Origin of the sequence: Pseudonocardia thermophila, assembly GCF_900142365.1 — a bacterium.
GTDB lineage: Bacteria > Actinomycetota > Actinomycetes > Mycobacteriales > Pseudonocardiaceae > Pseudonocardia > Pseudonocardia thermophila.
Genome location: NZ_FRAP01000016.1, coordinates 1 through 163958, shown reverse-complemented (window position 1 = coordinate 163958; position 163958 = coordinate 1). Strand labels below are relative to the sequence as shown.

Here is a 163958-nt window from a genome sequence, read left to right as displayed (position 1 = left end):
CCCCTCTTCGGCCTGGATGTCGTCGAAGATCTTCTCCTCGTAGTCGACGATGGCGTCGCCCTCGTTGACCCGTTCGCCCACGATCTGAGCCACGGTGGTTCTCCTTCTCCTCGGTGGTGGGTTGTCCGGCGGTCAGACCGCGGGCCCTCGGGGGCGCGGCGCAGGCGCCCACGTGCGGCGGTGGCTGCCCGGCATCGCGCGCATGATGCGGCTGCGCAGCGACCAGGGCAGCGCGCCGTAGACAGGGGCGAAGATCCGCAGCCAGAAGATCTCCTTGAGCCCGCGCGGTGGCCGCGGGGGCGTGGTGCCCTGCTGGTGGGCGATCTTTTCGTGGGCCGCCACCAGGAGGTAGTGCTCGGCGTTGCGGCGCAGCCACGACGAGAAGCCCATCGCCGTCACGCCTTCTTCGCGGCTTCCGCGAGACCGTTGGTGGCCGCGACCACGATCGGTTCGTTCAGCGCCCCGATCGCGGGGGAGTAGACGTTCTCCATCGTCGCCAGGTCGTGGAAGGTCAGCCCGAACCGCACAGCCTGGGCGAGGAAGTCGGCCCGTTCCTTGATGCCCTCACCGCCGCCGACCATCTGCGCCCCGATCAGCCGCAGCGACTCCGGCTCGGCCAGCAGCTTCACCTTGATCTTCTGGACACCGGGGTAGTAGCGGGCGCGGGAGATGCCCTCGGCGACCCCGAGGACGTACGGGATGCCGAGCGCGGTCGCGGTGGTCTCGCCGAAGGACGCGCCACCGATGACCCACTTGCCGGCCGGAGTGCCCCACGGCACGAACACCGCGCGGTAGACGCGCTGGCCGCCGCCCGCGTTCGTGCCCGCGGTCTTGCCCTGTGCATAGGCGTGCGAGCCGGTGAGGCCCTGCAGCGGTGTGCGAGTCATGCCGTGCGGGATCTCCACGGCGTCGCCCGCGGCCCACACGTCGGGGGCCGATGTCTTCATGCGCTCGTCGACGATGATCCCGCCCGTCGTACCGATCTTGATGCCGGCGGCCTCGGCGAGCTCGTTGCGCGGGGTCTTGTGGGTGGAGATCACCACGAGGTCGGCGGGGATCTCGCCCTCGGACGTCTGCACCGCGCGCACCGTGCCCGCGCTGTCGCCGCGGAAGGCCTCCAGCGTGGTGTTGAAGTGCAGGTGGACGCCCATCTCGCGCCACGACTCGGTGACCGGCGCCATGATGTCCGGGTCGGCCATCATCGCCAGCGGGTACGGGTTGGGGTCGATCAGGTGCGTCTCGACGTCGCGGTGGGCCAGCGCCGTCACCATCTCGACGCCGAGCGGCCCGGCCTCCACGACGACGGCGGACTCAGCCTCGTCGATGACCTTGTCCCACTCCATGGCCCGGCGGATGTTCTTGACGTAGTAGAGGCCCTGGAGATCGCCGCCGGGCACGCCGGGGTCGGCGTAGTTCCAGCCGGTGCCGATGACCAGGCTGTCGTAGCGGACGGTCCCTTCGCCCTCGACGGTGACGGTGTGCGCCGCGGTGTCGATCGCGGTCACCTTCGTCTCGTAGTGGATGTCGATGCCGGCGTCGACGTAGGCCTGTTTGCCGGCCAGGAACAGCCGCTCGAAGTCCGGGATCTCGCGGCCGTGCACGTACGGGATGCCGCACGGGCTGTAGGCGACGTCCTCGTACTCGGTGTAGACCACGACCTCCGCGTCGGGATCGGCGGCCTTCACGCCGCCCGCGGCGCCCAGCCCGGCCGCGCCACCACCGATGATCACCGTCCTTCGTGGTGCAGCTGACACCGTGCGGACCCTTTCGTCCGGGAGCCCTACCCTGGCGAGGGCAAGGAAGCGATTCACTATCGCGAATAGATTTCTACGATACTAGAACCGGGACGTGTGTCAACGACGGGAGGCCCCGATGGGTGAGCCGGCGCACGAGGCGCATTCCGCCGACGAGCCCGCCGGGTGGGAGGCCGTGGTCAGCTCGATCGGGCCGAAGGTGCGCGCGCTGCGCCTGTCCGCCGGCCTCACCCTCCAGCAGCTCGCCCGCGCCGCCGACGTGTCCACGGCCTCGGTGCACAAGGTCGAGCGCGGCGACATGGTCCCCACCATCACGACGCTGCTGAAGATCGCCCGCGCGCTCGGCACCCCGATCCGGTACTTCGTCGAGGAGGGCGACACCGAGCCGCTCGCCGTCCACACCCGGTTCGGCGAGGCGATCGCCGACGGCCCCGTCGTGCTGACGGGATCGGCCGAGCGCTTCCGCGCCCTCGGCACCGCGGCCCGGCTGGCCCCCGGCGAGCGCAGGCCCGGCCTGCGCCGCCCCGGGGAGCTGCTGGTCGTCGTGCTGGCGGGGGAGATCGAGGTGACCCTCGGGGCCCGCTCGTACACCCTCGGCGCCGACCAGTCCCTGCACTTCGCCACCGACGTCGAGCACGAGCTGCGCAACACCGGTGACGAGCCGGCCGACGTCGTCGCGGTCGACGTGCCGGCGAACTGAACGGGACCTCCGGCGAGTTCGCCGCTCGGGCCTGGCGAGTTGCCCGGTGGGGACCGGCGAGTTCGCCGCTCGGGCACGGCGAGTTGCCCGGTGGGGACCGGCGAGTTCGCCGCTCCGGCACGGCGAGTTGCCCGGTGGAGACCAGCGAGTTCGCCGCAGAGGTAGGGCGAGTTGCCCGGTGAAGACCAGCGAGTTCGCCGCTCGGGCACGGCGAGTTGCCCGGTGGGGACCAGCGAGTTCGCCGCAGAGGTAGGGCGAGTTGCCCGGTGGAGACCAGCGAGTTCGCCGCAGAGGTAGGGCGAGTTGCTCGGTGGAGACCGGCGAGTTCGCCGCAGAGGTAGGGCGAGTTGCTCGGTGGAGACCGGCGAGTTCGCCGCAGAGGTAGGGCGAGTTGCCCGGTGGGGACCGGCGAGTTCGCCAGACCGGATGGTGCGTTCGCCCGTTGCGGACCTGCGATCCTTGCGTGCGTCCTGGTTTCCCAGTTCAGCGTCCGGACCTCCCCGATTGCCGTCCTGAAATCCGCAGTTCGCCGACGCGGAATGCGCGACTCGCCGTGCCGCTGGGACAACTCGGCGGTCTTCTCGGGGCAACTCGCCCGTCCCGGAGCGGCGAACTCGCGGTGCCCGTCGGGGGAACTCGCGCTCCTCGTCGGGGGAACTCGCGCTCCTCGTCCGGGGAACTCGCGCTCAGCCGGCGGCTGCGGCCCGCGCTGTGACCAGCAGGGCCTCCTCCGCGGCGCGGTGCCGCTCGGCGCGTTCCCGGGCGCGTGCGTCGAGCTCGGTGAGCCGCTCCCGCAGCTGCGCCACCATCGCCGCGATCGCCGACGGCGCGGCCCCGCCCTCCGCGGTGCGCGTCGCGACGATGGCGCGCGGATCGAGCAGCGGCGCGAGATCGTGGTCGGCCAGGCCCCAGGTGCGGCCGGTGTGCGCCTCAGCGGCCGCGTCGATCATCGCGCCGGTGATCGCCGACCCCGGGATCCCGGCGCGGGCGGCCTCCCGCACCACGTTGCCGACGACGACGTACGCCGTCCGGTAGTCGACGCCGACCAGCTCGACGAGGTGCTCGGCGAGATCGGTCGCCTGGGTGTAGCCGCGGTCGAGCTCCTCGCGCATGCGCCGCGGATTGACCCGCAGCGTCCGCAGCACCCCACCCATCAGCCGGGAGATCCGCAGCGCGAGATCGAGGGCGCGCGGCACCTCGCCGTAGGCGAAGATCAGGTTGTCGCTGCGCGCCGACGGGCTCTTCGTCACCGCGAGGAACCCGGTCAGCCGCCCCGCCACCACCCCCGACGCCCCGCGCACGATCGCCAGCGCGTACGGGTTGCGCTTCTGCGGCATGAGGATCGACGAGCGGCTGTAGGCGTCGGCCAGGTCGACGAAGTCGAACTCGCTGGAGGAGAAGATCTCCAGGTCCTCGGCCAGCTTGGAGAAGTTCGACAGCAGGCTCGCGGTGCCGGCGAGCACGTGGATCAGCCCGTCGACCTGCCACATCGCATCGCGCGTGTGCGGGATGACCCCGGTGAACCCGAGCACGTCGGCGATCGGCCCGCGGTCGTCGAGCAGCCGGGTCCCGTTGACGCACCCCGCACCGCCCGGGCTGGCGTCGATGCCGTCGAGCTCGTGCAGCAGCCGGGCGGCGTCGCGCAGCGTCGGGTAGGCGAAGGAGAGCAGGTAGTGCCCGAACGTCGACGGCTGCGCTTGCTGCAGGTAGGTCTGGTCGGGCAGCAGCGTCTCGGCGTGCTCCTCGGCCCGGTCGACGAGGTCCAGCGCCGCCGCGACCGCCTCGCGCACCAGCTCGACGATCTGCCCGCGCAGGTGCAGCCGCAGCGCCACCCGCGCGGCCTCCCGCCGCGGCCGCCCGGCGTGCAGCCAGCCCGCGGTGTCGCCGATGCGGGAGACGAAGTACCGCTCCCGCGAGTTGTACGGCTCGCCGTACGCGGCGTCGTAGGGGAACTCCTCGGCCGGGATCTCCACCACCTGGAGCAGCAGCCGCAGCAGCTCGGCCGCCACCTCCGCGGAGACGATGCCGCGCCGGTGCAGGTCGAGCACGTGCGCGAGATCGGCGAGGTTGAGCCCGTGGTGCAGGAACCCGGCGTCGGCGATCTCCAGCGCGAACCCGCTGTCGATCAGCTCCTGCGCGGGCCCGGTCTGCGGGAACCCCTCGGCCCGGCGCTCGCGGACGGTCTCGCTCACGGCACTGCCTCCTTCGTCAGGTGCGCCACCGCCGGCACCACCCCGCCCGTGTGCCACCACAGCACCGGCCCGGCGGGGCCGTGCTGAAGCAGCTCGACGGCGACGGCGAACGTCTTCGCGCCGTAGGTGGCGTCGAGCAGCAGCCCCTCGGTGTGCAGGGCGAGCCGCGCCAGCTCGTCCTCCCGGGCCGAGGTGATCCCGAAGCCCGCGCCCACTGCATCGACCAGCTCCAGCTGGTCCGGGCGCGGCGGGGGACCACCGCGCAGGACGGCGCACTCGGCGGCGATCTCCAGCACGGCGGCGCGGGCGGCGCCCGGCGGCCTGCTCACCGACACCCCCACGACCGGCACGTCGAGGTCGGTGCCGGCGAGCCCGGCCAGGAGCCCCGCGCAGCTGCCGCCCGAGCCGACGGGCAGCACGATCGCGGCCGGCCGCACGCCTGCGAGCTGCGCGGCCAGCTCGGTCGCGGCCGCGGCGAACCCCAGCGCGCCCACTGGCGTCGATCCGCCCCGCGGCACGGCCACCGCGCGCGTGCCCGCGGCCGTCAGCTCCGCAGCCCGCCGGGTCGCACGGATCTCCGGCTCGGCGCGATCGGTCGACCCCGTGCACACGATCCGCGCCCCCGCAGCCCGGGCCAGCGCGACGTTCGGGGCTCCCGCCGGGTCGCCCCACAGCACGATCTCGCAGTCCAGCCCGGCCACCTTCGCGGCCATCGCCACGGCCGCGACGAAGTTCGACCCCGGCCCGCCGCACGCCACCAGCGCCTCGGCCCCGACCCGCCGGGCCTGTCCGATCAGGTGCTCGAGTGCGCGGGCCTTGTTGCCGGCCGCCCCGAACCCCGTCAGGTCGTCGCGCTTGACGAGCAGCGGTCCCGTAGCCAGCGCGGCGGTCAGGCGGTCGGCGCGCACGAGGGGAGTGGGGAGCACGGCCAGCGGGAAACGCATCGGAGCACCGCCGTCCCCACACTGGCCCGCACCGTTCACGGCCACGACTCCCGCTCCAGCGCCCGCGCCGCCGCGGCCCGCTCCAGCACCCCGTCGACCATCGCCATCGCGCTGCTGACCGCGGGCGCCGCGCACCAGCCGGCCACCTCCCCGGCCGTCGCGTACCCGTGCTCGACGACCCCGGCCGCCGGATCGCCCCCACCGACCCGGGCGATCTCGTGCAGCACCTGCTGCGCCCGGTGCTTGCCCAGCTTCGCGGACAGTCCCGCGAGCACCTGCTCCGACGCGAGCCCGCCGAACCGCGCCACGTTCGCCGCCATCGCGTCGGCGTGCACCTCCAGCCCGTCGAGCAGCGTGCGGGTCATCCGCAGTGCGGTCGCGGCCAGCTGGCACGCTTCGGGCAGCGCGATCCACTCGGCCTTCCACGATCGACCGTCTCGCTCGTGCCCGCCGACCATGCCCTCCACCAGCACCGCGGCGGCCGCCCGCGTCAGCCGGGCGAGGGTGTCCAGGTGCTCACCGGCCTCGGGGTTGCGCTTGTGCGGCATCGTGATGCTGGAGACACTGCCGGGCGGGGCGGGCTCGGCCAGCTCGCCGATCTCCGGCCGGGCCAGCTCGTAGACCTCCACGCCGATCCGCGCCAGCGTGCCGGTGATCATCGAGAGGACCGACCCGAACTCCGCGATCCGGTCGCGCGCAGTCAGCCACGACATCCCGGGGTCGGCCAGCACCACCTCGGCGCAGAACCGGGCCCGCAGCGCTGCGCCCAGGTCTTTGAAGAACGCCAGGTTGCCGACGGCGCCGGCGAGCTGCCCGACCGGCCACCGCGTGCGCGCCCCGTCGAGGCGCTCGAGGTGCCGGCGGACCTCGTCGGCCCACGACGCCACCTTGAACCCGAACGTGATCGGCGCCCCCGGCTGGCCGTGCGTACGCCCCGCCATCACCGTGCCGCGGTGCTCGCGGGCCAGCTCCAGCAGTCGTGCCTCGATCGCCCGCAGGTCGCGCCACACCAGCGCGCCCACGTCCCGCATCACCGTGCCGAACCAGGTGTCGCTGAGGTCCTGCACCGTCGCCCCGACGTAGACGTGCTCGCGCACTTCCTCGGGCAGCACCGCCTGCAGCCCGCGGATCAGCCCGAGCGTGGAGTGGGCGGTGCGCCGGGTCTCCGCAGCGATCACGTCGAGGTCGAGCGCCTCCACGCGGGCGTGCGCCGCGATCGTCGCGGCCGACCCGGCGGGCACGATCCCCAGCTCCTCCTGGGCCCTGGCGAGCGCCACGAGGATGTCGAGCCAGCGCTGCAGCATCGCGGGCTCGTCGAACAGCGCGTCGGTCTCCGGTGTGCCCCACAGGTGCCGGTAGACGCGGGAGCTGCTCAGGCGGGTCGCCACGCCGGGGTCTCCTGCTCGACGAGGGCGCGCAGCGCCTCCTCGACGTGCCGCAGCGACGAGCCCCACGGCACAGCCGCCCAGCCGGGCCCGGTCTCGACGTGGGCCTCCTGCAGGCAGCACTTCGTCAGCACCGGGCCGGGCCCGCGGAGCGCCTTGGGGCAGAAGTCGACGGTCGGCGGCTCGTCGCCGTAGAAGTGTCGGTGGATCTGCCGGGAGCGGGCGCAGCCGAGCAGCGTCCAATCGGCGCGCTCGGGGTGTTCGTCGAGGTAGGACACCTGCGCGCCCGGGACCTCGCCGCCGGAGCCGCGGCAGGGCAGCAGGTAGTGCTCCGCAGGGCGCCGGCCGGCCAGCTCGGCGAGGTGCACCGGCTGGGGCACCAGCTCGACGGGTGCGAGATCGTCCAGCACCTCGACGACTCGGCGGGCCTGGTCGGCCAGCTTCGCCGGTTCCGGCGGCACCACGTCCCGCACGACGATCCGCACCGGCCGCGGATCGACGATGAAGCTCACGTGCGCGTACCGCCCCTCGACGACGACGGCGCGGGCACCGGGCGCGTGCTCGCGCGCGACGGCGGCGAGCGCGGACGGGATCGCGGTGTCGGCCTCGGGAGCGACGACGTAGGCGCACTCGTCCGCGCCCGCGATCAGCTCGACGTCGATGACCGGGGAGAACAGCGGCGCCGGATCGGCCCTGTGCACCTGCAGCAGCGCCACCGGGCCCTTCCCGGGCGCCGCGCGCGCGACGACGAACCGCGTGCGCCGGTAGGCGTCGCGGCCGAGCAGGTGCTCCCGCAGCGCGGCGGGATCGCGGAGCACATCCCGCGGGACCGTCGTCACCGACACCCCGCGATACCGCTCGGGAACCCCGTTGGGTCCGCCGATCAACACGCCGGTTCCGTGCCCACCTGCGCGGGCAGGGCGAGATCGGCCGTGTCGGACCGCAGGCCCAGCCGTAGCGTCTCCAGACCGAGGACCTCGCCGGGCGCGATGTTGCCCAGGTTCACCCCGGGGCCGAACTGGCGCACGAACCACGCCTGCTGCGCCGCCCGCGGCGCTTCGAAGATCACCCGCGTGTGCCCGACGGCGGCGACGACGGCCTCCACGACGTCGGCCCGCACCCGGCCGTGCTCGTCGTAGGTGCCGACGGTGCCGCTCTGCCGCCCCTCGGTGACGACGAGGTCGGCGCCCGCATCGAGGTCGGCGCGGCACTCGGCCGGCCAGTGCCGGGCCGGGTGCGGTTCGCCGGGCGTCTTCGAGCCGACCTCGGCGAGCACGGCGAAGCTGCGGGCCGCCCGCGTGATGAGCCTGCCCTTCTCGGCGAGCGACATGGCGACGGTGCCGCGGGAGACCTCGACGTGGGTGAACCCGGTGTCGGCCGCCCACACGAGGCACTCCTCGGCGCGGCCGCGGGCCCACGCGATCTCCAGCAGCGTGCCGCCGAGGCACAGGTCGACCCCGGCCTCGGCGAGCGCGGCCGCTTTGGCCAGCAGGGTCCGGTCGACGTACGCGGTGCCCCAGCCGATCTTCCAGATGTCGATCAGGTCGGCGGCTGCGGCCAGCACGTCGGCCAGCACCGCGGGTCCGATCCCGGGGTCGAGCACGTGCGTGATGCCGGCCGGGCGGGGCTTGCCCGGCCGGGGCGGGATGTCGAGGAAGTCGGGCGGCACCCGGTCCATGCTAGTTCGCATAGCGAAAGTCAATCTACTATCGGAAACGTGCCTCATGCGTCGAGCAGCGTCCGCCGGTGCCGGACGGGGCGGCGTCGACCCCGCTCGACGATGTCGGCAGCCAGCGCGAAGGCGCGCACGGCGCGGTCCTCGTCCACCCAGCGGTGGCGGGCCGCGAAGGTCGGCCATTCGGCGGGTGGCACGACTGCGCCGGCGGACCAGTCCAGCTCGTGCCAGGTGACGGCGATGTCGAACAGCTCGAGGAGCACCTCGGGATCGGTGTCGACGCGCAGCAGCCGATCGTGGTGGTCGCGGGCCGGGCCGAACGCGCACGCGTCCCGACAGGTGATCAGGTGGAGGGACGGTTGGGACATCATCGCGGTCATCGAATCGCCTCCGAGCCTCGCCCCATGGCGTGGTGATGCAGAGCACTCCGAAGGGAGCACTGTGGACGAGTCCGGTTGCACCGGTGTTGCACGGAGCGGAGGGGCCAGGTGACCGTCAGCCGACGGAGCGTCTCGGCGCGCTGGACGGGCGGCCTGCGGGCCGAGGTGGACGCCGGCGGGTTCACCGTCGTGGCCGACGAACCGGCTTCGGTCGGGGGTAGCGACACCGGTCCGCAACCCACGGAGCTGCTGCTCGCGTCGATCGCGTCCTGCTTCACGATCGCGCTCGCCTACACCGCGCGCAAGCGCGGTGTCCCGCTCGACGGGTTGGAGGTCGACGTCACCGGGCACTACGACGGGCCCAGCTTCGACGCGTTCCGCATCGAGGTGCGCGCGACCACGCCGGACCCGGAGGAGCTGGCCCGGCTCGCCGAGGTCGCCGAGCGGGTCTGCTACGTCACCCGCACCCTGACGCGGTCACCGGAGCTGGAGTTCGTGATCGGGTGACCTACAGGTCGCCCACCTTCTGCAGGTAGCAGGTGCCGCACATGGACTCGTAGCCCACGTCCCCGTCGATCGCCACCTGGTCACCGCTGCGGGTGAACTCGCCGTCGACGGTGCGTGCGTTGAGCGTGGCCTTGCGGCCGCAGCGGCAGATCGTCTTCAGCTCCTCGATCGAGTGCGCGAGCTCCATGAGCCGGATCGAGCCGGGGAAGCCGCGGGTGCGGAAGTCGCTGCGCAGCCCGTACGCGATCACCGGCACGTGGTGCTGCACGGCGAGTCGGAACAGGTCCTCGACCTGCGCCGGGGTGAGGAACTGCGCCTCGTCGACGAGCACGCAGTCGATCCGCGGACCGGGAGTGGCCAGCACGGCGTCGCGCAGCGCGGTGTGCTCATCGACGACGAGGTCGACCTCGCGCTCGACGTTGATCCGGGAGAGCACCGTCGGGCTCTTGGTGTCGACGGCCGGCTTCACCACGAAGACGCGCTGGCCCCGCTCCTCGTAGTTGTGCGCCACCTGGATCAGCGCCGTCGACTTCCCGGAGTTCATCGCGCCGTAGCGGAAGTACAGCTTGGCCACGGTGAGAGTCTCTCAGCCACGCGTTCCTAGCCTGGCCCGCGTGCGACCCGTCGCGATCGTGTCCGGTGTGCTGGCGCTGGTCCTGGTGGCCGTGCTGGTCCTGGTCGCGGTGCTGTCCGCGCAGCGTCCGGCACCGCGCAGCGACCGGCTCGTGCCCGCGGACGTCGCCCACGGCACGCCCCTGCCGCAGCCCGAGCCGCTGCCCGCGGGCCTGGACCTGGACGCCTGGGCGGCGGCGCAGGCGCCGGGCACCGGAATCCCGGCCCGCGTGCTGCGCGCCTACGCCGCCGCCGAGATCACCCAGCGGGCGGCCACCCCGCGCTGCCGTCTGTCGTGGGTCACGCTCGCCGGGATCGGCCGCGTCGAGTCGAACCACGGCCGCTTCGGCGGCTCCGAGATCGACGCCGACGGCGTGGCCCGCCCGGGGATCGTCGGGATCCCGCTGGACGGCACCAATGGCACCCGCCGCGTCCCGGACACCGACGGGGGCCGCCTCGACGGCGATCCCACGCTCGATCGCGCCGTGGGCCCGATGCAGTTCCTGCCGGCCACCTGGGCCCGCTACGGAGAGGGCGATCCGCAGCAGATCGACGCCGCCGCCCGGGCCGCCGCCCGGTACCTGTGCGCGCAGCGGCGGGACGTCTCGACCGGCCCGGGTTGGTGGGACGGGGTGTTGAGCTACAACGCGTCCGGCGAGTACGCGCGCCTGGTGTGGGCCGCGGCCCACCGCTACGCGAACAGGCCCTCGCCCCAGTAGCCGTCCTCGCCGACTCCCGGCGGCACCGCGAACACGGCCGAGCCGGTGTGCTCGATGTAGTCCATCAGCGCGTCGTTGTTGGCCAGTGCGCTCTGCATCGGCACGAACTGGGCGAACGGGTCGCGCATGAACGCGATGAAGAACAGCCCGGCGTTCAGGTGGCCGTGCCCGTCCGTGCCGTCGACGAAGTTGTAGCCGCGGCGCAGGATCTTCACCCCGCCGAGCGACTCCGCGGACGCGAGCCGGATGTGCGAGTCCAGCGGGATGAGCGGCTTGCCGTCCTCGCCGACCGCGGAGTAGTCGGCGGGATCGAACTCCGTGCCGCCCGACAGCGGCGCGCCCTCGCCCTTGTCGCGCCCGATCACGGCCTCCTGCTCTCGCAGTGAGGTGCGGTCCCACACCTCGATGTGCATGCGGATCCGCCGGGCGACGAGGTAGGTGCCGCCCTCCATCCACGGCTGGTCGCCCCCGGACACCCACACGTGCCGGGCGAGCTCGTCCGGTTCCTCGGCCTTGATGTTGTTGGTGCCGTCCTTGAACCCGAACAGGTTGCGCGGCGTGCTCTGCGCCGTCGATGTCGACGACGTGCGCCCGAAGCCCAGCTGCGACCAGCGCACCGCGGTGACGCCCATGCCCATCCGCACGAGGTGGCGGATCGCGTGCACCGCCACCTGCGGGTCGTTGGCGCACGCCTGGATGCAGACATCGCCGCCGGACAGCGCCGGGTCGAGGTCGTCACCGGTGAACGAGGGCAGGTCGCGCAGCGCCGCCGGGCGCTTCGCGGCGAGCCCGAACCGGTCGACACCGTCCTTCTCGAACAGCCCCGGACCCACCCCGAACGTGAGCGTGAGCTGGGAGGCGGGCAGCCCGAGCGCCTCGCCGTTGTCGTCGGGCGGGGCGTCGGGGTTGCGGTTGAGCGCGCCTCCCGGGGTGACCTCCGCGCCGACGGTCATGCGTTCCGCGGCCGTGGTCCACTTCTGGAACAGCCGCTGCAGCGCGGCCCGGTCCCCGTCGACGACGTCGAGCGCGACGAAGTGCAGCCGGTCCTGCGCCGGCGTGACGATCCCGGCCTGGTGGGTGCCGCGGAACGGGACGACGTCCGCCGGCGACGAGGCCGGCGCGGTCGCCGTAGTCGCCGAGTACGCCGCGGCGGCGACGCCGGCCCCGGCGAGGGTGACGCCCATGCCCGCCGCGCCCAGCAGTCGCCGCCGCGACAGTCCGCTCATGCCGTCACGACCCCCGCCACCTGCGAGATCGGCTCCGCCAGGGCGTCGATCGCCTCGGCCATCTTCTTCGTGTCGTCCTCCGTGAGCTCGGTGTAGAGCTTGAACCCGTCACCGACGCGGTAGCCCTCCAACAGGGTCATCACCGCGGCGAACCGCTGGTCGAGCACCGGGCCGAGGCTCGGGTCCTTCTCGTCGAGCACCGGGCGCAGCGCGGCGACCGCGGCCTGCGAGCCCTCCACGTTCGCCTTGAAGTCGTACAGATCGGTGTGCGAGTAGCGGTCCTCCTCGCCGGTGATCTTGCCGGTGGCGACCTCGTCGAGCAGTTCCTTCGCGCCGTTGGCCAGCTGCACCGGGGTCAGCTCGATCGTGGCGACGCGGGCCTGCAGCTCCTTGATGTCGGCGAGCAGGTTGTCGGCCATCTCGTTGCTGTCGGGCTGCAAGCCGTCCACCCACAGGTCCTTCTCGAGGCGGTGGTAGCCGGTGAACGGCACGCCGGGTTCACCGTCGTCGCGGCCGTCGACCTTCGGGTCGAGGTCGCCGAACGACTCCGCCACCGGCTCGACGCGCTCCCAGTAGGTGCGCGAGATCGGGTAGAGCGCCTTGGCCTGCTCGACGTCGCCGGCCTTGACCGCGTCGACGAACTCCTGCGTCTTCACCACGAGCGTCTCGACCTGCGAGGTCACGTAGCGCTGGTAGCCCGCGACGGCCTCGGCGAGCTTCGCGTCCGCGTCGGTGGAGCGCTGCGCGGTGCCGGTGACCGTGAACGCTCCGCGGATGCCGTTGCCGACCATGCCGGGCTTGCACGCGGTGGTGTAGTCGCCGCCGTCGGGCACCTCGACGATGAGCTGGCGGGTGATGCCCGGGCCGATGTTCTCGACCTCGCCCATGATCCGGTCGCCGGTCGCGTACAGGTAGAACTCGGTGACCTTGCTGCCGGTGTTGGTGACCGAGAACGTGATCGTGCCGGCGGGCGCCTCGGTGCGGCTGACCTCGCAGGCGGTGTCGGACGCGGTCACCGTGATCGCGCCGTCCTCGCCCGTGCCGGCCTGCGGTGCGGCGGTGCTCGTGCACCCGGCGAGCGCGACCGCGGCGATCCCGGCGCAGACGGTGACGGCGGAGGTCCTGCGGGACATGCGACTACTCCTCGGGGGATGTCAGGGCGGGGGATGTCAGGGCGGGGGATGTCAGGGCGGGGGATGTCAGGAGGTCGAGGTGACGGGGGACGCGCTGCGGGTCGAGCGCAGGAACAGGGGGAGCACGATCGCGACGTAGGCGACCCACACGATCGCTTCGAGGACCGTGGTCTGCGGGGAGAAGTTGAGGATCCCCTTGAGCAGGGTGCCGTACCAGGAGTCGGGCGGGATCACCGCACTCACGTCGAAGGCCAGCGTGTTCAGGCCGGGCAGGATGCCGGCCTCCTGCAGGTCGTGGACGCCGTAGCCGAGGATCCCGGCCGCGACGAAGATCAGCAGCACGCCGGTGACGGTGAAGAACCTGCCCAGGTTGATCCGCAGTGCGCCGCGGTAGATCAGGTAGGCCAGCGCGACGGCGATCGCGATCCCCAGAAGGAACCCGATCAGCGGCTGCGTCGTCTGCCCGGCGGCCTGCGCGGCGGTGTAGAAGAACAGCGCGGTCTCCATGCCTTCGCGGCCGACCGCGAGCGCGGCCATCACCACGACGGCGGTGGAGCCCATCGCGACGGCGGTCTCGAGCCGGTTCTCCAGCTCAGCGGAGATCGTCCGGCCGACGCGGCGCATCCAGAAGATCATCCACGTGACGAAGCCCACGGCGATGATCGACAAGCTGCCGCCGAGGGCCTCCTGCGCGGTGAACGTCAGCTGTTGCTGCGCGAGACCCAGCACAACGGTGACACCCACGCTGACTGCCACGGCGATCCCCACGCCGAGCCACACCTTCGGCAGGGCGTCGCGCCGGTCGGTGCGCACCAGGAACGCCACCAGGATGCTCACCACCAGGGCGGCTTCGAGTCCCTCGCGGAGCCCGATCAGCAGATTGGCCAGCACAGCGCTCCCCGCAGGTCATAGCCATCGTTAGGACAGCCTCAGCAAAAGCGGGGTAAGGCTAACTCTGCTTCGGCCCGCACGAAAGGGGGGCCACCGCGTTGACCAGCGGTTTTGTCCAGTTGGTCCGGGTTAGTCCGGTTCCTCTGCGCGCAGCGCGAGGCGCGCGCGGACCTCGCCCAGCGCCTCCTGGTACTCCGGGCGCGGCGCCATCGCCGCCGCCAGCTTCAACTGCGCGTGCGCCTCCGGGAGGCGGCCCTGGCGGTGCAGCGCCTTGCCGAGACCGAAGCGGGCGTAGTGGTCGGAGGGGTCGAGCTCGAGCACGCGCTCGAACGCCTGCTGGGCCCGGCTCAGCTGGGCCGAGTTCAGGTAGGCCCGCCCGGCGAGCAGTTGCACCGACGCGTCGTCGGGGCGGCTCTCCAGCACCGGGCCGAGCGCGGCCAGCGCATCGAGCGGTCGGCTGTTCGCCACCAGCGCCTCGGCGCGGCGGAACGATTCGAAGAGGCCCTCTGGCTGGCTCGTCATGGTCCTTTTCACGTTAGGTGGCGCGGCGATGAACTGCGAGAGTTGACTTCCGCCGCGAGGGTTGCTCCCCGGCGTGCCGGAACCCGGTCGTTAGGCTGGGCCCCGTCACGGTCGGAATCACTCGACAGGAGCACTGGTGGCGGTCATCGAAGAGGTCGGCGCACGCGAGATCCTCGATTCGCGGGGTAACCCGACGGTCGAGGTCGAGGTCGCGCTCGACGACGGCACCCTGGCCCGCGCGGCCGTGCCGTCGGGGGCGTCCACGGGTGAGCACGAGGCCGTCGAGCTGCGCGACGGGGACCCGGCCCGCTACGGCGGCAAGGGGGTCGAGAAGGCCGTCGCGGCGGTCCTCGACGAGATCGGCCCCGAGCTGGTCGGCCTGGAGGCGTTCGAGCAGCGGATCGTCGACCAGCGCCTCGTCGATCTCGACGGCACCCCGAACAAGGGCCGCCTCGGCGCCAACGCCCTGCTCGGTGTGTCGCTCGCCGTGGCGAAGGCCGCGGCCGACTCGAGCGGGCTGGAGCTGTTCCGCTACCTCGGTGGGCCCAACGCGCACGTCCTCCCCGTCCCGATGATGAACATCATCAACGGCGGCGCGCACGCCGACACCTCCGTCGACGTGCAGGAGTTCATGATCGCGCCGATCGGGGCCGACTCGTTCAAGGAGGCTCTGCGCTGCGGCGCAGAGGTCTACCACGCGCTCAAGTCCGTGGTGAAGGGCAAGGGCCTGTCCACCGGCTTGGGCGACGAGGGCGGCTTCGCGCCCGACCTGCCCGGCACGCGCGCTGCGCTCGACCTGATCGTCGAGGCGATCGGCAAGGCCGGCTACGCCGTGGGCCGCGACGTCGCGCTCGCCCTCGACGTGGCGGCGACCGAGCTGTACTCCGGCGGCACCTACTCCTACGAGGGCAAGAAGCTCACCGCGGAGGAGCTGTCCGAGGTCTACGCGGGCCTGGTGAACGACTACCCGCTCGTGTCGATCGAGGACCCGCTGGCCGAGGACGACTGGGACGGCTGGGTCGGGCTCACCCAGCGGCTCGGTGACAAGGTCCAGCTCGTCGGCGACGACCTGTTCGTCACCAACCCGGAGCGGCTCGACGAGGGCATCTCCCGCGGCGCCGCCAACGCGCTGCTGGTGAAGGTCAACCAGATCGGCACGCTCTCCGAGACGCTGGACGCGGTCAACCTGGCCCACCTGTCCGGCTACCGCTGCATGATGAGCCACCGCAGCGGCGAGACCGAGGACACGACGATCGCCGATCTCGCCGTCGCCACCGGCTGCGGGCAGATCAAGACGGGCGCGCCGGCCCGGTCCGACCGCGTCGCCAAGTACAACCAGCTGTTGCGCATCGAGGAGGCCCTCGGCGACGCGGCGCGCTACGCGGGCGATCTGGCCTTCCCCCGGTTCAGCGCCGAGAGCTGAGCGATGGCCGAGGAGCGGGCGCGGGCGCCTCGGACCCCCCGGCGGCAACCGCCGCCGGCGGGCTCGGTCGGCACGGCCACCCGCCGGCGGCCCGGCCGGGAGCCGCAGCTCACCCGCACCCGCCCCGGTGGCGTCGTCGCCGCGACCACCGGGTTCCTCGGCATCTCGTCCGCGCGGCGCGCCGCGATCCTCGCGATCGTCGTGTGCGCGCTCGCGCTGTCCGTGGCAGTGCCGCTGCGCAACTACGTCACGCTGCGGCAGGAGCTGGCCGCAGTGAGCCAGCGCCAGCAGGACCTCGCCGCCGAGGTCGCGCGGCTCACCGAGGAGCGGGACCGGCTCGCCGATCCCGCCGAGATCGAGGCGCTAGCCCGTACCCGGCTCGGGTACGTGCGGCCCGGGGAGGTGCCCTACGTCGTGCAGCTGCCGACACCGCCGGAGGAACCCGCGGGCAACGGCGAGGACCGCAGCGCCTGGTTCGCGGTGCTGTGGCGGGAGATCACGGCAGGTGCTCCGTGACCGTCGACGAAGCCGACGTCGCGGCCGTTGAGGCCCAGCTGGGCCGCAGACCGCGGGCGATGATCGACGTCGCCCACCGCTGCCCGTGCGGGCAGCCGACGGTCGTGCGCACCTCTCCTCGGCTCGAGGACGGCACGCCGTTCCCGACGCTCTACTACCTCACCTGCCCGCGGCTGGCGTCCCGGCTCGGCACGCTGGAGGCGCAGGGCCGCATGCGGGAGATGACCGAGCGGCTGCGTTCGGATCCCGAGCTGGCCGCGGCGTACCAGCGCGCGCACGAGGCGTACCTGGCCGAGCGCGACGCCATCGAGCCGCTCGGTACCACCGTCACCGCGGGCGGCATGCCCGGACGGGTCAAGTGCCTGCACGCCCTCGCCGCGCACTCGCTGGCCGTCGGGCCGGGTGTGAACCCGTTCGGGGACGAGGCGCTGGCCGAGGTCGGCGAGTGGTGGCACACCCACCCGTGCAGCGAGCTCACCAGCGGGCGCTAGGAAGGACACGCATGTCACGGGTTGCCGCGATCGACTGCGGGACGAACTCGATCCGGGTGCTGGTCGCCGACGTGGCTGAGGGCTCCGACGGGCGCCCCGAGCTGCGCGACGTGCACCGCGAGCAGCGCGTCGTGCGGCTGGGCCAGGGCGTCGACGCGACCGGTAAGTTCGCGCCGGAGGCCATCGAGCGCACCCGCGCCGCCCTCGCCGACTACACCGCGGTCCTGCGCCGCACCGGCGTCGACAAGGTGCGGATGGTGGCGACCAGCGCCGCCCGGGACGTCTCGAACCGGGAGGCGTTCTTCGGCATGGTCCGCGCCACGCTCGGTGCCGACGCCGAGGTGATCTCGGGTGACGAGGAGGCGGAGCTGTCCTTCGTCGGCGCAGTCGGCGATCTCGATCCCGCCGCCGGCCCGTTCGTCGTCGTCGACACCGGCGGCGGTTCGACCGAGCTGGTCGTCGGGACGGTGAGCGACGGCAAGGCGACGGTGACGGCCGCGCGGTCGGTCGACATCGGCAGCGTGCGGATCACCGAGCGCTGCCTGCACGGGGACCCGCCCACGGCCGCGGAGGTCGCACAGGCCCGGGAGGTGGCCGCCGGGATCCTCGCCGAGGCGTTCGCCGCGGTGCCGGTCGACGGCGTGCGTACGTGGGTGGGGGTGGCCGGGACGATCACCACGCTGTCCGCGGTCGCGCAGCGCCTGGCGCAGTACGACCCGGAGGCGGTGCACCTGTCCCGGATCCCCGTCGAGCGGTTGCACGAGGTCGCCGAGGACCTGCTGGGCCGCACCCGCGAGCAGCGCCGCGAGTACACCGCGATCGACCCGGGCCGCATCGACGTCATCGGCGGCGGGGCGCTGATCGTCGATCTGCTGGGGGCGGAGCTGCACGCGCGCGCCGGCATCACCGAGCTGGTGGTGAGCGAGCACGACATCCTCGACGGGATCGCGCGCTCGCTCGTCGAGTAGCTCCATGGCGGAGTTCGCGGACATCGCCGAGCTCGATGCGCAGCTCGTCGAGTGCCGCGCGTGCCCGCGGCTGGTGGCGTGGCGGGAGCAGGTGGCGCGGGAGAAGCGCGCCGCCTTCCGCGACCAGACGTACTGGGGCCGGCCGGTGCCCGGGTTCGGTCCGCCGGACGCGCCGCTGGTGATCGTCGGACTGGCGCCGGCCGCGCACGGCGCGAACCGCACCGGGCGGATGTTCACCGGCGATCGCTCCGGCGACGTGCTGTACGCGGCGCTGCACGCCGTCGGGCTGGCCAACCAACCGACGTCCGTGCACGCCGGCGACGAGCTGCAGCTGCGCGGGGTGCGGATCACCGCGCCGGTGCACTGCGCGCCGCCCGCGAACAAACCGACCACTGTGGAGCGGGACACGTGCAGCCGGTGGCTGCGGGCCGAGCTGCGACTGATGTCACCCCGCGCGATCGTCGTGCTGGGGGCGTTCGGGTGGCAGGCGCTGCTGCCGGTGCTCGCCGACGCCGGGTGGGCGCTGCCCCGGCCGCGGCCGGTGTTCGGCCACGGCGTGCACGTCGAACTGCCTGGTCAGCGTGGTGCGCTGCACCTGTTCGGCTGCTACCACGTCAGCCAGCAGAACACGTTCACCGGGAAGCTGACGCCGGCGATGCTGGAGGAGGTGCTCACCCGGGCGGCGGACGTAGCCGGTCTCACGCCTTTTCAGCAGGTGTAGCGCTCAAGGCCGGTGGGAACATGGCGCGTATGGCTCGCAATGCGCGGATCGTCGTGGTAGGCGGCGGCTACGTCGGTATGTACACGGCGCTGCGCCTCCAGAACAAGCTCCGTCGCGGCGAAGCCGAGATCACCGTCATCGATCCGCAGCCGCACATGACCTACCAGCCGTTCCTCCCCGAGGCGGCGGCCGGTTCGATCGAACCGCGGCACGTGGTCGTGCCGCTGCGGCGGGTCCTGCGCAAGTGCCATCACCTCACCGGGCGCGTCACGGCGATCAGCCACGCCAACCGCGAGGTCACGGTGGAGCTGTCGTCCGGGAACGTCACCACCGTCGGTTACGACGTGCTGGTCGTCGCCCCGGGCTCGGTCGCCCGCACCCTGCCCGTGCCGGGGCTCGCGGAGCACGGCATCGCGTTCAAGACCGTCGGTGAGGCGATCTTCCTGCGCAACCACGTGCTGTCCCGGCTCGACGCCGCGGCCACCACGATCGACCCGGATCTGCGCCGGCGGCTGCTGACGTTCCTCGTCGTCGGCGGCGGGTACGCGGGCGTCGAGGCGCTCGCCGAGCTGCAGGACATGGCGGTCTACGCGACCCGCTACTACGAGAACATCTCGCCCGAGGACATGCGCTGGGTGCTCGTCGAGGCCGCCGGGCGGATCATGCCCGAGGTGAGCCACGACCTCGGCCGCTACACGGTCGAGCGGCTGATCGAGGCGGGCATCGAGGTCTACCTCGACACGCGGGTGACGTCGATGGTCGGCGGCCACGTCGTCCTCGACGACGGCACCGAGTTCGACGCCGACACGATCGTGTGGACCGCGGGCGTCAAGCCCAACCCGATGCTGGCCAACACCGACCTGCCCCTCGATGAGCGCGGCCGCGTCGTCTGCGGGGCCGACCTGCAGGTCGCGGGCATGCCCGACGTGTTCTCCGCCGGCGACTGCGCGTCGGTGCCCGACCTGTCCAAGGACGACCCGGACGCGCGCACCGCGCCGTCGGCGCAGCACGCCGTCCGGCAGGCGAAGGTGCTCGCCGACAACATCGTGCGGCACCTGCGCGGCAAGGAGCTCAAGCCGTACAAGCACGCCAACGCCGGCTCCGTCGCCAGCCTGGGCCTCTACAAGGGCGTGGCGATGATCTACGGCATCAAGATGCGCGGCATCATCGCCTGGTTCCTGCACCGCACCTACCACGTGAGCCGCATGCCCACCTGGAACCGCCGCATCCGGATCGTCTTCGACTGGACCGGCGCTCTGGTGCTGGGTCGCGAGGTCGTGTCGCTGGGCCAGATCAACGAGCCGAAGGCCGAGTTCTCCCGGGTCGTGTCCGCCACCCCGCCACCGGCGGGGGAGAAGGAGTCGGAGCCCGTCGCCGCGCGGCCCCGGTAGCTGCGGGGAAACGGACGTACCGGGCCTGCTGCGCGACGCCGGTCGGGCCGTAGGGTGATGCACCAGTCGCCCCTGTAGCCCAACCGGCAGAGGCAGGCCCCTTAAAAGGGTCGCAGTGTGGGTTCGAGTCCCACCGGGGGCACCGTGCCAGAAGCAGCAGGATCGTGTGTTGACCTGCGAGGATGTGCCAGCGGAGTGATCTTGCGCTGTCCGGTGGTGTCCGGCTGTCAGCCGTGATCACCGGCTGTCTGTGCCAAATACGTGCCAAAGTTCAGTCCCCCCGGAGCGCAATGTCGATCCTCCGGCGGGCCGCGTCCTCCTGGCCGACGATGCACTTCGCGTAGATCTGGAGCAGCACGGCCACGCTGTGCCCGGCCCACGCGGCAACCTGGGTCGGGGGGACGCCGGCGTTGAGCCACGTCGACACCGCGGCGTGGCGGAGGTCGTACGGCCGACGCGCCAGAGGCGAGGCGAGATCAGCCGGGCCGAGCGCCGCGTCACGCGCCTTCCGCCACACCCGGCAGTAGGTGCTCTCCGCCAGCCCGCCGCCGCGCACGCCGACGAACAGCAGCCCGTCCGGTCCTGTCCCAAACTTCTCGATGTGCGCGTGCAGGAGCGCGGTCAGCTCGGGCGGGGAAGGCACGACGCGCGTCTCCCCGCGCGCCCGGTGCTTCAGCTGGCGCTCCTCCCGCCGGCGCCCGCTATCCGTCCACGACGCGCCCGCCGCCGGGGTGGACGCCTCCAGCACGAGCTCGCCCCAACCCTCAGCGGGAACCGCCAGGTTGGACTTGCGGAGGGTGGCCGCCTCGGCCGGCCGGAGTGCCGCGTAGTACATCGCGCCGAAGAACGCCACCAGACGCTCACCGCTCGGCATCTCGGCGGCAACGGCCGCCAGGAGCGCGCGCGCCTGCGCAGGGTTGACGACGACGCGACGGTCCACCGTCTGCACCGTGCGTGGCGCCTTCCACGCCAGATGGGTGATCGGGTTTCGGGACAGCAGTCGACGCTCCACCGCGTACTCGGCGGCGTTGACCAGGACCCCGCGCTGACGCTGCACCGTGCCCGGTGCCGCTGTGGCGCCGTCGCCCGTCAGCGCGAAGGCGTCGAGGACGTCCCGCGCGACGGCCGGCTTGTCGAGATCCGACACCGGGCGCGTGTTCCGTTCCAACCACGACAGCGCGTGGCCCAGCTCGGGCGGTGGCGCGCCACTCCGGCTCGCTCCAGCGTTGAACGCCCATCTCGCGAGTGCTCCCCGTAGCACCTTCTCCGGCGGACGGGCCCGGTCACCGGTCACCAGTGCAAGCGTCGCGTTCGTGAGCGCACGAGCAGTGTTGCGGCGCGAGTTCGGGGCGAGGTGCGGCCACTTCATCGCGACGTACTCCCGTGCGAACACCAACCAGTTGACCTCTCGCTCCGCCCGCGCCATCGACATCGGCCGTCCGGTCTCGATCTCGAACGCCTCACCGCGCCGAGCGGCCTGCACAAGATCGGAGCGGAACGCGTCAGCCAGCGCCATCGTCCGGAACGACTCGCGCCACCGCCGGCCGGCAACCGACCACCGCACCCGGTAGGACGTCGTGCGCGCGCCCTGGTAGACGTCGATCTTCCACACCTTGACGTCGTAGCTCGTGTCCATCACGCCGCTTCCTCGTGCGCGTCGAGCCAGCGATCCAGCTCCGACCGCCGGATGCGGAGGTCGCCGTTCGGGAGCTTGATGCACCGGGGCGCCCGGCCCTTGGCGCGCCACTCGTAGAACGTCGACCGGGAGACGCCCAGCTCCGCGCACACTTCCGCGACCGTCAACCGCTCGGCCCTGCTCACGCCGCCTCCCCTGGCTCATGATCGCGAGTTGCCGAACAGTTGTCGTCGAGGCCGGCGGTGGCGAGCTGGGCGGCGGTGTAGTCGGCCTTCCACCGTTGGCGCTCGCTGATCGCGTGCAGCAGCAGCACGGGCCGGGTGGGCACGTCCGTGTCGCCGGGGCGGGTGCGTTCCCACTCGAACGGCCCGTCGTCGACGGCGTAGCCGGGCCGGACCCCGGCGCGTTCGAGGAGTTGCCGAACGAACGCGGCGCGTTCGGCGCGGTGGTCGTCGAGGCTCTTGTTCGACCACTTGCGCGAGACGAGGACGCGGCGGCCGGCGATGCCGAGGTGTTCGGGCTTGTGCGCCTTGGCCTTGCACTGCCCCGGCGTGGTCGAGGGGCGGGCGCCCTTGGGCTCGATGCCGTAGAGCAGCCACACCCCGCAGCGCGGCGAGCACGGGGTGACGCGCAGCTCGGCGACGAGCCGGCGGGCGTGCTCGCGCTGCCGCTCGGTCGCCTGGTCGCCGAGGCCGGCGGCGGTGGAGACGGACTTGCTGAGGTACTTCGTGAGGTAGCCGATGTGCCGGCCGGCTTCCTCGGTGCCGCCGAGGATGCCCTTGACGTGCACCTGGGCGCCGAACCGCACGGTGTGCGCCGGCACCGTGAGGTCGGCGCGGGCCTCGTCGAACGTGGAAAGTGGTTCGCGGGTGTCGGGGTCGACGAACGCCTTGGCCCGGTCGCACCACCGCGGCACCCGATCCCCGGAGTAGACGATCTCGTCGTGGGCGGGCCACCAGACCTGGTGGTAGGTGGCGGCGGCGATCATGCGCAGCTCGGCGCGGGAGATGCTGCCGCGGATCGCGGCGTGCAGGTGCGGGGCGCCGCGGCGCTGCGGTTCGAGGGTGGCGAAGTACTGCACGTCCCAGCCCACGCAGCGCCGGGTGTTCTGCCAGAACCGGTCGACGATCTTCGGGAAGTGGATCGCGTCCCGCGCCGCCCGCCGGTAGTCGTAGGTCTCCGGGTCGAGGGCGGCGCCGTCGCCGTCCACCCGCCCGTAAGACGGCAGGGTGAGGGTGAGGAACGTCGACGGCCGATACTTGCCGCCGAACACGCGCCCGAGGGTGCGGTTCTCCACCGGCCGCCGCGGCAGGTTCGGCGCGTCCTGCCGCCGCCGGGTCGAGCGCCGCACCACGGAGGGTTCGGGGTCGAGCGGGGCGAGCCGGCCCCGGACGCCGAGCCCGCGCAGCTCGGCGTCGATCTCGGCGACGGTCTCCCGGATCGCCTCGCACTCGTCGTCGTCGCCGTCGCGGCGGGCAGCCGCGTAGGCCACGTGGAGATCGGCGCGGGCGGCCATGAGCTGCTTGTGCCGCTCGGACGGAGCGGCGGGGGTGCCGATCGGTTCGTCCTCGAGGTGCCAGCCCTCCCGGCACTGGACCATGCGCAGCCGGCGGGCCTTGTCCGAGCAGGGGCGGCACTGGTCCTCCCAGGTCGACCCGCACGGCACCGCCACCACGTCCACGCGTCCGCTCGACTGGTCGATCCGGCGCATGGCGAGCGGGCGCACGCACACGCCGTGCTGTTCGGCCAGCTCCTGGGCGACCTCGCCGGACAGCGCGAGGAGCGCCTTCTGCGCGCGGGTGAGCTGGTCCTGATCGATCCACTCGGCGTCCGGCGCCAGGCCGGTCGAGCCGGCCGGGTCGGTCGCGACGTCGTGAGTCGTGGTCATCGGGCACTCCCAGCGGTCGAGACGGGACGAGCAGTAGCGGTGTGGGTGGCGCGCCAACGGGCGCCGGCGGCGAGGTCGGCGCGGTCCTCGCGGCGCTCCCGCACCCAGCGGGCGAGCAGCCGGCCGAGGGCCACGATCACGGTCAGAGCGAGGGTGCCGGCCCCGACGAGCGAGGCGGCGCGATCCAGGGCGGGCCAAAGCGCTCCGGCCAGCCCGAGCACGCACACGACGAGCAGGGCGGCGAGCAGGGGCGGGTAGTCGGGGCTGTCGGTCGGGCCGCCCCAGGAGATGCGGTCGCTGCTCATGCGACACCTCCGGCAGGCGACGCCGCGGGCGCGGGCAACGCGAGGAGCTGACCGGCCACGGCGGGCTGATCGGCGGTGCCGGTGACGAAGGCTTCCAGCGCCTTGATCGTCTCGTCCGGGACCCAGCCGGCGCGCACCCGCAGGGCTTCGCGGATGCCCTCGCCGAACAGGTAGCCCACGCCCGGGGTGGATTCGCCGATCCGGTCGGCCCAGGCGCCGCGGTCGTAGGCGTGGTCGCCGAGCGCCATCGCGACGTGGTTCTTGTGTGGCACCCGCAGACACATCCGGCGCGGGAACAGCTCCCGGACCGGGACGGTGTCCTTGGTCGGTTCCTGCACGTAGCCGCGCACGGTGAACCCGAGCGCCCGGCCCTGGGTGGTCAGCAGCGCGACGCGTTCGACGATCTGTTCGCGGGTCTTGCGGTCGCCGACGTAGCGGAACAGCGCGCCGATCTCGTCGAACTCCAGCAGCTCCCGCGGATGCTCGCGCGACACGGGCACGGTGCGGACCCGGCCGGCGAACTCGACCTTGCGGGCCTCCATCGACTCCACGAGGTCGTCGAGCAGCGCGAGCGCGTCGCGGGAGGTGACGGCGTAGCGGTGGAACACTCGGCGGCCGTAGGCCAGCTCCATGCCCTTCGGGTCGATCCCGGAGACCCGGACCAGGCCGTCGCGGATCGCCGGGGCGATCGACACGAGCGGTGACCAGGTGATCGTGTTCTTCCCGGCGCCCGTGGAGCCGGCGGTCAGGGTGTGCCCGCCGTCCAGGGAGACGTGCCAGTCGGTGCCGTACTCGGTGCGCCCGGCCCACACCTTCCGCAGGTTGATCTGTTCGCCGGGCACTGCGGCGAGCGCGGTGAGGTCGGCGCAGGGCACCACGTCGGTGAGCAGGTCGCGGCGCATGAAGTCGACCGACACCCGGTTCGGGGTGAGCTCGCGGATCTGGCAGCGGGCCACCCCGCGCGAGACCGCGAGCCGGCGGGCCGAGGCGTCGAAGTCCTCCGGGGTCAGGCCGGGGATGAGCTTGACGTGCACCTCGTCCCACGATCCGCCGGAGCGGACCGCGACGACCCGGGGCAGGTCGTTCGGCCGCGGGCGCGCCTTCGGGCGGATCGCGCTGCGGCGGAACGGGTTGACCTGCACCGTGATCCCCGGATCACGGTCCGGGACGGTGAGCGCGCACGAGCGCAGCCACCCGGGCATCCGCGGCGCGTACACCGTCCAGCGCTGCCACCACGCCCGCAGGTGCCGGCCGGCCCGCGCCTCGAACCGCTCGCGGTCAAGCTGCCGCCACCCGACGAGGCCGACAACGACCACGGCGGCGGTCTGGTCAGTCGTCGGTGCGGTCTGCCCGGAGCAGCGCCAGCACCCACTCGTCGGGTGGCATCCCGCTGATCCCGCTCGGGCCGCGGTAGAGCCGGCAGCTCAGGCCGTAGTCCCGCCGGGCGTCCGCGCCGGGGTCCACGTCGCGGCCGTCGACACGGACCGTCGGCGAGCCGAGGAACTGCTCGCGCTGTGCCTCCTCTCCGTCGGCGACTGTGCGCACCCGGACCGGGTCGGAAACGCCGGCCTCGGCGGCGAGCCGTCGCAGCCGCGGCAGGTACTCCTCGGCGTGCGGGCAACCCTCGGTGTGCAGCATTTCCACGATCACGTGAGGACCTCCGTCCCCGACGACGCGGCGTCCAGCCCGGGCGCGCCGGCCAGCAGTGGTCCGAACGAGCAGTAGGCGATCTCGACGGCCTGTGCCTGGTCGAGCACGAGCCCGGTCAGCTCCGGGCAGGACCGCAAGTACTCCTCGGCGCGCTCCTGCTTCGGGTGGAAGGTGATTGTCGGGCACAGGCAGTCGGCGGCCGGGCCGCACCCGCGGGTCTGCGCCAGCAGGACCACCGTCGTCTCCGGCGACCAGCTCCAGGTCGCGCCGCGGCGTTCGACTCGGATCGGGCGCCCGTCATTCGGATCCGCCGACTCAATGGCGCCGTCCCGGCCGGTCATCAGCGGGATGCCCAGCGCGTCGATCGCGCACATCGCGTGCACCGGCGCCGCGCCGGCGAGGCGCACCACGTGTCCGGTCGGAACCCCGGAGAACGGGTAGGCCACGGCGACACGGCCGTCGTCGAGGTGCACCAGGTCCACCTCGTCGAGCCGGCGAAACGCCTCCGCCGGGTCGATGCCCTCGGGTAGCCCGAGGTCGTCGCGGTGCGGTGCCTGCCCGGTCGCCAGGAACGCCCGCAGCACTGCGCGGTGCACCTGCCGGATCGTCGTGGGCAAGCCCGCCTGCCGGGCGGCGACCCCGCCCTGCCCGGCATCGCACAGCGACTCGATCCGCAGTGGTCCCTCGGCGGTGCTCACGGGCGTTCCTCCTCTGCGCTGCCGATCTCGACGAAGATCGGGCACTCCCGCCGGTCCCGCGGCTGCTCGCAGGTCTGCACCAGCCGGGCCAACCCGGACCGCATCGCCAGCAGGTCCGCGATCCGGGCATCCAGGTCCGCGATCTTCGCGGTCGCCAGCTCGCGCGCGGCGTCGCAGCTCTCCGGGCCGCCATCGGCCAGATGCAGCAGCGACTTCACGTCGTCGAGGGTGAACCCGAGGTCCTGCGCCCGCTTGATGAACCGCACGAGCCGCACCGCCTGCGGGCCGTATGCCCGGTAGCCCGACGCCGACCGCTCCGGCTCCGGCAGCAACCCCCGGCGCTCGTAGTACCGCAGCGTCTGCGGGTTCACCCGCGCCTGCGCGGCCACCTCGCTCGTCCGCATGCACCGAGGATGAACCCTGTACCGCGGTACCAGGTCAAGCCCCCGCCTCAGCGTGCGACAGACCGACGACCGGGGAGGGGCCAGACCGAGACCTGTCGAGGTGCGGCGGAGCGGTACCGGGACAACGCCCGCACGAGCAGCGGCACGGCCACGATCGACGGCAGCGCCCAGTGCAGAACGTGCGGCAGCTCGCGCCACACCGGCAGCAGCGGGCCATTGTCGATCAGGAACCCCGTCCAGAGCCCGACGTAGGAGACCGTCATCGCGATCCCGTGCGTGTACACCCAGCCCGGCCCGTGCCGCCGCCGCGCCAGCACGCCGACGCCCGCCGCCGTGATCGACAGGAGGCCGATCAGGAGCAGGTGCACGGTGTGCGGCCACCGAAGAACCGCCAGCACGGTCAGCGACAGGGCCAGCACCACCAGTCCCAAGGCGTAGGCCCGGCCGAGGGCAGGGTGCCGACCCCGCCGCTTGCGCGCGAGTGCAGCGCCGGCGCCGGTCAGGACGCACCAGAGCCCGGCGACGATGTGGACGCCGAGGAACACCAGGAACACCGGGCGGCTGTCCGGGATCGGGAGGCCGCCGATGTCGATCGGTCCTGCAGCCATCGCGCACCCCCGTCCGCCGCGAGGTATTCATCGTCCGCCGAAATCCCGTCGCGGGCAACGGCCCGTGCCAAATGCGTGCCGACGTTCGCCGCCGGCCAGCAGACGGGTGCAGGTCGCTGCAGGTCGGACGGCGCGTCGACCGAGGAGCGCGCATCCCCTTAAAAGGGTCACAGTGTGGGTTCGAATCCCACCGGGGGCACACTGGTGCAGCCAGCACCATCACACGTGGACCAGGGATTTCCCGATCAGTGGGTGATCTGGAGCGGCTGAGTGGGCAATGCCCCCGCGCCGGCACCGGCTGCCCGCGGCGCATGCGCGTCAACGTCCGACGTCCCCGAGCGCAGCTGACCGCGGCGACCGAGCCGGCACGCTCCTGCGGCGGCGCCAGGTCGTCACCAGGGCGAAGGCCAGCAGCAGTTCCGCCAGATCACCGCCGTAGTACATCAGCTCGGCACCGCCGCGTCGCTGGTCGTCCGGTACCGGGACATCGACGACGAGCCCCGCGTACATGAGCTGGGACAGGACGGCGTGGAACGCGATCGCTACGCCGAGCACGACCAACCGGGCCGGAACGGACGGCCGCCGCGGTGCGGGATCCGGACCGGCGATCGCCCAGGTGAAGAGACAGCCGGCGGCGAGGAAGTGCAGGTGGACGACGTGGTGCACAGCCGGGCTCGCGGTCACCGCGACGTACAGCGGTGTGAGGTACAGAACGGCCATCCCGCCGATGGTGAGCACCAGAGCCGTGACCGGGTGGACGAGCACGTGGAGCGGGCGGCTGCGCAGCAAGCGGCCCACGCGCCTTCCCGCCTCTGCGGGAATCGAGCGCAGCACCAGCGTCATCGGAGCTGCGAGTACCAGGCCGAGCGGTGCGATCATTCCGATCAGCAGGTGCTGCAGCATGTGCTCACGGAAGTCCCCGCTCGGGTACGGCAGCACCTGCGGCGTCAGACCGAGCGCGAGCGCTGCGCAACCGACGACGAATCCGACTGTGCGCCACGTCCTCCATCCACGACCGTCCCTGCGCCGCATCGACGCCAGTGCCAGATAACCCGCCGCGGCGACGGCCACCAGCAGCAATGGCAGCACGGCCGGGCTTCCACCATGCGTGTGCGCCGTGTGCGCGACGTTCATCGCGCGCGGGAGGGCGAATCGGCCGCGGTGCGCCTGCTGCTGCGTTGCAGCAGCCATCCGACGACGACCAGTGCGGCGCCGAGCGCCAGGAAACCGAGGTCCCACCACAGCTGGTCCGGCCCGCTTCGGACGTGGTGGATGCCGAGGATGTGGTGATCGATCACGCCCTCGACGAGGTTGAACAGGCCCCAGCCCACCAACATCCAGCCCCACAGCACTCGCGAGCTCCACACCCGGCCGGGCGAGGCACTCATGCGGGAGTAGAGCAGGCCGAGCCCGATCAGCACCGAGAGCCAGGTGAAGGTGTGGAACAGCCCGTCCCAGACCGTGTTCATCCGTAGCCCCGCGACGGTGTCGGCCGGGTAGTACTCGACTCCGATGTTGTCGGTGTCGGTGCTGGTCAGCATGTGGTGCCACTGCAGCACCTGGTGCAGCACGATCCCGTCGACGAACCCGCCCAGCCCCACTCCGAGGATCGTCGCGGGCAGGCCGATGCCCTGGGCGGCCGAAGCGGCCGAATCCGCCCTGCGACTCGTGGATGTCATCGTTCCCTCCGGGTGGGCGCTCTGCTTCGAGTGCCCCGCTCGCGGTCAGGCAAACGCCGGCCGCCCGAGCCACCGCTGCACACGGCGACCACGTCGCCGTGTTCCGGCCATGGCGCACGGCCAACCTCTGACCAGGAACATCAGGAAAGCCACTTCCCGATTCCTGGTGGGGAAGTGGCTTCCTGCTTTTCCCGGGCGGATACCGGGCCTGTCGCCGGTGTCAGCGGCGGGAGGCTGCGGCGGCGCCGGTGATGAGGCTGGCGATGGCCATGCCGATGACGAGGTGGATGACGGCGGTGGCGGCGGCCAGTGGTAGGGCGGTGGTGGTGAGGAAGGGGGTGACGGTGGTGGCGGCGGTGACCAGGCCGATGATCCAGCCGAGGTAGGCGAGTGGGCGTGGGGTGGTGGAGATCATCAGCAGGTGTGCCAGGCCGGTGGCGGCGAGTGCGGCGATCGCGGCGAGGGTGCACAGCAGGGCGGTGGTGTGTTCGCCGAAGGCGCCGGTGGTGGGGAGGCCGATCGTGAGGCCGGCTTGGACGATGAGGGTGCCGACGAGGCCGATGAGGGCGGCGACGACGGCGGTGGCGATGCCGCCGGTCCAGAGCTTGACGGGGTCGAGGGTGGGGCGCTGCGGGATGTCGTGGGTGGTGTTGTTGATCTCGGGGCGGTTCGGGTAGGGGCGGATGATCTCGGTGGGGGCGTCGGCGATCGGGTCGGCGATCGGGTCGGTGGTGGGGCGGGTGGTGTAGGTGGTGGGGCTCATGGCGTCCTCCTGGTGCCGGGTCCGGGGTGGTGGTCCCGGGCGGTGTCGCTGTCTGGGGTAAGAGTGCTCCGCGGCAGGTCGGCGCACCGTCGGTCGGAAGGCCGGTGCGGTGGGGGATGCTCGGGTCCGTCGATCGACGGACACGAGCGGCCGGACAGCTACCCGGCGAACCTGCCGATCTTGCCGAGCGCCCCGAACAGCTCGGTCGGCCGCGACGTGACCCCCTCGCCGCTGGCCTCGACGACCTCGCCCTCGCGGTGCCGGGCGTGGTCCGACGCGTAGACGATGACGGGCACGTCGATGTTCGCCGCCCGCATCGCCGAGATGAGGTCGATGCCGGCGTCCGGGTTGAAGCTGGTGTCCTCGTGCCGACTCATGTCGGTGATCACGGCGTCGTACGCGCTGTTCGGCTGATCCAGGGCGGCCATCGCCTCGCGGGTCGACCGCACGGTGGTGACGGACGCACCGAGTGCCTCCAGCTGCGCGGTCTCGTAGGCGTTGTGCTGCGGATCGTCGTCGACCCAGAGGATCCGGCGGAGCGTGCGGTGCTCCGGCATGGGCGTGGCGCTCGGCTGCGGCTCATCGGGTGCCGGAGCCGCCGCGGACGCCTTGGCCTGCAGTTCGGCGGTGGACTTGACGAGCTTGTCCGCCAGTTCCTGGACGCTCAGCTCCACGCCACCGACCTTCACGGAGAAGTCGCGCGACTCGATCACCTTCCGAAGCGCGGGGAGCAACCGCCACAGCAGCACGGCGGTGATCAGAGGCCACAGCAGTCCGGTGATCGCCTGGATCAGCTGCGCAACGTCCTGCACATCAACTCCTGGTCTCGACGAGCTGCCAGCGTGATGATCGGCTGACGGACAGTACCCGGTGCGGCGGCTCAGGAGCTCGTCGATCGCTCGCGCAGGTCCACTCCCCGGCGGTGCGGCACGGTGCCCCGCTCCGCGTCGACGATCACTCGCGTACCGGCCAGATGGTCGTGGATCGTTCGGCCGTGGGTGCTCGTGCGGGCCGCAGCCAGGGCGAGGTTCGCGAGGATCCCCGCCGTGCCGAGCCAGGAGAGCAGATCGTGCCCCGTCGTGTCAGGGGAAACCCGGATGAGGACGAGCGGCAGGTAGAGGACCACGGACCGGAGGAGCGCGACGGGGAGCGAGATGCCCGGTGCGGCCGGGTTGACGGGAACGACCCGGAGCCCGAGGAGGCCCATGCCGATGGTCCGTCCCCGCCTCTTCGCCAGCAACACCGCTTCCAGGCCGACGAAGACGAGGAGTACGCCGACTTCGATGCCGATGTCGATCCATTCGCCGTCGCTGCTGATGAACAGGTTGTGCGGGAGGAGCACGATCCTCACGAGGAGCGCCAGAACGACCACCGCCATCAGCGAGAAGGTCAGGTCGAACAGGCGAGCAAGCAGGCGGGGCCAGAACGGGGCGGCTTCGTCGTGCATCCCATCCCTCCGGTCGGCATCGCTTGCCGGTGGCGGTGCGAACACCGTGAGGAACCGGCCCGTCAACCATCTGGTCTCGACCTCGTGATCAGCACGTTACGGGCCGCTTCGCGATCCCCGAGGTCTGCGACGGCGGATCCGTCCCTCGTCTGGTCAGCACCTGGGTGCGGCGGCGCCGACGAGGCTCATCCCGCCCGGCACGCCTCCTGCGCCGCCGGGGTCAGCTGATCGACCTTCACGCCGGACGGAGAGTCGTTGCGGCAGAGGGTGTTCATGAGCCCGCGGATGGCGACTCGTCCCCATGAGGTGACCGGGGTGAACTCACCCTCGATCCGGGTGAGGAAGTCGCTGTACGCGCTGACGAACTCCGGCCCGTCGCAGGCGACGCGCATCTGCTGGACGGGGACCACGTCGGGCTCGGTGAACTGGAGGAGGTCGACGTTCGACAGCCACGATTTCACAGCGACGACGGCGTCGTTGGTCGCCCGCACGCACTCGATGTGGGCCTGGGCGGCGGCCGGGTCGGGGGTCGCCCGTCCGGGAATCTCGGTGGCGCACCCCGTGACGATCACGGCCGCGCAGAGCGAGGGAACCAGGCCGGCGAGGCGGATCACATTCCGACACGTCGCGCCCCGTACCGGAGTCGTTACACGGCGGCAGCATTCCGCGGGGCCGGGTTGACCCCCACCCCGCCTCCACCGGCATGCTGGCCCGATGGCGGATGAGGTCATCGAGCGGATCACCGCGGTCGTGCAGCGAGGACTGGACGGCGAGCGGGCGGCCGCGTGTGAGGAGCTCGAGACCCTGTGGGTCGAGCACACCGATCCGCTGCACCGCTGCGTGATCGCGCACTTCCTCGCCGACCTGCAGGACGACGTCCACGCCGAGCTGCTCTGGGACGAGCGTGCGCTGGCCGCGGCCGGGGAGATCGGCGACGACCAGGTCCGCGAGATCGCTCCGGGGCTGCAGGTCCGCGGGTTCCTGCCCTCCCTGTACGGCAGCGTCGCCGACGACCACCGCCGCCTCGGTGACGCCGACCGGGCCCGCGGCTACCTCGCCGAAGCCCAGGCCGCGACCGACGCCCTCGGCGACGATCCGTACGGCGCGCACGTCACTCAGCTGCTGGACGACATCGGCCGCGCGCTGGCCGCCGGGTCGACCGAGCCGCTGGCCTGACGCCGGCCGCCGGCATCACCCGATGGCCACGATCCGGGACGCGACGCCCGCGGACGCGGGCGCGATCGCGGCGGTGCAGGTCGCGTCCTGGCGCGCTGCCTACCGGGGACTGCTGCCGGACGAGGTGCTGGCCGGGCTGTCGGTGCCCGGCCTCACGCAGATGTGGACGGGCCGGTTCGCGGCGTCGCCGCCGCGCTCGAGCGTCGTCGTCGCGTGCGCGGGAGAAGCGATCGTCGGGTTCGCCTCCGGCGGCCCGCCCGAGAGCCCCGACGACCGCGCGGACCCGAACCTCGCCGACGTCTACACGCTCTACCTCGACCCGGCGCACTGGGACCGCGGGATCGGCGCGCAGCTGCACGACGCCGTGCTCGCCCGCCTCGCCGGGCACGGGTTCACCCACGCCGGGCTGTGGGTGCTCGCCGGGAACGAGCGGGCGCTGCGGTTCTACCTCCGCAACGGCTGGACCGACACCGGCCGCACCCAGGTCGACCGGGGCCCGCAGGGGGTGGAGCTGCACGAGCGGAGGCTGCAGCGGAACCTGGATGCCGGCTGAGGCCCTGGGCGGGCGCTGGAATCTCCACGAACGGCACTCTCGTGAGCACCGTTCCTGACGAAAGCGCCGTTCGTGGAGGTTCGGGCCGGGGTTCCGGGGCCGCCCTGCCTCATCCCCGCACCAGTGCCGCCACCTGCTCCTCCAGCGGCGGCGCCCCGGCCCCGTTGTCGATCACCACGTGCGGCACCGGTGGCGGCACGTCCGGCCGCATCCGGGCGATGAACGCGTCGAACGCGGCCAGCTTCCCGGCATCGGCGGCCCGGCCGCGGGCGATGAGCCGGTGCTTCAGCGTGGGCGGGTCACAGCACACCCACACCAGCCGCACCGGCTCACCACCCAGCTCCTCGACCCACGCCGACCACCGCTGCGGTTCCCGGATCTGCTGGGTGAACGGCGCGCACAGCAGCACGGGGCAGCCCGGCGCGCGGATGAGCCGAGCCGCGGCGGTGAGCCCGCCGTACTCGTGCACCTTGACGTGCTCGTCGTACCAGGGGCCTTCCCGCTCACCCGGTGGCCGGCCCGCGGCGGCGAGCGTCGCGGCCACGAAGCCGCCGTAGAGCACGTCCTTGTCCAGCAGCGCCGGGACCGGGCGGAGGTGGGCGAGCAGCAGGTCGGCCACGGTGCTCTTCCCGGCACCCGGCGCCCCGGCCACGACCCAGACGTCGGCGGGCGGCACGTCGGGAAGCGTAGGCCAGCCCGCAACGGGTCGACTCGGCAACCGCGGAGGGATTCGACGCGCGTGCGGCCGCGACTGGGCCGACACCCACGACGCCGTGCAGGTCGACCCGCCCACCGCGGTCGAGGGGCTGGCCGGGCTCGTGGATCCGGGCAGCGCGCTGCTGGAGTACGGCGCGGGCACCGGCCGGCGCGCGGGCCCGCTGGCCGACCGCGGGTTCGACGTCGTCGCGGTCGACATCCGTGGGCCGGTGCTGCAGACGCTGCGGGAGAAGCCTGGCGCCGAGCGGGGCACGGCGGTGCTCGGCGACATGACGATGGTCGAGCTGGGCCGCACGTTCGACATGGCGTTCAGCGCGCTGAACTCGATCTTCTGGCTGCCGTCGCAGGAGGAGCGGGTTCAGCCCACCGAGCCGCAGAACCGCATCGCGCAGATCGGCGACCGCGTTGTGATCACGACCATGACGCGCGGGACGCCGCCACCAGCGCCTACCAGGGCGTGCGGGTGCGCGTGGGGCGACGGGACCACGGCCCACTCGGTGGGCGGGCGGCACGTGTGGCACGGTGAACTCGACCTGATGGCCCGGCTCGCCGGGCTCGAGCTGGAGCACCGGTGGAGCGACTGGGCAGGTTCGCCGTTCACGGCCGCATCGCGCGGGCACACCTGCGCGCACCGGCGGCCGTGATCGGCCCGCCTAGCGCGACCAGCCGACGAGCACCGCGGGCCCCGGCCCCGGGTTGTGCAGGGCCCGGACTCCGGTGCCGTCGAAGCAGAACACCGCACCCTGCCGGAGCGTCAGCACGGTGCCCTGCGCGCAGTGCAGCTCCACGCTGCCGTGCTCCAGCAGCACCAGCACGCCTCGCCACTGCGCCTCCGCCAGGCCGCGCCGCTCGCCCGGGGCGAGCCGCAGCTCGTGGCGGCGGAACCCGGGTGCGGTCCCCGGCAGCCGCAGCGCCTCGTCGTCGGTCCCCGAGCCGGCACCGGCCATCCCCCACCTCCGCGCGCCGGTCCGCCGCGTGCGGGCCGGTGGGAAAAGGACCGGCGCCGGAGCCGGGACTCATCGGTACCGGGCTACTTGGTGAGCGCCCGGCTGATCACCAGCCGCTGGATCTGGTTGGTGCCCTCGAAGATCTGGGTGATCTTGGCTTCGCGCATGTACCGCTCGACGGGGAAATCGCGGGTGTAGCCGTACCCACCGAGCACCTGGACGGCATCGGTGGTGACCTTCATGGCCGCGTCGGTGGCGACGAGCTTGGCCACGCTGGCCTGTCGGCTGTACTGCAGGCCGGCGTCGCGGCGGCGGGCGGCGTCGAGGTAGGTCGCCCGGGCCGATTCGACGGCGGCGGCCATGTCGGCCAGCAGGAAGCCGAGTCCCTGGTGGTCAGCGATCCGCTTGCCGAACGCTGTGCGCTCCTTCGCGTACGCCACCGCTGTGTCGAGGGCGGCCTGGGCCAGCCCCGTCGCGACGGCGGCGATGCCGAGCCGGCCGCCGTCGAGCGCGCTGAACGCGATCGGCAGGCCCTGGCCCTCCCGGCCGATGAGCCGGTCGGCCTCGATGATCGCGCCGTCCCAGTGCGCGGTGGTGGTGGGGATGGCGTGCAGGCCCATCTTCTGCTCGGGCTTGCCGAACATCAGGCCATCGACGTGCCCGGGGGCGAGGAAGCAGGAGACACCGCGGCTGCCCTCGCCGGTGCGGGCGAACAGCGCGTAGTAGTCGGCCTTGCCGCCGTGGGTGATCCACGCCTTCGTGCCGGTGATGCGGTAGCCGTTCTCGACCCGCTCCGCCTTGCACGCGAGCGCGGCGGCGTCCGATCCGGCCTGCGGCTCGGAGAGGCTGTAGCCGCCGATCATCTCCCCGGAGAGCATGCGCGGCAGCCAGCGCTCCTTCTGCTCCTCCGTGCCGAATGCGGCGAGCGGGTGGCAGGACAGGCCGTGGACGCTGACCGCCACCGCGACGGCCGCCCAGCGGATCGCCAGCTCCTCCAGGACCTGCAGGTAGACCTCGTACGGCTGGCCGCCCCCGCCGTACTCCTCGGGGTAGGGCAGACCGAGCAGGCCGGCCGCGGCGAGGGTGGCGAACAGGCCCTCGGGGTAGGTCTCGTTCCGCTCGTGCTCCTCGACGCGGGTGGCGAGCTCCTTGTCGGCGATCTCGCGGGTGAGCTCGATGAGGTCGCGGGCCTCGGGCGTGGGCAGCAGGCGTTCGACGGTCATGGCGCTCCCCGTTGTGCGAAACCGGATGATACGAAAGGCGGTACGATCGTACAGTGAGTCGTACAGTGCGGCAGGCTCAGCTGTTCGACCAGCTCGTCGAGCTGTTCCTCACCGACGGCTTCGCATCACTGACCATCGACGCCCTGGCTGCGCGGCTGCGCTGCTCCAAGAGCACGTTGTACGCGCTCGCCGGCACCCGGGACGAGCTGGTGCGCGCGGTGGTCGTCCACTTCTTCCGGCGCGCCACCGAGCGGGTGGAGGCCCGCCTCGCCGAGGCCGAGGGCCCGCGTGCTCGTCTGGTGGCCTACCTGGAGGCGGTGGCCGAGCAGCTCAAGCCCGCCTCGGCCGCGTTCTTCGACGACGTGGCCGCCTCACCCGCCGCCCGCGAGATCTACGAGCGCAACACCGCCGCCGCGGCCCGGCGCGTCGAGCAGCTGGTCGCCGAGGGGGTGGAGAGCGGCGCGTTCCGCCCGGTGCACGTCGGGTTCGTCGGTGACCTGCTCAGCGCGGAGATGGTGCGCATCCAGCGCCGCCAGGTGGCCAGGGCGACCGGTCTGGACGACTCCGCTGCCTACGCTGAGCTGGCCGCCCTCGTCGTCGACGGCCTCGCCCCGCGGTCCTGACGGTGGTGCTGACGGCGGCACTGCGGCGTGCTGACGACAACCCCACATGTGCTTTCCGCCTCTCGCCGCGCGCCGGTCCGCGGCGTACCGTGTCCGGGCATGTCAGGTGGGCCTTCACTCGTCGTGGGGCTGCTGACGTACGCCGTGATCGCGGTGTGCCCGGCCCTGCTGGTGTGGCTCGCACTGCGGATCGGTCCGGTGCTCCTCGACGCGGCCGAGGCGTGGCAGCGCAGGCGTCATCGGCGGCAGGAGCCCGAGGGGCCGCCGCTGGAGAAGGTGGTCGCGGCGGTGCGCCGGCTGCGCCGCGAGATCCGCTCTGGTTCACCCACCACGCACGTGCGGGCCCGAGCGCTCGCCGCCGCCTACGACGACGTGCTGGTCGACCTGTGCCGCATCGTCGGAGTGGACACACCGCTCGCCTGTGCGGAGGAGGCCGATCGCCCGTTCGCCCGACTGCAGACCGAGGCCGCGCTCGAACAGGCCGGAATCGCGCTGGATCCACCGGGGAGCGTTACAGCAGGGTGATCCACACACCCGGAACCGCAGGGTAAATTCACCTTTACCGTGTGCGGGAACGCTTCGGCCGTTCCGCACGTTGTACGCGATGGGAAGCGTCCACACCCGCTCCGAGGAGGCCCAGGTGCGCACCAGCAGCAACCCGGCGTTCCGCAACCTGCCCGGTACCGGGCAGGGCGGCTACGCCACGTTCGGCAGCGCCGGCGCGTACGCCGAGATGTCCGGTCCGACCGTCGACCCGGGCCGCGCCGGAGTCGCCGAGCGGCCGATGACGATCGACGACGTCGTCACGAAGACCGCCGTCGCGGTCGGCACGGCGATCGTCGCGGGCATCCTGACGATCTGGTCCGGCATGTACGGGCTCGCGCTCCCGGCCGCGATCGTCGGCCTGGTGCTTGGCCTCGTGCTCACCTTCAAGCCGGACTGGGCGAAGGCGCCGCTCGTCCTGCTCTACTCCGCCGTAGAGGGCGTGTTCCTGGGCGGGATCACCGGGCTGCTCGAGTCGGTGCCGAACTTCGAGGGCATCGGCTTCCAGGCCGTCGTCGGCACGGTGGGTGTGTTCATCGGCATGCTGGTCATCTACAAGACCGGTGCCGTGCGGGTGACCCCGCGGTTCACCAAGTGGCTGATGGGCGCCATGATCGGCGTCTTCGTGCTGATGCTGGTGAACCTGGTGGTCAGCTTCTTCACGACCGGTGGCATCGGCCTGCGCGACGGTTCGCCGCTGGCGTACCTGTTCAGCCTGGTGTGCATCGGGGTGGCCGCGTTCAGCCTGCTGCTCGACTTCGACCAGGCCGAGCGCGCGATCCGCGCCGGTGCTCCGGCCCGGTTCGCCTGGTACATCGCGTTCGGGCTCATGGTCACGCTGGTCTGGCTGTACCTGGAGATCCTGCGCCTGCTGTCGTACCTGCGCGGCGAATGACCTCCTGAGCCACGGAACGGCCCGTCCCTCACTCCGAGGGGCGGGCCGTTCCGCGTGTCCGGCGTCAAGACAGGCGCTCGAGGACCATCGCCATGCCCTGTCCGCCGCCGACGCACATCGTCTCCAGGCCGATCGACTCGTCCCTGGACCGCAGGCCGTTGAGCAGCGTCGTGGTGATGCGGGCCCCGGTCATGCCGAACGGGTGGCCGAGCGCGATCGCGCCGCCGTGCACGTTGAGCTTGTCACCGAACGGGTCGATGCCCAGATCGCGCGCGGACGGGATGACCTGCGCGGCGAACGCCTCGTTGATCTCGACGAGATCGACGTCGTCGATCGTCATGCCGGCGAGCTCCAGCGCCCGCTTCGACGCTTCCACCGGGCCGAGGCCCATGATCTCCGGGGACAGCCCGGACACCCCGGTCGACACGATCCGCGCCAGCGGCGTGATGCCCAGCTCGGCGGCCTTCGTGTCGGACATGATCACCAGCGCGGCCGCGCCGTCGTTGAGCGGGCAGCAGTTGCCCGCGGTGACCAGCCCGTCGGGCCGGAACACCGGCTTGAGCTGCGACACCGCCTCGTACGTGACACCGGCCCGCGGGCCGTCGTCCTTGCTCACCACGCTGCCGTCGGGCAGCGTCACCGGGGTGATCTCGCGTTCGTAGAAGCCCTCGGCGATGGCCTGCTCGGCGAGGTTGTGCGAGCGCACCCCGAACCGGTCCATCTCCTCGCGGGTCACCCCCTTGGCGCGGGCGAGGTTCTCCGCCGTCTGCCCCATCGGGATGTAGACGTCGGGCAGCAGGGCCTGCTCCCGCGGATCCGCCCAGCCGTCGACACCGCCCGCGGTCAGCTGCGCGGTGCGGGCCTCGGCGTCGGCGAACCGGGGGTTCTTGATGTCGGGCGCCGGCGTGCGGTACCGCGACACGGTCTCCACCCCGGCCGAGATGAACACCCCACCCTCGCCGGCCTTGATCGCGTGCATCGCCATGCGCGTGGTCTGCAGCGACGACGCGCAGTAACGGGTGATCGTCGTGCCGGGCACCTGGTCGTAGCCGAGCAGGACGGCCACGACCCGGCCCATGTTGAAGCCCTGCTCGTTGTCCGGGACCCCGCAACCGAGGATCAGGTCATCGATCGTGGTCGGGTCCAGCTGCGGCACCTGGTCCAGCGCGGCCCGCACGATCTGCGCGGTCAGTTCGTCGGCCCGCATCGCGGTGAGCGAGCCCTTGTTGGCGCGGCCGATCGGTGACCGGGCAGCGGCGACGATCACGGCTTCGGGCATCGGTTCCTTCTCCTTCACGGACGTTCTGCCGGGCGGCCGAGGCTACGTCCGTGACCGTTACCCCGGCCGCCACCGAGGAGCGCCGGGTGGCCGGAGACGAAGCCGCCCTGCCGGGCGAGGACACCGTCAGCAGGGGCGGTGGCTCACCTGGGTTGATCGGCCATCTGCTCGGCCAGCAGGGCCCGCAGCTTCGCCAGCGCCCGGTGCTGAGTGACCCGCACCGCGCCCGGGGTGGAGCCGACGGCGCGTGCGGTCTCCTCCGCGCTGAACTGCATGGCGACCCGCAGCACCAGCACCTCGCGGTGCGCGGGCGGGAGCTGGTCGAGCAGCTTGCGCAGCTGCCGGGCGTCCGCGGAGATCATCGCGTTCTCCTCGGGCTCCGGCGCGGTCGAGATGCTGTCCGGCAGGACGTCGGTGGGATCCGAGCGGTCGCGGCCCGAGGCGCGCAGCGAGTCGGCGACCTTGTTGCGCGCGATGCCGTAGATGAACGCCATCGCCGGGACCTCGCTCGGCCGGTAGCGCGGCAGCGCTTCGACTACGGCCATCAGCACGTCCTGGGCCACGTCCTCACCGGTCTGCACGCGCACGGACGGGCCGACCCGGGCGCGGCAGTACCGGAGGATCGGCTGGCGGATCATCTCGAGGAACGCGTCGCGCGCCCGCGGGTCGCCCGCTGCGGCTGCGGCCGCCGCGTGGTTCAGCTCAGCCGTGCGGGCGGCGCGCGATGGTTCGTCGCCTTCCCTCTCCGCCTCGCTGCCCGTCAACGGATCTCCCGGTCCTGGTGGTCCAGGTGGACCAATGCGGTGATGTGTAAGGATGAACCCTAACCCGTTCGCCGGGTTTCGTGCCCTCCCTCGAAGCGATGGAGATCCGGCTCCGGTCGACTCCGCGCGCTCAGCGGGTGCGACGATGACGGACATGCGCTACGTCGAGCACGTCGCCGATCTGGTCGGCAACACGCCGCTCGTCCGCCTCGGACGGGTTGCGGAGGGCATCTCCGCACCTGTACTGGCGAAGGTCGAGTACTTCAACCCGGGCGGCAGCGTGAAGGACCGCATCGCCCTGCGGATGATCGAGGCCGCGGAGGCCTCGGGCGAGTTGCGGCCCGGCGGCACGATCGTCGAGCCGACCTCCGGCAACACCGGCGTCGGCTTGGCGATGATCGCGCAGCGCAAGGGCTACAAGTGCGTGTTCGTCTGCCCGGACAAGGTCAGCGAGGACAAGCGCAACGTGCTCCGCGCGTACGGCGCCGAGGTGGTGGTGTGCCCGACCGCGGTCGAGCCGGACCACCCCGACTCCTACTACTCGGTCTCCGACCGGCTGGTCAGCGAGATCCCGGGCGCCTGGAAGCCCAACCAGTACGCCAACCCGAAGAACCCGGAATCGCACTACCTGACCACCGGGCCGGAGATCTGGGAGCAGACCGAGGGGCGCATCACGCACTTCGTGGCCGGCATCGGCACCGGCGGCACGATCACCGGCACCGGCCGCTACCTCAAGGAGGTCTCGAACGGGAAGGTGCAGGTCGTCGGCGCCGACCCGGAGGGATCGGTGTACTCGGGCGGCACCGGCCGGCCCTACCTCGTCGAGGGCGTGGGCGAGGACTTCTGGCCCACCACCTACGACCGGGACATCTGCGACCGCATCATCGCGGTCTCCGACGCCGACTCGTTCCACATGACTCGCCGGCTGGCCCGGGAGGAGGCGTTGCTCGTCGGCGGCTCGTGCGGCATGGCGGCGTGGGCGGCGCTGGAGGTGGCGCGCGAGCTGCCCGCCGACGCGGTGGTCGTCGTGCTGCTGCCCGACGGCGGCCGCGGCTACCTCGGCAAGGTCTTCAACGACGCCTGGATGGCCAGCTACGGTTTCCTGCCGCCCACCGAGGGCGCCACCGTCGGCGACGTGCTGCGCCGCAAGGACGGCTCGATCCCCGCGCTCGTGCACGCGCACCCGAACGAGACCGTCGCCGACGCCGTGCAGTACCTGCGCGAGTTCGGCGTTTCGCAGATGCCGGTGGTACGGGCCGAACCGCCGGTCATGGCCGCCGAGGTCGCCGGGGCGGTCGTCGAGCGCGATCTGCTCGACGCGCTGTTCACCGGTCGCGCGCAGCTGTCCGACCGGTTGGAGCTGCACATGTCCGAGCCGCTGCCGACGATCGGCGCGGGTGAGCCGCTGGAGACGGCGATGGCCGCGTTCGCCAAGGCCGACGCCGCGCTCGTGCTGGTCGACGGCAAGCCGGCCGGGGTCGTGACCCGCTCGGACGTGCTGGCGTTCCTCGGCTCGGGCAGCTGACCGGGTACCCACCCGGTCGGGTCCGGAGCGGCGGCGTAGCCTCGCGGCATGCCCGGCTTCTCCACGAACGCCATCCACGCGGGTCAGGAGCCCGATCCGGTCACCGGCGCGGTCACCATGCCGATCCACCCGTCGTCCACGTTCAAGCAGGACGGCGTCGGAGGCCTGCGCGGCGGCTACGAGTACTCCCGCAGCGCCAACCCCACCCGCACCGCGCTGCAGGAGTGCCTCGCGGCGCTGGAGGGGGGCCGGCACGCGGTCGCGTTCGGGTCCGGCATGGGCGCCTCCGACGTCCTGCTGCGCGCGATCCTCGCGCCGGGCGACCACGTCGTCATCCCGCACGACGCGTACGGCGGCACGTTCCGGCTCATCGACAAGGTGTTCGCCGGATGGGGGGTCACCTACACGCCGGTCGACCTCGGTGACGTCGCCGCGCTGCGGGCAGCGCTCAGCCCGCGGACGAAGCTCGTGTGGTCGGAGACGCCGACCAACCCGCTGCTCGGCATCGCCGACATCGCGGTGATCGCCCAGGTCGCGCACACCGCGGGGGCGCTGCTCGTCGTCGACAACACGTTCGCCTCGCCCTACCTGCAGCAGCCGCTCGCGCTCGGCGCCGACGTGGTGCTGCACTCGACCACGAAGTACGTCGGCGGCCACTCGGACGTCGTCGGCGGCGCGATCGTCACCAGCGACGACGCGCTCGCCGAGAAGATCGCTTTTCTGCAGAACGCCACGGGGCAGGTGCCCGGTCCGTTCGACGCGTGGCTGACCCTGCGCGGGGTGAAGACGCTGGCCGTGCGCATGGAGCGGCACTGCGACAACGCCGAGCGCATCGCCGAGATGCTCACCGCGCACCCGGCCGTCGAGCGGGTCCTCTACCCGGGGCTGCCCGACCACCCCGGCCACGAGATCGCCGCCAAGCAGATGCGCCGCTTCGGCGGGATGGTGTCGTTCACGCTCAAGGGCGGGCAGGAGGCGGCGCGTCGGGTGTGCGCGGCCACCGAGCTGTTTACCCTGGCCGAGTCCCTCGGCGGCGTGGAGTCGCTGATCGAGCTGCCCGCTGCCATGACCCACATGTCCGTCGCGGGATCGGAGCTGGAGGTGCCCGACTCGCTCGTGCGCCTGTCCGTGGGCATCGAGGACGTCGAGGACCTGGTCGAGGACCTGCGCGCGGCGCTCGCCCAGGCCTGACGGCGGATCAGCCGCGGGCCTCGCCCGCCGGAGCGGTCGGCGGAACCGCCGGCTCCGCAGTCGGCGCGGTGGCGGGCACGACGACGTCGCCGGGCGCGATGCAGCCGCCGACCAGCTCGTAGCCCTCCGGGGTGCGTTCGAGGTGACCCGGGTCGTCACAGCCTGCGCCGGCTGCCGCCGCGAACGCCCCCGCCATCAGCGCCACCGCCCCCGCGAGCGGTGCGACGCTGCGCAACCGAACCACGCGAACCTCCCCCCGACCCGTACGGGTCCGAGGCTACCGGGCGGCCCACCGCGCCGCCGCCGGACCCGCGGGGCCGGATCAGTGCGAGGATCGGCGCGTGAACAGCCCCGGCGCCACCGTTCCGCCCGTCGGGATCGACGGGGTCCGCGCCGCCCGCGAGCTGCTGCGCGGGGTGGTCACCGAGACCCCGGTGGCGAGCTCCCGCGCCCTGTCCGATCTCGCCGGCGGCCCGGTCTGGCTCAAGTGCGAGAACCTGCAGCGCACCGGATCGTTCAAGATCCGCGGCGCCTACACCCGGCTCGCCCGGCTGTCGCCCGAGCAGCGGGCCCGCGGCGTCGTGGCGGCGAGCGCCGGCAACCACGCGCAGGGCGTGGCGCTGGCGGCGGCGATGCTCGGCATCCACGCCACCGTCTACATGCCGGAGGGCGCTGCGCTGCCGAAGGTGGGCGCCACCCGCGGCTACGGCGCCACCGTCGAGCTGCACGGTTCCACGATCGACGACAGCATCGCCGCCGCGATCGCGTTCGCCGAGCGCACCGGTGCCGAGTTCGTCCACCCCTTCGACCATCCCGACATCGTGGCCGGGCAGGGCACCGTCGGGCTGGAGATCCTCGAGCAGGTGCCCGACGTCGCCACGGTGCTGGTCGGCACCGGTGGGGGCGGGCTGCTCGGCGGCATCGCCGCGGCGGTGCGCGGCGAACGCCCCGACGTGCGCGTCGTCGGGGTGCAGGCCTCCGGTGCCGCGGCCTGGCCGCCGTCGATCGCCGCCGCGTCGCCGGTCGCGCTGGAGACGATGCGCACGATCGCGGACGGCATCGCCGTCGGCCGACCGGGCGAGCTCACGTTCGCCCAGGTCGCAGCCTTGGTCGACGAGATCGTCACGGTCGACGACAACGCGCTCTCGCGCGCGCTGCTGGTGCTGCTCGAGCGCGCGAAACTGCTCGTCGAGCCGGCCGGGGCGGCCGCCGTCGCCGCGCTGATGGAGGAACCGGACCGCTTCGCCACCCCGGTCGTGGCCGTGTTGTCGGGTGGCAACATCGACCCGCTCGTGCTCTGGCACGTCCTCCAGCACGGCATGGCGGCCGCCGGCCGCTACCTCACCCTCCGGGTGCGCCTGAGCGACCGACCCGGCGCGCTGGCCGAGCTGCTCGCCCTGGTGGGACGGGCGGGCGCCAACGTGGTGGACGTGGCGCACAGCCGCTTCTCCGGGGCGCTTCCGCTGGGCGACGTCGACATCGACCTCGTCCTGGAGACCCGCGGACCCGGCCACTCCGGCGAGGTGGTCACGGCACTGCGCAGCGCCGGCCACCTCGTCGAGGGATGGCCGGACTGACCGGGATGCGGCTCAGGCGGCGACGTACGGCTTCGCCGAGACCAGGGTCACCTTCATCGTGCCGCCGTTCGGCAGCGAGTACTCGCGCGTGTCGCCCACCCGGGCGCCCAGCAGCGCGGCACCGAGCGGCGAGTTGGGGGAGACGACCTCCAGGTCGTCCTTGCTGCCCTCTTCGCGGGAACCGAGCAGCACTTGCTCGGTCTCGTCGTCGTCCTCGTAGCGCAGCTCGAGCACCATGCCTGGCGAGGCTGTGTCCGAGCTGGCCGGAGGGGTTCCGACCTGTGCGGTGCGCAGCAGCTCCTGCAGCTGCCGGATGCGCGCCTCCTGCTGACCCTGCTCCTCGCGGGCGGCGTGGTATCCGCCGTTCTCCCTGAGGTCACCCTCCTCGCGGCGGGCGTTGATCTCCGCAGCGATCACGGGACGGTTCGCGATGAGTCGGTCGAGCTCACCCTTCAGCCTGTCGTAGGCCTCCTGGGTCAGCCAGCTCACCTGCGTGTCCGTCACGGTCATCACTCCTCAGCAATGGTCCCGAGCCACGACCCGCCGACCCCGCACGCAAGCGGGGGCCACCGACAGGTGGTCCCGGTACGGGGCGTAGGGCCCCCGGTAAAGGAAAACACGACCCGCTCGCGGATCGTGTGTTCTCAACCGTAACACGGAGGGGCCCGCTCGTCGCGGCTTTTGCGATGAACGGTCAACTGCCCTGTGGAGTTCCCCTACCGTTATAAGTCCTGGTCACGCGGCTGTAACACCGGCCCGGCGCAGCGGTGGGGGAGCCGGATCGCGCACCGTAGCGCACGGCGTGCCGCGGTGTCGACGGACCGGCCGAGCGCGTCCGCGACCGGATGCGGACGTCGTACGTCCTGTGACGCCGGGTGACCGCGGCAGGATGGGAAGGCGGTGACGCAGCGCGGCGTTGCACCGTTGGAGCGTTTGAACGATGCAGTACGGATCGCAGTGTTCGACGGAGGCCGACCGACCCTGGCGGCCACAGGCAGAGAGGACCTCGACCGCGCCCATGTCCCACCCCGAAACCTCTTCCGCGCTGCGCCTCATGGCGGTGCACGCGCACCCCGACGACGAGTCGAGCAAGGGCGCCGCGACCACCGCGAAGTACGTCGACGCCGGCCACGAGGTCATGGTCGTCACGTGCACCGGCGGCGAGGCGGGGAGCATCCTCAACCCGGCCATGGACCGCCCCGAGGTCCTGGCGAACATGGCCGCCATCCGGCGCGAGGAGATGGCGAAGGCCGCTGAGATCCTCGGCGTGCAGCACCGCTGGCTCGGCTTCGTCGACTCCGGGCTGCCCGAGGGCGACCCCAAGCCCCCGCTCCCGGAGGGCTGCTTCGCCCTCGTGGACGACGAGGTGGCGACCGAACGGCTGGTCCGCGTCATCCGCGAGTTCCGCCCGCACGTGCTCGTCACCTACGACGAGAACGGCGGCTACCCGCACCCCGACCACATCAAGACGCACGTCATCTCGGTGAAGGCGTTCGACGCGGCGGGCGACCCGGACCGCTTCCCCGCCGCCGGCGAACCCTGGCAGCCGCTGAAGCTCTACTACACGATCGGCTTCACCAAGGCCCGCATCCAGGCGTTCGACGAGGCCATCCGGGCCCGCGGCGAGGAGTCGCCGTACACCGAGTGGCTGGCCAACTGGCCGGACGACCGGCCCGACATGCAGGAGCGCGTCACCACCCGCATCGAGTGCGCCCAGTGGTTCGACCGCCGCGACGCCGCCCTGCTCGCCCATGCCACCCAGATCGACCCGAACAGCCGCTGGTTCGCCGTGCCCCGGGAGGTGCAGGCGGAGATCTGGCCGTGGGAGGACTACCAGCTCGTCCGTTCGCTGGTGGACAGCCCGGTGCCGGAGGACGACCTGTTCGCGGGGATCTCCCAGCGCGTTGCGGTGGGCTGAGCGTTCTACCCCGCCAAGGAATCTCGTCGGTATGGCGATAAATCCGTGATCACTTAACGTTGCCTGGTGCAGGGATCGAGCCGGGCCTTGGCGCTGCTGGTCGCGGGCGCGTTCTTCATGGAGACCCTGGACTTCACGATCCTCGGTCCCGCCGCCCCGCACATCGCCGCCGACCTGGGCGTCGACCCGGTCTCGGTCACCACCGCCGTCACCGCCTACGTCCTGGCCCTGGCCGTGCTGCTGCCGGTCAGCGGGTGGATGGCCGACCGGTTCGGGGGCAGGCGGGTGTTCGCGACGGCGGTGGCGATCTTCACGCTCGCCTCCGCGGCGTGCGCGCTCGCGCCGAGCCTGCCGGTGCTGGTGGCGGCGCGGGTGCTGCAGGGCGCGGGCGGGGCGCTGATGGTGCCGGTAGGGCGACTGGTGGTGCTGCGCGCGACCGCGAAGGCCGATCTCGTGCGGGCCATCGCCTACCTGACCTGGCCCGGCCTGCTCGCCCCTGTCTTCGCGCCCACGCTGGGCGGGTTCCTCGCCGACCACGCGTCGTGGCGCTGGATCTTCCTGATCAACCTGCCGCTCGGGGTGATCGCGCTGGGCCTCGCCCCGCGGATCGTGCCGGACACCGCGGCGCAGGAGCGGCTGCCGCTGGACCGCACCGGGCTGGTGCTGACCGTCCTCGGCGTCGCCGGGGTGGTGGTCGGGATGGAGGCGCTCGGTGCGGCCGCCCCGAACTGGACGCTCGCCGCCGCCGGGCTGGGGATCGGCGCGGTCGCGCTGGCCGTCGCGGTCCGGCACCTGCTGCGCACCCGGCACCCGCTGATCGATCTCCGCGTGCTGCGCACCGCCACACTCCGCCTGCAGGCCGCGGGCGGCTCGGTCTACCGCGGCACGATCCTCGCGGTGCCGTTCCTCGTGCCGCTGCTGCTGCAGCTCGGGTTCGGCTGGACGGCGACGACGGCCGGGCTGGCGATGATGGCGATCTTCGTCGGCAACGTCGGCATCAAGCCGGTCACCACACCGCTGATGCGCCGGTTCGGCATCCGCGCTGTCCTGCTGGGCTCCCTGGCCGCGGGCATCGCGTGCCTGGTGGGGCTGGCGTTCGTGCGGGCCGACACGCCGCTGCCCGTGCTGCTCGGGCTGCTGCTGGTCAGCGGGATCTTCCGGTCCATCGGGTTCACGGCGTTCATCACCGGCGCCTTCGCCGACGTCCCCGACGCCGAGATGGCGCACGCCAACACGCTCGTCTCCACCACGCAGGAGCTCGCCTCCGGGCTCGGGGTAGCCGTCGCGGCGCTGTTCGTCCGGCTCGGCGAGCTCGTCGCGCCGACCGCCGACGGGCCGTACCGGGTCGCGTTCCTGCTGCTCGCCGCGCTGCTGCTGATCCCGGCGGTGCAGTCGTGGCGGCTGCCGCGCACGGCCGGCGACCACGTCACCGGCCGTGCGCCGGCCCGGTAGTCAGGCCGTCGCCAGCGCGATCGCCCGTCCCGCCTGACGCCCGCCGAACAGGCACCCACCCAGGAACGTGCCCTCCAGCGAGCGGTAGCCGTGCACGCCACCGCCGCCGAAGCCCGCCACCTCGCCGGCCGCGTAGAGGCCCGGGAACGGCGTGGCGTCGCCGCGCAGCACCCGCCCCTCGAGGTCCGTCTGCAGACCGCCGAGCGTCTTGCGGGTGAGGATGTGCAGCTTCACCGCGATCAGCGGGCCGTTGGCCGGGTCGAGGAAGCGGTGCGGGGCGACCGTGCGGACCAACCGGTCGCCGCGGTACTGCCGCGCCCCGCGGATGGCGATGATCTGCAGGTCCTTGCAGAACGGGTTGGCCACCTCGCGGTCGCGGGCGGCGATCTGCCGCTCGATCTCGGCGGCGTCGAGCAGCGGCTCGTCGGTCAGCTTGTTCATGCCGTCGACGAGCTCGCCGACCGTCGGCGCGATGACGAAGTCGGCACCCTTGTCGAGGAACGCCTGCACCGGCCCCGGCGCGCCGCCGCGCACCCGGCCCAGCACCTGCGTCACGCTCTTGCCCGTCAGGTCCGGGTTCTGCTCGGAGCCCGACAGCGCGAGCTCCTTCTCGACGATCTTCTGCGTGAGCACGAACCACGAGTGGTCGTAGCCGCTCGCCATGATCGAGCCGAGCGTGTGCAGCGTGTCGAAGCCCGGCAGATCGGGCGCGGGGAAGCGCCGCCCGCGCGCGTCGAACCACATCGACGACGGCCCGGGGAGGATGCGGATGCCGTGGGCCGGCCAGATCGGGTTCCAGTTGCGGATGCCCTCTGTGTAGTGCCACATCCGGTCGCGGTTGACCACGCGCCCGCCCGCCTGCTCGACGATGCCCAGCATCCGCCCGTCGACGTGCGCGGGAACGCCGCTGATCAGGTTCTTCGGCGGCTTCCCGAGCCGCTCGGGCCAGTTGGCGCGGACCAGGTCGAAGTTGCCGCCGATGCCACCGGAGGTCACGAGCACCGCCTGCGCCGACAGTTCGAAGTCGCCCACGGCCGTCCGCGAGGAGGGCGTGCCCCGCGCCGCGGTGGAGGGTTCGAGGACCGCGCCGCGGACCCCGGTGACCGCGCCGTCGGTGACCACCAGCTCGTCGACGCGGTGCCGGAACCTCAGCTGCACCAGGCCCTTCCCGACGGCGGTGCGCACCCGCTCCGCGAACGGCGCCACCAGCCCCGGCCCGGTACCCCAGGTGATGTGGAAGCGCGGCACCGAGTTGCCGTGCCCGTGGGCGAGGCCGCCGCCGCGCTCGGCCCACCCGACGACCGGGAACCAGCGGACGCCCATCCCGTGCAGCCAGGCGCGCTTCTCGCCGTTGGCGAAGTCGAGGTAGGCGGTGGCCCACTGGCGCGCCCAGTAGTCCTCGCCGATCGGGTCGTCGACGCCGCGGTCGAACCCGGCGCTGCCCAGCCAGTCCTGCATCGCCAGGTCGAAGGAGTCGCGGATGCCCATGCGCCGCTGCTCCGGCGTGTCGATCATGAACAGGCCGCCGAACGACCAGTGCGCCTGGCCGCCGAGGTTCGTCTCCGGCTCCTGGTCGAGCAGCAGCACCTTCCGTCCCGCGTCGGCCAGTTCGGCCGCCGCCACCAGTCCGGCCAGCCCGGCCCCCACCACGATGACATCGGCGTCCATGCGCGGAACCCTAGCGGCGCGCCGGCCGGAACGGACCGGTCAGCGCAGATCGGGGCAGCGCAGATCGGGGCAGCGCAGATCGGGGCAGTGCAGATCGGGGCAGTGCAGATCGGGGCCCGACGTCACGCGGCCGCGGTCAGCGCCCGGTCCAGCGCCGCCTGCAGGGTGGCGTACCCGCACTCGGTCGCCTCCTTGACGCGCTGGACGTCGGTGGTCAGCCCGCGCACCCCGAGCCCGTGCGGCGGGGTGATCGCCAGCACGTGCGCGCCCGCCCGCTGCGCGTGCCGCGCGTCGGTCAGCAGCGCGACCACCTCCCCGTGGCGGCGGGCCTCCTGCGCCATCGCCCCCAGCCCCGGCACCACCCGGTCGATCGCCGACGCCCACCGGGCCGGTGCCGTGTCCGGGACGGCCCGGACCAGCTCCACCGCCGAACGGTTCAGCAGTGCGAGCACGTGCGTGGCGCCCTCCCGCAGCGCCCGCGGCACCGGCAGCGGTTCGGCCACCGAGCCGTCGATCCACAGCCGCCCGTGCAGCGGCACCGGTGGGCCCGCGACCCAGGGGATCGTGGCCGTCGCCCGCATCGCCCGACGCCACTCGTCGATCGTGCGCGGCCCCAGCACGTGCCCGGACAGGTCGTCGACCGCGGTCGCGACCACCCGCAGCGGCACCGGGGAGTCGCGCAGCCGCGCCCACGGCATCGGCTTCGAGGACACCATGACCTCGTCGAGCAGGTAGTCCAAGGACAGCAGCGGCTTGCCCGCACCGATCCGCCGCGGGTCCACGAACGCGCGGCAGGCCATGTCCTCGTGGAAGATCGCCGACGCAGCCGCTCCCTCACCGATGACGAGCGCGGCGCCGACGAACGCGCCCGCCGAGCTGCCGTAGACGACGTCGAACCACGGGGCGAGGCCCGCGTCCTCGAGCGCGTGGGCCATGCCGCCGGAGTACGCGCCGCGCATCCCGCCGCCGCCGATGACCAGCGCGATGCGGTGGCCGTCGTCGCGGCGGCCCCGGTCGCGGCGGCGCACCAACGCCCGCAACACCTCGTCGTCGCCGGCGAGGACGGGCTCGGAGGGGACGTCGAGCGGCGCGGTCATCCCTCGATTCTGACGCGGAAACTCGATCGTGGGACCAGCGGGAACGCGTCGGTCGTCGCGCCGCTGCTCGGGAAGAGGCGCGAACGGCTGCCACAATCGGGCATGGCCTCGCTCAAGATCGACGCCGACCCGGACGAGGTCGGCCTCGACGCCGCACGGTTGCAGCGCGTCGACTCCTACTTCCAGCGCTACGTCGACGAGGGCCGGCTGGCCGGCTGGTCGGTCGCGATCACCCGCCGCGGCCGCGTCGTCCACTACAGCCACGCGGGCGTCACCGACCTCGACACCTCGACCCCGGTCACCGACGACGTCATCTGGCGCATCTACTCCATGACCAAGCCGATCACATCGGTGGCGGCGATGATGCTGGTCGAGCGCGGCCTGATCGACCTCAACGACCCGATAGCGCAGTTCCTGCCCGAGTTCGCCGAGCCGCGCGTCTACGTGGCCGGGCCGGCCGCCAACCCGGCCACGGTGCCGGCCACCGAGCCCATCCGCCTGTGGCACCTGCTGACCCACACCGCGGGCCTGACCTACGGCTTCCACCACGCGCACGCCGTCGACGAGATCTACCGCACCCGCGGCTACGAGTTCGGCACCCCGCGCGGGGTCGATCTCGCCACCGCGTGCCAGACGTGGGCGAGTTGCCCGCTGCTGTTCCAGCCAGGCTCCGAGTGGAACTACTCGGTGGCGACCGACGTGCTCGGCCGGGTCGTGGAGGTCGTCTCCGGCAAGCGCCTCGACGAGTTCTTCGCCGAGGAGATCACCGGCCCGCTCGGGATGACCGACACCGGCTTCGTCGTACCGGAGGACCAGCGCCACCGGCTGCCGAAGGTCTACACGATGACCGCGGAGGGGCTGCGGGCCAACGCCTCGTTCAGCGCCACCGGCACGGTCGCGCCCACGATGCTCTCCGGCGGTGGCGGACTCGTCTCCACCGCCGGGGACTACCACCGGTTCACGCAGATGCTGCTGCGCGGCGGCGAGCTCGACGGGGTGCGGCTGCTCTCTCCGCGCACCGTCGCGCTGATGACCCGCAACCATCTGCCCGGCAACGCCGACCTGGAGACGTTCGGCCGCAAGCTGTTCGCCGAGTCGTCCAACGTCGGGGTCGGCTTCGGCCTCGGCTTCTCGGTGGTGCTCGATCCGGTGGCCGGCAAGTCCCTGACGAGCGCCGGCGAGTTCGCCTGGGGTGGACTGGCCAGCACCGCCTTCTACGTCGATCCCGCCGAGGAGATCACCGCGATGTTCTTCACCCAGTTCGTGCCGTCGAGCACGTACCCCATCCGCCCGCGGCTGCGCACGCTCGTCATGCAGGCGGTGGTGGACTGATGCGCGTCGTCCCGTTCATCGTCCACGTCCTGGTCGTCGCGGTCGCCCTATGGGTGTGCACGATCCTGCCGATCGGGGTCGAGTCCGGCGGCAGCACGACCGGGGCGCGCATCGGCACCCTCGTCGTCGTCGCGCTGATCTTCGGTCTGGTCAACGCGGTGATCAAACCGATCGTGAAGGTGGTCGGCTGCGCTTTCTACGTGCTCACGCTCGGCCTGATCGCGTTGGTCGTGAACGCGCTGTTGTTCATGCTCGTCGGGTGGATCGCCGGCAAGATCGGTCTCGACTTCACCATCGACGGTTTCTGGAGCGCGTTCTGGGGTGCGATCGTCATCGCCGTCGTGAGCTGGCTGCTGCACGTACTCATCCCGGACCGGATCGACGAGCGGTAGCCCGGAATTCGCCCCGCGGGGCGCGCGGGTCCGCGATCCGGCGACGAAGGCGCCGGGCGCATTCAGATCGGCCAGGTCTCCTGCCGCCACGCCGCGTCCCAGAACATCCACTCGTACCGGGACGTCACCGTGAAGTGGGTGCGCATGCGCTCCAGCTCGGTCGCGCCGGCGGCGGCGCCGATCCGGTCGGTCTCGTCGAGCACCGCGTCGACGACCGCCTGGTAGGCGTCGCCGCCGTACATCTCGATCCAGCGCTGGTAGAGCGGATCCGGGGACCCCGCCTCCAGCAGCGCCGCACCGACCTTCGCGTAGATCCAGTAGCAGGGCAGCACGGCGGCGACGGCCTCGGCGTACGAGCCGTCGTGCACGGTGGCCAGCAGGTAGCTCACGTAGGCCTGGGTGGCCGGCGTGACGGGTTCGGCTGCGGCCTCCTCGACGGACGAGCCGAGATCGGCCATGAGGGAGGCGTGCAGGTCGCGCTCGGCGGCGATGGCCCCGGCGGCGTGCTCGGCGAACATCGACGTCGCCGCGGCGTCGGGGGCCTTCGCCGCGCACGCGGCCAGCGCCTTGGCGTATCCGCGCAGGTAATGGGCGTCCTGGACGACGTAGTACCGGAACGCCGGGCGGGGCAGCGTTGCGTCGGTCAGCCCGGTGACGAACGGGTGGGCGAGGATCGCCGCGTGGATGTGCTCGACGTCGGACCACAGAAGATCATGGGTGCGCACGGAACCTCACCGTAGGGGTTTGAACACATCTTGCTGGTGAGATGCCCACCACTACGAATCGCCGTCGAAACATCGGTGGGTCACCATGAAAACCACAAGAGTGGGCGCTCAGCGTGGAGATGCTCCGCACCGCACGTGGAACGCGGAGGTGAGTCGGATGGATCCAGTGCCAATGGATCACCACGAGAAGATGCGGCTGCGCGCTGCGGCGTTCCGGGCGACCCGGTTGTACCCGGGCCCGGTCGGCGAGCTCGTGTCCCGCGAGCTGCTGACCTGGGAGGAGTTCGGTTACCGGTTGGGTGGCAACGCTCTGGTGATGCGGCTGGTCGACCAGGTGCTCAAGAGCCCCCTGGAGCGCACGCAGGAAGCCGCCGCCTGATCAGGCCGATCGGACCTGCCGTCGGCACCGTCACCGGGAAAGCTCGAAAGTGACGACGCGGGCCGGTGGGTCCACGGGCTCGGCCGTGAGGGTCGCCGCCGTCCCTGCGACGACGAAGATCGCCGCGATCGTCACGCCGCTACCGACCTTCGCCACGGTGTCCAGCACCGCGGTGCGGACGGGGTGGCGACGGTGCCGCGGCCGGGCGGGCGCGGGCAGCATGAGGACACGATCGGGCATGACGATCACCGTTCTCGGAAGGGGACGGGTGGTGCTCGAGTCGTCCGGTTCCCGGTGGCGCCGCCGGTGTTCCGTACGCCCGGCCTATCGCGAGCGCCCGTTCGGTCGTTAGCGCTGTGTCACCCGATGGTGTCGCAGCGTGCCCGTCGTTCCTGCTTGCGGCGTCCGCTCACCTCCTGCCGGGCGTGAACGCGACCGGGAGGTGCTTGATCCCGTTGATGAACATCGACCGCAGCCGCTGCGGTGGCGCCGTCGCGTGGATGTCCGGGACGCGGGTCAGCAGCTCCCGGAACATCACCGCCATCTCCCGGCGGGCCAGGTGCGCCCCGAGGCAGAAATGGGGGCCGGGTCCGCCGAACCCGACGTGGTTGTTCGGGGAGCGCCGCACGTCGAACCGGTCCGGGTCGGGGAACACCGCCGGATCCCGGTTGGCCGCCCAGTAGAACAGCCCCACCTTCGCCCCCGCGGGCAGCCGCTGCCCGCCCAGCTCGGCGTCCCGGGAGAGAGTGCGCCGCATGAAGACCACCGGCGAGGCGAGCCGGACGATCTCCTCCACCGCCGTCGGCGTGACGCCGTCCAGGTCCGCCAGCCAGATCGAGCGCTGGTCGGGGTGCTCGGTGAGCAGGTGCAGCCCCCAGCTGATCGCGTTGCGGGTGGTCTCGTTGCCCGCGACCACGAGCAGGATGAAGAAGCTCCCCAGTTCGTCCGGGGTGAGGCGCTCGCCGTCGACCTCCGCGTTCACCAGCGCCGACACGACGTCGTCCGTCGGGTGCTCCATGCGGTGCCGACCCAGGTCCTGCATGAGTGCCGCCAGGTCGCTGCCCGCCTGGAGCAGCGCCACCCCGATGTTCTCCGCGTCCGGCACGTACTCCGGGTCGCTCGCGCCGAGGATGACGTTCGTCCGGTCGAAGACGAACCCGTGCTGGCTCGCCGGCACGCCCATCAGGTCGCACACGATCTTCAGCGGCAGCCGGGCGGCGATCTCGGTGACCGCGTCGCACCCGCCCTTCTCGACGACGTCGTCGACGATCCGGCGGGCGACGACCGCGACCTCGTCCACCAGCGCGCCGAGTCGGCGCGGGGTGAACCCGCGCGAGACGATCCGGCGCAGCCGGGCGTGCCGCGGATCGTCCATCTCGATCATCGAGCCGAAGAACTCGCGGAACTCCGGTGGCATGTCGGTGACTGAGGTGCTGCCTTGACCGGAGGTGAACACCGCCGGGTTGCGGCTTGCCTCGACGACGTCGGCGTGCCGGGTCAACGCGTAGAAGCCCGCGCCGCGGGGGAAGTAGGCGAACTCCGGTTCCTCGTAGAACGGGATCGGCTCGTGCTCCCGCAGCGCGGCGAACCCTGCCGCCCGCTCGCTGATCGGCGCCGTCCAGAACCCGTCGATGTCGCTCAGGTCGGGTCGCCCCGCCCACACCCCGGTCGCCGTCACCGCAGCCTCCCCAGTGAGATCCGTCACTCCACCGTAGGGGTGGGGCGGATTCGCTGCCGGGGTCCACGCGGTCCAGGGCTGGCCCGACCGGGCCAGCGGCTGGCCGGTCCGACCCCCAGGCCGCCGCTCAGTCGGTGGACGGGGTGAGCAGTCCCCGGGCGTACGCCACGCTGACCGCCTCGGTGCGGCTCGAGGCGCCGAGCTTCGCCATCACCCGCGACAGGTGCACGCTCACCGTCTTCTCGCTGATGTAGAGCTCCTCGCCGACCTGGCGGTTGGTGCGGCCCGCAGCCACCAGGCCGAGCACCGCCCGCTCGCGCGGGGTGAGCGGGTCGCCGGCCGGAGCCCGATCGGCGGCCGGCGAGGCCAGCCGCACGCCGGCCCTTCGCGCCGCGGCCCGCGCCGCGCCGGCGAGCGGCTCCGCGCCGAGCCGGGTGGCGGTGGCGCAGGCGGCGGTCAGGTCGTCGGCGACGGCGCCCACGGCGGGTTCCCCGCGGGCCAGCCGCGCCTCCGCTCGCCGCAGCAGCCCGCAGCCCTGCCGGTAGCCGGGCGCGCCGGGGCGGCCGCCCTCGTACTCGAACGCGGTGATCGCGGCCGTCCACGCCGCGGGATCGGGCCCGGTCAGGCGGGTCAGCTCGGCCCGCGCCCACGCCAGCCACGCGCGACCCTCCGGGCCGAGCCGGCTCGACCGCGGCATCCCGTGCGCCGCGGCGTCCTCCGCGAGCGCGGCCAGCCGCTCCGCCTCCGCCCGGGCCGCCGCGGCGGGCACCGCGCCCGACCCCACCAGCGCGGCCTGCGCACCGATCCCCACCGCGGCCAGCGCGATCGTGCCCAGGTGCCGCTCCAGCACCCCCTGCAGCCCGCGGATGGCCGCGGCCACCCGCCGCGCCGCCTCGCCGGGATCACCCGCCCATAGCGCCGCCTCGGCTCCGGCGATGCCGGCGAGCACCATCACCTGGTCGTCTGCGGACGAGTGGTTCGCCAGCTCGGCCAGCTGCCGCTCGACCTCCGCGAGCCGGCCGCGCGCGGCGGCGACGAGCATCCCCGCGGCGGCGAGCCGGGAGCCGACCGTGGCCGACACGGCCCGGCCGGCGATGCGGGCCGCCGCCTCGGCCCGGTCCCACTCGCCGAGCTGGTACATCGTGAGGACGTGCACCACACGCAGGTCGATCGCGTAGCCGCTCCACCCGAGCCCGACCTCCTCGGCGCGCTGCTCGCCTTCGCGGAACACCTCGGCCGCCTCCGCCAACCGGCCTGAGTCGAACAGCTGCAGCCCGAGGTTGTAGTACGAGCGCAGCTCCACGGTCTGGTGCCCCGCCCGGTGCGCGAGCCGGCGGGCGTCCCGGACGAGCCGGAGGGAGAGCTCGTCCTCCCCGATGTGCTGAGCGCAGATCGACATCGTGATCAGGCCGTCGGCCTTGGCCCCGATCGCCTCAGCCCCGATCGCCTCACCGGCGCGGTGCTGCAGCGACCCGGTCAGGTCCATCCCGTCGACGACGGCGACCGCGGCCCGGGCGTGCTCGTCGGCGTCGGCCGGGCGGTCGACGCGCCAGAACGCGCGGGCGAGCGTGCAGTGCGCCCACGCGAGGTCGGCCGACGGCGGCTGCTCGGTCAAGAGCGCCAGCGCCCGGCGGGCCGTGGCCAGCGCCTCGGGCTCATGCCCCGGCAGGTCGAGCAGCAGCTGCGCGAGGCCGCGGGCGCAGCGCGCGGTCATCAGGTCGTCCTTGTCCGCCTCGGCCAGCTCGACGGCGCGGCGGCCGAGCTGCACCGCGCGGTCCGGATCGCCGGCGTGGCTGGCGTACCAGCTCGCCGCCCGGGTGACCGCGGCCTCGCAGGTGCCCGTGACGGTCTCCGGGTCGGGCACCGTGTGCCAGAGCTCGAGCGCCCGCTCCAGCTGGAACAGCGCCTCGGCCGGCGCGGAGCGGGCGTCGGCCTCGTCGGCGGCGACGACCGACGCGGCGAGCGCGCGCACGAGATCGTGGCCGGCGTAGGCGTGGTGGGCCAGCTCGGCGGCGCTGCCCGGTTCCGCCTTCGCGGCGAGGTGCTCGGCGTGGCGGGCGTGCAGCCGGGTGCGCTCGCCGGGCAGCAGCTCCTGGTAGATCGCTTCGCGCAGCAGGGCGTGCCGGAAGACGTAGCCGTCGGCGGTCGGGTCGCCGGGTCGGTCGAGCACCAGCACGTGCTGGGCGACCGCCTCGCGCAGCGCCTGGTCGAGGTCCTCGTCGTCGAGCCCGGAGACGGCAGCCAGCCGCTCGTGGCGGACCCTGCGGCCGGACACCGCGGCGATGCGCAGCACCCGCTGGGTCTGCGCCGGCAGCGCCTCGATGCGCGCCATGAGCACCTCGGCGAGTCCCTCGGGTACCCCCGAGGAGCCCGCCGTGACCAGCTCCTCGGCGAAGAACGCGTTGCCCTCGCTGCGCCGGGCGATGCGCCGCAGCTGATCCTCGGTGAGCGCGCCGTCGGTCCAGCGCTGCGCGAGCCTGCGCACCAGTTCCAGCGCCTCCGCCTCGCCGAGCGGTTCCAGCTCCAGCCGCTCGACGGTGGGCAGGCGCACCAGCTCGGACAGCACCGGCCGCAGCGGGTGGCGGCGGTGCAGGTCGTCGCGGCGGTAGGTGGCGAGCACCACGAGGCGCTGTGCGGTGAGCCGGGAGAGCAGGAAGACCAGCAGGTCACGGCTCGACCGGTCGGCCCAGTGCAGGTCCTCGACCACCAGCAGGGTGGGGGAGCGGGCGCTCAGCGCGTCGAGCGCGGACAGCACCGCGTCGAAGACCCGCAGCTGGCCCAGCCCGGAGTCGTCGCCGGGGGTGGTGTCGCGCACCACTTCGCCCGGCAGCAGCCGGCGCAGCGCCGGCCGCTCGGCGACGATCTCGGGGCGGGCCGCCGCCAGCGTGCCGGCGATCTCGGTGAACGGCAGGTAGGGCAGCGCCGCGTCGGCGGTGTCGAGGCAGCGGCCGACCAGCACGGTGAACCCGGCCGCGGTCGCGCGCTCGACGGTCTCGGTGACCATCCGGGACTTGCCCACCCCGGCGTCGCCGGCGAGCAGCACGCCCGCCGGGCGCCCGGCGGCGGCCCCGCGCAGCGCGGCCTCGAGCGCGGCGAGCTCGGGACCGCGCCCGACCAGGTCGATGCCGACGCCCAGGCGTGCCACGGAGGTCATCGTGGCACGGCGCACCGACGGTCATCGGCGATTTCTCGAGCGGGGACCTCCTCCCGGGGCGCGTCGCGGGGAGCGGCTTCCCCGGGCGGTGCGGGTGGTGGGCCAGTGACGTTCGTCGCAGATCGCCGGCCGCGCCGGGCGAGGCGGGCCAGCCGGTGGCGCGCCGCCTCCGCGTGCAGCACGCTGCGGTGGTGGTCGGCGTCGGCGACGGCGGGCAACGGCAGGACGAGATCGGTCATGCCGACCACGGTCGGGCTGAGGCCGCACCCGGCGCATCGGGCGATCACGTCGTGCTCGGGTGGGGGCCCTCAGGCGTGGTGCGGCCGCCCCTTACCCTCCCACCGCAGGTCGGCCCGGGCCTGCCAGGTATCCTCGGATCCGACGAGTTACGTGAGGAAGGTGGGCGTTCCATGCCCGGCAAGCCGCTGCGCCCGATGAAGAAGAAGGCGAACCCCCTGCACGCGAAGGGGATCACCGAGATCGACTGGAAGGACACGGCGCTCCTGCGCCAGTTCATCTCCGACCGCGGGAAGATCCGTGCCCGCCGCGTCACCGGTCTCACCCCGCAGCAGCAGCGGCGGGTGGCGGTGGCGATCCGCAACGCCCGCGAGATGGCGCTGCTGCCCTACCCGCGCGCGGGTAGGGGCTGAGGTAGGACCGCACGCCGGCCGGCCGGGGTACCCCCCGCGTACGGGTCCCCGCCGGCGGTGTGTAAGCTTGAAAAGCCTCCTCGGGGGAGCGATCCCGCGAGCGGCTGCCGCCCCTTTAGCTCAGTCGGCAGAGCGTCTCCATGGTAAGGAGAAGGTCTACGGTTCGATTCCGTAAAGGGGCTCCGTGAGACGGCGCGTCCTGTCTCGCACGGCGGCGTAGCTCAGTTGGTAGAGCAAACGGCTCATAATCGTTGTGTCGCCGGTTCGAGTCCGGCCGCCGCTACCACTCAGATTCGTCCCGATCTCTTTCGTGCAAGCAGGAGGCACCCGCGATGGCCAAGGCCACCGATGTTCGGCCGAAGATCACGCTGGCGTGCGAGCAGTGCAAGCACCGGAACTACATCACGCGCAAGAACCGGCGCAACGACCCCGACCGGCTCGTGCTGAAGAAGTTCTGCCCGAACTGCGGCACCCACCGCGAGCACCGCGAGACCCGCTGAACCTGCGCTGATCCGCTACGGGAGATCGGGAGTCTGAGACGTGCCCGACGCGTCGTTCGTCGGCCGGGCGTTCCCGGGCGCCGAGCCCTACCGCGTGGGGCGCGAGAAGGTCCGCGAGTTCGCGCGGGCCGTCGGTGAGACCTCACCGCTGTGCCACGACGTGGCCGCCGCGCAGGCCGCAGGCCATCCCGACGTCGTCGCGCCGCCGACGTTCGCCGCGTCGTTCACCATGCCGCTGATCGAGCAGGTCCTGCGCGATCCCGACTTCGGCTGGGACTACGCGCACATGGTCCACGGCGATCAGACGATCACCCTGCACCGGCCCATCCACGCCGGCGACGAGCTCGCCGTCACCGTGCACGTCGAGGACCTCACCACGCGCGCCGGCAGCCACCGCCTGACCCTGCGCTGCGAGATCGCCGATCCCGCCGGTGAGCCGGTCGCCACCACGAAGCTGCTGCTCGTCACCGCCGAGGCGGCCTGACATGACTCCCGTCGTCGAGGTGGGCACCGAGCTGCCCCCGACCTCCGTCCGGGTCACCCGCGCCGACCTGGTCCGCTACGCGGGTGCCTCCGGCGACTTCAACCCGATCCACTGGTCCGACCGCGTCGCTTCCGAGGTCGGCCTGCCCGGCGTCATCGCGCACGGGATGCTCACGATGGCGCTCGCCGGCCGGTTCGTGAGCGGCTGGGCGGGCGATCCGTCCGCGGTCCGCGGGCTCTCCGTCCGCTTCACCCGCCCCGTGGTCGTCCCGGACGACGACGAGGGCGCGCTCGTGGAGTTCTCCGGCAACGTCACCGCGCTCGCCGACGCCCCCGGCGGCGGCCGAGTCGCGACCATCGCGATCAAGGCCCTCTTCGAGGGCCGCACCGTGCTCGGCAAGGCCGTCGCCGAGGTCCTCCTCCCCTGATCTCGGCCCGGTCGGGCCGAACCGCCCATGCGGTGGAAGGCCGGCTCGAGGTGTGCCGTACACTCGATACTCGCCGGGTTCGCCGCTGCTGCGGTGTGTCTCGTCCAGAGACGGGGCCGGGCCTAGGGGTGTAGCTCAATTGGTAGAGCAGCGGTCTCCAAAACCGCAGGTTGCAGGTTCGAGTCCTGTCGCCCCTGCCATCGAGGTTCGACATCGGCAGGCACCGATGCGGCGCCCGGCAGAGGACGCTGCACACACTGGAGGACGCGGGCGTGGCTGAGGAGCACGGGTCGGAGAGCACTGAGCGGGGGCGCCCGCGCAGTGCGGCCGACCGCCGGGGCCGTCGGTCCGAGCCCGCACCCTCGGGTGCGGAGCCGCGGGGCACCGCGGTGCGCGACAAGAAGCACCCGGAGAAGGGCTCCCTGCCCTCGCGGGTGATGCGGTACCTGCGTGAGGTGGTTGCCGAGCTGCGGAAGGTCATCTGGCCGAGCCGGGAGCAGCTGGTGACCTACACGATCGTCGTGCTGGTGTTCGTGTCGTTCATGGTGGCGCTGGTCGCCGGGCTGGACTTCCTGTTCGGCCTCGGGATCGATGCCGTGTTCGGCAACCAGTGATCCCGCACCGCATGACGGCCATGGACGAGGAAGCGAGTGAGAACGTGACATCCCAGGACGGCGGCCAGTGGCCGACCGACGTCGACGAGGTCGACGTCGAGGAGGCCGCTGACGACCAGGCTGTGGACGCCGACGACACCGCTGACGAGACCGCCGACGACACCGTTGACGACACGGCGGGCGACACGGTGGACGACGCGGGCGCCCAGGACGACGAGGACGAGCAGGACGACGCCGTCGCTGCTGCGGCAGACGCTGAGGAGGCCGTCGACCCGGTCGAGGAGATGCGCGAAGCCCTGCGCCGCGCCCCCGGCGAGTGGTACGTCGTGCACTCCTACGCCGGCTACGAGAACAAGGTCAAGGCCAACCTCGAGACGCGCATCCAGACCCTGGACGCCGAGGACTACATCTTCCAGGTCGAGGTGCCCACCGAAGAGGTCACCGAGATCAAGAACGGGCAGCGCAAGCAGGTCCAGCGGAAGGTGCTGCCCGGCTACATCCTCGTGCGGATGGAGCTCAACGACCAGTCCTGGGCGGTCGTGCGCAACACGCCAGGGGTCACCGGGTTCGTGGGGGCGACGAACAAGCCGTCGCCGCTGTCCCACGACGACGTGATCAAGTTCCTGCTGCCGAAGGTGCAGGCCAAGCAGGCTCCTGCCGGCGCCAAGGCCGAGGCGGAGACGGGTGCGCCCGGCAAGCCGACCGTCGAGGTCGACTTCGAGGTCGGCGAGTCGGTCACCGTCATGGACGGGCCGTTCGCCACGCTCCCGGCCACGATCAGCGAGGTCAACGTGGACGCCCAGAAGCTCAAGGTGCTCGTGTCGATCTTCGGGCGCGAGACGCCGGTCGAGCTGGCGTTCAGTCAGGTCTCGAAGATCTGAGATCGTCGCCGCGGCACGGCAGGTCCGCGGCGGGACGTGTAGAGACAGAGGACAACAGCGATGCCTCCCAAGAAGCGGAAGCTCTCCGCGATCATCAAGCTCCAGATCAAGGCGGGTGCTGCCACGCCTGCGCCTCCCGTGGGCCCGGCGCTCGGTCAGCACGGCGTCAACATCATGGAGTTCTGCAAGGCCTACAACGCGGCCACCGAGTCGCAGCGGGGCGACGTCGTTCCGGTCGAGATCTCGGTGTACGAGGACCGCTCGTTCACCTTCGAGCTCAAGACCCCGCCCGCGGCGAAGCTGCTGCTGAAGGCCGCCGGTGTCGAGAAGGGCAGCGGCGAGCCGCACAGCAAGAAGGTCGCGACCGTCACGCGGGACCAGGTCCGGCAGATCGCCGAGACCAAGATGCGTGACCTCAACGCCAACGACGTCGAGGCCGCCACGAAGATCATCGAGGGCACGGCCCGGTCGATGGGCATCACGGTCACGGCCTGACCGACCAACCAACACGAGTGGGAGAGTCGGGCGCGGCTCGTACCACGACTGTCCGGATCGAAGGAACAGCAATGCCGAAGCGCAGCAAGGTCTACCGCGAGGCGGCCGCGAAGGTCGACCGCAGCCGGCTCTACAGCCCGCTGGAGGCGGCCGCCCTGGCGAAGGAGACTTCCAGCAAGAACATGGACGCCACGGTCGAGGTCGCGATGCGGCTCGGCGTGGATCCCCGCAAGTCCGACCAGATGGTCCGGGGCACCGTGAACCTGCCGCACGGCACGGGCAAGACCGCTCGCGTCGTCGTGTTCGCCACCGGTGAGAAGGCCGCCGAGGCCGAGGCCGCCGGCGCCGACGCCGTGGGCTCCGACGACCTGGTCGAGCGCATCCAGGGTGGGTGGCTGGACTTCGACGCCGCCATCGCCACCCCGGACCAGATGGCCAAGGTCGGGCGCATCGCCCGCATCCTCGGTCCCCGTGGTCTGATGCCGAACCCGAAGACCGGCACCGTGACCATGGACGTGGCCAAGGCCGTCAACGACATCAAGGGCGGGAAGATCAACTTCCGCGTCGACAAGCAGGCCAACCTGCACCTGGTGATCGGCAAGGCGTCGTTCGACACCGAGAAGCTGGTGGAGAACTACGGCGCCGCCCTGGAGGAGGTGCTGCGGGCCAAGCCGGCCGCGGCCAAGGGGCGCTACATCAAGAAGATCACCATCTCCACCACGACGGGTCCGGGCATCCCGGTCGACCCGAACCGCACGCGCAACCTGCTGGTGGACGAGCCCGCCTGAGCATCGCGTACGTCCTCGCGACGGCCCCGCACCGGATGGTGCGGGGCCGTCGCGCGTCTCAGGACCAGTCGGCGAGTACCGACTCGACCGGCTCCGGATCGGCCGGGCCGCCCGGGACGGACGTGGTGGTGCGGGAGAACCGCGGGGCGGGCGCGGCCTGCGGGATCCCGCCGCGCTCGACGATCGTGCCCCGCGCGGCCATGTGCGGGTGCGCGGCGACCTCGCCGAACGCGAGCACCGGGGTCACGCAGGCGTCGGTGCCCTCGAAGACCTTCGCCCACTCGTCACGCGTGCGAGAGGCGAACACCTCGGCGAACCGCTTCTTGATCTCCGGCCACGCCTTCTGGTCCATCTGGTCGGGCAGCCCGGCGTCGGCGAGGCCCAGGCCCTCCAGGAGCGCGGCGTAGAACTGCGGCTCGATCGCGCCCACGGCGACGTGCTTGCCGTCGGCGCACGTGTAGGTGTCGTAGAACGGCGCGTGCCCGTCGAGCAGGTTGGTCTCCCGCTCGTCGCGCCACAGGCCCTGGCCGAGGAAGCCCCACACCATCTGCACCAGCACGCTCGCCCCGTCGACCATGGCCGCGTCGACGACCTGCCCCTGCCCGGAGCGCTGCGCCTCCCACGCGGCGGCGAGGATGCCGACGACCAGCAGCATCGAGCCGCCGCCGAAGTCGCCGACGAGGTTCAGCGGCACCGTCGGCCGCTCGCCTGCCCGCCCGATCGCGTGCAGCGCACCGGTGAGGGCGATGTAGTTGATGTCGTGCCCCGCCCGCTGCGCCAGCGGGCCGTCCTGACCCCATCCGGTCATGCGGGCGTAGACGAGGCGGGGATTGCGGGCGTGGCAGTCGGCGGGACCGACGCCCAGCCGCTCGGTCACGCCGGGGCGGTAGCCCTCCATGAACACATCGGCCTTCTCGACGAGCCGCAGCACGGTCTCGCGGCCCTCGGGTTCCTTGAGGTTGGCCTCGACGCGGCGGCGCCCGCGCAGCAGCGGATCGGCCGACGGGTCGCTGAGCTGGAGAGCGCCGGGGCGGTCGATCCGCACCACGTCGGCGCCGAGGTCGGCGAGGACCATCGCTGCGTGCGGGGCCGGGCCCAAGCCGGCCAGTTCGACGACCTTGAGACCCGCGAGCGGGCCAGTGCGTGCCACGTGTTCCGACCTCCTGTCGCGCGTTCGGTTCGCGGTCAGTATTGACCGTTTCCCGCGATCACGCCACGGAGCACTCGCCGGGTTCGGTGGCTGGTTCGACGCGGTCCAGCTCCGCCCACGCAGCCGCCATGCGCTGCAGGGCCTCGTCCATCCGATCCGGCCGCAGCACGAACGGCACCCGCAGGTAGCGCTCGAACGCGCCGTCGACCCCGAACCGCGGCCCGGCGGCCAGCAGGACGTCGCGCCGGCGGGCAGCGATGACCAGCCGGCTCGAGTCCGGCGAGCCGAGATCGACCCAGTGGCACATGCCACCGCGCGGGCGGCCCACTCGCCACGTTGGGAACAGCTGCGCGATCCGTTCGGTCGCCCGGGCGCAGGCAGCCCGGAGCTCGACGCGGCGCGCCGCCGCCGTCTCCTCGACGCGGGTCATGAGCCGCGCCGTGAGCAACTGCTCGAAGACCGGGCTGCCGAGATCGGTCGTCGCCCGGAAGGCGGACAGCCGGCGCACCATCGGGGCCGAGGTGCGGATCCAGCCGACCCGCAGCCCACCCCAGAAGGGTTTGCTGACCGAGCCGATCGTCAGCACGAGCGGTGAGTCGACCGCACCGTGCGCCGCCACCGGCGGGGGTGGTGGCTCTTCGAACCACAGCTCGGTGAGCGTTTCGTCCACGATCACCGGCGTGCTGGTGCGCCGGGCCAGGTCGACGACCCGCTCGCGCCCCGCGGAGTCGAGCACGGCGCCCGTGGGGTTCTGGCAGTCCGGGATCAGGTACATCAGGCGCGGTGCGGCGTCGCGCACCGCGGCCGTGCCGAGCTCGAGGTCCCACGTGGCCGACCCGTCCTCGCTGGGCACCAGCGGCACCGGCACCGGCCGCGCGCCCCGATTGGTGATCGCCCCGAGCGCGTTCGGGTAGGTGGGGTGCTCGACGAGCACGCGGTCGCCGGGGGAGGTGAGCGCCGCGACGATCAGCGCCAGCGCCCCCTGCGCGCCCGGGGTGACGAGGATCTGGTCCGGGGTGGTGGGCAGACCGCGCTCGGTGTAGCGGTCCGCGATCGCCGCCCGCAGCTCCGGCACGCCGTCCAGCTCGTAGCCGAGGCCGGCCAGGTGGGCGTCGAGATCGCGGGTGGCCTCGGCGATCATCGGTCGCAGCTCGTCGGTCGGGTACGGCAGCGCGCACATGGCCAGGTCGTACATCGACTGGTCCGAGCTGGGCGCGAACGGCTGCGGGCGCAGGCCGGGGCTGTTCCTGGGCAGCTGGGTCCAGCTCCCGGAGCCGCGCCTGCTCTGCAGCACGCCGTCGGCGCGCAGCGATTCGTACGCCGCGGCGACCGTCGTGCGGCTGACGTCGAGCACATCGGCGAGTTCGCGCTCGGCTGGCACCCGGGTGTGCAGGGGGAGGCGGCCGTCCAGCACCAGTAGGCGGATCCGGTCGGCGAGCGCGGCAGCCAGGCCGCGACCCTCCGGTGGCCGCCAAGCACCGAGCAGACGGGCGAAGCTGCGCGCGCCGATGCGCTGCTCGATCTCGTGGTCGATGGCCACCTGAATCCACCTTTGTCCAATTGGCTACCTTGTAAGAGGCCAATCTACCGGACAATCGAGGCTATGGAGATGCCACTCGTCCTTCTGGCCGTTCTCGTCCTCATCGCCATCGCCGCTCCGCGGTACGGCGTCGACAGCCGCTGGTCCCGCCCGGGAGAGGCACCTGCCCAGCGGGGACCGACCCTGCGCGGTGACCTCACCAGGCTGGCCGCGGCCGTGCGCCGGCTGTGGGAGACCCGGGTCGTGGGCCAGGCAGGGTCGCTCGGCACCCGTCGCCGGACCCGGCTCAGCCAGTGATCACGCGTTGATCAGGTCTGCCCGCCCGGCGTCCGCCAGCAACTGCCTGTAGGGCTCGGACAGGCCCTTCGCCAGCGGCAGCAGCTTGAGGACCTTGGCGACCGGACCCTTCGCCCGCACCTCACCCCTCGCCAGCGCCACCGGCAACACCACCTTGCCCAGCCAGAAGCGGTTGCCGGTGTCGGCCGACATGAACAGCTCCACGTCGGGGGCGGGCCCCGTGCCCGCCCCTTCGTGCAGCTCGGCGTTGCCGAAGTCGACGGTCAGCACCGCGTCCGGGTCGGTGTAGGTGATCCGCAGGACGATGCCGGTCGGCTTGAGCTTCGCCACCAGCTCGGGATCAGCCATCCCGATGCGGAACACCCCGCCCAGGAACCGGTAGACCTCTTGCTCGTCGCTGAACACCGCCACGTCGCGCGCTCCTTCGGATCGGTCCTGATCAGGGGAGTCTGGCGCACCGGGGCGGTCGTGGCGACGACTCGATCGGGCCACTCTCGGCCCGCGCGGACCGCTCAGTCGTCGAGCAGCCCGTACCGGCCGGCCATCGCCGCCGCCTCGATGCGGTTCGCCGCGCCGATCTTGTGCAGCAGCGACGCGATCATGCGCTTCGCCGTGCGCTCGCTGACGAGCATCGGCCGGGCGATCTCGGTCGTGTCCAATCCGCGCGCGAGTAGCCGCCACAGCTGCAGATCGCGCTCGTCGAGGCGGGCGAGGCGGCCGTCGCCGGTGCGGTCGCTCGCGGCGAGCAGCGCGTCCATCAGGTCGGCGCACACCACCCGCACGCCCGAGGCGATCGCGAGCAGCGGGGCGACGAGCACGTCCGGGTCGGCGGACTTGCCGAGGAACCCCGCCGCGCCCGCGCGCAGCGCCGCAGCCGCGAGGTCCAGGTCGTCGGTGCCGGAGAGGGCGAGCACCTTCGTCGCCGGGTAGGTGGAGACGATCCGCTGGATCGTCTCCACCCCGCCCAACGGCGGCAGCGCCAGGTCGACGATCGCGATGTCGGCGGCCTCCCGGCCGACCAGCGCCACCGCCTCCTCGCCCGCGGTCGTCGAGCCGGCGACGGTGAACGTGTCGCCCGCGCGCGACTCGAGCAGCAGCGCGAGACCCTGCGCGAAGAGCGCGTGGTCGTCCACGATGACCACCGCGTACCGGCCGTCCCGCACGGGCGTAACGCTAGCGGTCACCGCTAGCTTCCCCGCATGACCACGGACGAGCGCGCCGCGCTCGAGTCGCTGGAGGAGCGCACGGCCGAGGTGATCCGGCTGCTCGTGGTGGTGTCCGTGGGGCTCGCGCTGCTGATCGACCCCGAGTTGGCCCACGGCCGGATCGTCGTCGTGGCCACGCTCGTCGCGGTCACGTTCGGCTACGCGCTGGCCCTCGCGGTCGCGGACCGGCAGGGCCGGCGGCTGCTCCCGCCCGCGGTCGCGACCGGCATCGATTCGGTGCTGGTGCTCGTCGGCTGCGGGCTGACCGGCGGCGCGGACAGCATCATGGTCGCGGCGCTGCCGCTCGTCGTGATCGCCGCGGCCGTCCGGGGTGGGGCGGTGATCGGGCGGCTCGCCGCACTCGTCGTCGGGATCGGGTTCACCGCCGCGGCGGTGCTCGGTGCGGATCCCGGCACCCATCCGCGCGACGCCTGGTTCGCCGGCGCGTGGTGGACCGGCTTCCTGGTCGCCGCCGCCGTGCTCGTCGGGGTGCTGGTGAAGCTGCTGGAGCGGCAGGCCGCCGCGGCCGCCACCGCCCGCGCCCGGGCCGCCGCCGAGCACGAGGCGCTGATGGCGGAGCGGGACCTGCGCGAGCGGCTCTTCCAGGCACAGCAGGCCCGGATGGACGGGGTGCGGGTGGTGCTGCACGAGTTCCGCACCCCGGTCGCATCGCTGACCGCGCTGTCGGCCGATCTCGCCGCTGGCCGGCTGTCGGAACCGGCGCGGTGCACCGCCGTCACGCTGCTCGCCCAGCACGCCGTGCACCTGCGCGACATGCTCGACGGGCTCGCCGACGTCGCCGTCACCAGTGGCAGCCCGATCGGGCGGGTGCGGGAGCGGCCGGTGCGGCTGGCCGAGCTCGCCGAGGCCGTCGTGGACGCGGCCGGGGTGGCACCGCAGCGCCGGACGATGTGCGTCGAGCCCGCCGACGCGACCGTGCGCACCGATCCGCAGCGGCTGCGGCGACTGCTCACCAACCTCGTGGAGAACGCGGCGCGCCACTCCGGCGACGCACCCGTCGAGCTGGACCTGCGGTACTCCGACGAGCTGCTCGTCGTCGAGGTGCGCGACCGCGGGCCCGGGCTCCCACCCGGCCAGGAGGGCTTGGTCACCGAGAAGGGCGTGGCGCTGGGGGAGCGGCGCGGCACCGCTGGGCTCGGGCTGTGGATCGTCGAGCGGCTGGTGGAGGCGATGCAGGGCCGGCTCACACTGCACCCGCGGGACGGCGGCGGACTCATCGCTCACCTGGAGCTGCCGGTGCCGGCCGCCTGATCACGCGGTCAGCGCGGGGCCGCGGCCGCGGGTGCGCAACCACACCACCGCGGTCGTCGCGGCCAGCACCGCGCACGGCACGAGCATGCCGATCGAACCTGCGCCCGCCGAGCGGTCGAACGCGTCGGTGAGATCGGCGTGCAAGACCAGGGCCAGCAGGAACAGCAGCGTGTTGTTCACCGCGTGGATCACGACCGCCGTCTCCACCCCGCCCGTGCGCCACGTGATCAGCGCGAGGGAGACGCCGAACGTGAGGTAGTAGAGGTTCAGCCACGGGTCGGTGGAGAAGTGGACGAGCGCGAACAGCAGGCTCGACACACCCACCCCGAGGGCGAGCGCGGTGCGCGGCCCGCGGCCCCAGCTCGCGGCGACCCGGAAGGCGAGCCCGCGGAAGCCGTACTCCTCCGCGGCGGCCTGGAGCGGGGTCAGCAGCAGCACCACGACGAACATCGCGAGCAGATCGGCCACCGCCCATGCGGCCTGACCGGACGGGGACAGCAGCACCAGCGCGGTGATGTAGACCACCCAGATCGGCCCCACGACGAACAGCGCGCGACCGAACACGTCGAACCGGAACCGGTAGGCGACCGAGTGCAGCGAGGCGCCGCGCACCCCGTAGAGCCAGCGCTGGATCAGCATGCTCCACGGCAGGAGCAGCGCCACCGGGAGCAGCGTCGAGGCCTGCAGCACCGGCGTGAACTCGGTGCCGCCCGTGACGATGCTCGTCCGGCCGAGCGCCGCGTCGATCGCGGCCCCCAGCGCGCCCAGAGCGCCTGCGAACCCCAGCAGACCGCCGAGCAGCAGCGCCAGCGCGGCGATGCCGCGGCCGATGCGGCGCTCCCCGTCGGCGAGGACGCGGTGGTAGGGCACCCCGACCGGGCGCTCGGTGGGCAGGACGTCGCTGGTCATGCTTCGAGACTGGCCCAGCTCCGGGCGGAACCGGCAGTGCCGGTGGTCATCGGTTCGGACTGCTGGTGCATCGACAGCGATGACGCCTGTCACCCGGGCGGTCGGCGTGGCACCGGTGGGCCATCGGCGGAACGACCGGGCCGCTGTGTCGGAGCGCGCACCACGCCATGCTGTGCGCATGAAGACCACGGCGGCGGTGCTCTGGGAGCTGGGCGGGAAGTGGGAGGTCGAGGAGGTCGAGCTCGACCCACCCGCGGCCGGTGAGGTGCTGGTGGAGCTGGCCGCGAGCGGGCTCTGCCACTCCGACGAGCACCTCGTGACCGGCGATCTGCCCGTCGCCTACCCGATGGTCGGCGGGCACGAGGGCGCCGGCCGGATCGTCGAGGTCGGCCCGGGCGTCACCGAGGTCGAGGTGGGCGATCCGGTGGTGATGACGTTCCTGCCGGCCTGCGGGCGGTGCAGCTACTGCGTGCGCGGCTACACGAACCTGTGCAACGACGGCGCGGGCGCCACGCTCGGCCCGCAGCTCGACGGCACCTACCGCTTCCACGCCCGCGGCGAGGACATCGGCCAGATGTGCCTGCTCGGCACGTTCGCGCGGCACACGGTGGTGCCGGTGAAGTCGGTCGTGAAGATCGATGAGGGGTTCCCGCTGCACGTGGCTGTGCTCGTCGGCTGCGGTGTGACCACCGGGTTCGGCTCCGCGGTGCGCAGCGCCGAGCTGCGCGCGGGCGACACCGCCGTGATCATCGGTGTCGGCGGGATCGGTGCCAACGCGATCCAGGGTGCGCGGATCGCCGGCTGCCGCTACGTCGTCGCCGTCGACCCGGTGCGGTTCAAGCGAGAGAAGGCGCTGGAGCTGGGCGCCACGCACGTCGCGGCGGACATGGACGAGGCGTGGGGCGTCGTCTCCGAGCTCACCCGCGGCCAGCTCGCCGACGCCGCGATCCTGACCACCGGCATCGCCGAGGGCGCGCACCTGCAGCCGGCGCTGCAGCTGGTCGGCAAGAAGGGCCGGGTCATCGTCACCGCGCTCGGCAAGGCTGACCGCGAGCCTGTCGTTGCTCGACCTCACCCTCTACGAGAAGCAGGTGCGCGGTTCGCTCTTCGGCAGCTCGAACGGCCAGCACGACGTGCCGCGCCTGCTGGAGCTGGCGAACCTCGGCCAGCTCAAGCTCGCCGAGCTGATCACCCGCGAGTACACCCTGGAGCAGGTCAACCAGGGCTACGAGGACATGCGCACCGGTCGCAACATCCGCGGCCTGATCCGCTTCTGACCCGACTCGCAGGAGGACGACGATGTCCCGACCGACGATCGCGCACGGCAGGCGCACCGGGTTCGCCTCGCTCAGCAGGGGCGGGCTGGACGTCGACTCGTTCCCGATGCGGCTGTTCGCCGAGGGCAACGCCAAGCACTGGAACCCCGCCGACATCGACTTCACCCAGGACGCCCGCGACGTCGCCGAGATGACCGATCTCGAGCGCTGGTGGACCTGCTCGCTGGCCGCGCAGTTCATGGCCGGTGAGGAGTCGGTGACTCAGGACCTGCAGCCGTTCGTCGCCGCGATGGCCGCGGAGGGCCGCTTCGCCGACGAGGTGTACCTGACCCAGTTCGTCTTCGAGGAGGCCAAGCACACCGAGGCGTTCCGCCGCTGGTTCGACGCCGTCGGCCTCACCGACGATCTCCACGCGCACGTGGAGGAGAACCCGGCCTACCTGGAGATCTTCACCAAGCACCTCCCGGAGAGCCTCTACGCGCTGGCCGAGGACCCGTCGCCGCGCAACCAGATCCGCGCGTCGGTGACCTACAACCACATCGTCGAGGGCACGCTCGCCCTGACCGGCTACTTCGCCTGGTCCACGGTGTGCGCCAGCCGCGGCATCCTGCCCGGCATGCAGCAGGTGATCAAGCACATCGGTGGCGACGAGCGCCGCCACATGGCATGGGGCACCTTCACCTGCCGCCGCCACGTCGCCGCCGACGACTCCCTGTGGGACGTCGTCGATGAGCGCATGCAGGAGCTGCTGGTCCCGGCGATGGGAGTCGTCATCGGCGGCCGCGAGGGCGAGGAGCGCCCCTTCGGCATCGACATCAACGAGATGGCCGAGTACGCGATGGACAAGGTCGGCCGCCGCCTGGGCGCGATCGAGTCGGCGCGCGGTGCCGATGTGCGGGTCATCGACCGCGACGCCGCTCCGGAGGAGCTCGAAGAGACCTTCCACGCGGAGGACCAGGCGGTGTTGGCGGCGGTTGTCTGATGGTCGTCAGTTCGGATGGGTTTCGCGCAGCTGATCCGACGCTCGGCTCGGCGGGGTGGCCCTGTTCCGTCCGCGCGTTGGCACCGTGGTTGTTCTCCGCAGCGGGTGCCCGTTGGGCGGGTGGATTTCTCGGATAGTGCGGTTGCGTTGGCGGTCACTCGGCTGGGAACTCGTTCTGCGTGCCTTCCCGCTGGTCGTGGACGTGGTCGACTGCTTGTGGTGCCGTTGCCGCGATGGTTCATCGCGCAGTGTTCGGTACCTCGCTCGGTCAACCCGGCTCGGTGTCGGAGCGCGCAGGTCGTGTGGACCGGCCCCGGTTCGGGCTGTTGCGGTGTCCCGGTGGCGTGGTCGCGGTGCTCGGCTCGGTGGGTGGCTGGTGGTGCGGTCGCGGATCTCCTTCAGTCAGTTGTGGAACGCGGACAGCCCTGTGCCGTTGGTGAACTCTGTTCGGCCGCCGTTGCGCCGCGCTGTGACGTGGTCGATGTGTGTGCCGGGGCGTCGCAGTACGGGGCGGCGCACCGGCCGCCCCCGCGGGTGGTTGTCAGGTCGGTGAGCACGGTGGAGAAGGTGCGTTGGGTGGAGTCGCCGCCGATGATGCTGCCGTCGCGGATGAGGATGCGCCGGTAGGTCCTGCGCCCGTCGTTGTCCCCTCGCAGGGCGAGCGGCCCGGGGCTGTGTCCGGGGATCCCCGCGGGTAGCCGGCTGCCCTTGGTGAGCAGGGCCTCGATGAGGACGAGGAGTGTGACCGCGCATCCCGACGCGCGTGCGAAACGCGACCAGCGACGCGAGGTCAGGCCCGACGTCCGAAGGCACCAGCGTGCGCGACCGCCCAATCGGCCAACGCCGACAACGGCTCCAGCAGACTCCGGCCCAACGGCGTCAGCGAGTACGACACGGAGGGCGGCACCGTCGCCGCCACCGTCCGATCCACCAGCCCGTCGGCCTCCAACCCCCGCAGCGTCCGGGTCAGCATCCGCTGGCTGATCCCCTCGATCGCGCGGTGCAGCTCGTTGTACCGGTGCGGCCGCTGGCCCAAAACGATCACGACGAGCATCGACCACTTGTCCCCGACCCGCCGGAACACCTCGGTGACGGGGCACGCCGCGAACTCCGCCGCCGGTACCGGCCGCGGCAGCTCGTGCGCGAGTACGGAGGGTACATCGGTGTGCGCAGCGGACATCGAAGTGCCTTCTACCGGGCCGGGCAAGCGTCCTCCCACGATGGTCTCGCCCCGAGCGTAGGAGGACCCAGGTGCCGAAGACCGTCGTGATCACCGGAGGGACGAACGGGATGGGCCGCGCTACGGCGCTGGCCCGGGTCGCCCGTGGCGACCGGGTGATCGTGATCGGGTCCGATCCGGCGAAGGCCGCCGCCGTGCCCGGCGCGCGGTTCCTGGCGGCGGATCTGTCGTCGGTGGCGGAGGTCCGCCGGGTCGCTGCGGAGATCACCGGGCCGGTCGACGCGCTCGCCCTGTTCGCGAACCGGCCCCAGCCCACCCGCCGGGAGACGCCGGAGGGCCTGGAGTACACGTTCGCGCTCTACTACCTGAGCCGCTACCTCCTCGGCGAGCTGCTGGCCGAGCAGCTGGAGGCCGCTCCGCAACCGGTGATCGTCAACGTCGCCGGTGTCGGCAACCGGGCCGGCGCGATCCACTGGGACGATCCGCAGCTGACCCGCGGCTACGGGTTGGTCAAGGCTCAGCTGCAGGCCGGCCGCGCGAACGATCTGCTCGGGGTCGCGCACGCCGCCCGCCGTCGGAGGACCCGTTACGTCCTCTACCACCCCGGCTTCACCCGCAGCGGACTCGACGCCCACCCGAACCCGCTGGTGCGCGGGTTGCTCAAGGCCGCGGCGCGGGTCGCCGCGCGGCCGGTCGAGGAGTCGGTCCGCCCGATCGTCGAGTGGATCGACGCCCCGCCGTCCGCGCCGCTCACGGCGGTTGACCGCCTAGAGGAGCTGCCGCTCGACTTCCCGACGCTCGATCCGGGGGCTGCGGCCCGGCTCGACGCCTACACGGCCGAGCTCGTGGCCCGGTTGTCCGCGCCCTCCGGGCCGTGATCAGCTGACCAGCTCGGCCGCCAGCCGCAGGGTCTGCGGTGAGCCGCCCACGACCATGGTCGTGACCAGCGAGTCCCGCCACACCGGCAGCTCCTCGGCGATCTTCTCCTTCGACCCACCAGCGCGACCTGCTCCACCAGCTCCAGCGGCACCGCCGCCGTCGCCTCATCCTTGCGCCCGCCCAGGTACAGCTCCTGGATCCGGGCGCAGTCGTCCTCGTAACCCATGCGCGCGAACACGTCGTAGTGGAAGTTCGCGCCCTTCGCGCCCATCCCGCCGATGTAGAGCGCGAGCATCGGGCGCACCTGCTGGTCGGCGGCCCCCTCCACGTCGTCGTCGACGACCATCTGCACCATGCAGACCACCTCGAAGCCGGCGGGCCGGCCGCCGCGGCGCGCGAAGCCCTCCGCCAGCGCCGCCCGGTAGTGCGCGTCGTGGCGCGGCGCGTAGAACAGCGGCTGCCAGCCGTCGGCGATCTCGGCGGCCAGCGCGACGTTCTTCGGGCCTTCCGCGGCGAGCAGGATCGGCAGGTGGGTGCGCAGCGGGTGGATCGTGGTGCGCAGCGGCTCGCCCAGCCCGGTCCCGCCCGGGTAGGGGATCGGGTAGTGCGGCCCCGGCGACGTCACGCGCTCCCGGGCGATCGTCGCCCGCAGGATCTCCATGTACTCGCGGGTGCGGGCCAGCGGCTTCGGGTACGGCTGCCCGTACCAGCCCTCGACGACCTGCGGCCCGGACGCGCCGATACCCAGCACCACCCGGCCACCGGAGAGGTGGTCGAGCGTCATCGCCGCCATCGCGGTGGCGGTCGGGGTGCGGGCCGACATCTGCGCGACCGAGGTGCCGAGCTTGATCCGCTTGGTGCGGGCGCCGTACCAGGCCAGCGGGGTGAAGGCGTCCGAGCCGTACGCCTCGGCCGTCCAGAGCGAGTCGAACCCGAGGTCCTCCGCGGTCGCGACGAGCTCGTCGGTCCTCGGGTCCGGTCCCGCGCCCAGTTGCCCAGGGCAAGCCCCAGCTTCATCGACGGTTCCTCTCCACGGGCCGATGCCGCGGAGGAACCTACGTCACGGCTTTGAGCCCCATCAGCTCGTCGGCGTTGCCTGACGCGACGGCGAGCCGGTCGGCGGGCGACAGCGGCAGCGGCGTGAGGAAGCGCACGGCCCGCTCGGGGCTGCATCCGTCCAGGACCACCCGGCCCAGCCGTTCGTCGGATCTGCGAGGTGGCCGCGAACGGCCCGGCGGGGTGAGGATGACCACGTTCGTACGGAGCAGGAGACGACGGGAGCGAAGCTGTTCTGATGGGCCGGCGATCGGGGGTCCAGGTGGGACCCGAGCAGTACTACGCGGTCGCGATGCAGTTGCTCGCCGAGCACGGGCCCGCCGAGCTGAAGATCGCCACGCTGTGTGCGCGGCTGGGCGTCACCAGCGGCTCCTTCTACCACCACTTCGACGGCTGGTCGAGGTTCGTGCGGGGGCTGCTCGCCCACTGGGAGGTCGAGCAGACGGCCAAGGTCGTCGAGGTGACCGAGTCGGTCACCGACGATCCCGTCGAACGCCTGGACGTGCTCCGCCGGTTCGCCGTGTCGCTGCCGCACGCCGCGGAAGCCGCGATCCGCAACTGGGCGGCGCTCGACCCGGAGGTGGGCCTCGCCCAGCGGCGGGTCGACGAGCGCCGCCGCGCCGCGCTGGAGGACGTGCTCGCCGGGGCCGTGCGCGACCGGGCCGACGCGGCGCGGCTCGCGTCGCTCGGGATGTCGATCCTCGTGGGCTTCCAGCAGATCCATCACCCGCCGGACCCGTCGCTGCTGCGGATGCACCTCGAGGACTACCACGTGCTCGTCCTGCGCCACGTCCCCCGTCCTGACGGTGGTCACACGATCGTGTCCCGAGCGTGATCTCCAGCTACGTTCGGGCCATGGGCCGCTAGGCCTTTCCGGTCTGTCCAGGCCTGGCTACAACCTCCTTTCGGAGCAATATGAGGCTGGAGTCTCACTGTTGAGTAACTCAGCTCACCAGACGTCGTTGAGCCGTTGTGGGCCGACGGCCGTCCGCTGATCAGTGCATGCGCTGCCGCCGGTCCGCGATCCGACGAGGAGGGGGACCGCCGGTGGGGGTGGAGGTCAGGGTCGAAGGGCTGACCAAGTCCTTCGGCCGGGCGAACATCTGGTCGGATGTGACGCTGACCCTGCCCCCCGGTGAGATCAGCGTGCTGCTCGGACCGTCCGGCACCGGCAAGTCGGTCTTCCTCAAGACGCTCATCGGGCTGCTGAAGCCGGACCGCGGCTCGATCTTCATCCACGAGACCGATCTGGTGCGCTGCAGCGAGTCCCGGCTGTACGAGCTGCGCAAGCTGTTCGGGGTGTTGTTCCAGGACGGCGCGCTGTTCGGCTCGATGACCGTCTACGACAACATCGCCTTCCCGCTGCGCGAGCACACGAAGCTGTCCGAGGCGGCGATCCGCGACATCGTCATGGAGAAGATGCACCTCGTCGGGCTCGAGGGCAGCGAGCACAAGCTGCCCGGCGAGATCTCCGGCGGGATGCGCAAGCGCGCCGGGCTCGCCAGGGCCATGGTGCTGGAGCCGGAGATCATCCTGTTCGACGAGCCCGACTCCGGCCTCGACCCGGTCCGCACGGCCTATCTGAACCAGCTGATCATCGACCTGAACGCGCAGACCGACGCGACGTTCCTGATCGTCACCCACGACATCAACTCCGCGCAGACGGTGCCGGACAACATCGGGATGCTCTACCGGCGCCACCTGGCGATGTTCGGGCCGCGGGAGGTGCTGCTGACCTCCGACGACCCAGTGGTCAGCCAGTTCCTCAACGGCCGCCGGCAGGGTCCGATCGGGATGTCGGAGGAGAAGGACTCCGCGCAGGCCGAGCGGGAGATGGCCGAGATCCCCGGCGAGCTGGAGGGCGTGCCCCCGCTGAAACCGCAGCTCGTGCCCAGCCCCGGGCTCCCGGAACGCAAGGCGGTCGCCCGGCGCCAGGCCCGCGTCGACGCGATCATGCACACGCTGCCGAAGGCTGCCCAGGACGCGATCCGCGCCAGTCGTGAGGCGACCGCGCAGGCCGAGCGCCGGGCGGGGCGAACACCCGTCGCCGCGTATCCCTCCGGTTACGCCGACGGTCCCACCGAGCGGTTGAACCCGGTCGACGGCGGCGAGCCGCCGCAGCCCGGCCGGCACCGGATCTGAGGCGGCCGGCCGATGAGCGCTCCCACCATCGTCACCCGGGCACTGACCCCGGTCGGCAAGTTCTTCCTGCTCGCCCTCGAGATCGCCCGGATGACCGTCAAGGGTCCGTTCCAGTGGCGCGAGTACATCGAGCAGACCTGGTTCGTCACGAAGGTCTCCGCGCTGCCCACCGCGCTGTTCACGATCCCGTTCGGCGCCACGATCGCGCTGCTGCTGGCCGAGCTGACCCGCCAGTTCGGGGCGCAGAGCCAGACCGGCGCCGGGTCGGTGCTCGCGATCGTGCAGCAGGCCGCCCCGATCGTCACGGCGCTGCTGATCTCCGGTGCGGGCGGCAGCGCGGTCTGCGCCGATCTCGGCGCGCGCACCATCCGCGAGGAGATCGCCGCCATGGAGGTGCTGGGCATCTCGCCGATCCAGCGGCTGGTGGTGCCGCGGGTGCTGGCGATGGCCACCACCGCGGTCGTCCTCAACGGCCTGGCGACCGTCGTCGGCGTCGCGGGCGGGTACTACTTCAACGTCGTCGTCCAGGGCGGCACCCCGGGCGCGTACATCGCGAGCTTCTCCGCGATCGCGCAGGTCAGCGACATCCTCGTGAGCGAGCTCAAGGCCGTGCTGTTCGGGCTGGCCGCCGGTGTCGTGGCCGCCTACCGCGGGCTCAACCCGCCGCCGGGCGCGAAGGGCGTCGGCGACGCGGTGAACCAGGCGGTCGTCATCTCGTTCGTGCTCGTCTTCCTGATCAACCTCGTGATCACGGCCCTGTACCTGCAGATCGTCCCGCCGAAGGGGAGCTGAAGCGATGGCGCTGCTGTCCACGGGCCGCGCCCGCCGGATCGCCCAGGCACCGATCGCCCAGCTCGAGGAGCTGGGCGACCAGGTCTCGCTCTACGTCCGCGCGATCGCCTGGATCCCGCGCGCCCTCACCCGTTACTCGAAGGAGATCCTGCGGCTGCTCGCCGAGGTGAGCTTCGGCTCCGGCGCGCTCATCGTCATCCTCGGCACCGCGGGCGTGATGGCGGCGCTGTCGCTGTTCGTCGGCTCGCTGGTCGGGCTGCAGGGCTTCCGGGCCCTCGACTCGCTCGGCGTCGAGGCACTCACCGGCTTCATCACCGCGTACTTCAACACCCGCGACATCGCACCGCTGGTCGCCGCGGCGGCGCTGACCGCCACCCTCGGCGCGGGCTTCACCGCCCAGCTGGGCGCGATGCGGATCTCCGAGGAGATCGACGCGCTGGAGGTCATGGCGGTGCCGTCGGTGCCGTACCTGGTCACGACCCGGGTGATCGCCGGGATCGTCGCGGTCATCCCGATCTACACGATCGGCCTGCTCGCGAGCTTCGCGGCGGCCCGGCTCAACGTCACGCTGATCAACGGGCTGCCCGGCGGCACGTACGACCACTACTTCGACCTGTTCCTGCCGCCGATCGACGTCCTCTACTCCTACGTCAAGGTCGTCGTCTTCGCCTCGGTGATCATCCTGATCCACTGCCACTACGGCTACCGGGCCAAGGGCGGCCCGGCCGGCGTGGGCGCCGCGGTCGGCCGCGCGGTCCGCCTGTCGATCGTGTCGACGGCGATCCTGGACTTCTTCCTGACGCTGGTCCTGTACGGCACCTCGACGACGGTGAGCGTGGCCGGATGAGGACCCCGGAGCGCGCCCTGCAGGGCCTCGCGTTCATCGGGGTGGTGGCGCTGCTGCTCGGGCTCGCCGTCGCCCACTACGCCGGCGCGTTCCGCAGCGGTGTGCCCGTGCTGCTCAAGGCCGGCCACGCCGGCAGCCAGCTCGGCGAACACGCCGACGTCAAGGTCCGCGGCATGGTCGTGGGCCGCGTCGAGTCGATCACCTCCACCGGTGACGGCGCCGACATCCTGCTCAGCATCGACGCCGACAAGATCGACCAGATCCCGCAGAACGTCACCGCGCGGCTGTTGCCGAAGACGCTGTTCGGCGAGAAGTACGTCGCACTGGAGCCGCCCGCCGACCCCAGCCCGCGGCCGCTCGTCGCCGGGGACGTCATCGGGCAGGACCGCAGCAGCACCGCCCGCGAGGTCGACACCGCCCTCGACGACCTGGAGCCGGTGCTCACCGCCGTCCAGCCGGACGAGCTCAAGAGCACCCTCGGTGCGATCGCGATGGGCCTGGAGGGCCGCGGCGCGCAGCTGGGGGAGACCCTCGTCGCGCTGAACGCGCTGGTCGAGGGGATCACCCCGGCCGTCCCGGCGCTGCAGGACGACCTGCGCGAGCTGGCCACGCTCTCCGAGACCGCCGCCGACACCGCCCCCGATCTGCTCGCTGCGCTCGACGACCTCACCGTGCCGGCGGGCACGATCGTCGACCAGGCCGAGAACCTGCGCGAGGTCTACCGCTCGGTGATCAGCGCGTCGGACGATCTGCACGCGTTCCTCGACGCCAACGGCGAGAACGTCATCCGCCTGGTCGTCACCTCCCGGTCCACGCTGGAGACGCTGGCCCGCTACGCGCCCGAGTTCCCCTGCTTCTTCGAGAACCTCGTGTCGGTGATCCCGCGCGGCGACGAGGTCTTCGGCCGGTCGAACTCGGTGAACGCGGGCAAGCCGGGCATCCACGTCACGATCGAGATCACCACCGGTGACCGCGGCAAGTACGTCAACCCCGACGACCTGCCCGAGTTCACCGACGACCGCGGCCCGCGCTGCTACCCGGAGGCACTGCCGCCACCGTACGACGAGGAGAACTTCCCGCAGTACGCGCCGGACGGCCCGTTCCGCGACGGGGCCGTGCCCCCGCCGCCGGAGAGCCCGCAGCCGAAGGGCGACCCGGAGGCCTTCGGCGTCGACACCTACGGCACCTACGACGGCTCGAGCAGCTGGTACCTGGTCAAGGCCAACGCGCTGGCCGGGGGGCCGAACGCGCGGACCATCGACATGGGGGTGGCGAACTCGCCCGGTGAGCGCGCGGTCGTCAACTCCCTGATCGCAGCGCAGCAGGGCCGCCCGAGCAGCTCCGTGCCCGGCTGGAGCACCTACCTCGTCGGGCCGCTCTACCGCGGGACGGAGGTGACGATGGCATGAGCCGCGTCCCCGTCGCCCCGCTGGTCAAGTTCCTCGTCTTCGCGGTGGTCACCACGGCGGCCACCACCGTCCTGGGGCTCACGATCGCGAACGCCCAAGGCGGGGACCGCGCGGCGTACTCGGCCCGGTTCGCGGACGTCACCGGTCTGCTGCCCGGCGACGACGTGCGCATCGCCGGGGTCGTCGTGGGCAGCGTGACCGACATCGAGATCGTCGACAAGCGCGTGGCGGAGGTCGACTTCGAGATCGACTCCTCGTTGCAGCTGCCGGCCACCACGCGGGCCGCCGTGCTCTACAAGAACCTGATCGGGCAGCGGTTCCTGGCGCTCTCGCAGGAACCGGGGCCGTGCGATCCCGCCGCTCCGGCGACCCTGGCGGCGGGCGCAGTGATCTCCGAGGCGTGCACCCGGGGGCCGCTCAACCTCACCGAGCTGTTCAACGGGTTCCGCCCGCTGTTCCAGGCGCTGGATCCCGAGCAGGTCAACACGCTCGCCGACGAGGTCATCCAGGTGCTGCAGGGCCAGGGCGGCACGATCGAGAGCCTGTTGGCCTCCACCGCGTCGCTGACGAAGACACTGGCCGACAAGGACGCGGTCATCGGAGAGCTGATCGACAACCTGAGCGGGGTGCTGGAGAGCGTCACCGAGCGCAACGACCAGCTGAACGACCTCATCGTCGGGCTGCGCGAGCTCGTCGCCGGCCTCGCCGAGGACCGCGAGCCGATCGGGGAGGCGATCAGCTCGATCGGCGATCTCGCCGTCACCACTGCCGGGTTGCTGGAGGAGGGGCGGCCGGCGCTGCAGGCCGACATCGCCGCGCTCGGCGCCCTCGCCGGCGAGCTGCACGAGGGCGAGCCGGTGATCGAGCACTACCTGCAGTTCGCCCCGTACAAGCTGAACAAGATCGCGCGGGCCGGTTCCTACGGCAGCTGGTTCAACTTCTACCTGTGCGGTGCCTCGCTGACGGTCGGGGTGAGCCCGATCGTCCCGCCGCAGAAGATCGAGCTGCCCGACTTCACCACTGCCGAGCGGTGCGGGTCCGATCCCGACGGCCTCGGCGACGACCTGGAGATCGGCCCGCCGTGGCCCGTGCCCGGCGCCGAGTACGGCGACGACGATCACGGCGGTGATCACCACGCCGAGGACCACCACGACCGCCCGGTCGCCGACGAGCTGACGCAGCCCCGGTCCGATCTCCCGCTGCCCGCGGTGGGAGGTGCGAGTTGACCGACCCGATCACCCACCGGCTCCCTCCGGTCCCGACGGCCGTCGGTGGCGTGCTGGCGATCCTGCTCGTCGTCCTGCTGGCCTTCAACGGCAAGGCGCTGTTCTCCGGCGGCACCACCTACACCGCCTACTTCACCGACGCCGCCGGGCTGCAGGCCGGCGACCAGGTCACGATCGCGGGCGTCGAGGTGGGCCGGGTCACCGACGTGTCCCTGGTGGACGGTCAGGTGGTGGTCGACTTCCGGGTGCACGACGCGTGGATCGGCGACCGCACGATCGCCTCCATCGAGATCCGCACCCTGCTCGGGGCCAAGTACCTCGCACTCGACCCGCAGGGTGAGCGCGAGCAGGACCCCGACCATCCGTGGGGCGTCGACCGCACGGTCACCCCGTTCGACGTCGTCGAGGCCTTCGACGGGCTCTCCGAGACGATCGACGCGATCGACACCGAGCAGCTCGCGCAGAGCCTGCAGACGCTGTCGGACACCTTCCGCGGCACCGCCCCGGAGATCCGCGGCGCGCTCGACGGGCTCTCCCGGCTGTCCACCACGATCGCCAGCCGCGACGAGCAGCTGCGCACCCTGCTGTCGGGCACCCGCACCGTCGCCACGACGCTGGCCGAGCGCCGCGACGACATCGAGGCGCTGCTCTCCGACGGCAACCTCCTGCTCGCCGAGCTGCAGGCCCGCCGCGACGCGATCGCGAAGCTGATCACCGGCATCCGTGATCTCTCCCGGCAGCTGTCCGGCCTCGTCGCGGACAACATCGACCAGCTGCGGCCCACGTTGGAGACGCTCGACGAGGTCGTCGCGGTGCTCGAGCGCAACCAGGACAACCTGGTCCAGCTGCTCAAGAAGGAGGCCGTGTTCATCCGGGTGTTCAACAACGCCATCGGGACCGGCCGCTGGTTCGACAACTACATCTGCGGCCTGCTGCCCGTCCCGGCCCTCGGCCCCCTCAACCCGGGGGGATGTGATCTGTCGTGACCGGCTCATGGGTGTCGGACAAGCGGCAGCTCACCACCGCCGCACTGGTCGCGGTCGTCGCGATCCTGGCGGCCGTCGGGGTGTGGCAGGCGGCCAGGCTGGGCAGCGGCCGGCACGTGACCGCGTACTTCACGAACGCCTCGGCGCTGTTCGAGGACAACGCCGTGCAGATGAAGGGCGTCCCGATCGGCACGATCGACAAGATCACGCCGGAGGGCGACCGGGTCCGCGTCGACATGACGATCACCGACCCGGACGTGAAGCTGCCCGCCGACGTCAAGGCGGCCATCGTGTCGCCGAGCCTGGTCACCGGCCGCAACGTGACGCTGTTCCCGGCCTGGACCGGCGGACCCGAGCTCACCGACGGCGCGGTCATCCCGCTCGAGCGCACCGCGGTGCCGCTCGGCGTCGACGACCTCACCCGCACCGCGACCGAGCTGGCGAAGGCGCTCGGCCCCGGCGGACTGAACGAGCAGGGGGTGCTCACCGACTCGCTCGAGGTGCTGGCCGAGAACCTCGACGGCAACGGCCAGGCGATCAACGGCACCATCGTCGACCTCGGCGCGCTCGGCAGCACGCTCTCCGGTTCGAGCGAGGACCTGTTCGCCACGATCACCGAGCTGCAGAGGTTCGTCGCGATGCTGAAGGAGAACGACCGCACCCTGCGGGAGTTCAACGAGCGGATCGCCGACGTCAGCGGGGTGCTCGCCGATCAGCGCGAAGAGCTGGGGGAGGCACTGCGCGACCTGGCCACCGCGCTCGACGACGTCACCGTGTTCATCCGGGACAACCGCGCGGCGCTCAGGTCGAACGTCGACCGGCTCACCGAGGTCACCCGGGTGCTCGTGGAGCAGCGGGCGGCGCTCACCGAGATCCTCGATCTCGCCCCGGCCGCGCTGTCCAACCTGGCGAACGTCTACGACGCCTCGTCGGGCACCCTCAACACCCGCGCCAACCTGCAGGAGCTGGCCAACCCACCGATCTACATGGTCTGCAAGCTGGTCGACGACGCCCTGAACGCGCCGGTGGAGCTGGCGAACCTGTGCAAGCAGCTGCCGCTCGTCGACCAGCTGCCGAGCCTGCAGCAGATCATCACCGGCCTGCAGTCCGGGCAGCTGCCGCCGTTCCCCGGGCTGATGCCGCTGCCCACCGACCCGGCTCCGGGCGGGACCGCACCGGCCCCGGTCCCCGCACCCGACACCGCACCCGACACCGCGGACGTCGGCGAGGCCGGCGCCGACGACGGGGGTGACCCATGATCCGGCGATGCGCCGCGGCCCTGGCCGCCGCCGGTCTGGCCCTCGCGCTGACCTCCGGCTGCGGGGTCCTGACCAGCGGGTTGCGCGGGGTGGACCTCCCCGGCGGGGCCGATCTCGGCGACCGCCCGTACTCGGTGACGGTCGAGTTCGCCGATGTGGTCGATCTCGTGCCGCAGTCGCTGGTGAAGGTGGCCGACGTGGCGGTCGGCTCGGTCCGCGAGGTCCGGCTCGATCCGGCGACGTGGCGGGCGCTGGTCACCGTCGACGTCAACGGCGACGTGCGGCTGCCCGCCAACGCCGTGGCCCGGGTGCGCACCACCAGCTTGCTGGGGGAGAAGTTCGTGCAGCTCGGTCCGCCCCCGTCGGGCGCGACCGGCACGCTGAGCGACGGGGCGCGGATCCCGATCGAGCGGTCCGGGCGGGCCGTCGAGGTCGAGGAGGTCTTCGGCGCGCTCGCGATGCTGCTCGACGGCGGCGGCGTCGGGAACATCCGCACGATCGCGGTCGAGCTGAACCAGGCGCTGGAGGGCAACGAGCCGGAGATCCGGTCGCTGCTGGAGAACCTCGACACCCTGGTGCGCGCCCTCGACGGCCGCAAGGGCGACATCACCCGCGCCATCGACGGGCTCAACCGGCTCGCCGCCACGCTCGACGAGGGCCGGCCGAAGATCGAGAACGCGCTGCAGGACCTCGGCCCGGGCATCGAGGAGCTGGCGGCGCAGCGCGAGCAGCTGGTCGACATGCTGCAGTCGCTCGACCGGCTGTCCACCGTCGCGCTCGACGTGGTCGACCGCAGCCGCGAGGATCTGCTGGCCGATCTGCGGATGCTGCGGCCCACGCTGGAGCAGCTCGCTGCAGCCGAGCAGAACCTGCCGCGCTCGCTGGAGGTGCTGGCCAGCCCGCCGTTCACCGATGCGGCCGCCGACGGGTTCGCCGGCGACTTCTCCAACCTCTACGCCGACATCTACCTCGACCTCGGCCTCGATGGGCTGCTGAAGAACATCCTCAACGGTGGCCTGCCGGCGCTGCCCGGGCTGCCCGCCAACGCGCAACTGCTCGCCCCGCTCCTGGGTGCCCCGACCGCGCCCGAGCTGCCGCTGCTCGGCGCGCTGCCCGGTCTCGGCGGCGGCCCGGCGACCTCCGCCGACCGCCAGGAGCCGGAGGAGGAGAAGGAAGAGGACGCGCAGCCGGAGCGGCGCGGTGGCCTGTTCGGTGGGCTGTTCGGAGGTGGCGGATGATCACCCGGCGCACGCGGCTGCAGCTGATCGCGCTGCTCGTGGTGGCCGTCGTCGGTGTGGTCTACACCGGCGTGCGGTTCGCGGACCTCGGCGCGGTCGTCGGCGCCACCAGCTACCCGGTCACGCTGCAGATGTCGCGCTCCGGCGGGATCTTCACCGGGGCCGACGTGACCTATCGCGGGGTCAGCGTCGGGCGGGTCGGACCGCTCGCCCTCACCCCGGACGGGGTGGAGGTGCGGCTGGACATCGACCGGTCCGCCCCGCCGATCCCGGCGTCGGTGACCGCGCAGGTGCGCAACCTGTCGGCCATCGGCGAGCAGTACGTCGACCTGCTGCCCGACACCGCGGACGGGCCGACGCTGCAGGCCGGGTCGGTCATCCGGGAGAGCGAGGGCCGCGTCGAGGTCCCGGTGCCCGTCGAGGAGCTGGTGGCGAGCCTCGACGACCTGGCGAGGTCGGTCCCGCTGGACCGGCTGCAGCTCGTCGTCGACGAGCTGGGCACCGCGTTCGCCGACACGGGCGTGCCGCTGCAGCGGCTGCTCGACACCACCGGGGAGTTCACCGCGGCGGCCGTCGAGGCGCTGCCGCAGACGACGGCGCTGATCGAGGACGCCCGCCCGGTGCTGCGCACGCTCAACGCCACCTCGGGGCAGTTCCGGGGGTTCAGCGAGAACCTGGCGCTGCTCGCCGCGCAGCTGAAGGAGTCCGACGGCGATCTGCGCCGGGTGATCCAGTACGCGCCGCCCGCGACGGAGGAGCTGTCCGCGCTGCTCGACGAGAGCGGCAGCGAGCTCGGCGAGGTGATCGCCAACCTGCTGACCGTCACCCGCATCGCCGAGCCGCGCCAGCCCGGCCTGCGGCAGGTCCTCGTCACCTACCCGGCGCTGGTCGCGGGCGTGCTCACCGCCGTCCCGGGCGACGGAACCGGCGCGCACCTCGGGCTGGTGCTCAACGTGTTCGACCCGCTCGCGTGCGTGCGCGGCTACGAGAGCACGGCGAAACGGCCCGGCACCGACGTCACCGAGGTCCCGGTCAACGCCGACGCGCACTGCGCCGAGCCCGCGTCGACCGGGATCAACGTGCGGGGATCGCAGAACGTCCCGCGGTCGCCGACCCCCGACGCGGCGCACCCAGAGAACCCGGACGAGAAGAACACGGACGAGGAGGACGAGCAGCAGAAGGCGACCACGCTCCTGCTGGTCGACATGACCGAGGTCCCGCTGGGTTCCCCGGCGCAGATCCTCGCGAGCGGCTGACCCGTCCCACGAGGGCTGCCCCGGCAGCCGTCTGGAGGAAGACATGACCGTGCTCGACGAGAACCCCTCGACCCCCGCCGGGGAACCCGCATCGGCCCGGCCGGTGATGGGCCGCATCCTCCAGGTCGTCACCGCCGTCGCCGCGGTCGCGGCCGTGGTGTTCGGCGCGCTCTGGGCGGTGTCGCTCGGCAGCGGCGACGGTCACCTGGCCGAGCAGCGCGACGAGGCGTTGAACGCGGCCCGGACCGCCGCGGAGACCCTCAACACGCTCGACCACCGCAACGCCCCGGCGGGGCTGGACGCGTGGATGGCGGCGTCCACCGGGCAGGTGCTGGAGGAGTTCCGCCGCAACCGCGACGACTACATCAAGGTCGTCACCGAGTCGAAGCGGGTCACCACGGCCGTCGCGAAGGACCCGGCGGTCACCGAGCTCGATGACCGCGCCGGGATCGCCCGCGTCATCGTCGGCGTCGACGTCACCGTCACCCCGGACGGGCAGAAGCCGGTCCTCACCCGCCAGCGGCTCCAGCTGGAGATGCACCGCACACCCGACGGCTGGAAGGTCGCGAAGCTGGCGCCGGTGCGCAACCCGGGCGCGAGCTGAGCCGCGCCCCCCGCTCCCCGAGGTCGACCGACTCCAGGAGGTCACCGACATGCCCCCCACCCACCGCAGCACCCCCGGCATCCGCCGCCCCCGCGTCGCCGGCCGCCGCACCACCCGCTCTGCTCCTGCCGAGGCGCTCACGTCCGCTGGGCGGCGCGGGGGCGGGCGCACTGCCACCGTCGAGGAGGCCACGCCGGAGCCGGCCCAGGTCGTCTCGGAGCCCGCAGCGGACGGCCGCGGGGAAGCGGAGCAGGCCGCGACCGTCGACGAGCCACTGGCCACGGAGCGGGCGGAGGCGAGGACGGCGGGCGCGGAGGACGTCGACGAGGAAGCGGCGGACGCCTCCCCAGCACGGCCCCGGCGCTCGCTGCGCGCGCTCCGCACCACCCCCGTCACGACGCGGGCACTGATCGCCTGGGGTGCCGCCGCGACGGTGCTCGTGTTCCTGGCGTCGTTCTTCGGAGCGCTCTGGTACCACCGCGAGCACTCCGGCCCCGCCGCCAACCGGGCGCTGATCGACATCGGCGCGACCAGCCAGGTCGCCCAGCAGGTCGCGGACGCGGTGACGACGATCTACTCGTACGACTTCGCCCGCCTCGACGAGAACGAGCGCACCGCCCGCGCCGTCATCACACCGGAGTTCGAGCAGCAGTTCGGCCAGCTGTTCACCGAGGTCCGCGCCCGCGCCCCGCAGCAGAAGGCCGTGGTCACCGCCACCGTCTCCAACACCGGGGTCAGCCGGCTCGAGGACGACACCGCCGTCGTGGTGCTGTTCATGAACCAGATCGCCACCCGCGCTGCGGAGGACGGCCCGCAGCAGCTCGCCTCCGCCGGCCGCCTGACGGTCACGGCGAAGAAGATCGACGGAGTCTGGAAGATCGCGGATGTGCAAGCCGTGTAGGTGAACGAACGGCACTCTGGTCCACTCGGGGTGGACCAGAGTGCCGTTCGCTGCCCCCGGTGGGGCCCCGCGCACCCGCCACCTGGGCAACCGCGTATCCTGGTCGGCGGTTCCACCGAAGACCGCAGGTTCGGGCTCGCTCGCGGGCCCGCGAAGGTCCCGTCTCGTACGGGCGACCCGCGCAGGGGGACGAGGTAGTAGAGCGTTGCGCGCCTTGCGGCGCGCCATCCTTCCACGCCCCGTGCCCTGCGCGCGGGGCGTTCGTCGTTTCGGAATCCCAACCTCCCGGGTCGTCGCGGTGGAGACCACGTACCGACACCCGAGAGGAGGCACGGATGGCCAGAGCTGACAAGGTCGCAGCGGTCGAGGAGATCGCCGACCGGTTCCGCGGCTCGTCCGCCTCGGTGGTCACGGAGTACCGGGGCCTGACCATGGCCCAGCTCACCCAGCTTCGTCGCTCGCTCGGCGCGGGCACGACGTACCGCATCGCCAAGAACACCTTGGTGAAGCGGGCGGCGGAGAAGGCGGGCGTCGAGGGCATCGAGCAGCTGCTCGTCGGCCCGACGGCGATCGCGTTCATCGAGGGTGAGCCGGTCGATGCAGCCAAGGCGCTGCGCGAGTTCGCCAAGTCCAACCAGGGCCTGGTGATCAAGGGTGGCTTCATGGACGGTCGGCCGCTGACCGTCGCCGAGGTCAACCAGCTCGCCGACCTGGAGTCCCGCGAGGTGCTGCTGGCGAAGCTCGCCGGTGCGATGAAGGGGTCGCTGGCCAAGGCCGCCGGCCTGTTCGCCGCCCCGGCCGCGCAGGTCGCCCGGCTCGCCCAGGCCCTCGCCGACAAGCGTGCTGCGGAGGGCGAGGCCTCGGCCGCGCCCGCCGACGCTGCTCCCAACACCGACAACACCGAGAGCTGACCCACCCCAGCCCTTGCGTTTCACCAGAGAGGAACCGCCACCATGGCGAAGCTGAGCATCGACGAGCTGCTCGAGGCCTTCAAGGACCTCACCCTGATCGAGCTCGCCGAGTTCGTGAAGAAGTTCGAGGAGACGTTCGACGTCACCGCCGCCGCCCCGGTCGCCGTGGCCGCTGCTCCGGGCGCCGCTGCGGGCGCCGGCGGCGCCGCTGCTCCGGCCGAGGAGGAGAAGGACGAGTTCAACGTCGTCCTCGAGGCCGCCGGCGACAAGAAGATCCAGGTCATCAAGGTCGTCCGCGAGCTGGTCTCGGGCCTGGGCCTGAAGGAGGCGAAGGACCTCGTCGAGAGCGCCCCGAAGCCGATCCTGGAGGGCGTCAACAAGGAGGCCGCCGACGCCGCCAAGGCCAAGCTCGAGGAGGCCGGCGCGAAGGTCAACCTGGTCTGACCTGCTGCCACCGCACGTCCAGAGGGGCGGTACCCGCGTTCGGGGTGCCGCCCCTCGGCGCGTCCCCGCGCCTCAAGCGAGAACGTGACAGAAGTCACAATATTTTCGGATCGGCGATTCGAGTCTGCCTCGCGCAGCGTCCTCATCAGGCGAAACCCGTCGCCGTGAACGTGCGATCACGCTCCGCGTTCACCCGAAAGTGGTACGCGACACGCCGGACGAAATGCTGGCGCACCGACCGCCCGCCGACGGGAACGGTGCGAACGCGTGACGGTCCGTCGTCGCCTGATCACCGACGGGCGGTCGGTGCGGCGGGACGAACTCCCTCTCCCGAGGGGACCTTCGGTCCGTCGGGGCAGGTCACCACCCGGTTGTCCCGCAAAACGGACCACTTACCGCCGCGTAGCGTCTTGACTCCGGGGCGTCGGCGCGTCACGCTTAGGTCTCGACGGTCACCTTGGTGACGTGTCTCGACAGCGGCTGCATTCGCAGCTAGACTGCCTCTTTGCGCTGCCTCCGTCCAACTTCCGCGCGCAGAGAGGCTCCCCACCGGAGTTCCCCGCGAGCGGTGTCTTGGGTCGGTGGTTGCGCGCTGACAACTGACGGCGGGCTCCGGCGGCCCGGCGCACCGAGCACATCAGCTCGGCCTCGGGGGGATCACACCGCCCGGGTCGATGATCGAACGGTAGCGCGCGAGTCCCGGATCCTGCCAGACGAGAGCGCAGTTCCGGAAGGACGCATCTTGGCATCGCCTCGCGCCACTCAGACTCCCGCGACCTCCGTCTCGGCCAATCCGAACTTCCCCGGTGCACCGACTCGGGTGTCCTTCGCGAAGATCCGCGAACCCCTCGAGGTGCCCAACCTCCTCGACCTGCAGATCCAGTCCTTCGAGTGGCTGATCGGCTCGGAGGAGTGGTTCCAGCGGCGCGTCGACGCCGGGGACGAGAACCCGGTCAGCGGGCTGGAGGAGGTCCTCGCCGAGATCTCGCCGATCGAGGACTTCTCCGGCTCCATGTCGCTGTCCTTCTCGGACCCGCGGTTCGACGAGGTGAAGGCCTCGGTCGAGGAGTGCCGCGACAAGGACATGACCTACGCCGCGCCGCTCTTCGTCACCGCGGAGTTCACCAACAACACCACGGGTGAGATCAAGAGCCAGACGGTCTTCATGGGCGATTTCCCCATGATGACCGACAAGGGCACCTTCATCATCAACGGCACCGAGCGCGTCGTCGTGTCGCAGCTGGTGCGCTCGCCCGGCGTCTACTTCAGCCACGAGATCGACAAGACGACCGAGAAGGACGTCTACTCGGTCCGGATCATCCCGAGCCGGGGCGCGTGGCTCGAGTTCGACGTCGACAAGCGCGACACCGTCGGCGTCCGCATCGACCGCAAGCGGCGCCAGCCGGTCACGGTGCTGCTGAAGGCGCTCGGCTGGACCGAGGAGCAGATCAAGGCGCGGTTCGGCTTCTCGGAGACGGTCATGGCGACCCTCGAGAAGGACCACACCGCCGGGCAGGACGAGGCGCTGCTCGACATCTACCGCAAGCTGCGTCCGGGCGAGCCGCCCACGCGGGAGAGCGCCCAGGCGCTGCTGGAGAACCTGTTCTTCAAGGAGAAGCGGTACGACCTGGCCAAGGTGGGTCGTTACAAGACCAACCGCAAGCTGGGCCTGAAGACCCCGCTCGAGGTCGGCACGCTGACCGAGGAGGACATCGCCGTCACGATCGAGTACCTCGTCCGGCTGCACGCCGGCGAGACCGAGATGACGGTCGGTGAGGGCGAGGACGCGGTCACGATCCCGGTCGAGACCGACGACATCGACCACTTCGGCAACCGCCGCCTGCGCACCGTCGGCGAGCTGATCCAGAACCAGATCCGGGTCGGCCTGTCCCGCATGGAGCGCGTGGTCCGTGAGCGCATGACCACGCAGGACGTCGAGGCGATCACGCCGCAGACCCTGATCAACATCCGCCCGGTCGTGGCGGCGATCAAGGAGTTCTTCGGAACCTCGCAGCTGTCGCAGTTCATGGACCAGCACAACCCGCTGGCCGGCCTGACCCACAAGCGCCGCCTGTCGGCGCTGGGCCCGGGCGGTCTGTCGCGGGAGCGCGCCGGCTTCGAGGTCCGCGACGTCCACCACAGCCACTACGGCCGCATGTGCCCGATCGAGACCCCTGAGGGTCCGAACATCGGCCTGATCGGCTACCTGTCCACGTTCGCACAGGTCAACCCGTTCGGCTTCATCCAGACGCCGTACCGGAAGGTCGTCGACGGCCGGGTCACCGACGAGATCGACTACCTGACCGCCGACGAGGAGGAGCGTTTCGTCATCGCGCAGGCCAACGCGCCGCTCGACGACGAGGGCAACTTCATCGAGGACCGGGTGCTGGTCCGCCGCAAGGGCGGCGAGCCGGACCTGATCGCGCCGTCCGGGGTCGACTACATCGACGTCTCGCCGCGGCAGATGGTGTCGGTCGGCTCGGCGCTGATCCCCTTCCTCGAGCACGACGACGCGAACCGCGCGCTGATGGGCGCGAACATGCAGCGCCAGGCGGTGCCGCTGCTGCGCAGCGAGGCGCCGCTGGTCGGCACCGGCATGGAGCTGCGCGCCGCGGTCGACGCCGGTGACGTCGTGGTGGCCGAGAAGGCGGGCGTGGTCGAGGAGGTCTGCGCCGACTACATCACGGTCATGGCGGACGACGGCACGCGCAAGACGTACCGCCTCTACAAGTTCCGCCGGTCCAACCAGACCACCTGCATCAACCAGAAGCCGATCGTCGACGAGGGGCAGCGGGTCGAGGCGGGCCAGGTGCTCGCCGACGGTCCGTGCACCGAGAACGGCGAGCTCGCCCTCGGCAAGAACCTGCTCGTGGCGATCATGCCGTGGGAGGGCCACAACTACGAGGACGCGATCATCCTCTCCCAGCGCCTGGTGCGCGACGACGTGCTGACCTCGATCCACATCGAGGAGCACGAGATCGACGCCCGCGACACCAAGCTGGGTGCCGAGGAGATCACCCGGGACATCCCGAACGTCTCCGAGGAGGTCCTCGCAGACCTCGACGAGCGCGGCATCATCCGCATCGGCGCCGAGGTCCAGCCGGGCGACATCCTGGTCGGGAAGGTCACGCCGAAGGGTGAGACCGAGCTGACCCCGGAGGAGCGGCTGCTGCGCGCGATCTTCGGCGAGAAGGCGCGCGAGGTCCGCGACACGTCGCTGAAGGTGCCCCACGGCGAGACCGGCAAGGTCATCGGCATCCGGGTCTTCTCGCGCGACGACGACGACGAGCTCCCGCCCGGCGTCAACGAGCTGGTGCGGGTCTACGTGGCCCAGAAGCGCAAGATCCAGGACGGCGACAAGCTCGCCGGTCGGCACGGCAACAAGGGCGTCATCGGCAAGATCCTCCCCGAGGAGGACATGCCGTTCCTGCCCGACGGCACGCCGGTCGACATCATCCTGAACACCCACGGTGTGCCGCGCCGTATGAACATCGGCCAGATCCTGGAGACCCACCTCGGGTGGATCGCCAAGTCCGGCTGGCACATCGAGGGCGACCCGGAGTGGGCGAAGAAGATCCCGGAGGAGCTGCGGTCCGCCCCGCAGAACACGCTCACGGCCACGCCGGTGTTCGACGGTGCCAAGGAGCACGAGATCACCGGGCTGCTCGGGTGCACGCTGCCCAACCGCGACGGCGAGCGCATGGTCGGCCCCGACGGGAAGGCCATCCTGTTCGACGGCCGGTCGGGCGAGCCGTTCCCGTTCCCGGTGGCGGTCGGCTACATGTACATCCTGAAGCTGGCCCACCTGGTCGACGACAAGATCCACGCGCGGTCGACCGGCCCGTACTCGATGATCACGCAGCAGCCGCTGGGCGGTAAGGCCCAGTTCGGTGGCCAGCGGTTCGGCGAGATGGAGTGCTGGGCGATGCAGGCCTACGGTGCGGCCTACACGCTCCAGGAGCTGCTCACGATCAAGTCCGACGACGTGGTGGGCCGCGTCAAGGTCTACGAGGCGATCGTGAAGGGGGAGAACATCCCCGAGCCGGGCATCCCGGAGTCGTTCAAGGTTCTGCTCAAGGAGCTGCAGAGCCTGTGCCTGAACGTCGAGGTGCTCTCCAGCGATGGTGCGGCGATCGAGATGCGCGACTCGGACGACGAGGACCTCGAGCGGGCCGCGGCGAACCTGGGCATCAACCTGTCCAGCCGCCCCGGATCCGACTCGACCATGACCGTCGACGACGTCGTCAACTGATCTCGTCCGTAGCCGAGCTAACGAAGGAACTGAGGACACTTAAGTGCTCGACGTCAACTTCTTCGACGAACTGCGCATCGGCCTGGCCACGGCGGACGACATCCGCCAGTGGTCGCACGGCGAGGTCAAGAAGCCCGAGACCATCAACTACCGCACCCTGAAGCCGGAGAAGGACGGGCTCTTCTGCGAGAAGATCTTCGGTCCGACCCGGGACTGGGAGTGCTACTGCGGCAAGTACAAGCGCGTCCGGTTCAAGGGCATCATCTGCGAGCGCTGCGGCGTGGAGGTCACCCGCGCCAAGGTGCGCCGTGAGCGGATGGGCCACATCGAGCTGGCCGCCCCGGTCACGCACATCTGGTACTTCAAGGGTGTGCCCAGCCGCCTGGGCTACCTGCTCGACCTGGCGCCGAAGGATCTCGAGAAGATCATCTACTTCGCCGCCTACGTCATCACCTCGGTCAACAAGGAACAGCGGCACGAGGACCTGCCCACGCTCGAGAACGAGATGAACGTCGAGCGCCGGCGGGTCGAGCAGCGCCGGGACGCCGACATCGAGGCGCGGGCCCAGAAGCTCGAGGCCGACCTGGCCGAGCTCGAGGCCGAGGGCGCCAAGAGCGATGTCCGCCGCAAGGTGAAGGAATCCGGCGAGCGGGAGATGCGCCAGATCCGCGACCGGGCCCAGCGCGAGCTGGACCGACTCGAGGAGATCTGGAACACCTTCACCAAGCTCGAGGTCAAGCAGCTGATCGCCGACGAGGCGCTCTACCGCGAGCTGTACGACCGCTACGGCGACTACTTCACCGGTGCCATGGGCGCCGAGGCGATCCAGACGCTCCTGCAGAACTTCGACATCGACGCCGAGGTCGAGGCGCTGCGCGAGACGATCCGCAACGGCAAGGGGCAGAAGAAGCTCCGCGCGCTCAAGCGGCTGAAGGTCGTCGCGGCGTTCCAGTCCACCGGCAACTCGCCGATGGGCATGGTGCTCGACTGCATCCCGGTGATCCCGCCGGACCTGCGCCCGATGGTGCAGCTGGACGGTGGCCGCTTCGCGACCTCCGACCTGAACGACCTGTACCGGCGGGTCATCAACCGCAACAACCGCCTCAAGCGACTGATCGACCTCGGCGCGCCCGAGATCATCGTCAACAACGAGAAGCGGATGCTGCAGGAGGCCGTCGACGCGCTGTTCGACAACGGCCGCCGCGGCCGTCCGGTCACCGGGCCGGGCAACCGCCCGCTCAAGTCGCTGTCCGACCTGCTCAAGGGCAAGCAGGGCCGGTTCCGCCAGAACCTGCTGGGCAAGCGCGTCGACTACTCCGGCCGTTCGGTCATCGTGGTCGGCCCGCAGCTGAAGCTGCACCAGTGCGGTCTGCCGAAGCAGATGGCGCTGGAGCTGTTCAAGCCGTTCGTGATGAAGCGGCTGGTCGACCTCAACCACGCGCAGAACATCAAGTCCGCCAAGCGCATGGTCGAGCGCGGCCGCTCGCAGGTGTGGGACGTGCTCGAGGAGGTCATCTCCGAGCACCCGGTGCTGCTCAACCGGGCGCCCACGCTGCACCGCCTCGGCATCCAGGCCTTCGAGCCGCAGCTGGTCGAGGGCAAGGCGATCCAGCTGCACCCGCTGGTCTGCGAGGCGTTCAACGCCGACTTCGACGGTGACCAGATGGCCGTGCACCTGCCGCTGTCGGCGGAGGCGCAGGCCGAGGCCCGCGTGCTGATGCTGTCGTCGAACAACATCCTGTCGCCGGCGTCCGGGCGCCCGCTCGCGATGCCGCGGCTGGACATGGTGACGGGTCTGTTCCACCTGACCCGCCAGCGCGACGACGCCCCGGGCGCCGGGCAGGCGTTCTCCTCGCCGGCCGAGGCGATCATGGCCTACGACCGGAAGGTGCTGCACCTGCAGGCGCCGTGCAAGATCCGCCTGCACGGCGTGGTGCCGCCCGCTGATCTCTACCCGAAGCTCAAGGAGCAGGGGTGGGAGCCGGGTCAGCCGTGGGTGACCGAGACGACGCTGGGCCGCGTCCTGTTCAACGAGCTGCTGCCGTCGGACTACCCGTTCGTCAACGAGGAGCTGCCCAAGAAGCGCCAGGCCGCGATCATCAACGACCTGGCTGAGCGCTACTCGATGACCGAGGTCGCGCAGGTGCTCGACCGGCTCAAGGACGCCGGCTTCTACTGGGCCACCCGGTCCGGGGTCACGATCGCCATCTCCGACGTCGTGGTGCCGCCGAACAAGCAGGAGATCCTGGACGCCTACGAGGCGAAGGCCGACCAGGTCAACAAGCGGTACCTGCGCGGTGCGCTCTCCCACCAGGAGCGCAACGACGAGATGGTCAAGATCTGGACCCAGGCGTCCGAAGAGGTCGCCAAGGCCATGGAGGAGAACTTCCCCGACGACAACCCGATCCCCACGATCGTGAAGTCGGGGGCGGCGGGCAACATGACGCAGGTCCGGCAGCTGGCCGGTATGCGTGGTCTGGTCGCCAACCCGAAGGGCGAGTACATCCCCCGGCCGATCAAGACCAACTTCCGCGAGGGCCTCAACGTGCTCGAGTACTTCATCTCGACGCACGGCACGCGGAAGGGTCTGGCCGACACCGCGCTGCGGACGGCGGACTCGGGTTACCTGACCCGGCGCCTGGTCGACGTGTCGCAGGACGTCATCGTGCGCGAGACCGACTGCGGCACCGAGCGCAGCATCACGATGCCGGTCACCGAGCAGACGGCCGACGGCCGCCTCGTGCCGCACCGCCACATCCGCACCAGCGTGTACGCGCGCACGGCGGCGGAGGACGTCATCGGCCCGGACGGCGAGCCCATCGTCCGCAAGGGCGACGACATCGGCGACCCGGTGCTGGAGGCGCTGGTCGAGGCGGGCGTGCGCGAGATCAAGGTGCGCAGCGCCCTGACCTGCGCGTCGACCACCGGCATCTGCGCGATGTGCTACGGCCGCTCGATGGCCACCGGCAAGCTGGTGGACGTCGGTGAGGCGGTCGGCATCGTGGCCGCGCAGTCGATCGGTGAGCCCGGTACGCAGCTGACGATGCGTACGTTCCACCAGGGTGGCGTCGCCGGCGACGACATCACGACCGGTCTGCCCCGCGTCACGGAGCTGTTCGAGGCTCGCGTGCCGAAGGGCGTCGCGCCGATCGCCGACGTCGACGGCACGATCCGCATCGAGGACGGCGACCGCTTCTGGAAGATCACCCTGATCCCGGACGACGGGTCGGAAGAGATCGTCTACGACAAGCTGTCCAAGCGGCAGTGGCTGGCGATGACCACGGTCGACGGCGTCGAGCGCCCGCTCGCCGACGGCGACCACGTCAAGGTCGGCCAGCTGCTCCTGGAGGGCGCGGCGAACCCGCACGAGGTGCTGCGCGTCATGGGTCCGCGCGAGGTGCAGCTGCACCTGGTGCGCGAGGTGCAGAAGGTGTACCGCACGCAGAGCGTGGACATCCACGACAAGCACATCGAGGTGATCGTCCGGCAGATGCTGCGCCGGGTCACGATCATCGACTCCGGTGACACGGAGTTCCTGCCGGGTGCGCTGGCGGAGCGGGCCGAGTTCGAGGCCCAGAACCGCAAGGTCGTCGCCGAGGGCGGCGAGCCGGCCTCCGGTCGTCCGGTGCTGATGGGGATCACGAAGGCCTCGCTGGCCACCGAGTCGTGGCTGTCGGCCGCCTCGTTCCAGGAGACCACCCGGATCCTCACCGATGCCGCGATCAACGGGAAGCGCGACAAGCTCGTCGGGCTCAAGGAGAACGTGATCATCGGCAAGCTGATCCCGGCCGGTACGGGCATCAGCCGGTACCGCAACATCCAGGTCCAGCCGACGGAGGAGGCCCGAGCGGCCGCCTACGCGCTGCCGACGTACGACGACGGCTACTACAGCCCCGACGTGTTCGGCTCGGGCACCGGTGCTGCGGTGCCGCTGGACGATTACGACTTCGGTCGCGACTACCGCTGAGCGGTAGCCCGATCGGGGCCTGACCGGGGCCGGTCACCTCTCTCCCGTGGAGGTGGCCGGCCCCGTCGTTTCATCAGGCGCGGCGTTCGCCCAGGCAGTCGGCGCGCACGGCAGCGCCCAGCCGGGCCACCGCGGCGTCGGCCTCGGCCATGGCCCCGGTGTAGAGGACGAAGTCGTGCCAGAGCCCGGGCACCCGGTCGTAGGTGTGCGGCGCTCCGGCGGCGGCCAGCCGCGCGGCCAGGGCGTCGGCGTCGCCGAGCAGGATCTCGCCGGTCGCGGCGAGCAGGTGGATCGGCGGCAGCCCGGTGAGGTCGGCTTGGAGCGGACGCAGGTCGGCCGGGTCGGCGCCCGCGCGGTAGCCGGCCGCGGCCTGCTCCAGCCAGTGCCGGCTGAGCAGGACGTCGGTGCGCCGGTTGGCCTCGAGCGTGGGGGAGGAGAGGTCCAGATCCAGCCACGGCGAGATCAGCGCGACCGATCCGGGCAGGTCGGCGCCCTCCGCGCGCAGCCGCAGGAGCAGCGAGAGGGCGAGTCCGCCGCCCGCGGAATCTCCGGCGACCGCGATGCGTTGAGGCTCGTGTCCGACTGCGCGCAGCGCGCGGTAGGCGGCGTGCGCGTCGTCGACGGCGGCGGGGTGCGGGTGCTCGGGGGCCAGGCGGTACTCGGGTACGTGCACCGGGGCGCCGGTGGCGCGGGCGAGGTGGGCGGCGAACGCGCGGTAGGTGCGGGCGGAGCCCAGCGAGTAGCCGCCGCCGTGCAGGAAGAGCACCTGGTGGGGGCCGTCTCCACCGGCTACGGTCACCCGATCGGCGGGCACGCCACCGAGGGATGTGCGCCGGCGCCGGGTGCCGCGCGGGGACGGGAGCGCGAACCCGGTGGCGTCGAGGAGACGGCGCCGGACCGCGACGGGGAGACGGGGGTCCAGCACGGGGGCGACGACGAACCGGGTGACCGCCCGGGCGACCTGCATCGGCACGCGCACGCGAGGAAACTAGCGCCACGAGACGACGATCACGCATCGCGCGGCGACCGGTCGTTCTGCAGCGGTGAACGGGCGAGTCCTCTTGCGGAGGGGTCGTCGGTGAGGCACGCTGCGAGTACCGACGAGCGTGCAGGGGACCCGTTTTGACCCCCTTTCGAAGGGGCGGGTACCCTTGTGTCTTGCGCCTGACTGCGGTCGGGCCGCTCTGTGTGCGCCACGGGGCATCCACGGGTGTTCCGAGCGCAGACAGACCCCCGAAGGTTCTCTCGTGAGGTCCCCGATCTCTGGAGGGTGGACCCCACCGGGGTCACGACACGCCCGACCTCGGGGGACGACTCCGGAGCCGGACCACCCATAGACACGAACCAGCAGCACGCCGACGGGAAGAAGTAGACGGTTCATGCCCACCATCTCTCAGCTTGTCCGCAAGGGCCGGCAGGACAAGCCCACCAAGGTCAAGACCAAGGCGCTTGCCGGGAGCCCGCAGCGACGGGGCGTCTGCACGCGCGTGTACACCACCACACCGCGTAAGCCCAACTCCGCGCTGCGCAAGGTCGCCCGCGTCAAGCTGAGCAACGGCATCGAGGTCACCGCCTACATCCCGGGCGAGGGCCACAACCTGCAGGAGCACTCGATCGTCCTGGTGAAGGGTGGCGGGCCGCGCGACCTGCCGGGTGTCCGGTACCGCATCCTGCGCGGTGCCCTCGACACCCAGGCCGTGAAGAACCGCAAGCAGGCCCGCAGCAAGTACGGGGCGAAGAAGGAGAAGAGCTGATGCCTCGCAAGGGTCCTGCTCCCAAGCGCCCGCTGGTGTCCGACCCGGTCTACGGCTCGCCGCTGGTCACCCAGCTGGTCAACAAGGTCCTGAAGGACGGCAAGCGCTCGCTCGCCGAGCGCATCGTCTACGCCGCGCTCGAGGGCACCCGCGAGAAGACCGGCGTCGACCCGGTCGTCACGCTGAAGCGCGCCATGGACAACGTGAAGCCGACGCTCGAGGTGAAGAGTCGGCGCGTCGGTGGCGCCACGTACCAGGTGCCGGTGGAGGTGCGCCCGCCGCGCCAGACCACCCTCGCGCTGCGCTGGATCGTCCAGTACGCCAAGCAGCGCCGCGAGAAGACGATGACCGAGCGGCTCATGAACGAGCTGCTCGACGCGAGCAACGGCCTCGGCGCCAGCGTCAAGCGGCGCGAGGACACGCACAAGATGGCGGAGTCCAACAAGGCCTTCGCCCACTACCGCTGGTGACCGGCCGACCGTCGATCGCCACTCCGAGGGAGAGCTGAAGCAGTGGCAGCACAGGAGGTGCTGACGGACCTGAGCAAGGTCCGCAACATCGGCATCATGGCGCACATCGACGCCGGCAAGACCACCACCACCGAGCGGATCCTGTACTACACCGGGATCAGCTACAAGATCGGTGAGGTGCACGACGGCGCCGCCACCATGGACTGGATGGAGGAGGAGCAGAAGCGCGGCATCACGATCACGTCGGCCGCGACCACCTGCTTCTGGAAGGGCCACCAGATCAACCTCATCGACACCCCGGGGCACGTCGACTTCACCGTCGAGGTGGAGCGCAACCTGCGGGTGCTCGACGGCGCCGTCGCGGTCTTCGACGGCAAGGAAGGTGTCGAGCCGCAGTCCGAGCAGGTCTGGCGGCAGGCCACGAAGTACGACGTCCCGCGCATCTGCTTCGTCAACAAGATGGACAAGCTGGGCGCGGACTTCTTCTTCACCGTGCAGACGATCCGGGACCGGCTCGGTGCCGAGCCGCTGCCCATCCAGCTGCCGATCGGCTCGGAGAACGACTTCATCGGCGTGATCGACCTCGTCCGAATGAAGGCCCTCACCTGGCGCGGTGAGGTCCAGAAGGGCGAGGACTACACCGTCGAGGAGATCCCGGAGGACCTCAAGGAGCAGGCCGAGGAGTACCGCCTCGCCCTGGTCGAGAAGGTCGCCGAGTCCGACGACGAGCTCATGGAGCTCTACCTCTCCGGTGAGGAGCTCACCGAGGAGCAGATCAAGAAGGGCATCCGGGAGATCGTCCGCACGGGCGCGGCCTACCCCGTGCTGTGCGGGTCGGCGTTCAAGAACAAGGGCGTCCAGCCCATGCTCGACGCGGTGATCGACTACCTGCCCTCGCCGCTGGACCTGCCGCCCGTCGAGGGCACGCTGCAGGACGGGGAGACCCCGGCCGTGCGCAAGCCCGAGAAGGACGAGCCGTTCTCGGCGCTGGCGTTCAAGATCGCCGCGCACCCGTTCTTCGGCAAGCTGACCTACATCCGGGTGTACTCGGGCCGGGTCACCGCCGGGTCCACGGTCCTCAACGCCACGAAGGACCGCAAGGAGCGCATCGGGAAGATCTTCCAGATGCACGCCAACAAGGAGAACCCGGTCGACGAGGCCCTGGTCGGTCACATCTACGCGGTGATCGGCCTGAAGGACACGACCACGGGCGAGACGCTGTGCGACCCGAACGCGCCGATCGTCCTCGAGTCGATGACCTTCCCCGCGCCGGTGATCCAGGTGGCGGTCGAGCCGAAGACCAAGGCCGACCAGGAGAAGCTCTCGGTCGCGATCCAGCGCCTCGCTGAGGAGGACCCGACGTTCCAGGTCTCCAACGACGAGGAGACCGGGCAGACGATCCTCGCCGGCATGGGCGAGCTCCACCTCGAGGTGCTCGTCAACCGGATGAAGAGCGACTTCAAGGTCGAGGCCAACATCGGTAAGCCGCAGGTGGCCTACCGGGAGACCATCCGCCGTACGGTCGAGCGCCACGAGCTCACGTACAAGAAGCAGACGGGTGGGTCGGGTCAGTTCGCCCGGGTCATCATCAAGCTGGAACCGCTGACCAGCGAGGACGGCGCCGAGTACGAGTTCGAGAACCAGGTCACCGGTGGCCGGGTGCCGCGGGAGTACATCCCGTCGGTCGACGCCGGCTGCCAGGACGCCATGCAGTACGGCGTGCTGGCCGGGTACCCGCTGACCAAGATCAAGGTCACGCTGCTCGACGGTGCCTACCACGAGGTCGACTCGTCCGAGATGGCGTTCAAGATCGCCGGTTCGATGGCGCTCAAGGAGGCGGCCAAGAAGGCCGACCCGGTCCTCCTGGAGCCGATGATGGCCGTCGAGGTCACGACGCCCGAGGAGTACATGGGCGACGTGATCGGCGATCTGAACTCGCGTCGCGGGCAGATCCAGGCGATGGACGAGCGGGCCGGGTCCCGCGTCGTCCGGGCGCTGGTTCCGCTTTCGGAGATGTTCGGCTACGTCGGTGACCTGCGGTCGAAGACCCAGGGCCGGGCCAACTACACGATGGTCTTCGACTCCTACGCCGAGGTTCCCAGCGGCGTGGCCAAGGAGATCATCGCCAAGGCGACGGGCGAGTGATTGCCTCGAGTCGGGGGCGGGTACCGTCCCCGACTCATCTGCACGACCCACAGACCTGCCGTCAGCACGGCGGATGACGAAATCTGAATCCAGGAGGATCCCCCAGTGGCGAAGGCGAAGTTCGAGCGGACCAAGCCGCACGTCAACATCGGCACGATCGGTCACATCGACCATGGCAAGACCACGCTGACGGCGGCCATCACCAAGGTTCTCCACGACAAGTACCCGGACCTCAACCAGCCGTCCGCGTTCGACCACATCGACAAGGCGCCCGAGGAGCGTCAGCGCGGTATCACCATCTCGATCGCGCACGTCGAGTACCAGACGGAGAAGCGGCACTACGCCCACGTCGACTGCCCCGGGCACGCCGACTACATCAAGAACATGATCACCGGTGCCGCCCAGATGGACGGCGCGATCCTCGTGGTCGCCGCGACCGACGGCCCGATGCCGCAGACGCGCGAGCACGTCCTGCTCGCCCGCCAGGTGGGTGTGCCCTACATCGTCGTCGCCCTGAACAAGGCGGACATGGTCGACGACCCGGAGATCATGGAGCTCGTCGAGCTCGAGGTCCGTGAGCTGCTGTCGTCGCAGAACTACCCGGGCGACGAGGTGCCCGTCGTCAAGGTCTCGGCGCTCAAGGCGCTCGAGGGCGACAAGGAGTGGGGCGAGAAGCTCCTCGAGCTCATGGACGCCGTCGACGAGGCGATCCCGGAGCCGCAGCGCGACACCGACAAGCCGTTCCTCATGCCGATCGAGGACGTCTTCACGATCACCGGCCGTGGCACCGTGGTCACCGGCAAGATCGACCGCGGCGTCATCAAGGTGAACGAGGAGGTCGAGATCGTCGGCATCCGCGAGAAGTCGATCAAGACCACCGTCACCGGTATCGAGATGTTCCGCAAGCTCCTCGACGAGGGGCGTGCGGGTGAGAACGTCGGTCTGCTCCTGCGCGGCGTGAAGCGCGAGGAGGTCGAGCGCGGCCAGGTCGTCGTGAAGCCGAACTCGATCACCCCGCACACCGAGTTCGAGGCGCAGGTCTACATCCTGTCCAAGGACGAGGGCGGTCGGCACACGCCGTTCTTCAACAACTACCGCCCGCAGTTCTACTTCCGCACCACGGACGTCACGGGTGTCGTCACCCTGCCTCCGGGTACGGAGATGGTGATGCCGGGCGACAACACCACCATGCGCGTGCAGCTGATCCAGCCCATCGCCATGGAGGAGGGCCTGCAGCTGGCCATCCGCGAGGGTGGTCGGACCGTGGGCGCCGGCCAGGTCACCAAGATCATCAAGTAAGACCTCGATTGCGGCCCGTGGACCACTGCCAGCGCGCAGAGGTCCACGGGCCGCACCCCGGTTGAGGGCGCCTGACCTCGGTGTGGCATCCTTGACGAGTTGCGCGTAGGGCACCTGTGTGCCCGGCGCCGACCCCCGAGCACAGCGATACCCCCCGTGGGGTGGCGAGTGATCCGGGGACGAGTCCGCGGAGCGAGGGCGACACGCCCGACCTCGTGGACCGGAGCAACCCAGTGAGACCGACGACCGGGCTCCTGGTGTGTGCCCCGGACCCGGAGCACGTACACAGCGGTAGGAAGAAGAGGACGACCGACGACCATGGCGGGACAGAAGATCCGCATCAGGCTCAAGGCCTATGACCACGAGGCCATCGACGCCTCCGCGCGCAAGATCGTCGAGACGGTCACGCGCACGGGCGCTCGGGTCGTCGGGCCGGTGCCGCTGCCGACGGAGAAGAACGTGTACTGCGTCATCCGCTCGCCGCACAAGTACAAGGACTCGCGCGAGCACTTCGAGATGCGCACCCACAAGCGGCTGATCGACATCCTCGACCCGACGCCCAAGACGGTCGACGCGCTGATGCGCATCGACCTGCCTGCGTCGGTCGACGTGAACATCCAGTAGGGCTTGGACTGATGGCTGACAGGCAGATCACCGGGATCCTGGGCACCAAGCTCGGGATGACCCAGGTCTTCGACGAGAACAACCGGGTGGTCCCGGTCACCGTGGTCCAGGCCGGACCGAACGTGGTGACCCAGATCCGCACGCCCGAGAAGGACGGCTACTCGGCCGTCCAGCTCGCGTACGGCGCGATCGACCCGCGCAAGGTGAACAAGCCCAAGGCGGGGCACTTCGCGAAGGCCGGCGTGACCCCGCGCCGGCACCTCGCCGAGCTGCGCACCACGGACGCCGACAAGTACGAGGTCGGTCAGGAGATCACCGCCGACGTCTTCGAGGCCGGCAGCGCGGTCGACGTCGTGGGCAAGAGCAAGGGCAAGGGCACCGCGGGTGTCATGAAGCGCCACGGGTTCGCCGGCCTCGGCAACTCCCACGGTGTGCAGCGCAAGCACCGCTCGCCCGGTTCGATCGGCGGCTGCGCGACCCCGGGTCGCGTCTTCAAGGGCCTCCGGATGGCCGGCCGCATGGGCAACCGGACGGTCACGACCCAGAACCTCACGATCCACCGCGTCGACGCCGAGCGCGGCCTGCTGCTGATCAAGGGCGCCGTGCCCGGCCCCCGCGGCGGGCTGGTGTTCGTGAAGTCCGCGGCGAAGGGCGGTAAGAAGTGACCACGCTGCAGGTCGAGCTCCCCGAGCACGTCTTCAACGCCCAGGCCAACATCGCGCTGATGCACCAGGTCGTGGTGGCCCAGCTCGCGGCCGCCCGCCAGGGCACGCACGACACCAAGACCCGCGGCGAGGTGTCCGGCGGTGGCCGCAAGCCGTACCGCCAGAAGGGCACCGGCCGGGCCCGCCAGGGTTCGACGCGCGCGCCGCAGTTCACCGGCGGTGGGATCGTCCACGGCCCGACGCCGCGTGACTACAGCCAGCGCACTCCGAAGAAGATGAAGGCGGCCGCGCTGCGCGGCGCGCTGTCCGACCGGGCCCGCGCCGGCCGCGTCCACGTCGTCGACGCGCTGGTGTCCGGCGACAAGCCCTCGACGAAGGCCGGGCGCACCGCGCTCGCCGAGGTCGTCGAGCCCGGCACCAAGGTGCTGGTCGTCGTCACCCGCGAGGACGCGCTGACCCAGCTGTCGCTGCGCAACCTGCCCGAGGTGCACCTGATCGCGCCGGACCAGCTGAACACCTACGACGTGCTGGTCAACGACGCCGTGGTGTTCCTGAAGGACGCCTACGACCAGTTCCTCGCCGGCCCGATCGCGACGAAGGCCGCGGCCCGCAAGAACAGCGAGAAGCCGAGCCTGCAGAAGGCCGCTGCGCCCGCCGGCGCCGACGAGCAGCACCCGTACGGTCCGCAGAGCCACGCGCCGCTGCCGGACGGCTCGCAGCCGGAGGGCTACCCGGTCAAGGGCAACGCCGACTCGATGCTCTACCACGTGCCGGGCAGCTCGTTCTACGCCCGCACGGTGGCCGAGGTCTGGTTCACCAGCGCCGAGGCGGCGGAGGCGGCCGGTTTCAGGCTGCCGCCGTCGCAGCGTAAGGAGGAGGAGAAGTGATCCCCGACCCGCGCGACATCGTGCTCGCGCCGGTGGTCTCGGAGAAGAGCTACGGGCTGCTCGAGCAGCGCCAGTACACCTTCCTCGTCCGGCCGGACGCGAACAAGACCCAGATCAAGCAGGCCATCGAGCAGATCTTCGACGTCAAGGTGACGTCGGTGAACACGCTGAACCGCACCGGCAAGCGCAAGCGCACCCGCACCGGCTACGGCAAGCGCAAGGACACGAAGCGCGCGATCGTCACGATCTCCCCGGAGAGCCGTGAGATCGACGTCTTCGGCGGCCGGGTGAGCTGAGGGACGTAGACGATGGGAATCCGCAAGTACAAGCCGACCACGCCGGGCCGCCGCGGCGCCAGCGTGTCGGACTTCGCCGAGATCACCCGGTCCAAGCCGGAGAAGTCGCTGGTCCGTCCGCTGCACAGCAAGGGCGGCCGCAACGTGCACGGGCGGGTCACCGCGCGGCACCAGGGCGGCGGGCACAAGCGCGCCTACCGCGTCATCGACTTCCGGCGCCACGACAAGGACGGCGTGCCGGCGAAGGTCGCGCACATCGAGTACGACCCGAACCGCACCGCCCGGATCGCGCTGCTGCACTACGTCGACGGCGAGAAGCGCTACATCATCGCCCCCGACAAGCTCAAGCAGGGTGACCGCGTCGAGGCCGGGCCGAAGGCCGACATCAAGGTCGGCAACAACCTGCCGCTGCGCAACATCCCGACCGGCACCGTGGTCCACGCGATCGAGCTGCGCCCCGGCGGCGGTGCGAAGATCGCGCGCTCGGCCGGTGCGCGGGTGCAGCTCGTCGCGAAGGACGGGCCGTACGCGCAGCTGCGCATGCCGTCCGGCGAGATCCGCAACGTCGACGTGCGCTGCCGCGCCACGATCGGCGAGGTCGGCAACGCCGAGCAGTCCAACATCAACTGGGGCAAGGCGGGCCGCATGCGGTGGAAGGGCAAGCGCCCGACCGTCCGTGGTGTCGCCATGAACCCGGTCGACCACCCGCACGGCGGTGGTGAGGGCAAGACCTCCGGTGGTCGCCACCCGGTGAACCCGGCCGGTAAGCCCGAAGGCCGCACCCGCCGCGCGAACAAGCCCTCCGACAAGTTGATCGTCCGCCGGCGCCGCTCCGGCAAGAAGCGCTGAGCAGGGGAGGTTAGAGAATGCCGCGCAGCCTGAAGAAGGGCCCGTTCGTGGACGACCACCTGCTCAAGAAGGTGGACGCGCTCAACGAGTCGGGCAAGAAGACCGTCATCCGGACCTGGTCCCGGCGGTCCACGATCATCCCGGACATGATCGGCCACACGATCGCGGTGCACGACGGCCGCAAGCACGTGCCGGTCTTCATCACGGACGCGATGGTCGGGCACAAGCTGGGTGAGTTCGCTCCCACGCGAACCTTCCGCGGTCACGTGAAGGACGACCGCAAGGCACGGAGGCGGTGAGCGATTCCATGACTACTGCAGAGACCGAGGCCCGGCCGACCGCGCGCGCGGTCGCGCGGCGCATCCCGATGAGCGAGACCAAGGTGCGCCGGGTCGTCGACCTGGTGCGGGGCAAGCACGTCGACGAGGCGCTGTCGATCCTCCAGCTCGACGTGCACGCCGCGAGCGAGCCCGTCTACAAGGTGATCGCCTCCGCGGTCGCGAACGCGATCAACAACCAGCAGCTCGACCCGCGCACGTTGTGGGTCAAGACGATCTACGTCGACCAGGGCGTGACGATGAAGCGGATCCGGCCGCGCGCGCAGGGCCGCGCGTACCGCATCCGCAAGCGGTCGTGCCACATCACGGTCGAGGTCGAGTCCCGGCCGCTGAGCAACAACCGCGCCGGACGGGCACAGGGGAGGGCCCGCTGATGGGGCAGAAGATCAACCCGCACGGGTTCCGACTCGGCATCACCACCGACTGGAAGTCGCGCTGGTACGCCGACAAGCAGTACGCCGAGTACGTCAAGGAGGACGTCGCGATCCGCCGCATGCTCTCCAAGGGCATGGAGCGGGCCGGCATCTCCAAGGTCGAGATCGAGCGCACCCGTGACCGCGTCCGGGTGGACATCCACACCGCCCGTCCCGGCATCGTGATCGGCCGGCGCGGCGCCGAGGCCGACCGGATCCGGGCCAACCTCGAGAAGCTGACCAAGAAGCAGGTCCAGCTGAACATCCTCGAGGTCAAGAACCCGGAGTCGGACGCGCAGCTCGTCGCGCAGGGCGTGGCCGAGCAGCTGTCCAACCGCGTCGCCTTCCGGCGCGCGATGCGCAAGGCCATCCAGTCGGCCATGCGCTCGCCGCAGGTCAAGGGCATCCGGGTGCAGTGCTCGGGCCGCCTCGGCGGTGCCGAGATGTCGCGCTCGGAGTTCTACCGTGAGGGGCGGGTGCCGCTGCACACGCTGCGTGCGGACATCGACTACGGCCTGTACGAGGCCCGCACCACCTTCGGCCGCATCGGCGTGAAGGTCTGGATCTACAAGGGCGACGTCGTCGGCGGCCGCCGCGAGGGCGCCACCGCCGCACCGGCCGCGAACGAGCGGCCGCGCCGTGAGCGCCCGCCGCGCCGCCGCTCGGGCTCGTCCGGCACCACCGGTGCCGGCACCGAGGCCGGCCGCGCCGCCGCTGCCGAGCAGGCCACCCCCGAGGCCGCCGCCACCACCACTACCGGTGGGGAGAGCTGAGATGTTCATCCCGCGCAAGGTCAAGTACCGCAAGCAGCACCGTCCGCACCGCACGGGTCTCGCCACCGGCGGCACCCAGGTCACCTTCGGCGACTACGGCATCCAGGCGCTGGAGCCGGCCTACGTGACCAACCGGCAGATCGAGTCGGCGCGTATCGCGATCAACCGGCACATCCGCCGCGGCGGCAAGGTGTGGATCAACATCTTCCCGGACCGCCCGCTCACCAAGAAGCCCGCCGAGACCCGCATGGGTTCCGGTAAGGGTTCGCCGGAGAAGTGGGTGGCCCCCGTCAAGCCCGGCCGGGTGCTGTTCGAGATGAGCTACCCGAACGAGCAGACGGCTCGCGAGGCCCTGCGCCGTGCGATCCACAAGCTGCCGATGAAGTGCCGGATCGTGACCCGCGAGGGTGGTGACTTCTGATGGCGTCGAAGGCAGCCGAGCTGCGCCAGCTGACCGACGAGGAGTTGGTGCTGCGCGTGCGCGAGGCCAAGGAGGAGCTGTTCAACCTCCGGTTCCAGATGGCCACCGGGCAGCTGGACAACAACCGGCGGCTGCGAACCGTCCGGCACGAGATCGCTCGCATCTACACGATCATGCGCGAGCGTGAGCTGGGTCTGTCGGCCGCACCGAGTGACGACGAGGGCGCAGCATGAGCGAGAGCAACACCGAGACGGTGAGCAAGAAGAAGCGCGGTGAGCGCAAGGTCCGCGAGGGCCTGGTCGTGTCCGACAAGATGGACAAGACGATCGTGGTCAACCTCGAGGACCGCGTGAAGCACCCGCTGTACGGCAAGGTCATCCGCCGCACGCACAAGGTCAAGGCGCACGACGAGGGCAACATCGCCGGCGTCGGTGACCGCGTCCGGCTGATGGAGACCCGCCCGCTGTCGGCCACCAAGCGCTGGCGTCTGGTGGAGATCCTGGAGAAGGCGAAGTGATCCAGCAGGAGTCGCGGCTGCGCGTCGCCGACAACAGCGGTGCGAAGGAGATCCTCTGCATCCGCGTGCTCGGCGGTTCCGGCCGGCGCTACGCGAGCATCGGCGACACGATCGTCGCCACGGTGAAGGACGCCATTCCCGGCGCCGGGGTCAAGCGCGGCGACGTGGTCAAGGCGGTGGTCGTCCGGACTGCGAAGGAGCGTCGTCGTCCCGACGGCTCCTACATCAAGTTCGACGAGAACGCCGCCGTGATCATCAAGAACGACGGCGAGCCGCGAGGGACCCGCATCTTCGGTCCGGTCGGCCGCGAGCTGCGTGACAAGAGGTTCATGCGGATCGTGTCCCTCGCCCCGGAGGTGCTGTAGGACATGAAGGTGAAGAAGGGCGACACCGTCCTGGTGATCGCCGGTAAGGACAAGGGCGCGAAGGGCAAGGTCATCCAGGCCTACCCGCGCCGCGAACGCGTGCTCGTCGAGGGTGTGAACCGGATCAAGAAGCACACCCGGATCACCCAGAACCAGCGGGGCGCGCAGTCGGGCGGGATCATCACGACGGAGGCGCCGATCCACGTCTCCAACGTGATGGTCATCGACTCCGACGGCAAGCCGACCCGGGTGGGCAAGAAGGTGACCGAGGACGGCAAGCGGGTCCGGATCTCCCGGCGTACCGGTAAGGAGATCTGAGATGACCACGACCACGGCCGAGAAGGTGGTGCCGCGCCTCAAGCAGCGCTACCGCGACGAGATCCGCGCCGAACTGCAGGAGCAGTTCCAGTACAAGAACGTCATGCAGGTGCCCGGCGTGGTGAAGGTCGTCGTCAACATGGGTGTCGGCGACGCCGCCCGGGACGCCAAGCTGATCGAGGGCGCGGTCCGCGACCTGGCCACCATCACCGGTCAGAAGCCGCTGATCCGCCGGGCCCGCCGATCGATCGCGCAGTTCAAGCTGCGTGAGGGCATGCCCATCGGCGCCAAGGTCACGCTGCGCGGCGACCGCATGTGGGAGTTCCTCGACCGTCTGCTGACGATCGCACTCCCGCGTATCCGCGACTTCCGCGGTCTGTCGGACAAGCAGTTCGACGGCCGGGGCAACTACACGTTCGGCCTCACGGAGCAGTCGATGTTCCACGAGATCGACCCCGACACGATCGACCGGCCGCGCGGGATGGACATCACGGTCGTCACCACGGCTACGACGGATGAGGAAGGCCGCGTGCTGCTGCGCAAGCTGGGCTTCCCCTTCAAGGAGGCGTGAGATGGCCAAGAAGGCGCTGATCGTCAAGGCGAACCGCACCCCGAAGTTCAAGGTGCGCGCCTACACCCGCTGCAACCGCTGCGGGCGGCCGCGCTCCGTCCTGCGCAAGTTCGGCCTGTGCCGGGTGTGCGTCCGGGTGATGGCGCACGCCGGCGAGCTGCCGGGTGTCAGCAAGGCCAGCTGGTAGATCCGAATCATTCGAAGCACTGATCGCCGAAGGCCCGAGAGGGAACCACGGCGGGAAACGAGTGTGACGTCGCCATGACGATGACCGATCCGATCGCGGACATGCTCACCAGGTTGCGGAACGCCAACGCGGCGTACCACGACTCGGTGACCATGCCGCACTCCAAGCTCAAGGCCGCTATCGCGGACGTCCTGCTGAAGGAGGGCTACATCGCCTCCTGGCGCACCGAGGACGCCGAGGTCGGCAAGAACTTGGTGATCGAGCTGAAGTACGGCCGCAACCGCGAGCGGAGCATCGCGGGCCTGCGCCGGGTCTCCAAGCCCGGCCTGCGGGTGTACGCGAAGGCCTCCAACCTGCCGCGCGTCCTCGGCGGCCTCGGCGTCGCGATCATCTCGACGTCGTCCGGCCTCCTGACGGACAAGCAGGCCAAGAAGAACGGCGTGGGCGGGGAAGTCCTCGCCTACGTGTGGTGAGGGGGATAGGAGCCAATGTCCCGAATCGGGAAACTGCCCATCCCCGTTCCGTCCGGGGTGGACGTGAAGATCGACGGTCGTACGGTCACCGTCAAGGGTCCGAAGGGCACGCTGAGCCACACCGTGGCCGAGCCGATCACGGTCGAGCGCGCCGACGACGGTTCGATCCTGGTGAAGCGGCCTGACGACGAGCGGCGCAGCAAGGCCATGCACGGCCTGTCGCGCACGCTGATCAACAACCTGATCGTCGGCGTGACCAACGGCTACGAGAAGAAGCTCGAGATCGTCGGCGTCGGTTACCGCGTGGCGATGCAGGGCAAGGCGCTCCAGTTCGCGCTCGGCTTCAGCCACCCCGTGGTCGTCGAGCCGCCGGAGGGCATCACCTTCGCGGTCGAGTCCCCCACGAAGTTCTCGGTGTCGGGGATCGACAAGCAGCTGGTCGGCGAGACCGCCGCGAACATCCGCAAGATCCGCAAGCCCGAGCCGTACAAGGGCAAGGGCGTGCGGTACGCGGGCGAGAACGTCCGCCGCAAGGTCGGGAAGACGGGTAAGTGATGGCTGCCAACAACACTGCGATCTCCGCGAACCAGCGGAAGAAGGCCGCCTCGCGGGTGGCGGCCGAGCGTCGTGCCGCCATCGCGCGTCGCCACCGTCGGCTGCGCAAGAAGGTCTTCGGCTCGCCCGAGCGGCCGCGCCTGGTCGTGACGCGCAGCTCGCGCCACATCGTGGCCCAGCTGGTGGACGACGTCGCCGGCCACACGCTCGCCGCCGCCTCCTCGCTGGAGGCCGAGGTCCGGGCGATCGACGGCGACAAGAAGGCCCGCGCCACCAAGGTCGGCCAGCTGATCGCCGAGCGGGCCAAGGCCGCCGGCATCGAGGCCGTCGTCTTCGACCGCGGTGGGCGCGACTACCACGGCCGGATCGCGGCGCTCGCCGACGCCGCCCGCGAAGGCGGGCTGAAGTTCTGATGACTGTGACGAAGATCGAAGGGAACGTCTGATGCCGGGACGTACACGGCGTGACGGCGGGGGCCCCGGCGGCGGCGAGAACCGCGAGCGTCGGGACCGCCGGGACGGAGGCCGTGGCGGGGCGGCCCAGGACAAGACCCCGTACATCGAGCGGTTGGTGACCATCAACCGCGTGGCCAAGGTCGTCAAGGGTGGTCGGCGCTTCAGCTTCACCGCTCTGATGATCGTGGGCGATGGCGACGGTCTCGTCGGCGTCGGCTACGGCAAGGCCAAGGAGGTCCCGGCGGCGATCGCCAAGGGCGTCGAGGAGGCGAAGAAGAACTTCTTCCGCGTTCCGCGCATCGGCGGCACGATCGTGCACCGGGTCCAGGGCGAGGCGGCGGCGGGTGTCGTGCTGCTGATCCCGGCGAGCCCCGGTACCGGGGTCATCGCGGGTGGCCCGGTGCGTGCGGTGCTCGAGTGCGCGGGCATCCACGACGTGCTCTCGAAGAGCCTGGGCAGCGACAACCCGATCAACGTCGTGCACGCGACCATCGACGCGCTGAAGCAGCTCCAGCGCCCGGAGGAGGTCGCGGCACGCCGCGGCATGCCGCTGGAGGACGTCGTCCCGCCGGAGATGCTGCGGGCGCGCGCCGCTGAGGCGCAGGCTGCGAGGGTGTGATCGACATGGCCAAGCTCAAGATCACGCAGATCAAGAGCACCATCGGGTGCAAGGACTACCAGAAGGCCACGATCAAGTCGCTGGGCCTGCGCAAGATCCGCCAGTCGGCTGAGTGGGAGGACACTCCCCAGGTCCGCGGCATGATCCAGAAGGTGCGCCACTTGGTCACGGTCGAGGAGGTGCGTTCGTGATGAGCGAGCAGAGCATCATCAAGATCCACCACCTCCGTCCCGCCCCGGGTGCGAAGACCGCCAAGACCCGCGTCGGCCGCGGTGACGGCAGCGGCAAGGGCAAGACCGCCGGTCGCGGTACGAAGGGCACCGGAGCGCGGAAGAACGTCTCGCCGCGCTTCGAGGGTGGCCAGATGCCGCTGCACATGCGGCTGCCGAAGCTGAAGGGCTTCAAGAACCGCTTCCGCGTGGAGTACCAGGTCGTCAACGTCGGCGACCTCGCGCGGCTGTTCCCCCAGGGCGGCACGGTCGGCCCGGACGAGCTCGTGGCGGTGGGTGCCGTGCGCCGCAACCGGCCGGTGAAGGTGCTCGGCACCGGCGAGTTGGAGGGCGTGAAGCTCGAGGTGAGCGCGCACGCCTTCTCCGGAAGCGCCCGTGACAAGATCACGGCAGCTGGCGGGACCGTCACCGAGCTGTAAGGCGGTGTCCGTTCGGTCGGGCCGGCGCCATCCGCGCCGGTCCGTGCCGTGCGGGCAGCGCTGCCGGTCGGCGTCGGCGGGCGCGCTGTTAGAGTCGATTCCCGCCGGCCGAGTGCCGGTCGCGCGGTCTATCAGGAGGATCTCCCAGTGCTCAGCGCATTCCGGTCGGCCTTCACGACGCCGGACCTGCGGAAGAAGATCCTCTTCACGCTCGGGATCGTGGCGGTCTACCGGGCCGGGGCGCTGCTCCCGTCGCCCGGGGTCTCCTACCCGAACATCCAGCAGTGCCTGCGCGAGGCCGAGGCCGGGGAGAACGCCGGCGTCTACTCGCTGCTGAACCTGTTCTCCGGCGGCGCGCTGCTGCAGCTGTCCGTCTTCGCGCTCGGCATCATGCCGTACATCACGGCGAGCATCATCATCCAGCTGCTCACCGTGGTCATCCCGCGCTTCGAGCAGCTGAAGAAGGAAGGCCAGGCCGGGCAGAACAAGCTGACCCAGTACACCCGGTACCTGACGATCGCGCTGGCGATCCTGCAGGCGACCGGGATCGTCGCGCTCGCGGAGCGCGGTCAGCTCTTCGCCGGCTGCAGCCAGCCCATCATCCCGGACGCCGGCATCTTCGACCTGATCATCATCGTCATCGTGATGACCGCGGGCACCGCGATCGTCATGTGGCTGGGTGAGCTGGTCACCGAGCGCGGCATCGGCAACGGCATGTCGCTCTTGATCTTCACCTCGATCGCGGCGCGGATCCCCGCCGAGGGGGCGAACATCCTGCGCAACGGCGGCCTGATCTTCACCGTCGTCTGCATCTTCGGGCTGGCCATCATCGCCAGCGTCGTGTTCGTCGAGCAGGGCCAGCGGCGCATCCCGGTGCAGTACGCCAAGCGCATGGTCGGGCGCCGCATGTACGGCGGCACGTCGACCTACCTGCCGTTGAAGGTGAACCAGGCCGGCGTCATCCCGGTCATCTTCGGCTCGTCACTGCTGTACCTGCCCGACCTCGTCACCCGGCTGGCCGGGGGGACGGGCCCCGTCACCCAGTTCGTCCAGACCTACCTGGTCGACCAGTCCAGCTGGGTGCACATCATCCTTTACCTTGCTCTGATCATCTTCTTCACGTACTTCTACGTGGGGATCACGTTCAACCCTGATGAGCGGGCCGAGGAGATGAAGAAGTTCGGTGGCTTCATCCCCGGCATCAGGCCAGGCCGGCCGACGGCCGAGTACCTCGGGTTCGTGTTGTCACGCATCACGCTCCCCGGTTCGCTCTACCTGGGCATCATCGCGGTGTTGCCGAACTTCTTCCTCGGCCTCACCGGTACCGGCAACAACCAGAACTTCCCGTTCGGCGGTACGGCGGTGCTGATCATGGTGGGCGTGGGCCTGGACACCGTGAAGCAGATCGAGAGCCAGCTCAAGCAGCGGAAGTACGAAGGCTTCCTGCGCTGAAAACTCTCGACCGAGTGGGAGGACCGTTTCGCATGCGTCTCGTTCTCGTGGGACCGCCCGGTGCGGGCAAGGGCACCCAGGCCGTGCGCCTGGCCGAGCGGCTGGGGGTGCCGCACATCTCCACCGGGGACCTGTTCCGCGCGAACCTCAGCCAGCAGACGCCGTTGGGGCTCGAGGCCAAGAGCTACATGGACAAGGGCGACCTCGTGCCCGACGACGTCACCGTGCGGATGGTTCGCGAGCGGCTCGCCGAGGACGACGTCGCGAAGGGCTTCATCCTCGACGGCTTCCCGCGCACGGTGAGCCAGGCCAACTCGCTCGACGAGCTCCTGGCCGAGCGCGGTGAGCAGCTCGACGCGGTGGTGGAGTTCAAGGTGGACGAGGAGGAGCTGGTCAAGCGCCTGCTCGCCCGCGGCCGCTCCGACGACACCGAGGAGGTCATCCGCAACCGCCAGCAGGTGTACCGCGACGAGACGTACCCGCTGCTCGACCACTACCGCGACATCGTCGTGAGCATCGACGCCGTCGGCGCCGTCGAGGAGATCACCGACCGCGTGACCGACGCCCTGCAGAACCGGTGAGGCCGTGATGGCCGGCCGGGGCGGGGTGCGCGGCGTGATGGCGCGCCTGAGGGGGCGCGACATCGAGGTGAAGACGCCTGCCGAGATCGAGGCGATGCGCGCCGCCGGCGCCGTGGTCGCCCGTGCCCTGGCCGCCGTCACGGACCTGGCCGCACCCGGGGTGAGCACGGCGGAGCTGGACGCGCTGGCCGAGCAGACGATCCGCGACGCCGGCGCCGTGCCGTCGTTCCTGGGCTACCGCGGCTACCCGGCGTCGATCTGCGCGTCGGTGAATGAGCAGATCGTGCACGGCATCCCGTCGCCGAAGCAGGTGCTGGCCGACGGCGACATCATCTCCGTCGACTGCGGCGCGATCCTCGACGGCTGGCACGGCGACGCCGCTGTCACCATCCCGATCGGCTCGGTGTCCGCGGCCGATCTCGCGCTGTCCAAGGCGTGCGAGGACGCGCTGCACGCCGGCATCGCCGCGGTGCGGCCCGGCGCCCGGCTCACCGACATCTCCCACGCGATCCAGACGGCGTGCGAGACCGCCGCGGCCCGCGACGGCGTCGCGTACGGGATCGTCGAGGACTACGGCGGGCACGGCATCGGCACGTCGATGCACATGGACCCGTTCTTGCCCAACCACGGCAAGCCGGGCCACGGTCCCAAGCTGCGCGTGGGGATGGCGCTGGCGATCGAGCCGATGCTCACCGGGGGCAGCCCGGAGACGGTCGAGCTGGACGACGAGTGGACCGTCGTCACCGCCGACGGCAGCCGCGCTGTGCACTGGGAGCACACGGTCGCGGTCACGGAGGACGGGCCGCGGATCCTCACCCTGCCCGCGTGAGCAGGGTCTCCCCGTCCGGTCGGCCCGTTCGGGCTCGAGGTGATCCACGCCTCATTGAGGCGACGACGCGGTCGTCTAGATTCTCGGCATGAACTCGGAGACCGCAGCGGAGCAGCCACCGGGGAAGTCGATCGGGGTGGTGCGGGAGTCCGCGCCCAACGAGACGCGCGTCGCCGCGACGCCGACGACGGTGGGACAGCTGCGGAAACTCGGGTACTGCGTCGTCGTCGAGGCCGGGGCAGGCGCGCGGGCGGACTTCCCCGACGCCGCTTACGTCGAGGCGGGTGCGCAGATCGGCGACCCGTGGCAGGCCGACATCGTCTTCGCCATCAACACCCCCACCGACGACGAGCTCGACCGGCTGAAGCCGGGCGCGACGCTGATCGCGATGCTGCAGCCGCGGCTGAATCCGGAGATCGTGGACAAGCTCGCGCAGCGGCCGATCACGGCGCTGTCGATGGACGCGGTGCCGCGGATCTCGCGTGCCCAGTCGCTCGACGTGCTCAGCTCGATGGCCAACATCGCCGGCTACCGCGCTGTCGTGGAGGCCGCGCACGAGTTCGGCCGGTTCTTCACCGGCCAGGTGACCGCCGCCGGCAAGGTGCCGCCTGCGAAGGTGCTGGTGGTGGGGGCCGGAGTGGCTGGCCTCGCAGCGATCGGCGCCGCCGGTTCGCTCGGCGCGATCGTGCGCGCCACCGACCCGCGCCCCGAGGTCGCCGACCAGGTGCGCTCGCTCGGCGGGGAGTACCTGGCCATCTCCTCGCCGGAGGTGGAGGTCTCCGCCACCGGCTACGCCAAGGAGATGGGCGAGGACTACAAGGCCCGCGAGCGGGAGCTGTACTCCGCGCAGACCCGTGAGGTCGACATCGTCATCACCACGGCGCTGATCCCCGGCCGGCCCGCGCCGCGGCTGATCACCGCCGACATGGTCGCGCAGATGAAGCCCGGCTCGGTCATCGTCGACATGGCGGCCGCGAACGGCGGCAACGTCGAGGGCACCGTGGCCGGGGAGAAGATCGTCACCCCGAACGGCGTCACGATCATCGGCTACACCGATCTCGCGGGTCGGCTCCCCGCGACCGCGAGCCAGCTCTACGGCACGAACCTCGTCAACCTCATGAAGCTGCTCACCCCGAACAAGGACGGGCAGCTCGTGCTGGACTTCGACGACCAGGTGCAGCGGGCCATGACCGTCGTGCGCGACGGCGAGTCGACCTGGCCGCCGCCCGAGGTGGCGGTGTCGGCGACACCGCAGGTCGCCGCCGCGGCCGCGGCTCCCGCCGTCCAGCAGGAGAAGGAGCCGATGTCGCCGGCGCGCCGCTACGGGCTCGTCGCGCTCGCGGGCATCGTGCTGTTCTTGCTCATCGCGATCTCGCCGCAGGCCCTCATCGGCCACCTCGTGGTGTTCGCGCTGGCGATCGTGGCCGGCTTCTACGTCATCGGCAACGTGCACCACGCGCTGCACACCCCGCTCATGTCGGTGACGAACGCGATCTCGGGCATCATCGTCGTCGGGGCGTTGCTGCAGCTCGGGGCGCACAGCACCGCCATCACGGTCATCGCTGCCGTCGCGGTGCTGCTGGCGACCATCAACGTCTTCGGCGGGTTCGCCGTCACCCGACGCATGCTCGGCATGTTCCGGCGCAGCTGATCGAAGCGGAGCTGACACACCCATGACTGCACAGACCGTGGCCAGCGCTGCCTACGTCGTCGCTGCGCTGCTGTTCATCCTCGCGCTCGCCGGGCTGTCCCAGCACGAGACCGCCCGCGCCGGGAACACGTTCGGCATCGCCGGCATGACGATCGCGCTGATCTCGACCGTCGTGCTCGCTCTGACCGGCGGGATCGACGGGCTCGGGATCGCGCTGCTGATCATCGCGGTGCTCGTCGGCGCCGCGATCGGCCTGTACCGGGCTGCGCGCGTGCCGATGACCGGGATGCCCGAGCTGATCGCGCTCTTCCACAGCTTCGTCGGTCTCGCCGCCGTGCTCGTGGGCTGGAACGGCTACCTCGAGGTGGAGGCGGCGGGCGGCGGCACGATCGACCCTGAGCTGATCGGTATCCACCGCGGAGAGGTCGCGATCGGTGTCTTCATCGGTGCGGTGACGTTCACCGGCTCGATCGTGGCCTGGGGCAAGCTCAACGGCCGGTTCAACTCCAAGCCGCTGATGCTGCCCGGCAAGAACGCGCTCAACCTCGGCTCGCTGGTCGTCTTCGCCGCGCTCACGGTGTGGTTCGTCATCGAGCCGACGCTGCCGGCGCTGATCCTGCTCACGGTGATCGCGCTCCTGCTCGGCGTGCACCTCGTCGCGTCGATCGGCGGTGGCGACATGCCGGTGGTCGTGTCGATGCTGAACAGCTACTCCGGGTGGGCGGCTGCGGCGTCCGGCTTCCTGCTCGGCAACGACCTGCTGATCATCACCGGCGCGCTCGTCGGCTCCTCCGGTGCGTACCTGTCCTACATCATGTGCAAGGCGATGAACCGCTCGTTCATCTCCGTGATCGCGGGCGGGTTCGGCATCGAGGCACCGACGGGGGAGCAGAAGGACTACGGCGAGCACAAGGAGATCACCGCCGAGGGTGCGGCGGCGCTGCTGTCGAGCGCGTCCAGCGTGGTGATCACCCCCGGCTACGGGATGGCGGTGGCCCAGGCCCAGTACCCGGTCGCTGAGCTCACCCGCACCCTGCGGGAGAGGGGCGTGAACGTCCGCTTCGGCATCCACCCGGTCGCCGGGCGGCTCCCCGGCCACATGAACGTGCTGCTCGCCGAGGCGAAGGTGCCCTACGACATCGTCCTGGAGATGGACGAGATCAACGACGACTTCGCCGACACCGACGTCGTGCTGGTCATCGGCGCCAACGACACGGTGAACCCGGCGGCCACCGAGGAACCCGGCTCCCCGATCGCCGGCATGCCGGTCCTGCGGGTGTGGGAGGCCGGCAACGTCATCGTGTTCAAGCGCTCGATGGCCGCCGGGTACGCCGGGGTGTCGAACCCGCTCTTCTACCGGGAGAACAGCCACATGCTGTTCGGCGACGCGCGGGACAAGGTCGAGGAGATCATCAAGGCGCTGTGACCTCCTCGCCCGGCCCGGGGTCCAGCGGGTGGGCGATCTCGTCGGCGGGCAGCCGCCAGCCCACGAGCGCGACGACGGCGAGCGCCACCGGGACCACGCCCGCGATGACGAAGGTCAGCGGCAGGCCCAGCGCCTCACCGACCGGGCCGGCGGCGGCCATCGACACCGGCATCAGCGCCAGCGACACGAAGAAGTCCAGGCTGGAGACCCGGCCGAGCAGGTGCGGCGGCACCCGCCGCTGCAGCAGCGTGCCCCAGATGACCATGGCCACCGCGCCGGCGACGCCGACGGCGAACATCGCCACGACCATCACCCACAGCTGGTCGGTGAACCCGATGACCGCCATCGGCAGGCTCCCGACACCCCAGGCCAGGATCATGACCGTGAGGTAGCGCCGCGGCATCCGCAGCGAGGACATGAGCATCGAGCCGACCATCGAGCCGATCCCGTACGCGCCGACGACGACCGCGTAGCCGCTCGCGTCGCTGCCGGTCTGGTCGCGCACGGCGAACGGCAGCAACACCTCGATCGGGCCGAGGATCAGCAGCACCAGGAACGTGGCGAACGCCAGCGTGGCGAAGAACCAGCCGGTGCTGAACATGTAACGGAAGCCCTCGCGCAGGTCGCTCAGGACCGAGCTCTTCGTGCCCGCTTCCGCACCGTTCCCCGCAGCTGCGACCGGCTGCGGGAGCGGGCGCATGAACAGCAGCGTGACCAGCGCCAGCCCGTAGAGCAGGCCGGCACCGATCAGCGCGACGCCGGGTGCGTACGCACCGATCAGCACGCCGGCGATCGCCGGGCCGATCGCGGACTGCGCGGCCGGGCGCACGGTGCCCTCCACACCGTTGGCGGCCAGCAGCTCGTCAGCCGGCAGGATCGTGGGCAGCAGGGCGGTGTAGGCGGGGAAGAAGAACGCCTCGGCCGCGCCGATCACCAGCGCGAGCACGGCCAGGTGCCACACCTGCAGCGCGCCGAGGGCGGCGAGCAGCCCGGCGAGGGCAGCCGTGCCCAGCCGCACCGACTCCACGACGATCAGCAGCGCGCGGCGGGGGAGCCGGTCGGCCGCCACACCGCCGAACAGCACGGCCACCAGCAGCCCGGCCGACAGCGCGGCCATGACGATCGAGACGTCGCTGGGCCCGCCGCCGAGCGCGATCACCTGCCACACCAGGCCGACCGCCCACATGCCGCTCGCCACCAGCGACAGCGCCATCGAGGCGGTGAGCAGCCGGTACTCGCGATGCCGGAACGGCCGCAGCGCGCGGGGCAGCCGGGTCGGCGGGACGTCGGACGGGCCGATCGGCGCCGGTCGGGGGATCGGTTCGGTGTCGGGTGCGCCGGTCATGGCTCCATCGCAGACGTTCAACTCGGGTCGAGGTCAAGTGGGTCTCGGACCGGACGGTAACCCTCGGCCCCGACGGGGATCGCGCGATTTTCGCTGCTGACCGACCCCGGACACGGCGCACCGCGCAGACCGCGTACACTGGGGTTTCGGCGCGTCACGTGCGCCGGTTCCGTCGTGTCCACGCGCTCAACGGTTCCGGGCGTGAACGTGTTCGAGGATAGACGGAACCACACCCGACGTCACGGATCGCGGAGGACATGGCCAAGAAGGACGGGGCGATCGAGGTCGAGGGCCGGGTCATCGAGCCCCTGCCGAACGCGATGTTCCGCGTGGAGCTGGAGAACGGGCACAAGGTCCTCGCGCACATCAGCGGGAAGATGCGGCAGCACTACATCCGCATCCTCCCCGAGGACCGGGTGGTCGTGGAGCTCTCGCCCTACGACCTGTCCCGCGGCCGCATCGTCTACCGCTACAAGTGACGACGATCCCCAGCGCCGGAGGCGGTGCCCGACGGGGCGGCGCCTGCGGCGGCACGACACCAGCGAAAGAGCGACGGACGTGAAGGTCCAGCCGAGCGTCAAGAAGATCTGCGACAAGTGCAAGGTGATCCGCCGTCACGGGCGGGTCATGGTGATCTGCGAGAACCTGCGGCACAAGCAGCGGCAGGGCTGATCCTCGCGATCGCGCGCTTGCGCAGCGACAACGAAGAGGAACCTGACACACCTAGCGCACCGGGGTGGTGCGTGAACACCTCCGGAACCAGGCCGGAGCCCTCCAGCGCGGGGGACGGGTGTCGGGAGGACCTGGCGGAGTACACAGAGGAGATAGCTGCCGCATGGCACGCGTCGTCGGCGTCGACCTTCCCCGCGACAAGCGGATGGAGATCGCGCTCACCTACATCTACGGGATCGGCAGGACTCGCTCCACGGAGATCCTGGCCGCCACCGGCGTCAGCCCGGACCTGCGCGTCCGGGACCTGAGCGACGAGGACCTCGGCAAGATCCGCGAGTACATCGAGGCCAACTTCGACGTCGAGGGTGACCTGCGCCGGGAGGTTCAGGCGAACATCCGGCGCAAGATCGAGATCGGCTGCTACCAGGGGATCCGGCACCGCCGCGGCCTCCCGGTGCACGGTCAGCGCACCCGCACCAACGCCCGCAGCCGCAAGGGGCCGAAGAAGACGGTCGCCGGTAAGAAGAAGGCAGGTAAGAAGTAATGCCGCCCCGTTCGCGCCAGGCCGGTGGAGCCAAGAAGGTCCGCCGCAAGGAGAAGAAGAACGTCGTCGCGGGCCACGCGCACATCAAGTCGACGTTCAACAACACCATCGTCTCGATCACCGACCCGACCGGCGCCGTGATCGCGTGGGCGTCCGCGGGCCACGTCGGCTTCAAGGGCTCGCGCAAGTCCACGCCGTTCGCCGCCCAGATGGCCGCCGAGAACGCGGCCCGCAAGGCGGCCGAGCACGGCATGAAGAAGGTCGACGTCTTCGTGAAGGGCCCCGGTTCCGGCCGCGAGACCGCGATTCGGTCGCTGCAGGCCGCCGGCCTCGAGGTCGGCACCATCTCCGACGTCACGCCGCAGCCGCACAACGGCTGCCGTCCGCCCAAGCGGCGCCGGGTCTGAGGGGGAGCACGAACTGATGGCTCGTTACACCGGACCCATGACCCGCAAGTCCCGCCGGCTGAAGGTCGACCTCGTCGGCGGCGACCAGGCGTTCGAGCGTCGTCCTTACCCGCCCGGCCAGCACGGCCGGATCCGGATCAAGGAGACCGAGTACCTCCTGCAGCTGCAGGAGAAGCAGAAGGCCCGGTACGCCTACGGCGTGCTGGAGAAGCAGTTCCGCCGGTACTACGAGGAGGCCAACCGCCGCCCCGGCAAGACCGGCGACAACCTGATGCAGATCCTGGAGTGCCGGCTCGACAACGTCGTCTACCGGGCGGGCCTCGCCCGCACCCGGCGGATGGCCCGGCAGCTCGTGAGCCACAACCACTTCCTGGTCAACGGGAAGAAGGTCAACATCCCGAGCTTCCAGGTCTCGCAGTACGACATCATCGACGTCCGACCGAAGTCGCTGTCGCTGGATCCGTTCGTCATCGCCAAGGAGACCCTCGGCGATCGGCCGATCCCGGCGTGGCTTCAGGTTGTTCCCAGCAACCTCCGGATCCTGGTGCACCAGCTTCCGGAGCGGGCGCAGATCGACACGCAGGTCTCCGAGCAGCTCATCGTCGAGTACTACTCGAAGTAGCCGCTCGTCCCGGAGCGCGGGAGCGCTCCGTCCCCCCGTCCTGCAGTGGGGCGGGGGGCTCACTGCGGCATCAGATAGTGGTTGCCGCGGCAACGAAGGAGAACACTCCACATGCTGATCTCTCAGCGCCCCACCCTCACCGAGGAGACGGTCACCGAGACCCGATCCCGGTTCATCATCGAGCCGCTGGAGCCCGGCTTCGGCTACACGCTCGGCAACTCGCTCCGCCGTACCCTGCTCTCCTCCATCCCTGGTGCCGCCGTCACCAGCATCCGCATCGACGGCGTGCTGCACGAGTTCACCACCGTCCCGGGGGTGAAGGAGGACGTCACCGACATCATCCTGAACCTCAAGGAGCTCGTCGTGAGCTCCGAGGAGGACGAGCCGGTCACGATGTACCTGCGCAAGCAGGGCCCGGGCGAGGTCACCGCGGGTGACATCGTCCCGCCGGCGGGCGTGACCGTGCACAACCCGGACCTGCACATCGCCACCCTCAACGACAAGGGCCGCCTCGAGGTCGAGCTCGTCGTCGAGCGGGGCCGCGGCTACGTCCCGGCGATGCAGAACAAGGCCACCGGCGCGGAGATCGGGCGGATCCCGATCGACTCGATCTACTCGCCGGTCCTCAAGGTCACCTACAAGGTCGAGGCGACCCGCGTCGAGCAGCGGACCGACTTCGACAAGCTGATCATCGACGTCGAGACGAAGCCGTCGATCACCCCGCGCGACGCGCTGGCCTCGGCCGGCAAGACCCTCGTCGAGCTGTTCGGCCTCGCCCGCGAGCTGAACGTCGACGCGGAGGGCATCGAGATCGGCCCCTCGCCGCAGGAGGCGGACACCATCGCTGCCTACGCGATGCCGATCGAGGAGCTGGACCTCACCGTCCGCTCCTACAACTGCCTCAAGCGCGAGGGCATCCACACCGTGGGCGAGCTGGTCAGCCGCAGCGAGGCCGACCTGCTCGACATCCGCAACTTCGGCGCCAAGTCGATCGACGAGGTCAAGATGAAGCTCGTCGGCCTCGGCCTGTCGCTCAAGGACAGCCCGCCCGGATTCGACCCGTCGGCTGCGGCCACCGGGTACGGCGCCGAGCCGGCGACGCACTTCGACCCGGACTCGCCTTTCGGTGACGACGGCCAGGACTACGCAGAAACGGAGCAGCTGTAGCGATGCCCCAGCCGACCAAGGGCGCCCGTCTGGGCGGCTCTCCCGCACACCAGCGGCTGATCCTGGCCAACCTGGCGACCTCGCTGTTCCAGCACGGCCGGATCACCACCACCGAGGCCAAGGCCCGGCGGCTGCGTCCGTACGCGGAGCGGCTGATCTCGAAGGCCAAGAAGGGCGATCTGCACAACATCCGGCAGATCGCCAGGGTCATCCGCGACAAGGACGTGGTCCACCGCCTGGTGTCCGAGATCGGCCCGTTCTACGCCGACCGCAACGGCGGCTACACGCGCATCACGCGCATCATGCCGCGCAAGGGCGACAACGCGCCGATGGCCGTCATCGAGCTGATCCAGCAGAAGACGGTCACCGACGAGGCCAACCGGGCCCGGCGCGCGGCGGCGTCGCAGGCGGCGGCCAAGGCCGGCCTGACGCCGGAGACCGAGGCCGACGAGGAGGCGAAGGCCGAGGAGACCGCGGCGGAGGAGGCCACCGCGGCCGCCGCGGCCGCCGAGACCGAGGTCGAGGAGTCCGCCAGCACCGAGGAGGCGCCGTACGGGCCGGGCAGCCACGCCCCGCTCGACGACCCGAACGAGGCGCCGGAGGGCTTCCCGATCAAGGGCAACGCCGACTCGATGCTGTACCACACCCCGGGCTCGCCGCACTACGCGCAGACGGTGGCCGAGGTCTGGTTCGCGACCGAGGAGGCCGCCGAGGCCGCCGGCTTCTCGAAGCCGGCCTCGCAGCAGGAGAAGGCCGCGGACGACGAGGCCGAGTCCTGACGGCCCAGCACGACCCGAACGGGCCCGCCGTCGACCCCGACGGCGGGCCCGTTCCGCATCCCACCCGTTCCGAAGCCGTGCAGCGTTACCGCCTGGACATCGCCTACGACGGCACCGACTTCTCCGGCTGGGCCGCGCAGCCCGGCCGGCGCACCGTCTGCGGTGTGCTGGTCGACGCGCTCTCGACGGTGCTGCGCGCCCCGGTCACGCTCACCGTGGCCGGGCGCACCGACGCCGGGGTGCACGCCACCGGTCAGGTCGCGCACACCGACCTGACCGCCGACCTGGACACCGCGTGGCTGGTGCGTCGGCTGGCCCGGATCCTGCCGCCCGACGTGCGGGTGCGGGCGGTGACGCCGGTGCCGCCGGAGTTCGACGCCCGCTTCTCGGCGCTGCGCCGCCACTACCGCTACCGGATCGCGACCGCGCCGTACGGCGCCGAGCCGCTGCGGGCCCGAGACACGCTCTCCTGGCCGCACCCGCTCGATCTCGACGCGATGCGGGCCGCCTCGGCGCCGCTGCTGGGCGAGCACGACTTCGCCGCGTTCTGCAAGCGGCGGGAGGGCGCCACGACGATCCGGGCGCTGCAGCAGCTGGACTGGAGCGACCCCGATGCCGACGGCGTGGTGACTGCGGCCGTGGCCGCCGACGCGTTCTGCCACTCGATGGTGCGCAGCCTCGTCGGCGCGCTGCTCGACGTGGGTCGCGGGCGCCGTCCGGTGGAGTGGCCCGGCGCGCTGCTGCAGCGCACGGAGCGGCCGAGCGAGGTGGCGGTCGCGGCCGCGCACGGGCTCACGCTCGTCGGCGTGGACTACCCGCCGGACGACCAGCTGGCCGCCAGGGACGCGCAGACCCGGCGGATGCGCACCCTCTCGCACTGAGGGGTCGGCGCGGCGTCAACCGCTGCCCAAGTTTTGTATGGATCAGTCCAAAACTGTGCTACCGTCGTGGCCGTGCCGAGGCCGAGGACCTTCGACGAGGCGAGCGTGCTGGACGCGGCGATGCGCGCGTTCTGGGAGACGGGGTTCGCCGGCACCTCGACCGAGGCGCTGTGCGCCGCCACCGGGCTGCGCCGCAGCAGCATCTACAACACGTTCACCGACAAGCACCGGCTGTTCCTCGCGGCGCTGGAGCGGTACTGCGAGGAGGCGTTCCGCCGGGCCAGCGAGGTCCTGGAGCGAGACGCACCCGTCCGCGATCGCGTGCGGGAGCTGCTCGGTCAGGGCGTGCAACCGCCGCCGGACGAGCCGGCCGGGTGCCTGGTGGTGAACACCGTCGTGGAGCTGGGCGAGTCCGATCCCGAGGTGGCACGACTACTGCGGCGGGACGGGGAGCGGCGGCTGGCGCTCCTGCGGGACGCCTTCGCCGCCGCGCAGTCCGCAGGTGAGATCGATCCCGGCCGGGATCCCGAGGCGCTGGCCCGGTTCGTCATCGCGACGGTCAGCGGCATGCGCGTGGCCGCGCGCGCCGGGGCCGGGCCGGACGAGCTCGCCGCGATCGCCGACACCGCCGTCACCGCGCTCTGACGCGCGCTGCACCGCTTCTTTCCGTGGGGGGAACCATGCCGTTCGCCGTCGTCGTGCTCGGCGTCGCGATCTTCGCGCAGGGCACGTCCGAGCTGATGCTCACCGGGCTGCTGCCGATGATCGTCGCCGACCTGGGCGTGTCCGTACCGCAGGCCGGGCTGCTGATCTCCGGGTTCGCCGTCGGGATGCTCGTCGGGGCGCCGGTGCTCGCCGTCGCCACGCTGCACCTGCCGCGGCGCACGTCGCTGCTGGGGTTCGTCAGCGCGTTCGCCGCCGCGCACGCGGTGGGCGCGCTCGCCCCCGGCTACGGGGTGCTGATGGTGACCCGGGTCGTCGCCGCGGTCGTCTACGCCGGGTTCTGGGCGGTCGCCACCGTCACCGCCGCAGCACTGGTGCCGGCTGAACGCCGGGCGCGGGCCATGGCCCTGGTCGCGGGCGGGCTCACCGTCGCTGCCGTCGCGGGAATGCCGCTCGGGACGCTGATCGGCGAGCAGTGGGGTTGGCGGGCCGCGTTCTGGACGATCGCGGCGATGTCCGCGGCCGTCGGCGTCGGGATCCGGCTCTCGGTGCCGGCGGACGCGGCCGACCCGGGACCGCGGCCCGCCGTGGCCGCCGAACTGCGGGCGATGCGCAACCCCCGGCTCTGGCTCGCCTACAGCACGAACGCCCTGACCACCACGGCCGTGCTGATCGTGTTCAGTTACCTCGCGCCGATGCTCGTCGAGGTCACCGGCCTGTCGTCGGTGGCGGTGCCCGCCGTGCTCGGCCTGTACGGGATCGGTTCCGTCATGGGCATCGCGCTGGCCAGCCGCACCGCCGACAGGTGGCCGATGCCGACCCTGCTCGGGGCGCTCGCCGCGCTCGCCGCGCTCGCCGTCGTGCTCGGTGCCGGGCTCGGCTCGCCGGTGGTCGCGGTCACGACGATCGGGTTGTTCGGCGTCGCCGCGTTCGCCACGAACCCCGTGCTCACCGCCCGGGTGTTCGACCTGGCCGGGCAGGCCCGCACACTGGCCGCGGCCACGAACGTCTCGGCGTTCAACGTCGGCATCACGGTCGGGCCCGCGATCGGTGCGGCGATCATCGGCGCCGGCCTCGGCTACGTCGCCCTCACGTGGGCGTCTGCGGCGGCCGCGCTGCTCGCTGCGGGCACCGTCGCCGCGCTGCGCACCCCGCACCCGGCGGCCGAGCCCGTGTGCACAGCCGACCCGGCGTGACCGGCGTGCAAGACGGCTGCGAACACTGTGTTACAGCTGGTCAGGCGGCTTGCCTCAGCGCGGGCGCTGGGCTGAGGGTGATCGGCGTGAGCGTCGAACCGGGCACCTCGTCGCGGCACTACGGGAGCAAGGTCGTCGCCGTCGAACCGGGTGGCAACGAGCCGATCCCGGACGAGGAGCGGCACGGCAGGCCGATCCGGCTGTTCTGGATGTGGACCTCGCCGAACCTCGAGTTCGCGACGATCTTCGTCGGCGTCCTGTCGGTGCTGGTCTTCAAGCTGACGTTCGGCCAGGCCGTGGCGGCGATCCTGCTCGGCAACGGCCTCGCCGCGATCGCGCACGGCGTGCTCTCGGCGCACGGGCCCCGCGTGGGCGTCCCGCAGATGGTGCTCGGACGGCTCGCCTTCGGCTACCGCGGCAACGCGCTGCCGGCCGGATTGATGACGATCACGTCGGGGTGCGGGTGGTTCGCCGTTAACAGCGTGAGCGCGTCGTTCGCGCTGACCGAGCTGACCGGGCTGCCGGTCGTCGCGGCGCTGGTGCTGGTCGTGCTCGTGCAGGTCGGGGTGGCGTTCTTCGGGCACAACCTGGTGCACGCGTTCGAGCGGGTGGCCTTCCCCGTCCTCGCGGTGATCTTCCTGATCGGCGCGGTGATCGTGCTGACCGGGTTCGATCCGGCCGCGCTGCCCGCCGAGGGCGGCACCGGCGGGCTCGCGGGGTTCCTCCTCACCGTCGGCGCCGTGTTCGGCTACACAGCCGGGTGGAGCCCTTACGCGGCCGACTACGCGCGCTACCTGCCCGCGGACAGCCCGCGGCTGCGCACCGGGCTCGCGGCCGGGATCGGGTTGTTCACGTCCACCTCGCTGCTCATGATCGTCGGGGCGGCGTCGGTGTGCGCCGCGACCGGAGCCGGGCTGACCTCGGACAACCCCACCGCGAACTTCACCGGGCTGCTGCCCGGCTGGCTCGCCGCGCTCACCCTGCTCGCGATCGTGCTGGGCGCCGTCGCCGCGAACGTGCTGAACGTGTACTCGGGGGCGATGGCGTTCCTGTGCCTCGGCATCGACGTGCCGCTGGCGCGGGCCCGTGCGGCGGTGGCCGTCGGGTTCGGGATCGTCGGGTTCGTGATCGCGCTGCTCGCGCTGCCCGACGCCGCGCACGGCTACGAGAGCTTCCTGCTCGTCATCGTCTACTGGATCGGGCCGTGGCTGGGCATCACGCTCGCCGACATGGCGCTGCGCCGGCGCACCCCGGCGTCCGAGCTCCTCTACGACCGCAGCTACACCAACCACGCCGGGCTCGTCGCGCTCGTCGTCGGCATCGTCGTGTCGGTGCTGCTGTTCGCCAACCAGGAGCTGTACACGGGCCTGGTCGCGGAGGCCGTGCCCGAGATCGGCGACCTCGGGTTCGCCACCGGGTTCCTGGTCGCCGCCGCCCTGTACGCGCTGCTGTTCCGCAGGCTCGGTGGGCACACTGATGCCCGTGACTGATCACGAGTTGCTCGCCGTCGCCGTCGCGGAGGCCAAGGCCGGGCTCGCCGAGGGTGGGATCCCGATCGGGGCCGCGCTGGTCGCCGCTGACGGCACCGTCCTCGGCCGCGGCCACAACCGGCGCGTCCAGGACGGCGATCCGTCGATGCACGCCGAGACCGCCGCGTTCCGGGCGGCGGGCCGGCAACGCGACTACCGCACCACCACCATGGTCACCACGTTGTCGCCGTGCTGGTACTGCTCGGGGCTGGTGCGCCAGTTCGGCATCGGTCGGGTGCTGATCGGCGAGTCGCGGACGTTCCACGGCGGCCACGACTGGCTCGCCGAGCACGGCGTGGAGATCACGATCCTCGACGATCCCGAGTGCGTCGCCCTCATGACCGACTTCATCGCCGCCAACCCGCAGCTGTGGAACGAGGACATCGGGGAGCCCTCATGATCCCGACCATCGATCTCGCCGCCTGGCGCACCGGGAACCCGGCCATCGAGCGCATCGTCGACACCGCCCTGCAGCGGGCCGGGTTCCTGCTGGTCACCGGGCACGGTGTGGCGGACGAGCTGCGCCGGGACCTGCGCGTGGCCGCTCGCCGCTTCTTCCGGCTGCCCACCGAGGTGAAGCAGCGCTACGCGGCCCGCATCGGCGGACGCGGCTGGCTGCCGCCGGGTGTCGAGGCGAACGCGCTCGCCGAGGGCACACCGACCCCGCCGGACCTCAAGGAGTCGTTCGCGATCGGGCCGGACAGCTCGACCGGGGATCCCGCCGTCGACGCGGTGTGGTTCCCGCCGAACGTGTGGCCCGACGAGATCCCCGAGCTGCAGGCGGTGGCCGCTCGCTACGTCGCGGCGATGACGCGGGTGGCGCACGACCTGCTGGAGCTGTGCGCGACCGCGCTCGGCCAGGAGCGCGACGCGCTCACCCGGCTCGCCCGCAACCCCACGTGGACGTTCAACATCAACCGGTACCCGCCGCTGTCGGAGGTGGGGCGGCCCGAACCGGGGCAGTACCGCATCGGCCCGCACACCGACTTCGGCACCGTCACCGTGCTCGACAGGGAACCCGGCGCGGGTGGCCTGCAGGTCGACGTCGAGCCGCGCGGCTGGATGGACGCGCCGTACGACCCGGCCGCGCTCACGATCAACATCGGTGATCTGCTGGAGCACTGGACCGGTAAGCGCTGGCGCTCCGGCCGGCACCGCGTGCTGCCGCCGCAGCCGTCCGCGCCGCACGAAGAGCTGATGTCGCTGGTGTTCTTCTTCGAGCTCGACCACGACGCCGTCGTCACGCCGCTCGAGCCGCCGGTGGGCAAGGTCGCCGGGTTGGATCCCGTGGTGTCGGCGCCGTTCATCAAGGAGCGGCTGGACGCGATCTCGGTCTGACGAGTTCTCCGGAACACCCCCGCGGCGGCGGCGCGGCTCGCTAGCGTCTCCCCTGTGTCCCGTGCGAGTCTCCCCGCCACTCGGGACCAGGTCGACGGCTACCGCTACGGCATGCGCCGCCTCGAGGCCGCCCTCGTCCGCGGCGATCCCGTTCCGCTGCACGAGCAGGTCCGCAGCCAGCGCCGCGCCGCGGGCGGCAGCGTCGCCCTCGGTGCGCTCGCCGTCGCCGCCTGCTTGCTCGTCGCCCTGATCAGCCCGAAGCCGCTGTGGCAGCGCTCGGCCGTCGTGGTCGGTCAGCAGTCCGGCGCGATGTACGTGGTCGCCCGCGATCCCGATCGCCTCGTCCCGGTCACCGATCTGCTCGCGGCCCGGCTCGTCATCGCCGCCCTCGCTCGCAGCGGTGCCGCCCCGACCGATCCGGCCACCGCGGAACCGGTCGTCGTGCCGGACGACGGCATCGCCGACGCGCCGCGCACCGCCGCCGCGAACGTCCCGGGCGCCCTCGCCACCCGCCCCGACGTCTCGATCGAGCCGCGCTGGGCCCTCTGCGACGCCGTCGACCTGGACGGCCGCCTCGTCGCGACCACCGTCCTCGCCGGCCCGCTCCCGCAGCCACCCGCCCCCGGTCCCGTCGACGACGCCGGCCTGCTCCGCGATCCCGGCGGCCGCCTGTGGTTGGTCGCCGACGGCCGCCGCCACCAGATCGACTCCACCGACGCCCGCGTCCTCGCCACCCTCGACCGCTCGCGAGCGCGCCAGGCCTCCGCTGCCCTCGTCGACGCGATCCCGGAGGGCGCCCCTTACCGCGTGCCACCCGTCCCCGGCCGCGGCCGACCAGGGCCGTCCGGCTTGGACGCCGCCGTCGGCGACGTCCTCGTCACGCACACCGCCGACGGCCAGGACCGCTACCTCGTCACCTTCACCGACGGCGTGCAGGAGATCCCCCTCGGCATCGCCACCCTCCTCCTCGACGGCGCCCCAGCGCGGGAGACGACGCTCGCCGCCATCGGCGCAGCAGGCTCCGTCCACCGCCTGCCCGTCGACCAGTGGCCGAGCCGCCCGTTCCGCTTCCCCAGCCCGACCGATCTCCCCGTCACCTGCTGGACCTGGCACCCCGACCGCCCCGTCGGCACCGCCCGCACGACAACCACCCTGCCCATGCCGACCGGCACCGCCGTCGCCGTCACCCTCGCCCAGTCCGACGGCCCCGGCCCCGCGATCGACGCCGCCGTCGTCGGCGCAGGCGGCGCCGTCCGCGGCACCGCTCCTGACCGCCTCGGCACCGACGGCCCGATCTGGCTCGTCTCCGCCAGCGGCGTCACCCACGGCGTCGCCGACCAACCCACCGCCGCAGCCCTGGGCGTGCAAGACACCCACCCCGCGCCGGAGCGGCTCCTCCGCCTCCTACCCGGCGGTCCGACCCTCAGCCGGCCCGACGCCGTCACCCTCGTGGACGTGCCGCAGCCCGGATGAACAGGTTCATGGGGCGCGACTTCGCCGCCTCAGCTTGCGAGGTGGTCGCCGGCTGACCCCGATCTCCTTGGCCTAGTCGTGCAGCGCGCAGTATCCGTTGCCGAGGTCGGTCGGTCCGTCGTCGCTGTGGCGGACGCGGTGATCGATGTGGTGGATCGGGGTGTCGCGGTAGGGGGCGGTGCAGTGGCCGTCGTCGGGGGCTGTGATGGTGGTGGCGAGGGGGCCGTGGAATCCGTGGCTGCGGGTTTCGCCGTCGATGGTGGCGCCGTCTGTGGTGATGAGGCGCCGGATGGTTTTCTGGCTTTCGCCGTTGGCGAGCAGTGCGACGGGGGGCAACTCGCGCACCTCAACGGGGCAACTCGCGCTCCCCAGAAGGGCAACTCGCCGCTCTGAGAGGGACAACTCGCCGCCATGGTAAACCGCCATGGAAAACCCCAACTCGCCGTCGTGAGATCCGCACTCGCGCGCCGCGGCCCCGTCACCGCCGCGCCCCCACCACCCCGGCCACCCCCACGACAACGACGAGCACCCCGATCCCGAGCAGATCGACCGGCACCGCGCCCGCCGGCGCCGTAACCTCGTCGCCGGTCCCCGCCAGGGTCGCCACGGATTCCTCCCCGGAGAACGGCTCCGCCGTGACCGCTGCCAGCGGGTCGACGACCCCGAACCCCACGGCCTGGTCCCGCCCGTGCGGCGCTCGTCGCGCCGTGACCACGATCCGCTCCGTCACCTGCCGAGCGGAGAGCTGCGGATACCGCTCCCGCAACACCGCAGCCAGCCCCGCGACCCACGGCGCAGCGAAACTGGTCCCGTTGACCGGTGAAGCCGTGTAGCCCCCGCTCGGGGAGAGCGAGTACAGCTCCGTCCCCGGTGCGGCGACGTCCACGTACGGCGCGCGGAAGCTGAACCCCGCCGGCGCGTCGAACGCGTCGACCGCGCCGACCGCCAGCACCTCGTCGTCGAACCACGCGGGCATCGACACCAGTCCTTCGCCGGTGCACGCCCGGCCGGCCGCGTTGCCCATCGCCGCCACGACGACGACGTCGCGGGCGACGGCGTAGTCGAGCGCCGCGTGGACCAGCTCGCCGACCGCGCCGGCCCGTTCGGCGGGCACGCACGCCGCCTCGCTCATGTTGATCACGGTCGCGCCCTGGTCGACGGCCAGGACGATGGCCTTGGCCAGGGTGGTCGTGGTGCCGGGGGAGACCTCGGCGCCGAGGGCGTCGGTGATCGTCACGGCGTCGCTGGTCTGGCGGACGGACAGCACTTCGGCGTCCGGGGCGACACCGACCATCCCGGTGGTCCCCGGCGGCGGTTTCGCCGCGATGATGCCGGCGACCGCGGTGCCGTGGCCGTCGCAGTCCTGCAGCCCGTCGCCGCCCGCGAGGTAGTCGCCGCCGCCGATCAGCCGGCCGGCGAGGCCGGCGTGGGGTGCCACCCCGGTGTCGATCACGGCGACGCGCTGCCCGCGTCCGGTGGCGATGCGGTGCAGCTCGGCGAGCCGCATCCGGGCCGCCTCGGACCGCAGGAGTTCGGCGCCGGCCGGTTCCGGGGCCCCGCACACCACGGGGCCCAGCTGAGCGGTCTCGGGCGTGGGTCGGGCACCCGACGGCGGTGCCGACCGCACGGGCGGCGGCACCGGCGGCCGGTCCTCGGCCGCCACCGCAGGCGGGGCGGCGAGCGCCAGGAGGCACACCACGAGGGCGGCCGCGCTGATCCCGCTGCGGGCGCTCACAGGCCGCGCACGATCCGGTAGACGTCCATGACGCCCAGCGCCAGCGGGACGGCGGCCACGACGAGCGCCCCCTCGACCAGGTCGACGACCCGGCGGGTGACGGGTCCCGGCGGGGCGGCGGCCCGCCCGGTCACGAGCAGCCCGCCCGCGCAGACACCGGCGAGCACCAGCCCGGCCACCGGGGCGAGGACGGTCGAGCCGACGATCACCGCGAGCCCACCGGCTCCGGCGAGCGCGGCCCACAGCGCCGCCCGCGCCGGAACGTGGTCGGCGTAGCAGCGGGACCGCAGCGCCAGCGAGGCGACCGCCACCCCCGCGTACGCGAGCCCCCACCGGTGGTCGAGGACGCCGACGATCGCCGCTCCCGCCGCGGTGACCGCCGCGCAGCCCGCGGTGAGCCCGCCCAGGTAGCCGCGGGCCAGCGCGGCCCGCTCGGCCAGCTCGTCCGGCGGCAGCTCCGCCGGTTCGGGATCGCCCGGTCCAGCCGGCCGGGGCAGCCCGGCGAGCCGCACCGCTGTGCGCGGCAGCACCGGCGCGAGCACGAGCGCCGCCGCGGATCCGGCGGCCGCCGCCGCGCCGGCGGGCAGGCCCAGCCGCATCCCGATCAGGGCGACGCCGGTCAGGACCGCCGCGACCACCACCGCGATCAGCGCCGGCGCCACCACCCGCACGACGGCCTGGGCGATCGTGGCGGCCACCCCGGCCGCGGCCACCGCGAGCAGCAGCCCGCCCGCCGGGTCCGGCAGCGCGGTCCAGCCGGCCGCCGCCGCGAACGGGACGGCGATCAGGGCCGCGGTGCCGGCAGCGGCCGGTCCCGGTTCGGGCCGCCGGGCGAGCACGTGCGCCGCCCCCAGCGCGCCGGCGGCGGAGAGCGCCGCGACGACGGCCGAGCCGGCCGCACCCGGGCCGGCCGCCGCGCACGCGCCCCCGCCTACGACCGCGACCCCGAGCAGGGCCGCGGAGCCCGCCGGCCCGGCGAGCGGAGGGGCCTCGTCCGCGGTGGCGGCGATCGCGTCGACCGGGTCGTCGAACACGGGCGGCGGTGGCGCGGTGCCGGCGGGGGCGAGCCGCAGCAGCTCCCCGTCGGGCACGGCCAGCTCGTCCAGCGTGGCGCCGGTGGGCAGCACGCCGCCGCCCGCGCCCGACAGCCGCCACGGCACCGGGCGCCGACCGCCGCTCCGCGGCTCACCGACCAGCTCTAGCAGCATCGGGACCAGCTCGGCCACCGGGACGTCCGCCGGCAGCGCGACGTCCACGCTCGTGCGCGGGGCCAGCACGGTCAGCCGGCAGAACGCACGACTCCCGGCCACCGCCCACCCCGGTTCCACCATCGGTCGGATTTCCCGAACGGCCCCGGAACGTCCGGGGTGCTGCCTAGCATCGCAGGGCCGGATGAACCCGTGGGGCCGTTCGGCGGAACTCGTCGGAACGGGCCCCGCTCGGCGCGGCTCCAGCTCGGAAGGCGCGAACCGGTGGCGACGCTGCAGCTGCGCAGGCCGGCGCGGACGCGGCCGCGCCCACCCTCGGGCGAGATCGAGCTGATGGCGCCGCCGGAGCCGGAACGGCTGGTCCCGCCCGGGCTGCTGCAGCGGCTGATGCCGCTGGTCATGCTGCTCGGCGCGGTCGGGTTCGTCGTGATCGCCCCCCGCAACCCGGTCAACTGGATGTTCGGCGCGATGTTCGCGCTGTCCACCGTGGGCATGCTCGTCGCGGGCACCGGCAGCACCACCGGCAGCGCGCGCACCGCCCGCATCGACGAGGAGCGCCGCGACTACCTGCGCGGACTCGCTGAGACACGCGCCGAGGTGCGCACGGTCACGGCCCAGCAGCGCGCCGCCGCGGAGGCCGTCCACCCGGATCCGGCGGCGTGGCCCGAGGTGCTGGCCGCGGGGCGGCTGTGGGAGCGCCGCCTCGCTGACGACGACTTCGGGAACGTGCGGATCGGTTGCGGGGTGCAGCGGCTGGCCACCCGCCTGATCGCCCCGCAGGCCGGTCCGCCCGAGCGGATCGAGCCGATCGCGACGGCGGCGCTGCGCCGGTTCCTGCGCGCCCACTCGGTGGTGCCCGATCTCCCGGTGGCGCTGTCACTGCGCGCCAGCTCCACCGTGTGGCTGGAGTCCGAACGCACCGATCTGGTGCCCGCTCGCGCGCTGGCCCGCGCGGTCGTCGCCCAGTACGCGCTGTGGCACGGGCCGGACGAGGCGCTGCTGGCCGTCGTCGCCGGCCCGCGGGCGCTGCCGGAGTGGGAGTGGACGAAGTGGCTGCCGCACGTCGAGCACCGGCGCCGCCGCGACGCGATCGGCCCGCTGCGGATGATCACCGGCAGCACCGACGAGGTGCGCCGCTGGTGGCTCACCGAGCTGACCGGCCGCCCGCCCGGCCCGGGGGCGGGCGATCCGCACCTGCTGCTCGTCGTCGACGGGGTGGCGGAGGGGCTCGGGCCGTGGGCGGGCGTCGCCGGGGTCACCGTGCTGCGCGTGGGCGCCCCACCCGGCCGCCGTGCGGGGCCGACCGTGGTCCGGCTGCGGGTCGGGCCGGGCACCCTGGAGCGTGCCGGCACCGGCGAGGACGAGGGCGCCGCGCCGGTCGGCCGGCCGGATGCGCTCTCGGTCGCCGAGGCCACCGCGCTGGCGCGCCGGCTGGCCCGCTACCGGGTCGGCGCCGCGGACGACGGCGAGCCGGGGACGCGGTCGCGCCCGGACGGGCTGCCCGCACTGCTCGGCCTGAGTCCGCACGAGATCACGCCCGCCGGGATCGACCGGTTGCGCACCCGTTGGGCGCGCGAGCCCACCGACCGGCTGCGGGTGCCGCTCGGCGTCGACGAGCACGGCGGCGCGGTGGCGCTCGACCTGAAGGAGTCCGCGCAGGGCGGCAGCGGCCCGCACGGGCTGTGCATCGGCGCGACCGGGTCCGGCAAGAGCGAGCTGCTGCGCACGCTGGTGCTCGGCCTGGTGGCCACGCATCCGCCCACCGAGCTCAACCTGGTGCTCGTCGACTTCAAGGGCGGGGCCACGTTCCTCGGCATGGCCGGGCTCGCGCACACCGCCGCGGTGATCACCAACCTGGCCGACGAACTGACCCTCGTCGACCGCATGGCCGACGCGCTGGCCGGCGAGGTCACGCGCCGCCAGGAGCTGCTGCGCGCTGCGGGCAACCTGGCGGACGTCACCGAGTACGCAGCGGTCCGCCGCGGCGGAGCCGATCTGCCGCCGCTGCCCGCGCTCTTCGTCGTGGTCGACGAGTTCTCCGAGCTGCTGGCGCAGCGGCCCGAGCTGATCGAGCTCATGGTGACGATCGGCAGGCTCGGCCGCTCGCTCGGCCTGCACCTGCTGCTCGCCTCCCAACGGCTCGACGAGGGCAGGCTACGCGGGCTGGAGTCGCACCTGTCGTACCGGATCGCGCTGCGCACGTTCTCCGCCGCCGAGTCGCGGGCCGTGCTCGGGGTGCCCGACGCGCACCAGCTGCCCGCCGCGCCGGGCTCGGCCTTCCTGTCGACCGGCACCGACGAGCTGATCCGGTTCCGGGCGGCGTACGCGTCCGGGCCGGGCAGCACCACCGCGCCGCAACCCGGACCGGTGGCGCCGCGGCGCGCGCACCGGTTCGGGCCCGCGCCCGTCCCGCTGCTCGAGCCGCCCGCCACCCCGTCCGAGGACGACCCGATGGCACCGTCGGTGTTCGACGCGGTCGTCGCCGCACTAGCCGGGGACGGCCCGCCCGCGCACCGGGTGTGGCTGCCGCCGCTGGCCGATCCGCCCGCGCTCGACGAGCTGGGCGGCCCGCCGCCGGGGCCGCTGCGGGCCGCGATCGGCGTGATCGACCGCCCGCAGCAGCAGCGGCGCGATCCCTGGGTGATCGACCTGGCGGGCGCCGCCGGGCACGTCGCGATCGTGGGCGGGCCGCAGGCGGGCAAGTCCACCGCCGTGGCCACGCTGCTGCTCGCCCTCGCGGCCGCGCACCGCCCGGACGAGCTCGGCGCGCACGTCGTGGCCTTCGGCGGTGCGGTGCTCACCGGGATCGCCGGTCTCCCGCACGTCGGCACGATCGCCGGTCGGCAGGACCCGGACCTGGTGCGCCGGATCGTCGCCGAGGTCGCCGGCACCGTGGCCCGCCGCGAGCGGCTGTTCCGCGACGCCGGCCTCACCTCCGTCGAGGAGTTCCGGGTCCGCCGCGCCGCCGGCGCGTTCCCCGACGAGCCCGCCACCGACCTGCTGCTCGTCGTCGACGGCTACCAGACCCTGCGCAACGACTTCGACGACGTGGAGGCGCGGCTGCTGCCGCTGGTCGCGCGGGGCCTGTCCTACGGCGTGCACGTCGTGCTGACGGCCGGCCGCTGGGCGGAGCTGCGGCCCGCGGTGAAGGACCAGGTCACCGGGCGGATCGAGCTGCGCCTCGGCGAACCGGCGGAGAGCGAGGTGGACCGGCGCGCGGCGGGCGCGGTGCCGCCCCGCGGCGGGCACGGGCTCGCGCCGGACGGGGCGGCCGCGGTGATCGCCGCACCGCGCCGCGCCGGCGGGGACACCGCCGCTCTGGTCGCCGCGATCACCGCGGCCGCCGGCCCGCACCGAGTGGCGCCGGTGCGGCTGCTGCCCCGCCGGATCGCGCTCGCCGACCTGCCGTCGCCCGCCGAGCCCGCCGCGCGGGGTCTGCCGATCGGGGTGGACGAGGAGGCGCTGGCGCTCGTCCAGCTGGACTTCACCGCCGAACCGCACCTCGTCGCCTTCGCCGACGCGGAGAGCGGCAAGACGACGCTGCTGCGCGTGCTCGCGCGGGGCATCGTCGAGCAGCACCCGCCGGAGGAGGCGCGGATCGTGCTCGTCGACCACCGCCGCACCCTGCACGGGGAGCTCCCGGAGAGCCACCTCATCGGCTGCACGAGCACCCCCGCGGCGACCGCCGCGGCCGCGGAGGAGGTCGCCGCCGCGCTGCGGGCCCGGCTGCCCGGGCCCGAGGTGAGCGCGCGCGAGCTGCGGGAGCGGTCCTGGTGGTCCGGCCCCGAGGTCTACGTGCTCGTCGACGACTACGACCTCGTCGCCCCGTCCGGCACGACGACGCACCCGCTGTTCCCGCTGGTGGAGTTCCTGCCGCTGGCCAAGGACGTCGGGCTGCACGTCGTGCTGACCCGGCGCTCCGGCGGCGCCGGGCGGGCGCTGTACGACCCGGTGCTCGGACGGCTGCGCGAGCTGGGTGCGCCCGGGCTGGTGATGAACGGCAGCCGCGACGAGGGCGCGCTCGTGGAGGGCGTGCGCCCGGCCGCGGAACCGCCCGGCCGCGGCACGCTCGTCGACCGCCGCCGCGGGGCCCGCCGGATCCAGCTCGCCTGGGTGCCGCCCGGCCATGCCTGACCCGCACCTGCGAGTGGCCGTGCAGCCGGGTGCGGCGGTCGTGCGGATCGCGGTGGCCGGGCGGGCGGGCCCGCAGGTGGTCGCGCAGCTGCCGCCGGGTGCGGGCGACCTCGCCGAGGTGGTCCGGCGCTGGGGCGGGCGGCAGCCCGCCGAGCTGCTGCTCGTGCACCCGGCGACGGCGGACCCGGCGACGGTGGCGGCCACGGTCGCCGCGGCGGCACCGCTGGCGCGCTCCGTGCGGGCGGTCCCGGCCCCGGTGGCCGCCGCGGCCGGGACGGACGCCGTCGCCGTCCTCGACGCGGGCCGCACCGGGGTGGAGATCACCGTGCTCGGCTCCGGCACCGTGCGCGTTCCGGGCGGTGGCGCGGCGCTCGACGCGCGGCTCGGCGTGCCCGCGGAGGTGCGGGAACGGCTGTCTCTGCGGGCCCGGGACGCGGGCGTCGTCCCGGCGCTCGCCGAGGTGCTGGCCGGCCCCGTCGCGGCGCTGCGGGCGGCGCTCGACCGCGCCGGCGTGGCCGGGTCGGTGCTGCTGGTCGGCGGCCTGGCGCGTATCCCGGAGCTGGCCGAAGCGGTGGACGCGGCCGGGATCGCCGGTGCGCGGGTGCCGCTCCGGCCGGAGGTGGCCGCGGTGCTCGGTGCACTGCGCCTGCCCCCGCTCCCGGCGCCCGAGGAGGAACCCGAGTCGCCGCGCTGGCTCCCGCCCGCGCCGCCGCCCGCCCGCCGCCGCGTCCGGGCCGGGGCGGCCGCACTCGCCGCCGCCGGGCTGCTGGGGATCGGGCAGGTCCTGCCGAGCCCGCCGGCCACCGTGCCGCTCGCGATCGCGCCGCCCGGGATCGTCCAGTACGGGTACGCGGCCGCGCTGCCGGACGGCTGGGCGCACACCGGCGGCCGTCCCGAGCGGCGGCGGACCCTGCTCGCCCCGCGCACCGCCCCGCAGGGCAGCGATCTGATCGCGATCGAGGCCTCCCCGCTCGGCTACGACGCCACCGCCGAGCCCGAGCGGGCGGCGCGGGAGCTGCGCGCCGTGTACGAGGCCGGCGGGAGCCGCCTCTCCGGTTACGACCCCGGGGCGACGTACGCCGGTCGCGCGGTCACCCACTACCGCCAGGACGGGCCCGACGGGCTCGTCGTCGACTGGTACGTGCTGTTCGAGCGGGACACCCAGCTGTCGGTGGGCTGCCAGCGCACCCGGGCGGGCGCCGCGGCGGTGGCGGCGGCCTGTGCGACCGTCGTCGGGACGCTGCACCGTACCTGAGCGCGGGCGATCGCGGGCCGGAACGCGGCAGATCGTTCGCACCTGCACACGACTCGCCCGGAACCGCCCCGCGCCGCACCGGCGGCTGCGAGCCTCGGCGAGGTCCGACGACGACCCGGGGAGGCAGGCATGACGCAACCAGGAGCCGGTCTGGGCACCCAGACCGACGTCATGGCACGGGCGGCCCAGCACGTGGCCGGCGTGCGGTCCGACATCGAGGCGCAGCTCGCCGCGCTGCGCAGCCGACTGGAGGCGCTGCCGGAGTTGTGGCAGGGCGCGGCCGGGGCGGCGTTCGTCGCCGCGATGGCCCGCTGCGACCAGGATTCGCGCCTGCTCGCCGGTGCCCTCGGCGGGATCGCCGATCAGCTGCGCACCTCCGGAGTGGCGTACGACACGACCGAGCAGGAGCAGCACCGCGCCGTCGTGCAGTCGGCCGAGCAGACCACCACCGGGATCACCGCTGCGCTGAAGGGACTCTGAGCCGTGAGCACCATCAAGGTCGACTACGCCGGGCTCGCCGCCGCGAGCGCCGACATCCGCCGCACCGCCGAGGCGATCGACGCTCAGCTCGCCGACCTGCAGACCTTCCTCGCCCCGCTGGTCGCCGCGTGGACCGGCGCCGCGGCGGAGGCCTACCAGGAGAAGCAGCGGATCTGGAACACTGCGCAGGCAGACCAGCAGGCGGTCCTCGCGCACATGGCGAAGCTCCCGCTCGTCGCCCTGGAGCGCTACCAGGCGGTGGAGAGCCGGGTCAGCCAGACGTTCCGCGCATGAGGCTCGCGGCCCGGCCGGGGGGTGGTTACGCACCCCGCCGAACCGCCGAGTACCCTTGACCTTCGATGTGCGGCGCGTGGGCGCTCGCGGCGGGACTTCCGCTGCGCCTCGCGGGACCCGCACCTGCGCACCACAGCCGAGAAGCACAGAGGTAGGTCCGTGTCCACGTACAGCCCCAAGCCCACCGAGATCACGCGCGCGTGGCACGTCATCGACGCCACCGACGTCGTGCTCGGCCGGCTGGCCTCCCAGGCTGCCACCCTGCTGCGGGGCAAGCACAAGCCGACGTTCGCCCCCCACATCGACACCGGCGACTTCGTCATCATCGTCAACGCCGAGAAGGTCGCGGTGTCGGGCAACAAGCGGGACGAGAAGTTCGTCTACCGCCACTCCGGCTACCCGGGCGGCCTCCGCAAGCGCACCGTCGGCGAGATGCTCGAGAAGCACCCGGACCGGCTGGTCGAGAAGGCGATCAAGGGCATGCTCCCGAAGAACCGCCTCGGCCGGGCCCAGGCGAAGAAGCTCAAGGTCTACGCAGGCCCGGAGCACCCCCACGCCGCCCAGCAGCCCACCCCCTGGGAGATCACGCAGGTGGCGCAGTGAGCAGCCCTGAGAACCCCGAAGAGGACCTGAACGCCGTGAGCAGCCCCGAGAACCCCGCCGAGGGCACGTACGACCCCGAGGCAGGCGTCGTCGAGGAGTACGCCGACCAGTACGCCGAGGGCGTCGAGGAGGTCGCCGTCGACATCGCCGCTCCCGCGGAGCAGGCGGTGTACGCCGAGCGCCCGATCCAGACCGTGGGTCGGCGCAAGGAGGCGGTCGTGCGCGTGCGGCTGCTGCCGGGTTCGGGCAACTTCACGCTCAACGGCAAGTCGCTCGAGGAGTACTTCCCGAGCAAGCTGCACCAGCAGATGATCCGGGAGCCGCTGGTCACGGTCGAGAAGACCGACCGGTACGACATCTTCGCCAACCTGCGCGGCGGCGGCATCTCCGGCCAGGCGGGTGCGCTGCGCCTGGCCATCGCCCGCGCGCTGGTGGAGGCTGACCCCGAGGACCGGCCGCCGCTCAAGCGTGCCGGCTTCCTCACCCGTGACCCGCGGGTCATCGAGCGCAAGAAGTACGGCCTCAAGAAGGCCCGCAAGGCGCCTCAGTACAGCAAGCGCTGAGACCGGCGCCGAACGTGTCTCGACTCTTCGGCACGGACGGCGTTCGCGGCCTCGCCAACGGCGAGCTCCTCACCCCGGAGCTCGCCGTTGCGGTTTCCGCGTCCGCTGCTCGCGTGCTCGCCGAGAGTGACCGGTCCCACCGGACCGTCGCGGTCGTCGGCCGTGATCCGCGGGCCAGCGGCGAGATGCTGGAGGCGGCGGTCGTCGCCGGACTCACCTCTGCCGGTGCCGACGCCGTCCGGCTCGGGGTGCTGCCCACCCCGGCCGTCGCGTACCTGGTGGAGGCGCTGGGCGCCGACCTGGGCGTGATGATCTCCGCCTCGCACAACCCGATGCCGGACAACGGCATCAAGCTCTTCGCAGCAGGTGGGCACAAGCTGCCCGACGCCGTCGAGGACGCGATCGAGGCCGGGATGAAGGTCGACGCGCCGCGCCCGACGGGGGCGGACATCGGCCGGGTCCGCGACGACGCGTCCGCGGTGGACCGCTACGTCAAGCACCTTCTGGCGACCACGACCGAGCCGCTGGCCGGGTTGACGGTGGTCGTCGACTGCGCGCACGGGGCGGCGTCGCGGGCCGCGCCCGAGGCGTACCGGCGAGCGGGCGCCGAGGTCGTGGCCATCCACGCGGATCCGGACGGGCTCAACATCAACGACGGGGTGGGTTCGACCCACATCGAGAAGCTGCAGCGCGCCGTCGTCGAGCACGGCGCCGCGCTGGGCATCGCCCACGACGGCGACGCCGACCGCTGCCTCGCCGTCGACGAGACGGGTGCGGTGGTCGACGGCGACCACATCATGGCGATCCTGGCCGTCGCGATGCGCGAGGCCGGAGAGCTGGTCGACAACACCCTCGTCGCCACCGTGATGAGCAACCTCGGCCTGCACCTGGCGATGCAGGACGCGGGGATCACCGTGCGCACCACCGGTGTCGGCGACCGGTACGTGCTGGAGGAGCTGCGCGCCGGCGGCTACACGCTCGGCGGCGAGCAGTCCGGCCACGTCGTGATGCCGCGGCACGCCACCACCGGCGACGGCCTGCTCACCGCGCTGCAGCTGATGTGCCGGATGGCGGCCACGAAGGCGCCGCTGTCCGAGCTGGCCGGGATCGTCACCGCACTGCCGCAGGTGCTGATCAACGTGCGGGTGGCCGACAAGGCCGCGGTGGCCGCGTCGCCCGCCGTCACCGAGGCCGTCGCCGCCGCGGAGGCCGAGCTGGGCCGCACCGGCCGGGTGCTGCTGCGTCCGTCGGGCACCGAGCAGGTCGTGCGCGTGATGGTGGAGGCCCCTACCCAGGAGCAGGCCGACGCCGTCGCGCGGCGGTTGGCCGAGGTCGTCGGCAGCGTCACCTAGCGACTTCCCCCGTTCCGGCCCGCAGTCCGCGGGGGATCGGCCACGATGGTCCGATGGTGGGCCTGCACCGCGATCCCGAGCTGCTGCGGGCGCACTCCCGTACGGCGGCCGCGCTCGCCGCCACCGCCGCGGCCGCGGTCGACGGCGGGCGCGATCTCGACGTCGTGCCCGTCGTCGCCGCTGAGGTCGACCGGCTGGTCGCCGCCGTCGGGCGCGCGGTGGCCGAGCTCGAGGACACGGCCGCGGCGCTCGCCGCGGCGGCCGAGGTGGCTGGGGTCGACGCCGAGCTGGCCGACCGGATCCGGCGGGCGCTCGGGCCGTGACGGAACCCACAGACGCCGTCGCCTGGTGCGTCCGGCTCGGGGCGGTGCTGACCGAGGTCGGCGACGAGATCGGGGCGCTCGCCGGTCGTGTGGCGCGCGACTGGCCGGACGCGGAGGGCGCGCAGCGTGCGGAGCGGCTGACGCTGCTGCAGCGCTCGGTGTTGCGCACCGCCGAGGAGATGGCCGAACTGGGCGTCCGGCTGGAGCGGGCGGCCGCCGGGCTCGGCCCGATCGGGGGCCTGGCGGTGCTGCTGGGCCGGCTGGCCGCGCTCAGCAGCGCCCGACCTGCGGACGAACCGGGTGTCCGGCTCGCCGACGTCGCCGGCGAGCGGGTCGCGGACGGCACCGGGCTGCGGCTGCCCGGCACGGAGCCGAACCGCACGGCACCGGACAGCACGGAACCAGACGGCACGGAACCAGACAGCACGGCACCGGACGGCTGAGCCCGGTCAGCGGTGCCCGCGCTCGATCAGTTCGGTGCCGGGCACCTTCCCGTCGACGAGCACGTCGACGCGGTCCTCGCCGCACAGGTGCTTGAGCAGGAACGCCGTGACCAGCGCGCGGGTGAGCTTGCGGGTCTTGCCGTCCGGCCGCCCGGCCAGCAGCAGGTCGGTCCAGTGCCGGCCCTGCAGGAAGCCGGTGTGCTGGGCCTTCGGCAGCACCCGCTGCACGACCGGGCCGGTGGCCGCGGCAGCGAGCTGGTCGGCGTGCCCGGCGGGCGGCGCGATCGTGTCGCGGCCCGCGGTCAGGTGCAGGACCGGCACGGTGAGCGTGCGTGCGGCCTCGATGACGCCAGGGTGGGACTGCACCGGGGTGAGGGTGACGACCGCGCCCAGCCGCGGCTTGCCTGCCGCAGCGAGCAGGGCGGCGCCTGCGCCGATCCCGTGGCCGGCGAGCGCGGTGCGGCGCGAGTCGACGCTGATCCGGCCGTCGCCGAGCCGCACGCCGACGCACACGTCGAGGGTGGTGCGCAGGTCGGCGGCGAACCCCTGCGCGCTGGGGAACGGCCCGCGGTGGTTGTTCGGGGCGGCCGTGACGAATCCCCAGGTGGCCAGGTGGCGCAGCAGGTCGGCGTAGCGCTCGGCGGGCTGCAGCCAGTCGTGGCCGAACACCACGGCGGGCAGGCCGAGGCCCTGCTCGGGCGCGAAGACGACGCCGGGGATGCCCACCATGCCCAGGTCGCCGCGCAGCGGGGTGCACGGCCCGGGCCGGGACAGCTCCTCGATGGCCTGCTTGGCGGAGCTGCCCTTCGACGGGCGCGCCGGGACAGCGGTTCGGCTCACGGCACGTGAACTTAGCGGGCCACGGGCGCCGATGCCCGCTCGGTCGCCCGGATCGACGACGCGGGCGCGGCGTAACTTCCGTCGGTATGGACGGGGTGTGGACGGCTGACCAGGTGCGCGCCGCGGAGGGCGCGCTGATGGCCGAGCTTCCGGAGGGCACGCTGATGCGCCGGGCGGCGTTCGGGCTGGCGGTGACGGCCACCCGGATGCTCGGCACGCCGCTGCCCGGGACCCGGGTGGCGCTGCTCGTCGGGTCCGGCGACAACGGCGGAGACGCGCTGTGGGCCGGCTACGAGCTGCGCCGGCGCGGGGTGGGTGTCACGGCGGTGCTCATGAACCCGGAGCGGGCCCACCCGGCCGGGCTGGTGGCGCTGCGCCGCGTGGGCGGCCGCGTGGTGGCCGGGACCGATCCGGCCGCGCCGCAGGTCGTGCGGCGCGCGCAGCTGGTGATCGACGGGATCGTCGGCATCTCGGGCAGGGGCGCGCTGCGCGACCCCGCCCCGGCGCTGGTCGCGGCGGCCGACGAGGCCGGGGTGCCGATCCTGGCCTGCGACCTGCCCAGCGGCGTGGACTGCGACACCGGCGCGGTCGCCGGTCCCGCGGTGACCGCGGCCGCCACCGTCACGTTCGGGACCCGCAAGCCGGTGCACGCGCTGGCCGCGGACCGCTGCGGCCCGGTGCGGGTCGTCGACATCGGGATCGGCCCGTACCTGCCGGAGCCGCACGCGCACCTGCTGGAGGCCGCCGACGTCGCGGCCCGCTGGCCGGTGCCCGGCCCGGCCGACGACAAGTACACCCAGGGCGTCACCGGCGTCGCCGCCGGCTCGGCCACCTATCCCGGGGCGGCGGTGCTCGCCACGGGGGCGGCCGTGCTCGCGACCAGCGGGATGGTGCGGTTCGCCGGCTCCGCGGCCGACCGGGTGCGGGCCCGCTGGCCCGAGGTGATCGTGACCGATACGTTCGCCGCCGCCGGCCGCGTCCAGGCGTGGACGGTGGGCCCGGGCATCGGCACCGACGCCGCCGGCCGCGACCTGCTCGCGGCCGTGCTCGACGCGGGGGTGCCGGCTTGCGTCGACGCCGACGCGATCACCCTGCTCGCCCGGCACGCCGATCTGCGGGAGGCGGTGCGCGGTCGGCCGATCGTGATCACCCCGCACGCCGGGGAGTTCGCCCGCATCGCCGGCGAGGTGGGCCCGGACAGGGTCGCCGCCGCCCGCCGCGCCGCCGCCGAGCTCGGCGTGACCGTCCTGCTCAAGGGCAACACCACGGTCGTCGCCGACCCGGACGGGCGGGCGCTGGTGCATCCGTCGCCGACGTCGTGGGCGGCCACCGCGGGCTCCGGCGACGTGCTCTCGGGGATCATCGGCGCGCTACTGGCGGCGGGCCTGGAGCCGTGGTGGGCGGCCGGTTGCGCGGCGTGGGTGCACGCGCGGGCAGCCGGGCTGGCCGCCGCCGGCGCCCCCGCCCCGGCCACGGCGATCCAGGGCGCGATCCCGGAGGTGCTGCGGCAGCTGGATCTGCGGGCTTGAGCGTCGCGATCTCCGGTGAGCGCGCCCGGGGACGGCGCTGGGCCGGTGGCTTCGGCGACCGGCGGAGCACGGCGCTGTCGAGGTCTGATGCGCCCCCCACATCGCGCAAGTGCAGGTCGAAGCGGTGCCCATCGGCCCGGCGGACCGCCGGTTCACCCCCTGCGACGTCGAGATCCTCCCTGCGAGGTAGCTCACCCGCACGGCCCTCCGGCCGGAACGCCTCGGCCGCCGGTGGGATGATGCAGTTCGTGCCCTGCGACCGGACCCCGCGCGCCGAGGCCGTCGTCGATCTGGCCGCGGTCCGCCACAACGTGGGTGTGCTGCGGGCCGCCGCCCCCGATTCCGAGCTGATGGCCGTGGTCAAGGCCGACGGCTACGGGCACGGGGCGGTCGCCGTCGGGCGGGCCGCGCTCGCCGCCGGCGCCACCTGGCTCGGCGTGTGCACGCTGGAGGAGGCGCTCGCCCTGCGCGCAGGCGGGATCGACGCGCGGGTGCTCGCGTGGCTGCACTCGCCGGCCGACGACTTCGCGCCCGCCGTCGCCGCCGGGATCGACCTCGGGGTGAACTCGGTGGCGCACCTGTCGGCCGTGCTCGCTGCTGCCCGGGCCACCGGGCGCACCGCGCGGGTGCACCTGAAGATCGACACTGGGCTGTCCCGCGGCGGGGCCCCACCCGCGGACTGGCCGGACCTGGTGGACGCCGCGGCGAAGGCCGCTGCCGAGGGAACCGCGCAGATCGTGGGCCTGTTCTCCCACCTCTCCCACGGCGACGTCCCCGGCCACCCGACGCTGGACCGGCAGGCCGCGCGGCTCGCCGCCGCTTGGCAGCTCGCGCGCGAGCGCGGCCTGCGGCCGATCCGCCACCTCGCCAACTCCGGCGGCACGCTGATGCGCCGCCCGGACCTGGCGCTCGACATGGTCCGCACCGGCATCGCCGTCTACGGCCTCGATCCCTACGACCGGCCCGTGACGCAGAGCCCGCTGCGGCCCGTCATGCGGTTGCAGGCTCGGGTGCTGCTGGTCAAGCGGGTACCCGCGGGGGAGGGGGTCGCGTACGGCCACGACTGGGTCGCGCCCACCGACACCACGCTCGCCCTGGTCCCGCTGGGCTACGCCGACGGCGTGCCGCGGCGGCTCAACCGGCGTGGGCGGATGACCGTGCTGCTCCACGGGGAGCGCCGCCCGGTCGTGGGGCGGATCAGCATGGACCAGATCGTCGTCGACTGCGGCGACCTCCCCGTCGCGGAAGGGGACCTCGCGGTGCTGTTCGGCTCCGGTGCCGACGGCGAGCCCACCGCGCAGGAGTGGGCTGACGAGCTCGACACCATCCACTACGAGGTGGTCACCGGGGTCCGCGGCGCCCGGGTCACCCGCGTGGTCCGGGAGGACGCGTCGTGAACCGCCAGCAGACGATCTGGAGCGCGGTCGGCGCCGCCGGAGCCGCGGTCACCGGGCTCGCGGTCGGGGCCGCGGCCCGCAAGAGCAAGCAGATCGCGGCCGAGCGCCGCAGGCTCGCCGCCCAGCTGACCGGTGGCGCGATCCCGGGCGAGCAGCCGCCGGGGGAGCAGATCTCGGTGATCGCCGACGACGGGCTGCGGTTGTCCTGCGAGGAGATCGCCCCGCTGGACGGTGGCGAGCCCGACCTGACCGTGGTGCTCGTGCACGGCTTCGCGCTGGACCGGCGCACCTGGCACTTCCAGCGACGTACCTTCGCCGAGCTGCCCGGCGGGGGCGATGCCCCGCGCGTGCGCCAAGTGCTCTACGACCTGCGCAGCCACGGCCGCTCCGAGCGCGGTCCGCGGGAGAGCTGCACGATCGAGCAGCTCGGCCGCGACCTGGAGGCGGTGCTGCGCACGCTCGTGCCGGACGGGCCGATCGTGCTGATCGGGCACTCCATGGGCGGCATGACGGTGATGGCGCTGGCCGAGCAGTTCCCCCGGCTGTTCGAGGAGCGGATCGTCGGCGTCGGGCTGGTGTCCACCTCCGCGGGCGAAGTCGGGTCCGCGGGGCTGCCGAAGGCGCTGCTGTCGCGGCGCAACCCGCTCACCCGCGGCGTCGGGCTGCTCGCGCGGGTCCAGCCGACGCTCGTCGAGACCGGGCGGCGGCTGCTCGGCGACGTCATCTGGGCGATCACCCGCAGCTTCGCCTACGGCGACCGCAACGTGGCGCCGTGGCTCGTCGACCTCGTCGACAGCATGATCAGCGCGAACGCCGTCGACGCGCTCACCGACTTCGTCGACACCGTCAACTCGCACGACCGCATCGCGGCGCTGCCCGCGCTGGCCGGCTGCGAGGTGCTGGTCGCGGCCGGGGACGCCGACCGGGTCATCCCGTTCAGCCACGCCGAGCGGATCGCCGCCGAGCTGCCCGATGCCACGCTCGTGCGGTTCCCCGGCGTCGGGCACATGCCGATGCTGGAGCAGCCCGCGGCGATGGACGAGGCGCTGCTCGACCTGCTCCGGCGGAGCGCCCGGCGGATCGGCGGCCCGTCCCGGCCGGGGGTGCTGCGCAGGCTGCGGAGGCGGGCGTGACGCAACCGATGACCGTTCCCCTCGACACCCCGATCGAGCTGCCGGGCCCAGAGGACACCGAGGCGCTCGGGGAGGCGCTCGCCGCCGGGCTCGGCCCGGGCGACCTGGTGGTGCTGGCCGGCCCGCTCGGCGCGGGCAAGACGGTGTTCGTGCGGGGCCTGGCCCGCGGACTGGGGGTCGTCGGCCCGGTGACGTCGCCGACGTTCGTGATCGCCCGCGAGCACCGGCCCGGCCCGGGCGGCGCGGGCGTGCCGCTCGTGCACGTCGACGCCTACCGCCTCGGCGGCGCGGCCGAGCTGGACGACCTCGATCTCGACACCGACCTGGCCGAGGCCGTCGTCGCCGTCGAGTGGGGCGAGGGCGTGGCGGAGCGGCTCGCTCAGCAGCACGTGCTGGTGCGGCTGGAGCGGCGGCCGGACGACGTGCGGGTGGCCACGATCAGCGTCGTGGCCCGGCGGTGACCGGCTCCCGGACGTCGTCGCGCCCCGGTGACGGCATACCCTCGCGGGGTGCTCGTCCTGGCCATCGACACCGCGACACCCGCCGTCACCACGGGGGTCGTCACCGTCACCGGTGACGGCGTCGAGGTGCGGTCGAGCCGGGTCGAGATCAACACGCGCAAGCACGCCGAGCTGCTGATGCCGCTGGTGCTGCAGGCGTGCTCCGACGCCGGCGCGGCGCTGCGCGACATGGACGCGTTCGTGGTCGGGGCGGGGCCGGGCCCGTTCACCGGGCTGCGGGTCGGCATGGTCACCGCCGCCGCGCTGGGCGACGCTCTGGGCCGGCCGGTCCACGGCGTCTGCACGCTGGACGCGATCGCCGCCGACTGCCCCACGGGCGAGCCGCTGCTCGTCGTCACCGACGCGCGTCGGCGCGAGGTCTACTGGGCCGCCTACGACGAGGCCGGGCGGCGGGTCGATGGCCCGCACGTCGAGGCGCCGGCGTCGCTGACCCGCCGTGCCGGTGGCTACGTCGCGGCGGGCGGGATGGCCGCCGTGCTGGGTCGTCCGGTCGTCGGCCCGGAGTCGCCCAGCCCGGGCGGGCTCGTGGCGGTGGCGGCCGAGGCGCTGCGCGCCGGGATCATCCCGGGCCCGCTGGAGCCGCTGTACCTGCGTCGCCCCGACGCGGTGGAGCCGACCGGCCGAAAGCGGGTGACCGCCGGATGATCGTCACGATCGACCCGCTCACCCCGGCCGACGCCGACCGGTGCGCGGAGCTGGAGCAGGTCCTCTTCCGCGGCGACGACCCGTGGACGCCGTCGGCGTTCCTGTCCGAGCTGCGCACCCCCGGCCGCACCTACGTCGCTGCGCGCACCGGCGGGGCGCTCGTCGGCTACGGCGGGCTGGGGATCGTCGCCGGGCCGCCGCAGGCCGAGGCCGAGATCCACAACCTCGCGGTCGACCCGCAGCACCAGGGCCGCGGCGTGGGCCGCACGCTGCTGCGGGCGCTGCTCGACGTCGCCGACGCGGTGTCCGCCGTGGTGTTCCTCGAGGTGCGCACGGACAACGAGCCCGCGAAGCGGCTCTACGAGAGCGAGGGCTTCGCCGTCGTCGGGCTGCGCCGCCGCTACTACCGCAGCGGAGCCGATGCCCACACCATGCGCCGGGAGGCGAAGTCGTGATCGTCATGGGGTTCGAGACCTCCTGCGACGAGACCGGGGTCGGGATCGTCCGGATGACGGGGGAGGGGCCCGAGCTGCTGGCCAACGAGGTGGCCTCGTCGGTGGAGCAGCACGCCCGCTTCGGCGGCGTGGTGCCCGAGGTGGCCTCCCGCGCGCACCTGCACGCGATCGTGCCGGCGGTGCGGCGGGCGCTGGCCACCGCCGGGATCACGGGACGCGACGTCGACGTCGTCGCCGTGACCGCCGGGCCGGGGCTCGCCGGTGCGCTGCTGGTCGGCGTGGCGGCCGCGAAGGCCTACGCCACCGCGTGGGACGTGCCGCTCTACGGGGTCAACCACCTCGCCGCGCACGTCGCCGTCGACACGCTGCAGCACGGCCCGCTGCCGCCCGCGCTGGCGCTGCTCGTCTCCGGGGGGCACTCCAGCCTGCTCGACGTGCCCGATCTCGCCGGGCCGATCACCCCGATCGGCGCCACGATCGACGACGCGGCCGGGGAGGCGTTCGACAAGGTGGCGCGGCTGCTCGGGCTGCCGTTCCCGGGAGGCCCGCACATCGACCGGGTCGCCCGCGACGGCGACCCGGACGCGATCGCGTTCCCGCGCGGGCTCACCGGGCCGCGCGACGCGTCGTTCGACTTCTCCTTCTCGGGGCTGAAGACCGCGGTCGCCCGGCACGTCGAGGCGCTGGAGCGGGCCGGTACCCCGATCCCGGTCGCGGACGTGGCGGCCAGCTTCCAGGAGGCCGTCACCGACGTGCTGACCGCGAAGGCGGTGCGCGCCGCCCGCGAGCGCGGCATGGACACGCTGCTGCTCGGCGGCGGCGTCGCGGCCAACTCGCGGCTTCGGGCGATGGCCGAGGAACGCTGCGCCGCCGCCGGGATCACGCTGCGGGTGCCCCGTCCGGGGCTGTGCACCGACAACGGGGCGATGGTCGCCGCCCTCGGTGCGCACCTGGCGGCGGCCGGGGCGGCGCCCAGCCCGCTGGACCTCCCGGCGGACTCCTCGATGCCGGTGACCGAGGTGCTCGTCAGCGCGTGAGACCGGTGGATCGGCTCAGTCCGACACGTGCGTGAGCAGCCGCAGCTCGTCGGAGGTCAGCTGCAGCGTCCGCATCGCCATCAGCTCCTTGAGCTGCTCGACGGTGCGGGCGCTCGCGATCGGCGCCGTCACCCCGGGCTGCGCGGCCAGCCAGGCGAGCGCCACCGCGGCCACCGGCACGCCGTGGCCCGCCGCGATCTCGTCCAGCACGGCCAGCACCGCGGGCCCGCGCGGGTCGTCGAGGTAGGCCTGCGCGCCCTGCGCGCGGACGCTCTCGACGGGCTGACCGCGGTACTTGCCGGTCAGGAAGCCCATCGCCAGCCCGTAGTACGGGAAGCAGGCCATCTCGTTCGCGGTGACGATCGGCTGCAGCCCGGCCTCGAACGCGTTGCGGTCCATCAGGTTGTAGTGCGGCTGCACCGCGGTGTAGGCGGTCAGCCCGTCGCGCTCGGAGATCTCCAGCGCCGACCGCAGCCGCTCCGGGGTGAAGTTGGAGGCGCCGATCTGGACGACCTTCCCGGCCTTGACCAGCGCGTCGAACGCGTCGAGGGTCTCCTCCTGCACCGTGTCGGGATCGTCCTTGTGCGCGTAGTAGAGATCGATCCTATCGGTCTGCAGGCGGCGCAGCGAGTCCTCCGCGGCCGCGGTGATGTTCGCGGCCGAGAGCCCCGGCCGGGTGGGCCACGAGCCCACCTTCGTCGCGATCACGACCTGGTCGCGCACCCCGCGGGAGGCGAGCCACTCGCCGATGATCGCCTCGGACTCACCGCCGGAGTTGCCCGGCTTCCGCCACAGGTACGCGTCGGCGGTGTCGATCATCGTGCCGCCCGCTTCGAGGTACGCGTCGAGCACCGCGAAGGCGCCTTCGCGGTCGACCGTCCACCCGAAGACGTTGCCTCCCAGGCACAGCCCCGTCACGTCGATGCCGGAGATCGTCGTCATGGCGGGGACGCTACGCGGGCGGTCACATGCGCTCTGAGCTGGGGCGGGAGCACGGCCACGAGCCGGGGGAACCCGCCGGTAGCCACCGTGATGGGGGATATGCAGACGGGGCGCTCGGCTACCCGGACCTGGCGTTGAGGCGTTGGCACTCTCATGGGTAGAGTGCCAACTGCACGGCCGACATCTGGTTGCTCCGGCACCCGCGACGACGGTGCGACCGCAGGTCGTAAACCCACAAACCCGCAGTTCGTGAGGCACACCCCAGGAAGGGGAGGTCATCAAGTGGCGAACCTCAAGCCGCTCGAGGACAGGATCGTCGTCCAGGCCAGCGAGGCCGAGACCACCACCGCGTCCGGGATCGTCATCCCCGACACGGCCAAGGAGAAGCCGCAGGAGGGCAAGGTCCTCGCGGTGGGTCCGGGCCGCATCGACGACAAGGGCAACCGCATTCCGCTGGACGTCAAGGTCGGCGACGTCGTCATCTACTCGAAGTACGGCGGCACCGAGGTCAAGTACAACGGGGAGGAGTACCTGATCCTCTCCGCCCGCGACGTGCTCGCGGTCGTCAACTGAGTCGAGGCTCCTGACGGGGCCGTCGCCCCCGAGCGGGGTGGCGGCCCCGTCTCGCTGGTTACCTGAAGGGACAAGGCAGGACATGCCGAAGCAGATCAGCTTCGACGAGACCGCCCGTCGTGCTCTGGAGCGCGGGGTGAACCAGCTGGCCGACGCGGTCAAGGTCACCCTCGGCCCGCGCGGGCGCCACGTCGTGCTGGACAAGAAGTTCGGTGGGCCGACCGTCACCAACGACGGCGTCACCATCGCGCGCGAGATCGAGCTCGAGGACCCGTACGAGAACCTCGGTGCGCAGCTCGCCAAGTCCGTCGCCACCAAGACGAACGACGTCGCCGGCGACGGCACCACCACCGCCACCGTGCTCGCCCAGGCCATGGTCACCGCCGGTCTGCGCAACGTGGCGGCGGGCGCCAACCCGACGGCGCTGGGTGTCGGCATCGCGAAGGCCGCCGAGGCGGTCACGGAGGAGCTCAAGAAGCGGGCCATCCCGGTCGACGACAAGGACCACGTCGCCCAGGTCGGCACCATCGCCTCCCGCGAGGCCGAGATCGGCGCCCTCATCAGCGAGGCGCTCAAGACCGTCGGCAAGGACGGCGTGATCACGGTGGAGGAGGGCTCCACCCTCGCCACCGAGCTGGAGATCACCGAGGGTCTGCAGTTCGACAAGGGGTACCTGTCGCCGTACTTCGTCACCGACCCGGAGACGATGGAGGCGGTCTTCGAGAACCCCTTCATCCTGCTGCACCGCGAGAAGATCTCCGCGATCGCGGACCTGCTGCCGCTGCTGGAGAAGGTGCTCGGCGAGAGCCGGCCGCTGCTGATCATCGCCGAGGACGTCGAGGGCGAGGCGCTGTCCACCCTCGTCGTGAACTCGATCCGCAAGACCCTCAAGGTCGCCGCGGTCAAGTCGCCGTTCTTCGGTGACCGCCGCAAGGCGTTCATGGAGGACCTGGCGATCGCCACCGGCGGCACCGTGGTCAACCCCGAGGTCGGCCTGAAGCTGGCCGAGGTCGGCCTGGACGTCCTGGGCTCGGCTCGGCGCGTGGTCGTCACGAAGGACGCCACCACGATCGTCGAGGGCGCCGGCTCGGCCGAGGCCGTCGAGGCGCGCATCGCGCAGCTGAAGAAGGAGATCGAGACCACCGACTCCGACTGGGACCGCGAGAAGCTGCAGGAGCGGCTGGCCAAGCTGTCCGGCGGTGTCGCGGTCATCAAGGTCGGTGCGGCCACCGAGACCGCGCTCAAGGAGCGCAAGCACCGCATCGAGGACGCCGTCGCGGCTACCCGCGCGGCCGTCGAGGAGGGCATCGTCCCCGGCGGCGGCTCCGCGCTGGTGCACGCGTCCGCCGTGCTGGAGGGCGGGCTCGGCCTGGCCGGTGACGAGGCGACGGGTGTCGCGATCGTCCGCGAGGCGCTCAAGGCGCCGCTGTTCTGGATCGCCACCAACGGCGGTCTGGAGGGCGCCGTCGTGGTCGGCAAGGTGGCGGAGAAGGAGTGGGGGCAGGGCTTCAACGCCGCCACCCTCACCTACGGCGACCTGGTCGCCGAGGGCGTCATCGACCCGGTGAAGGTCACCCGCTCCGCTGTGGTGAACGCCGCGTCGATCGCCCGCATGGTGCTCACCACCGAGAGCGCCGTGGTCGACAAGCCCGAGCCGCCGGAGCCCGCGAACGGGCACGGCCACGGGCACGGCCACTGATCGGCGCGAGCTGATCGACGACTGAGCAACGGAGGCTCGAGGGGCCGCTCCGGGTGCACCCCGGGGCGGCCCTTCTCGTGCCCTGGCTCCTGCGTCGAGAACCTCCTGCGTCGAGAACGAGGTCGTGGTGATCAAATCGCCTTGTTGATCACCACGACCTCGTTCTCGACGCCGTCCCGGTGGCGAGCGTCCAGCTTCCGGCCACCTCGTGCCAGCAGCGCTGTGCGCTCGGCGACGGAGAGCCCGCCCCACACCCCGTACGGCTCCTCGGCCGCGAGCGCGTGGCGGCGGCACTCCTCGAGCACGGGGCAGCGGCGGCACACCTGCTTGGCCCGCTCCTCGCGCCGCGCCTTCGCCGCGCCGCGTTCGCCCTCGGGATGGAAGAAGTACGCGCTGTCCATGCCCCGGCAGGCGCCGCGGAGCTGCCAGTCGTAGGTCTCGGCCACCGGTGTCGGGAGCCTGTGTGTGTCCGCCACCCGTATCACCTGCCACTCCGGAGCGCGGGCGAAACCCTCACCGTAAGGCCGGGGCACGGGGCCGACAAGGTTCCGACGAGCGATCCGCCCGGCGAGGATGACCGGGTGAGCCGGCTGCGCGACATCGCGTTCGGGCACGCGCCGGGAGCGCCGGTCCGCGTCCCGCGCGACGCCCCGCCGCGCGACCGGTGGCTCGCCGCCGTCGCCCTGGGCGGGCAGGGCCGCTACGCCGCCGCAGCCGCTGAGCTGGCCCGGCTGCGGGCCGATCCAGCCACCCCGGCCGCGGTGCGGGCCCATGCGGCCGTCACGGCCGCCTCGCACCGTCGTCAGCTCGGCGGGCACGCTGTGGCTCTCGCCGACGACGGATGGGCCCTGCGGATCGCCACCACGGCCGTGGAAGCACCGACGGCAGCCGCTACGGCCGCAGCCTCGGTAGCGGACGAACCGGACCCCGACGGCACGGATCTGGCCGCGGCTCGCGTCGACGCGCTCGTCGGGCTCGCCGCCGACAACGTCGGCCTCGGCAGACCGCTCGTCGCGCAGCGCCTGCTCGACAGCGCAGAGTTACTGACTTGTTACCATCCGTCATGGCGCCTCCCCGTTCGGGTCGGCTGGGTCCGGGCGGAGCTGGCGCTGCTGCGCGGTGATCCGGGCGCGGCCCTCGCGCCGGCGACCGACGCCGTGCAGCGGGCCAGGGCGGCGGGATCGGTCCGTCACCTGGTCAAGTCGCTGATCGTGCGCGTCGTCGCGGCTGCGGCGGCGGGCGCGCTGGACCCGGAGGAGGCAGTCTCCGAACTGGATCGGTTGGCCGGGGAGTGCGCCGAACGGGGGCTGGCGCCACTCGAATGGCCGTGTCTGCTCGCTGCGGGTGATCTACTGGACCGTACGGGCGACGCTGTAAACGACGTCGCCACTCGAACGGTGCAGCACTCGAGAGGCGGCTCGGTGACCGGTCGTGCTCAGCGGCGACACGCCGCGCAGGTCACGATGAGCGTCATCGCACGTAGATCCGACCCACTGGGCAGGCGACTCCTCGGGGTGTCGATGCGGTCACTCGGGTTCCACGCGGTAATGTGATTACTCCATTCGGACCTTCGTCACCCACATGACGAGTGCCACTTGGCGCAAGACTCTCGAATGGAGGGCACAAAACCGCCCTGATCGTGTCAAGGTGAAGCTGTCACTCGCCGATGCTTGGGGTGACACATCACCCGGCTGCAGGAAGCTGCAGGAAGGAATCGTCGTGACGACGGTACTCATCTGCGACGATCGTCGCAGCGTCCGCGAAGGCCTCACCCGCGTGATGTCCGCGGTCCCGGGCGTGCACCGGATCGATTGCGTTGCCCACGGGGACGAGCTGCTGGCCAGGTTCTCCCGCCAGCCGGTCGACGTCGTCCTCATCGGCACGCAGCGAGCGGTGCCCACCGGGGTCGAGGCCACGCGTCGCCTGGTGGCGGCTCACCCCCAGGCAAACGTGATCGTCTTCGGTGCACCCGATGACGCGGGCAGCATCGCTGCTGCCATCGCCGGTGGTGCCCGGGGCTACCTGCGCTGGGACGCCTCGCGTCCCGAGCTGGTGGCCGCCCTCGCGCACACCCTGGCCAGCACCGCGGTCCCCACGCCGCGGACGCCGACCGACCCCGGCGTGCAGTTGACCGAGCGGGAGCTGCAGGTGCTGCGCGGCATGAGCCAGGGCAAGAGCAACGGGCAGATCGGCCGTGAGCTCTACCTCTCCGAGGACACCGTGAAGACCCACGCGCGACGGCTGTTCCGCAAGCTCGGGGTCCGTGACCGTGCGCAGGCCGTGGCCCACGGCTTCCGCCGCGGGCTGGTGTCCTGAGATCGATCTCCGCCGTTCCACGCACCGTGACGTCCGTCGGGCGCAGCGTGCCCGATGGAGGCGCACCTCGTCGCCGTACCGGGTGGTCCCGGCCGTGTTGACGCTCCGTCCGCGGCCGGGTCCATCCGTATGGTGTCCTGGAGCCGTTCGGGTGGTGGTGCCCGCCACCGCACAACGGATCGGCACGCTGGATCGTCTTGGGGGTGTCGGTTCGGGATCCGTCCGCCGAGCGTGACCGTCGCTTCGCTAACGTGTGAGCGCAGAGGACACGGTCGAGAACTCTCGGTGATCGACCCGGGCCGCACTCCGACCAGGAATGTGCCGTAACACCAGGACTACACCCCGCGATGACTGAGACGACAGAGGTTCCCGACGAGCTGGTGGCCCTCGCGATGACCGGGGACCGCCGGGCCGTCGGAACCTTGCTCGCCATCATTCGTCCGCTGGTCGTGCGATACTGCCGCGCGCGCCTCGGCCGGATGGACCGATCGTCGGTCTCCGCCGACGACGTCGCGCAGGAGGTGTGTCTGGCCGTGCTGACGGCCCTTCCCGGTTACCGCGTCCAGGGTCGCCCCTTCCTGGCGTTCGTGTACGGAATCGCTTCCCACAAAGTCATCGACGCGCACCGGGCCGCGTCCCGCAACCGCTCGGAACCCGTCGCGGACCTCCCCGACTCCGTCGAGTCGGCGGACGGTCCCGAGCAGCGCGCTCTGCAGGTCGAGCTCTCCGGCGAGATGGCCCGGCTGCTCGACACGCTCCCCGAGAAGCAGCGCGAGATCCTGATCCTCCGCGTCGTCGTCGGCCTCTCCGCCGAGGAGACGGCCGAGGCGGTCGGCTCGACCCCGGGTGCGGTCCGGGTCGCCCAACACCGGGCACTGGCCCGATTGCGCAAGTCGATGCCCGAGGAGGAGGTGGTCTGATGCGCGACGACGAGCGCTTCCACCGCGCCGACCACCGCACCAACGGCCGCCGGCCCGAGGGCATGTCGACCCGGGCCCACCAGCTCGAGGACGAGCCGATCGACCTCGTGGCCGTGCAGGCCGACGACGAGCTGATCAGCGCGCTCGCGTCCGGCATGCGGGTCACGACGCCCGGGTTCGCCGGGTACGACGCCGACGACCGCGTGGCCGCGATCCTCGCCGCGTGGCGGGAGGAGGTCGACCGCGACCCCATCCCGGAGCTGGTCGACATCGACACCGCCATCGAGACCATCCGCAGCGCCGGCCGGCCGCAGCGCTCGCGCGCCCGGCGGCACCTCGCACCGGTGGCGGCGGCCGCGGCCTTCGCCGTCTTCGCCCTCGGCGGCGTCTCGGTCGGCTCGGCCTCCGCCGAGCCGGGGGACGCGCTGTGGGGCATCTCGAAGGTGCTGTTCTCCGAGCGGGCGACCTCCATCGAGGCCGCCGCCCGTGTCGGGGAACGCATCGACCGGGCCAAGCGCGCCCTCACCGAGGGCCAGCCGGAGGTGGCCGCGGCGGAGCTGGCGGAAGCCCAGGCCGAGCTGGCCGTCGTCCGCCCCGAGGAGGGCCGCGAGCAGCTGGCCGAGGTGCAGAACTTCCTGGCCGCCAAGGCTGAGGAGACCCCGCCCGGGCAGCCCACCGATCCGGGTCAGCCGCTGCGCAGGGACCGCCACCGCCGCGTCCCGCACGGCGCGGCCGTCGGGGCCGACCCGAGCTCCGCGCCGCCCACCGAGCCGACCACGGGCGGCAGCACGGCCCCCGGCACCGGACCGGCGACGGGCGGCAGCTCACAGCCCGCCCAGGATCCGCGCACCCTGGACGACCCGTCGGCGTCGCCGGGCACCTCCCCGTCGACCACGACCACACCGTCGTCCGGATCGACGTCGGCCACACCGGAGGGCAGCCCGTCGTCGACCACGGCCGGGTCGGGGCAGAGCATGGGCAGCACACCCGGCGTCACGAGCACCGCGGCCCGGCCGTCCTGAGCCGGGCGGACGAGTGCGCGGCCCCGGCATCCGGGGCCGCGCACTGCGTCAGGTCTGGTGTCAGCCGGCGAACAGGAGCGATCAGGAGTCCGAGAGCACCGCGTCGGCGTAGCCGCGGCAGTACTCCCAGGTGACGTAGCGCGACGGGTCGGGATCGAACGCGGGCTCGTGGGGGCGCATGTAGCCTTCGTCGAGCAGCTGCTGCAGGCTCGCGCGCAGCAGGTTCCACTCGTGGTAGTGCTGCTCGCCGCAGTCGCCGCAGTCCACGACGATGCCCCGCACTCCTCGCCCCTCCAGCAGCGCCTGGAAGACGGCCAGGTCGGCGAGGTCAGCGATGACCTCGTCGCGCTCGATCTCGCTCAGCCGCTCCACCTCCGGCTCGTCGCCTTCGAGCGAGAGAGCCGGATCGTAGGGGTCGCCGGCGAACGGGTCGGGCGGCAGTGCATCGGGTGACACGCCGTCAACGATACTCGCGACGACCGATGGTTACGCGTCGGCGCGGCCCCGGATGTCGGAATCGATCGTCGGATCCGTCACGGTGCGTGTGGCCACTGACCGGACGGTCAGGGTGCCCCGGCCGGTGGGTGACCGGTTTCGCAGTGACGGGCAGCCGGGCGGCGGGCCACGGGTCCTGGGGCCGTTTACGATGGCTCGAAGGCCATGTCCACTCGTCCGCCGGCTCCACGAGCTGCCGGCGGTCATCCCTCAGGGGAAGTCGTACGGAAGGCGCGGATCCCGCCGATGACCAGCGAGACCGGTGGTTTGCCGGAGAAGTTCGCGATGCTCGGCCTGACGTTCGACGACGTGCTGCTGCTGCCCGCCGAGTCCGACGTCGTGCCGAGCGCCGTCGACACCAGCGCCCAGGTCACCCGGCGTGTGCGCCTCAAGGTGCCGATCGTGTCGTCGCCGATGGACACGGTCACCGAGGCGCGCATGGCCATCGCGATGGCGCGCGCCGGCGGCCTCGGCGTGCTGCACCGCAACCTCGCCCCCGAGGAGCAGGCATCGCAGGTCGAGGTCGTCAAGCGGTCGGAGGCCGGCATGGTCACCGACCCGGTGACCTGCTCGCCGGACGACACCCTCGCCGACGTCGACGCGCTGTGCGCGAAGTTCCGCATCTCGGGTGTGCCCGTCACCGACGAGACCGGGCACCTCGTCGGCATCATCACCAACCGCGACATGCGGTTCGAGATGGACCACTCGCGGCCGGTCCGTGAGGTCATGACGAAGGCCCCGCTGATCACCGCCCGGGTCGGGGTCAGCGCCGAGGCGGCGCTGGGCCTGCTGCGCCGCCACAAGCTGGAGAAGCTGCCCGTCATCGACGGCGACGGCGTGCTGCGCGGGCTCATCACGATCAAGGACTTCAACAAGACCGAGAAGTACCCGAACGCCACGAAGGACCCCGACGGGCGGCTGGTGGTCGCGGCGGCCGTCGGCGTCGGCGACGAGGGCTACGCGCGGGCGATGCAGCTGGTCGACGCGGGTGTGGACATCCTGATGGTCGACACCGCGCACGGGCACTCCCGGCGGGTGCTGGAGACCGTCGCGAAGCTGCGCGCCGAGGTCGGGAACTCCGTGGACGTCGTCGGCGGCAACGTCGCCACCCGGGAGGGCGCGGCGGCCCTCGTGGAGGCCGGTGCCGACGCGGTCAAGGTCGGCGTGGGCCCCGGCTCGATCTGCACCACCCGCGTCGTCGCCGGGGTGGGTGCGCCGCAGATCACCGCGATCTACGAGGCCGCGCAGGTGTGCGCGCCCGCGGGCGTGCCGGTGATCGGCGACGGCGGCATCCAGTACTCCGGTGACATCGCGAAGGCCATCGCGGCCGGCGCGTCGACGGTCATGCTGGGCAGCCTGCTCGCCGGCACCGAGGAGTCGCCGGGCGAGGTGATCCTCGTCGGCGGCAAGCAGTACAAGACCTACCGCGGCATGGGCTCGCTGGGCGCCATGCGCTCCCGCGGCGACCAGAAGAGCTACTCGAAGGACCGCTACGCCCAGGACGACGTCCTGAGCGAGGACAAGCTCGTTCCCGAGGGCATCGAGGGCCGCATCCCGTTCCGCGGCCCGCTCGCGCAGGTCATCCACCAGCTGGTGGGCGGGCTGCGCTCCGGCATGGGCTACGCCGGTGCGCAGACCATCGAGCAGCTGCAGCAGGCCCGCATGGTGCGCATCACCGCCGCCGGCCTCAAGGAGAGCCACCCGCACGACATCACGATGACCGTCGAGGCGCCCAACTACTCCAGCCGCTGAGCGGGCGCCGCGGCGGTCTAGGCTGACCACCCGTGCGTGACGTGGTGGAGATCGGGATGGGCCGTGAGGCCCGCCGGGCGTACGACCTCGATCAGATCGAGATCGTGCCCTCGCGGCGGACCCGCAGCTCGAAAGAGGTGTCGACGGAGTGGCGCCTGGATGCGTACCAGTTCGACATCCCGCTGGTGACCCACCCGACGGACGCCGTGGTCTCCCCGGCCAGCGCGGTGGCGATCGGCCGGCTCGGTGGCCTGGCGGTGCTCAACGCGGAGGGCCTGTGGGCGCGGCACTCCGACGTGGACGCGGCGCTGGCCGAGGTGCGCGACGCCCTGGAGGGCAGCAGCGATCCCGGCCCGGCCATCCGCACGCTGCAGGAGCTGCACGCTGCGCCGATCGACGAGGGCCTGCTCGGCGAGGCGCTCAAGACCATCCGCGACGCCGGCGTCACGGTCGCCGCGCGGGTGAGCCCGCAGCGCGCCCGCGAGCTCACCCCGATGCTGCTCGCCGGCGGTGTGGAGATCCTCTTCGTGCAGGGCACGATCATCTCCGCCGAGCACGTCTCCCGCGGTGAGCCGCTGAACCTCAAGGAGTTCATCAACTCCCTCGACGTGCCGGTCGTGGCCGGTGGCTGCGGCGACTACCGCACCGCCATGCACCTCATGCGCACCGGCGCCGCCGGGGTCATCGTCGGGTACGGCCAGGGCGTGGCCACCACCACCGACGAGGTGCTCGGCATCGGCGTCCCGATGGCCACCGCGATCGTCGACGCCGCCGCGGCCCGCCGCGACTACCTCGACGAGACCGGCGGCCGCTACGTCCACGTCATCGCCGACGGCGGCATCCGCAGTTCCGGCGACATCGCCAAGGCCATCGCGTGCGGCGCCGACGCGGTGATGCTCGGCGAGCAGCTCGCCGAGGCCACCGACGCGCCCGGCGGGGGCCTGTACTGGACGTCGGCGGCGGCGCACCCGAACCTGCCGCGCTCGGACGTGGTCACGGTCGGCCCGGCGGACCGCACCCTCGAGCAGGTGCTGTTCGGGCCGTCCGACGAGCCGTACGGGTCGGTGAACCTGTTCGGCGCGCTGCGCCGGGCGATGGCGAAGACCGGGTACTCCGACCTCAAGGAGTTCCAGCGGGTGGGGCTGACCGTCCGCTCCTGAGCCTCGGGTGACGCGCCGCCGGCGCCGTGCGATCATCCCGGCATGGGTGCCCGTCGATGACGCAGCCTCCGTATCCGCCTGACCCGTACCAGGACCCCCATCGGTCCGGGTACGGATACAGCGGCCAGCAGCCGTACGAGCAGCAGCCGATGCCCGGTGCGTACGGGCCGCCCTACGTGCCCGTCGGGCGACCGCCGATGAGCGGGAGCGCGGTCGCGTCGCTGGTGCTGGGGATCCTGGCGGTGCTGTTCTGCTGGATCCCGTTCATCGGAGTGATCGCCTGGCCGTTGCTGATCATCGGCGGGGTGCTGGGGATCGCCGCCTTCGGCCGTACCCGCACAGGTGAGGCCGACGGGCACGGACTCGCGGTGGCCGGCGTGGTGTGCTGCGGGGTCGCGCTGGCCGTCTGCCTGTTCTACCTGGTGCCGTTCCTGCTGGTGGCGGCGTTCGCGTAGGCGGGGTGCTCGGCCACCAGGTCGTGCACGAACCGCAGCTTGTCCAGCACCGCGGGGGCGAGCACGAACGGGTAGAGATCGGTGAACCCCATCGACCGGTTCACCGCGTTGAGCGCGTAGGTCAACGGCAGCCAGGTGCCGATGATCTCGGTGAACATCTGCGGGGTGGCGGTGGGCTCGGCCCGCAGGTCGGCCCGCACCTGCGCCGTCGGCCCGGTGACGACGATCCCGAACTCCGCCGCGGTCTGGCTGGTGTCGCGGATGTGCAGGTAGTGGGCGAACGTCTCGGCCCAGTCCTCCCACGGGTGCGCGGCGGCGTAGGCGCTCACGTGCCGGTCCGCCCAACCCGCCGGCGGCCCCTCCGCGTAGTGGCGGGCGAGCGCGTCGGAGTAGTCGGCGCGCTCGTCGCCGAACAGCACGCGGAACTCGTCCGCGCGGCCGACGCGATCGATCAGCACCTCCCAGTACCAGTGCCCGGTCTCGTGCCGCAGGTGCCCGAGCAGTGTGCGGTACGGCTCGGCGAGCTCCACGCGCATGCGTTCGCGGTGCCCGTCGTCGCCTTCGGCGAGATCGAGGGTCACCACGCCGCTCGCGTGGCCGGTGACGACCGGTTCCTCAGCGCTGGAGAGCAGGTCGAACGCGAGCCCCCCGGAGGGGTCCTCGGCCCGGTCCACGACCGGGAGGCCGAGGTCGTCGAGCTGGTGCAGCAGCCGCCGTTTCGCCGCCTCGGTGGCGGCGAACGAGGCGAGCGCCTTCAGATCACCGTCGGCCGGGCGGGTGCGGGTGAGCGCGCAGCAGGAGCACAGATCGCCGGGGTCGGCCGGGTCGAGCAGCCAGTTGCAGTCGGCGATGGTCGCGTTGGCGCAGCGCCGGCGGCCGTCGGCGCGGACGAGGCTGCGTTCGGCGCGCGAGTAGCCGATCGCGGTGCCGCACGACAGGCACGCGGTGTTCGCGAAGAAGACCAGGGCCGCGCAGTGCGGGCAGGCGAAGGAACGCACCCGACCAGTCCACCACGGCGCCGGCGTTCGCGCCCGACGGGAGCGTCGTCCACTGTAGATCTACAGTGGACTGTCTGACACCATCATCGGCGAGGCAACCAGGAGATATGTGACATCACGTGCGCTGTCGCACACGCACCGCAATTGTCTCGTCCGCTCCGAAACCGACCCAACTGAAATGGAGATTCGAGAGTGCTGATCTCCTGAGGCAGAGCCCGGTTAGCCACCCTCGGCGCGGGTGTGGCCGCCGCGGTGACGGCGGGTCTGCTCGCCGTTCCCGGGGTGGCCGCGGCCGCGCCATCGACGGATGATGCTCCGGCGAAACCGACGGTGTCGGTGAGCGCGCCCTCGGCGACGCCGCAGCGATTCACCGGCAACTGTCCGGTGACGGTCACCTTCTCGGCGAAGGTGACGCTGAAGCTCGACGGGAAGACCACGATCTCCTACCGCTGGGTGAGCGACGAGGGGGCCACGAGCGGGGTCAAGTCGCAGACCGTCGCGGGCCGCGGGACGAAGACCGTCACCCTGACCAGCAAGGAGACCTTCAAGAAGGACGCCGAGGCCGGGTGGGCCCTCCAGCTGCTGTCGCCGCGGGAGGTGACCACCGAGAAGGCTCGTGTCTCGG

Annotated in this window: 179 protein-coding genes, 4 tRNA genes and 3 pseudogenes; 126 read left to right on the top strand and 60 right to left on the bottom strand. The window is 72.2% G+C overall.

Features of this window, described 5'->3' with window-relative positions; translation table 11 throughout:
* Nucleotides 1-132 precede the first annotated feature (132 nt).
* Nucleotides 133-399: a hypothetical protein gene (locus tag BUE41_RS20730; protein ID WP_073458809.1), complete on the bottom strand. Its 267-nt coding sequence runs from the start codon at nt 397-399 to the stop codon at nt 133-135.
* Nucleotides 396-1754: an FAD-dependent oxidoreductase gene (locus tag BUE41_RS20725; RefSeq protein ID WP_073458808.1), complete on the bottom strand. Its 1359-nt coding sequence runs from the start codon at nt 1752-1754 to the stop codon at nt 396-398. The genes BUE41_RS20730 and BUE41_RS20725 overlap by 4 nt, the downstream gene beginning before the upstream one ends.
* Before the next feature lie 118 nt (nt 1755-1872).
* On the opposite strand from BUE41_RS20725, the gene BUE41_RS20720 reads away from it, so the two are divergent.
* Nucleotides 1873-2454, top strand: a complete 582-nt coding sequence (locus tag BUE41_RS20720) for a helix-turn-helix domain-containing protein (RefSeq protein ID WP_073458807.1) — start codon at nt 1873-1875, stop codon at nt 2452-2454.
* Between the two features lie 686 nt (nt 2455-3140).
* Here the strand turns inward: BUE41_RS20720 and argH are convergent.
* Genes argH through BUE41_RS20690 form a run of 6 tightly spaced genes read right to left on the bottom strand, consistent with a single transcriptional unit; the run spans nt 3141 to nt 9030 of the window.
* Nucleotides 3141-4646, bottom strand: a complete 1506-nt coding sequence (argH, locus tag BUE41_RS20715) for an argininosuccinate lyase (protein ID WP_073458806.1) — start codon at nt 4644-4646, stop codon at nt 3141-3143.
* A complete protein-coding gene (locus tag BUE41_RS20710; protein WP_073458831.1) occupies nt 4643-5590 on the bottom strand; it encodes a 1-aminocyclopropane-1-carboxylate deaminase/D-cysteine desulfhydrase in 948 nt (315 codons plus the stop codon). The genes argH and BUE41_RS20710 overlap by 4 nt, the downstream gene beginning before the upstream one ends.
* 35 nt (nt 5591-5625) lie before the next feature.
* Complete coding sequence (locus tag BUE41_RS20705) at nt 5626-6978, bottom strand: class-II fumarase/aspartase family protein (protein WP_073458805.1); 1353 nt, start codon at nt 6976-6978, stop codon at nt 5626-5628.
* Nucleotides 6963-7865, bottom strand: a complete 903-nt coding sequence (locus tag BUE41_RS20700) for an XcbA family protein (RefSeq protein ID WP_073458804.1) — start codon at nt 7863-7865, stop codon at nt 6963-6965. Before BUE41_RS20700 ends, BUE41_RS20705 begins: the two co-directional genes overlap by 16 nt.
* Nucleotides 7859-8653 carry a phosphosulfolactate synthase gene (locus BUE41_RS20695; RefSeq protein WP_073458803.1) on the bottom strand — a complete coding sequence of 265 codons (795 nt, stop codon included), beginning with the start codon at nt 8651-8653 and terminating at the stop codon, nt 7859-7861. Before BUE41_RS20695 ends, BUE41_RS20700 begins: the two co-directional genes overlap by 7 nt.
* A gap of 44 nt (nt 8654-8697) precedes the next feature.
* Nucleotides 8698-9030: a hypothetical protein gene (locus BUE41_RS20690; protein WP_073458802.1), complete on the bottom strand. Its 333-nt coding sequence runs from the start codon at nt 9028-9030 to the stop codon at nt 8698-8700.
* 108 nt (nt 9031-9138) lie between these two features.
* Between BUE41_RS20690 and BUE41_RS20685 the strand changes: the two genes are divergently transcribed.
* Complete coding sequence (locus BUE41_RS20685) at nt 9139-9537, top strand: OsmC family protein (RefSeq protein ID WP_073458801.1); 399 nt, start codon at nt 9139-9141, stop codon at nt 9535-9537.
* 1 nt (nt 9538) lies between these two features.
* Here BUE41_RS20685 and BUE41_RS20680 read toward each other — a convergent pair whose 3' ends face one another.
* Nucleotides 9539-10111, bottom strand: a complete 573-nt coding sequence (locus BUE41_RS20680; RefSeq protein WP_073458800.1) for a thymidine kinase — start codon at nt 10109-10111, stop codon at nt 9539-9541.
* Between the two features lie 40 nt (nt 10112-10151).
* Between BUE41_RS20680 and BUE41_RS20675 the strand changes: the two genes are divergently transcribed.
* Nucleotides 10152-10868, top strand: coding sequence for a lysozyme family protein (locus BUE41_RS20675; protein WP_200804033.1), 717 nt, complete (start codon nt 10152-10154; stop codon nt 10866-10868).
* Here the strand turns inward: BUE41_RS20675 and efeB are convergent.
* The 4 genes from efeB to BUE41_RS20655 form a co-directional block, all read right to left on the bottom strand.
* Nucleotides 10841-12094: an iron uptake transporter deferrochelatase/peroxidase subunit gene (gene efeB / locus BUE41_RS20670; protein WP_073458799.1), complete on the bottom strand. Its 1254-nt coding sequence runs from the start codon at nt 12092-12094 to the stop codon at nt 10841-10843. The genes BUE41_RS20675 and efeB overlap by 28 nt on opposite strands.
* Complete coding sequence (gene efeO / locus BUE41_RS20665) at nt 12091-13227, bottom strand: iron uptake system protein EfeO (protein WP_073458798.1); 1137 nt, start codon at nt 13225-13227, stop codon at nt 12091-12093. Before efeO ends, efeB begins: the two co-directional genes overlap by 4 nt.
* A 66-nt stretch (nt 13228-13293) precedes the next feature.
* Entirely contained in the window at nt 13294-14118 is an 825-nt protein-coding gene (gene efeU, locus BUE41_RS20660; protein ID WP_073458797.1) for an iron uptake transporter permease EfeU, read from the bottom strand.
* A 129-nt stretch (nt 14119-14247) separates the two neighbouring features.
* A complete protein-coding gene (locus BUE41_RS20655; RefSeq protein WP_073458796.1) occupies nt 14248-14640 on the bottom strand; it encodes a tetratricopeptide repeat protein in 393 nt (130 codons plus the stop codon).
* 136 nt (nt 14641-14776) lie between these two features.
* On the opposite strand from BUE41_RS20655, the gene eno reads away from it, so the two are divergent.
* The 7 genes from eno (at nt 14777) to BUE41_RS20620 (ending at nt 20292) form a co-directional block, all read left to right on the top strand.
* The gene (gene eno / locus BUE41_RS20650; protein WP_073458795.1) at nt 14777-16063 is read left to right on the top strand and encodes a phosphopyruvate hydratase; all 1287 of its coding nucleotides are present in this window, start codon (nt 14777-14779) and stop codon (nt 16061-16063) included.
* Nucleotides 16064-16066: 3 nt separating this feature from the next.
* Entirely contained in the window at nt 16067-16579 is a 513-nt protein-coding gene (locus BUE41_RS20645) for an FtsB family cell division protein (protein WP_073458794.1), read from the top strand.
* A complete protein-coding gene (locus tag BUE41_RS20640; protein WP_234997445.1) occupies nt 16576-17070 on the top strand; it encodes a DUF501 domain-containing protein in 495 nt (164 codons plus the stop codon). The genes BUE41_RS20645 and BUE41_RS20640 overlap by 4 nt, the downstream gene beginning before the upstream one ends.
* A gap of 11 nt (nt 17071-17081) precedes the next feature.
* Complete coding sequence (locus BUE41_RS20635; RefSeq protein ID WP_073458792.1) at nt 17082-18038, top strand: Ppx/GppA phosphatase family protein; 957 nt, start codon at nt 17082-17084, stop codon at nt 18036-18038.
* A gap of 4 nt (nt 18039-18042) precedes the next feature.
* Nucleotides 18043-18759, top strand: coding sequence for a uracil-DNA glycosylase (locus BUE41_RS20630; protein ID WP_073458791.1), 717 nt, complete (start codon nt 18043-18045; stop codon nt 18757-18759).
* A gap of 20 nt (nt 18760-18779) precedes the next feature.
* Complete coding sequence (locus BUE41_RS20625; RefSeq protein ID WP_073458790.1) at nt 18780-20150, top strand: NAD(P)/FAD-dependent oxidoreductase; 1371 nt, start codon at nt 18780-18782, stop codon at nt 20148-20150.
* Nucleotides 20151-20218: 68 nt separating this feature from the next.
* Nucleotides 20219-20292 (top strand) — tRNA-Leu (locus tag BUE41_RS20620).
* Nucleotides 20293-20421: 129 nt separating this feature from the next.
* Here BUE41_RS20620 and BUE41_RS20615 read toward each other — a convergent pair.
* From BUE41_RS20615 to BUE41_RS20545, 15 genes and pseudogenes are all read right to left on the bottom strand, one after another.
* Nucleotides 20422-21786, bottom strand: coding sequence for a tyrosine-type recombinase/integrase (locus BUE41_RS20615; RefSeq protein WP_143172268.1), 1365 nt, complete (start codon nt 21784-21786; stop codon nt 20422-20424).
* Nucleotides 21786-21971, bottom strand: a complete 186-nt coding sequence (locus BUE41_RS20610) for a helix-turn-helix transcriptional regulator (protein WP_073458788.1) — start codon at nt 21969-21971, stop codon at nt 21786-21788. The genes BUE41_RS20615 and BUE41_RS20610 overlap by 1 nt, the downstream gene beginning before the upstream one ends.
* A complete protein-coding gene (locus tag BUE41_RS20605) occupies nt 21968-23674 on the bottom strand; it encodes a replication initiator (protein ID WP_073458787.1) in 1707 nt (568 codons plus the stop codon). Before BUE41_RS20605 ends, BUE41_RS20610 begins: the two co-directional genes overlap by 4 nt.
* Entirely contained in the window at nt 23671-23979 is a 309-nt protein-coding gene (locus BUE41_RS20600; protein WP_073458786.1) for a hypothetical protein, read from the bottom strand. The genes BUE41_RS20605 and BUE41_RS20600 overlap by 4 nt, the downstream gene beginning before the upstream one ends.
* A pseudogene (locus BUE41_RS20595) lies at nt 23976-25304 on the bottom strand (FtsK/SpoIIIE domain-containing protein); the annotation flags it as partial. The pseudogene BUE41_RS20595 and the gene BUE41_RS20600, both read right to left, overlap by 4 nt.
* A 4-nt stretch (nt 25305-25308) precedes the next feature.
* Nucleotides 25309-25629: a DF family (seleno)protein gene (locus BUE41_RS20590; RefSeq protein WP_073458784.1), complete on the bottom strand. Its 321-nt coding sequence runs from the start codon at nt 25627-25629 to the stop codon at nt 25309-25311.
* Nucleotides 25626-26327, bottom strand: a complete 702-nt coding sequence (locus BUE41_RS20585; protein ID WP_073458783.1) for an alkylmercury lyase family protein — start codon at nt 26325-26327, stop codon at nt 25626-25628. The genes BUE41_RS20590 and BUE41_RS20585 overlap by 4 nt, the downstream gene beginning before the upstream one ends.
* Entirely contained in the window at nt 26324-26731 is a 408-nt protein-coding gene (locus BUE41_RS20580; protein ID WP_073458782.1) for a MerR family transcriptional regulator, read from the bottom strand. The genes BUE41_RS20585 and BUE41_RS20580 overlap by 4 nt, the downstream gene beginning before the upstream one ends.
* 47 nt (nt 26732-26778) lie before the next feature.
* The gene (locus BUE41_RS20575) at nt 26779-27339 is read right to left on the bottom strand and encodes a DUF2306 domain-containing protein (RefSeq protein ID WP_073458781.1); all 561 of its coding nucleotides are present in this window, start codon (nt 27337-27339) and stop codon (nt 26779-26781) included.
* A 318-nt stretch (nt 27340-27657) separates the two neighbouring features.
* Nucleotides 27658-28428 carry a cytochrome c oxidase assembly protein gene (locus BUE41_RS20570; protein ID WP_200804032.1) on the bottom strand — a complete coding sequence of 257 codons (771 nt, stop codon included), beginning with the start codon at nt 28426-28428 and terminating at the stop codon, nt 27658-27660.
* A 41-nt stretch (nt 28429-28469) separates the two neighbouring features.
* Complete coding sequence (locus BUE41_RS20565; RefSeq protein WP_073458779.1) at nt 28470-29018, bottom strand: DUF2243 domain-containing protein; 549 nt, start codon at nt 29016-29018, stop codon at nt 28470-28472.
* Nucleotides 29019-29238: 220 nt separating this feature from the next.
* A complete protein-coding gene (locus BUE41_RS20560) occupies nt 29239-29781 on the bottom strand; it encodes a hypothetical protein (RefSeq protein WP_084755474.1) in 543 nt (180 codons plus the stop codon).
* 158 nt (nt 29782-29939) lie between these two features.
* The gene (locus tag BUE41_RS20555) at nt 29940-30593 is read right to left on the bottom strand and encodes a response regulator (protein WP_073458778.1); all 654 of its coding nucleotides are present in this window, start codon (nt 30591-30593) and stop codon (nt 29940-29942) included.
* A gap of 68 nt (nt 30594-30661) precedes the next feature.
* Nucleotides 30662-31228, bottom strand: a complete 567-nt coding sequence (locus BUE41_RS20550) for an RDD family protein (RefSeq protein WP_073458777.1) — start codon at nt 31226-31228, stop codon at nt 30662-30664.
* 185 nt (nt 31229-31413) lie between these two features.
* Nucleotides 31414-31842 (bottom strand): hypothetical protein, encoded by a 429-nt coding sequence (locus tag BUE41_RS20545; RefSeq protein WP_073458776.1) that lies wholly within the window; start codon nt 31840-31842, stop codon nt 31414-31416.
* A gap of 100 nt (nt 31843-31942) precedes the next feature.
* On the opposite strand from BUE41_RS20545, the gene BUE41_RS20540 reads away from it, so the two are divergent.
* Nucleotides 31943-32404 (top strand): hypothetical protein, encoded by a 462-nt coding sequence (locus tag BUE41_RS20540; RefSeq protein ID WP_073458775.1) that lies wholly within the window; start codon nt 31943-31945, stop codon nt 32402-32404.
* A 22-nt stretch (nt 32405-32426) separates the two neighbouring features.
* Nucleotides 32427-32957, top strand: a complete 531-nt coding sequence (locus tag BUE41_RS20535; protein WP_073458774.1) for a GNAT family N-acetyltransferase — start codon at nt 32427-32429, stop codon at nt 32955-32957.
* A 109-nt stretch (nt 32958-33066) separates the two neighbouring features.
* On the opposite strand, the gene BUE41_RS20530 is transcribed toward BUE41_RS20535, so the two are convergent.
* A complete protein-coding gene (locus BUE41_RS20530; RefSeq protein ID WP_073458773.1) occupies nt 33067-33633 on the bottom strand; it encodes a P-loop nucleotide/nucleoside kinase family protein in 567 nt (188 codons plus the stop codon).
* A gap of 97 nt (nt 33634-33730) precedes the next feature.
* On the opposite strand from BUE41_RS20530, the gene BUE41_RS30880 reads away from it, so the two are divergent.
* Complete coding sequence (locus tag BUE41_RS30880; protein WP_073458772.1) at nt 33731-34318, top strand: class I SAM-dependent methyltransferase; 588 nt, start codon at nt 33731-33733, stop codon at nt 34316-34318.
* Nucleotides 34319-34327: 9 nt separating this feature from the next.
* On the opposite strand, the gene BUE41_RS20520 is transcribed toward BUE41_RS30880, so the two are convergent.
* A complete protein-coding gene (locus BUE41_RS20520; protein ID WP_073458771.1) occupies nt 34328-34621 on the bottom strand; it encodes a hypothetical protein in 294 nt (97 codons plus the stop codon).
* 83 nt (nt 34622-34704) lie between these two features.
* Complete coding sequence (locus BUE41_RS20515) at nt 34705-35844, bottom strand: acyl-CoA dehydrogenase family protein (RefSeq protein ID WP_073458770.1); 1140 nt, start codon at nt 35842-35844, stop codon at nt 34705-34707.
* 53 nt (nt 35845-35897) lie between these two features.
* On the opposite strand from BUE41_RS20515, the gene BUE41_RS20510 reads away from it, so the two are divergent.
* The 3 genes from BUE41_RS20510 (at nt 35898) to BUE41_RS20500 (ending at nt 37905) form a co-directional block, all read left to right on the top strand.
* The gene (locus tag BUE41_RS20510) at nt 35898-36467 is read left to right on the top strand and encodes a TetR/AcrR family transcriptional regulator (RefSeq protein ID WP_073458769.1); all 570 of its coding nucleotides are present in this window, start codon (nt 35898-35900) and stop codon (nt 36465-36467) included.
* Between the two features lie 99 nt (nt 36468-36566).
* Complete coding sequence (locus tag BUE41_RS20505; RefSeq protein WP_073458768.1) at nt 36567-36992, top strand: hypothetical protein; 426 nt, start codon at nt 36567-36569, stop codon at nt 36990-36992.
* A 115-nt stretch (nt 36993-37107) separates the two neighbouring features.
* On the top strand, nt 37108-37905 hold the full coding sequence (locus BUE41_RS20500) for a Bax inhibitor-1/YccA family protein (RefSeq protein WP_073458828.1): 798 nt from the start codon (nt 37108-37110) through the stop codon (nt 37903-37905).
* A 64-nt stretch (nt 37906-37969) separates the two neighbouring features.
* On the opposite strand, the gene BUE41_RS20495 is transcribed toward BUE41_RS20500, so the two are convergent.
* Both BUE41_RS20495 and shbA read right to left on the bottom strand, forming a co-directional pair.
* The gene (locus BUE41_RS20495; RefSeq protein ID WP_073458827.1) at nt 37970-39184 is read right to left on the bottom strand and encodes an acetyl-CoA C-acetyltransferase; all 1215 of its coding nucleotides are present in this window, start codon (nt 39182-39184) and stop codon (nt 37970-37972) included.
* Nucleotides 39185-39327: 143 nt separating this feature from the next.
* Nucleotides 39328-39948 carry an RNA polymerase sigma factor ShbA gene (gene shbA / locus BUE41_RS20490; protein WP_073458767.1) on the bottom strand — a complete coding sequence of 207 codons (621 nt, stop codon included), beginning with the start codon at nt 39946-39948 and terminating at the stop codon, nt 39328-39330.
* Nucleotides 39949-40102: 154 nt separating this feature from the next.
* Here shbA and BUE41_RS20485 point away from each other — a divergent pair, with 154 nt between their 5' ends.
* Nucleotides 40103-41473 carry a cystathionine beta-synthase gene (locus BUE41_RS20485; protein WP_073458766.1) on the top strand — a complete coding sequence of 457 codons (1371 nt, stop codon included), beginning with the start codon at nt 40103-40105 and terminating at the stop codon, nt 41471-41473.
* A gap of 48 nt (nt 41474-41521) precedes the next feature.
* Nucleotides 41522-42664 (top strand): cystathionine gamma-synthase, encoded by a 1143-nt coding sequence (locus tag BUE41_RS20480; RefSeq protein ID WP_073458765.1) that lies wholly within the window; start codon nt 41522-41524, stop codon nt 42662-42664.
* Between the two features lie 7 nt (nt 42665-42671).
* Here the strand turns inward: BUE41_RS20480 and BUE41_RS20475 are convergent, their stop codons facing one another.
* Nucleotides 42672-42908 (bottom strand): hypothetical protein, encoded by a 237-nt coding sequence (locus tag BUE41_RS20475; RefSeq protein ID WP_073458764.1) that lies wholly within the window; start codon nt 42906-42908, stop codon nt 42672-42674.
* Nucleotides 42909-43005: 97 nt separating this feature from the next.
* On the opposite strand from BUE41_RS20475, the gene ilvA reads away from it, so the two are divergent.
* Complete coding sequence (gene ilvA, locus BUE41_RS20470; protein WP_073458763.1) at nt 43006-44241, top strand: threonine ammonia-lyase; 1236 nt, start codon at nt 43006-43008, stop codon at nt 44239-44241.
* A gap of 12 nt (nt 44242-44253) precedes the next feature.
* Here ilvA and greA read toward each other — a convergent pair whose 3' ends face one another.
* Nucleotides 44254-44745 carry a transcription elongation factor GreA gene (gene greA, locus BUE41_RS20465; RefSeq protein WP_200804031.1) on the bottom strand — a complete coding sequence of 164 codons (492 nt, stop codon included), beginning with the start codon at nt 44743-44745 and terminating at the stop codon, nt 44254-44256.
* 514 nt (nt 44746-45259) lie between these two features.
* Between greA and mca the strand changes: the two genes are divergently transcribed.
* Together mca and BUE41_RS20455 are read left to right on the top strand one after the other, a co-directional pair.
* Nucleotides 45260-46159: a mycothiol conjugate amidase Mca gene (gene mca / locus BUE41_RS20460; RefSeq protein WP_073458761.1), complete on the top strand. Its 900-nt coding sequence runs from the start codon at nt 45260-45262 to the stop codon at nt 46157-46159.
* Nucleotides 46160-46225: 66 nt separating this feature from the next.
* Nucleotides 46226-47611, top strand: coding sequence for an MFS transporter (locus BUE41_RS20455; protein WP_234997444.1), 1386 nt, complete (start codon nt 46226-46228; stop codon nt 47609-47611).
* Here the strand turns inward: BUE41_RS20455 and BUE41_RS20450 are convergent, their stop codons facing one another.
* Nucleotides 47612-49279: an FAD-binding dehydrogenase gene (locus tag BUE41_RS20450; RefSeq protein ID WP_073458759.1), complete on the bottom strand. Its 1668-nt coding sequence runs from the start codon at nt 49277-49279 to the stop codon at nt 47612-47614. It lies immediately after the preceding gene.
* Between the two features lie 122 nt (nt 49280-49401).
* The gene (locus BUE41_RS20445; protein ID WP_073458758.1) at nt 49402-50376 is read right to left on the bottom strand and encodes a patatin-like phospholipase family protein; all 975 of its coding nucleotides are present in this window, start codon (nt 50374-50376) and stop codon (nt 49402-49404) included.
* Nucleotides 50377-50478: 102 nt separating this feature from the next.
* Between BUE41_RS20445 and BUE41_RS20440 the strand changes: the two genes are divergently transcribed.
* Nucleotides 50479-51708 carry a serine hydrolase domain-containing protein gene (locus BUE41_RS20440; RefSeq protein ID WP_073458757.1) on the top strand — a complete coding sequence of 410 codons (1230 nt, stop codon included), beginning with the start codon at nt 50479-50481 and terminating at the stop codon, nt 51706-51708.
* Nucleotides 51708-52100 (top strand): phage holin family protein, encoded by a 393-nt coding sequence (locus tag BUE41_RS20435; RefSeq protein WP_073458756.1) that lies wholly within the window; start codon nt 51708-51710, stop codon nt 52098-52100. The genes BUE41_RS20440 and BUE41_RS20435 overlap by 1 nt, the downstream gene beginning before the upstream one ends.
* 62 nt (nt 52101-52162) lie before the next feature.
* On the opposite strand, the gene tenA is transcribed toward BUE41_RS20435, so the two are convergent.
* Complete coding sequence (gene tenA / locus BUE41_RS20430; protein ID WP_073458755.1) at nt 52163-52825, bottom strand: thiaminase II; 663 nt, start codon at nt 52823-52825, stop codon at nt 52163-52165.
* A 157-nt stretch (nt 52826-52982) separates the two neighbouring features.
* Between tenA and BUE41_RS20425 the strand changes: the two genes are divergently transcribed.
* The gene (locus tag BUE41_RS20425) at nt 52983-53204 is read left to right on the top strand and encodes a hypothetical protein (RefSeq protein ID WP_234997443.1); all 222 of its coding nucleotides are present in this window, start codon (nt 52983-52985) and stop codon (nt 53202-53204) included.
* Nucleotides 53205-53234: 30 nt separating this feature from the next.
* Here the strand turns inward: BUE41_RS20425 and BUE41_RS20420 are convergent, their stop codons facing one another.
* The 4 genes from BUE41_RS20420 to BUE41_RS30400 all read right to left on the bottom strand — a co-directional run bounded on the left by BUE41_RS20420 (nt 53235) and on the right by BUE41_RS30400 (nt 58275).
* Nucleotides 53235-53444, bottom strand: a complete 210-nt coding sequence (locus BUE41_RS20420; RefSeq protein WP_143172267.1) for a hypothetical protein — start codon at nt 53442-53444, stop codon at nt 53235-53237.
* Between the two features lie 169 nt (nt 53445-53613).
* Nucleotides 53614-54882: a cytochrome P450 gene (locus BUE41_RS20415; protein WP_143172266.1), complete on the bottom strand. Its 1269-nt coding sequence runs from the start codon at nt 54880-54882 to the stop codon at nt 53614-53616.
* 127 nt (nt 54883-55009) lie between these two features.
* Nucleotides 55010-58027: a helix-turn-helix transcriptional regulator gene (locus BUE41_RS32720; RefSeq protein ID WP_456107114.1), complete on the bottom strand. Its 3018-nt coding sequence runs from the start codon at nt 58025-58027 to the stop codon at nt 55010-55012.
* Between the two features lie 5 nt (nt 58028-58032).
* On the bottom strand, nt 58033-58275 hold the full coding sequence (locus BUE41_RS30400) for a hypothetical protein (protein ID WP_143172265.1): 243 nt from the start codon (nt 58273-58275) through the stop codon (nt 58033-58035).
* A 171-nt stretch (nt 58276-58446) separates the two neighbouring features.
* Here BUE41_RS30400 and rpsR point away from each other — a divergent pair, with 171 nt between their 5' ends.
* The 11 genes from rpsR (at nt 58447) to rplA (ending at nt 62875) form a co-directional block, all read left to right on the top strand.
* Nucleotides 58447-58686 carry a 30S ribosomal protein S18 gene (gene rpsR, locus BUE41_RS20405; protein ID WP_073458751.1) on the top strand — a complete coding sequence of 80 codons (240 nt, stop codon included), beginning with the start codon at nt 58447-58449 and terminating at the stop codon, nt 58684-58686.
* Between the two features lie 109 nt (nt 58687-58795).
* Nucleotides 58796-58868 (top strand) — tRNA-Thr (locus BUE41_RS20400).
* Between the two features lie 28 nt (nt 58869-58896).
* A tRNA-Met gene (locus BUE41_RS20395) sits at nt 58897-58972 on the top strand.
* Between the two features lie 46 nt (nt 58973-59018).
* The gene (gene rpmG / locus BUE41_RS20390) at nt 59019-59186 is read left to right on the top strand and encodes a 50S ribosomal protein L33 (protein WP_073458750.1); all 168 of its coding nucleotides are present in this window, start codon (nt 59019-59021) and stop codon (nt 59184-59186) included.
* 40 nt (nt 59187-59226) lie between these two features.
* The gene (locus BUE41_RS20385; protein WP_073458749.1) at nt 59227-59670 is read left to right on the top strand and encodes an FAS1-like dehydratase domain-containing protein; all 444 of its coding nucleotides are present in this window, start codon (nt 59227-59229) and stop codon (nt 59668-59670) included.
* Nucleotide 59671: 1 nt separating this feature from the next.
* Nucleotides 59672-60097 carry a MaoC/PaaZ C-terminal domain-containing protein gene (locus tag BUE41_RS20380; protein WP_073458748.1) on the top strand — a complete coding sequence of 142 codons (426 nt, stop codon included), beginning with the start codon at nt 59672-59674 and terminating at the stop codon, nt 60095-60097.
* Between the two features lie 124 nt (nt 60098-60221).
* A tRNA-Trp gene (locus tag BUE41_RS20375) sits at nt 60222-60297 on the top strand.
* A 72-nt stretch (nt 60298-60369) separates the two neighbouring features.
* A complete protein-coding gene (secE, locus tag BUE41_RS20370; protein WP_073458747.1) occupies nt 60370-60711 on the top strand; it encodes a preprotein translocase subunit SecE in 342 nt (113 codons plus the stop codon).
* A gap of 44 nt (nt 60712-60755) precedes the next feature.
* A complete protein-coding gene (gene nusG / locus BUE41_RS20365) occupies nt 60756-61592 on the top strand; it encodes a transcription termination/antitermination protein NusG (protein ID WP_073458825.1) in 837 nt (278 codons plus the stop codon).
* A 60-nt stretch (nt 61593-61652) separates the two neighbouring features.
* A complete protein-coding gene (gene rplK, locus BUE41_RS20360; protein WP_073458746.1) occupies nt 61653-62087 on the top strand; it encodes a 50S ribosomal protein L11 in 435 nt (144 codons plus the stop codon).
* A gap of 71 nt (nt 62088-62158) precedes the next feature.
* Nucleotides 62159-62875: a 50S ribosomal protein L1 gene (rplA, locus tag BUE41_RS20355; protein WP_073458745.1), complete on the top strand. Its 717-nt coding sequence runs from the start codon at nt 62159-62161 to the stop codon at nt 62873-62875.
* A gap of 58 nt (nt 62876-62933) precedes the next feature.
* Here rplA and BUE41_RS20350 read toward each other — a convergent pair whose 3' ends face one another.
* A complete protein-coding gene (locus BUE41_RS20350; protein WP_073458744.1) occupies nt 62934-64025 on the bottom strand; it encodes a CaiB/BaiF CoA transferase family protein in 1092 nt (363 codons plus the stop codon).
* 58 nt (nt 64026-64083) lie between these two features.
* Complete coding sequence (yczR, locus tag BUE41_RS20345) at nt 64084-65565, bottom strand: MocR-like transcription factor YczR (protein WP_200804030.1); 1482 nt, start codon at nt 65563-65565, stop codon at nt 64084-64086.
* A gap of 69 nt (nt 65566-65634) precedes the next feature.
* Between yczR and BUE41_RS20340 the strand changes: the two genes are divergently transcribed.
* Nucleotides 65635-65862 (top strand): hypothetical protein, encoded by a 228-nt coding sequence (locus BUE41_RS20340; protein ID WP_143172264.1) that lies wholly within the window; start codon nt 65635-65637, stop codon nt 65860-65862.
* Here BUE41_RS20340 and BUE41_RS20335 read toward each other — a convergent pair whose 3' ends face one another.
* On the bottom strand, nt 65863-66273 hold the full coding sequence (locus tag BUE41_RS20335) for an SCP2 sterol-binding domain-containing protein (protein ID WP_073458742.1): 411 nt from the start codon (nt 66271-66273) through the stop codon (nt 65863-65865).
* A 101-nt stretch (nt 66274-66374) separates the two neighbouring features.
* The gene (locus BUE41_RS20330; RefSeq protein WP_073458741.1) at nt 66375-67025 is read right to left on the bottom strand and encodes a response regulator transcription factor; all 651 of its coding nucleotides are present in this window, start codon (nt 67023-67025) and stop codon (nt 66375-66377) included.
* 36 nt (nt 67026-67061) lie between these two features.
* Here BUE41_RS20330 and BUE41_RS20325 point away from each other — a divergent pair, with 36 nt between their 5' ends.
* Nucleotides 67062-68339: a sensor histidine kinase gene (locus BUE41_RS20325; RefSeq protein ID WP_073458740.1), complete on the top strand. Its 1278-nt coding sequence runs from the start codon at nt 67062-67064 to the stop codon at nt 68337-68339.
* Here the strand turns inward: BUE41_RS20325 and BUE41_RS20320 are convergent, their stop codons facing one another.
* Complete coding sequence (locus BUE41_RS20320; RefSeq protein ID WP_084755464.1) at nt 68340-69248, bottom strand: CPBP family intramembrane glutamic endopeptidase; 909 nt, start codon at nt 69246-69248, stop codon at nt 68340-68342.
* A 178-nt stretch (nt 69249-69426) separates the two neighbouring features.
* Between BUE41_RS20320 and BUE41_RS20315 the strand changes: the two are divergent.
* Nucleotides 69427-70525: pseudogene (locus tag BUE41_RS20315) on the top strand (NDMA-dependent alcohol dehydrogenase).
* 22 nt (nt 70526-70547) lie between these two features.
* Complete coding sequence (locus BUE41_RS20310; RefSeq protein ID WP_073458739.1) at nt 70548-71507, top strand: R2-like ligand-binding oxidase; 960 nt, start codon at nt 70548-70550, stop codon at nt 71505-71507.
* Between the two features lie 790 nt (nt 71508-72297).
* Here BUE41_RS20310 and BUE41_RS20305 read toward each other — a convergent pair.
* A complete protein-coding gene (locus BUE41_RS20305; RefSeq protein WP_073458738.1) occupies nt 72298-72687 on the bottom strand; it encodes a winged helix-turn-helix transcriptional regulator in 390 nt (129 codons plus the stop codon).
* A 71-nt stretch (nt 72688-72758) separates the two neighbouring features.
* Here BUE41_RS20305 and BUE41_RS20300 point away from each other — a divergent pair, with 71 nt between their 5' ends.
* On the top strand, nt 72759-73565 hold the full coding sequence (locus tag BUE41_RS20300) for an SDR family NAD(P)-dependent oxidoreductase (RefSeq protein WP_073458737.1): 807 nt from the start codon (nt 72759-72761) through the stop codon (nt 73563-73565).
* Here the strand turns inward: BUE41_RS20300 and BUE41_RS20295 are convergent.
* Together BUE41_RS20295 and BUE41_RS32470 are read right to left on the bottom strand one after the other, a co-directional pair.
* A pseudogene (locus tag BUE41_RS20295) lies at nt 73566-74583 on the bottom strand (LLM class F420-dependent oxidoreductase). It lies immediately after the preceding gene.
* Nucleotides 74584-74621: 38 nt separating this feature from the next.
* Nucleotides 74622-74753: a hypothetical protein gene (locus tag BUE41_RS32470; protein WP_268794516.1), complete on the bottom strand. Its 132-nt coding sequence runs from the start codon at nt 74751-74753 to the stop codon at nt 74622-74624.
* Nucleotides 74754-74860: 107 nt separating this feature from the next.
* On the opposite strand from BUE41_RS32470, the gene BUE41_RS20290 reads away from it, so the two are divergent.
* The 16 genes from BUE41_RS20290 (at nt 74861) to BUE41_RS20215 (ending at nt 96856) form a co-directional block, all read left to right on the top strand.
* Entirely contained in the window at nt 74861-75457 is a 597-nt protein-coding gene (locus BUE41_RS20290) for a TetR/AcrR family transcriptional regulator (protein WP_073458736.1), read from the top strand.
* A 212-nt stretch (nt 75458-75669) separates the two neighbouring features.
* Nucleotides 75670-76764, top strand: a complete 1095-nt coding sequence (locus BUE41_RS20285) for an ABC transporter ATP-binding protein (protein ID WP_200804029.1) — start codon at nt 75670-75672, stop codon at nt 76762-76764.
* Between the two features lie 12 nt (nt 76765-76776).
* Nucleotides 76777-77556 carry an MlaE family ABC transporter permease gene (locus BUE41_RS20280; protein ID WP_073458734.1) on the top strand — a complete coding sequence of 260 codons (780 nt, stop codon included), beginning with the start codon at nt 76777-76779 and terminating at the stop codon, nt 77554-77556.
* Nucleotides 77557-77560: 4 nt separating this feature from the next.
* On the top strand, nt 77561-78403 hold the full coding sequence (locus BUE41_RS20275) for an MlaE family ABC transporter permease (RefSeq protein ID WP_073458733.1): 843 nt from the start codon (nt 77561-77563) through the stop codon (nt 78401-78403).
* Nucleotides 78400-79812 (top strand): MCE family protein, encoded by a 1413-nt coding sequence (locus BUE41_RS20270; RefSeq protein ID WP_073458732.1) that lies wholly within the window; start codon nt 78400-78402, stop codon nt 79810-79812. Before BUE41_RS20275 ends, BUE41_RS20270 begins: the two co-directional genes overlap by 4 nt.
* On the top strand, nt 79809-81038 hold the full coding sequence (locus BUE41_RS20265) for an MCE family protein (RefSeq protein WP_073458731.1): 1230 nt from the start codon (nt 79809-79811) through the stop codon (nt 81036-81038). The genes BUE41_RS20270 and BUE41_RS20265 overlap by 4 nt, the downstream gene beginning before the upstream one ends.
* Entirely contained in the window at nt 81035-82024 is a 990-nt protein-coding gene (locus BUE41_RS20260) for an MCE family protein (protein ID WP_234997442.1), read from the top strand. The genes BUE41_RS20265 and BUE41_RS20260 overlap by 4 nt, the downstream gene beginning before the upstream one ends.
* Nucleotides 82021-83283 carry an MCE family protein gene (locus BUE41_RS20255; RefSeq protein ID WP_234997441.1) on the top strand — a complete coding sequence of 421 codons (1263 nt, stop codon included), beginning with the start codon at nt 82021-82023 and terminating at the stop codon, nt 83281-83283. Before BUE41_RS20260 ends, BUE41_RS20255 begins: the two co-directional genes overlap by 4 nt.
* Nucleotides 83280-84521: an MCE family protein gene (locus BUE41_RS20250; RefSeq protein WP_073458729.1), complete on the top strand. Its 1242-nt coding sequence runs from the start codon at nt 83280-83282 to the stop codon at nt 84519-84521. Before BUE41_RS20255 ends, BUE41_RS20250 begins: the two co-directional genes overlap by 4 nt.
* On the top strand, nt 84518-85777 hold the full coding sequence (locus BUE41_RS20245) for an MCE family protein (protein ID WP_073458728.1): 1260 nt from the start codon (nt 84518-84520) through the stop codon (nt 85775-85777). Before BUE41_RS20250 ends, BUE41_RS20245 begins: the two co-directional genes overlap by 4 nt.
* Nucleotides 85778-85820: 43 nt before the next feature.
* A complete protein-coding gene (locus BUE41_RS20240) occupies nt 85821-86381 on the top strand; it encodes a hypothetical protein (protein ID WP_084755462.1) in 561 nt (186 codons plus the stop codon).
* A gap of 49 nt (nt 86382-86430) precedes the next feature.
* Entirely contained in the window at nt 86431-87282 is an 852-nt protein-coding gene (locus BUE41_RS20235; RefSeq protein WP_073458727.1) for a nuclear transport factor 2 family protein, read from the top strand.
* 335 nt (nt 87283-87617) lie between these two features.
* Nucleotides 87618-88193, top strand: a complete 576-nt coding sequence (gene rplJ / locus BUE41_RS20230) for a 50S ribosomal protein L10 (RefSeq protein WP_073458726.1) — start codon at nt 87618-87620, stop codon at nt 88191-88193.
* A gap of 42 nt (nt 88194-88235) precedes the next feature.
* The gene (rplL, locus tag BUE41_RS20225) at nt 88236-88637 is read left to right on the top strand and encodes a 50S ribosomal protein L7/L12 (RefSeq protein ID WP_073458725.1); all 402 of its coding nucleotides are present in this window, start codon (nt 88236-88238) and stop codon (nt 88635-88637) included.
* A gap of 742 nt (nt 88638-89379) precedes the next feature.
* Nucleotides 89380-92889 (top strand): DNA-directed RNA polymerase subunit beta, encoded by a 3510-nt coding sequence (gene rpoB, locus BUE41_RS20220; RefSeq protein ID WP_073458724.1) that lies wholly within the window; start codon nt 89380-89382, stop codon nt 92887-92889.
* 43 nt (nt 92890-92932) lie between these two features.
* Entirely contained in the window at nt 92933-96856 is a 3924-nt protein-coding gene (locus tag BUE41_RS20215) for a DNA-directed RNA polymerase subunit beta' (RefSeq protein ID WP_073458723.1), read from the top strand.
* A 73-nt stretch (nt 96857-96929) separates the two neighbouring features.
* Here the strand turns inward: BUE41_RS20215 and BUE41_RS20210 are convergent, their stop codons facing one another.
* Complete coding sequence (locus BUE41_RS20210) at nt 96930-97835, bottom strand: alpha/beta hydrolase fold domain-containing protein (RefSeq protein ID WP_084755461.1); 906 nt, start codon at nt 97833-97835, stop codon at nt 96930-96932.
* 400 nt (nt 97836-98235) lie between these two features.
* Here BUE41_RS20210 and rpsL point away from each other — a divergent pair, with 400 nt between their 5' ends.
* From rpsL to pntB, 30 genes are all read left to right on the top strand, one after another.
* Nucleotides 98236-98610, top strand: a complete 375-nt coding sequence (gene rpsL, locus BUE41_RS20205; protein ID WP_073458722.1) for a 30S ribosomal protein S12 — start codon at nt 98236-98238, stop codon at nt 98608-98610.
* Nucleotides 98610-99080: a 30S ribosomal protein S7 gene (rpsG, locus tag BUE41_RS20200; protein WP_073458721.1), complete on the top strand. Its 471-nt coding sequence runs from the start codon at nt 98610-98612 to the stop codon at nt 99078-99080. Before rpsL ends, rpsG begins: the two co-directional genes overlap by 1 nt.
* A 42-nt stretch (nt 99081-99122) precedes the next feature.
* The gene (gene fusA, locus BUE41_RS20195; RefSeq protein ID WP_073458720.1) at nt 99123-101225 is read left to right on the top strand and encodes an elongation factor G; all 2103 of its coding nucleotides are present in this window, start codon (nt 99123-99125) and stop codon (nt 101223-101225) included.
* Between the two features lie 105 nt (nt 101226-101330).
* Nucleotides 101331-102524 (top strand): elongation factor Tu, encoded by a 1194-nt coding sequence (gene tuf, locus BUE41_RS20190; RefSeq protein WP_073458719.1) that lies wholly within the window; start codon nt 101331-101333, stop codon nt 102522-102524.
* Nucleotides 102525-102842: 318 nt separating this feature from the next.
* On the top strand, nt 102843-103148 hold the full coding sequence (gene rpsJ, locus BUE41_RS20185; RefSeq protein WP_003938093.1) for a 30S ribosomal protein S10: 306 nt from the start codon (nt 102843-102845) through the stop codon (nt 103146-103148).
* An 11-nt stretch (nt 103149-103159) separates the two neighbouring features.
* Complete coding sequence (gene rplC, locus BUE41_RS20180) at nt 103160-103813, top strand: 50S ribosomal protein L3 (RefSeq protein ID WP_073458718.1); 654 nt, start codon at nt 103160-103162, stop codon at nt 103811-103813.
* A complete protein-coding gene (rplD, locus tag BUE41_RS20175; protein ID WP_073458717.1) occupies nt 103810-104700 on the top strand; it encodes a 50S ribosomal protein L4, sunset domain variant in 891 nt (296 codons plus the stop codon). The genes rplC and rplD overlap by 4 nt, the downstream gene beginning before the upstream one ends.
* Nucleotides 104697-104996: a 50S ribosomal protein L23 gene (rplW, locus tag BUE41_RS20170; RefSeq protein WP_073458716.1), complete on the top strand. Its 300-nt coding sequence runs from the start codon at nt 104697-104699 to the stop codon at nt 104994-104996. The genes rplD and rplW overlap by 4 nt, the downstream gene beginning before the upstream one ends.
* A 12-nt stretch (nt 104997-105008) precedes the next feature.
* Nucleotides 105009-105845 carry a 50S ribosomal protein L2 gene (rplB, locus tag BUE41_RS20165; RefSeq protein WP_073458715.1) on the top strand — a complete coding sequence of 279 codons (837 nt, stop codon included), beginning with the start codon at nt 105009-105011 and terminating at the stop codon, nt 105843-105845.
* Between the two features lie 17 nt (nt 105846-105862).
* Nucleotides 105863-106144, top strand: coding sequence for a 30S ribosomal protein S19 (gene rpsS, locus BUE41_RS20160; RefSeq protein WP_073458714.1), 282 nt, complete (start codon nt 105863-105865; stop codon nt 106142-106144).
* A gap of 8 nt (nt 106145-106152) precedes the next feature.
* Nucleotides 106153-106557 (top strand): 50S ribosomal protein L22, encoded by a 405-nt coding sequence (gene rplV, locus BUE41_RS20155; RefSeq protein ID WP_143172263.1) that lies wholly within the window; start codon nt 106153-106155, stop codon nt 106555-106557.
* Complete coding sequence (rpsC, locus tag BUE41_RS20150; protein ID WP_073458712.1) at nt 106557-107369, top strand: 30S ribosomal protein S3; 813 nt, start codon at nt 106557-106559, stop codon at nt 107367-107369. Before rplV ends, rpsC begins: the two co-directional genes overlap by 1 nt.
* Before the next feature lies 1 nt (nt 107370).
* Complete coding sequence (gene rplP, locus BUE41_RS20145) at nt 107371-107790, top strand: 50S ribosomal protein L16 (RefSeq protein WP_073458711.1); 420 nt, start codon at nt 107371-107373, stop codon at nt 107788-107790.
* Nucleotides 107790-108023, top strand: coding sequence for a 50S ribosomal protein L29 (rpmC, locus tag BUE41_RS20140; protein WP_073458710.1), 234 nt, complete (start codon nt 107790-107792; stop codon nt 108021-108023). Before rplP ends, rpmC begins: the two co-directional genes overlap by 1 nt.
* The gene (rpsQ, locus tag BUE41_RS20135; RefSeq protein ID WP_073458709.1) at nt 108020-108307 is read left to right on the top strand and encodes a 30S ribosomal protein S17; all 288 of its coding nucleotides are present in this window, start codon (nt 108020-108022) and stop codon (nt 108305-108307) included. The genes rpmC and rpsQ overlap by 4 nt, the downstream gene beginning before the upstream one ends.
* On the top strand, nt 108304-108672 hold the full coding sequence (rplN, locus tag BUE41_RS20130; protein ID WP_073458708.1) for a 50S ribosomal protein L14: 369 nt from the start codon (nt 108304-108306) through the stop codon (nt 108670-108672). Before rpsQ ends, rplN begins: the two co-directional genes overlap by 4 nt.
* A 3-nt stretch (nt 108673-108675) precedes the next feature.
* Nucleotides 108676-108990: a 50S ribosomal protein L24 gene (gene rplX / locus BUE41_RS20125; RefSeq protein WP_073458707.1), complete on the top strand. Its 315-nt coding sequence runs from the start codon at nt 108676-108678 to the stop codon at nt 108988-108990.
* Between the two features lies 1 nt (nt 108991).
* Nucleotides 108992-109561 (top strand): 50S ribosomal protein L5, encoded by a 570-nt coding sequence (gene rplE / locus BUE41_RS20120; RefSeq protein WP_073458706.1) that lies wholly within the window; start codon nt 108992-108994, stop codon nt 109559-109561.
* Nucleotide 109562: 1 nt separating this feature from the next.
* Nucleotides 109563-109748, top strand: a complete 186-nt coding sequence (locus tag BUE41_RS20115) for a type Z 30S ribosomal protein S14 (protein ID WP_073458705.1) — start codon at nt 109563-109565, stop codon at nt 109746-109748.
* A gap of 74 nt (nt 109749-109822) precedes the next feature.
* Entirely contained in the window at nt 109823-110221 is a 399-nt protein-coding gene (gene rpsH / locus BUE41_RS20110; RefSeq protein WP_073458704.1) for a 30S ribosomal protein S8, read from the top strand.
* A gap of 15 nt (nt 110222-110236) precedes the next feature.
* Complete coding sequence (gene rplF / locus BUE41_RS20105) at nt 110237-110776, top strand: 50S ribosomal protein L6 (protein ID WP_073458703.1); 540 nt, start codon at nt 110237-110239, stop codon at nt 110774-110776.
* Complete coding sequence (rplR, locus tag BUE41_RS20100) at nt 110776-111189, top strand: 50S ribosomal protein L18 (RefSeq protein WP_073458702.1); 414 nt, start codon at nt 110776-110778, stop codon at nt 111187-111189. The genes rplF and rplR overlap by 1 nt, the downstream gene beginning before the upstream one ends.
* A 31-nt stretch (nt 111190-111220) precedes the next feature.
* Nucleotides 111221-111850, top strand: a complete 630-nt coding sequence (rpsE, locus tag BUE41_RS20095) for a 30S ribosomal protein S5 (RefSeq protein WP_073458701.1) — start codon at nt 111221-111223, stop codon at nt 111848-111850.
* A gap of 5 nt (nt 111851-111855) precedes the next feature.
* Nucleotides 111856-112041, top strand: coding sequence for a 50S ribosomal protein L30 (gene rpmD / locus BUE41_RS20090; RefSeq protein ID WP_073458819.1), 186 nt, complete (start codon nt 111856-111858; stop codon nt 112039-112041).
* Complete coding sequence (gene rplO, locus BUE41_RS20085; RefSeq protein ID WP_073458700.1) at nt 112041-112499, top strand: 50S ribosomal protein L15; 459 nt, start codon at nt 112041-112043, stop codon at nt 112497-112499. Before rpmD ends, rplO begins: the two co-directional genes overlap by 1 nt.
* A gap of 147 nt (nt 112500-112646) precedes the next feature.
* Nucleotides 112647-113951: a preprotein translocase subunit SecY gene (gene secY / locus BUE41_RS20080; RefSeq protein ID WP_073458699.1), complete on the top strand. Its 1305-nt coding sequence runs from the start codon at nt 112647-112649 to the stop codon at nt 113949-113951.
* A 32-nt stretch (nt 113952-113983) separates the two neighbouring features.
* Nucleotides 113984-114532, top strand: coding sequence for an adenylate kinase (locus BUE41_RS20075; RefSeq protein WP_073458698.1), 549 nt, complete (start codon nt 113984-113986; stop codon nt 114530-114532).
* 37 nt (nt 114533-114569) lie between these two features.
* A complete protein-coding gene (gene map, locus BUE41_RS20070) occupies nt 114570-115361 on the top strand; it encodes a type I methionyl aminopeptidase (RefSeq protein ID WP_073458818.1) in 792 nt (263 codons plus the stop codon).
* An 88-nt stretch (nt 115362-115449) separates the two neighbouring features.
* On the top strand, nt 115450-117012 hold the full coding sequence (locus BUE41_RS20065) for a Re/Si-specific NAD(P)(+) transhydrogenase subunit alpha (protein WP_073458697.1): 1563 nt from the start codon (nt 115450-115452) through the stop codon (nt 117010-117012).
* Nucleotides 117013-117034: 22 nt separating this feature from the next.
* Nucleotides 117035-118438 (top strand): Re/Si-specific NAD(P)(+) transhydrogenase subunit beta, encoded by a 1404-nt coding sequence (gene pntB, locus BUE41_RS20060; protein WP_073458696.1) that lies wholly within the window; start codon nt 117035-117037, stop codon nt 118436-118438.
* Here the strand turns inward: pntB and BUE41_RS20055 are convergent.
* Nucleotides 118425-119783, bottom strand: coding sequence for an MFS transporter (locus BUE41_RS20055; protein ID WP_084755460.1), 1359 nt, complete (start codon nt 119781-119783; stop codon nt 118425-118427). The two genes, pntB and BUE41_RS20055, sit on opposite strands and share 14 nt — an antisense overlap.
* A gap of 257 nt (nt 119784-120040) precedes the next feature.
* On the opposite strand from BUE41_RS20055, the gene infA reads away from it, so the two are divergent.
* The 14 genes from infA (at nt 120041) to eccB (ending at nt 131054) form a co-directional block, all read left to right on the top strand.
* Nucleotides 120041-120262 carry a translation initiation factor IF-1 gene (gene infA, locus BUE41_RS20050; protein WP_005443304.1) on the top strand — a complete coding sequence of 74 codons (222 nt, stop codon included), beginning with the start codon at nt 120041-120043 and terminating at the stop codon, nt 120260-120262.
* 79 nt (nt 120263-120341) lie between these two features.
* Nucleotides 120342-120455, top strand: coding sequence for a 50S ribosomal protein L36 (rpmJ, locus tag BUE41_RS20045; protein ID WP_010148647.1), 114 nt, complete (start codon nt 120342-120344; stop codon nt 120453-120455).
* A gap of 163 nt (nt 120456-120618) precedes the next feature.
* The gene (rpsM, locus tag BUE41_RS20040; protein ID WP_073458695.1) at nt 120619-120999 is read left to right on the top strand and encodes a 30S ribosomal protein S13; all 381 of its coding nucleotides are present in this window, start codon (nt 120619-120621) and stop codon (nt 120997-120999) included.
* Entirely contained in the window at nt 120999-121406 is a 408-nt protein-coding gene (gene rpsK / locus BUE41_RS20035; protein WP_073458694.1) for a 30S ribosomal protein S11, read from the top strand. The genes rpsM and rpsK overlap by 1 nt, the downstream gene beginning before the upstream one ends.
* A gap of 16 nt (nt 121407-121422) precedes the next feature.
* Entirely contained in the window at nt 121423-122028 is a 606-nt protein-coding gene (gene rpsD, locus BUE41_RS20030) for a 30S ribosomal protein S4 (RefSeq protein ID WP_073458693.1), read from the top strand.
* Between the two features lie 111 nt (nt 122029-122139).
* Nucleotides 122140-123195 (top strand): DNA-directed RNA polymerase subunit alpha, encoded by a 1056-nt coding sequence (locus tag BUE41_RS20025; protein WP_073458692.1) that lies wholly within the window; start codon nt 122140-122142, stop codon nt 123193-123195.
* A gap of 2 nt (nt 123196-123197) precedes the next feature.
* A complete protein-coding gene (gene rplQ / locus BUE41_RS20020) occupies nt 123198-123974 on the top strand; it encodes a 50S ribosomal protein L17, sunset domain variant (RefSeq protein WP_073458691.1) in 777 nt (258 codons plus the stop codon).
* Between the two features lie 77 nt (nt 123975-124051).
* Nucleotides 124052-124855, top strand: coding sequence for a tRNA pseudouridine(38-40) synthase TruA (truA, locus tag BUE41_RS20015; protein WP_234997440.1), 804 nt, complete (start codon nt 124052-124054; stop codon nt 124853-124855).
* Between the two features lie 72 nt (nt 124856-124927).
* A complete protein-coding gene (locus tag BUE41_RS20010) occupies nt 124928-125500 on the top strand; it encodes a TetR/AcrR family transcriptional regulator (RefSeq protein ID WP_073458815.1) in 573 nt (190 codons plus the stop codon).
* Between the two features lie 35 nt (nt 125501-125535).
* Nucleotides 125536-126714 carry a Cmx/CmrA family chloramphenicol efflux MFS transporter gene (locus BUE41_RS20005; protein WP_073458690.1) on the top strand — a complete coding sequence of 393 codons (1179 nt, stop codon included), beginning with the start codon at nt 125536-125538 and terminating at the stop codon, nt 126712-126714.
* A gap of 86 nt (nt 126715-126800) precedes the next feature.
* Nucleotides 126801-128204 (top strand): purine-cytosine permease family protein, encoded by a 1404-nt coding sequence (locus tag BUE41_RS20000; protein ID WP_073458814.1) that lies wholly within the window; start codon nt 126801-126803, stop codon nt 128202-128204.
* Entirely contained in the window at nt 128191-128643 is a 453-nt protein-coding gene (locus tag BUE41_RS19995) for a nucleoside deaminase (RefSeq protein WP_073458689.1), read from the top strand. The genes BUE41_RS20000 and BUE41_RS19995 overlap by 14 nt, the downstream gene beginning before the upstream one ends.
* Nucleotides 128640-129581 carry an isopenicillin N synthase family dioxygenase gene (locus BUE41_RS19990; protein ID WP_073458688.1) on the top strand — a complete coding sequence of 314 codons (942 nt, stop codon included), beginning with the start codon at nt 128640-128642 and terminating at the stop codon, nt 129579-129581. The genes BUE41_RS19995 and BUE41_RS19990 overlap by 4 nt, the downstream gene beginning before the upstream one ends.
* 54 nt (nt 129582-129635) lie before the next feature.
* Nucleotides 129636-131054, top strand: coding sequence for a type VII secretion protein EccB (gene eccB / locus BUE41_RS19985; protein WP_073458687.1), 1419 nt, complete (start codon nt 129636-129638; stop codon nt 131052-131054).
* Nucleotides 131055-131126: 72 nt separating this feature from the next.
* On the opposite strand, the gene BUE41_RS30875 is transcribed toward eccB, so the two are convergent.
* From BUE41_RS30875 to eccD, 3 genes are all read right to left on the bottom strand, one after another.
* Nucleotides 131127-131390, bottom strand: a complete 264-nt coding sequence (locus tag BUE41_RS30875; protein WP_159444938.1) for a hypothetical protein — start codon at nt 131388-131390, stop codon at nt 131127-131129.
* A 142-nt stretch (nt 131391-131532) separates the two neighbouring features.
* Nucleotides 131533-132789 (bottom strand): type VII secretion-associated serine protease mycosin, encoded by a 1257-nt coding sequence (mycP, locus tag BUE41_RS19975; RefSeq protein WP_073458685.1) that lies wholly within the window; start codon nt 132787-132789, stop codon nt 131533-131535.
* Nucleotides 132786-134120 (bottom strand): type VII secretion integral membrane protein EccD, encoded by a 1335-nt coding sequence (gene eccD, locus BUE41_RS19970; RefSeq protein WP_073458684.1) that lies wholly within the window; start codon nt 134118-134120, stop codon nt 132786-132788. The genes mycP and eccD overlap by 4 nt, the downstream gene beginning before the upstream one ends.
* A gap of 141 nt (nt 134121-134261) precedes the next feature.
* On the opposite strand from eccD, the gene eccCa reads away from it, so the two are divergent.
* From eccCa to BUE41_RS19925, 9 genes are all read left to right on the top strand, one after another.
* Complete coding sequence (gene eccCa / locus BUE41_RS19965; RefSeq protein ID WP_073458683.1) at nt 134262-138131, top strand: type VII secretion protein EccCa; 3870 nt, start codon at nt 134262-134264, stop codon at nt 138129-138131.
* On the top strand, nt 138124-139386 hold the full coding sequence (locus BUE41_RS19960) for a type VII secretion-associated protein (protein WP_073458682.1): 1263 nt from the start codon (nt 138124-138126) through the stop codon (nt 139384-139386). Before eccCa ends, BUE41_RS19960 begins: the two co-directional genes overlap by 8 nt.
* Before the next feature lie 129 nt (nt 139387-139515).
* Nucleotides 139516-139866 carry a WXG100 family type VII secretion target gene (locus BUE41_RS19955; RefSeq protein ID WP_073458681.1) on the top strand — a complete coding sequence of 117 codons (351 nt, stop codon included), beginning with the start codon at nt 139516-139518 and terminating at the stop codon, nt 139864-139866.
* Nucleotides 139867-139869: 3 nt separating this feature from the next.
* Entirely contained in the window at nt 139870-140160 is a 291-nt protein-coding gene (locus BUE41_RS19950; RefSeq protein WP_073458680.1) for a WXG100 family type VII secretion target, read from the top strand.
* A gap of 159 nt (nt 140161-140319) precedes the next feature.
* Entirely contained in the window at nt 140320-140763 is a 444-nt protein-coding gene (gene rplM / locus BUE41_RS19945; RefSeq protein ID WP_073458679.1) for a 50S ribosomal protein L13, read from the top strand.
* A gap of 143 nt (nt 140764-140906) precedes the next feature.
* Nucleotides 140907-141326, top strand: a complete 420-nt coding sequence (gene rpsI, locus BUE41_RS19940) for a 30S ribosomal protein S9 (protein ID WP_425595332.1) — start codon at nt 140907-140909, stop codon at nt 141324-141326.
* Between the two features lie 14 nt (nt 141327-141340).
* Nucleotides 141341-142678 carry a phosphoglucosamine mutase gene (gene glmM / locus BUE41_RS19935; RefSeq protein WP_073458678.1) on the top strand — a complete coding sequence of 446 codons (1338 nt, stop codon included), beginning with the start codon at nt 141341-141343 and terminating at the stop codon, nt 142676-142678.
* Nucleotides 142679-142731: 53 nt separating this feature from the next.
* Complete coding sequence (locus BUE41_RS19930) at nt 142732-143001, top strand: hypothetical protein (RefSeq protein WP_073458677.1); 270 nt, start codon at nt 142732-142734, stop codon at nt 142999-143001.
* Entirely contained in the window at nt 142998-143444 is a 447-nt protein-coding gene (locus BUE41_RS19925) for a hypothetical protein (RefSeq protein WP_073458676.1), read from the top strand. The genes BUE41_RS19930 and BUE41_RS19925 overlap by 4 nt, the downstream gene beginning before the upstream one ends.
* Nucleotides 143445-143450: 6 nt before the next feature.
* Here the strand turns inward: BUE41_RS19925 and BUE41_RS19920 are convergent, their stop codons facing one another.
* A complete protein-coding gene (locus BUE41_RS19920; protein WP_073458675.1) occupies nt 143451-144284 on the bottom strand; it encodes a dienelactone hydrolase family protein in 834 nt (277 codons plus the stop codon).
* An 86-nt stretch (nt 144285-144370) separates the two neighbouring features.
* On the opposite strand from BUE41_RS19920, the gene BUE41_RS19915 reads away from it, so the two are divergent.
* The 7 genes from BUE41_RS19915 to tsaD all read left to right on the top strand — a co-directional run bounded on the left by BUE41_RS19915 (nt 144371) and on the right by tsaD (nt 151001).
* Nucleotides 144371-145813 carry a bifunctional ADP-dependent NAD(P)H-hydrate dehydratase/NAD(P)H-hydrate epimerase gene (locus tag BUE41_RS19915; protein ID WP_073458674.1) on the top strand — a complete coding sequence of 481 codons (1443 nt, stop codon included), beginning with the start codon at nt 144371-144373 and terminating at the stop codon, nt 145811-145813.
* 239 nt (nt 145814-146052) lie between these two features.
* The gene (gene alr / locus BUE41_RS19910; RefSeq protein ID WP_073458812.1) at nt 146053-147210 is read left to right on the top strand and encodes an alanine racemase; all 1158 of its coding nucleotides are present in this window, start codon (nt 146053-146055) and stop codon (nt 147208-147210) included.
* Nucleotides 147207-148343, top strand: a complete 1137-nt coding sequence (locus BUE41_RS19905; RefSeq protein WP_073458673.1) for an alpha/beta fold hydrolase — start codon at nt 147207-147209, stop codon at nt 148341-148343. Before alr ends, BUE41_RS19905 begins: the two co-directional genes overlap by 4 nt.
* A gap of 8 nt (nt 148344-148351) precedes the next feature.
* Complete coding sequence (gene tsaE, locus BUE41_RS19900) at nt 148352-148804, top strand: tRNA (adenosine(37)-N6)-threonylcarbamoyltransferase complex ATPase subunit type 1 TsaE (protein WP_073458811.1); 453 nt, start codon at nt 148352-148354, stop codon at nt 148802-148804.
* Nucleotides 148805-148852: 48 nt separating this feature from the next.
* On the top strand, nt 148853-149509 hold the full coding sequence (tsaB, locus tag BUE41_RS19895; protein WP_073458672.1) for a tRNA (adenosine(37)-N6)-threonylcarbamoyltransferase complex dimerization subunit type 1 TsaB: 657 nt from the start codon (nt 148853-148855) through the stop codon (nt 149507-149509).
* Nucleotides 149506-149964, top strand: coding sequence for a ribosomal protein S18-alanine N-acetyltransferase (gene rimI, locus BUE41_RS19890; RefSeq protein WP_073458671.1), 459 nt, complete (start codon nt 149506-149508; stop codon nt 149962-149964). Before tsaB ends, rimI begins: the two co-directional genes overlap by 4 nt.
* A gap of 5 nt (nt 149965-149969) precedes the next feature.
* Nucleotides 149970-151001 (top strand): tRNA (adenosine(37)-N6)-threonylcarbamoyltransferase complex transferase subunit TsaD, encoded by a 1032-nt coding sequence (gene tsaD, locus BUE41_RS19885; protein WP_073458810.1) that lies wholly within the window; start codon nt 149970-149972, stop codon nt 150999-151001.
* 15 nt (nt 151002-151016) lie between these two features.
* Here the strand turns inward: tsaD and BUE41_RS19880 are convergent, their stop codons facing one another.
* Nucleotides 151017-151943, bottom strand: coding sequence for an aldo/keto reductase (locus tag BUE41_RS19880; protein ID WP_073458670.1), 927 nt, complete (start codon nt 151941-151943; stop codon nt 151017-151019).
* A gap of 282 nt (nt 151944-152225) precedes the next feature.
* On the opposite strand from BUE41_RS19880, the gene groES reads away from it, so the two are divergent.
* Both groES and groL read left to right on the top strand, forming a co-directional pair.
* Complete coding sequence (gene groES, locus BUE41_RS19875) at nt 152226-152516, top strand: co-chaperone GroES (protein WP_073458669.1); 291 nt, start codon at nt 152226-152228, stop codon at nt 152514-152516.
* A gap of 82 nt (nt 152517-152598) precedes the next feature.
* Nucleotides 152599-154215, top strand: coding sequence for a chaperonin GroEL (gene groL / locus BUE41_RS19870; RefSeq protein ID WP_073458668.1), 1617 nt, complete (start codon nt 152599-152601; stop codon nt 154213-154215).
* A gap of 131 nt (nt 154216-154346) precedes the next feature.
* Here groL and BUE41_RS32085 read toward each other — a convergent pair whose 3' ends face one another.
* Complete coding sequence (locus BUE41_RS32085) at nt 154347-154691, bottom strand: WhiB family transcriptional regulator (RefSeq protein WP_073458667.1); 345 nt, start codon at nt 154689-154691, stop codon at nt 154347-154349.
* Nucleotides 154692-154796: 105 nt separating this feature from the next.
* Here BUE41_RS32085 and BUE41_RS19860 point away from each other — a divergent pair, with 105 nt between their 5' ends.
* From BUE41_RS19860 to BUE41_RS19845, 4 genes are all read left to right on the top strand, one after another.
* On the top strand, nt 154797-155768 hold the full coding sequence (locus BUE41_RS19860; protein ID WP_073458666.1) for a hypothetical protein: 972 nt from the start codon (nt 154797-154799) through the stop codon (nt 155766-155768).
* Between the two features lie 166 nt (nt 155769-155934).
* Nucleotides 155935-156531, top strand: coding sequence for a response regulator transcription factor (locus tag BUE41_RS19855; RefSeq protein ID WP_073458665.1), 597 nt, complete (start codon nt 155935-155937; stop codon nt 156529-156531).
* Between the two features lie 347 nt (nt 156532-156878).
* Entirely contained in the window at nt 156879-157451 is a 573-nt protein-coding gene (locus BUE41_RS19850) for a sigma-70 family RNA polymerase sigma factor (RefSeq protein WP_073458664.1), read from the top strand.
* The gene (locus tag BUE41_RS19845; RefSeq protein ID WP_073458663.1) at nt 157451-158473 is read left to right on the top strand and encodes an anti-sigma-D factor RsdA; all 1023 of its coding nucleotides are present in this window, start codon (nt 157451-157453) and stop codon (nt 158471-158473) included. The genes BUE41_RS19850 and BUE41_RS19845 overlap by 1 nt, the downstream gene beginning before the upstream one ends.
* A gap of 81 nt (nt 158474-158554) precedes the next feature.
* On the opposite strand, the gene BUE41_RS19840 is transcribed toward BUE41_RS19845, so the two are convergent.
* Entirely contained in the window at nt 158555-158929 is a 375-nt protein-coding gene (locus BUE41_RS19840) for a DUF5319 domain-containing protein (RefSeq protein WP_073458662.1), read from the bottom strand.
* Nucleotides 158930-159214: 285 nt separating this feature from the next.
* Between BUE41_RS19840 and guaB the strand changes: the two genes are divergently transcribed.
* Genes guaB through BUE41_RS19825 form a run of 3 tightly spaced genes read left to right on the top strand, consistent with a single transcriptional unit; the run spans nt 159215 to nt 162335 of the window.
* The gene (gene guaB / locus BUE41_RS19835) at nt 159215-160720 is read left to right on the top strand and encodes an IMP dehydrogenase (RefSeq protein ID WP_073458661.1); all 1506 of its coding nucleotides are present in this window, start codon (nt 159215-159217) and stop codon (nt 160718-160720) included.
* A gap of 32 nt (nt 160721-160752) precedes the next feature.
* The gene (locus BUE41_RS19830) at nt 160753-161880 is read left to right on the top strand and encodes a GuaB3 family IMP dehydrogenase-related protein (RefSeq protein ID WP_073458660.1); all 1128 of its coding nucleotides are present in this window, start codon (nt 160753-160755) and stop codon (nt 161878-161880) included.
* A gap of 56 nt (nt 161881-161936) precedes the next feature.
* Nucleotides 161937-162335 carry a DUF4190 domain-containing protein gene (locus tag BUE41_RS19825; protein WP_143172260.1) on the top strand — a complete coding sequence of 133 codons (399 nt, stop codon included), beginning with the start codon at nt 161937-161939 and terminating at the stop codon, nt 162333-162335.
* Here the strand turns inward: BUE41_RS19825 and BUE41_RS19820 are convergent.
* A complete protein-coding gene (locus BUE41_RS19820) occupies nt 162296-163333 on the bottom strand; it encodes a zinc-binding metallopeptidase family protein (protein ID WP_073458658.1) in 1038 nt (345 codons plus the stop codon). The genes BUE41_RS19825 and BUE41_RS19820 overlap by 40 nt on opposite strands.
* A 336-nt stretch (nt 163334-163669) precedes the next feature.
* Here BUE41_RS19820 and BUE41_RS19815 point away from each other — a divergent pair.
* The coding region (locus BUE41_RS19815; RefSeq protein ID WP_159444937.1) for a hypothetical protein at nt 163670-163958 on the top strand (289 nt) is incomplete at its 3' end.

What these genes read in the sequence shown, in the direction of transcription:
- BUE41_RS20720 (WP_073458807.1), top strand. Translation starts at nt 1,873, where the DNA reads ATGGGTGAGCCGGCGCACGAGGCGCATTCCGCCGACGAGCCCGCCGGG.
- BUE41_RS20710 (WP_073458831.1), bottom strand. Translation starts at nt 5,590, where the DNA reads ATGCGTTTCCCGCTGGCCGTGCTCCCCACTCCCCTCGTGCGCGCCGAC.
- BUE41_RS20695 (WP_073458803.1), bottom strand. Translation starts at nt 8,653, where the DNA reads ATGGACCGGGTGCCGCCCGACTTCCTCGACATCCCGCCCCGGCCGGGC.
- BUE41_RS20690 (WP_073458802.1), bottom strand. Translation starts at nt 9,030, where the DNA reads ATGACCGCGATGATGTCCCAACCGTCCCTCCACCTGATCACCTGTCGG.
- efeB (WP_073458799.1), bottom strand. Translation starts at nt 12,094, where the DNA reads ATGAGCGGACTGTCGCGGCGGCGACTGCTGGGCGCGGCGGGCATGGGC.
- efeO (WP_073458798.1), bottom strand. Translation starts at nt 13,227, where the DNA reads ATGTCCCGCAGGACCTCCGCCGTCACCGTCTGCGCCGGGATCGCCGCG.
- BUE41_RS20655 (WP_073458796.1), bottom strand. Translation starts at nt 14,640, where the DNA reads ATGACGAGCCAGCCAGAGGGCCTCTTCGAATCGTTCCGCCGCGCCGAG.
- BUE41_RS20645 (WP_073458794.1), top strand. Translation starts at nt 16,067, where the DNA reads ATGGCCGAGGAGCGGGCGCGGGCGCCTCGGACCCCCCGGCGGCAACCG.
- BUE41_RS20635 (WP_073458792.1), top strand. Translation starts at nt 17,082, where the DNA reads ATGTCACGGGTTGCCGCGATCGACTGCGGGACGAACTCGATCCGGGTG.
- BUE41_RS20630 (WP_073458791.1), top strand. Translation starts at nt 18,043, where the DNA reads ATGGCGGAGTTCGCGGACATCGCCGAGCTCGATGCGCAGCTCGTCGAG.
- BUE41_RS20625 (WP_073458790.1), top strand. Translation starts at nt 18,780, where the DNA reads ATGGCGCGTATGGCTCGCAATGCGCGGATCGTCGTGGTAGGCGGCGGC.
- BUE41_RS20615 (WP_143172268.1), bottom strand. Translation starts at nt 21,786, where the DNA reads ATGGACACGAGCTACGACGTCAAGGTGTGGAAGATCGACGTCTACCAG.
- BUE41_RS20605 (WP_073458787.1), bottom strand. Translation starts at nt 23,674, where the DNA reads ATGACCACGACTCACGACGTCGCGACCGACCCGGCCGGCTCGACCGGC.
- BUE41_RS20600 (WP_073458786.1), bottom strand. Translation starts at nt 23,979, where the DNA reads ATGAGCAGCGACCGCATCTCCTGGGGCGGCCCGACCGACAGCCCCGAC.
- BUE41_RS20580 (WP_073458782.1), bottom strand. Translation starts at nt 26,731, where the DNA reads ATGCGGACGAGCGAGGTGGCCGCGCAGGCGCGGGTGAACCCGCAGACG.
- BUE41_RS20575 (WP_073458781.1), bottom strand. Translation starts at nt 27,339, where the DNA reads ATGGCTGCAGGACCGATCGACATCGGCGGCCTCCCGATCCCGGACAGC.
- BUE41_RS20565 (WP_073458779.1), bottom strand. Translation starts at nt 29,018, where the DNA reads ATGACATCCACGAGTCGCAGGGCGGATTCGGCCGCTTCGGCCGCCCAG.
- BUE41_RS20560 (WP_084755474.1), bottom strand. Translation starts at nt 29,781, where the DNA reads ATGAGCCCCACCACCTACACCACCCGCCCCACCACCGACCCGATCGCC.
- BUE41_RS20550 (WP_073458777.1), bottom strand. Translation starts at nt 31,228, where the DNA reads ATGCACGACGAAGCCGCCCCGTTCTGGCCCCGCCTGCTTGCTCGCCTG.
- BUE41_RS20540 (WP_073458775.1), top strand. Translation starts at nt 31,943, where the DNA reads ATGGCGGATGAGGTCATCGAGCGGATCACCGCGGTCGTGCAGCGAGGA.
- BUE41_RS20535 (WP_073458774.1), top strand. Translation starts at nt 32,427, where the DNA reads ATGGCCACGATCCGGGACGCGACGCCCGCGGACGCGGGCGCGATCGCG.
- BUE41_RS20520 (WP_073458771.1), bottom strand. Translation starts at nt 34,621, where the DNA reads ATGGCCGGTGCCGGCTCGGGGACCGACGACGAGGCGCTGCGGCTGCCG.
- BUE41_RS20515 (WP_073458770.1), bottom strand. Translation starts at nt 35,844, where the DNA reads ATGACCGTCGAACGCCTGCTGCCCACGCCCGAGGCCCGCGACCTCATC.
- BUE41_RS20505 (WP_073458768.1), top strand. Translation starts at nt 36,567, where the DNA reads ATGTCAGGTGGGCCTTCACTCGTCGTGGGGCTGCTGACGTACGCCGTG.
- BUE41_RS20495 (WP_073458827.1), bottom strand. Translation starts at nt 39,184, where the DNA reads ATGCCCGAAGCCGTGATCGTCGCCGCTGCCCGGTCACCGATCGGCCGC.
- BUE41_RS20485 (WP_073458766.1), top strand. Translation starts at nt 40,103, where the DNA reads ATGCGCTACGTCGAGCACGTCGCCGATCTGGTCGGCAACACGCCGCTC.
- BUE41_RS20480 (WP_073458765.1), top strand. Translation starts at nt 41,522, where the DNA reads ATGCCCGGCTTCTCCACGAACGCCATCCACGCGGGTCAGGAGCCCGAT.
- mca (WP_073458761.1), top strand. Translation starts at nt 45,260, where the DNA reads ATGTCCCACCCCGAAACCTCTTCCGCGCTGCGCCTCATGGCGGTGCAC.
- BUE41_RS20450 (WP_073458759.1), bottom strand. Translation starts at nt 49,279, where the DNA reads ATGGACGCCGATGTCATCGTGGTGGGGGCCGGGCTGGCCGGACTGGTG.
- BUE41_RS20445 (WP_073458758.1), bottom strand. Translation starts at nt 50,376, where the DNA reads ATGACCGCGCCGCTCGACGTCCCCTCCGAGCCCGTCCTCGCCGGCGAC.
- BUE41_RS20440 (WP_073458757.1), top strand. Translation starts at nt 50,479, where the DNA reads ATGGCCTCGCTCAAGATCGACGCCGACCCGGACGAGGTCGGCCTCGAC.
- BUE41_RS20435 (WP_073458756.1), top strand. Translation starts at nt 51,708, where the DNA reads ATGCGCGTCGTCCCGTTCATCGTCCACGTCCTGGTCGTCGCGGTCGCC.
- BUE41_RS20425 (WP_234997443.1), top strand. Translation starts at nt 52,983, where the DNA reads ATGGATCCAGTGCCAATGGATCACCACGAGAAGATGCGGCTGCGCGCT.
- BUE41_RS20420 (WP_143172267.1), bottom strand. Translation starts at nt 53,444, where the DNA reads ATGCCCGATCGTGTCCTCATGCTGCCCGCGCCCGCCCGGCCGCGGCAC.
- BUE41_RS30400 (WP_143172265.1), bottom strand. Translation starts at nt 58,275, where the DNA reads ATGACCGATCTCGTCCTGCCGTTGCCCGCCGTCGCCGACGCCGACCAC.
- rpsR (WP_073458751.1), top strand. Translation starts at nt 58,447, where the DNA reads ATGCCCGGCAAGCCGCTGCGCCCGATGAAGAAGAAGGCGAACCCCCTG.
- rpmG (WP_073458750.1), top strand. Translation starts at nt 59,019, where the DNA reads ATGGCCAAGGCCACCGATGTTCGGCCGAAGATCACGCTGGCGTGCGAG.
- BUE41_RS20380 (WP_073458748.1), top strand. Translation starts at nt 59,672, where the DNA reads ATGACTCCCGTCGTCGAGGTGGGCACCGAGCTGCCCCCGACCTCCGTC.
- rplK (WP_073458746.1), top strand. Translation starts at nt 61,653, where the DNA reads ATGCCTCCCAAGAAGCGGAAGCTCTCCGCGATCATCAAGCTCCAGATC.
- rplA (WP_073458745.1), top strand. Translation starts at nt 62,159, where the DNA reads ATGCCGAAGCGCAGCAAGGTCTACCGCGAGGCGGCCGCGAAGGTCGAC.
- BUE41_RS20340 (WP_143172264.1), top strand. Translation starts at nt 65,635, where the DNA reads ATGCCACTCGTCCTTCTGGCCGTTCTCGTCCTCATCGCCATCGCCGCT.
- BUE41_RS20325 (WP_073458740.1), top strand. Translation starts at nt 67,062, where the DNA reads ATGACCACGGACGAGCGCGCCGCGCTCGAGTCGCTGGAGGAGCGCACG.
- BUE41_RS20320 (WP_084755464.1), bottom strand. Translation starts at nt 69,248, where the DNA reads ATGACCAGCGACGTCCTGCCCACCGAGCGCCCGGTCGGGGTGCCCTAC.
- BUE41_RS20310 (WP_073458739.1), top strand. Translation starts at nt 70,548, where the DNA reads ATGTCCCGACCGACGATCGCGCACGGCAGGCGCACCGGGTTCGCCTCG.
- BUE41_RS20305 (WP_073458738.1), bottom strand. Translation starts at nt 72,687, where the DNA reads ATGTCCGCTGCGCACACCGATGTACCCTCCGTACTCGCGCACGAGCTG.
- BUE41_RS20290 (WP_073458736.1), top strand. Translation starts at nt 74,861, where the DNA reads ATGGGCCGGCGATCGGGGGTCCAGGTGGGACCCGAGCAGTACTACGCG.
- BUE41_RS20280 (WP_073458734.1), top strand. Translation starts at nt 76,777, where the DNA reads ATGAGCGCTCCCACCATCGTCACCCGGGCACTGACCCCGGTCGGCAAG.
- BUE41_RS20275 (WP_073458733.1), top strand. Translation starts at nt 77,561, where the DNA reads ATGGCGCTGCTGTCCACGGGCCGCGCCCGCCGGATCGCCCAGGCACCG.
- BUE41_RS20270 (WP_073458732.1), top strand. Translation starts at nt 78,400, where the DNA reads ATGAGGACCCCGGAGCGCGCCCTGCAGGGCCTCGCGTTCATCGGGGTG.
- BUE41_RS20265 (WP_073458731.1), top strand. Translation starts at nt 79,809, where the DNA reads ATGAGCCGCGTCCCCGTCGCCCCGCTGGTCAAGTTCCTCGTCTTCGCG.
- BUE41_RS20250 (WP_073458729.1), top strand. Translation starts at nt 83,280, where the DNA reads ATGATCCGGCGATGCGCCGCGGCCCTGGCCGCCGCCGGTCTGGCCCTC.
- BUE41_RS20245 (WP_073458728.1), top strand. Translation starts at nt 84,518, where the DNA reads ATGATCACCCGGCGCACGCGGCTGCAGCTGATCGCGCTGCTCGTGGTG.
- BUE41_RS20240 (WP_084755462.1), top strand. Translation starts at nt 85,821, where the DNA reads ATGACCGTGCTCGACGAGAACCCCTCGACCCCCGCCGGGGAACCCGCA.
- BUE41_RS20235 (WP_073458727.1), top strand. Translation starts at nt 86,431, where the DNA reads ATGCCCCCCACCCACCGCAGCACCCCCGGCATCCGCCGCCCCCGCGTC.
- rplJ (WP_073458726.1), top strand. Translation starts at nt 87,618, where the DNA reads ATGGCCAGAGCTGACAAGGTCGCAGCGGTCGAGGAGATCGCCGACCGG.
- rplL (WP_073458725.1), top strand. Translation starts at nt 88,236, where the DNA reads ATGGCGAAGCTGAGCATCGACGAGCTGCTCGAGGCCTTCAAGGACCTC.
- rpsL (WP_073458722.1), top strand. Translation starts at nt 98,236, where the DNA reads ATGCCCACCATCTCTCAGCTTGTCCGCAAGGGCCGGCAGGACAAGCCC.
- rpsG (WP_073458721.1), top strand. Translation starts at nt 98,610, where the DNA reads ATGCCTCGCAAGGGTCCTGCTCCCAAGCGCCCGCTGGTGTCCGACCCG.
- rpsJ (WP_003938093.1), top strand. Translation starts at nt 102,843, where the DNA reads ATGGCGGGACAGAAGATCCGCATCAGGCTCAAGGCCTATGACCACGAG.
- rplC (WP_073458718.1), top strand. Translation starts at nt 103,160, where the DNA reads ATGGCTGACAGGCAGATCACCGGGATCCTGGGCACCAAGCTCGGGATG.
- rplB (WP_073458715.1), top strand. Translation starts at nt 105,009, where the DNA reads ATGGGAATCCGCAAGTACAAGCCGACCACGCCGGGCCGCCGCGGCGCC.
- rpsS (WP_073458714.1), top strand. Translation starts at nt 105,863, where the DNA reads ATGCCGCGCAGCCTGAAGAAGGGCCCGTTCGTGGACGACCACCTGCTC.
- rplV (WP_143172263.1), top strand. Translation starts at nt 106,153, where the DNA reads ATGACTACTGCAGAGACCGAGGCCCGGCCGACCGCGCGCGCGGTCGCG.
- rpsC (WP_073458712.1), top strand. Translation starts at nt 106,557, where the DNA reads ATGGGGCAGAAGATCAACCCGCACGGGTTCCGACTCGGCATCACCACC.
- rplP (WP_073458711.1), top strand. Translation starts at nt 107,371, where the DNA reads ATGTTCATCCCGCGCAAGGTCAAGTACCGCAAGCAGCACCGTCCGCAC.
- rpmC (WP_073458710.1), top strand. Translation starts at nt 107,790, where the DNA reads ATGGCGTCGAAGGCAGCCGAGCTGCGCCAGCTGACCGACGAGGAGTTG.
- rpsQ (WP_073458709.1), top strand. Translation starts at nt 108,020, where the DNA reads ATGAGCGAGAGCAACACCGAGACGGTGAGCAAGAAGAAGCGCGGTGAG.
- rplX (WP_073458707.1), top strand. Translation starts at nt 108,676, where the DNA reads ATGAAGGTGAAGAAGGGCGACACCGTCCTGGTGATCGCCGGTAAGGAC.
- rplE (WP_073458706.1), top strand. Translation starts at nt 108,992, where the DNA reads ATGACCACGACCACGGCCGAGAAGGTGGTGCCGCGCCTCAAGCAGCGC.
- BUE41_RS20115 (WP_073458705.1), top strand. Translation starts at nt 109,563, where the DNA reads ATGGCCAAGAAGGCGCTGATCGTCAAGGCGAACCGCACCCCGAAGTTC.
- rpsH (WP_073458704.1), top strand. Translation starts at nt 109,823, where the DNA reads ATGACGATGACCGATCCGATCGCGGACATGCTCACCAGGTTGCGGAAC.
- rplF (WP_073458703.1), top strand. Translation starts at nt 110,237, where the DNA reads ATGTCCCGAATCGGGAAACTGCCCATCCCCGTTCCGTCCGGGGTGGAC.
- rplR (WP_073458702.1), top strand. Translation starts at nt 110,776, where the DNA reads ATGGCTGCCAACAACACTGCGATCTCCGCGAACCAGCGGAAGAAGGCC.
- rpsE (WP_073458701.1), top strand. Translation starts at nt 111,221, where the DNA reads ATGCCGGGACGTACACGGCGTGACGGCGGGGGCCCCGGCGGCGGCGAG.
- rpmD (WP_073458819.1), top strand. Translation starts at nt 111,856, where the DNA reads ATGGCCAAGCTCAAGATCACGCAGATCAAGAGCACCATCGGGTGCAAG.
- rplO (WP_073458700.1), top strand. Translation starts at nt 112,041, where the DNA reads ATGAGCGAGCAGAGCATCATCAAGATCCACCACCTCCGTCCCGCCCCG.
- BUE41_RS20075 (WP_073458698.1), top strand. Translation starts at nt 113,984, where the DNA reads ATGCGTCTCGTTCTCGTGGGACCGCCCGGTGCGGGCAAGGGCACCCAG.
- map (WP_073458818.1), top strand. Translation starts at nt 114,570, where the DNA reads ATGGCGCGCCTGAGGGGGCGCGACATCGAGGTGAAGACGCCTGCCGAG.
- BUE41_RS20065 (WP_073458697.1), top strand. Translation starts at nt 115,450, where the DNA reads ATGAACTCGGAGACCGCAGCGGAGCAGCCACCGGGGAAGTCGATCGGG.
- pntB (WP_073458696.1), top strand. Translation starts at nt 117,035, where the DNA reads ATGACTGCACAGACCGTGGCCAGCGCTGCCTACGTCGTCGCTGCGCTG.
- BUE41_RS20055 (WP_084755460.1), bottom strand. Translation starts at nt 119,783, where the DNA reads ATGACCGGCGCACCCGACACCGAACCGATCCCCCGACCGGCGCCGATC.
- infA (WP_005443304.1), top strand. Translation starts at nt 120,041, where the DNA reads ATGGCCAAGAAGGACGGGGCGATCGAGGTCGAGGGCCGGGTCATCGAG.
- rpsM (WP_073458695.1), top strand. Translation starts at nt 120,619, where the DNA reads ATGGCACGCGTCGTCGGCGTCGACCTTCCCCGCGACAAGCGGATGGAG.
- rpsK (WP_073458694.1), top strand. Translation starts at nt 120,999, where the DNA reads ATGCCGCCCCGTTCGCGCCAGGCCGGTGGAGCCAAGAAGGTCCGCCGC.
- rpsD (WP_073458693.1), top strand. Translation starts at nt 121,423, where the DNA reads ATGGCTCGTTACACCGGACCCATGACCCGCAAGTCCCGCCGGCTGAAG.
- BUE41_RS20025 (WP_073458692.1), top strand. Translation starts at nt 122,140, where the DNA reads ATGCTGATCTCTCAGCGCCCCACCCTCACCGAGGAGACGGTCACCGAG.
- rplQ (WP_073458691.1), top strand. Translation starts at nt 123,198, where the DNA reads ATGCCCCAGCCGACCAAGGGCGCCCGTCTGGGCGGCTCTCCCGCACAC.
- BUE41_RS20005 (WP_073458690.1), top strand. Translation starts at nt 125,536, where the DNA reads ATGCCGTTCGCCGTCGTCGTGCTCGGCGTCGCGATCTTCGCGCAGGGC.
- BUE41_RS19995 (WP_073458689.1), top strand. Translation starts at nt 128,191, where the DNA reads ATGCCCGTGACTGATCACGAGTTGCTCGCCGTCGCCGTCGCGGAGGCC.
- BUE41_RS19990 (WP_073458688.1), top strand. Translation starts at nt 128,640, where the DNA reads ATGATCCCGACCATCGATCTCGCCGCCTGGCGCACCGGGAACCCGGCC.
- eccD (WP_073458684.1), bottom strand. Translation starts at nt 134,120, where the DNA reads ATGGTGGAACCGGGGTGGGCGGTGGCCGGGAGTCGTGCGTTCTGCCGG.
- BUE41_RS19960 (WP_073458682.1), top strand. Translation starts at nt 138,124, where the DNA reads ATGCCTGACCCGCACCTGCGAGTGGCCGTGCAGCCGGGTGCGGCGGTC.
- BUE41_RS19955 (WP_073458681.1), top strand. Translation starts at nt 139,516, where the DNA reads ATGACGCAACCAGGAGCCGGTCTGGGCACCCAGACCGACGTCATGGCA.
- BUE41_RS19930 (WP_073458677.1), top strand. Translation starts at nt 142,732, where the DNA reads ATGGTGGGCCTGCACCGCGATCCCGAGCTGCTGCGGGCGCACTCCCGT.
- BUE41_RS19915 (WP_073458674.1), top strand. Translation starts at nt 144,371, where the DNA reads ATGGACGGGGTGTGGACGGCTGACCAGGTGCGCGCCGCGGAGGGCGCG.
- alr (WP_073458812.1), top strand. Translation starts at nt 146,053, where the DNA reads ATGCAGTTCGTGCCCTGCGACCGGACCCCGCGCGCCGAGGCCGTCGTC.
- tsaE (WP_073458811.1), top strand. Translation starts at nt 148,352, where the DNA reads ATGACCGTTCCCCTCGACACCCCGATCGAGCTGCCGGGCCCAGAGGAC.
- rimI (WP_073458671.1), top strand. Translation starts at nt 149,506, where the DNA reads ATGATCGTCACGATCGACCCGCTCACCCCGGCCGACGCCGACCGGTGC.
- tsaD (WP_073458810.1), top strand. Translation starts at nt 149,970, where the DNA reads ATGGGGTTCGAGACCTCCTGCGACGAGACCGGGGTCGGGATCGTCCGG.
- BUE41_RS19880 (WP_073458670.1), bottom strand. Translation starts at nt 151,943, where the DNA reads ATGACGACGATCTCCGGCATCGACGTGACGGGGCTGTGCCTGGGAGGC.
- groL (WP_073458668.1), top strand. Translation starts at nt 152,599, where the DNA reads ATGCCGAAGCAGATCAGCTTCGACGAGACCGCCCGTCGTGCTCTGGAG.
- BUE41_RS19850 (WP_073458664.1), top strand. Translation starts at nt 156,879, where the DNA reads ATGACTGAGACGACAGAGGTTCCCGACGAGCTGGTGGCCCTCGCGATG.
- BUE41_RS19845 (WP_073458663.1), top strand. Translation starts at nt 157,451, where the DNA reads ATGCGCGACGACGAGCGCTTCCACCGCGCCGACCACCGCACCAACGGC.
- guaB (WP_073458661.1), top strand. Translation starts at nt 159,215, where the DNA reads ATGACCAGCGAGACCGGTGGTTTGCCGGAGAAGTTCGCGATGCTCGGC.
- BUE41_RS19825 (WP_143172260.1), top strand. Translation starts at nt 161,937, where the DNA reads ATGACGCAGCCTCCGTATCCGCCTGACCCGTACCAGGACCCCCATCGG.